This window comes from Pseudomonas sp. LAMO17WK12:I1 (assembly GCF_900177315.1).
In the GTDB taxonomy this organism is placed as follows: domain Bacteria; phylum Pseudomonadota; class Gammaproteobacteria; order Pseudomonadales; family Pseudomonadaceae; genus Aquipseudomonas; species Aquipseudomonas marginalis.
In genome coordinates, this window is the sequence record NZ_FWZV01000008.1 from 115,343 (window position 1) to 336,293 (window position 220,951).

Sequence of the window (220,951 nt, forward strand, 5' to 3'; positions counted from 1 at the left end):
TGGAGCGCCAGGTCAGTGAGCAGCCCAATCGCCTGACCGCCCAGGGGTTGGCGCAATTGCAGGCCAAGGTTGCGCAGCTACAGGCCGCCCACAGCGCCGAGTCCGCCAAGGGCGAACAGGCCGATAAGCAGCGCCAGGCCGACCTTGAGCGGGATTTGCGCTACTTCAACCAGCGCGTGCAGAGCGCCCAGGTGGTGGCACCCGCTACGTCTACCGACAAGGTGCAGATCGGCAGCTGGGTGACGTTCGCCAATGAGCATGACGAACAGCAGCGCATTCAATTGGTCGGGGAAGACCAGGCCGATGCCGGCGCCGGCCTGATCAACTGGGGCTCGCCCCTGGGCCGTGCCTTGCTGGGCGCCCAGGTGGGTGACGAGGTGCTGTGGAAGCGCCCCGTCGGTGACCAGTTGATCGAGGTGCTGCGCATCGAGGCCGAGGCTTAGACGATGCCCTGGGCCAGCATCGCGTCGGCAACCTTGACAAAGCCCGCAATGTTCGCGCCCTTCACGTAGTTGATCCGACCGTTCTCTTCACCGTAGTGCACACAGGCATGGTGGATCGACTGCATGATGTTGTGCAGCTTGCTGTCCACTTCACCGGCGGTCCACAACAGGCGCATGGCGTTCTGCGACATCTCCAGGCCACTCACGGCGACGCCGCCGGCATTCGATGCCTTGCCCGGCGCAAACAGGATGCCCGCCTCGATAAAGATATCCACAGCCTCAAGGGTGGTCGGCATGTTGGCGCCTTCGGCCACGCAGATGCAGCCGTTGCGCAGCAGCGTGCGGGCCGCTTCGGCGTCGAGTTCGTTCTGGGTAGCGCATGGCAGGGCAATGTCGCAGGCCAGTTCCCAAGGGGTCTTACCGGCGCGGAATTCCAGGCCGTAACGGCCGGCCAGTTCGCTGATGCGCCCGCGCTGCACGTTTTTCAGCTCCAGCAGCGCCGCCCATTGTTCCTCGGTCAAGCCGCTTTCGGCGTAGAGCGTGCCTTCGGAGTCGGACAGGGAAATCACCTTGCCGCCCAGGTCCATGACCTTGCGCGCCGCGTATTGGGCGACGTTGCCGGAGCCGGAGACCGCCACGCGCTTGCCTTCCACCCGCTGGCCGTCGCGCTTGAGCATTTCTTCGGCGAAGTACACACACCCGAACCCAGTGGCTTCCGGGCGGATCAGGCTGCCGCCGTAGGTCATGCCCTTGCCGGTGAGCACGGAGGTGAATTGGTTGCTCAGGCGCTTGTACTGGCCGAACAGGAAGCCAATCTCACGGGCGCCCACGCCGATGTCGCCGGCCGGCACATCCACGTCTGCGCCAATATGGCGGTACAGCTCGCTCATGAACGCCTGGCAGAAACGCATGACTTCGGCATCGCTCTTGCCTTTGGGATCAAAATCCGAGCCGCCCTTGCCGCCGCCCATGGGCAGCGAGGTCAGGGAATTCTTGAAGGTCTGCTCGAAGGCGAGGAACTTCAGCACCCCCAGGTTTACCGACGGATGGAAACGCAAGCCGCCCTTGTAGGGGCCGATGGCGCTGTTCATCTGGATACGAAAGCCGCGGTTGACCTGGACCTTGCCGTGATCATCCACCCACGACACCCGAAAGGTAATCGCACGCTCCGGCTCGCAGATGCGCTCCAGGATGCCCGAGGCCAGGTAATGGGGATTGGCTTCAAGAAACGGCCACAGGCTGCGTAGGACTTCTTCTACGGCCTGGTGGAATTCCGGCTGGTCGGGGTCGCGTTTTTTCAGGCGGGCGAGGAAGGATTCGACGGATTCGATCATGAAAAGTCTCGGCAAATTGATTGTTTTTAAATGAGATTGAGCCGGACTTTATCAATTCATGTCGCACCGCGACAGGGCAAAATGTCGCTTTTGTGAATTTAAATGGTGCATTAGATATAAATAAACCCAGGAAACAGGGATTTATCGCACTTAAAAGGGGATTGCCAAGGCAGGTTATGCACCAGCAGGGAAAAAGCTATCGGGGGCAAGCCCCCTCCCACATTTGATCGGTGTGGGTCAGGAAGAATGTACAAAAAAAACGGAGCCCGAGGGCTCCGCTTTTTTCACACCAGCCGGATCAGGCCAGTTTTTTGTGGCGCACACGGTGCGGCTGGGCAGCCGCTTCGCCCAGGCGTTTTTTACGGTCCGCTTCGTACTCGGTGTAGTTGCCTTCGAAGAACACCGCTTGCGAGTCGTCTTCGTACGCCAGGATGTGGGTCGCGACCCGGTCAAGGAACCACCGATCGTGAGAGATCACAATGGCGGCGCCCGGGAAGTCCAGCAGGGCTTCTTCCAGGGAACGCAGGGTTTCAACGTCGAGGTCGTTGGACGGTTCGTCGAGCAGCAGGACGTTGCCGCCCTCTTTCAGGGTCAGGGCCAGGTGCAAGCGACCGCGCTCACCACCGGACAGGTCCTTGACGAACTTCTGCTGGTCGCCGCCCTTGAAGTTGAAACGGCCGACGTAGGTGCGCGACGGGATTTCATAGTTGCCGATGCGGATCTGGTCGGAACCGTCGGAAATTTGCTGGAACACAGTCTTGCTGCCATCCAGGTCTTCGCGGCTCTGGTCCACGCAGGCCAGTTGCACGGTTTCGCCGATTTCGATGCTGCCCGAATCCGGCGTTTCCTTGCCCATCAGCATGCGGAACAGGGTGGATTTACCCGCACCGTTACCACCAATTACGCCGACGATCGCGCCTTTTGGCATGGAGAACGACAGGTTGTCGATCAGCACGCGGTCGCCATAGCCTTTGCACACGTTCTTGAACTCGATGACCTTGTCACCCAGGCGCGGGCCGGCCGGGATGTAGATCTCGTTGGTTTCGCTGCGCTTCTGGAATTCCTGCGACTGCATTTCTTCGAAGCGTTGCAGACGTGCCTTGGATTTGGACTGGCGGGCCTTGGCGCCTTTGCGCACCCATTCCAGTTCTTCCTTCATGGCTTTTTCGTGGGCCGATTGCTGCTTGGATTCGGCGGCCAGACGGTCGGACTTGGCTTCCAGCCAACCGGAGTAGTTGCCCTCGTAAGGGATACCGGCGCCACGGTCGAGTTCGAGGATCCAGCCGGCAACGTTGTCGAGGAAGTAGCGGTCGTGCGTGATCGCAACCACGGTGCCCGGGAAATCGTGCAGGAAGTGCTCCAGCCAGGCGACGGAGTCGGCGTCCAGGTGGTTGGTCGGTTCGTCGAGCAGCAGCATGTCGGGCGCCGACAGCAGCAGGCGGCACAAGGCCACGCGACGTTTTTCACCACCGGACAGATGTTCGACCTTGGCGTCCCACGCCGGCAGGCGCAGTGCATCGGCGGCGACTTCCAGCTGGCGCTCCAGGTTGTGACCGTCGCCGGCCTGCAGGATGGCTTCGAGCTTGGCTTGTTCAGCGGCCAGCTTGTCGAAGTCGGCGTCCGGTTCGGCGTAGGCGGCGTAGACCTCGTCCAGGCGGGCCTGGGCGTCCTTGATCACGCTGACGGCTTCTTCGACCACTTCACGCACGGTCTTGGTCGGGTCCAGGATCGGCTCCTGGGGCAGGTAACCGATGTTCAGTTCCGGCATCGGGCGGGCTTCGCCTTCGAACTCGGTGTCGACGCCGGCCATGATTTTCAGCAGCGTGGACTTACCCGAACCGTTGAGGCCGAGCACGCCGATCTTGGCGCCGGGGAAGAAGGACAGCGAAATATTTTTCAGGATTTCCCGCTTCGGAGGGACAACTTTTCCCAGCCGATGCATGGTGAAGACGTATTGAGCCATGGTGAACCTAGCGTCAGTGACTGATGAATTAAGCGGGCGAAGCCCGTGCCAGGCCATGCGCCGCGCGGGCCGTTGACTATCATCAATGCCAGCGAGCGGAAAAAGCCTGAATGTCTGGGGCTGGAACGCCCCCGCGTAACCGGCAAAGCTACCTGAATGCGCTTGGTCAGTCCAGCCAAGCGGGGCTGGCACTTTGCCACAAGTCAAGGCATGCTAGCCGCCCTTCGGGCGTCCGGCTTATAGTGCACGTCGCGCGCCAGTCCAGCCAAACCGCAGGATCACAGCTTGTCCAAAGTCACGCCGCCAACGCCCTTGCGCGCCGCTCATGTAGCGCCGGGAACGCCCCTGCACGGCACCCTCAAAGGCGCATTGGCGACGCTTGTCCTCCTGCTGCTCGCATTATTGTTCTGGCAACTGCTGGACCAGTTGCAGCAAAACCAGAAAAACCAACAGCAATACACCATCGACTACAGTGCCGACCTGGCTGAACAGATCAGCCTGAACATGGCCCTGAGCGCAAAAATTGCCCTGAACCTGCTACCGATGGTCGAGCCGCCGCGCGACATCGAACAGCAGCAGGCCTTGACACGCACGTTGCAGCGCTCGCTGCCGGAACTGCGCAGTATCGCCCTGCTGGCGCCCAGCGGCGCGATGATCAGCGACAGCGCCAATGACAGCCAGGACAGCGCCTGGCTGGAAGAATTGGTGCAGCGCAGCCACGGCCAACCCTACTACCTGAGCAATAACAACGACGGCACCCTCATCTATCTGCTGCTGCACCAGCCCAGCGGCGGCTCAAGGATGTACTGGGCGCTGCGCCTGGCACCCGAGTACCTGGTCAACCTGACCCGCCAGGACAGCCAGGTCCAACGGCCGATGTGGGCCATCGAGAACCGCCTGAACCACCGGGTGGTCAGCCGTGACAGCGGCATGCCGGCGCAATGGGGCGACGCCCTGACCCCGGATGACCTGAATAAAAGCGTGCTGGTCACGCCCCTGAGCAAAAGCGACTGGCAATTGCGTGGGATGTTCGACCGCGCAGCCGTGCTGGAACAACTGCTGCCGGCGTTTATCGGTAAATGCCTGCTGGGCCTGGCCTTCTCGCTGATCCCCGTGATCGTGCTGCTGAATATGCGTCGCCGCCAGCGCCAGGTGCATGAAGGCCGGCGTCGGTATCAGGATATTTTCGAAGGCACCGGCGTCGCCCTGTGCGTACTTGACCTGTCGGGCCTGAATGCATTTTTTGGCAAGGTGCACTTGCAGACCCGCGAGCAACTGCACGCCTGGCTGCAAACCTCCCCCGAGGAATGCCGGCAGTTGCTCACCGAACTGCGCATCACCGAGATCAACCAGGTGGCGGTGAGCCTGCTCAGAGTGGGCTCCTGCGAGGAAGCGTGGGAGCGGCTGATCGATGATTGCCCGCGCAATACCACGTCCATCGGGCATCAGATACTCGAAGCGGTCCTGACCCAACAGAATCAGCTTGAGTTGGAAATCCAGCTCAAGGATGTGGCCGGCAACGAACAGTACCTTTGGATGGTGATGCGCCTGCCGGAGCAGCAGGACGACTTCAAGGCGGTGATCCTCAGCATCAGCGACATCACCAGCCGCAAGCTGATCGAACTGTCGCTGGTGGAACGCGAAAGCTTCTGGTCGGACGTGGTGCGTACCGTGCCCGACCACTTGTATGTGCAGGACGTGATCAGCCAGCGCATGATCTTCAGCAACCACCATCTGGGCCACACCCTCGGCTATACCAAGGCCGAACTGCAGCAAATGGGCGAGTATTTCTGGGAAATCCTGCTGCACCCCGAAGACGCCGAGCATTACCACGATTTGCGCCAACAGCAACGCCAGGCCGGCTACGCGACGCAGTTGCACTGCCAGTTGCGCTTTCGCCATCGCAACAATCAATGGCGGCGCTTTGATATCCGCGAGCAGGCCCTGGCGCGGGACAAATCGGCGCAAGTCACGCGTATCATCGGTGTGGCCAAGGACATCACCGACCAGATCGAAGCCAGCGAGTCCTTGCGCGACAGCGAAAAGCGCTACCGCATGCTGGCCGAAAGCATCAGCGACGTGATCTGCTCCACCGACAGCCAACTGGCCCTCAACTACATCAGCCCGTCGGTCAACGCCGTGCTGGGTTACGACGTGGACTGGGTATTCAAGAACGGCTGGCAGTCGATCATCGCCAACCCCCAGCAACTGACCGGCATCTATAGCTTGCTGGAACAGGTCAGCCGGGCGCTGGGCGATCCCGACGCGCTGAACAGACTCCGTGATCAAGTGCAGACCCAATTGTTCCTGTTCGACTGCCTGCGCGCCGACGGCCGCAAGGTGCCGATCGAGCTGCGCCTGGTGCTGGTGTGGGATGAGCACGGCGCCTTCGAAGGCGTCCTCGGCGTGGGCCGCGATATCAGCCAGCAACGCCGCGCGGAAAAAGACCTGCGCATGGCCGCCACCGTATTCGAACACTCCACGTCGGCGATCCTGATCACCGACCCGGCCGGTTATATCGTGCAGGCCAACGAGGCGTTCAGCCGGGTCAGCGGTTATGCAGTGAGTGACGTACTCGACCAGTTGCCGAACATGCTCACCGTCGACGAACAACAGGAAGCCCACCTGCGCTATGTGCTCAAGCAATTGCACCAGCACAGCACCTGGGAAGGCGAAGTGTGGCTCAAGCGCCGTAACGGCGAGCACTACCCGGCCTGGGTCGGCATTACGGCGGTGTTCGACGACGAAGGCGACCTGGCCAGTTATGTGTGTTTCTTCAGTGATATCAGCGAACGCAAGGCCAGCGAACAGCGCATCCACCGCCTGGCCTACTACGACGCCCTGACCCACCTGCCCAACCGCACGCTGTTCCAGGACCGCCTGCACACCGCGCTGCAATCAGCCGAACGGCAGAAGTCGTGGGTGGTGCTGATGTTCCTCGACCTCGACCGCTTCAAGCCGATCAACGACTCCCTGGGCCACGCGGCCGGCGACCGCATGCTCAAGGAAATGGCGACCCGCCTGCTCGGCTGCGTGGCCGAAGACGACACCGTGGCACGCATGGGCGGCGACGAGTTCACGTTGCTGCTGCAACCGCGGGTCAACCGCGAGATGGCGCTGAACCGCGCGATCCATGTGGCCGAGCAGATCCTCGCCAGCCTGGTGAAGCCCTTCGTGCTGGAAGGTCGCGAGTTCTTTGTGACCGCCAGTATCGGCATCGCACTCAGCCCCCAGGACGGCAACGAGCTGAGCCAGTTGATGAAAAACGCCGACACCGCGATGTATCACGCCAAGGAACGCGGCAAGAACAACTTCCAGTTCTACCAGGCCGATATGAACGCCAGCGCCCTGGAACGCCTGGAACTGGAGAGCGACCTGCGCCACGCCCTGGAGCAGGACGAATTCGTGCTCTATTACCAGCCGCAGTTCAGCGGCGACGGCAAACGCCTGACCGGTGCCGAGGCGCTGCTGCGCTGGCGCCACCCACGCCGTGGACTGGTGCCGCCGGGGGACTTCATTCCGGTGCTCGAAGAGCTGGGCCTGGTGGTGGACGTGGGCGACTGGGTGATCAGCGAAGCCTGTCGCCAGCTCAAGACCTGGCACCAGAACAAGGTGCGGGTGCCGAAAGTCTCGGTGAACATCTCTGCGCGGCAGTTCTCCGACGGCCAACTGGGCACGCGCATCGCCACCATCCTCAAGGACACCGGCCTGCCGCCGGCGTGCCTGGAACTGGAGCTGACCGAAAGTATCCTGATGCGCGAAGTCAACGAAGCCATGCACATCCTCGACAGCCTGAAAAACCTGGGCCTGAGCATCGCGGTGGACGACTTCGGTACCGGTTATTCGTCCCTCAACTATCTCAAGCAATTCCCCATCGACGTGCTGAAAATCGACCGCACCTTCGTCGATGGCCTGCCCTCCGGCGAACAGGATGCGCAAATCGCCCGCGCCATTATCGCCATGGCCCACAGCCTCAACCTGGCGGTGATTGCCGAAGGTGTGGAAACCCATGAGCAGCTGGACTTCCTGCGCGAGCATGGTTGCGACGAGGTGCAGGGGTATCTGTTCGGGCGGCCGATGCCGGCGAATCGGTTCGAGGCGCAGTTCAGCAATGATGCGCTGTTCATGTTCGATTGAGCGGTGTGATGAGGCCGGCACAGTCACCGCCCATCCCGAGATGAGCCCCGCTTGTCCGCGACATGATGTCCTTTCATATGCCATCTAAAACCCATTGGGTTAGAATGCCCTCCTTTTCTGCCCCCGATCCTTGAGGACCGCCATGTTCAGCCGTGATTTGACTATTGCCAAGTACGACGCCGATCTCTTCGCCGCCATGGAGCAAGAAGCCGTGCGCCAGGAAGAGCACATTGAGCTGATCGCTTCGGAAAACTACACCAGCCCTGCGGTGATGGAGGCTCAAGGTTCGGTTCTGACCAACAAGTACGCCGAAGGCTACCCAGGCAAGCGCTACTACGGTGGCTGCGAGTACGTCGACGTGGTTGAGCAACTGGCCATCGACCGTGCAAAAGAACTGTTCGGCGCCGATTACGCCAACGTCCAGCCGCACGCCGGCTCCCAAGCCAACAGCGCCGTGTACCTGGCCCTGCTGCAGGGCGGCGACACCATCCTGGGCATGAGCCTGGCCCACGGTGGTCACCTGACCCACGGCGCCAGCGTTTCCTCCTCCGGCAAGCTGTACAACGCCGTTCAGTACGGTATCGATGCCAACGGCCTGATCGACTACGACGAAGTCGAGCGCCTGGCGGTCGAGCACAAGCCAAAAATGATCGTGGCCGGTTTCTCTGCCTACTCGCAGATCCTCGACTTCCCACGCTTCCGCGCCATCGCCGACAAGGTGGGCGCCTACCTGTTCGTCGACATGGCTCACGTAGCCGGTCTGGTCGCCGCTGGCGTCTACCCGAACCCTGTGCCTTTCGCTGACGTGGTGACCACCACCACCCACAAGACCCTGCGCGGTCCACGTGGCGGCCTGATCCTGGCGCGCGCCAACGCCGAGATCGAGAAAAAGCTGAACTCCGCCGTATTCCCGGGCGCCCAGGGCGGCCCACTGGAGCACGTGATCGCCGCCAAGGCGATCTGCTTCAAGGAAGCCCTGCAACCTGAGTTCAAGACCTACCAGCAACAAGTGGTGAAAAACGCCCAGGCCATGGCCGGCGTGTTCATCGAGCGCGGTTTTGACGTGGTGTCCGGCGGTACTGAAAACCACCTGTTCCTGCTGTCCCTGATCAAGCAGGACATTTCCGGTAAAGATGCTGACGCTGCCCTGGGCAAAGCCTTCATCACCGTGAACAAAAACTCCGTGCCGAACGACCCACGTTCGCCGTTCGTGACTTCCGGCCTGCGCTTCGGCACCCCGGCTGTGACCACTCGTGGCTTCAAGGAAGCAGAGTGCAAGGAACTGGCCGGCTGGATCTGCGACATCCTGGCGGACCTGAACAACGAAGCCGTGATCGACGCGGTACGTGAGAAGGTCAAGGCCATCTGCAAGAAGCTGCCGGTATACGGCGCTTGATTGCAGTTGCTTGACTAAGAAGCCCGGCTCTTGAGCCGGGCTTTTTTATGCCTGGTCTCCAACTTGAAATGAGATCAACTGTGGGAGGGGGCTTGCCCCCGATAGCAGTGTGTCAGTCACATATAGGTTTACTGACCCACCGCCATCGGGGGCAAGCCCCCTCCCACATTTGACTGCATTACACGTCAAGGTTGGTAGACCTTGGCAAAGCCTTCGCGGATTTTGTCTTCGGGCAATTCATCGGCAATAAACACGATCACACTCTCCCGCGCCTCACCCTCGGCCCATTCGGTATCCCAGTCGAAACCATAGAGCTTGAGCACGCCCTGGAACACCATGCGACGGTCTTCGCCGGCAATATTGAGTACGCCCTTGTAGCGCAGCAGCTGCTTGCCATGGTCTTCCAGCAGTTCGTTCATGAACTCACTGAGACGGTCGATATCCAGCGGCTGGTCGGTGCGCAGCACCAGGCTGGAAATACGGTCGATGGACGGCGCCTTGCTCACCGGGCGCAGACTCATGCCCGCATTAAGGTTGAAGCCGCGCACATCGAGCAGTTCGGCCAGATCAATCTTGCCGTGCTCGACCACGCGAATCGGCGCGCGGCGGTTGATGCGTGTGAGGCGTTCACTGAGTGCCTCGAAGGCAGCATCGTCCACCAGGTCACGCTTGCTCACCAGCAGCCGGTCGGCGAAACCGATCTGCGCCTGGGCGATGGTCTGGGTCAGGTGATGCTCGGCGTGGGCGGCGTCCACCAGGGTGATGATGCCGTCGAGGATGTAGCGTTCGCGCAGTTCCTCATCGATGAAAAAGGTCTGGGCCACCGGCGCCGGGTCGGCCAGGCCGGTGCACTCGATCACCAGGCGGTCGAAGGCGATCTCGCCGCTGTCCAGGCGCTCCAGCAACAGATACAGGGCTTTGGTGAGGTCGGTGTGGATGGTGCAGCACACACAGCCGTTGGACAGGGTCATGACTTGCACCGGTTCTTCGCCCAGCAATTGGGTGTCGATACCGGCGTCGCTGAATTCGTTTTCGATCACGGCAATTTTCAAGCCGTGCTCGGCTTTGAGCAGATGGCGCAGCAAGGTGGTCTTGCCCGCGCCGAGAAAGCCGCTGAGGACGGTGACTGGAATGGGAGAGGACAAAAGAAATTCTCCTTAAAGGAACACAGAAACAAATGTGGGAGGGGGCTTGCCCCCGATAGCAGTGTGTCAGGCACTGATCTGTCACTGACACACCGCTATCGGGGGCAAGCCCCCTCCCACAGGGCGTTGCGTTAAATCAACAGCACTTGGGCCCACCCTTGCCGCCGTAACGGGCCTCCTGGCGCTCCCGGAAGAACGCCTTGTAGTCCATCATCGGCTTGTCCGGGTGCTTGGTTTGCATATGCTCGACGTACGTGTCGTAGTCGGGCATGCCGACCATCAGGCGCGCGGCCTGACCGAGGTATTTACCGAGGCGACTGATGTCATTGAACATGCTTGCAATCCTCGGTTAGGCGTCCGGTACTGCCTGGAACGGGGCTTCTTTATCCGTACGCTCTTTGTTGCCCCAGGCGGCGACACCGACCTTGAGCGCATAGAACAGGATGCTGAACACCACGAACAGGAACAGCACAGTCAGCGTTGCGTTGGTGTAGGCATTCCAGATCACGTGCTGCATCTGGTCCACGCTCTTGGCCGGGGCCAGGATCTGGCCGTTTGCCAGGGCATCACTGTACTTCTTCGCCAGCGACAGGAAACCGATCGCCGGGTTGGCGTCGAACAGCTTGATGAAGCCCGCGGTGGTGGTGCAGATCAGCAGCCAGACCGCCGGTAGCATGGTCACCCAGATGTAGCGCTGGCGCTTCATTTTGATCAGCACAACGGTGGCGAGCATCAGCGCGATACCGGCCAGCATCTGGTTGGAGATACCGAACAGCGGCCACAAGGTGTTGATGCCGCCCAGCGGGTCGATCACGCCCTGGTACAGCAGGTAACCCCACATGGCGACGCAACCGGCGGTCGCGATCAGGTTGGCGGTCCAGGACTCGGTGCGCTTGAGCGCCGGTACGAAGGAGCCAAGCAAGTCCTGAAGCATGAAGCGACCGGCACGGGTGCCCGCATCGACGGCAGTCAGGATAAACAGCGCTTCGAACAGGATCGCAAAGTGGTACCAGAACGCCATGGTGTTTTCACCCGGCAGCACACTGTGCAGGATCTGCGCGATACCCACCGCCAACGTCGGCGCACCACCGGCACGCGCGAGGATGGTGGTTTCACCGATGTCATGGGCCACCGCCGACAGCGCCTCGGGGGTAATTGCAAAACCCCAGCTGCTGACGGTTTGTGCCACGGTCACCACGTCGGTGCCGACGATTGCCGCCGGGCTGTTCATGGCGAAGTACACGCCTGGCTCGATCACCGAAGCGGCAACCATCGCCATGATCGCCACGAAGGACTCCATCAGCATGCCGCCGTAACCGATGTAACGGGCGTGGCTTTCATTGGCCAGCAGCTTGGGCGTGGTGCCCGAGGAAATCAGCGCGTGGAAGCCCGAGACCGCGCCACAGGCAATGGTGATGAACAGGAACGGGAACAGGCCGCCCTTCCATACCGGGCCGGTACCGTCGATGAACTGGGTCAGCGCCGGCATTTTCAGGTCGGGCATGGTCACCAGGATGCCGATCGCCAGGGCGATGATGGTGCCGATCTTCAAGAAGGTAGAAAGGTAGTCACGTGGCGCGAGGATCAGCCACACCGGCAGTACCGCCGCCACGAAACCGTAGCCGATCAGCATCCAGGTGATCTGGATCCCGGTGAAGGTGAAGGCCTTGGCCCAGACCGGATCAGCGGCGATCTGCCCGCCCAGCCAGATCGAACCGAGCAGCAACAGCACGCCGATGATGGAGATTTCACCGATACGGCCCGGGCGGATGTAGCGCATGTAGATGCCCATGAACATCGCAATCGGGATGGTCGCCATCACCGTGAAGATGCCCCATGGGCTCTCGGCCAGGGCCTTGACCACGATCAGCGCCAGCACCGCGAGGATGATGATCATGATCAGGAAGCAGCCGAACAGCGCGATGGTCCCCGGGATACGCCCCATCTCTTCGCGAACCATGTCGCCCAGGGAACGGCCATTACGACGGGTGGACAGGAACAGGACCATGAAGTCCTGCACCGCACCGGCCAGCACCACGCCGGCAATCAGCCAGAGCGTGCCGGGCAGGTAGCCCATTTGCGCCGCCAGTACCGGGCCGACCAGGGGACCTGCACCGGCAATCGCCGCAAAGTGGTGACCGAAAAGGATGTGTTTGTTGGTCGGCACATAGTCCAGACCGTCATTGTTGAGCACTGCGGGGGTGGCCCGCCGTGGATCGAGTTGCATCACATTATTAGCGATGAACAGGCTGTAGTAGCGATAAGCAACCAGATAGATGGCCACGGCAGCGACCACGATCCACAAGGCGTTGATCGCCTCGCCTCGGCGCAAGGCTACTACGCCCAGGGCGCACGCTCCTACGATTGCCAGCACCAGCCAGGGTAGGTGGCGTAGCAGGCTATTATTATTTTTCATTTTTATATTCCAGCCAGGGTGGACAGAAAGGACAGCCATCCGGAGTTTAGCGCTACTGGCCTTAAAGGCCACCCCCCTACGTTGGTCTAGAGCCTTGCAGAGGCAAAAAAAGCAGAAAAAACCACCCGATGATGGCGCAGGGCTACAATCCTTTTATCCACAGAGGGTTTCACCATGACCGAGCAAGCGTCTGATCGCCGTCGTTTTCGCCGGATCGCCTTTGATGCCAAGACCGAACTTCGGCAAAACGGCAACGAATGGCCGGTGCAATTGGTGGATTTGTCGCTCAAGGGCCTGTTGGTGCAACGGCCTGAAGAGTGGAAGGGAAATAAGGCGCTGCCCTTTGACGTCGATATTCGTCTGGATCCAAAGGCCCATATAAAGATGCAGGTGAAGCTGACCCACGAGGATCCTGGCCAGTTGGGTTTCGTATGCCAATACATCGACCTGGACTCGATCAGCCACTTGCGGCGGCTGATCGAGCTGAACCTAGGCGATCAGGAAGAACTGGATCGGGAGCTGGCGGCGTTGCTGGAAGTGTGATGGCTCAGGGGAACGCGGTACGTGCGGGAAATTCGCTTTCCGTGTCCCAGTAGCCCTTCTTCTGACTTGAGGCGCTGTGCCACTGCCCGTCGACAAACCGATAAGTCTGATAACGGGTGGCAAAGTCATCCTCACCGTCGCCGTCCATAAATGACGACACCTGCAGCAGTTCATCCGCGCCGCCACTGACTGGCGTTGCGATCGTCCACGCAGCCTTGCCGGTATGAGCCAGGGTCAGCACCTGGACTTTGCCGTCGGCGCCCTGGTAACCCAGCGGTTTGAGTTGCTGCTTGCCAGGCAGCAACAGCTGCGTGGCAGGCCCGCTGTAGCTGCCCATGGGGGCGGTCTGGTCGATGGTCAAAAAATACACAGGTTCGGGCAGCCCTTTGAGCGGGGCTTTCTTGACTTCGGCCAACGGGTAGCCGAGGTCTTCGTGGGCTATCACCTCGCCCGAGGCCGATACCCACCGCACCTGGGCTTCGAGCAGCGGGTTGTCGACCAAATCGCCGGGCTCGTCGAACGAGTCTTCATCCAGCCCACTGCCCCAACTGTCCTTGTGCAGTTGGGGGCTGATGCGCTGGTCTTCGAGCACCTGCAGCACACTGCCGTCTGGCGTCACCAGCGTTTGCGCCAGGCGATAGCCCGTTGGCAGCTCAGCCCAGGCCATGGCGGGCAAGCCGGCCAAGGCGACAAACAGGGCGACTACACCCCAGCGATTCGATCGTTGCATGGCGTCCATCCCTGAGTTATTCGAAAAGTGCATCCAACGCCTGTTCCAGGCGCGTGACCCCAATTACCTGCAATCCTGGCGGCATTTCCTTCGGCGCATTGCCCTTGGGCACGATCGCGCGTTTGAAGCCGTGCTTGGCCGCCTCCTTCAAGCGTTCCTGACCGCTCGGCACCGGGCGCACTTCGCCGGACAGCCCCACTTCACCGAATACCAGCAGGTCGTGGGGCAATGGCCGGTTACGCAGGCTGGACATCACCGCCGCCATCAACGCCAGGTCGGACGCGGTTTCCAGCACCTTGACCCCGCCGACCACGTTGAGGAACACGTCCTGGTCGTGGGTCGGGATCCCCCCATGACGGTGCAGCACCGCCAACAGCATCGCCAGGCGGTTTTGATCCAGGCCCAGCGTGACGCGGCGTGGGTTGGCCAGATGGCTGTCATCCACCAGCGCCTGGACTTCCACCAGCATCGGCCGGGTGCCTTCCCACGTCGCCATGACCACGCTGCCCGGGACTTCTTCCTGGGCACGGGTCAGGAAAATCGCCGAGGGATTGGAGACTTCCTTCAGCCCCCGGTCGGTCATGGCGAACACACCCAGTTCGTTCACCGCGCCGAAGCGGTTCTTCACCGCCCGCAGCAAACGCAAGCGGCCATCGGACTCGCCTTCGAAATACAGCACGGTATCGACCATATGTTCCAGCACCCGTGGCCCGGCCAGCGCGCCTTCTTTGGTCACATGGCCGACCAGGAAGATCGCCGTGCCGCTCTGCTTGGCGTAGCGCACCAGCAACGCGGCACTTTCGCGCACCTGGGACACGCCGCCCGGCGCCGATTGCAGCTGCTCGGTGAAAATCGTCTGGATCGAGTCGATCACCATGACCTTGGGTTTTTCGATCCGGGCCGTGGCGATGATGCTTTCGATGCAGGTTTCGGTCATGACCCGCAGTTGGTCCTGGGGCAGGCCCAGGCGGCGGGCGCGCATGGCCACCTGTTGCTGGGATTCTTCGCCGGTGACGTACAGCGCCGGCATGCGGCTGGCGATGCTGCACAGGGTTTGCAGCAGGATCGTCGACTTGCCGATGCCGGGGTCGCCGCCGATCAACACCACCGAACCATCCACCAGGCCGCCTCCCAGGACCCGATCCAGCTCACCGGAGGCCGTCGAGAAACGCGGGATCTCTTCAACACTGACTTCCGCCAGGGTCTTGATCTGCGCCTGCTGCCCGGTCCAGCCGGCGCGGCCGGTGGGGGCCGAGGCGCCGCCACTTTCGATCATGGTTTCAGTCAGGGTATTCCACGCACCACACTCGGTGCATTGGCCGGCCCACTTGGGAAAGGTCGCGCCGCACTCCGTGCAGCCGTACATGCGCTTGGCCTTTGCCATTTGAGAACCTCCAACCGAAAAACCGCGATGATAGCTCAGCGCGACGCCGGGGTCCGGATTTCACCGCTGGCCAATCGTGAAGCACTGTTGCCGACCGGGTCTTGGGCGTTGAGATCGGCGCCCTTGGCCTTGAGTTCGTCGAGCAACTCGAGGCGCTTGAACAGGCCGGCGTACATGGCGGCCGTCTGACCGGCGCCATTACGTTGGTCGGGGTTGCAGTCGGTGGCCAGCAGGCGCTGGGCAATGTTCAACTCACCCTTGAAGATCGCGCCCATCAACGCGGTGTTGCCGCGTTTGTCCTGCACACAGGCGTCGGCACCGGCGGCGAGCAAACGCTCCACATAAGCGCTTTCGCCGTGGTAGGCGGCGAGGATCAGCGCGGTGTAGCCCTTGTCGTCCTGGGTGTTGAGGGGGAAGCCGGCGTCGATGAAGGTGTTGAGCATGTCGAGGTCGCCACGGCGGGCGGCGTCGAAGTAATAGTCCTGGAGCTGCGCCTTGAGCGCTACCGGGTCGGGCGACTCGGCATGGGCGACAAAGGCCAGCATGGTCATCAGTAAACCGATAGAAATACGCATGGGTGCTCTCCTGCCAGAGGTCGACGCCCGGGAGGGGCGTCGACCGAAACCAACGTCAGTCAGTGAGTTTTTCGGCCAGCGCCTTCACGCGTGCCAGATCACCCTTGGCGACCTTGGCCACGCCGGTGCCGTATTCCGGATCGGCCTTGTAGAGGAACGACAGGATGATGTGCTTGCTCTCGTCATCGGTAGTGGCCAGGGAGCCGCCGAAATTGTCGATCAAGTCCTGGCGTTCTTTCGGGCTGTAGGAGCGATACAGATCACCGGCCTGCTTGAAGTTCTGCTCACGCTGGATCTTCGCCTGCTGGGTACTGCCCGACAGCGCCGTCTGGCTATAGCGCGCGGTTTGCGGCTCTTCACGGTTTTCCAGGCGGCTTGGCTGGTAGTTCACGCCGCTGGTGGTCTTGCCGAAGTTCAGCGCGCCGTCCTGGTTACCGTTGTTGACGGTGACCCGAGGGGCGTTGATCGGCAGTTGCAGGGCATTGGCGCCCAGGCGATACATCTGCGTGTCGGCATACGAGAACACCCGGCCTTGCAGCAGGCGGTCTTCCGACGGCTCGATGCCCGGTACCAGGTTGGCCGGAGCCATGGCCACTTGTTCGGTTTCCTGGAAGACATTCGCCGGGTTGCGGTTCAGTACCATCTGCCCGACTTTGCGTTCGGGCACATTCGGCCAGATCTTGGTGGCGTCCAGCGGGTCGAAATCAAACTTGGCCAAGTCTTCCGGCTTGAGTACCTGCACATACAGGTCCCACTTGGGGAAGTCGCCCTTGTTGATATGGGTGACCAAGTCATTGGTCATATGGCTGTAGTCACGCCCCTGCACTTCGGTAACTTGCTTGGGATCGAGATTCTTGATGCCTTGCAGACTCTTCCAGTGGAACTTGACGTAATGCACTTCACCCTTGGCGTTGATCAACTTGTAGGCATGTACGCCATTGCCGTCCATTTCCCGATAACTGGCCGGAGTACCGGAGTCGGAATACAACTCGGTAAGTGTGCGAGTGGCCTCGGGAACATGGGAGAAGAAGTCGAAGCGACGGGAGTCATCATCCAGGTTGGTGCGCGGGTCCGGCTTGAAGGCGTGGACCATGTCGGGGAACTTGATGGCATCGCGGATAAAGAACGTCGGGAAGTTGTTACCCACCAGGTCCCAGTTGCCATCGGCGGTATAGAACTTGGTGGCGAAGCCGCGCGGGTCACGCAGGGTTTCAGGGGAATGATTGCCGTGCACCACGGCCGAGAAGCGCACGAACACCGGGGTCGTTTCGCCAGCAGCGAAGACCTTGGCCTTGGTCAGGTCACTGAGGTTATCGGTGACGGTGAAGGTGCCATGGGCGCCGGTACCGCGGGCATGCACCACGCGCTCAGGGATGCGTTCACGGTCGAAGCGCTGCAGTTTCTGGATCAGTTGCACGTCCTGCAGCAGCACCGGGCCGTTGGCGCCGGCGGTTTGCGAGTTCTGGTTGTCGCCGACGGCGGCACCGTTGTCACGGGTCAGGTTGGCGGCTTGTACGGAGAGGGAAAGCAGGCTGGCGGTCGCCAGTACCAGCACATGACGCGCCAATACCGGGCCGCGATTCATTGGATTCTTCATCAAGGTTTCCTCTGGTTTTTTTAATGCACATTCAGTTGTGCTTGCCAGAGGCTAGTGACCCACGAGTCAGAAGATAAATAGAAAAACACCACCAGGTCGATTAAGAAAATAATGTGGTAAGCCGCTGAAATAGCGGGTATTTCGCGCGCGATTGGTGGCACTTTGCAAACTATTTGCGATTTAATGTGTCGATAAAAACTGACAGTGTTAACGGTTGTGTCGGGCATGCCCGCTGCGACTGATTTACACTGAGCGGCACCCTTCTCATCTGTAACAAGGAATAACCTATGGGCGTGATCAGTGAGTTCAAGGCCTTCGCGGTCAAAGGTAATGTGGTCGACATGGCCGTCGGTATCATCATCGGCGCCGCCTTCGGCAAAATTGTTTCCTCGTTTGTAGGCGACGTAGTGATGCCGCCCATTGGTCTATTGATCGGTGGCGTGGACTTTGGTGACCTGGCGATTACGCTCAAGGCGGCACAGGGCGATGTGCCTGCCGTGGTGCTGGCGTACGGCAAGTTCATCCAGAGCGTGATCGACTTTGTGATCGTCGCGTTTGCGATCTTCATGGGCGTCAAGGCCATCAACCGCCTCAAGCGCGAAGAAGCCGTGGCGCCTAGCCTGCCACCGACACCGAGCAAGGAAGAAGTGCTGCTGGGCGAGATTCGCGACCTGCTCAAGGCACAGAACGACAAGCTGCTTTAACCCGTACCGGCTTGGAAAAAAGGCGCCTCCTTGAGGCGCCTTTTCATTACCAGTAGTTTTCCACTGCCACCTGCCCTGGCCGGCGGCTAAGGCTCAGTTGCATGTCGCGCTGCTTGAGCAACTGGCGAGTGTCATCCACCATCTGCGGGTTGCCGCAAATCAGCACACGGGAATGTTCCGGGGTCAGATCGACGCCGGCAGCACGCTCCAATTCTCCGTTTTCGATCGAGGTGGTAATACGCCCACTCAACGCCCCCGGATAATCCTCTCGGGTCACGATGGGGATGTAGGTCAGTTTGTGCGCATATTCTGCCAGGTACTCCCGCTCGCCCAACCCCTTGATCAGCGACTGGTACGCCAGCTCCCGGGCTTCCCGCGCGCTGTACACCAGGATGATGCGCTCGAATTTCTCCCAGACTTCGAAGTCCTGCAGGATCGACAAAAACGGTGCCACCCCGGTGCCGGTGCCTAACATCCACAAGTCCCGGCCATCGACGAAACGGTTCAGGGTCAGGAACCCGGTAGCCTGGCGCTCCACCATCAAGGTATCGCCCACCCTCAGGCGGCTGAGTTCACTGGTGAATTCGCCGCCTGGGACAACAATCGAGAAGAAGTCCAAGTATTCATCAAACGGCGAGGACACCACGGAATACGCGCGCCATACCGTGCTGCCATCCGCCTTGCTGACCCCCAGGCGCACGAACTGGCCGGCGGTAAACCGGAACCCTGGGTCACGGGTGGTTCGCAGGGTAAACAGGCTGGGGGTCAGGGATTGCACATCGAGCAAGGTTTGGCGGGTAAATTTCTCAGCACTGGCCGTCATGGGGGACTCCGTTCTACAGGTGCCCTAGTGTCCCTCAAACTCGAGCCCGGAAACACCTCTGGTTGGTAGTGGCATTATATAGGCACAAAATAATGGCAACCTAATATCAACTCTGATCAATTTGCTATTAGCCCCTTTATCCGCGCTACAAGCGCGCTCTAAGTTGAGCTGCTACAGGTGCTTCAACTGACTAAAAAATCGAAAAAACAACTAAGCCCCTTAGCTAAGCCCGCCGCGACCTTAGAGAAAGTTTCTTAAACGCTGCCCTGCAAGAGCGAAAATTTCATCTCGCGATGTAGCTCATGTCCTACACTAATTTCCGTGCAGTGGGAGTTCAGGACGTATCCCATGTCATGCGGAAACCCATGGAGAGTTACCAATGGTCAACTGGCGCAATACCCGACTTCCCAAACTGGAAGGCGAGAGCGAGGTTACGACTCTTTTCGAGATGGCTGTTAACCACACCTACGCACTCGGCTTCCAATACTGTTCTTTCACGATGAGCTCTCAACTACCTAACAACCAAACGAAACCTGTTCGCCTCAACAACTATCCAGATGAATGGAACAAACTGTATAACCAGGCCCACTTCTTTGACGCTGACCCCGTGGTGGAACATTGCAAACGTTGTGTACTGCCCCTTGTCTGGGAAGAAAAAATCTTTAAAGACTCACCCAACCTGTGGTCTTTAGCCCGATCCTTTGGTGTGCATTTGGGATGGACCCAAGCCGTGCATGATTTCCAGGGTGTGTTCAGCATGCTGACCCTGGGTCGCAGTGCGGGTGAAGTGACCCCGCAGGAGCTTTATGAAAAAGCCGGCCAGGTCCTGTGGCTGTGCCATGCGATGCATGCGGTAGTCGCGAAGACTTACGCACACAAGCCCAGCATTAACCCTGCAAACAAATTGACCCCGCGCGAAACCGAAATCCTCAAGTGGTCAGCCATGGGCAAGACCGCTGCGGACATTGCCGCCATCCTGTGCCTGTCCGAGCGTACGGTGGGCTTTCATATCTGCAGTTGCTTCAAAAAGCTGGGAGTCAACAACAAGATCGCCGCCGTGCTCTGCGCCTCGAAAGCGGGGTTGTTTTAATCAGCGTTGAAACACCGCATGTAATCCCTCAGGAAAAAAAGTAACATTTACGACCCATTCTGAGTGCTGGGCTGTTCCCACGGGGTGCCGCCCGCTGTTCACTCAGACGGTTCCGCAGCCGACTGCCGAACACCCATCGATGACCCAGAGCCTCCCTCGCCATGCCCCTGCTCGACAGCCCCTTCGCCCAGCTCGATCTGATCCGCCAGCCAGAGCAACATAACGATCCGCTGCAAGCCTTCGACGCCGCCGACGAGTACCTGCTCAGCTACCTGGCTGAACAGCAACCGAGCGCTGCGACCCGCGTGCTGGTGCTCAATGACAGCTTCGGCGCCCTGGCTGCGAGCCTGGAAGGCCGGGTGCAGGTGACCTCCAGCGGCGACTCGTTCCTGGCCGCCCTGGGCCTGGATAAAAACCTGGTGCGCAATGGCAAGGCCTTTGACGCCGTGCCGTTCATCCCCGCCAGCGAGGTGCCCAGCGGGCCGTTCGACCGGGTGCTGATCCGCGTCCCCAAGACCCTGGCATTGCTGGAAGAACAACTGATCCGCCTGCAAGGCCAACTGGCGCCAGGCGCCGAAGTGATTGCCGCAGCGATGGTCAAGCACCTGCCCCGGGCGGCCGGTGAGTTGCTGGAGCGCTATATCGGGCCGATGCACGCCTCCCTGGCGGTGAAGAAGGCGCGGTTGCTGATCGCGACACTGGCCGACCGCCCCACGGCGGTCTCGCCCTACCCGACGCGCTACACCCTGGACGCGCCGGCTATCGAACTGCTCAACCATGCCAACGTGTTCTGCCGTGAAGGCCTGGACATCGGCACCCGCGCCTTCCTGCCGCACCTGCCCGATAACCTGGGCAGTGCCCGCGTGGCGGACCTGGGTTGCGGCAACGGGGTATTGGCGATTGCCAGCGCACTGCAAAACCCCGACGCCCGGTACACCTTGGTGGACGAGTCCTATATGGCCGTGCAATCGGCCCTTGAGAACTGGCAAGCCGCCCTCGGTGATCGGGAGGTGACAGTACGCGCCGGGGACGGCCTCGCAGGCCAGGAGCCGGACTCCCTCGACGTGGTGCTGTGCAACCCGCCGTTCCACCAGCAGCAGGTGGTCGGCGACTTCCTGGCCTGGCGTATGTTCCAGCAGGCGCGGGAGGCGTTGGTGGTCGGCGGCGCGCTGTATATCGTCGGCAACCGTCACCTGGGTTATCACAGCAAGTTGGCGCGCTTGTTCCGTGGCGTAGAGCAGGTCGCTGCCACGCCCAAGTTCGTGATTCTCAAAGCACGCAAATAAAAAAAGCCCTGCCCTTCCAGAAGAAGAGCAGGGCTGAAAACCGGGCGCGAAGCCCGGATCGGGATGTCAGTGGGTGGTCAGGCCGGCCGCATTCATGAACATGCGCATCAGGCTGGCCACCACGAACAGGGCCAGCACACTGCCGGTCCAGATCATCGCCAGCCAGCCGAGGCGCCGCCACAGCGGCTGTTTCTCGGCCTGTTCGATCTCGTGCAACGTAGGTTTGCCGGACATGCAACGACCCTCCTAGTGATAGCCGTCTTCGTGGGTGACCTTGCCGCGGAACACGTAGTAGCTCCAGAAGGTGTAGCCCAGGATGAACGGGATGATGAACAAGGTGCCCACCAGCATGAAGCCCTGGCTCTGGGGCGGCGCAGCGGCATCCCAGATCGACACGGATGGCGGGATGATGTTCGGCCACAGGCTGATCCCCAGGCCGCTGTAGCCGAGGAAGATCAGCACCAGCGTCAGCAGGAACGGTGTGTAGTGGGCATTCCGCGCCACGGCGCGGATCAACCCGTACATGGTCACCAGCACCAGGATCGGTACCGGCAGGAACCAGAACAGGTTCGGCAGGGTGAACCAGCGCGAGGCGATTTCCGGGTGCGACAGTGGCGTCCAGAGACTCACGATGCCGATCACGGCCAGCACCACGAAGGCCAATGGCCGCGCCAGGTTGTGCATTTTCTCCTGCAACGGGCCTTCGGTTTTCATGATCAGCCAGGTGCAGCCGAGCAATGCATAGGCCACGATCAGCGCCACGCCGCAGAACATCGTGAACGGCGTGAGCCAGTCCAGCGAGCCGCCGGCAAACTGGCGATTGACCACCGGGATCCCGTCGATAAACGCCCCCAGCGCCACGCCCTGGAAGAACGTGGCCGCCAGCGAACCGCCGATAAACGCCTTGTCCCACAGGTGACGCTTGTGGTCCTTGGCCTTGAAGCGGAACTCGAAGGCCACGCCACGAAAGATCAGCCCCACCAGCATCAGGATCAGCGGCAGGTACAGCGCCGACAACACCACCGAATAGGCCAGCGGGAACGCGCCGAACAACGCCGCGCCGCCCAGCACCAGCCAGGTTTCGTTACCGTCCCAGACCGGGGCCACGGTGTTCATCATCACGTCACGGTCGGTCTTGCCCGGGATAAACGGGAAGAGGATGCCGATGCCCAGGTCGAAGCCGTCCATGACCACGTACATCATGATGCCGAAGATGATGATCACGGCCCAGATCAGCGGAAGATCAATACCCATCTCAATTCCCCTTGTGCTGGATGTGGGCGTGGTCGTCATCGCTGCCATCATCGGCGGCGGACAACGGACGGGCCGGTGTGCGTTTCTGGCCAGGGCCACCGTGGGTCGGTTCCGTGCCTTCGTGGGTCACCGGGCCTTTGCGCACCAGGCGCATCATGTAGCCCAGGCCGGCGCCGAACAGCGCGAAGTACACCACCACGAACAACACCAGGGTGATCGTCATCTGCGCCAGACTATGCCCGGAAGAAGCATCCGCAGTGCGCATCAACCCGTAGACCACCCACGGCTGGCGGCCGATCTCGGTGGTGAACCAACCGGCGAGAATCGCGATCAGGCCGGACGGCCCCATCCACAGCGCCAGGTACAGGAACGGCCTGGACGTGTACATCTTGTCGCCCCGGCGCAGCCAGAGGCTGAACAGGCCGGTGAAGATCATCAAGAACCCCAGGCCGACCATGACCCGGAACGACCAGAATACGATGGTCGAATTCGGCCGGTCTTCCGGCGGGAATTCCTTGAGCGCCGGCACCTGTTTGTCCAGGGAGTGGGTCAGGATCAGGCTGCCCAGGTACGGAATCTCCACGGCGTATTTGGTTTTTTCCGCTTTCATGTCCGGCCAGCCAAACAGGATCAGCGGCGTTGGCTCATTGCCTTTGTTTTCCCAGTGGCCTTCAATCGCGGCGATTTTCGCCGGCTGGTGCTCGAGGGTGTTGAGGCCATGGAAGTCGCCGATCACCGCCTGGATAGGCGCCACGATCAGGGCCATCCACATCGCCATCGACAACATCTTGCGGATCGCCGGGTTGTCCTTGCCGCGCAGCAAGTGCCAGGCCGCCGAGGAACCGACGAAGAACGCGGTGGCCACGAACGCCGCCGTCGCCATGTGCATCAGGCGGTAAGGGAACGACGGGTTGAAGATCACCGCCAGCCAATCGGTAGGAATCACGCGGCCGTCGATGATTTCAAAGCCTTGCGGCGTCTGCATCCAGCTGTTGGACGCCAGGATCCAGAAGGTCGAGATCAGCGTACCGACGGCCACCATCACGGTGGAGAAGAAGTGCAGCTTGCGCCCCACCTTGTTCCAGCCGAACAGCATCACGCCGAGGAAACCGGCTTCGAGGAAGAAGGCCGTAAGCACTTCGTACGTCAGGAGCGGCCCGGTGACGGCGCCGGCGAAGTCCGAGAAGCGGCTCCAGTTGGTGCCGAACTGGTAGGCCATGACCAGACCGGAGACCACGCCCATGCCGAAGTTGACGGCAAAGATCTTCGACCAGAAATGGTAGAGGTCACGGTAGGTATCGTTATGGGTCTTGAGCCACAAGCCTTCCAGTACCGCGAGGTAACTGGCCAGGCCGATGGTGATCGCCGGGAACAGGATGTGGAATGAGATGGTGAACGCGAACTGAATTCGGGCGAGATCTAGCGCCTCCAAACCGAACATAAGTCTTCCTCTGTCAGGTAATACCGGCTGCTGGCGGGAGCCTGCACCCACTGCCCCCACGGATATGGAGTCTGGCGAATTTCAATTCGTTTCTTTTTTTAACCAGCCACGCAGGGAATCGGGCCTTGCGGCCACCAGAACAAATTCTGAAATGACTTTGATCTGGGTCAATCACAGTGAAAAGAGTAGTCCCATTTTCGCGGCTGGCCTGTGTGGTCTTTTGCCGCGTGACAGCTTGCCTCAGCCTTCTTCTCGCAACTAATTGTTACAGCTTGATGCTAATCTGCCCCTTCCCTCCGGCCTTGACCTGAATTTCCGATGCCCAGTGAACCCACGTTGCTGTTACGTCACCACCGCCCTTTCATCGCGTTCTGGCTGGCACGGATCTTCACCGCCAGCGGCTTCCAGATGCTTACCGTGGCCATTGGCTGGAACCTCTACCAACTCACCGGCAACGTGCTCGACCTGGGGCTGGTCGGCCTGGTGGAGTTCGTGCCGCGCGTGCTGTTCATGCTGCACACCGGGCATGTGGCCGACCGCTATGACCGACGCAAAGTCGCGGCCATCTGCCAGACCGTGCAGGCGCTGATTGCCCTTTCCCTGGCCATTGGCGGCCTCACCGGCAACGTGACCCGCGAGATGATCTTTATCCTCGCCTTCCTGCTCGGCGCCGCGCGCTCGTTTGAAATGCCCACCACCCAGGCCCTGCTGCCAAGCATCGTGCCCAGTGCGCTGTTCCCGCGTGCGGTGGCCTCGTCGCAGTCGGCCCAGCAACTGGCAACCATCGTCGCCCCGGCGCTCGGTGGTTTGCTATACGCCTTCGGCAGCGTCTGGGTGTATGGGCCCACGGTGGCGCTGTACCTGATTGCCTGTGTACTGACCCTCAACCTGCCCGCCCGCCAGACCCCGCTCAACAAAGGCAAGGCCACCCTCGATTCACTGCTGGCCGGCATCCGCTTTATCCGCAGCCGCCCGGACATCCTCGGGGCGATTTCCCTCGACCTGTTCGCCGTGCTGCTGGGCGGCGCCACCGCGTTGCTGCCGGTATTCGCCAAGGACATCCTGCTGACCGGCGCATGGGGCCTGGGCCTGTTGCGCTCGGCGCCGGCGGTGGGCGCGCTGTTGATGTCGTTGTGGCTGGCGCGCTTTTCGGTAGATCGGCAGGTGGGCCGGGTGATGTTCACCGCCGTCGGCGTATTCGGCGTAGCGACCATCGCCTTCGGCCTGTCCACCTCGTTCTGGTTTTCCCTGGCGGTGCTGGTGGTGCTGGGCGCGGCGGACATGATCAGCATGGTGATCCGTGCGTCCTTCGTGCAGTTGGAGACGCCGGATGAAATGCGCGGGCGGGTCAGTGCGGTCAATGGTCTGTTTATCGGCGCCTCCAACCAACTGGGCGAGTTCGAATCGGGGATTACCGCCCATTGGTTCGGCACCGTGCCGGCCGTGGTGATGGGCGGCATCGGTACGCTGGTGGTGACCGGGGTGTGGATCAAACTGTTCCCGACCCTGGCGAATCGGGATCGTATGCATGTGCCGATAGATGAAAGCATCAAGCCCGCGGCATGATCCAATGTGGGAGGAGGCTTGTTCCCTCCCACATTTGGACCTTCAGTGTTTGCTGGACCGCGTCAGAGCACCTTATCCAGGGTGATCGGAAACTCTCGCACCCGCTTGCCGGTGGCATGGTAGACCGCATTCGCCACCGCCGCCGCCACCCCGACAATGCCGATCTCTCCCACGCCCTTGGACCCAAGGGCGTTGACGATCTCGTCATGTTCCTCGACAAACACCACGTCAATCTCGCCGATATCGGCATTTACCGGGATGTGGTACTCGGCCAGGCTGTGGTTCATGTAGCGGCCCAACTGATGGTCGATCTGGGTCTCTTCATGCAGGGCCATGCCGATGCCCCACACCACCCCGCCGAGGATCTGGCTGCGGGCCATCTTCGGGTTGACCACCCGCCCGGCCGCAATGGCGCTGACCACGCGGCTGACCTTGATCGTGCCCAAGTCTTCATCCACCCGCACTTCGACGAACACCGCCGAATGGGTGGCGGTGGCGTAACCCTCGCGTTTCTTGTCCGGCTCGCTGTCGACCTGGACTTCCACGCTCTCTTCACCGCTGTCCTTGACCAGTTGTGCCAACGACACACTCACATCGCCGGTGTGCAGTTGGCCGTCTTCAAAACGCACGGACTCGGCATCCTTGAACACCGGGTAAGTCTGCCGGGCGATGGTCAGCAGCCTCGCGCTCAACGCTTCGCAGGCTTGCTGCACGGCGGTGCCGACGGACGACACGGTGAACGAGCCGCCTTGCAGCGGCGCGGTGGGCAATGAAGAGTCGCCGAGCAGGAACACCACGTCCTCAACCGCCACGCCACTGGCCTGCGCCGCGATCTGGGTCATCACCGTGTAGGTGCCGGTGCCGATGTCCGTGGTCGCACTGCTGACGGTCAGCTTGCCCTCGGCGTCGATGCGCGCCTTGGCGCTGGCCTTCATCTGCATGGCCTCCCACACGCCACCGGCCATGCCCCAGCCGATCAACTGGCAGCCGTCGCGCATGCTGCGCGGTTCCGGGTTGCGCTGGCTCCAGCCGAAGCGCTCGGCACCTTCGCTGTAACACTCGCGCAGGGCCTTGCTCGACCAGGGCTTGTCTTCGTTCTGGTTGCGCTCGGCGTAGTTGACCAGCCGCAGTTGCACCGGGTCCATGCCCAAGGCGCTGGCCAACTCATCCATGGCGCACTCCAGGCCGATCACGCCCAAGGCAGCGCCGGGCGCGCGCATGTCCAGGGGCGTGAATACATCCAGCGGCACCAGTTTGTAGGTCAGTTGCACGTTGTCGCAGTGATAGAGCATGCCGCTCCACTCCACCACGTGCTCGCTGAAGTCTTCGAAGCGCGAGGTCTGGCCAATCGCCGTATGCCCCAATGCCAGCAGGCGACCATTGGCGGCGGCGCCCATCTGCAAACGCTGCAAGGTGCGCGGGCGGTAGCCGAAGGTGAACATCTGCTGGCGGGTCAGGGTGACGCGCACCGAGCGCTTGAGCGCCAGGGACGCCATCACCGCCAGCGGCAATTGATACTGCGGGCGCAAACCCGAGCCGAACGCGCCGCCGACGAACGCGGCGAAGATCCGCACCTGGCTTTTATCCAGGCCGAACACGTCTTGCACATAGGCCTGGCAGTTCTGCGGGCCCTGGGTCTTGTCATGGATATGCAGGGTGCCGTCCGGCTGATACAGCACGGTGCTGGCGTGGGGTTCCATGGGGTTGTGGTGTTCGATGGGGGTGCTGTAGTGCAGGTCGAGGCTGACGGCGGCAGCGGCCCACTCGGCCTGGAAGTTGCCACGCGGCTTGGGCGGCGCCTGCGGTGAAGCATGGGCCTGTTCCTGCTGGGCGAGCAGGTCGGTCTCGAAGTCTTCCCGTGCGTAGTCGATCGCTACCAGCGAGCCGGCATGCCGCGCCAGTTCCAGGTTGTCGGCGATCACCAGGGCCAGGGGTTGGCCGCTGTACAGCACCCGGTCGTTATACAGCGGGCGAAACGGTGAGCCGTCCGCCGCATCGTCATCCTGGAAGGCATCGTCGTAACGGGCGATTTTCGGCCGGTTGAGGTGATGGATAACCGCCACCACGCCCGGCAGGGCCAGTGCCCTGGACGCATCAATCGCCAGCACACGGCCCTTGGCGATGGTGCTGGACACCACACTGCCGTGGAGCAGGCCGTCCTCGGGAAACTCACCGGCATAACGCGCCTGGCCGGTGACCTTGAGCAGACCGTCGACACGGTCCAGGGGTTTGCCAATAGCGGTCATGGGCGATCTCCTGCGACGGCGGCGTCGCTCAGGGCACGGATGATTGCGCGGCGCGCCAGCTTGATCTTGAAGCCGTTGTGTTCCAGCGGCTCGGCGTCTTGCAGCACCGCATCGGCGGCATTGCTGAAGGTTTCGCGGCTGACCGCCCGGCCGATCAGCGAGGCTTCCACCGCACGGTCGCGCCAGGGTTTATGGGCCACGCCGCCGAGGACCAGGCGCGCATCGACGATTCGATCGCCGTCCAACTCGAGAGCGGCGGCCACCGACACCAAGGCAAACGCGTAAGACGCGCGGTCGCGGATTTTCAGGTAATGGCTGTGACGGGCCAGGTGGTCAGCGGGCAATTCGATGGCGGTGATCAGCTCATCGTCGGCCAGTTGGTTGTCGCGTTGCGGCGCATCACCGGGCAGGCGGTGGAAGTCGGCAAACTCGATAATCCGCGCGCCGCCTCGGCCTTCGACATGCACCCGCGCCTCCAGCGCCGCCAGGGCCACGCACATGTCCGACGGGTGAGTGGCCACGCACTGTTCGCTGGCACCAAGGATCGCATGGATACGGTTCAAGCCTGTGCGCGCCGGGCAGCCGCTGCCGGGTTCACGCTTATTGCAGGGCATGCTGGCGTCATAGAAGTAGTAGCACCGGGTGCGTTGCAACAGGTTGCCGCCGGTGCTGGCCATATTGCGCAGTTGCGGCGAAGCACCGGCAAGGATCGCCTGGGACAGCAACGGGTAACGCTGTTCGATCAGCGGGTGCCAGGCCAGGTCGGCATTGCTCACCAGCGCGCCGATGCGCAGGCCGCCCTCGGCGGTTTGTTCAATCTCATTGAGCGGCAGGCCGGTGATATCGATCAGGTGCTCGGGGCGGCTGATGTTTTCTTTCATCAAGTCCAGCAGGTTGGTGCCCCCGGCAATAAAGCGCGACGCGGCGCTGCTCAGGTGCACGGCTGCGTGGATATCCGCCGGTTTGCTGTACTGGAAGGGATTCATCGCTCACCTCCCTGGGCGCGGCACGCCGGCAAAGCCTCTTCGATGGCATCGCGGATATTGCTGTAGGCGCCGCAGCGGCACAGGTTGCCGCTCATCAGCTCCTGGATCTGTGCACTGTCGTGGGCACGGCCTTCATTGACCAGGCCGACGGCGGAGCAAATCTGCCCAGGCGTGCAGTAGCCGCACTGGAAGGCGTCGTGCTTGATGAAGGCTTGCTGCATCGGGTGCAGTTGGTCGCCGTCGGCCAGGCCTTCGATGGTGGTCAGCTCGGCGCCGTCGCACATCACCGCCAGGGTCAGGCAGGCATTGATGCGTTTGCCGTCGCGCAATACTGTGCACGCACCGCATTGGCCGTGGTCGCAGCCTTTTTTGCTGCCGACCAGATCCAGTTGCTCGCGCAGCAAATCCAGCAACGTGGTCCACGGCAATACGTCGAGTTGGCGGTCCTGACCATTGAGGGTCAAGCGTATGGAGTGGGCGACGAACGGTTGGGCCGCCGCGCCATTGGGGATCGCGCTCATAAACACCTCACGGGTTGGTGTACATCCGCGGCGTTCAGGAAAGTCGCCGTCTCAGGGGTACGACTTCCCGGGGTATTGAGCGTTCAAGATGATTGATCAGCGGATATTGAGCAGGGTCTTCAAGGTATTCCGCGGGCCGTTGATCGACGAGTTGCTGTATTCGAACCAGCCTTGGGCCTGGACATTCAGGTCAAATACATAGATGTAGCCCATCAGCGTGCCTGCCCCACTGCAGGCCTCGCTGACGCTGCCGACCTGGCACACGGGCGTGCGTTGCCCGCTCAGTTCGGCACCATTGAAGCGCCCCATCGGGTTGTTACCCAGGCCGACTTCCATCACCGACACTTGGGTGGGCCCACGGTGCGTGCACATCTGGGTGCTTTGCGCGCGTTCCGGGATGGTTTCCGTGCAGTGCGCCGATTCGACCTTGAATACGCGCACCTCGCTCAAGGGCGGTGCAGTCGCGCCCCACACCGGTGCCGCGCCCAACCACAGGCCGAGACAGGGGATCAGGGCTAGACTCCACGCGTTGGCTTTTTTCATGCTGTCGATGACCTGCTGTTGAACGTCGCCGCAGTATGCCTCAAGGCCATGCGCCACACAGCCTCGGCTGCTGGTATGATGCGCCGCTTTTTCCGATCCTCTCTGGAACCACAGGCGCTTGGCGCAGTTTGTGCTTTGACTTAGAGGTCAACAAATAACGACGCAACATAGCGTCACAGGGAGCAGGCATGCTGGAAAAGCTGTTTCAACTCAAGGCACACAACACCAACGTGCGCACCGAGATCCTCGCGGGCATCACGACATTCCTGGCCATGGCCTACATCCTGTTCGTGAACCCGAGCATCCTCGGCGAGACCGGCATGGACAAGGGCGCGGTATTTGTCGCGACCTGCCTGGCGGCGGCCATCGGTTCGACCGTGATGGGCCTGATCGCCAACTACCCGATCGCGCTGGCACCGGGCATGGGCCTCAACGCCTTCTTTACCTACACCGTGGTGTTGCACATGGGCCACACCTGGCAGGTTGCGCTGGGTGCGGTATTCATTTCGGCGGTGCTGTTCTTCCTGCTGTCGATCTTCCGTATCCGTGAGTGGATCATCAACAGCATTCCCCTGCCCCTGCGTTCGGCGATTGCCGCCGGTATCGGCCTGTTCCTGGCACTGATCGCCCTGCACAACGCCGGGATCGTGGTCGGCAACCCCAACACCCTGGTGGGCATGGGCGACCTGACCAAGCCGGCGCCTATCCTGGCCATCCTCGGCTTCATGCTGATCGTTGCGCTGGAAGCCCTGGCCGTACGCGGCGCGGTGCTGATCGGCATCCTGGCGGTGACCATCGTCTCCATTCTGCTGGGCGTCACCGCGTTTGGCGGCTTGATGTCGATGCCGCCGTCCCTGGCCCCGACCTTCCTGCAGCTGGATATCAAGGGCGCGCTGGACATCGGCCTGGTCAGCGTGATCTTCGCCTTCCTGTTCGTCGACCTGTTCGACAACTCCGGCACCCTGATCGGCGTGGCCAAGCGCGCCGGGCTGATGGGCAAGGACGGCCACATGCCGAAAATGGGCCGTGCGCTGATCGCCGACAGTACCGCCGCCATGGCCGGTTCGCTGCTGGGTACGTCGACCACCACCAGCTACATCGAATCCGCTGCGGGCGTGAGCGCCGGTGGCCGTACCGGCTTGACCGCCATCGTGGTGGCGATCCTGTTCCTGCTGGCACTGTTCTTCTCGCCGCTGGCCGCCAGCGTACCGGCCTTTGCTACCGCGCCGGCGCTGCTGTTCGTCGCCGTATTGATGACCTCAGGCCTGGCCGAAATCGACTGGGATGACATTACCGTTGCAGCGCCGGTGGTGATCACCGCCCTGGCGATGCCCTTCACTTACTCCATCGCCAACGGCATTGCCTTCGGTTTCATCGCCTGGACCGCCATCAAGCTGCTTTCGGGCCGCTACCGTGAGCTCAACCCGGCACTGGTGATTCTGTCGATTCTGTTCGTGATCAAGCTGGGCTGGTTCAACGCATGACTTTTGACGCCACACGCTACACCGCTCAACTGCAAGACAAGGTCACGCGCTTGCGTGACCTGTTGGCACCGTTCGACGCACCCGAGCCGCAGGTCTTCGAGTCGCCGCTGCAGAACTTCCGCCTGCGGGCGGAGTTCCGCCTGTGGCGCGAAGGCGGTGAACGCCACTACGCGATGTTTTCCCAGGACGACAAGCGCACGCCGATCCTGATCGAAGCGTTCCCCATCGCCAGCCAGCGCATCAACCAGTTGATGCCCCAGCTCAAGGCCGCCTGGCAAGCCAGCGCTGCCCTGAGCCACAAGCTGTTCCAGGTGGAGTTCCTCACCACCCTGGCCGGCGACGCGATGATCACCCTGTGTTATCACCGCCCGCTGGACGAGCACTGGCACACGGCGGCGAATAAGCTGGCGACTGAATTGAATGTGAGCATCATCGGCCGCTCCAAGGGCAAGCGCGATGTGATCGGCCACGACTACGTGGTGGAAAAACTCGACGTCGGCGGCCGCACTTTCAGTTACCGCCAACCCGAAGGCGCCTTCACCCAGCCCAACGGCACGGTGAACCAGAAGATGCTCAACTGGGCATACGAAGCCTTGGGCGATCGCCCGGATGACTTGCTGGAGCTGTATTGCGGCAACGGCAACTTCACCCTGCCCCTGGCCACCCGTGTGCGTAAAGTGCTCGCTACCGAGATCAGCAAGACCTCGGTGAATGCGGCCCTGAGCAACCTCGATGAAAACGCGGTGGGTAACGTCACCCTGGTGCGCCTCTCCGCCGAAGAGCTCACCGAAGCGCTGAATGAAGTACGCCCTTTCCGCCGCCTGCACGGCATCGACCTGAAGAGCTATGAATTCGGTAGCGTATTCGTCGACCCGCCCCGCGCCGGCATGGACCCGGACACCTGCGAACTGACCCGGCGCTTCGACAACATCCTGTACATCTCCTGCAACCCGGAGACGCTGGCGGCGAACATTGCGCAGCTGCATGACAGCCACCGCATTACCCGGTGTGCGATGTTTGACCAGTTCCCCTGGACGCACCATATGGAATCCGGGGTGTTATTGACCCGGCGGTAATTCAGCGTCCTCAGGCTCCTTCTTGCGTGGCCGGCCGCCCTTCTTGCCATTGGCGCGGGCGGCGGCGGATTTGGCGGCGCTGCTCTTGCGACCGTTGCGTGACGCTACCAGGCTGGTGGCCAGGTCCATCAGCGGCTGGCTTGTGGCGATCAGGCCCGTGATCGAAACATCCAGATCCCGGGCCTCACAGCTAATAGCCTTGCCACCGAAACTGACTTCCAACTGCTGGAAATCTTCCTCTGAAAACCCTTCGAACTCCGGCAGCCCTGCCACCGGCAGCATGACGCGACTGCCGTCGCTGAAACCGATGGAAATGCAGTCGTCTACATAACGCACATTGCTGGCGTTGGCGTACAGGCGCTTTAGCCTACGGCCACGGGCGATTGCCTTGTCGATGTCGGCGTCAGTGAGAGGTACATAAGGTATGACTTTGGCTTTTACGATTTTCATAAATTAATCCCCACGCAATCTGGCGCTCTTACCAGATTCAAAATAGTCCGTTGCGCTACAGCGTCGTGCCAGGCGCTTGCGATGACGTAGACACCACGTCGAATGACTAACCCTGGAACCAATTCACTGGTGTCCCAGTTCCATGAATGGTTCTCCAGGCAAACCGTTTGCAGTTTTTCCCGCCAAATCCTGCGTGCCCGTGCCAGATAATGTCGCTGCATGATTACCTCGCGTATGTCCTTCAGAACCGCCGTGGGTGGCCGCCTCCGTTCAGGCTCTACGTCCCACAATTCAACGTCCCCATCCAAAAAACTGAAACGAAACCGCGCATCCCATTCCCTGCCCCTGACATGTACATGAGGCGGACAATGCTCGTCCCTGATAAACACCGAGATGACATATCCCTTATAAACACCTACTTTCATCGTAACCCATCCGTTAGGTTATTTTCCGCCAGGTAACAATTTCCCTCTGCCACCCGACAACCGGCTCCCTATTCCCGAAGCTGTTTCACAGATTAGTAACCACAAAAAACCCGACGAATGCCGGGTTGTAACCACTCATGCCGAAGGCTGGAAGTACCCCGCCAACGCCCGCAAGTCCTGCTCGCTCAGCAACCCCGCGTAATACTTCAACTGAATCCTGGCCAGCAGATACGCATGCCGCGCATTGGCCAGGTCGCGGCGGGCGGTGAAGAGTTGTTGTTCGGCGTCGAGTACGTCGAGGTTGACCCGCTCACCGCCGCTGACGCTCTTTCTGGTCGCAGTAACCAGTGCGGTGGCTGAGCTGACGGCCATCTCGTAGGCACGCACTTTCGCCGCACCACTGGTGTTGAGGTTGAACTGCTTGCGCAGCTCCACCAGCGTCGCCGAGGTGTGTGCGTCCAGCTCGTATTGGGCCTGGGACAGTTGATTGGCCGCCTGGCGCGTAGAGGCCGACACCGAGCCGCCGGCAAACAACGGCAGGCTGACCTGGATGCCGACGCTGTTGGTGTCGTACTTCTGGTTGTAGCTGCTTTCCGAATCGGAGCTGGTCTGGCGGCTGCTGGCGTACAGGCTGACCTTGGGCATGTGCCCGGCGCGTTTGCGCTCCACTTCGTAGGACGCCACGTCCAGCGCGTGGTGCTGGGACTTGAGTTCGGGGTTGTTGGCCATGGCCAGTTCGCGCCAGGTTTCGAAGCGGTTGGGCTCCAGGGGCGGGATGTCGAATGGGCGGGCCAGGGGTGCCAGCGCTTCGATCTGCAACGGTTGGCCGACAATCGCTTCCAGCTCGCGCAAGGCGCTGTCCTGGGCGTCCAGCGACTCGATTTCCTCCGCCTGGGCCAAGCTCAAGCGTGCCTGGGTTTCGAGTACATCGGTGCGCGTGCCTTCGCCACCTTTGAGCAGGCGATCATTGAGTTGCAGGCGTTCGGCATACGCACGTTTCTGCGCACGGCTCAACTCGATGCGTTCCTGCGCCAGCAGCGCCTGGCTGTAGGCACTGAGCACGCGCACGGCCAACTCCTGACTCTTACTGCGAAAACGCTCATCGGCCATAAGCGCCTGGGCGGTGCCTTGGCGAAAGCGCGCGTAGGCTTCGTAGTCCAGCAACGGTTGCTGCAAAGTCAGGGTCGAGGCATAGCTGCGGTAATCACGGTCGCTGGTGACATCGCCGACGGCGGTGCTTTGGGTAACTTCGGATTCGTTGCGCGAGTTGTTATAGCTCCAGGACAGGTTCGGCAATAACGCCGCTCGGCCGATCACGCGGTTCTCTTCACCGGCCTCGCGCTCCTGGATGGCGGCCTGGAAGGTCGGGTCATTGCGCAGGGCGAGGTCGTAGGCGTCGAGCAAACCCAAGGCATGTGCCGCCGGTGTAACGCTCAGGCACAGGGTCAAAAACAGCGCCTTCATTCTTCCACCAGGGCCATGTGGGTACGGTCCAGCAAGGGTTTGAACAGGTAGTTGAGCATCGAACGCTCACCGGTCTTGATGAAGGTTTCCACCGGCATGCCCGGACGAATCCGCACGCCGTCCAGTTGTTGCATGCCCCCCGCACTGACCTGGGCGCGCACGGTGTAATAAGGCTCATCGGTGCGCTCATCGACCTGGCGGTCGGCGGAGACCAGCGTCACCTCACCGGCCACCCGTGGGGTGGTGGCCTGGTTGAACGCCGAGAACAGCAACTCCACCGGTAGGCCCGGATGCACCTTGTCGATCATTTGCACCGGCACCCGCGCTTCCACCCACAGCGGTTCGCCCTGGGGCACGATGTCCATCAGGGCCTGGCCGGGCTTGATCACGCCGCCTTCGGTGTACACCTCCAACCCGACCACCACCCCCGAGGCCGGCGCCCGCACCAGGCTGTTGGCCAGTTCGAACTCGGCCGACGCCAGGCGGTTACGCAGGTCATCGCTGCGGGTACGGGTCTCGGCCAACTGGCCGCGCAGGTCTTTCTGGAACTCTTCGCCGAGCTGGCGGATGCGCAGGCGCAGTTCCACAACCTGGCGCTGCAACTGGCCGATGCGTCCGTAGTCTTCGGCAATCGCGCCGTCGACCTGGGCGTACAGGCGCTCGCTGTCGAGCAGGCGATTGCGCGGGATATAGCCATCGCGCGCCAACTCGCGCAGCCCTTGCAGTTGCTCGTTCAATGCCGCGCGTTGCTGCAGCTTGCTCGCCTGGGAATCCCGCGTGCCGCGCAACTGCGCCTCGGCGCCGGCGATGGTTTCGCGCAGGCCTTGCTGCTCGGTGGCCAGCGCCTGGGCGCGGCTGGTGAACAGTTGCCGTTGCAGGTTCAGGGTGTTGGCCGCCTCCGGCTCGTTGAGCAATTCAGGACCGAAGGTGATGGCGGGCAGCCCTTCGCTTTCCGCACTCAAGCGCGCCTCACTGGCCAGGGACGCCAGGTACTGGCTGCGCAGCGACTGCATCTGCCCGCGCAAGGGCGTCTCCTTCAAGCGCAACAGCACCTGGCCGGCGTTGACCACATCACCGTCACGCACCTCGATACGCTCGACGATGCCCCCGGCAGGATGCTGCACGGTCTTGCGATGGCCAGAGACCATGACCTTGCCCGACACCGCCACGCCCTTGTCCAGCGGCGCCAACGCGGCCCAGCCGATAAATCCGGCAAAGCCGCCAAGCACCAACAACCAGCCCAGGCGCGAATATTTTTTGTCATCCAGCGCCAACACCGTGTGAGGGCGGTCGCTGACCAGCACCGGCTTACTCATGCTCATGCCTGTTTTCCTTCGCCGAGGCGGTAGCTCATGCTCAGGGTCGACACCGGTTTGGAGGCTGCCGGTTTCTGCCGTGCCTCCAGCACCCGCGCCGTCGGACCAAAGGCCTGCAACTGGCCGTCCTTGAGGATCAGCAACTGGTCGGTCAGGCTCAGTACATTGGCTTTGTGGGTAATCAGGATCACCGTGCGGCGCTGCTGCTTAAGCTGGGTGATGGCCTGGAGCAGCGCCTGCTCGCCCACTTCGTCGAGGTTGGCGTTGGGCTCATCCAGCACGATCAACGCCGGCAGGCCGTACAGCGCACGGGCCAGGGCCACGCGTTGTTTCTGGCCACCGGACAACCCCGCACCGCCCTCCCCCAATTGCGTGTCATAGCCTTGGGGCAGTTGCAGGATCAGTTCATGTACGCCGGCCATTTTCGCGGCGGCCAGGACGTTGTCGCTATCCAGTTCGGCAAACCGTGCGATGTTGTCGGCGATGCTGCCGGCGAACAATTGAATGTCCTGGGGCAGGTAGCCGATGTGCGGGCCGAGTTGCTGTTTGTCCCACTGGGCCAGGTCGGCGCCGTCCAGCCGCACCTTGCCGGCCAGCGGTGCCCAGGCGCCCACCAGCACCCGCGCCAGGGTGGATTTGCCGCAGCCGGAAGGTCCGATCACGCCGAGCACGTCCCCCGCTGGCAGGTTGAACCCCAGATTGGCCAGCGCCGGTCGACGGCTACAGGGGGCGCAGGCGCTGATGTGCTCGACGCTCAACTGGCCCTTGGGCACCGGCAGGCTCATGCGCGGCGGTCGCGCCGGGTTGGCCGCCAGCAGTTGCGACAAGCGCTCGTAGGCCAGGCGCGCCGAGCCCCATTGTTTCCAGACGCCGATCAGTTGGTCGATGGGGCTCAGCACCCGCCCCATCAGGATCGAGCCGGCAATCATCATCCCCGGCGTGATATCGCCCTGCACCGCCAGCAACGCGCCCAGGCCGAGTACCAGCGATTGCAAGGCCAGGCGTACGCCCTTGGACCAGGCGGTGACGGCGGCGGTCTTTTCACTGGCCAGGTTTTGCTGGGCGAGGAACGCCTGGTGCTGATTGAACCAACGCCCGCGCAAGGTGGCGAGCATGCCCATGGCCTCGATGCTGTCGGCATTGCGCAGGTTGGCCGTGGCCTGCTGGCTGGCGTGGATGGACAGTTGGCTGGCCTGGGCCATCGGCGCCTGGCTGACATGGTGGTTGATCCACGCCAACGCGATCAATATCGCCGCGCCGCCCAGCGCCAGCAGGCCAAGCCAGGGGTGGAACAGGAAGATCACCAGCAGGTACACCGGAAACCACGGCGCGTCGAAAAACGCGAACAGCGCCTGGCCGGTGGCGAACTGGCGCAAGGTGGTCAGGTCATGCAACGCCTGGCCCGCCGCCTGGGTGCCGCCCTTGAGTTGCGCTTCGAACGCGGCGTCGTAGACCCGTTGGTTCAGGCCCATGTCCATCTGCGTGCCGAGGCGGATCACCACCTGGCTGCGCACCCACTCCAACGCCCCCATCAGGCCGAACAGGCCGAGGATCATCAGCGTCAGCATCAACAGGGTCATCTGATTGCCCGAGGCCAGCACCCGGTCATATACCTGCAGCATGTACAGCGCCGGAGCCAGCATCAGCAGGTTGATCACCGCCGAGAACAGGCCGATGTTGAAGAAGCCACTTTTATAGGCCGTGAGGGCGGCCAGGGTTTCGTTGCCGACGTGGCGCATCTGGGGATTCTCGTGGGGTTGAACGTGCAGCGTCGCCGCGTTGACAGCCGATACGGCGCTGCGCAGAATTCGGCACCGCCGTCGCCGGAAGAGTTAGAAGGCTTGGGCGACGGCGGTGTAGTACGGCGAATGGGAGAGCGATCTTCCATTCGCTTTTTTCAGGCGGCAGCAGGTTCAGGCAGCGAGTGCCCAGTCCTGTGCCACGTCCTGCACGCCCACCAGGGCAACGTCGGTGGACACTGCGCTGGCGTGTGCCGCCAGGCCCGCCGACACTTCGTCGAAGGTGCTGGCAGTGGACAGGCCAAAGTCGTCGAGCAGGTTGTTGAGCACGGTTTCCAGCGCGGCGGTGTTGCCCTGCATCAAACCGTAGATAACGCTTTGTACGTCGTTGCCAGCCCGGCCGGCGCCCTCGGCGGCGCTCAGGTCGAGGCCGTTGAACGCGACCTTGAAGTCGCTCAGGGAGAAGTCGCTGCCATTGCCGCCGCCCAGGCCTGTGCCCAGTTGCACGTTATCCAGGTCGCCCCACAGGTAGTGGTTCAGGTTGCTGCTGGCGGGCAACGACGGGTTGAACACATAGTGCAGGCCATTGCTGGTGTCGCTGTCGGCGATGAACGCGTACTCGGAGTTGTTGGCGCCGTGGGTCGAATACTGGTCGCCGCTGAGGGTGCCGTTGCTGAAGCCGCCGGTGTTGCTGGTGCCGTGCCCTGCAGTGTTGAACCCCACTGCCCAGGAGCTCAGGTAGTCCGATACCGACAGAGAACCCAGGCCCGAATCGTAGCTAACAGAAATAGTCATCGCTAAACCTCGTTAAACAACGTTGTTGATGAGCACGCCGGTGCGGCGCGCCTTTTTGCCCACCCATGGGCAAAACCGTTGATCAAGTGCCTGCGCACGCTGATCAGAATTTGTATTCCAACATGCCGCTCAGGGTTCGCCCGCGCGCCAGGCTGAGGTTGTTGGCGTCGCCCATGGCGACGAAATAGGCTTCATCGGTGGCGTTTTCCAACGCCAGTGCAATGTTCAGTTGATCCGTCATCCAGTAACTGGCGTACAGGTCATAGAGCGTGTACTTGGGCCACATCGCCTGATCAATCAACTCGTAGCCCTGCTGATTGAGGTTTTCGCCGTTGCCCGAGCTGTAGCGCACACGCACACCCGTATCCAGGCGTTTTTCCAGGAAGCGCGTACCCAGGGTCAGCGAGCCGCGATCGGCCGGCATGTACGTGGCGTTCCCCATGATTCGTCCGCAGCTTTCCTTGTTGTTGGCGACGTCGTCATCCAACACCTCATAGGTGGTGACCGGCCGTATGCCGATGCGCCCATCCGGCAGGGTGAAACGCTCCAGGCGAGTAGTCCTTGGCCCGGTGGTCTTGGCACCGCCCATGTAATAGTTCTTCGAGCAGAACTCATTGCTGCCGATCATGTGGGTGTAGCTGAGGTTGGCGTACGCGCGGCCCATGTCGTAATTGAGCTGGTATTCGACCCCGCGAAAACGCGTCGGGTTGGTGTTATTGACGTAAGCCATGGTCCCGAGGAATCCACCCACCTGGGTTTCCGGCAAGCTGACGCTGGTGTTGAGGAAAGAGAAGTTTTCAATCCGGGTATCGAAGTACGCCACTTTCATGCCGAGGCGATCGTCACTGAAAAACAAGCCTTCCTTGAAGACATTCATGCCCACTTCCCAATCCCGTGACTCTTCAGGCTTGAGGTAGGGGTTGGGAAATACGCGCTCTCCCGAACCGCCACCGTGGGGTCGGCCGGTCATGAAGGTTTCGGTCACCGCCGGTGGCCGCCAGCCCTTGCCCCACCGGGTATAGAGCTGCAGCCAGTCCACGCCCGGTTTCACCGCGAGACCGAAGGTGGGGGAAAACTGGCCTTCTTCGCGGTCGACCTCCATCACTTCCGAGACACGCCTGGCGCCGACAAGGCTGTTGTAGAAGCGATCACGCCGGTACAGGGTCATGCCGGTTTCGCCTTCGAGCCGATAGCGGTCATAACGCAAGCCCGCATCCAGGGTCAGCCAGCCGCCATATTCGTACTGCGCGTTGTTGAACAGGCTGGCGATGGTGCGTTTGCCCCCTGGCGTGCCGCCCTCTGCGTAAGGCAACAAGCCCAGGTTGTTGGTGGCTTCAACTTTGTTGGTGCGGGGCTTGAACTCGTCCTGGTACAGCTCCACCCCGTAGTTCCAGGTGACATGCCCCTGTTCGCCAAAATCGAACCGCGAGCTGTTGTCACCCTGCAGGCCCCAGGTGTCGGTCTGGAAGTGATCGGTGTAGGCGCCGACGTAGTTACCGGTACCTGGCGACGACAGGTTGGGGGCGTTGCTGCGATCCATCTGGGTGGTGACGTAATAGAGCTTGGCCTTGAGATCGATCAGCGGGTTGTCCGGGCTGTAGCTGTAGTCCAGCGCGACGTTTTTGGCGTTGAGATTGTTTTTGCTGGTGCGTACGTAGTAGGTGCTCTGAAGGTCGTTGGCGATATAGCCCCAGGCATCGTTACTGTCGGTGTCGGTTTCCAGGTAGCTCAACTGCACGCGCTGGTCGTTGGGCAGGTTCAGGCCGAACTTGACGATCTGCGAGCGGGTCACGCTGCCGGTGTCGCCGACTTCGCTGTTCAACCAGTCGTCGAAGGCCGCAGGGGCAGATGACCTGGCGCGCAGGTTGGTGCCCAGGTTGTCGTCGTTGTGCCGGCCGGCGCGGTAGTTACCGAAATGCCGCTCGCTGTAGCCCAGCACGACATCACCGCGCTCATCACCAAAGGCAAACACGCCACTGCCGTTGAAGTCGGTGCCGTTACCCAGCTCACCGATGCCGCTGCCGGCGCGAAGGCGGCCGCCGTAGTCCTTGCCGTCCGTGAGGAACTCACTGGCATCCAGGGTCTTGAACGAAGCAATGCCGCCCAGCACGGCCGCACCGCCCTGCCCCGACTGGCTGCCTTTGTCGATCTCGATGCTGGAGATGAACTCCGGGTCGATCAGCATGGTGCCGTTGCGCTGCTGGTGGCCGTTGACATTGAAGTTCTGGCGCATGCCGTCGATGTTCATGTTCACCCGGCCATAGTCCTGCACACCGCGAATATTCACCGACAGGCCGGGGTCGCGCTGGTTGACGGCGGTGTAGACGCCAGCGGTTTCTTCGAGCATGTCGGCGGCGTGACGGGGCGGACGTTTATCGATCATGTCGCGGCTGATCACCGCCACGGACTTTGGGGTCTGGTACACCCAGTCGCTGGCCTGGCCGTTGGTGTTGCCGGTGATGGTGGTGGTGCCCACGGTCATGGCGCCGTCGGGGTCGTCACTGACACGGTTGAGGGTGACCTGGCGCTCACCGGTAAAGCGATATTCCACCGGCGTGGCACCGAGCAAACGGCCAAGCCCTTCCTGCACGCTGAAGCTGCCTTTGAGCGCGGTGCTGCGCAAGCCTTGCAGGCGCGGGCTGTCAAATAGCACCTGCAGACCGGCCTGGTCGGCAAAGGCCAATACGGCACTGCCCAAGGATTGCGCCGGGACATCGAACACCCGCACCGCCGACTGGGCAGCGTCCGCCTGAGGTTGCACCGCATACACGGGAGCGGCCGCGGCGAACAGACCCAAGTGGATGGCCAGGGCTAACCGGCTACCGGTGATACGCCCCTTGGTGAGTGCTGACATTTCTGGTTTCCCTGCGCTGATCGTATGTTTGTTTATGCGAATGCTTCTCACCTAGCAAGACGTACGAGGCACAGGAAGTCAGTAAGGTTTTTTAAAAAGTTTTTGCGAAGGGGGGTTTTAAGCGGGTGAGAGCAGGCCTCCCACCGGGTCATCAATAGATCAGGCTGAGGCCTGCCAGGTCCAAGCGTTGCACTTGAAGTTCCTGGGTGAGCGTTCCGAGGGCGCTGTCGAGCATGTCGAGACGGAAGACGCCGCTGACTTCGCGCTCGCCCAAATCGGAATGGGTCAACACCACCCGCCCCGGACGGTAGCGATTGAGCTGCTCAATGACCTTGGCCAGGGGCTGGCGGTCAAAGATCAGTACGCCGCGTCGCCAACTGGTGGCACGGTCTACATCGAACTGATCCAGGGGCACCACCCCCTCCTGGGCGTTGTAGCGCGCAGCCTGGCCCTCCTGGAGCACCCGATCGCTCGGGCCTTTTTTCGGCGAGGCGTGCAAAGACACTTCGACGCTGTGCTGCAACACGCCCACCCAAGCACGGCGGTCGGCCTCGCGCTCCACCACAAACCGCGTGCCCAACGCCCGCGTCTGCCCGCCGGCGCTCTGCACCACGAACGGACGGGTCTCCTGACCCGCCATCGGCGCCACATCAAAAATCGCCGAGCCCTGGATCAGGCTGATACGCCGCTGCACGCCGTCGTAATCCAGGCGGATGGCACTGGCGGAATCCAGCTCCACCGTGCTGCCATCGGCCAAGTGCACGGTGCGTACCTCGCCCTTTTGGGTGACATAGTCGGCCTGCATGCGCAGCCAGGCGTCCGGCCCGCGCAGCCAGCCGACGCCGGCCACCACCACGACCAGCGCGACCGCCGCCGCACGTTGCCATGGCCTGCGCCGCAGGGAGCGACGCACGGGCAGCGCTGCAGTCGCGGGGCGCTGGCGGTGAACGCTCTCGTCCTTATGCACCTCGCCCAACGCCGCCCAGGTCTGTTCGGCAAAGCGCAGCGCCGCTTCGTGGCGGCTGTCGCAGGCGATCCACTGGCGCAGCTCGGCCTGCTCCTGGTCGGTCAGGGCACCGGCGTGCAGGCGCACCGCCCACTCGGCGGCCTCCTCGGTAATGCTGTGCTGTTGCGGACCCTGGCTATTCACGTGTGAATCTCGAATTTTTCGTTATATGACGCTGTGACGTCTGAGCTGAGGTTTTTCCGTAATTCATTCGTCGGCTGGCCCCACCTCGCCGTCCTGCAAGCGCTGCATCACATACGCCAGCGCCTTGGCCAGGTGCTTTTGCACGGAGCTGTCGGAGATATCCAAATGCCGGGCGACCTGGGCGTGGGTCATGCCCTCTATACGGTTCAGACGGAAGATCTGCTGGGTGCGTTCCGGCAATTCCGCCAACGCCTGCTTCAATGCCTGTCGCTGTTGCTGCGCCATTGCCTGAGCCTCCAACCCGGCCACTTCATCTTCAATCTCGGCCAGCGCCTCATGGGGCACGGAGTCTGTCTTGCGCCGCGCTTCCTGGCGAATATGGTCGATCAGCAGATTGCTCGCCGTTCGATAGAGATAGCCCTGGGAGTTGTCGATACGCTCGCCGGCAGGTTTTTCCGCCAGGCGCAGGAAGCTCTCCTGCACCAGGTCGGCCGCCAACTGCGGGTCCCGTACCTTGCGCGCCAGATACCCGCGCAGGGTATCGGCGTGCTTGAGAAACAGGCCTTTGAGATCCACGTCCGACAAACCGACTCCCTGGAATGTAAAGGAAACAGGCGGGCATCTTAAGCGTTGTCGAGAATGATTTTCAATTGATATCTAATCTGATTCGAGCGCCGGACACGTCTGATTAACGGTTCGGTAATCGAACACATCTGCCGTCATCAATTGACCAAATTAACTAACCAGTACATTTTATCCCCACAACCAACAAGAACTGTGGAGATCCCCCGTATGCCGCCCATCGTGCTGGTGCTCAACGGCCCCAACCTCAACCTGCTCGGCACCCGCGAACCCGCGACCTACGGCCATGAAACCCTGGCCGACGTCGCTGCCCTGTGCGGCCGCAGCGCCGAACAACTGGGGCTTAAAATCGAATTCCGCCAGACCAACCACGAAGGCGAACTGCTCGACTGGATCCACGGCGCCCGCGCCCGCTGCGCCGGTATCGTGATCAACCCGGCAGCCTGGACCCACACCTCGGTGGCCATTCGCGACGCCTTGGTGGCCAGTGAAGTGCCGGTGATCGAGGTGCACTTATCCAACGTGCATGCGCGCGAGGCGTTTCGGCATCACTCGTTTGTGTCGCCCATCGCCAAGGCGGTGCTCGCGGGCTTTGGCAGCCATGGCTACCACTTGGCCCTGGAACATTTCAGCCAGTTGTTGAAGGGGTCGGCCCGATGAAACCGCGCATCCTCGCCGGCCTGATCGGCGCCGGCATCCAGGCCTCCCGCACCCCCGCCTTGCATGAGCAGGAAGGCGACGCCCAAGGTTTGCGCTACCTGTATCGCCTGATCGACCTTGAGCCCCTGCACCTGGACATCAACGCCCTGCCCGACCTGCTGGACGCCGCCGAGTTGATGCACTTCACCGGGTTGAACATTACCTACCCGTGCAAGCAGGCAATCCTGCCGTTGCTCGATGATTTGTCCGACGAGGCCCGAGGCATCGGAGCGGTCAACACCGTGGTCTTCAAGGACGGCAAGCGTATCGGCCATAACACCGACTGCCTGGGGTTCGCCGAGGGCTTTCGCCGCAACCTCAACGATGTGCCGCGCCAACGCGTGGTGCAGATGGGCGCGGGTGGCGCCGGTGCCGCGGTGGCGCATGCACTGCTGGCCGAAGGTGTGGAACAGTTGAGCGTTTTCGACGTGGACCCCAGTCGCGCCCGCGACCTTGTGGATAACCTCGCCCAGCGTTTCGGCGCCGGTCGCGCCCAGGTCGGCACCCACCTGGAGAACGCCATGGCCGAGGCGGATGGCCTAGTCAACACCACGCCCATGGGCATGGCCAAGCTGCCCGGCACACCGGTGCCCGCGGCCCTGCTGAGAGCCGAACTGTGGGTGGCTGAAATTGTGTATTTCCCGCTGGAAACCGAACTGCTGCGCGATGCCCGCGCCTTGGGCTGCCGCACCCTGGATGGCGGCAACATGGCAGTGTTCCAGGCGGTGAAGGCGTTTGAGTTGTTCAGTGGCGAGGTGCCGGATGCGCAGCGGATGCTCGCGCACTTCAAGAGCATGAACATCTGAAAGTTGGGAGGGAGCCAAGCGCCCTCCCACATGGGGTCAGGCGGTGTACTCAGGCCTGCAGGTAGCGCAGCACCGATTCGCAAATCATCTCGCGATGCCGCTGTTTAACCGCCTCATCCGACAGGTCGATCTGAAAGATCTCACTGAACGTATGGCGGTTGGACACCCGGTAAAAGCTGAATGAGTTGATCAGCAGGTGCACGTCTAACGGTTCCAGCCCTTCACGGAACAGCCCCATCTCGGCGCCCCGACGCAAGGTCACGCCCAGCCCCTCGAGGATTTTGCTGTTCATCGCCTTGATGGTTTCGGTGCGCTTCACGTACTCGGCATTGTGGATATTTTCGATGCTGACAATACGCACGAAATCGACGTTCTGATCGTGGTGATCGAAGGTGAACTCCACCAGCCGCCGGATCGCCTCACGCGGTTCCAGGGCGGTGAGGTTCATCCGCGTTTCGGTGTTGCGAATATCGCCGTAGAGCTTCTCCAGCACCTCGACGTACAACTGCTCCTTGCTGCCGAAGTAGTAATAGATCATGCGTTTGGAGGTATGGATGCGCTCGGCGATGGCATCCACGCGAGCGCCGGACAGGCCCTGCTGAACAAACTCGACGATGGCTTCCTGGAGAATGTTCTCGCGGGTCTTTTCCGGGTTGTTCTTACGACTCTTGCGCGGTGCGTCTGACACCGCGGGGAGTTCGGGACTTGAGGTCATGGTGCGCTCACGGCCATTTTTGTTGTGCAGGCCGCGATTATGGGCCGAGGCGTCCTACGAAGGAAGCACCAGGCCCACCGTTATAAACGCGCCTGGCGCACCGCGCCGCTGCGGGATTTGGCCATCGCCGCCAAGCGCACCGCCACGTTGGCTGCGCCGTAGCCGGCGTAACCGTTCTTGCGTTGGATGATCTCGAAGAAAAACCGTCCCTCGAAGGGCTCGGTGTACACATGAAACAACTCACCGCCCTGGGCGTCACGGTCGTACAACACGTTGTAGTACGCCAGTTCGCTGAGGAACTCATCATCGAAATCAAAGCGCGCGGCCAGGTCATCGTAGTAGTTGAGCGGAATATCCAGCAGCGGCACCCCGGCCTCCTTGGCACGGCGCACTTCGGCAAAAATATCCGCGCAGTCAAAGGCGATGTGATGCACACCCGAGCCGCGATAGCTCGACAGCGCGTGGGATATCGCGGTGTTGCGGTTCTCGGAAATATTCAGCGGCAAGCGAATCGAGCTGCAACGGCTGCGCAGCGCACGGCTTTTCACCAGGCCGTAGGGGTCGGGCAGTACCACTTCGTCATCGGCTTCGAAATCCAGCAGGCTCTTGTAGAACAGCACCCAGCTGTCGAGGCTGTCGGCCGGCAAGGCCATGGCCATGTGGTCGATGCGCAGCAAACCACCGCCGGCCGCGCTGGACGCTTGCAGATTGAAATCGGTGTCGTAGATCCCGCCCTCACTCTGATCCACCAGGTAAATCAGGCTGCCGTCCGGCGCACGCACCGCCGCCAGCTCCAGCTCGTTGGGCCCGACCAGGCCGCGGTAGGGCTGGCCTTTGTAGGCCACCGCCCGTTCCAGGGCCTTGGCGCTGTCCTTGACCCGAATCGCCGTGGCGCACAACGATGGCCCATGGGCCTCGAAAAAGTTATGCGCAAAGGAATAGGGTTCGCAGTTGAGGATCAGGTTGATGTCGCCCTGGCGCAGCAGGCTAACGCTCTTGGAGCGGTGCTGGCCGGCCTTGACGAAACCCAGGCGTTCCAGCCAATGGGTGAGCTTGGCGCCGAGGTTTTCATCCACGGCGAATTCGAGGAACTCGATACCGTCGTATTCGCTGGCCGCCGGGGTATCAAACAGAATCTCGACAGGTTGCGCGGGCGCCTCCTGTTGCAGGCGCTCGCGGGTTTTCTCTTCCAGGTACAGCAGGGAGCGCAGGCCATCCGCCGCATTCGCGCGGGTTGGCGCGGCGCGGAAGCCATCGTTGAAAATTTCCAGGGACAACGGCCCGGTGTAGCCGCTCTTGATGATCGGCGCGAGGAACCCCGCCAGGTCGAATTCACCCTGGCCGGGGAAGCAGCGAAAATGCCGGCTCCACTCCAGCACATCCATGGCCAGGATCGGCGCGTCGGCCATCTGCACGAAGAAGATCTTGTCGCCGGGGATCTGCGCGATGGCGCTCGGGTCGCCCTTGAGCGACAGCGTGTGGAAGCTGTCGAGCAACACCCCAAGGCTCGGGTGATCGACCTGGCGCACCAGGTTCCACACCTGCTGCCAGGTGTTTACATGCTTGCCCCAGGCCAACGCTTCATAACCAATGCGCAGGCCGCGACGGCCGGCGTGTTCGGCCAACAGGCCGAGGTCGTCGAGCAGGATGCGTTCATCCCCGACGCAATCGGCCGAGGCATTGCTGCACACCAGCACCAGGTCGGTGCCCAGTTCCTGCATCAGGTCGAACTTGCGCTCGGCGCGCTCCAGGTTGCGCGCCAGGCGATCGCGGCGGCAGCCTTCAAAGTCGCGAAACGGCTGGAACAAGGTGATGGCGATGCCGAGGTCGGCGCACATCTGCCTGACCTCACGGGGGCTGCCGTCGTAATACAACAGGTCGTTTTCGAAGATCTCGACCCCATCGAACCCGGCGGCAGCAATGGCTTCGAGCTTTTCCGGCAGGGTACCGCTCAAGGACACGGTGGCGATGGAACGTTGCATGGGCGACTCCCGGCAATTGTTGTTTGTGGCAAATTATTCGCCCCCAGACTACCCGCAGCAATTAAAATGTACGAACCGGTTAGTTTTTGGTGCGATTATCGAACACTAAGCCTCTTTGGCGAATTGACGATTTTTTAGCCACTGCGCACCATCAATCACGCAGCGACACCCAAAAGAAGACCCACAACACCTCATAAAAATTTCAAAAAACGGGTACAACCACATGCCTTCGCAAAACTCCGCCCTGGCCGCGCGCCCGGGCACCCCGCACGCCGGCATCGGCGACAAGATCCGCGGCGCCCTCGCCGTGGGTAAAACCCGCTGGGGCATGCTGGCCCTGGTGTTCTTTGCCACCACCCTCAACTACATCGACCGCGCAGCCCTGGGCGTGATGCAACCGATCCTGGCCAAGGAAATGAGCTGGACGGCGATGGACTACGCCAACATCAATTTCTGGTTCCAGGTCGGCTACGCCGTCGGCTTTGTGCTGCAAGGCCGGCTGATCGACCGCGTGGGCGTCAAGCGCGTGTTCTTCTGCGCCGTACTGTTGTGGAGCCTGGCCACCGGTGCCCATGGCCTGGCCACTTCGGCGGTCGGCTTTATGGTCTGCCGCTTTATCCTCGGGCTGACCGAAGCCGCCAACTACCCGGCCTGCGTGAAGACCACGCGCCTGTGGTTCCCCGCCGGTGAGCGCGCGGTGGCCACCGGTATCTTCAATGCCGGTACCAACGTTGGCGCGATGATGACGCCGATGCTGCTGCCGCTGATCCTGCATGTGTGGGGCTGGCAGGCGGCGTTCCTGTGCATGGCGTCGCTGGGCGCGATCTGGCTGGTGTTCTGGGGTTTGAAGTACTACAACCCGGAAGACCACCCAACCGTCAAACAATCCGAACTGGACTACGTGCAACAGCAAGTCGAACCGGAACAACCCGGCGTACCCTTCAGCCGCATCCTGCGCATGCGCGGCACCTGGGCCTTCGCCATCGCCTATGCACTCACTGCACCGGTGTTCTGGTTCTACCTGTATTGGCTGCCGCCGTTCCTGAACCAGCAATACAACCTGGGCATCAACGTGACCCAGATGGGTATCCCGCTGATCATCATCTATCTGACCGCCGACTTCGGCAGCGTGGGCGGGGGGATTCTGTCGTCGTTCCTGATCGGCCGTGGGATGAACTCAATCAAGGCGCGGTTGCTGTCGATGTTGCTGTTTGCCTGCTGCATCGTCGGCGTGATCATGGCGGCCGGCTCCAGCCAGTTGTGGGTCGCGGTGTTTGCCATTTCCCTGGCCATCGGTGCGCACCAGGCGTGGACCGCCAACATCTGGAGCCTGGTGATGGACTACACGCCCAAGCACATGATGAGCACGGTGTTCGGTTTCGGCGGCATGTGCGCGGCCATCGGCGGCATGTTCATGACCCAGATCGTCGGCCACATCCTCACCGTCACCAACAACAACTACACCGTGTTGTTCACCCTGATCCCGGCGATGTACTTCATTGCGCTGACCTGGATGTACTTCATGGCACCGCGCAAGATTCCGACCGTAGACGCCTGATCACCTGCGCCGCTGCTGCCAGGCAGCGGCCAGACCGCTCATGCAGATCACCCCGATGCCGACCACCGTGGTCACATCGGGGGTATGGTTGAACACCAGCCAGCCCAACAACCCCGCGAAGACGATCTGGCAATAGCCGAACGGCGCCAGCAAGGCCGGTGCGGCAAAGCGGAACGCCTGGGTCAGCATCAAGTGAGCAGTCATCCCACAGGTGCCCAGCGCCAGCATCAGCACCCCGTGCCACAGCGTGGGCACCTGCCAGAAGAACGGCACCATCGCACTCATCACCAAGGTATTGCACAGCCCGGCGAAGAAGTTGCTGGTGGTGGGCGTGTCGTATTGGCTGAGGATGCGCGTGAGCAGTTGGTAGAAGCAGAAAAACAGCGCCGAACACAGCGGCAGCAACACCGCCGGCGTAAACAACTCACCGCCTGGGTGAATGATCACCAGCACGCCGACAAACCCGCAGATCACCGCCAGCCATTGGCCGCGTGTCACGTGTTCGCCGAGCAGCGGCACCGACAGTGCCGTCACCAGGATTGGCGCAAGGAAGTTCACCGCCGTGGCTTCCGCCAATGGGATGTAATGCAACGCCGTGGTGAAAAACAGGCTGGTGCCCAACAGGCACAAGGCCCGCACCACCTGCATCCCCGGTCGTTTACTGCGCAGCACCCGCAAACCCGATTGCGGCAGGAAAATCCCGGCCATCAGCAAGGTGTGCACCACGTAGCGCGCCCACACCACCATCACGATCGGGTAAAACCCGGCCAGGTACTTGGACAAGGCATCGTGGCTGGAGAACAGGAATGTCGCCAACACGATCAGCAAAATGCCTTTGAAGGGATGGTTGACGCCGGAAAGGGGGGTGCTGACAGTCATGGAATTCTCTTGCGTGGCGAGCGGAACGCTGAGCACTGAACGAAGCAGCGCTCAACCCGGTAATCTAGCAGCCGGGCTGGAGCCTGCCCCAAGAGCATAACCAAACACCGGGCGAACAGCGCACTAAATCACCGGATTCGAGTCCAACGCAGCACCTTAGCCTGCGCATTGCATACTTTTTAACCAAGGCCTCGTTGCTATGAAAAAATTCCTCTTTGTTCTTTCTGCCCTTGCCCTGCTGACCGCCTGCGACCAGGCGTCCAAGCAAGCGCCCAAACCTGCGCCGCCTTCCGTGCAGGCCGCCCTGGTACCCGAAACCCCGCCCACGGATAAATGGGTCGGCAAATGGATCGGCGTCGAAGGCCTGCACCTGACCATCGCCAAGGACGACAGCGTCGGCCGTGGCCATTACCTCCTGACCATGCAATACGGCCTCGACGCCGACGACTCGGGCACCTTCAAGGGTGAAGCGGCCGAAGACGGCATCGCCTTCACCCGTCCGGACGGCCCGCAACTCCTACGCGCCGGCGACGGAGAAGCGACCGGGCTGAAATGGCTGGCGGACAAAAAAGACTGCCTGATCGTCGCCACCGGCGAAGGCTATTGCCGTTAATACCGACCATACTCAATCACGGTTAGCACACAGAGGATTGCCCCATGCTATGGAAAAAAGGCCGACGCAGCGACAACGTGGTGGATGCCCGCGATGACAGTGGCGGCGGCGGTGGCGGGATGCGCTTTGGCGGCGGCAAGGGCCTGAGCCTGACCGCGATTGTGCTGATCGTCGGCATCGGCTGGCTGACCGGCCAGGACCCGATGCAGATCCTCGGCCAGTTGACCGGCCAGATGGAACAGGCGCCCTCGGTGAGCACGCAGTCGCGCCAGGCACCGCCGGCCAACGATGAGCAGGCCGACTTCGTACGCGCGGTGCTGGGCGATACCGAAGACACCTGGGGCCAGGTGTTCCAGGAAAACGGCCTGGCCTACAAGAACCCGAAGCTGATTCTGTTCCGTGGCCGGGTCAATTCCGCCTGCGGTGGCGCCACCTCGGCCAGCGGCCCGTTCTATTGCCCGGCTGATCAGCAGGTCTATCTGGACCTGGATTTCTTCCGGGAAATGTCCCAACGCTTCCAGGCGGCCGGCGATTTCGCCCAGGCCTATGTGATCGCCCACGAAGTCGGGCACCACGTACAAACATTGCTGGGCATTTCGTCGAAGATCCAGGCTGCACGCCAGCAAGGCCGACAAATGCAAGGTGACGGTGGCCTGCTGGTGCGCCAGGAGCTGCAAGCCGACTGCTTCGCCGGTGTGTGGGCCAACCGTGCGCAAAAGCGCCTGAACTGGCTGGAGCCTGGCGATATTGAAGAAGCACTGAACGCCGCCAACGCCATCGGCGATGACCGTTTGCAGCAACAGGGCCAGGGGCGCGTGGTGCCGGACTCGTTTACCCACGGCACCTCGGCACAGCGGGTGCGCTGGTTCAAGACCGGCTTCGCCCAGGGCCAGATCACTCAATGCGACACGTTCGCTGCCAAGAGCCTATAAATGAATCAACGATTGGGACTGCTGTTGGGCCTGTTGCTCATCTCGTCATCCGCCTGGGCCGCCGAGCAGGGCGTCAAGGTGGTCAGCCCCGAGCGTTTTCATCTGGAGGCCGGCGATCTCAGCCTCGGGCTGAGCCAGGACTGGCGCCAGCCACTGCCCGACGTCACCCGCGCGTTGATCATCGTGCACGGGCGCCTGCGTAATGCGCAGACCTACCTGCAAAGCGGAATGGATGCCGCCGAACACGCAGGCGTTGGCCCCACCACATTGGTAATCGCACCGCAGTTTCTCAATGGGGCCGACGTGAAGCGCAACCATCTGGACAATCAGTTGCTACGCTGGAAGGGCAATGACTGGATGGCCGGCGATGCCTCCACCGGCCCAGGCCAGATCAGCTCTTTCGGCGCCCTCGACCAGATCATCAAGCACCTGGGCAACCGCACGCTGTTCCCGGCGCTGAAGGAAATCGTGGTCGCCGGTCACTCCGGCGGTGGCCAGGTGGTGCAGCGCTTCGCCCTCACCGGCCACGCGCACCCGGCCCTGCAAACCGAGGGCATCCGCCTGCGCTATGTGGTGGCCAACCCCTCGTCCTATGCCTACTTCAGCCCACAGCGGCCGGTGAAGTTCGAGACCGCCAGTTGCCCGGGCTTCAACACCTGGAAGTACGGCATGCAGCACCTGCCGGCCTACGCCAACGGCCAAAGCGCCGAGCAGCTGGAACAAGCCTACGTATCACGCACCATCACTTACCTGCTGGGCCAGCAGGACACCGACCCGAACCACCCGGCGCTGGATAAAAGCTGCGAAGCCGAGACCCAGGGCGCGTATCGGCTGATTCGTGGGCACAACTACTTTGACTACCTCAAACAGCGCCATCCGCAATTGCGCCAGACGCTGGTGGAAGTGCCGGGGGTGGGGCATGACGGGGATGGGATGTTTACGTCGCCCGAGGGCCAGAAGGTATTGTTCACTCAGTAATACCTGACGAAACAGTCTCAAAATATGGGAGCTGGATCATCCGGCGCAATGCAGCGCAGTCTGCAGCATGCCAATCCGCCAGCTCCGGCCACGGGTTCTCCGGCAGGTTGACCAACACCGTCCGCGCCCCTGCCGCCCGGCCGCAGTCCAGGTCAAAACGGTAATCGCCGACCATCACCATCTCGCTCGGCGATACATCCCACGCCGCCGCCAACTTCAACAACCCACCCGGATCGGGCTTGGGCGGCGCATCGTCGCGCCCCAGCACATCGTCCACGGCAAAGCAGTCCGCCAGGCCGATCGCCTCCAAGGTGATATGCGCCAACTCCCGCGCATTGCGGGTCAAAATGCCCAGGCGATAACCGCGCCCGACCAGCTCGCGCACCAGTTCCACCGCACCGTCCGCCGCGACGGAGCCCAGCGCCAGCTCGCGCTCATGTTCCAGCAACCAGGCGTGCTTGGCCGCTGCGATGTCCGCCGGTAATGCGGCAAGGTGAGTGAGGATGTCGTCCTCGGGAGGAATGTCCAGGGCCACGCGAATCGCCGCAAAGTCATGCACCGCCACCGTCAGGGTGCCGTCCATGTCGAACACCCAGTGCTTAACGTCCGTCAGGCTCATGCCCAATCCTTGCGATGGCGGATCAAGCCTTCCTGGGTCACCGACGCCACCAGTTGCCCGGCGCGGTTGTACACGCTGCCGCGGGAGAACCCACGGGAGTTTCCGGCCCATGGGCTGTCCATGGCGTACAGCAACCAATCATCGGCACGCAGGTCGGCGTGGAACCACAACGCGTGGTCGAGGCTGGCGACCTGCATGTCTTTCTGCCACACGGTCTTGCCGTGGGGCAGCAACGAGGTGGTCAGCAGGCCGAAGTCCGAGGCGTAGGCCAGCAGGTATTTGTGCAGCGCCGGCGTATCAGCCAGGGCACCATCGGCGCGAAACCACACATATTTGACCGGGTCGGACGGCTGCGGGTTGAACGGGTCTTTTTCGGTGACCGGGCGCACTTCGATGGGCTTGGGGCACAGCAGCTTGTCGCGCATATGCTCGGGGATCAGGTGCGCGCGCTGCTGGGTCAGTTCCAGCTCCGACGGCAGGTTTTCCGGGCCGACCACCACGGGCATGGTGGTCTGGTGCTCGAAGCCGGCCTCGTCGTACTGGAACGAAGCGCTGCAGGTGAAGATCGGGTGGCCCTTCTGGATCGCCGTCACGCGGCGCGTGCTGAAACTGCCGCCATCGCGTACACGGTCCACCGAGTACACCACCGGCAACTTCGCATCGCCGGGGCGCAGGAAATAGCCATGCAGGGAATGCACATGTCGCGCTTCTTCGACGGTCTGGCTGGCGGCCGACAGCGACTGGCCGAGCACCTGGCCACCGAACAGTTGGCGAAAACCCAGGTCCTGGCTGCGGCCGCGAAAGAGGTTTTCCTCGATCGGCTCCAGGGTCAGCAAGTCCACCAGATCTTCCAATACTTGGCTCATAGAGCAACTCCTACAACAATCGATAGGGCATTCCGGGCTGCTTATCCGTGCAGCGTGTCCAACCATTGGGCGCGGGTGATGCGGTACAAAACGTGGGGGCGCAGCGGGTCATCGGCTGCGACCTTGGGGTGTGCAAAATCTGCCTGGGGATCGTAATGCATACCGATGGCCTGCATGACTTTTTGTGATGGCAGATTGGCTTGAGTGGTGAAAGCGACGATTTCGTCCAACTGCAAACGGTCGAAACCACAGCGCAGCGCGGTCCAGGCCGCCTCGCTGGCATAACCCAGGCCCCAATGCTCACGGGCCAGGCGCCAGCAGATTTCCACCGCCGGGGTAAAGTCCGCTTCGAAGCTGACGTTCTGCAACCCGGTCAGGCCGATGAACTCACCGGTGTCCTTGCGTTGCAGGGCCCACTGGCCAAAACCGTATTCGGCGAAGTGGCCGCGAATCCGGCCGATCAGGGCGGCACTTTCCAGGTGACTCAATCTGGCCGGGAAATAGCGCATCACCTGCGGGTCGGCGCACATGCGCGCAAATTCCGTCAGGTCGGCATCGCGCCATTGGCGCATGACCAGGCGCGCGCTTTCCAATTGCAATATCTCCTCCATGGGTCCCCTCCCCTTGCCATGTGCGTGAGTGTACAGCGCTGTTAAGATCCTTCGCAGATCCCCGTCAGAAAATCCCATGCCTTTGCCATTGATCTACCACGATGACTACAGCCCTGAGTTCCCGGCAGACCACCGGTTCCCCATGGACAAGTTCCGCCTGCTGCGTGACCACCTGGTGGCCAGCGGCCTGACCGAAGACAGCCAATTGCTGCGCCCGTCGCTGTGCCCGGCGGAGATTCTGGCCCTCGCCCATGAACCTGGGTATATCGAACGCTACATGAGCGGCGAGTTGTCCCGCGAAGACCAACGGCGTCTTGGCCTGCCCTGGAGCGAAGCCCTGGCCCGGCGCACCGTGCGCGCGGTCGGCGGCTCGATCCTGGCGGCGGAGCAGGCGCTGGAACATGGCCTGGCCTGCCACCTGGCGGGCGGTACCCACCACGCCCACTACGACTACCCGGCGGGCTTTTGCATCTTCAATGACCTGGCGGTGATCAGCCATTACCTGCTGGCCAGCGGCCGGGTCAACCGCGTGCTGATCTTCGACTGCGACGTGCACCAGGGCGACGGCACCGCGCGCATCCTCCACGACACGCCGGAGGCGATCACTGTGTCCCTGCACTGCGAAAAGAACTTCCCTGCGCGCAAAGCCCAGAGCGATTGGGACATCCCGCTGCCCATGGGCATGGGCGATGCCGACTACCTCACGGTGGTGGACGACGCCCTCAACTACCTGCTGCCGCTCTACCAACCGGACCTGGTGCTGTACGACGCCGGCGTCGATGTGCACAAGGATGACGCCCTCGGTTACCTCAAGCTGACAGACGCAGGCGTGGCCGCCCGCGATGAAAGCGTGATGCGCCATTGCCTGGGCCGCGACATCCCGGTGATGGGCGTGATCGGTGGCGGCTACAGCAAGGATCGCCAGGCCCTGGCCCGCCGCCACGGCATCCTGCACCACAGCGCGCAGCGGGTGTGGACGTCATCAGGGTGTCATTGAAGTGTGGGCGTTACCCACAATGCCTGTGGAACGGCCTGTGGATAACTTGAGCGTAAGCGTCTAAGAGCCCGTAGCTGTCTAGCCTGTAGGAAGCTGTACATTTTTTGATCAGGCAACGCCGCGCGCCTCGGGTAGAATGCTCGGCTTATTTCCGCGATCGTAGCCCTGCCCATGTCCGATATTTCCTCTCGACACGTCACCATCATCGGCGGCGGCCCTGCCGGGCTGATGGCCGCCGAAGTCTTGAGCCTGGCCGGGGTGCGGGTAGACCTGTACGACGGCATGCCGTCGGTGGGGCGCAAATTCCTGCTGGCCGGCGTGGGCGGCATGAACATCACCCATTCCGAAGCGTACCCGGCGTTCCTGTCGCGCTACGCCGAGCGAGCCCCGCAAATAGCACCGTTGCTGCGTGGGTTTGGTGCCGAAGCGTTGTGCGAATGGATTCATGGCCTGGGTATCCAGACCTTTATCGGCACTTCCGGCCGCGTGTTTCCCACGGATATGAAAGCCGCCCCACTGCTGCGTGCCTGGCTCAAGCGCCTGCGCGACCAGGGCGTGGTTATCCACACCCGGCACCGTTGGGTGGGCTGGAATGCCGAGGGTGATTTACTTATCCACAGCCCGGACGGCGAAAAAGTTGTCCACAGCGATGCCGTGCTCTTGGCCTTGGGCGGCGGCAGTTGGTCGCGCCTGGGCTCCGACGGCGCCTGGCTCAAGCTGCTGGAGGATAAAGGCGTGCCTTGCGTGGCCCTGCAACCCAGCAATTGCGGCTTCGAGGTGTCGGCCTGGAGCGACTTGATGGTCAGCAAATTCGCCGGCGCACCGCTGAAAAACGTCGCCATTGGGCTGGGGGATGACAAGCCGCGACTCGGCGAATGCGTGATCACCGCCACCGGTATCGAGGGCAGTTTGATCTACGCGCTGTCGGCGCCGATTCGTGCGGCGATCAACCGTAATGGCTCGGCGACGGTGCATATCGATTTGCTGCCGAGCAAGCCATTGGACAAGGTCCAGGCCGCCTTGACCAAGCCGCGAGGTTCGCGCTCGATGAGCAAGCATTTGCACAGCCAATTGAGTTTGGATGGGGTCAAGGCGGCGCTGTTGCGAGAGTTGGCACCCGCCGAACACTTCAATGACCCGGCGCAATTGGCGGTGGCTACCAAGGCGTTGCCGCTGACAGTGGTGAAGACACGGCCGATGGATGAAGCCATCAGCACCGCAGGCGGCGTGCCCTTTGAAGCGTTGGATGAGCGGCTGATGCTCAAGCAATTGCCGGGGGTGTTTTGTGCGGGGGAGATGCTGGACTGGGAAGCGCCGACCGGCGGGTATTTGCTGACGGGGTGTTTTGCCAGTGGCAGAGCGGCTGGGCGGGGGATGTTGGAGTGGCTCAACCGCTGAGATCTGCGGTGGATTCAAAGCCGCCATCGGGGGCAAGCCCCCTCCCACAGTTTGAATGTATTCACAGATCAAAAATGTGGGAGGGGGCTTGCCCCCGATTAGGCCATCAGCCACCCCGCAAAATCACTTCTTCTTACGCGGCCCGGTATTAAACACCGGCACCTTGCGCACCGGCTTGATCGAAGGCTCCACCGGCGCCACGTCACCACTGTCCACCCACTTGCCGAGGTTGCGCTTGCCACCGCCACCACCGGACGCCTTGGGCTTCTTCGGTTTTTTCGGCTTCTTCACCACCTGACCGCTGGCATCGGTATCCGGCACGCGGTGTTCCGGCTCGAAGTCCTGTTCCATCTTGCGGGTCAAGGTCTGGCGGGTCAGCATCTCGATGGCCGACAGCATGTTGACTTCATCGGCACACACCAGGGAAATCGCCTCACCGGTGTTGCCTGCGCGACCGGTCCGGCCGATGCGGTGGATGTAGTCCTCGGCCACGATCGGCAGGTCGAAGTTGACCACCAGCGGCAGGTCTTCGATATCCAGGCCTCGGGCCGCTACGTCGGTGGCGACCAGGATCTGCACTTCGCTCGACTTGAAACGGTCCAGCGCGCGTTGGCGTGTGGCTTGCGGCTTGTCGCCGTGGATGCCATCGGCGTTGATGCCCAGGCCCTGCAATTTATCCACCAGCGCATCCACGCCGTTACGGGTCTTGGCGAACACCAGCACCTGCTTCCAGCGGCCTTTGCGCATCAGGTGCACAAACAGCTCCGCCTTGCGCTTCTTGTCCACCGGCACGACCCATTGCTTGACGGTGTTGGCGGCGACGTTACGCGGGCTGACTTCGATGCTCAGCGGGTCGTTGAGCATCTGCCCGGCCAGCAGGCGAATGTCATCGGAGAAGGTCGCGGAGAACAATAACGTCTGGCGCTTTTTCGGCAGCATGCGATAGATGTTCGCCAGTTCTTCGGAGAAGCCCAGGTCGAGCATGCGGTCGGCTTCGTCCAGCACCAGGGTTTGCAGCTGGTTGAGTTTCAGCGCGTTCTGGCGGAACAGGTCGATCAGGCGGCCCGGCGTGGCGACCAGGATATCGACGCCCTTGCGCAGCTTCATCATCTGCGGGTTGATGCTCACGCCGCCGTACACCGCGTAGGTGGTGAGCGGCAGGTGCTGGGCGTATTCCGCAACGCTGGCGTGAACCTGCTCGGCCAGCTCCCGGGTCGGGCACAGGATCAGCGCGCGCGCCGAGTTGGCGGCGACTTTCGGCCCTTCCAGGGTCAGCAGTTGCAGCAGCGGCACGGCGAAACCGGCGGTCTTGCCGGTGCCGGTCTGGGCCGCGGCCATCAGGTCGCGACCGGCGAGCACCGCCGGAATGGCTTGCGCCTGCACCGGCGTCGGGGTCTGGTAGCCGAGCGTCTCAAGGGCGCGCAGCAAGGGTTCGATCAGGCCAAGTGTGGCGAAAGTCATGTAGTTACCGTAGGAAAAATTCAGCGCAAGGGCGTAATGCGCGGCAGTTTACCTTATTTCCGGCTTGGGCTTTCGCCACTGGGGCAGGCTGATCAACAGCACGGCGCTGATAATCACCAGCATGGCCAGGGCCTCTTCCACACCGATGGTCTCGCCGATGAATACAATCCCCAGCAAGACTGCGACGGCGGGGTTGACGTAGGCATAGCTGGTCGCGGCCGCCGGGCGTACGTGCTTGAGCAGGTACATATAGGCGTTGAAGGCGATGATCGAGCCGAACACGGCCAGGTAAGCCAGGGCCAGCCAGCCTTCCAGCGGCGGCATGGCTTGCAGGCGCTCACCGGTCAGCGCGCTGGCGATCAACAGTGTCACCCCGGCCACCAGCATTTCTGCGGCACTGGCCATAGCGCCCGGCGGCAACGGCAGGCGCCGACTCCACACCGAACCAAACGCCCACGACGCCGCTGCAAACAACAATAAAGCGGCGCCCATGGGGCTAGACTGCAACGTGCTGCCCATGTTGAGCATGGCGATACCGATCATGCCCAGGATCACCCCGGCCCATTCCAGCCGGGTATTGCGCGCGCCCCAGAAATACCCGCACAGCAAGGTGAACAACGGCACGGTCGCCACCGCCAGCGCCGCCACGCCGGACGACACCCCAGTGTGCTCGGCCACACTCACCGCGCCATTGCCGAAGGTCAGCAGCAAAATACCGATCTTGGCAGCAGCCTTCCACTGCTCCCAGGTCGGCGCCGGCGCCCCACGCCAACGCAAAAAGCCATACATCGCCGCACCCGCCAGCAAAAAGCGAATACCGCCCAGCATCAGCGGTGGCCAGTATTCAACGCCGATGCGAATCACCAGGTAGGTGGAACCCCAGATCACATACAGCGCAAAAAAGGCGGCGATCAACGGTAAAGGAAAGCGACGTGGGCCAGGCATTGGGCGGCTCGAAGGCAGAGATAAGAGAGGCTTATTCTAAAAAGACAGGCCGTTAAACATAAGTTACAAAACCTGTTTAAACCGCCAGTACACTTTCCAAAGCATGGTTATGAGGGCTATAAATCGTGTTTTCGAAAGCCATCCCCGAGTAGAGCCTTATCATGGACAAATACGACCGCATGCTCCTCAGCGCCCTGCTCGAAGACGGCCGCGCCTCCTACGCGCAACTCGCCCGCACGGTAAACCTCTCCGCCCCCGCCGTGGCCGAACGCGTGGCCAAGCTGGAAGCCAGCGGGGTGATCACCGGGTACCAGGCCAAGGTGGATTTTTCGAAAGTGGGCTTGCCGATTCAGTGCGTGATCGAACTGCGGCTGACCAACCACGGCAACCAGAAGGTGTATGACGCACTGGCCGAAATCCCGGAACTCACCGAATGCCACCGGGTTACGGGCGATCCGTGCGTGATCATGCAAGCGGCGGTGGGCTCGATGCCGGAGTTGGAGAGTTTGATCAATCGGCTGGCGAAGTTCGGGTTCAGCAAGACCTCGATTATTTTGTCGAGCGCGATAGAGCGACGGGTGCCGTTGGGGCAGTTGGAAACCAATGGCAAAAGTGGTGGCTGATCTACCGCCATCGGGAGCAAGCCCCCTCCCACAGTTTGATTTGTGAATACATTCAAAATGTGGGAGAGGGCTTGCTCCCGATGGCGTCAGTGGCCGCACTGCAAATTCGAGCGTTCAACGATCAAGTCAACTATCTGCTGGATGGTAGTGATGTGATCCCAATCTTCCTGGGTCGCTTGCAAGTTGAATTGCCACTTGATCTGCATGACAAAGCAGGTCAAATCATCATCAATAATCTTGAAGTCATGGATGAAGTCCGTTTGCTCCGTGACCTGGCTTCGGTCGATGAAACCGATGATATCGACGAATAGCTGAATCACCTTTTCGCTGATCTCGGCTCTAGTCGGGCTACCTTCCATTTCTTGCCTCATAGGCGCACTTACCAATACTGATTAGATCAAAGACAGCCAACCCCGCAGCAACGAAAGGAATGCCCCGTCCAATAATGCCAAATACCCGGACGGTGCCAAACGTTGCTTTCGCCATTCTGGCCACCGTGGGTTGCCTGATCAATGTACGAGGGAAAAAGCGCATTCCAATGAGACTCGCCAAGTTCGTCGTTTTGCTGGAGCCAACATGAACCCAAGTGCCCACGGCAATTTTGCTTATAGGTATGCCTGCGGCGCCAGTGAGAACCGTTGCGGCCGTCAAGCCATAGTGTTGCTGTGTACATTTCCAGAGTTCGTCAAACGTGGTGCTCGGCACCGAGGAGTCCGCATGAACGGGCTTGAGTAACTGGTAACTGGCGCCGTGGGTCCAGCCTGGCGAATTAGGTAAAACCATGACTGCCGGGCAACTTGTCATCGTGTTTCCCAAATGAAACGCCATGCTTGAAGTTGAGCCGAAATCAATGCCGTTGCCTTGGAGCTCAAACTGGCTTCGCACGATTGCTGTGTGAAGATCGCTTTCCTGCATGACGTAGTCCCTGTACGTAAATGACAGCCGGGATCTTAGGTCGCAGCGAAGGGCTATAGACGGGAGAAGGGAAAATCCAGAAAGGTCCGACAGGACAGCAAGGCTAAGCCTACCGACTATTCAGAAAGCAGATAAACGCCCTCAAGATGCCCCGCCCTTCATCCTGAATGACAACCTGAGCCTCGAAGACGCCCTCGCCCATGCGGCGGATTTGCTGCATTGCGCGGTGGGCACTGCGCACTTGTCGGGTGAGGGGATTGATGTGCAGCAGCGGGCGGTGATGCATTTGGTGGAGATGGCGAAGGGGGTGGTGGATCGGGCGTTGGAGTGTGTGCAGCCTCAATGAACGACAGATAACCGCCCCTCCCACATTTTGAACGGCGTTGTTCTGTCAGAACCCGCGATGTTTCTTCAAATGCTCATTGATCTTCGCCGCCGGCACTTTCTGCAGGGTGCACAGCAGGTCGTGGGACAGTTCGCGCAAGCCATGGGTACGCCGCAGTTCCTGGGCCAGGTGCGTCGTGAGGTTGGCGGCCATTTCCGCATCCGCCAGCGCGCGGTGGGCCTGGCCGGTATGGGGCAGTTTCGCGTAGGTGTTGAGGGTGCCGAGCTTGTGGTTGGGCGCAGCCGGCATAAGGCGGCGGGCCAGCAGCAGGGAGCAGGCGAATTTTTGCAGGCGGGTGCGGCGGATCAGGCCCAGTTCGAAATCCCAGAACTTCTGGTCGAACGCGGCGTTGTGCGCCATCAGCGGCGTGGTGCCGACGAACTCGTTGACTTCGTTCATCACCCGCTCGGCCGGCGGGGCGCTGCGCAGCATGGCGTTGCTGATGCCGGTGAGTTGCTCGATAAAACCGGGCACGCGCACACCGGCGTTCATCAGGCTCTGGTAGCGGTCCACGATCTGGCCGCGTTCGAGGATAACCACCGCGATTTCCGTGGCCCGGCAGTGGCTGCTCGGGGTGATGCCGGTGGTTTCAAAGTCGATGACCGCTATACGTTCCAAACCTGTTCCAACTCCGTCTAACCCTTTATTTATTAAGCCGCCGTACTTATTTGAGCAGCAACGCGCCTTCGATCGGCACGTAGCGGCTGGCGGCACGTATCAGTGAGTTGGCCGTCAGCCCCGGTACGCCGTAGGCCACGGCTTCGACACCGTGCTTGTGGATGATGCGGTCGAGCAGCATGTCGAAATCGCCGTCACCGGAGGCCAGCACAATTTCGTCAACGTGGTCGGCGGCGTCCATGATGTCGATGGTGATGCCCACGTCCCAGTCACCCTTGGCCGAGCCGTCGCTGCGCTGGATATACGGCTTGAGTTTTACCGTGAACCCCAGGTTACGCAGGATCTGCTGGAACTGCTGCTGCTTGCTGTCACCGCGGTCGATGGCATACGCATAGGCCTCGACGATTTGCCCACGCGAGCTGATATCAGCCCACAGGGCGGCGTAGTTGAAATGGCAGCCATAGGCCTGGCGGACGGTGTAGTAGAGGTTTTGTACATCGGCGAACACTGCAATTTTCTTCACCGCACTTCCCCATGACAGCCAGGCGCCAGGGCCCGGAAAGGGTGCCAGTATGCCAGCCGCGAGAAGGTTGCCGGGAAAAATCAGACCGGGGCGGCTCAGCGCCCCGGGCCGGGAGGGTCAGACGAAGGAATCGTCGTCGCCGAAGGAAGAGGAATCGTCTGAATAGTCGCTGTCGGCAAAGCTGTCCGAGGCGTTGTCGCTGCCCCAGCTGTCATTGCCGGCGAACTTCTGGTCATCGTTGCCCCAGTTGCCGTTGTCACTGGCGGGCGCCGGCTCTTCACGGATGATTTCTTCCACCACCTGCGGCTGTTGCGAGTTGTGATTGAACAGGCTGCTGATGCCTTCGGCCAGCAACACACCGCCGGCCACGCCGGCGGCGGTTTTCATCGCTCCACCCAAGAACCCGCTGCCAATGGGGGCGGCGGCCGGTTGCTGCGGCTGTTGATAGTTCTGTTGCGGCGCTGGCTGGCCAAAGGACGGCCGCGCCGGTTCACGCCAGCCGCCGCCGGAAGAGGCCGGAGCGCTCTGGGCCGGTTGCGGGTCACGGGAACCGCCGCCAAAGATGCTCGACAGGAAACCACCGCTGCTCGCCGGGGCCGCTTGTGCGGACTTGGCCCGCTGCAACTCATCCTGCAATTGCTGGATCTGCTGCGCCTGTTGCTTGTTCTGCGCGTCGAGACTCTTGAGCGCGTGTTCCTGAACAAGGATCGACTGGGTCATGTAGTACCCGGCGGCCGGTTGGCGAGTCATATGCTCCTTGATCCGCGCTTCGGCCTGGGCGTCGCGGGGGGCTGAGTCCGTTTCGGCTTGCTGCAACCGTGAAAACAGTCCATCGATCAGGGTTTGCTCTTCGCTGTTCATGGCGACCTCGTTAGATTGCCGGTAGAAATCGTGGCCTTGCCTGTGATCAGGCCAGGTGCTTAACCGTTATGGGGGTGTTACGAGTTGTTTCAATGGTCTTTACTCAAGGTTTACATTTGCTTACCGCTGGCCATCATCGGTTAAAGTGTTGCCCTTGCTTTCAGGCCTGCGATGAACCCGATGAATCCGTTAGACGTATTGCGTGACTCCTTCCGTTTTACCCGAGGCAACCTGGGCGCAATCGTCCAACTGTGCCTGCCATTGGTGATCCTCGAAGCCCTGTTGCAACAGCTGCTCGACCATACGCTCGGCGCGGATGCGTTCCCCGGCTACAGCGTGGTGGTGGGCTTGCTGGTGTACCCGCTGTACACCGGTGCCTTGATCCTGTTTCTCGACGCCCGCACCCGTGGCGAGTCGCCGCGCACCAAGGACATCTGGGCCATGGCCCTGACCCTGTGGCCGCGCTTCGCCCTGCTGACCGCCATGAGTACCCTCCTGATTCTGCTGGGCCTGTCGCTGTATTTCCTGCCGGGCCTGTGGCTGATGGTGGTGTTGGCGTTCGCCGAGTACCTGCTGGTATTGCGCGGCATGCCGGCACTGGAGGCGATGAAGGAGAGTTTGCGCCTGACCCGTGGGCATTTCTGGCGAATCCTGGTGTGCCTGTTGTGTGTCATGACGCCTCTGTGGCTGCTCAAGGGCGCCAGCGTCGCGGCCTATCCCAACCCCGCGCCGCTGGTGGGGCTGTTGATGGACAGCGCCCACAGCTTCCTGCAACTGTTCACCAGCGTGGTGCTGTTCCGTTTATTCATGCTGATCGGTGGCGATGCCGACGCGCGGTGATATGCTCCACGCCACTCCTGAAACGCCATAAGCCGAGCCGATGACCCGTTTATTGCGCATCACCCTGCTGGGCCTGCTGATCGTCGCAGGCCTGCTGACGGCCCTGATCTACAGCCTGACCTGGCGCCCCGCCGCCAAGGAAACCCTGCCCGTCAGCTGCGTCGCGCCCCGTGCGCCAACCCTGTTGCCCGGGCAGGCGCTCAAGGTCATGACCTGGAACGTGCAATACCTGGCCGGCAAGAACTACGTGTTCTGGTACGACACCGCCGACGGCAGCGGCCCGGACGACCGCCCCACCGTAGAGGACATGGCCGCCAGCCTCGACGAAGTGGCGCGGGTGGTTCGCGATGAACAACCCGACATCCTGCTGTTGCAGGAACTCGACGAAAACGCCAAGCCTTCCCACTACCAGGACCAGCTGACGCTTTTGCAGGAGCGCCTGGTCGACCTCTACCCGTGCAGCGCCCAGGCCTTCGACTGGAAAGCCGACTTCGTGCCCGACCGGCATATCTTCGGCAGCGTCGGCCGCAAGCTGGCGACCCTGAGCCGCTACCAGATCGAACACGCCGAACGCCTGCAATTGCCGGCGCCCGAGGCCAATATCATCAGCCGCCAGTTCCAACCCAAGCCGGCCTTGCTGTTGACCTACCTGCCCCTGAGCGATGGCGGCCAACTGGCGGTGCTCAACACCCGCCTGGACGGCGACGCGCCGGGGCGCAGTGCGGTGCAGGAACAGGTGCAAACGACGGTGAAGCTGCTGGACAAGTTCGAAGGCCGTGGCACGCCCTGGCTGATCGGCGGGGATTTCAACCTGCTGCCCCTGGGGCAGTTCCTGCGTTTGGAGGCGGGTAAGCGCGGGCAGTATTCGCCGGACAGTGAGCTGCATTTACTGTGGGACAAGTACCCGATGATCCCGAGCAACAGCCAATCCAGCGGGATTGATCGTGAGAAATGGCTGACGTACTTTCCCAATGACCCGAGCATTGATGGCCCGGATCGCACCGTCGATTACCTGTTCTACAGCCCGCGGATCAAGCGGGTGGAGGCGAATGTACGGCAGGAGGATACGTTGCGTATTTCCAACCATCTGCCGGTGATTGCACGGTTCCTGCTGCCCGCCGCGCAATAACCCACACAACAAGATTAATGTGGGAGGGGCGGTGCGACGATTCGACTTGCTCCCTCCCACATTTGGATCTTTGGCGTTACGACTTCCGGGGTTTGATCCGCGCGGTCGGCTCGGCTATCAGCGGATCATCCGGCCAGTAATGCTTGGGATACCTGCCCTTCAGATCCTTTTTCACTTCGGCGTAGGTACTGCGCCAGAAGTTCGCCAGATCCTGGGTCACCTGCACCGGCCGCCGTGCCGGGGACAACAGGTGCAACTTCACCACCTGGCGCCCGCCGGCAATGCGCGGGGTGTCGGCCAGGCCGAACAGTTCCTGCAAGCGCACCGCCAGGATCGGCGGCTGTTCGCTGTAGTCCAACCGCACCGATGAACCCGATGGCACCTTCACATGCTGCGGCGCCAGCTCGTCCAGGCGCTGGGGCAGCGGCCAGGGCAACAGGTTGTGCAAGTAGCTGGAGATATCCAGGTTGGCGAAGTGACTCAGCCGCGAGACTTTGCCCAGGTAGGGCATCAGCCAGTGCTCCAGGCTGTCGAGCAAGGCGTTGTCGCTGACGTCGGGCCATTCGCTGGTGTTGCCGGCGTCCAACTGGCGCAACAGCAGGACGCGGGATTGCCATTGGCGCAGCTCCGGGGTCCAGGGCAGCAGCTCCAGGCCTTTGCGCCGCACCAGGTTGACCAGCGCCTGGCCGCGCGCGGCTTCGTCGAGGCCGGTGAGCGGTTCGCGGCTGAGCACCAGTTCACCGACTTTGCGCTGGCGTTCGGCGCGCAGCACGCCTTCGCGCTCATCCCAGTCCAGTTGATCGACGTTGCGCACTTGTTCGGCGAGGACCGTGTCGAACAGCGCCGGATCGAAGTCCGCCGCCAGATAAATACGTTCTTCACGCTGGCCCTGGCGGCTGCCGAGGTCGGCGATCACCAGCCATGGCTGTTTCATCAGGCTGTCGGCCTCGGCGAATAATGCCGCGCGGCCATTGGCCAGGCGATATTCGGCACCGCCGGGGCGACGTTGCTGGGCGACACGGTCCGGGTAGGCCAGCGCCAGCAAGGCGCCGAGCCAGCGCGGGTGGTCGGGGTCGGCCACCGGCCGGGTCGCCTGGCCTCTCAAATAGCCACGGTATTGCCGCGCCAGTTGCTTGGCGCGTTGCACGCCGCCTTGAGTACCGCGCGCACGCTCTTCACCGGACATCAGCGCCAGGCGGCTGTGCAAATCCGCGCCGCCGCCGCGCAAAATATCGCGCTCGCCCAACAGTGCCGCGACATCACAGGCCGTGGCCGCCAGCCCCAGGTCCTGCCCGCGCAGCAACAAATGGGCGATACGTGGATGGGCCGGCAGCTCGGCCATCTTCTGGCCATGTGCCGTGAGTTTTTCGTCATTCAAGGCCCCGAGGCGCACCAGCAAATCCTGGGCCTGGGCATAGGCGGCGGTGGGTGGCACATCGAGCCACACGAGCTGTGGGGGCGTGACGCCCCAGCGTGCCAGTTGCAAGGCCAGGCCGGCGAGGTCGGCGGCGAGGATTTCCGCACTGCCATACGCGGCCAGCCCTTCATGCTGGTCTTCGGACCACAACCGATAACATACCCCCGGCTCCAAGCGCCCGGCCCGGCCCGCACGCTGGGTAGCGCTGGCGCGGGAGATGCGCTGAGTATCGAGGCGGGTCATGCCGCTGCCGGGGTCGAAACGCGGCACCCGCGCCAACCCGGCATCGATCACCACACGCACGCCGTTGATGGTCAGGCTGGTCTCGGCGATGTTGGTGGCGAGCACCACTTTGCGTTTACCGGCCGGTGCCGGATCGATGGCCGCACGCTGGGCGTTGAGGTCCAGCTCGCCATGCAGCGGGCAGAGCAACACGTCAGGGCTGTGCCCCAGGGCGTCGGCCAGTTGCTGGTTGACCCGGCGAATTTCCGCCTGGCCCGGCAGGAACACCAGCACGCTGCCGGTTTGGTCATGCAAGGCTTCGAGGATGGTTTGCACCACGCGCGGCTCGATAAATTCACCGGCCTGGTACGGCCGCCCCCAGCGCATCTGCACCGGGAACATGCGTCCCTCACTGCGCAGGATCGGCGCGTCGTCCAGCAGGCTGGCCAGACGCTCGCCTTCGAGGGTGGCGGACATCAGCAGGATTTTCAGCGGTTGCTCGTCGCGAAACAGGTCGCGGCCGTTCAGGCTCAGGGCCAGTGCCAGGTCGGCGTCGAGGCTGCGCTCGTGGAATTCGTCGAAGATCAGCAGACCGACACCGTCCAGTGCCGGATCGTCCTGCAAACGACGGGTGAGGATGCCTTCGGTGACCACTTCGATGCGCGTGTTGGGCCCGACCTTGCTGTCGAGACGGATGCGATAGCCGACGGTTTCACCGACTTTCTCCCCCAGTTCGCTGGCCAGGCGTTCCGCGGCGGCGCGGGCGGCCAGGCGCCGGGGTTCGAGCATCAGGATGGTCTGCCCGGCCAGCCAGGGCTCATTCAACAAGGCCAAGGGCACGCGGGTGGTTTTACCGGCGCCGGGCGGCGCTTCCAGCACGGCTTCATGGCGATTCGCCAAGGCGTCACGCAGGGCGGGTAAAACATCATCGATCGGCAACGAATTCATACTGGCTCCAAAGCAGAGCGGCGAGTATAACGGCGAACTGCCGGATGCCGACGCTGGTCTCAATGGCAGTGCTATATAGTCCCGTATCAACCGTGTTCAGGAGAGTCTCCATGCGTATCGCTTCCCGTGTCATCGGCGGTGTCCTCGCCGTCACCCTGCTGAGCCAACTCACCGCCTGCGGGTCGATTTTCTACCCCGACCGCCGTGGCCAGATCGATGGCAAGATCGACCCGACCATTGCCGTGCTCGATGCCGTGGGCCTGTTGTTCTACGTGATCCCTGGCCTGATCGCGTTCGGCGTCGACTTCGCCACGGGCGCGATCTATTTCGAACCCGGCAAGACTGCCCAGGTTGACCCGGAAAAACTCCACGAAGCCATCGGCGCCGACGGCAAGGTCGACAACGCCAAGCTGCAAAGCATCATCCAGAAGGAAACCGGCCGCACCCTGCCGCTGGACGACCCACGCATGATCCAGTTCAAGGGCAGCGTGCAACAACTTGCGCTCCTGGGCCTGCAACCCGCCGCCTAAGGATCGTTTATGACCAGCAGTCCCGAACACGCCCGGCTGTTGCGCCTGGCCACCCGCGCCTCGGTGGGTGTGGCCTGTGCGCTGATCGTTACAAAGGCCATCGCCTGGTGGCTCAGCGGCTCGGTGAGCATGCTCGCCGGGTTGACCGACTCACTGCTCGATGGCGTGACCTCGCTGCTGAACCTGCTGGCCGTGCATTACGCCCTGCGCCCGGCCGATGACGATCACCGTTACGGCCATGGCAAGGCGGAGTCACTGGCGGGCATGGCCCAGGCGTTGTTCATTGGTGGCAGTGCGGTGTTGATCGCCTTGCAGGCCTACGAGCGCCTGCAGCATCCGGAACCGGTCGGCGCGCCGTGGCTGAGCATTGGGGTGATCGTGTTTTCCCTGGCACTGACCGTGGCGCTGCTGATGCTGCAACACCGGGTTGTGCGCGAAACCGGCTCCAATGCCGTGCGGGCGGACTCGCTGCACTACCGCTCGGACCTGCTGCTCAACGGCAGCATCCTGGTGGCGCTGGTGCTGGCGGGCATGGGCTTTCATCAAGTCGACGCCTGGTTCGGCCTGGGCATCGCCGCCTACATTTTGTGGAGCGCAATCCAGATCGCCAGGGAAAGCTTTGCGGTGTTGATGGACGAGGAACTGCCGCCGGACGTCAGCCAGCACATGCTGGAACTGGCGCGAGGCGTACCGGGGGTGTTGGGTGCCCATGACCTGCGCACGCGCATCTCCGGCAACCACTGGTTCGTGCAGTTGCACCTGGAACTGCCGGGGGAGCTGACGCTGTCAGTGGCCCACGGCATCAGCGACCAGGCCGCCGATGCCATTCACGCAGCCTACCCGCGCGCCGAAGTGCTGGTGCACGCCGACCCACGGGAAGTGGTCACGGGCGCCAAGGCCTAGTACTGCACCTGATACCCGCGACTGCTCAGGCAGTTGCCCTGGGCCTGGCGGTAGGTTTGCACCACCGCCGGGTCAGGCGCGTAGGTGACGGCCTGCGGGTCGAAGCCGCTTTGTTGCACTGCCCAGCGATAACAGTCGTAGCCGTCCTGCTGCACTTGCGCCGGTGACTGCCCGTTGGCGGGATAGGCCACCACGTCATAGCCATTGCCTTGGGGTGCTGGCTGCGGTGCCGGCACTTGCGTCGGCGGTTGTACCACTACGTATTGCTGGGTGCTTTGTTCGTAGGCGTAGTAGGCGCCAGCGGCCAGGAACAGCAGCGAGCCACCTACCCACACTTCGCGCGCATAGTCCGGCAGGTAATGCACGCGGATGCCATACGGCGGCGCCACGACCACATAGCGCGGGCCTTGGGGGCGGTACCAGTAGCCGCCAGAGAAGAAGTAATCCTGGCCACGGTACGGCACCCGGTAGTTGCGGTCGGGGAAGCGGTCGACGACATAGCCAGGCCGATACTGGGGGCCGGGGCCCCAGCCGTTGCCATGGCCGTCGGGGCGACCTGGCCAGCGGTTATCGTTGGGATGCCCGTTGTAGCCAGGCCGCGAACCTGGGCCGCCGGCCTCCCAATTGCGGTTGTCGTCGTTGCGTCGAGGAATGTCACGGTAGTAACCCTGACGCGGTTCCTGGGTCTGGCGCACGGTATCGGGGCGACTCTGGATCGGCAGGTTGTTCGCAGGCTGCGGGGCTGGCCGAGGCTGTTCGGCACCTTGCGGGCGACCTTGCCACTGCCCGCCACCGTGGGGCGGTTGCTCGGCGCGATCAAAATGCGGGTTCTGTGGACGTGGCTGATTATTTTCCGGCCGGGGTTGATTGTTCTGTGGATGCGGCTGGTTATTCTGCGGGCGCGGCTGTTCGTTACCCTCCGGCCCTCTTTCATGCTGGCCGCCACCCTCAGGGCGCGGCTCGTCGGCCATCACTTGCGTGCCGACGGTGACCATCAGCAAACCTACACCTGCCATATGCCAGATGCGCTTCATGCTATTCCTCACTGCGGATAAGGGCCTGGAAGGTCCGGCCTCATAGATGAGACTGGAAAAGCCCCGCCCGGTTCTGAGACAGGTTATCAGTCACAGGAACAATTTTCTTAAGGCAAAAGAAAAGGGGTGACCCGTCGGCCACCCCTTGAGAACTTCGTCCATGCTCAACGCTTTTGACGTTGGCTCACCTCACGCCGTCTTGTGGACAGTGTGCAGCCTGGAGGCCGGCTCGACCCTGCTGGGGTGGCGGCCGCAGCCAGCCTGATTGGGCGAGCTGCTGTGGACTGTTGTCCAGGCGGTGATTCTGTTGATAACGATACAGGCCAGCGCCGGGCAGATGATTGCGAAGATTGCGTCAATAAACAGTGCTTGCGCAATTTTTAACCCTTCATGGATAATTCACCGCAATAGTTACGACAAAGGCCAACCCAATGAGCAAGCTTGACCGATACGACCTGAGTATTTTGGCGGAATTGCAGCGCGACGCGAGGATCTCCAACCAGGAGTTGGCCGAGCGTATCGGCCTGTCGCCTTCGCCCTGCTCGCGCCGGGTCAAGCAGTTGGAGGACGACGGCTACATCGCACGCCAGGTCGCCCTGCTCGACCGCAAGATGCTCGGCCTGAGCCTCACCGCCTATGTGCTGATCGGCATGGACCGCCACACCCCCGAGCGTTTCGAGAACTTCGAAGCAGCCATCCGCACCCTGCCCCAGGTGCTGGAATGCAGCTTGGTGACGGGGATGGATGCGGACTATCAGTTGAAAGTGGTGGTGCCGGACATGGACCACTATCAGAAACTGCTGCTGGGCCACCTCACCCGGATCGAAGGCGTGACCAGCGTGCGCTCGAGCTTTGTGCTCAACCAGGTGCTCAACAGCACCGAGCTGCCGCTGACCCACCTGCGCACCTGATCTCCTGAACAATGAAGATCAAATGTGGGAGGGGGCTTGCCCCCGATGGAGTATCAGTCACCAGATACACAGCCTGACACACCGCTATCGGGGGGCAAGCCCCCTCCCACATTTGGCCTGTGTTTCAACAGTGAAGTCTGCGTGCGACGCACCGACGCAGGTCAATGTTGCGCCTGTAACGCTGCCGTATACTTGCCGCCTGCCCCGTTGGAAGAGCCCATGAACAACATCGACCCCGCCCTGTTCGAAGAATGGATGATGACCGGCCTGGTCACTATCCTGATCATTTTCATGGGCTTTATCGTCTGGGACCTGGCGAAAAAATCCAAGGCCGGGCGCTTTGGTTCGTTCATCCTGTTTTTCGTACTGGGCCTGGGCGTGGCCGCGTTCATCATCAAGAGCGTGGTGATCGGCCTGATCGAATCCGGCGCTTTATAAACGCGCCGGCACTTCCTTCCATTGGCCTTGGTCCAGGCCGTCGATTGTCCAATCGCCAATACGCACCCGCACCAGGCGCAAGGTCGGCAGGCCCACGGCGGCGGTCATGCGCCGAACCTGACGGTTACGCCCCTCTCGAATCACCAGTTCAAGCCAGTACGTCGGTAGGTTTTTGCGAAAGCGCACCGGCGGGTTGCGCGGCCATAACGCCGGTTCATCCAGACGCCGGGCCTCGGCGGGCAAGGTTTTGCCGTCGTTGAGTTCCACCCCGTCACGCAGGCGTTGCAGCAATGCTTCGGTGGGTTCGCCTTCCACCTGCACCCAGTAGGTTTTCGCCAGCTTATGCTTGGGGTCGGCAATACGCGCCTGCAACTGGCCGTCGTTGGTCAGCAGCAACAGACCTTCGCTGTCACGGTCCAGGCGACCTGCCGGGTAGATGCCGGGGATGTCGATAAAGTCCTTGAGCGTCGCGCGCCCGCCTTCGTCGCTGAACTGGGTCAGCACATCGAAGGGTTTATTGAACAGCACCAACTTCGGCTCGGCCGGCGGCGCCTTGGCGACACGGCGCGCGGCAGAATACGGAGGTTTCACGCCAGGGCGGCGCGAATCGGGACGGGTGGGACGGGACATGGCAAAGGAACATCTAACGGTCAGGACCGACAATGCTAGTGGCCTGACCGCTAAATGACCATCCCAACCGCTTAGCGGAACGGCGGCTCGTCGAAGCTGCGCAGTTTGCGCGAGTGCAACGAGTTGAGTTCGGTGCGCAACAGGTCCACCGCCTCGATGCCGATCTTCAAGTGCTGGCTGACCGCACGTTCGTAGAACGCGTTGGCCGAACCCGGCAGCTTGATCTCGCTGTGCAGCGGCTTGTCCGACACACACAGCAAGGTGCCGTAGGGTACGCGCAAGCGGTAGCCCTGGGCGGCGATGGTGCCGCTTTCCATGTCCACCGCCACGGCGCGGGACAGGTTGATCAACGGCCGCTCCTGGGCCCAGCGCAGTTCCCAGTTGCGGTCGTCGTAGGTCAGCACGGTGCCGGTACGCAGGCGTTTTTTCAGTTCTTCGCCTTTCTCACCGGTGACATTCGCCGCCGCCTGCTGCAAGGCCATCTGCACTTCGGCCAGGGCGGGGATCGGGATGTTCGGCGGTACCACCCGGTCGAGAATCCCATCGCGGCGCATATAGGCGTGGGCCAGTACGTAGTCGCCGATGGTCTGGGATTGGCGCAGGCCGCCACAGTGGCCAATCATCAGCCAGCAATGCGGACGCAGCACCGCCAGGTGGTCGGTGATGTTCTTGGCGTTGGACGGGCCGACACCGATGTTCACCAGAGTCACGCCGTGGCCATCGCTGGCCTGCAGGTGATAGGCCGGCATCTGGTAGCGGTGCCACACTACGCCGGCGGCAATCGCCGAGGCTTCGCCGTGGTCCATGCTCTTATCGATGATGACGTTGCCCGGCAGCACCATGCGGATAAAACGCGGGTCGCTGCGCAGTTGTTCCAGGCCATGCAGGATGAACTGGTCGACATAGCGGTGGTAGTTGGTCAGCAGGATCCACGGCTGCACATGGCGCCAGTCGCTGCCGGTGTAATGCACCAGCCGACGCAGGGAAAAGTCCACGCGGGCCGCATCGAACAGCGCCAGGGGCAGCGGGTCGGTGTTTTCCCAGTCGTAGAGGCCATCGGCGATGCCGTCGGTGGCGGCCGACAGGTCGGTGCTGGGGAACACGCGCGCCAAGGTCGCGGCGGTCACACCGGAGCCGGCCAGTTCGTCGCCCTGCTCCACCACGTACGGATAAGGAATGTTCTGCTGGCTGACGCCCACTTCCACGGTCACGGTGAAGTCGTGCATCAGCGGCACCAGTTGTTCCAGCAAATACTTACGGAACGCCGCCGGATGCGTGACGGTTACGCTGTAGGTCCCGGGTAACTGGACCTTGGCATACGCCCGGGTAGTCTGTGGGACTTCGCCGTGGCAGTGGTAAGTCAGGCGCAGTTCCGGGTAGCGAAACAGCGCGCGTTGTTCGGCGTCGGGTTCGACGCGGTCCTTGAGGTATTGCTTGAGGGCTTGATTGAGCGCGCCGGTAGCCCGCTCATGCAGGGCCGCCAGCCGATCCACGGCCTCTTCGGCGGTTTGAACGACAACAAAAGCTTCGGTCACGGTAAGCATCCTGTGTTCTGACTTGCAGGCCTTTATCTTGCCTGTATCCCTGTCAGACGCAAACCTTGAATTGGAGTGCCTCTCAAGATGGCTGCAAGCCCCCTCCCACATGTGGACCGTGTTTATTCAGAGACATTGGGACTTGAGCGCGCGACGATGGCCCCGACATCGACGCCACGCGGCAAGGTGCCGTAGACGCGGCCAGACGACTGGCCCAAACGGCTGGCGATAAAACCATCGCTGACCGCCGCATGACCGGCCTCCAGCAGCAACTTGGCCTGTAGCGCCACGGCAATATCCTCGGTCAACTGCCGTGCGCGGTACTGGATGTCCTGGGTGTCCATGAACGCCGACTTCAGGTGTTCGATATGCCGTGCCAACTGCTTATCGCCATGCCCGTCACCGAGTTCGACAAACAGCGCTTCCAGCACGCCGGGCTCCTTGGACAGTGCGCGCAGCACGTCCAGGCATTGCACATTGCCGGAACCTTCCCATGTCGAATTCACCGGCGCTTCACGGTACAGGCGCGGCAGGATGCTGTCTTCCACGTAGCCCGCGCCGCCCATGCATTCGGCGGCTTCGTTGATCATCGCCGGGGCGCGCTTGCAGATCCAATACTTGCCCACCGCCGTCACCAGCCGAGCGAACTTGGCTTCCCGCTCATCGCCCAGATTGTCCAGGGCGCAGCCCATGCGCATGCTCAAGGCCAGCGAGGCTTCGCTTTCCAGGGCGAGGTCGGCCAGCACGTTTTGCATCAGCGGCTGCTCGCTGAGCACATGGCCACCGACCCGGCGATGAGCACAGTGATGGCTAGCCTGGGTCAGCGCCTGGCGCATCAAGGCACTGGAACCCACCATGCAATCGAAGCGGGTCATTGCGACCATCTCGATGATGGTCGGCACGCCACGCCCCTCTTCACCGATCATCCAGGCCAGGGCCCCACGAAACTCCACTTCACTGGACGCATTGGAGCAGTTGCCCAATTTGTTTTTCAGGCGCTGGATATAGAACTCGTTGCGGGTGTCATCCGGGCGGTGCCGAGGCAGCAGGAAACAGGTCAGGCCTTTGTCGGTCTGGGCCAGGGTCAGGAAGGCATCGCACATCGGCGCCGAGCAGAACCACTTGTGACCGACCAGCTCATAGGCTTGCCCGGGCCCGCCCGCGCCCACCGGATAGGCGCGAGTGGTGTTGGCCCGCACGTCGGTGCCACCCTGTTTCTCGGTCATGGCCATGCCGATGGTTGCACCGGCCTTGTGGGCAATGCCGACATTGCGCGGGTCATAGTGGGTGCTGAGGATTTTCGGCAGCCAGGTCTGCGCCAGGTCCGGTTGCAAGCGCAGGGCCGGGACGCAAGCGAATGTCATGGTCAGTGGGCAGCCGGTGCCGGCCTCAGCCTGGCTGTGCAGGTAGGTCATGGCCGCACGCGCCACATGGGCACCGGACTGTGGATGGGCCCACGGCAGCGACGGCAGGCCATGCTCGACCGCGGTGCCCATCAGCTCGTGGTAGGCCGGGTGAAACTCCACCAGGTCGATGCGATGCCCATACCGGTCATGGCTGCTGAACACCGGTTTGTTCTGGTTGGCCAGGAACCCGGCCGCCATCAGCGGCCCGCCGGCCAACGCCCCGTACGCATCGATGCGCGCCTGCGCCCAGCCGGCGCCAAAGCGTCGCGACCAGTCTTGCAGGGGCGCGTCGATGCGGTACAGGTTGGTGCCGTCCAGGGAGGGCGGCTGGTTGGTGACGTCGTGGGTTTCGGCGAACTGATGCAGGTTCATGACAGGCCTCCTGGAAAAAGGCCCTGTCGAATGCGCACCTACCCATAAAGGCGCAGATCGATTGAGGCCGGTTTTTTCAGTTAAGCACCGTCATCCAGGTTAAAAAAGTGGCATACCCGCCGAATGCCCGGCGCTTTCGCCCTCGAGCGCGCTCAACAGGTGGCGCTCCAGTACCGCCTGCAGCGCCTCGAAGCGCACCGGCTTAGCCAGGCGATCGGTGATGCCGATGCCATGGCTGCGCTCGCGCTCGGACGTGTGCAGCGACGTACTCAAGGCGATCACCGGCAATTCACCGCAGCCCGGCAGTGCACGGATCTGACAACACAACGAGAAGCCGCCTTCGGGCACATCCAGCAAGACCGCGTCGAAGCTTTGCCCCTGCAAGGCCGCCAACGCCGCCGGGCCACTGTCCACGGTTTTCACCCGGTAACCCAGCTTGAGCAACATGCCGCGCACCGCCAACTGGCCGACGCTGTTGTCATCCACCAGCAATACCGCGCAATCCTGGGGCGCGCGTTGCCGGCCGGGCACCGGTTTTACCTCGATCGGCACCGGGCTGACGTTCACGTCCAGCTGGAAGCGGCTGCCCTTGTGCGGCTCGGAATGATGGGTAAGGCGCCCGCCCAACAGCTCGATCAATTGCCGGCAGATGGCCAGGCCGATGCCCAGGCCGCCGTATTCGCGGGTCATGGAGCCATCGAGTTGGAAAAAGCGCTGGTACAAGGTCGCCTCGTCAAGGAAGGCGAAGCCAATACCGGTGTCGGTCACAATGAAGCTCAGGCGCACGTCGCCATCACTGTGAGGCACACCCACCACCCGCAGGCGCACGGAGCCTTCGCGGGTGAACTTGAACGCATTGTCCAACAGGCAATCCAGGCACTGGAGCAGTTTGTCGGCGTCGCCCACCACACGGTCCGGCAGCTCATCGGCCACATCGATGGAAAATGCCAGGCCTTTGCCTTGGGCGCTGGTGTTGAATTGCTGGCGCAAGGTGTCGAGCACGCCGCGCAGGCTGAACACCCGAGGCTGGGCACTCAGGCGCCCGGCCTGCAATTCGGTGAGGGTGAGGATGCCGTTGACCATGCGCATCATGTCCCGTGCCGAACCGGCGGCCGTTTGCTGGTACTGCGCCAGGTCGTCGTCCAGCGGCACCGTTTGCATCAGCTCAAGGGAGCCGATCACACCGTTCATGGGCGTGCGCAGTTCGTGGGTCAGCGTCGCGAGGAATTCATCCTTGAGACGGTTGCTTCGGGCCAGTTGCTGGTTGAGCACTTCGAGCTTCTGGCTGGCATCGAACAGGATCTGTGCCTGTTGTTCACGCATGGCATTGATGCGGTCGGCGAGGGCCAGGGATAGCAGCGCCACTTCAATTGCCGAGCCGATCTGGCTGGCGTACATGGTGAGGAACACATTGGGCAAGTAGCCCAGCACCATCAGCGTGTTCACCACCCCGCCCAGCAGGAACGCCGACCACGCGATGATGAAATACCGCGCCACCCGCTGGCCGCAGTACCAGGCCTTGATGGCGGCGACGAAGATGGTCACGGTGAATACCAGCGCCAGGCCGGTCGCCAGGCGCAAGGCCAGGGCATAGCTGGTCAGCAGCGCCAGCGCCATCACAGCGCCGCCGCACACCGCCAGTGCCAGCAAGAGCCGGTTGAGCCAGCGGCTGTGCTGCGCGGTATGCAGGAAGCTGCGGGCGAACAGGCTGCCGAACAGCGCCGCCGAACCGATCAGCAACGGCACCGCCGCATTCGCCCACCACGGGTTGTTCGGCCAGAAGTACTGCACCGCCACGCCATTGACCGACAGCTGGTACAGGCCAAACGAGGCGATGTAGAGGATGTAGTACAGGTAGCTGGTGTCGCGCACGCTCAGGTAGATGAACAGGTTGTAGACCAGCATCCCCAGCAATACGCCATAGATCACCCCCAGCACCGACAGGCGCAGCGGTTGTTGCTCTAGGTAAGCGGTGCCGGCCCAGAGCGTCAACGGCGCCTGGATCGAACCCTCGCTTTGCAGGCGCAGGTAGAGCGTTTGCTGCTGGTCGGGCACGAAATTGAGCTTGAACAGGTAGTTGCTCTGGCTGACCTCACGGCTGGAAAAAGGCAGCGCACTGCCGGTACGGCCGGCCAGCCGATAGTTGCCGGTGCCATCGTTCTGGTACAGGTCCAGATGATTCAGCGGCGGGTAAGCCAACTCCAGGAACCAGGTGCGGGGGGCACGGGGGTCCTTGGCCACGTAATGCAGGTCGACCTTGAGCCAGAACACCGAGCGCGAATAGCCGGCGTTGAGGGTGGCTTTGTCATGGTGCTTGAATTGAGCGGCGTAGGCGGGGGAGCTTACTTCGGCGATGGTGAGGGCATCGGTGGGGTCTTCGAGCACTTGCATGGCTCGGCCCAGCGGCAGGCTTCGGGTGTCCTGGTTGAACTCGATGGCGCTGGCGAGCATCGGCAGCCCGCACAACAATAAGATCAGCAAATAGCGCATAGAGCCCCAGCGTGGCCTGTCCGGTTATGTCAAAAGCCCCCCATTCCTTTTGAGAAGACGTACACCGGCGGTACAGTTAAGTTGTTTGAATCCACTTTAGCATAGCCGCTAAAGGCCATTGGACACCATTGAAATAATTTTTTGAAAGGCTCTAGAACAAGGCTTTCAGAGCGTTTTCGCAGCCGAGCACACGCCAAAAAAGCGGCGTTTGCGCGACAACATTCAACCATCGCCCGAAGGCCCCGCCAAAAGCGTTTGGTGGTAAGCTCGCGCACCATGAATATCTACAGCTCTCGCCCCGTTGTCCTCTGTCTCTCCGGCCATGATCCCAGTGGTGGCGCCGGCTTGCAGGCAGATATCGAAGCCCTGCTCGCCCAAGGCTGCCATGCGGCCCCGGCCGTCACTGCCCTGACCGTGCAGAACACCGTCAATGTCAGCGATTTCCGCGTACTGGACCGTGAGTGGGTAATGGCCCAGGCCAATGCCGTCCTCGGTGACTCCGACGTGGCGGCGGTCAAGCTGGGCATGCTCGGCTCCACCGCGATGGTCGACACCGTGGTCGAACTGCTGCAGGCGCACCCGCACCTGCCGGTGGTGTGCGACCCGGTGCTGCGCGCCGGCGGCGGTGGCAGCCTGGGCAAGGACGAAGTCGGCTACGCCATGCGCGAGCGGCTGCTGCCGTTATCGCTGATCGCCACGCCGAACCTGCCTGAAGCCCGCATCCTCGCCGAACTGCCCGAGGGCACCGCCGACGAATGCGCCGCGAAGCTGTTGCCGTTTATCAAGCACCTGTTGATCACCGGCGGCCATGGCGATGAGCATGAAGTGCACAACCGTCTCTACAGCCGTGATGGCACGCGCCAGACCTTTACCTGCCAGCGTCTGCCCGGCAGCTATCACGGTTCGGGCTGCACCCTGGCCAGCGCCCTGGCCGGACGGATCGCCCAAGGCGAAGGGCTGGTGAGTGCGGTGCAGTCGGCACTTAACTACACTTGGCGCACCCTGCGTGATGCCGAACAACTCGGCCAGGGCCAGTTCGTACCGCGCCGGCTGCCGCTGGATTTCTGCTCGTAACTATCTGCTCTTAACAGCAAGAGGCCTGCCCGATGAAACTACGTGGCCTTTACGCCATTACCGACAGCCAACTGTTGGCCGGCAAGTTCCTCGCCTACGTCGAAGCGGCATTGGACGGTGGCGTGACCCTGCTGCAGTACCGCGACAAAAGCAGCGACGAAGCCCGGCGCCTGCGCGAAGCGGAAAAACTGCGGGAGCTGTGCTCGCGCTACAAGACCCAGCTTATTATCAATGATGACTTCGACCTGGCCGCCCGCCTGGGCGTCGGCGTGCATCTGGGCCAGACCGACGGCCCACTGACGCCGGCCCGTGCGCTGCTCGGCTCCAAGGCGATCATCGGCGCCACCTGCCACGGCCAGATCGAACTGGCCGAACAGGCGGCGAAGGAAGGCGCCAGTTATGTCGCCTTCGGCCGCTTCTTCAATTCCAACACCAAGCCGGGTGCTCCGGCCGCCACCGTTGAAATGCTCGCCGAGGCCCGCAAGCGCCTGCATGTGCCGATCTGCGTGATCGGCGGCATCACCCTGGAAAACGCCGGACCGTTGGTGGCCCAGGGTGCCGACCTGCTGGCCGTGGTCCACGGCCTGTTCGGTGCCGACAGTACCCAGGAAGTCACGCGCCGCGCCCGCGCCTTCAACGCATTAATCAAATCCTGAATTCAGAGAGCCCTCACCATGTCTCGTTCCGAAACCCTGTTTGCCGATGCCCAGAAACACATCCCCGGCGGTGTGAACTCCCCCGTGCGTGCGTTCAAAAGCGTGGGCGGCACGCCGTTGTTCTTCAAGCATGCCGAAGGCGCCTACGTCACCGACGAAGATGACAAGCGCTACGTGGATTACGTCGGCTCCTGGGGCCCGATGATCCTCGGCCACAGCCACCCCGACGTGCTGGACGCCGTGCGCAGGCAACTGGAGCACGGCCTGTCCTACGGCGCGCCGACCGCCATGGAAACCGAGATGGCCGATCTGGTCTGCAGCATCGTGCCGTCGATGGAGATGGTGCGCATGGTCAGCTCCGGCACCGAAGCCACCATGAGTGCGATTCGCCTGGCCCGTGGTTTCACCGGCCGCGACAGCATCATCAAGTTCGAAGGCTGCTACCACGGCCATTCCGACAGCCTGCTGGTCAAAGCCGGTTCCGGCGCGCTGACCCAAGGCGTACCCAGCTCGGCCGGCGTACCGGCAGCGTTCGCCAAACACACCCTGACCCTGCCGTTCAACGACATCGGTGCCGTCGAGCAGATGCTCAGCGAAGTCGGCCAGGACGTGGCGTGCATCATCGTCGAGCCGGTGGCCGGCAACATGAACTGCGTGCCGCCCGCCCCAGGATTTCTGGAAGGCCTGCGCGAACAGTGCGACAAGCACGGCGTGGTGCTGATTTTCGACGAAGTGATGACCGGCTTCCGCGTTGCCCTCGGCGGTGCCCAGGCGCACTACGGCGTCACGCCGGACCTGAGCACGTTCGGCAAGATCATCGGTGGCGGCATGCCCGTGGGCTGCTTCGGCGGCAAGCGCGAGATCATGCAGCACATCGCGCCGCTGGGCCCGGTGTACCAGGCCGGCACACTCTCGGGTAACCCGCTGGCCATGGCGGCCGGCCTGACCACCCTGCGCCTGATCAGCCGCCCGGGCTTCCACGCCGAGCTGACCGACTACACCACCCGCCTGCTGGACGGCCTGCAACAGCGCGCCGACGCCGCCGGTATCCCGTTCGTGACCACGCAAGCAGGCGGCATGTTTGGCCTGTACTTCAGCGGTGCCGATGACATCGTCACCTTTGATGATGTGATGGGCAGCGATGCCGACCTGTTCAAGCGCTTCTTCCACCTGATGCTGGAGGGCGGCGTGTACCTGGCGCCGAGTGCCTTCGAAGCCGGCTTCACCTCGATCGCCCATGGCGATGCCGAGCTGAAACTGACCCTGGATGCCGCCGAGCGCGCCTTCGCCGCCCTGAAATAAGCCGGAGCAAAAACCTGACGTCGCTGTGGGCGGCGTCAGATTTGCTACTTTGCCTACAGGGATTTCCTTATTTTTCCGAGAATTTACCTGCAATCCGGCAGATAACTTGCCCAAGCAGCAGAAAAACGAGTAAAGACTTTGTAAGCAGAGGCCTGCTTATTTCATAATGCGCGCTTATTGGATCCCGAGAGGATCCGCGCGCCCCGTCAGAGGTAAGTCGATTCCCATGAAACGCACCGGCCGCACCCTGGTACTGGGCTGCCTGTTGCTCCTTCAGCCGCTGCTGGCACAAGCCCAGGCAGGCGGCAACTCGTTGTTAATCCCAGCGATGGGTCGTTGCACCCTCAATACCCAGCCGGACAGCCAGGCCGAAGCCCTGAGCGCGTGTCAGAAACAGGCCGACGATGGGGATGCGCAGGCGCAATACGAGTTGGGCGAGTACTACCACGACAGCAAGAACCCGGCCCGTGACCTCAACAAAGCCTTGAGCTACTTCGAGAAAGCCTCGCTGCAGGGCCACGCCCAGGCGCAATTCCAGTTGGGCACCATGTTCTTCAAAGGCGAAGGCGTGCCGGCCAATAACGTCCAGGCCTATATCGTGCTGAAAATGGCCGCGGTCAACGGCGCCGAAGACGCGCTGGACACCGCCGACGAAGTCGCCGAGCACATGCAACGCGATGAATTGGAAGTGGCCACCCAGGTCCTGGGGCAGATTTTCCGCAACTACCTGCTGGAGCTGCAGAGCGCCGATGGGCGCTCGCCCTTCTCACCCCTGCCCTGATGCTCAAGGCGATAACAGATACCCCTGTCGATAGGCCTTCGCACCTGCGACATGGGCAATGGTCATTCCCGCAGTTGCCATTCGCCGCACTGAACGAACATACAAAAGCCCCCCACGCGTACAAACCACCGGTGTGACGCGGTCGGTGATCGGATCAATGATTTCGGCCAGGGTTTGCCCCGCCTCCAGGTAATCGCCCACCTGCGCGCAAAACACAATCAAACCTCCCACCGGACTCATCACGGGCTCTACCCCGGCCAACGGCGTCGGCCGGTTGAGTAATGCCGGCGGGCATGACGTCTGGCCATCAATGGCTCCGCACTGAATCAGGTACTGAATCAAAGCCTGGCAATCCTGACGTGCCAGCCCATGGTCCACATCGGCAACCCCTCGTAACTCAACCGTCACAGCGAACCCGGGTGGCGAAAAGCGCCCAGGGAAACGCGCCTGCATCTGCTCCCAAAACAACGTAAAGCACTCATCGAACGATTGCCCGCCTGCCTCTTTTGTCAAAAAGCAGGCCCTGGCGCCCAAGTAGCGGGCCAGGGGTTCCACCTGTGGCCAGAAATCCGGCGACAGGTACAAGTGCTGCACGGCTTCGAAATCACAGTGCAGGTCCAACACGATATCGGCGTCACAGGCCAGCGCCTGCAGGGTCAGGCGCATTGACTGCAATTGCGTCGCCGGCACTTGGCTGGCGAGCGCTTGCCGAAGGCTCGAACGAATCAGCTGCAGATTGCTGGCAGGATCATCAGTCAACAGACCTTGCACGCAATCACCGACCTGCTGGCTGACATCAGGGAAGAAACGATTGAAGTTCTCCCGGCTGTCGTTATCGAAGCGCCCCTGGGGCACATCCATCAGCACTTGCTCCAACCCCAGCGGATTGGCCACCGGCACGAGGACGACCGACCAACGCAACAACCCGGCCGCTTCCAGCTGCGCCAACCGTTGCTTGAGATGCCATAAAACCAGCATCCCCGGCAGCTCATCGGCATGCAGCGACGCCTGGAGATAGACCTTCCCCGATGCATTGCCCGGACCGTAATGAAAACTATGGATCTGTCGCGTCGTACCTGGCACGGCCGCCAGTAACTCATGCACATGAGTCTGCATATCGACCCCCTATCGGCCCGGATCAAGAAAGCGCAGCCATCGCCGTTCTGCCAGGCGAAACAGACCGACCAAGGCAAAGGTGATGCACAGGTAAAGGGCTGCGGCGAGGCCGAAGGATTGGAAGGTCAGGAAGGTGGCAGCGTTGGCATCCCGGGTCACTTTGAGGATGTCCGGCACGGTGGCGGTAAACGCCAACGTGGTGGAGTGCAGCATGAAGATCACTTCATTGCTGTAGTAGGGCAATGCGCGGCGCAGGGCCGAAGGCATGATCAAGTGGACATACAGCTTCCAGCCATCGAACCCCAGGGACCTTGCAGCCTCGATTTCACCACGCGGCGTCGCTCGAATGGCACCCGCCAGTATTTCCGTGGTGTAGGCCCCGGTATTCAAGGCGAACGCCAGCAGCGTGCAGTTCAGTGCGTCGCGGAAAAACCCATCCAGCAGTGGTTGCTCACGCACTGCGGCAATGCTGTAGATCCCGGTGTAGAAGATGAGCAACTGGATATACAGCGGCGTACCGCGAAACAGATAGGTGAAGCTTTGCACCGGCCAACGCCACCGGCGCCGGGAGGACGCCCTGGCAATGGACAGTGGCAGTGCAAGCAGCAGGCCGAAACACAGCGAGGCACTGGTCAGCCATAGGGTCATGGCCAGGCCCGTCAGTTGTTGACCGTCGGAGTAGAGCAAGGGCCGCCAGTATTCCTGAATCAGCTCGATCATCGCGGCGACTCCTGCACACCCCCGCAGTAGCGACGCTCCAACCAACGCAATACGAGGTTTGAAACGCTGCTGAGCACCAGGTAGATCAACGCCGCCATCAGCAAAAAGGCCAACACCTGCTGGCTGCTCTTGCCCGCTACCTGGGCCACTTTGATCAAATCCGCCAGGCCGATGATCGATACCAGCGCAGTGGCCTTGAGCAAAACCATCCAGTTATTGCCCAGCCCTGGCAGGGCGAACCGCATCATTTGCGGGAATATCACGTGCACAAAACCTTGGCTGAAGGTCATGCCCAAGGCCTTGGCGGCCTGGAACTGACCGCGAGGCACGGCCAGCAAGGCGCCGCGAAAGGTTTCGGTGAAATAGGCGCCGTAGATAAACCCCAGGGTGAGCACTCCTGCGCTGAAAGGGTCGATTTCGATGTAGGCCCAGCCCAGTTCCTGCGTCAGACGACTCAAACCGGTTTGCACTCCGTAGAAAATCAACAACATCAACAGCAGGTCCGGCACCCCACGGATCAGGGTGGTGTAGAGCTGTGCGCAGAAGCGCCAGGCCCTGCACCCGGACAACTTGGCGCCCGCACCGAGCAGGCCGAATGTCAGCCCCAGCAGCAGCGACAGCAGCGCCAGTTGCAACGTGACCCAGACACCGCGCAATAACAACGGCGCGAAGCCCTCCAGGGTCGCAGCGAACTGCGTGAAGGTAGGTAGCATGGTTGCGCCCTCGCCGATCATTGACCGCTGAACATGTCCACACCCGGGAAGTACTGTTCCTGTAACCGGGCATAGGTGCCATCCGCGTGCAGGGCGGCCAGCCCTTTTTCCAGCAAGGCTTTTAACGCGTGATTGCCCTTGGCGATACCAATGGCACTTTGGGAGGGCATCAGTTCGCTTTCAATCAACGGTCCCAGCACAAACCCCGCGCCTTGGGGCAAGCGCAAAAATCCGCTTTGCGCCTGCTGAGCATCTTGCAGCGAAGCCTGCAAGCGGCCCGCCACCAGGTCGGCGTACACCTGCTCCTGATCGGCGTACGCCACGACCTTCATGCCCTGTTTAACAAGCACTTGGCGGGCATAGGTTTCCTGGGTACTGCCCTGTAAGTAGCCAACGGCCGTCCCCTTGGCCAGTTCAGTGCCGGGGCGGAATACCATGGCAGTGGGACTGGAAAACACCTCCGAGGAAAAATCGATCACCTTTTGCCGTGCTTCAGTAACCGTCATTGAAGCCAGGATTGCGTCGATCTTGCCGGCGTTTAGGCTCGGGACCAGTCCGTCGAAGTCGCTTTCGACCCATTGGCAGCGAATCTTCAAACGCGCGCATAGAGCATTGCCTATATCAACTTCGAAACCGGTCAAAGTTCCCGCACTGTCCTTATAGGCAAACGGCGCATAGTTGGGGTCGGCACCGAAACGAATTACCGCATAGTCCCTGGCAACGAGTGGCGCACTTACAAATAACATGGCGAATAACATCAGGATTATTTTTTTCATTATTGTATTCCTCGTTATTAATCAAACAGCAGGACTGGCTACACTTCGATAAACGGAATCTCTCGTCGTAGAAACAAAGAATCAGCAGGCGCATCAAACTCTCGTGCCATTCGATGCCCGGAATACACCGCCGCAGCAATCGTGCCCGGCGCCATACAGTCGCCGATCAAGGTCAGCGTACTGATACCGGCCGCCAGTGATTGTTCGGGTGCGTTATTCAACGCCTGAAACAGCGCCTGCTCGGGCTCGCGGGAGGTGACCAACACCAGTGATGCGGCTGGAATGAAGGAGGTCCGCGCGGTGTAGACGCACCCTGCCAGCACACCTTCCGGCATACCACTGACCAGTGTATGGGACGGGATGATCGTGACATTCAACTCCAGCAGCCGGCGCTGGATGCGATGCTGCTCCAGGGTGTTGTGGGTCCAGGCCGCCACATCCGCCGCAGGGGTGACGAATATCACGTCGAGTCCCCGCGCCACCAGGTGCTCGGCCAACACACTGCCCATGTAATAGTGATCGTCGTCGAACAGCAGCACCGGTGAAGGCGGTAGTACACCCGCCATCAGATCGTCCGGCGTCAGCACGGGCAGGCACTCCAGGCCCGGTAACACCCACCGCAGGGCGCGCCCCAACCCGTCCCGCCGCCAGCGAGAGCCGGTGGCGATAAATACATGCTCGGCAGCAAAGTCGAGGACGTCCTGGGCCTGCAAAGGACTTTCCCGATAAACCTCGACCGATGCCAGGCGGCTTAAGGCATCCAGTCGATAATCGATGACCCGCGCCCAACTCGCCAGCCCCGGAAGCCGCGCCTCCAAGGCTACGCGTCCGCCCAGCGTGCGCTGGCTGTCCACAAGCGCAACGTCCATCCCTCGCGCGCCCAGTATCCGCGCGCACTCAAGCCCAGCAGGGCCGGCGCCGACCACCAGCGCGCGCCCTGGCTCATCCGCCCGCTTCACCGCCTCCGGGTGCCAGCCGCGCCGCCACTCCTCGCCCATGGTCGGATTCTGAGTACAGCGCAAAGGCGTGCTGGTGTGATCGCCACTGACACACACATTGCAGCCAATGCATTCACGGATCTCTTCAGCGCGCCCCTCTTCAATCTTTTTTGGCAGGAAAGGATCGGCAATCGAAGGGCGGGCCGCACCAATGAGGTCGAGAACGCCACGGCGGACCATGGAGGCCATGGTGTCCGGCGAGGTGAACCGCCCGACGCCTACCACCGGCTTGCAGGTCAGCGATTTGAGCCCCAGCAGGAAGGCCTCTTGATAACCTTCCGAGGCAAAGCGCGCGGTGACGCTGTCATTGGACCAATCGGCGACATTCACATCCCACAAGTCCGGCAAGTCCGCCAGCATCGAGAAAACTTCAGCCCCTTCGCCCTCGCGACACAGACCGCCGGCCATCTGCTCATCCACCGCCAGGCGCACCGCCACGGCGCATCGATCACCCACCGCATCGCGGGTGTCCTCAATCAGTTCGCGCAGCAGGCGCACGCGGTTTTCCAGCACGCCGCCGTACTCATCGGTGCGGCGGTTATTACGTGGTGTGAGGAAATGGAAAGGCACACTCAGGTCATGCCCGGCATAGACATAGATGATGTCAAACCCCGCGTCCCGCGCCCGCAGCGCGGCTGCGCGGTGCATGGCGCGTAACTGCTGGATATCGGCACGACTCATGGCCCGCGCCTGGACGGGGTCATAACCACGCACCGGCGTATTGGAGGGCGCCCAGGGGATTTCACGGCTGTAGCGGTTGGGCGCGGAGTAACCATTGAACGCCAATTCGATGCCGGCCAGTGAACCGTGCTGGTGGACCGCCTCGCACATCAGTGCGAGTGCCGGAATGTCGCGTTCATCCCACAAGCGCGCCTCTATGTAAGGGGAGAACTCGCTCAGCGGGCTGATCTCACACTCTTCAGTGCAAACCACGCCCCAACCGCCCTCGGCTTTTATGCCACGCATGCGGGCCATGGCCGAGGGGTGCACATGGCCCATGCCATTACAGTGGGGAACTTGATAAAAACGGTTGCGGGTGCGAACCGGGCCGATTTGCACCGGTTCAAACAGAATGTCATAGCGAGGATCGCGCACGGGGCTACTCCCGAACAGATAAGTTCGTTAATGACTGCGTGAGAAGAAACTCGGCGTTAACTAATGGTGTGGTTTAACAGTGTTGAAGTACGGGAAAACTTCGAGGCATTTTATTCTTGATGTAGTCATGGCACCCCCTCGGCATGGACGAAAACTGCTACTTTTCCAGCAGAATGTCCATGCACTACAGGTGCATTTCAGAAGCGTCCTACAAATTCATCAAGAGACTTTACTTCTCAGGCATCGGCATCGGAAACGGCATGACATTGCTCATGCCCCGGGCTTCGCTGATTTTCGGCGTGCCCAGGCGCTCGACTTCGTCGATGCGCACGATCGAATGCATCGGCACAAAACTGCGCACCACGCCTTCGAACTGAGCCTTGAGTTTTTCCTCGCCCGGGTCGACGACCAGCTGTGTGCGCTCGCCAAAGACGAACTCTTCCACTTCCAGGAAACCCCACAGATCACTTTGATAGATCTGCTTGGCGTACATTTCGAACACCTGGCCCTGGTTGAGGAAAATCACCTTATAGATTGGAGCTTCACGTTTGGTCATGGTGGGTGAGGAACACATGGGGGATATAAAAGAGGGCGCGAACTATAGCATGGCACCCGATGCACAGTGCTAGGAACCGATGGGCATGACCCCTATAATGCGCGGTTCTTTACCACCAGTTGACGATTCCCATGGCCAAGAAGCTTTATATCGAAACCCACGGTTGCCAGATGAACGAGTACGACAGCTCGCGCATGGTCGACCTGCTGGGTGAACACCAGGCCCTGGAAGTCACCGCCCGCGCCGAAGATGCCGACGTGATCCTGCTCAATACCTGCTCGATCCGCGAGCGGGCCCAGGACCGTGTGTACTCGCAGCTGGGCCGCTGGCGCGAATTGAAGCTGGCCAACCCGGACATGGTGATCGCCGTCGGCGGTTGCGTGGCCAGCCAGGAAGGCGCCGCGATCCGCGACCGTGCGCCGTATGTCGACGTGGTCTTCGGCCCACAGACCCTGCACCGCCTGCCGGAAATGATCGACGCCGCACGCATCACCAAGCTGCCCCAGGTCGACGTCTCGTTCCCGGAAATCGAAAAATTCGACCACCTGCCCGAACCGCGCATCGATGGGCCGAGCGCCTACGTGTCGGTGATGGAAGGCTGCAGCAAGTACTGCACCTTCTGTGTGGTGCCCTACACCCGTGGTGAAGAAGTCAGCCGGCCGTTTGACGACGTGCTCGCAGAAATCATCCACCTGGCCGAAAACGGCGTCCGCGAGGTGACCCTGCTGGGCCAGAACGTCAACGGCTATCGCGGCCTGACCCACGACGGGCGCCTGGCTGACCTGGCGGAGTTGATCCGCGTGGTCGCCGCGGTGGATGGCATCGAGCGCATTCGCTACACCACTTCGCACCCGCTGGAATTCTCCGACAGCCTGATCCAGGCCCATGCCGACGTGCCGGAACTGGTCAAGCACCTGCACTTGCCGGTGCAGTCGGGCTCGGACCGCATCCTCTCGGCGATGAAACGCAACCACACCGCCCTGGAGTACAAATCCAAACTGCGCAAATTGCGTGCAGCCGTGCCGGGCATCTGCATCAGTTCGGACTTTATCGTCGGCTTCCCCGGCGAAACCGAGAAAGACTTCCAGCAGACCATGAAGCTGATCGAAGACGTCGGTTTCGACTTCTCCTACTCGTTCGTCTACAGCCAGCGCCCCGGCACCCCGGCGGCGGACCTGTTGGATGAAACCCCGGAAGCGCTGAAAAAAGAGCGCTTGAACGCGCTGCAACATCGCCTCAACCAGCAGGGTTTCGAGATCAGCCGACAAATGGTCGGTTCGATCCAGCGCATCCTGGTCACCGACTACTCGAAAAAAGACCCTGGTGAATTGCAGGGCCGTACCGAGAACAACCGGATCGTCAACTTCCGTTGCGATAATCCGACATTGATCGGTCAGTTTGCCGACGTGCATATCGATGCGGCGCAACCGCACTCGCTGCGCGGCTCGCTGGTGCAATAAAGGTGAGAGGGGGACAAGCCCCCTCCCACATTGGAACCGTGCAACATTCCAATGACGTAAGTGCTTTCGTACCCGCGTCACTGGCGTTATCCTCTCTTTCACCTAAACAGCCAAAGGGCGGCTAAAAGCAACCTTGAACGCACCCATAGCAGAACCCCATCGTTTTCTCCTCGATCCCTTTGAGGCTCGCCGTTTCGCCAACCTGTGCGGACAGTTCGACGAGCACCTGCGCCTGATCGAGCAACGCCTGAGCATCGAGATCCGCAATCGCGGCAATCAGTTCGAGCTTATTGGTGAACCCCAACACACCACGTCTGCAGAAAACCTGCTGCGCCGCCTCTACCGTGAAACCAAGGGTAGCGAGCTGTCGCCGGAAACGGTGCACCTGTACCTGCAGGAATCCGCCGTGGAAGACCTGGCCAACAACCCGGTGGCCGAAGCCAGCGTGGCCCTGCGCACCAAAAAAGGCATGATTCGCCCGCGCGGCTTGAATCAGCAGCGCTACGTCAAGGAAATCCTCGGCAACGACATCAACTTCGGCATCGGCCCCGCCGGTACCGGCAAGACCTACCTGGCCGTGGCCTGTGCGGTCGACGCCCTGGAGCGTGAGCAAGTACGCCGTATCCTGCTGGTGCGCCCAGCGGTCGAGGCCGGTGAAAAACTCGGCTTCCTGCCCGGCGACCTGGCCCAGAAGATCGACCCGTACCTGCGCCCGCTCTACGACGCGCTGTACGAGATGCTCGGCTTTGAATACGTGGCCAAGCTGATCGAGCGCCAGGTGATCGAGATCGCCCCGCTGGCCTACATGCGCGGCCGCACCTTGAACAACAGCTTCATCATCCTCGACGAAAGCCAGAACACCACCGTCGAGCAGATGAAGATGTTCCTCACCCGGATCGGTTTCGGCTCCACCGCCGTGATCACCGGTGACGTCACCCAGGTCGACCTGCCCAAGGGCACCAAGTCCGGCCTGGCCCAGGTGATCGAGGTGCTCAAGGACGTGCCGGGTATCAGCTTCACGCACTTCATGCCCAAGGACGTGGTCCGCCACCCGCTGGTGCAGCGCATTGTCGAAGCCTACGAGCGCTTCGACCACCGCGATGACGCACCGGCCAAGGACGTTCGCCGCGATGCTTGAGCTTGACCTGCAGCTGGCCACCGAAGCGCCCGCCCCCAGCGAAGAACAGTTCCGTCAATGGTGCGCCCTGGCCCTGCGCCAGCGCAGCGCCGACTCGGAACTGACCATCCGCCTGGTGGACGAGCCCGAGGGCCGCGAGCTGAACCACACCTGGCGCCAGAAGGACTACGCGACCAACGTGCTGTCGTTTCCCGCCGACGTACCCGATGAGTTGCTGGATATCCCCCTGCTGGGCGACCTGGTGATCTGCGTCGAGGTGGTCGAGCGTGAAGCGAAGGAACAAGGCAAGGAACTTGAGGCTCACTGGGCCCATCTAGTCATCCACGGCTGCTTGCATCTCTTGGGTTACGACCATATAGACGATGAAGAAGCCGAGGAAATGGAAGCACTGGAACGAACGTTGCTTGCAGAATTGGGTCACCCGGATCCATATGCAGACGACGAAAACTGATCAACACTCAACTGTCACATCAAAGGATTTAGAGTAATCGCTATGAGCGAAGACCGATCGAGCAACGGGCAAAAGTCATGGCTGGGTAAGCTGACCCAGGCTTTTGCCCACGAGCCGAAAAACCGCCAGGAGCTGCTGGAGCTGCTGCGCGAGGCCCACCAGAACAAGTTGCTGGACAGCGAAGCGCTGGCCATCGTCGAAGGCGCCATCCAGGTGGCTGACCTGCAGGTTCGGGACATCATGGTCCCGCGCTCGCAGATGATCAGCATCAAGGCGACCCAGACCCCACGGGAATTCCTCCCGGCCGTGATCGACTCGGCGCACTCGCGCTACCCGGTGATCGGCGAAAGCCATGACGACGTCATGGGCGTCCTGCTGGCCAAGGACCTGCTGCCGCTGATCCTCAAGGAGAACGGTGACAGCTTCAACATCAAGGACTTGCTGCGTCCGGCCACCTTCGTGCCTGAATCCAAGCGCCTGAATGTGCTGCTGCGCGAATTTCGCGCCAACCACAATCACATGGCCATTGTGATCGACGAATACGGCGGCGTGGCGGGCCTGGTGACCATCGAAGACGTGCTGGAACAGATCGTCGGCGACATCGAAGACGAACACGACGTCGAAGAAGACAGCTATATCAAGCCGCTGCCCAGCGGTGACTTCCTGGTCAAGGCGCTGACGCCGATCGAGAACTTCAACGAGTTCTTCGACAGCGAATTCTCCGACGACGAGTTCGACACCGTCGGTGGCCTGGTGATGAGTGCGTTCGGGCACCTGCCCAAGCGTAACGAAACCACCGAGATCGGCGCCTATCGCTTCCGCATCCTGAATGCCGACAGCCGCCGCATCCACTTGATCCGCCTGACACCTATTGCCCGCTAAGGATTGATATGCGCCGTCTGACCCGCCCCGGCTGGCCCGGTAATCTGCTGGCCGTGGTGGCCGGCGCCATCACTACCCTGGCGCTGGCGCCGTTCGACCTGTGGCCGTTTGCATTGGTTGCGGTCGGATTGTTCTATGTCGGGCTGCGGGAGCTGACGCCGCGCCAGGCCCTGGGCCGTGGCTGGTGCTTCGGGTTCGGCCTGTTTGGCGCCGGCACCAGCTGGATCTACTACAGCATCCACCACTTCGGCGGCGCTTCGGTGCTGCTGGCGGGGTTCCTGATGCTGCTGTTCACCGCCGCCATTGCCTGGTTCTTCGCCCTGCCCGCCTGGCTGTGGGCGCGCTGGTTGCGTCGCAATGAAGCGCCGTTGGCGGATGCGCTCACGTTTGCCGCGTTGTGGGTCGGCCAGGAAGCCTTTCGCGGCTGGTTCCTCACCGGATTCCCATGGTTGTATTCCGGTTACAGCCAGCTCGACGGCCCGCTAACCGGCCTGGCGCCAGTGGGCGGGATGTGGCTGATTTCCTTTGCCCTGGCGCTGACGGCGGCCCTGCTGTGCAACCTGCCGCGCCTGCTGGCCGGCAAACGCAATGGGTTTATCGGCGCCGGCCTGGTGTTGCTGGTAGCGCCCTGGGCCATCGGCCTGGCGCTCAAGCATCATGCCTGGACCACGCCGTCCGGCGCGCCGCTGAGCGTTGCCGCGATTCAGGGTAACGTCGAACAAAGCATGAAGTGGGACCCCGAGCAGCTCAATGCGCAGCTCGCGCTGTACCGCGACATGAGCTTCAGCTCCAAGCCGGTCGACCTGCTAGTGTGGCCGGAAACGGCGGTGCCGGTGCTCAAGGAGTCCGTCGAGGGCTACCTGGGAATGATGGGCAAGTTTGCGGCCGACCGGCACACCGCGTTGATCACTGGCGTGCCGATACGCCAGGAAGTGCATCACCAGAAGCGCTACTTCAACGGCATCACCGTGGTGGGTGAAGGTGACGGCACCTACCTCAAGCAGAAACTGGTGCCGTTTGGCGAGTACGTGCCGCTGCAGGACATGCTGCGCGGCCTGATTGCCTTCTTCGACCTGCCCATGTCGGACTTCGCCCGGGGCCCTGCCGACCAGCCGATGCTGCAAGCCAAGGGCTATCAGATTGCGCCGTTCATTTGCTACGAAGTGGTATACCCGGAGTTCGCCGCCGGCCTTTCAGCCCAGAGCGACCTACTGCTGACCATCAGCAATGACACCTGGTTCGGCCGCTCCATCGGCCCCTTGCAGCACCTGCAAATGGCGCAGATGCGTGCGCTGGAGGCTGGCCGCTGGATGATCCGCGCCACCAATAATGGCGTGACCGGGTTGATCAACCCGTTTGGGCAGATCACCGTGCAGATCCCGCAGTTCGAACGCGGCATTCTCTACGGCGAAGTGGTGCCGATGCACAACCTGACGCCGTACCTGCAATGGCGCTCGTGGCCGCTGATCATCGTGTGCCTGGCGCTGTTTGGTTGGGCGTTGCTGGCAGGCCGGATGGCCAAAACCGTTTAACAGCCAACGCGAAACAAAATGTGGGAGGGGGCTGGCCCCCTCCCACACTTTGATCTGCATTTTAATCAGCAGGGTTATCGATAGAACAACCGGTAGCCTAGCTGCCCCACCGCTTCATTGATCAACTGCCCGCTCTGCCACACCGACTTGAACTCCGGCATCCAACCGCCCAGCGGCCGGGCGTTGTCCACGCCGAGGAACCCCACCGGCGCCGGCACCACGGTGAAGCCGGCCTTTTCAAAACTCCACACCGACCGCGGCATGTGCCAGGCCTGGGTCACCACCACCACACGCTTGATGCCCTCGGGCAATAGAATCCCGGCACTCATCTGCGCGTTTTCCCAGGTGGTGCGGCTGCGTTCTTCCTTCCAGCGCACAGCAACGCCGAAGTCATCCTGCATCGACACCGCCATCAACTGCGCCTCGCTGGGCGGCGTGCCGTAATGCAGGCCACCGGTGGTCAGCACCGGCAGCCCGGAGGCCTTGGCCAGTCGCGCGGCATACCGCTGGCGCTCCAGGCCGATACCGGTCGGCTGATCAGAACCCCAGGCGGGGTCGCCGCGCTCGCGTCCCGAGCCCAGCACCACAATGGCATCGGCGCGCTGGGCCAGGGTCGACCAGTCTTCACGGGCCAACGGTGGTTCGGTCTCCAGGGCACGTGCGCCCCACTCCACCGCCACCGGCAGGCTGATCAACCACATGCCGCCAAACCCGAGGGCAAAGCAGCAGCCGGCCAAACGGGGGCGGCTGCGACGAAACCACCAGGCAAGGGCCAGCAGCAGCAAGAGAATGCCGGGTGGCAGGAGCAGTTGTTTGATGAAATAACGAATAGGCATCGGGCATCTCCATAGATGCCCGAAGCCTAAGGTGTAACGGGGTTTAGCGACAATCTTTACAGTGACATGGCACGATGATGTGTTCCTGGGGAGTGAACTACTTGAAGCGGGCGGACCGGAGCCTTTCCGGGCCACGACCGGCCGACAAGTCCTTGAGCCACACCACCTTGGCTGAGTGCGTAGGTTCTCTGGCTGGCGGGGTTGCCACCCAAGGAGGCGCACTGCGCCTATTACGTTCCAGGTAAGCTTTGATCAGTTCCAGCTCCGCACGGCTCAAGCCGCGCAGTTCCAACTCGACGGGCCGTTCATCACGCAATCGGCCCGCGGTCCTCGCTGCATCCAATGCACGACCCAATCGGTCGATCAGTCCTTCGTAGATTTCCGGTTTCGTTGCGATTCGCTGCGATTCAACCATCCCCTCACCTCATTGAAGAAAGAACTGCTCCCCAATAAACAGCGTAGTCCCCGTGTGTGCGCCTGCCCGGCGCCGCGACAGACGGCCCTTGCCGCGCAATCAGGGTTTCCCTCGATAGAGTGGGGTCATGTATGCTACGGCGCTTCCTGTAACTCCACTTCCCGCAGGGTTTGGGCACGGACGCGCCGCTTTTTGGTGTCGAACAACCTGAACGTTGCACCGAAGAGGATTAGGCCACCCCTATTCAGTTCAAAAGTAGCCATGCACGAACAATATCAGCCCCGTGAAATAGAAAATGCCGCCCAAACCTTCTGGGACGAGCAAAAGTCCTTTGAAGTCAGTGAACAGCCAGGCAAGGAGACGTTCTACTGCCTGTCGATGTTCCCTTACCCCAGCGGCAAGCTACACATGGGGCATGTGCGTAACTACACCATCGGCGACGTCATCTCCCGCTACCAGCGCATGCAAGGCAAGAACGTCCTGCAACCCATGGGTTGGGACGCCTTCGGCATGCCGGCGGAAAACGCCGCGATGAAAAACAACGTGGCCCCCGCCAAGTGGACCTACGAAAACATCGCCTACATGAAGACCCAGCTGCGCAGCCTGGGCCTGGCGGTGGACTGGTCCCGCGAAGTCACCACCTGCAAGCCGGATTACTACCGTTGGGAACAGTGGCTGTTCACCCGCCTGTTCGAAAAAGGGGTGATCTACAAAAAAAGCGGCACCGTGAACTGGGACCCTGTCGACCAGACCGTCCTCGCCAACGAACAGGTGATCGACGGTCGCGGCTGGCGGTCCGGCGCGCTGATCGAAAAGCGCGAAATCCCGATGTACTACTTCAAGATCACCGCCTACGCGGATGAACTGTTGTCGAGCCTCGACGATTTGCCGGGCTGGCCTGAACAGGTCAAGACCATGCAGCGCAACTGGATCGGCAAGTCCAAGGGCATGGAAGTGCAGTTCCCCTACAACGTCGACTCCATCGGCGAAGCTGGCGCACTCAAAGTCTTCACCACCCGTCCGGACACCTTGATGGGCGCGACCTACGTCGCCGTGGCCGCCGAGCATCCGCTGGCTACCCAGGCCGCACAGAACAATCCTGAGCTGCAGGCGTTCATCGCCGAATGCAAAGGCGGCAGCGTGGCCGAAGCCGACGTCGCCACCCAGGAGAAAAAAGGCCTGCCGACCGGCCTGTTCGTCGAGCACCCGCTGACCGGCGAGAAGTTGCCGGTATGGGTCGCCAACTACGTGCTGATGCACTACGGCGATGGCGCAGTAATGGCTGTGCCGGCCCACGACGAGCGCGATTTTGAATTTGCGGTCAAATACAACCTGCCGATCAAATCCGTGGTCCGGACCAGTTCGGGCGACACCAACCCGGCCCCATGGCAGGACGCTTACAACGAGCACGGCACGCTGATCAACTCCGGTGAGTTCGACGGCCTGGACTTCGTCGGCGCCTTCGACGCCATCGAAGTGGCACTGATCAAGAAGAACCTCGGCGCCTCGCGCACCCAGTTCCGCCTGCGCGACTGGGGCATCAGCCGCCAGCGCTACTGGGGCTGCCCGATCCCGATCATCCACTGCCAGACCTGCGGTGACGTACCGGTGCCGGAAGACCAGTTGCCGGTCGTCCTGCCGGAAGACGTGGTGCCGGACGGCGCCGGTTCGCCATTGGCGCGCATGCCCGAGTTCTACGAATGCAGCTGCCCGAAATGCGGCGCGCCGGCCAGGCGTGAAACCGACACCATGGACACCTTCGTCGAGTCCTCGTGGTACTACGCCCGCTACGCCTCGCCGCACTATGAAGGCGGCCTGGTGGAAAAATCCGCAGCCGACCACTGGTTGCCGGTGGATCAGTACATCGGCGGTATCGAACACGCCATCCTTCACCTGCTGTACGCGCGCTTCTTCCACAAGCTGATGCGCGACGAAGGCCTGGTGAGTTCCAACGAACCGTTCAAGAACCTGCTGACCCAGGGCATGGTGATCGCCGAGACCTACTATCGTCGCGAAGCCAATGGCGCCTACACCTGGTTCAACCCGGCGGACGTCGAGCTCGAGCGCGACAGCAAGGCCAAGGTCATCAGCGCCAGACTGATCGCCGACGGCCTGCCGGTGGAAATCGGCGGCACCGAGAAGATGGCCAAGTCGAAGAACAACGGCGTCGACCCTCAGTCGATGATCGACCAGTTCGGCGCCGACACCTGCCGCCTGTTCATGATGTTCGCCTCGCCGCCTGACATGAGCGCCGAATGGTCCGATTCCGGCGTCGAAGGTTCGCACCGTTTCCTCAAGCGCGTCTGGCGCCTGGCGCACGCCCATGTCAGCCAGGGCCTACCGGCCAAGCTGGACGTAGCGTCCTTGAGCGACGAGCAGAAACTCATTCGCCGCAGCACCCACCTGGCCATCAAGCAGGCCAGTCAGGACGTGGGCCAGAACCACAAGTTCAACACCGCCATCGCCCAAGTGATGACGCTGATGAACGTGCTGGAAAAAGCCCCGCAAGCCACCGCGCAGGATCGCGCACTGGTACAGGAAGGCCTGGAAACGGTCACCCTGCTGCTGGCGCCGATCACACCGCACATCAGCCACGAACTGTGGAGCCGCCTGGGCCATAGCGACGCGGTCATCGATGCGCGCTGGCCGGTACAGGATGACAGCGCCCTGGTACAGGACACGCTGCAACTGGTGATCCAGGTCAACGGTAAACTGCGCGGCCAGATCGACATGCCGGCCAGTGCCAGCCGTGAAGAAGTCGAAGCGGCCGCACGGGTCAACGAGAACGTGCTGCGCTTTACCGAAGGCCTGACGATCCGCAAAGTGATCGTGGTGCCTGGCAAACTGGTCAATATCGTCGCTAGCTAATCGGATCGGGCGTGGGGCTCAAGCCCTGCGCCGAACAAAGCCTTCAGGGCCTCGATAAGGCCCACATGGTTTCAAGGGGAGCAACAAAATGATCAAACGCAATCTGCTGGTTATGGGCCTTGCCGTACTGCTGAGCGCTTGCGGCTTCCAGCTGCGCGGCACCGGCACCAATGACCTGACGATCAAGGAACTGGACGTCAGCGCTCGCGACGCCTACAGCGAGACAGTGACCCAGCTGCGCCAGGTCCTGGAAAACAGCGGCGTGCACGTCTACACCGGCGCGACCTACAAACTGTTCCTGGCTAACGAGAAAGAAACCCAGCGCAACCTGAGCTACGCCAGCGCCGGACGTGCGTCCGATATCGAACTGAGCACCGTGCTCAGCTTTGAAATCCAGGGCCGCGATCACCTGCCGTTGATGAATGACAACATCCAGGTGCAGAAGATTGTCAGCCACGATGGCAACAACCTGGTGGGTTCGGACTCCGAAATCATCCAGGTGCGCAAGGAGATGCGTCGCGAGCTGGTGCAACGCATGGTCCTGCGCCTGTCGCTGCTGACTCCGCAACAACTCGAAACCTTGCAGCAACGTGCTGATGACAAGGCCAAGGCCGATGCCGACGCGCTGAAAGCCGCGAAAGAGTACGAAGACAACACGCCGAAACAATCGCCTGTTGAAGTCCCTGTCGAGTAAGCCAGACGGGGCGCCCCAGGTGCCCCGTTCACCCTGCCTATGAAACTCGCCCCCGCCCAACTCGCCAAACACCTGCAAGGTGGCCTCGCGCCTGTCTACATCGTCAGCGGTGATGACCCGCTGTTGTGCCAGGAAGCCGCCGACGCCATCCGTAGCGCCGCACGCCAGCAGGGCTTCGATGAACGCCAGGTATTCAGCGCCGACGCCAGTTTCGACTGGGGCACGCTGCTGCAAGCCGGCGCAAGCATGTCGCTGTTCGCCGAAAAACGCCTGCTGGAGCTGCGCCTGCCTTCGGGCAAGCCCGGTGATAAAGGCGCGGCTGCACTGATGGAATACTGCTCGCGGCCCGCCGAAGACACGGTGTTGCTGATCAGCTTGCCCAAGCTCGACGGCAGCGCGCAGAAGACCAAGTGGGGCAAGGCCCTGGTGGAAGGGGCGCAGACCCAGTTCATCCAGATCTGGCCAGTGGACAGCAATCAGTTGCCGCAATGGATTCGCCAGCGCCTGTCCCAGGCGGGGCTGTCCGCGACCCAGGATGCAGTGGAGCTGATCGCCGCGCGGGTCGAAGGCAACTTGCTTGCCGCCGCCCAGGAGATCGAAAAGCTCAAGCTGATGGCCGAAGACGGGCAGATTACCGTCGAGACCGTCCAGGGCGCCGTGGCAGACAGTGCACGTTTTGACGTGTTCGGGCTGGTGGATGCGATCCTCAACGGCGAGCCCGCCCATGCCCTGCGCATGCTCGAAGGCCTGCGTGGCGAAGGGGTGGAGCCACCGGTGATTCTCTGGGCCCTGGCCCGGGAGCTACGGGTATTGGCCAATATTGCCCTGCAATACAGCCAGGGCACGCCGCTGGACAAGTGCTTCAGCCAGGCGCGACCACCGGTGTGGGACAAGCGCAAACCCCTGATGAGCAAAGCCCTGCAACGGCACTCGGCGCAACGCTGGGCGCAGCTGTTGCTGGAAGCGCAGCGCATTGATGCACAGATCAAGGGCCAGGCGGCGGGTTCGCCGTGGATGAGCCTGAGCCGTTTATCGCTGTTGATGGCCGGTCAGCGCCTGGCACTTCCCGCCGAATAACCCCTCTCTTAAAAACACTGCAAAACCAATGTGGGAGGGGGCCCCCGATAGCGGCGTGTCAGCCACTGCATTGTTGACTGAGCCACAGCTATCGGGAGCAAGCCCCCTCCCACATTTTTGACTGCGTTTACAATTCATGGGCTTTACAGCGGCCTGACTTCGGCAGATTATTTGCGCCGCATCTCCCCCCATCAAGAGCATCGACCATGAGCAAAAAGCCATCCAAGCATGGCCCCAACAAGGCCAAATCCATCATCGCCCAGCCACTGTTCCGCAGCCGTCAGGAACGCGCCGGCAAGGGCAAAGGCAGCTACCGCCGCGAAGCCTTCCAGTCTAATAGCTGGGAGGCTTCTTACTTTCTGGCTGCCTGAAGGCAAGCGCCCCTCTGGCATGATAAGGTCTGTGCCTGATTTGTAATTCCTGGACCTGTGCATGCCCTCTTGTCTTTCCCGTCGTTGGCACCTTCGCCAATTGATCGCTGCCTCCAGCCTCATTCTGCTTGTCGCCTGCGCGGAAAAACCCACCGCCGCCGATGCCCAACCCTTGCCGAAGCTCCAGACCGCCCCCGTAGTGGCCCCTGCCGTCGTGGCCCCGCTGGCCGTGGACAATCTCGACATCCAACCGACCCAGACCTTTGCTGAATGGCAGGCCGGTTTTCGCGCGCAAGCCCTGCAAGCCGGCATCACGGCCGACGTTTTCGACACCGCATTCGCCAATGTCACCCCCGATATGGCGGTGATCCGCGCCGACCGCAGCCAGCCGGAGTTTTCCCGCCCTGTGTGGGAATACCTCGACGGCGCCCTGTCGCCTGTGCGCGTACGCAATGGTCAGGCGCTGCTGATCAAGTACGCTGACATCCTGCAAAGCATCGAGCAGCGTTATGGCGTCGACCGCCAGGCGCTGGTCTCGGTATGGGGCATGGAGAGTAACTTCGGCCAGTTCCAGGGCAATAATTCGGTGATCCGCTCCCTGGCGACCCTGGCCTATGAAGGCCGCCGCCCGGCCTTTGCCCAGGCGCAATTACTGGCGGCATTGCAGATCATCCAGCACGGCGACATCGCCGCCGACCAGATGAAGGGCTCCTGGGCCGGGGCCATGGGCCAGACCCAGTTCATTCCGACCACTTACAACACCCACGCGGTGGACTTCGATGGCGACGGTCGCCGCGACATCTGGAACAGCCCGGCCGACGCCCTCGCATCGACCGCGCACTACCTGCAAAGCTCCGGCTGGCAGAAAGGCCAGCCGTGGGGCTTTGAAGTCAAGCAATTGCCGGCGAACTTCGACTACGCCCTGGCTGACGGCGGCGTGCGCAAGAGCATTGCCGAGTGGATGAAACTGGGCATTCAACTGCCACCGGGCGCGAGCATGCCGCCGAACGTCGACCAACTGTCCGCCGCCCTGCTGCTGCCGGCAGGCTACCGTGGCCCGGCGTTCCTGGTGCTGGATAACTTCCGCGCGATCCTCAAGTACAACAACTCGTCGTCCTACGCACTGGCGGTGGGCCTGTTGTCGGAGCGCTTTGGCGGCGGCGGTGTGATCCGTGGTGACTGGCCCAAGGATGAGCTGCCGCTGAGTCGCTCCCAGCGCATTGATCTGCAGACGGCGTTGAGCGCCAACGGTTATGACGCGGGCAACCCGGATGGGATTATCGGCGCCAATACGCGCAAGGCGATTCGGGCCGCACAGCAGGCACTGGGCTGGCCGGCGGATGGGTATCCGACGGTGAAGTTGCTGGAGTCGCTGCAAAACCGATAGATCCGCCTATGGCGACTGCCGCAATCGGGGGCAAGCCCCCGATTGCGGTGTAGCAAACGCCAGCAGATTCAGGACCTGAAGACCACTTCCTGCTCCAACACTACCCGCTGCTCCCCCGCATCCAGCCGTACCAAGGCGCCCATGGGCAGCGTCAGGTTCGGATCGCAATGCCCGCTGCGCCAGCCGGCCAGCACCGGTATGCGCAATGGCTCGAACGTCTGCGTCAGCAAGCGCTCCAGCGCCACGTTATCCACACCCGCCACATCCCCGACCAGTACACCCGCGACCTGGGCCAACTTGCCTGCCAGACGCAGATGGGTCAACAGGCGGTCGATGCGGTAGATCGGTTCGTTGACGTCTTCGATAAACAGGATGATGCCTTCAGCGTCGATTTCGTAAGGCGTGCCCATGACCGCCGCAATCATCGACAGGTTACCCCCCAGCAAGCGCCCACGGGCAATGCCAGGCTCGATCGTGGTCAGCGGGTACGCCACCGGGTGCGCAAGCACGCTGCCGGCGCCCAACTGGCCGCGCAGAAGGCTGAACAATGAAGACTCGGTAGGTTGTTGCTTGCCGCCGAGCAGGTCGGCATTGAGCATCGGGCCGTGGAAGGTCACGAAACCGGCGTAACGGTTGATTGCCAGGTGCAGGGCGGTGATGTCGCTATAGCCGACGAACGGCTTGGGATTGGCGCGCAGCAGGTCGAAATCCAGCGCGTCGAGCAGCCGTGGCGTGCCGTAACCACCGCGCAGACAGAAGATAGCGTCGATGTGCGGATCGGCAAAAGCCGCGTGCAGGTCACGCAGGCGCACGGCATCGCTGCCGGCGAGGTAGCCGTCGCGTTCATAGACACCGGGGAAAATTCGCAGATCGTAGCCGCGCGTGCGCATCCATTGGCCGGCCTTTTCAACGTCCAGCACGGCGGGGCCGGCGGGGGCGATCAGGGCGATGGTGCCTTCAGAGCGAAGGGCTGGAACGGCGGCGGTCATCTGAGAATCTCCCTCTCTAACGCTGAAACCAATGTGGGAGGGGGCTTGCCCCCGATAGCGGTGGATCAGCCAGCACATGTAGCGACTGACATACCGCAATCGGGGGCAAGCCCCCTCCCACATAAGCCCACTCCCACACCGGCTCTGAACCCCGATCAGGAAACCAGGCTAGCCTTGACCAGCTTGGCCTGTTCGTCGGCGTGGTACGAAGAGCGTACCAGCGGGCCCGAGGCGACGTTCTTGAAGCCCATCTTGTAGCCTTCCTCGGCGAACCAGGCGAAGGTGTCCGGGTGCACGAAACGCTGCACCGGCAAGTGGCTGCGCGACGGTTGCAGGTATTGGCCCAGGGTCAGCATGTCGATGTCGTGTTCGCGCATGCGCTTCATGACTTCGATCACTTCTTCATCGGTCTCGCCCAGGCCGAGCATCAAGCCGGATTTGGTCGGGATGTGCGGCATCATCTGCTTGAATTTCTGCAGCAGAGTCAGCGACCACTGGTAGTCCGAACCTGGACGCGCAGCCTTGTACAGGCGAGGCACGGTTTCCAGGTTGTGGTTGAACACATCCGGCGGCTCGGCAGCGGTGATTTCCAGCGCGACGTCCATGCGGCCACGGTAGTCAGGCACCAGGGTCTCGAGCATCACGTTCGGCGACAGCTTGCGGATTTCGCGGATGCAGTCGGCAAAGTGCTGGGCACCGCCGTCGCGCAGGTCATCACGGTCAACCGAGGTGATCACAACGTATTTGAGTTTCAGGTCGGCAATGGCGATGGCCAGGCTTTCCGGTTCGTTGACGTCCAGTGGCTTCGGCCGGCCATGGCCGACGTCGCAGAACGGGCAACGACGGGTGCAGATGTCACCCATGATCATGAAGGTGGCGGTGCCGCCGGAGAAGCATTCGCCCAGGTTCGGGCAGGACGCCTCTTCGCACACGCTGTGCAGCTTGTGCTTGCGCAGCAGGGCCTTGATACGGTCGACTTCCGGCGAAACCGGGATGCGCACGCGGATCCAGTCGGGCTTCTTCGGCAACTCGGTGGTCGGGATGATCTTGACCGGGATGCGTGCAACCTTCTCGGCGCCGCGCAGCTTGACGCCGGCTTCCACCTTGGCACGCGGGGCCGGGGCCGGACGCTCGGTGATGTCCAGCGTCGGGATCATGGTTTGCACTGCATCAGTAGTCATAATCAGTCGATTCCGCCCGTGAGGGTCGTCTGCTCAGCATAGTCGAGGTGTTTGACGAGCTGCGCACGCAGCCGGGCACTTACCTCGGCAAATTTAATCGGTGTGGCGTGGTCGCTCAGTTGGGTCATCGCCAGCCCGGCATAACCGCACGGGTTGATGCGCCGGAACGGTGCCAGGTCCATGTCCACGTTCAGGGCCAGGCCATGAAAGGAACAACCGTGGCGAATGCGCAAACCGAGGGAGGCGATTTTCGCGCCGTCCACATACACACCGGGTGCATCGGGCTTGGCCGCGGCGCTCACGCCATAACTGGCCAACAGCTCGATCAGGCAAGCCTCCATACGGCTCACCAGGTCGCGCACGCCAAAACCCAGCTTGCGCACGTCCAGCAGCAGGTACGCCACCAGTTGACCGGGCCCATGGTAAGTCACTTGGCCACCTCGGTCGACCTGCACCACCGGAATATCCCCCGGCAGCAGCAGATGTTCGGCCTTGCCGGCCTGGCCCTGGGTGAACACCGGTGGATGTTCCACCAACCAGATTTCGTCGGGCGCCGAAGTACCGCGTTCATTCGTGAACCGCTGCATGGCGTGCCAGACGGGCTCGTAGTCCATCCGGCCGAGCTCGCGAAAGCCCAGGACCTGTGACATCACAGCACCATGTGCACGAAGCCGGTGGCCCGCAGTTCGCTATTGATGTCGTAGAGCTGGTCTTGACCGGTCGCAACGATGTGCAACTGGATCGTGGTGTACTTACCGTTGGTGCTCGAACGCTCGTCCACCCGGTTGTCATTGATCGTCGCGTGTTTACGCACGATATCCAGGATTCTGTCTTTGTTGCCTACACCGGTATCGCTGATCACCTTGACGGGATAATCCGTCACCGGGAATTCGATCTTTGGCGCCTTTACTTCTTTATCGGTCATGGCAGAACGGCCTCGTAAGCGGTAAGCCGTGGCGACGGCAAAGCCCCGCGTCGGATCAACGCGGGGCTTTGCAGGTGCACACAATCAGTTGAACAAGCCGTAGAAGAATAGACGGATGCTATCCCACACGCGGCGGAAGATACCACCTTCGTCGACGGCGTCCAGCGCGATCAGGTCGGCGCTGTGCACCACCTTGTCGTCCAGCTTGACTTCGACTTTACCGATCACGTCGCCCTTGGCGATTGGCGCAACCAATTGCGGGTTCATGGTCATGCTGGCAGCGAGCTTTTTCAGCTGGCCTTTAGGCATGGTCAGGGTCAGGTCTTCAGCCAGGCCGGCCTTGACCTGTGAGGTCGCGCCTTTCCATACCGGCGCGGTCGCCAGTTCAGCACCCTTCTGGTAGAAGGTCTGGGTTTCGAAGAAGCGGAAACCGTAGGTCAGCAATTTTTGCGTCTCGGCCGCACGGGCCTGCTCGCTGTTGGTGCCGAAGACCACCGCGATCAGGCGCTGGCCATCACGTACCGCGGACGACACCATGCAGTAGCCGGCTTCGTCGGTGTGGCCGGTTTTCAAGCCATCGACGGTCTTGTCGCGCCACAGCAACAGGTTGCGGTTAGGCTGCTTGATGTTGTTCCAGAAGAATTCCTTCTGGGAGTAGATCGCGTAGTGCACCGGGTCGACACGAATGATCGCGCGCGCCAGGATCGCCATGTCGTGAGCCGACGAGTAGTGCTCAGGGTTTGGCAGGCCGGTCGGGTTCATGAAGTGGCTGTTGGTCATGCCCAGGTCGGCCACGGTTTTGTTCATCATGTCGGCGAATGCGTCTTCGCTGCCGGCGATGTGCTCGGCCAGGGCGACGCTGGCGTCGTTACCGGACTGGATGATGATGCCGTGCAGCAGGTCGCTCACAGTGACTTGCGAGCCGACCTTGATGAACATCCGCGAACCGCCGGTACGCCAGGCGTTTTCGCTGACGGTCACCGGGTCGTTTTCGCCGATCTGGCCGCGACGGATTTCCAGGGTCGCGATGTAGGCGGTCATCAGCTTGGTCAGGCTGGCCGGTGGCAGGCGCTGGTCACCGTTGCTCTCGACCAGCACGTTGCCACTGGCGGCATCCATGAGGACCCAGGACTTGGCGGCCAGTTGCGGTGAAGCCGGTACCATTTCAACCGCCCAGGCGGCCGGGGTGATGATCAGCGAAAGAAGCAGGCACGTGCGTTTGGCTAAGGTGGTGATGTTCATCCGTCTCTCGAAATTGCTTATGGAAACTTGCCCTCGCGGGCAAAACTTATTCAGACAGCCCGCTACCAGACTGTCACGTGTTCGGTTGCCCGCTCACCCCTTGCCCCTGGGTTTTATTGTTCAACGAGCCAACAACCAGGGTCCAGGCCCGCATGCGAGCCTCAACCATCAATTTATTATTCGGCAGTGACCACGCTGGGTTGCCCCAGGTTGGCCAGGCGCACGCTGTTCTGCACTTGCGCAACCTCGCTCGGCGAACCGATCGGGCCCATGCGCACACGGTGCAACGTTTGCTGGTTACGCACGATGGAGCTGATGAATACCGGCGCGCTGACCATGCTGCTGAGCTTGGACCTTAACAGTTCTGCCGCATCCGGGTTGGCGAAAGCACCTACTTGCAGGTATTGCCCGCCCGCGACCGCGGCGCCCGGTGCCGCATGGGGCACGACCACGGTATCCGGTGCGTGCTGCTGCGGTGGCGGTGTCCATTGTTCGATCTTGCCGGTAGATGCCGTCACTTGCGGCTGCGCACTCTGCGGCTCGTTGAGCATCAACGGCGCGGGCTTGCCACGCTGGGCCCAGTACTGCGCCGGATCGATGCCTTCGACCTTGACCCGCGCGGTACCGGTTTCGGCATAGCCGAGTTTTTTTGCGGCGGCGTAGGACAAGTCGATAATGCGATCCGAATAGAACGGCCCACGGTCGTTGACCCGCAGGATCACCGTGCGGTTGTTGTCCAGGTTGGTCACGCGGACATAGCTGGGCAGCGGCAGGGTCTTGTGGGCCGCGCTCATGCCGTACAGGTCATAGACTTCGCCGTTGGCGGTGTTCTGGCCGTGGAACTTGGTGCCATACCAGGACGCCGTGCCCGATTGCACGTAGGTCTTGGAGTCCTGCAGCGGGAAGTAGGACTTGCCCAGCACCGTATAGGGGTTGGCCTTGTACGGGCCGGTGTGCAGGGTCGGCGTGGCGTCCGGGATCTTCGACACGTCGACATCCCACCACGGCGCGCCATCTTTGTGCGCGCGGTTGATGTCCAGCCCTGGCTGGGAACGCACCGCAGTGCCGCCGGACTTCGGTACCGGGCCACGGCTGGTGGAACAACTGACGACGAGCAGGGACAACGCGGCGAACGCCACCAGCTTGAGCGGTTGATTGAACGGCGATGCCCGCATTACTTGTTGCCCCGTGCTTGGACCAGCATGTCTGACAGCTGATGCACGGCCATGGCGTACATCACACTGCGGTTATAACGCGTGATTGCGTAAAAATTCTTCAGGCCCATCCAGTATTCAGGGCCGTTTTCACCTTCGAGGCGGAATGCCGTCACCGGCATATCGTCGCGTGGCGCATTCTGACTCGACCAGCCCAGCGCCCGCAACTCCCCGACGGTCTTGGCCGGCTCGATACCCTGGGTCAGGCCTTCATCGGCACGCTCCCCGCTGACATCGGCGCGGATCACCACCGGCTCGCCACCGACCCAGCCGTGGCGCTTGAAGTAGCTGGCCACACTGCCGATGGCATCGTCCGGGTTGCTCCAGATATTGATGTGCCCGTCGCCGTCGAAATCCACCGCGTAGGCGCGAAAACTGCTCGGCATGAACTGCGGCAAGCCCATCGCCCCGGCGTAGGAGCCCTTGAGGGTCAGCGGGTCGACCTGCTCTTCACGGGCCAACAGCAGGAACTCACGCAGTTCCTTGCGGAAGAAGTCGGCGCGCGGCGGGTAATCGAAGCCCAGGGTCGACAAAGCGTCGATTACCCGGTAACTGCCGGTATTGCGCCCGTAGAAGGTTTCAATGCCAATGATCGCAACGATGACCTGGGCCGGCACGCCGTATTCCTGCTCGGCGCGGGCCAACACGGCCTCGTGCTGGCGCCAGAAGTCCACCCCCCGGGCCACCCGGGCGTCGGTGAGGAACATCGGACGGTATTCCTTCCACTGCTTCACGCGCTCGGCGGGGCGAGAAATCGCGTCGAGGATCGCCTGCTTGCGCTGGGCTTCGCGGAACACGCCCATCAGCTGTTCACCGGCGAAGCCGTAGTCGCGGGTCATTTCACCGACGAATTCGGCGACCTGGGGTGAGCCATCGTAGTCACCGGCCTGCGCCTCGTGCGTTGCCCCCAGCAGCCCGATCAGGCCCATCCAGGACGCATGCCGAGTCGCCCAGCCGCGCATTACTTGCATTGACATCTTCACCTTATTCAAACCTGTGCGATCCACTTGCGATGCGTATGAATCGACATCAAAACCCCAAACGCTGACAGCAATGTCACCAGCGAAGTTCCGCCGTAGCTAATGAACGGCAACGGCACCCCAACCACCGGCAGCAGGCCACTGACCATACCGATGTTGACGAAAACGTAAACAAAAAAAGTCATGGTCAGGCTGCCGGCGAGCAATTTGCCGAACAGCGTCTGCGCCTGTGCGGTAATCACCAGGCCACGCCCAATCAACAGAAGATAGATCAGCAACAGTGCGCAGATGCCCACCAGGCCGAACTCTTCGCCCATCACCGCAATGATGAAGTCGGTATGGCTCTCGGGCAGAAAGTCCAAATGCGACTGGGTGCCGAGCAGCCAGCCCTTGCCAAATACACCGCCGGAACCGATGGCCGCCTTCGACTGGATAATGTTCCAACCGGTGCCGAGCGGGTCGCTTTCGGGATCGAGGAACGTCAGGATCCGCTGCTTCTGGTAGTCGTGCATAAAGAAGAACCACATGGCCACGGCCACCGGCACTGCCGCCGCCAGCACGCTGAGGATCCAGCGCCAGCGCAGCCCGCCCATGAACAGCACGAACGCACCGCCGGCCAGGATCAGCAGCGAGGTGCCGAGGTCCGGCTGGCGCACGATCAGCACAAAGGGGATGCCGATCAGGATCAGGCTGATCCCCACATGCTTGAGCTGCGGCGGCAAGGTGCGCTTGGACAGGTACCAGGCGATCGTCGCCGGCATCAGGATCTTCATGAATTCCGACGGTTGGAAGCGAATCACCCCCGGAATATTGATCCAGCGGGTCGCGCCCATGGCGTTGTGGCCCATGACGTCCACCACCACCAGCAGCAACACCCCGGCCACATAGCCAAGCGGCACCCAGCGCGCCATGAAACGCGGCTCCAGCTGGGCGATCACCACCATGGACAGCAGGCCCAGGCCAAACGACGAAGCCTGCTTGATCAGCAAGTCCCAGTTCTTGCCGCTGGCCGAATACAGCACGAACAGGCTGCCGGCCGCCAGGGTCAGCAGCAGGATCAGCAACGGGCCATCAATGTGCATGCGCTGCAACAAAGTCGCGCGGCGACGCATCACATCCTCGCTGGAGAGGATGCGGTCAAAATTACTCTTCACTGGCCGTAACCTCTGGGGTTGAAGGGGGGCCGCCATATTCGGGCTTGAGCCTGCCGTCGTCGGCCAGCAACCAGGCGTCCATCACCTGGCGCACCACAGGCGCCGCCACACCGGAGCCGGACTCGCCGTTCTCGACCATCACCGCCACCACGATTTTCGGGTCGTCGGCCGGGGCAAAGCCCACAAACAAGGCGTGGTCGCGGTGGCGTTCCTGGACCTTGGAACGGTCGTATTTCTCGCCCTGCTTGATCGCCACCACCTGGGCGGTACCACTCTTGCCGGCGATACGGTATTGCGCACCGATCGCCGCCTTGCGCGCGGTCCCGCGTGCACCGTGCATCACCTGCTGCATGCCGTGGTTGACCTTGGTCCAGTCGGACGGATCGCGCAGTACGATGTCGGGGATCGGGTTTTCATCCACAGGCTTTTCGCCTTCGATGGTCCGGGCCAGGTGCGGGCGGTTCCAGATGCCTTTGTTGGCCACCAGCGCCGTGGCCTGGGCCAGTTGCAAAGGCGTGGCCTGCATATAGCCCTGGCCGATGCCGAGGATCAGGGTTTCGCCCGGGAACCATGCCTGGCGGCGGGTCGCACGCTTCCACTCCCGCGATGGCATCAGGCCAGGGGATTCTTCGAACATATCCAGGGAGACTTTCTGACCGAGGCCGAACTTGCCCATGTAGGCGGACAAGCGGTCGATCCCCAGCTTGTGGGCCAGGTCGTAAAAATAGGTGTCGTTGGAACGCATGATCGCGGTATCCAGGTCGACATAGCCGTCACCGGTACGGTTCCAGTTGCGGTATTTGTGGTCGTAGTTGGGCAGCATGTAGTAGCCCGGGTCGAATACCCGGCTGGAAGCCGTGACCACACCCGCATCCAGGCCGGCAATCGCCACCGCCGGCTTGATCGTCGAACCCGGCGGGTACAGGCCGCGCAACACACGGTTGAACAGCGGCCGGTCGATGGAGTCGCGCAACTCGGCGTAGGCCTTGAAGCTGATCCCGGTCACGAACAGGTTGGGGTCGAAGCTCGGCTGGCTGACCATGGCCAGCACTTCGCCGGTCTTCGGGTCCAACGCCACCACTGCACCACGCCGGCCGCCCAGGGCCATCTCGGCCGCTTCCTGCAGCTTGATGTCCAGGCTCAGCACAATGTCCTTGCCCGGCACCGGGTCGGTACGCTTGAGCACCCGCAGCACACGGCCGCGAGCGTTGGTCTCGACTTCTTCGTAACCCACCTGGCCGTGCAGTTCGGGCTCGTAGAAACGCTCGATGCCGGTCTTGCCGATATGGTGGGTGCCGCTGTAATTGACGGGATCGAGGCTTTTCAGCTCTTTCTCGTTGATTCGCCCCATATAGCCGACGGAGTGGGCAAAGTGCGGCCCTTGGGGATAGTGGCGTACCAGCTGCGCCACCACTTCCACACCAGGCAGGCGGAACTGGTTCACCGCGATCCGCGCAATCTGCTCTTCGGTCAGCTCGAACAGGATCGGCACCGGTTCGAAAGGCCGACGCCCCTGCTTCATGCGTTTCTCGAAGATCACCCGGTCTTCCGGGGTCAACTGCAGCACCTCGACGATGACATCGAGGACCTGCTGCCAATCGCCGGAACGCTCACGGGTCATGCTCAGGCTGAAGCTGGGCCGGTTATCCGCCACCACCACGCCATTACGGTCGAAGATCAGCCCACGGGTCGGCGGAATCGGCTGCACATGCACGCGGTTGTTTTCCGACAGCGTGGAGTGGTAGTCGTACTGGATCACCTGCAGGAAATACAGGCGCGCAATCAGCACCCCGATCAGCGCCACCACCATGATCGCGCCAAACACCACCCGCGCGCGTACCAGACGTGCGTCTTTCTCGTGGTCCTTGATGCGGATCGGCTGGGTCATCGGGAGAGGCGCAGATTATTTGTGATAAGGGTGCCCGGACAGAACTGTCCAGGCGCGATACAGCTGTTCACCGATCAGGATCCTTACCAACGGGTGCGGCAGCGTCAGCGCCGACAGCGACCAGCGCTGGTCCGCCCGCGCGCAGACTTCCGGCGCCAGCCCTTCGGGGCCGCCGACCATGAAGTTGACGGTGCGCGAGTCCAGGCGCCAGCGATCCAGTTCCACCGCCAGTTGCTCGGTGCTCCAGGGTTTGCCGTGCACTTCGAGGGTGACGATGCGCTCGTTGGGGCCGACCTTGGCCAGCATGGCTTCGCCTTCCTGACGGATGAAGCGCGCCACGTCGGCATTCTTGCCCCGGGTGTTGAGCGGTATCTCCACCAGTTCCAGCGACAGCTCGGCGGGCAGACGCTTGGCATACTCGTGCCAGCCTTCTTCCACCCACTTGGGCATGCGTGAACCGACAGCAATCAGACGCAGGCGCACAGCCGTTCCTTATTCCTGGTCTTTGTTGAGCTTGTCGAAGTGCGCGTGGCCCACTTCCGGGCTGTGGTGCTTGCCATCGGCGGCACGGCTCTGCTCGGCGCCTTTCCACAGACGCTCCAAGTCGTAGAACTGACGGGCATTGCTGGTCATCATGTGAACGATCACGTCGTCCATGTCCAGCAGCACCCAGTCGCTGTCGCCCTTGCCTTCTTCACCCAGTGGCTTCACGCCTTGGGCTTTGACGGCTTCGCGAACCTTGTCCAGCATCGCGCCGATCTGGCGGTTGGAGGTACCGGTGGCGATGATCATGAAGTCGGTGATGCTCTGCTTGTCGCGTACGTCCAGGACCTGGATGTCCTGGGCCTTCACGTCTTCCAGGGCGGCAACGGCGACTTTCACCAGCTCTTCGCCAGCCAGTTCCGGGCCAACATGGGCTTCAACCGGCAGCGGGGCGCTTTTGAACGTACCTTTGCGTTTTACTTTGCTTACGTCTTTGTTCGTCATAAAAAACTCGTTTTGCTCATATGTTCGGGCGCTCGCTGCACGAGTGTTCGTGCGTTCAAGCGCGCCTTTTCAGTTCGACGCACGGTAAAGCCCGTGCGCATCGATGTAGGCCAGGACCGCGTCAGGCACCAGGAAACGTACCGACTTCCCGCTGGCCAGCAGTTGACGGATCTGGGTGGCGGACACCGCAAGCGGGGTCTGCCAGACGAATGCAATATTCCCGTTCGGCCCGGTCAGGGCCAAGGGGTCACTTACCGACCGCGCGGCCAGCAGGTTGCGCAAGGCATCCGGCGGTTCGCTGTCGGCATCCGGGCGTTGCAAAACCAGGATGTGGCAGTGCTGGAGGAGTTCCTCCCAGCGATGCCAAGAGGGCAGGCCGCAAAATGCGTCCCAGCCCAAAAGCAGAAACAACTGGTCATCCGCGGCCAACTCAACGCGCATCAGCTCCAGGGTGTCGACAGTGTAGGACGGTTTATCGCGCTTGAGCTCACGATCATCCACCACCAGCGGCGGTATGCCTTCTACGGCCAGGCGCACCATTTCCAGGCGCTGCTGCGGCGACACCTGCGGGGTGTCGCGATGGGGCGGCCGGAAGTTAGGGATCAGGCGCAGCTCATCCAGCGCCAAGGCATCCGCGACTTCCAGGGCACTGCGCAAATGGCCGATGTGCACGGGGTCGAAGGTACCGCCGAGCAGCCCGATGCGTTTAGCCATCAAGTGCGCACATGACCGTCGCCGAACACCACGTACTTCTCGCTGGTCAGGCCTTCCAGGCCAACCGGGCCGCGTGCGTGGAGCTTGTCGGTGGAGATGCCGATCTCCGCCCCCAGGCCGTACTCGAAGCCGTCGGCAAAGCGCGTCGAGGCGTTGATCATCACCGAAGCGGAGTCCACTTCGGTGAGGAAACGCCGGGCATCGCTGAAATGCTCGGAGACAATGGCGTCGGTGTGCTTGGAGCCGTACGTGTTGATGTGTTCGATGGCCTGGTCCAGGTCGTCGACGATGCGGATCGACAGGATCGGCGCCGTGTACTCGGTGTACCAGTCCTGCTCGGTGGCTTCGATCACGTCCGCGCCCAACAGCGCACGGGTGCGTTCGCAACCGCGCAGCTCCACGCCCTTGTCACGGTAGATGGCAGCCAGCGGCGGCAGCACGCGCTCGGCAATGCCGACGTGCACCAGCAGGGTTTCCATGGTGTTGCACGGCGCGTAGCGGTGGGTCTTGGCGTTGTCGGCGATGCGGATCGCCTTGTCGATGTCGGCGGCGATGTCGATATACACGTGGCAGACGCCGTCCAGGTGCTTGATCACTGGCACCTTGGCATCGCGGCTGACGCGCTCGATCAGGCTCTTGCCACCGCGCGGCACGATCACGTCGACGAATTCCGGCATGGTGATCAGCGCGCCGACAGCGGCACGGTCGGTGGTTTCCACCACTTGCACCACTTCGGCCGGCAACTCGGCCACGGCCAGGCCCTGCTGGATGCAGGCGGCGATGGCGCGGTTGGAATTGATCGCCTCGGAACCGCCACGCAGGATGGTGGCGTTGCCCGACTTGAGACACAGGCTCGCGGCGTCGATGGTCACGTTCGGGCGCGACTCATAGATGATGCCGATCACGCCCAGGGGCACGCGCATCTTGCCCACCTGGATGCCGGACGGCAGGTAACGCATATCGCGAATTTCACCGATGGGGTCAGGCAGCTTGGCCACCTGACGCAACCCTTCGATCATGTCGTCGATACGTGCCGGCGTCAGCGCCAGGCGGTCCAGCAAGGCGAGCTCAAGGCCATTGGCGCGGCCGTTGGCCAGGTCCAGTTCGTTGGCGGCAGTCAGCTCGGAGCGCGAAGCGTCCAGAGCATCGGCGGCGGCCAGCAGGGCACGGTTCTTCTGCGCAGTGCTCGCACGGGCGATCAACCGCGAGGCCTGACGGGCAGCGCGACCCAGGCGGGTCATGTAGTCAAGAACGGACTCAGTCATGGTCAGGGAGTCTTGGCAAAGAGGAAAGCGGCAGATTATAGCTGTGACGCCGCCCGACTGACAGCGGTGAGGGGCGGATGGTCGAAATGAACTGTAAAAACCTGGGGTTCAGCCGTAATTAAGGTGGGAGTTGTTATTATTCCGTCACATTTAGCCGTATTAACCCCAGGCCACCATGCCCAGTTCTTCACCCCAACTCCCCGCCAGCGCGCTGCCCGACAGCTTCTTCGATCGTGACGCGCAAATACTCGCGCAAGATTTGCTTGGAAAAGTCATCCGCCATCGCGTCGGCGATAGCTGGCTTTCGGCGCGAATTATTGAAACCGAAGCCTATTACGTGGCCGAAAAAGGCAGCCACGCCTCACTCGGCTACACAGAAAAGCGTAAGGCTTTGTTTCTGGATGGCGGGCATATCTATATGTACTACGCCCGTGGCGGCGATTCGCTGAACTTCAGCGCGCAGGGGCCTGGCAATGCCGTGCTGATCAAATCGGCCTATCCCTGGGTCGATGAAACCTCCGGGCCCGCCAGCCTGGCGCAGATGCTGCTGAACAACCCGAATGCCGACGGCAGCCCGCGCGCGTCGCAAAAGCTGTGTGCCGGCCAGACGTTGCTGTGCAAGGCGCTGGGCCTGAAGGTGCCGATGTGGGATGCCAAGCGCTTTGATCAAGAATTGCTCTATGTGGAAGACGTCGGCCAGACACCGACACAGATCATCCAGACCACCCGCCTGGGCATCCCCAGCGGCCGTGACGAGCACTTGATGTACCGCTTCGTCGATGCCGGCTATGCGCCCTACTGCACGCGGAACCCGCTGCGCCGGGGCCAGGTCGAAGGCCGCGACTATTTCCTGATTTGAATCTGTGGCGATGGAGTAACGATTTATGGGCCAATGGCTCGATGGCATTACCGGCTGGCTGACCCTCAACCCGCAATGGCTGGCGGCGGCGGTGTTTATCGTCGCGTGCGTGGAATGCCTGGCCATTGCCGGGCTGATCGTGCCGGGCACGGTACTGCTGTTTGCCATTGCGGCAATGGCTGGCAGCGGCGCCTTGTCCCTGAGTGAAACCCTGCTGCTGGGGTTCCTGGGAGGCTTGTTGGGCGACGGGGTTTCCTACTTCCTCGGCCGACACTTCCATCAGAACATCCGCCGCCTGCCCGGCCTGCGCCACCACCCGGAATGGATGAACGGCGCGGAAACCTACTTTCACAAATACGGCATCGCCAGTCTGCTGGTGGGACGTTTCATCGGGCCATTGCGGCCGATGCTGCCGATGGTGGCCGGGATGTGCGACATGCCGTTCCCGCGTTTCGCCCTGGTCAGCCTGCTGGCGGCAGCCGGTTGGTCGGTCGCCTACCTGCTGCCAGGCTGGGCAACCGGCGCTGCGTTCCGCCTGCCATTGCCGGAAGGGTTCTGGCCTGAGGCGGGGGTTGTTACAGCCTGCCTGGCAGCCATGCTGGGACTGAGCCTGCACACCAGCGTGCGCGGCCATCGTCGCGCGACCTTGTGGATAGGGTGCGCCAGCCTGACATTATTGATCGCTCTGTTTATCGGCTATACCCACCTGGATGACTTTGACCAGGGCCTGAGCGCGCTGGTACAGGAACATCGCAGCCCCTGGCTGGACCAGACCATGGTGATGGTGACCCAATTGGGTGAGTTCAAGAAAATGTTCTTCGCCAGCGCCGTATTCACCGCGCTGCTGCTACTGGCGCGGCAATGGCGTCATGCCGTGTTTGTCGGTGCAACACTGGCCGGGGCGGCGGTGATCAATACCGGGACCAAACTGTTTTTCGCCCGTGGCCGCCCGGAAATCCTCACCGACCCATTGACCAGCTTCAGCATGCCCAGCGGCCACGCCTCCGGTGCGTTTGCGTTTTTCCTGGCGTTGGCAGTGCTGGCCGGTCGCGGACAACCCACGCGCCTGCGCCTGACCTGGATGTTGCTGGGCTGTATTCCTGCGGCCTTCATCGCGCTGTCACGGGTCTACCTTGGCGCCCATTGGCCCACCGACATCCTGGCTGGCACACTGCTGGCAATGACCGTGTGTGCATTCAGCCTCACCGTCTGCCAGTACCGCAGCCCTTTGCCGCCGATGCCGCAGAAGGCCTGGTGGCTGGTATTACCCGCTGTGGTGGCGGTGCTCGGCTTCATTGCCTTTACCGGCACCCCACACGCGCTGCTCAGGTATGCCTACTGACCCTGGGTCGGGCCGAGCCAATGGATTGGCGCGGCGCGGCGTTCAACACAACGCTCACGTCGCTCCAGCATCATCTCATCGGCGATTTCCGCGGCGCGTTCAGCGATGTATTCCGGGCCCCGCTTGGCATCCAGCGGCAGCAGCTGCACGGCAATACTGACAAAAAAAACGTCCCAGGCGGCCTGTTCCGATTCCGCTAGCCGAATCATGTTCACCCCCAATCATTGTTGTGTGATCGGTGACTATTTCAGGCGACGCGCAGGGAACAACGAGGAAACCTCTGAAAACCGCGCAGGACAGATCCGAGGCTCAGGCAAACAACTCACCCTGAAGCTCATCGAGCAGCATCTGGATCGCATCCAGCCGCTGCTGCGGGTCGTCGAGTTGCAGCAGGTCGATCTTGTCGGCCTCAGTGAACGGCAAGAGATAAGCCAGCTGATTGCCCAAGGCTTGCTGGCCATCGGCGTGAGTGTCCATGTCCAGCGACGCGACCATCGGGTGTTCGGCCAGGGCCTGGAGCAAGGCCAGCAGGTCGGCATCCTCTTCTTCCAGCGCCTGGTCCGGCAGTTCTTCCAGCCATTGCACCTCGGCCACCAGCAACTGGTCCTTCTGCACACCGGCGTCTCGCACGCGGAAGCGCCGCCCACCTTCGACGCGAATCCCCAGCAGGCCGTTGTCCTGCTGCTTGAAGTCGCGAATCAACGCTTCGCAGCCGATCAAGGCATAGCCATCCGGAGCCATGCCCACCTCCTTGCCATCGAGGATGCACACCACGCCGAAGCTTTCGCCCTTTTTCATACAGCGGCTGATCATGTCCAGGTAGCGCGCCTCGAACAGTTGCAGGTCGAGGATGCAGCCAGGGAACAGCACGGTATTGAGGGGGAACAGCGCCAGACTCATAAAGGCTTCCTTAAACCCGGTTTAAACAATCACTGACACGGCCAGCGGCAGGAACACCGCTGTGGCTACGCCCATCAGACTCATGGCCAGCGCCGCAAAGGCGCCACACTCTTCGCTTTCCTGCAGGGCCACCGAGGTGCCGACAGCGTGTGCGGTCATGCCCAGCGCCATGCCGCGCGCCTCGGGGCTGTGCACCCCAAGACGCGAGAGTAACGCCGGGCCAACCATCGCGCCCACCACCCCGGTAATCAGCACAAACACCGCCGCCAAGGCTGCCACACCGCCGATCTGTTCGGCCACCAGCATGGCAATCGGCGAGGTCACCGACTTCGGCGCCATGGTCATCAACATCCTGTGTTCGGCGCCGAACCACCAGCCCAGCAGTACGCACAGGCCGGTGGCCAACACGCCGCCTATCACCAGCGTAGTAAAAATCGGCCAGAACAATTGCCGAATCCGCCGCAGGTTCAGATAGAGCGGCACCGCCAGGGCCACCGTCGCCGGGCCCAGCAGGATCCCCATGATCTCCGTGCTCTTGCGGTACTCGGCGTAGCTCAGGCCGCACGTGAGCAACACGCCGATCACCAGCAGCATGGAGACCAGCACCGGTTGCAGGAAAATCCAGCGGGTTTTCTCGAAACCCGCCAGCACCAGCTGATAGGCGCCCAGGGTGATCCCGATACCGAACAGCGGGTGATGAATCACCGCCGTCCATGCGCCGTGCCAGTCGAAGATCATTGATCCTGCTCCTTGCGCTTGACCATGCGTTCCATCAACAGCCCGACAAAGCCCATGGCGATCACCAGCGACAACACCAGTGCACCGACGATGGCCCAGAAATCGGCGGCAATATCCCTGGCATACACCATCACCCCCACCGCCGGCGGCACCAGCAGCAACGGCAAATAGCGCAACAGGCTGCTGGCCGCCAGGCTCAGGGGCTCGCCGACTTCGCCACGCCACACCAGGTAACCGAGCATCAACAGCAGGCCGATGATCGGCCCCGGCAGTACCGGCACCAGCAAATGATTGATCGCCGTGCCGATCAATTGAAACAGCACCAGCCATGTCAGACCGCGTAACAGCATCCGTCCTCTCCCCCCTCAAGACCCGCCCGCATTATAAGCATGCCCGTCCTATGCTCCGGCATTCGCCAAAAGCATGGTGGGTTGACCGGGCTGGTTGGCCATGATGATCTACATTGGTTCTCTGTACCCCATAACAACAGCACCGATGAACCAAGGAGAGACGCAATGCCCTATGTACCCGTAGCGCAGCTCAAAGATTATGTCGGCAAGGAACTGGGACGTTCCGAATGGCTCACCATCGACCAGGCACGTATCAACCTGTTCGCCGAGGCCACTGGCGATCATCAGTTCATCCACGTCGATCCGGTCAAGGCCGCACAAACCCCGTTCGGCAGCACCATTGCCCACGGCTTCCTGTCGCTGTCGCTGATGCCCAAGCTGATGGAAGATATCCTGATCGTGCCCGAAGGACTGAAGATGGCCGTCAACTATGGCCTGGACAGCGTGCGCTTTATCCAGCCGGTGAAAGTCAATTCCAAGGTGCGTCTGAACGTGACCCTCACCGACGTCACCGAGAAAAAGCCCGGCCAATGGCTGCTCAAGGCCACCGCCACCCTGGAAATCGATGGCCAGGAAAAACCCGCTTACGTCGCCGAGTCGTTGTCGCTCTACTTCGTGTAAGCCCATCCCTGTGGCGAGCCACTGAAACTCGCCACAGGGTATGTAAATTTATGTATGAATCTCGCAGCTGCGGCATACTCGGCGCTCAATTATCCGGATCCCGCTATGCGCCCACTCGCTCCCCTTGCCCTTGCCCTGTTGCTCACCGCTTGCGGAGACGGCGAATCGCTGTTGCCGCCCGATGCGCGCCTGCCCGATGGCGGTCGTTACCGGGGCGATGTGGTCAATGGTCTGCTGCAAGGCCAGGGCCGCGTGGATTATCCCAACGGCAGCTGGTACGCCGGGCAGTTCGACAAAGGCCAGTGGCACGGCCAGGGCGAATGGCATGGCAGCAACGGCGAAGTCTATAAAGGCCAGTTCCAGCAAGGTCTGTTCGATGGCCAGGGCAGCCTGACCACGGCCGGCAGCCACTATGTGGGCGGGTTCAAGAACGGTCGGCGCAACGGCGAAGGCACCCTCAAAGAAGGGCAGATGACCTATCGCGGCGAATTCAAGGACGACCAGTATTCCGGCCTCGGCCGCCTGGAACTGGCGGATGGCAGCCAGTATCAGGGCCAGTTCGCCCACGGCAAGCCGAACGGTGAAGGCCAGCGCAATGACGACAGCGGCAACCAATTCAGCGGCCACTTCGTCGACGGCCAGCTGGAGGGCAACGGTACATTCAACAGCGCCGACGGCGACATCTATGTCGGCCAGTTCAAGCAGAACCAGCTCAACGGCAAGGGCCGTTATGAAAACGCCGATGGCGACGTGTGGATCGGCCAGTTCAAGGAAGGCGCACTCAGCGGCAAGGGCGAGTTGATCGGCGTCGACGGCAGCCACTACGTCGGCCAGTTCAGCGACTGGCGCTTTACCGGCGAAGGCCGCCTGAACCTGACCGACGGCAGCTTCTATATCGGCGGCTTCGACAGCGACAACTATCAAGGTCGCGGCACCCTGGTACTCACCGACGGCACGGTGCAGGCCGGTACCTGGGTCAACGGCATGCGCGTGCGTGATGCCGACGGCAAGCTGTTGCCCGACCCGCTGGAAATCGGCGTACTGGCCCAGGGCCGCCTGCTGGACACCGCCCTCGCCGCCGTGCCCGCCTCCACCTCGGCCGTGGAGCTGTACACCCTGGCCGTGGCCGGCGACGGTAAACAAAGCGTGTTCCTGCGCGAAGCCGATTACGTCAGCAATATGCTCGCCACCCGCTTCGGCGCCCGTGGGCAGATCCGCCTGGTCAACCACCGCGACCATATCGCCGACCGGCCACTGGCCACCCGCGAAAGCCTGCGCCGGGCCGTGCAGACCCTGGCCGAGCGCACCGGGCCGGAAGACCTGGTGTTTATCTACATGACCAGCCACGGCACCCACGAACACGAACTGGTGCTGGACCAACCGCGCATGGAACTGGCCGACCTGCCCGCCGATGAACTGGCCGCCGTGCTCGCGCCGCTGAAAAACCGCGACAAGATCGTGGTGATTTCAGCCTGCTACTCCGGCGGCTTCATCCCGGCGCTCAAAGACGAACGCACCCTGATCATGACCGCCTCGCGCGCCGACCGCGTGTCCTTCGGCTGTTCTGAAGAGGCCGACTTCACCTACTTCGGCGACGCCCTCTTCGCCCAAGCCTTCAACCAGACCGACGATCTGCAGCAAGCCTTCAAGCTGGCGCAGCTGCATGTGAGCGAACGCGAACAGGCAGACAACTTCGAAGCGTCCGAACCGCAGATCTGGGCCCCCAAAGGCGTGATCGCCCATTGGCAATTATTACGCAAGCAGCAGGCACGAAAGGCGCTGGAAAGCGTCTCAATGAATAGCAAGGAAGCCAAAGGCAACTAAGCTGTAACGTGTAACAAGGGGGGAAACACCATGTACCTGACACCTCAGCATATCCTGCTCGCTGGCGCCTCTGGCCTGACCGGCGAACACCTGCTCGACCGCCTGCTCAACGAACCCACCGTGACCCGCGTGCTGGCGCCCAGCCGCAAGCCACTGGCCGAGCATCCGCACCTGGAAAACCCGGTGGGCGACCCGGCGGTGTTCCTGCCGCAACTGAGCGGCCAGGTGGATATTGCCTTCTGCTGCCTGGGTACCACCATCAAGAAAGCCGGTTCGGAAGAAGCTTTTCGTGCCGTCGACCTGGATATGGTCGTAGCCTTTGCCAAGCGCGCGCGGGAGATGGGCGCGCGACACCTGATCGTGATCAGTGCGATTGGCGCCGATCCGAAATCCTCGGTGTTCTACAACCGGGTCAAAGGGGAAATGGAACAGGCACTCAAGGCTCAGGACTGGCCGCAACTGACCATCGTGCGGCCTTCGTTGCTGCTGGGGGAACGGCTGGAGCCCCGCTTGGCCGAGCAACTGGCCGGGCCGCTGTCACGGTTGATTCCGGGGAAATACCACGGCATTGAAGTCTGCGAACTGGCCCGGGCCATGTGGCGCCTGGCGCTGGAAGAGCAGGACGGGGTGCGGGTGGTGGAGTCGGACGAACTGCGCAAGCTCGGTAAGTAAGGCGTCCCACATTAGTTCTGTGGTGCCCAGGTCAGCGCTAGAGCCCGCCCGTGGCGTTAAATCCCACACCGAGCACCGTCAACACTGACAGCGGCAATAAAAGCGTGTCGAGCAACGCGCTGGCCGGCAGGTCGACGCCGGGATAGCTGGGCGCCTCGGCACCGAACCGGTCCTTGGCGCAGCAACCTCCGTTCATTGCATACAAATCCAATCGCGTGCCGGCATACACCACCGGCGCGCCGGGCTGCGCGGCGTCCAGGGTACGCGCGGTGGCGCAGCCGGCCAATTGCAGCGCCAGTATCACCAACAGCGCCTTATTCATCGCTGCTCAAATGGTGTTCGCCCCAACGCGGCAGCATGTCCTGGGGGATATTCAACAGGTTGAGAATGCGCGCCACCACGAAATCCACCAGGTCATCGATGGTCTGCGGCTGGTGATAGAAGCCGGGCGACGCCGGCAGGATGGTCACCCCCAGGTTCGACAGCTTGAGCATGTGCTCCAGATGAATGCTCGAGTACGGCGCCTCACGCGGCACCAGGATCAACTGGCGGCGCTCCTTCAACGTCACGTCGGCGGCGCGTTCGATCAGGTTGTTGCAAGCGCCGGTGGCAATCGCCGATAGCGTACCGGTGGAGCACGGCACCACGACCATTGCCGCCGGCGCACCGGAGCCCGAAGCCACCGGCGACATCCAGTCTTCCTTGCCGTAGACCTTGATCTGCCCCGCCGCCGCACCGGTGTACTCGGTAAGGAAGGCTTGCATCATCTGCACCTTGGCTGGCAGCGCGACATCAGTCTCGGTGGCCATCACCAACTGCGCGGCCTTGGAGATCAGAAAGTGCACTTCACGGTCTTCGCGCACCAGGCAATCGAGCAGGCGCAAGCCATAGGGTGCGCCGGATGCGCCGGTCATCGCCAGGGTAACGCGCTCCGGGCCACTCATTTCAGGGCCTCGGCCAGTTTGCCGTGCAAGCCGCCGAAGCCGCCGTTGCTCATCACCACCACATGGGTGCCAGGCTTGGCCTGGTGCTTGACGAACGCAATGATGCCCTCGATGGAGTCACAGACTTTCGACGGCACCGTGCACTGCGCCGCAATCGCCGGCAGGTCCCAGCCCAGGTTGGCCGGGGCATACCACACCACCTGGTCGGCATCGTTAACGCTTTCCGGCAGGCCGTCGCGGTGTGCGCCGAGCTTCATGGAGTTTGAACGCGGCTCGACAATCGCAATGATCGGGGCATCGCCAACACGTTTGCGCAGGCCGTCGAGGGTGGTAGCAATGGCCGTTGGGTGGTGGGCAAAGTCGTCGTAGATGGTAATCCCATTCACGTCGGCGACCTTTTCCATACGGCGCTTCACGCTCTTGAATGCGCTCAACGCAGCAATGCCCATGGACGGCACCACGCCCACATGCCGCGCGGCCGCCAGGGTCACAAGGGCATTGGCGACGTTGTGCTGGCCAGTCATGTCCCACTCGACGATGCCTTGGGCCTCGCCTTCAAACAGCACTTCAAACCGGGAACCGTCTTCACTGAGCAACTTGACCTGCCACTGCCCGCCGGCGCCGGTGGTTTGCACCGGGGTCCAGCAGCCCATCTCGATCACGCGCCGCAGGGCCGGCTCGGTGGTCGGGTGGATAACCAGGCCTTCACTCGGAATGGTACGCACCAAATGGTGGAACTGCCGCTCGATGGCCGCCAGGTCGGGGAAGATGTCGGCGTGATCGAACTCAAGGTTGTTGAGGATCGCGGTGCGCGGACGGTAGTGGACGAACTTGGAACGCTTGTCGAAGAACGCACTGTCGTACTCGTCGGCTTCGATCACGAAGAACGGCGTATCACCCAGGCGCGCCGACACCGAGAAGTTCTGCGGCACGCCGCCGATCAGGAAGCCCGGGCTCATGCCCGCGTGTTCCAGCACCCAGGCGAGCATGCTGCTGGTGGTGGTCTTGCCGTGGGTGCCGGCAACGGCCAATACCCAGCGACCTTGCAGCACATGGTCGGCCAGCCACTGTGGGCCGGACACGTAAGGCAAGCCTTTGTTGAGGACGTATTCGACAGCCGGATTGCCCCGGGACATGGCATTGCCGATCACCACCAGGTCCGGCACCGGGTCGAATTGCGCCGGGTCGTAACCCTGGGTCAGCTCAATGCCCTGGGCCTCGAGTTGCGTGCTCATGGGTGGGTAAACATTGGCATCGGAGCCCGTTACGTGATGGCCCAGTTCTTTGGCCAGAACCGCCATCGAACCCATGAAGGTGCCGCAGATACCAAGAATATGAATGTGCATAGTCGACCTCGTAAACATCGAGGCAGGTTAGCGCAGGGGGGCGAAAATCGCACTCTTTAGCTGTAGGACCGATCTATGGCACAGCCCGTGCAATACCGTGCCGGCGCAGCTTTCTATACAGCGTGTTACGGCTGACACCCAGCTGCTCCGCCGTGTGGGTCATGTGCCAGCGCTGTTGCTCCAGGGCCGTGAGCAGGGCGAGTCGCTCGGCGTCGCCCAGGGGCGAGTCGGCAAGCCTGGCCTCGGCCACTGCTTGCGGCCGTGCCTGGCGAATCAACGCGGGCAAATCCTCAAGGCCGACCCGCCCGTCGTCGCACAGCGCCGCCAGCGTACGCAACACCGTGCGCAGTTGCCGGACGTTGCCGGGCCAGGGGTAGGTCAGCAGCGCCGAGCGCGCCGCCGGGTCGAGTTGTAGACTCTGCCCGCCCGCCTCCTGCGCCAGCAGGAAATCCAGCAACTGAGGCTTATCGCTGCGTTCACGCAACGCTGGCAAACCGACTTCCAGGCCATTGAGGCGGTAATACAGGTCTTCCCGAAAACTTCCGTCCTGCACGCGCTCCAGCAAATTTCGGTGAGTCGCGCTGATAATTCTGACATCAACCGCCTGGGGCTCACCGCCGATGGGCACCACCATGCGGTCCTCCAGCACCCTTAACAGGCGCGTCTGCAGCGCCAACGGCATATCGCCGATTTCATCGAGGAACAGCGTGCCGCCGTCGGCCTGTTGCAACTTGCCCTGCATGCCGTCCTTGCGCGCGCCGGTAAAGCTGCCGCCGCGATAGCCGAACAGTTCGCTTTCGATCAGGCTTTCCGGGATGGCGGCGCAGTTGAGGGCAACGAACGCCTTGTCGGCACGCTGGCTGGCGTGATGCACCGCCTTGGCGAAGGCCTCTTTGCCGGAGCCGGTTTCGCCGTTGATCAACAAGGGCACATCGCGCTCGAATACCCGCAGCGCTTTGCGGAAGTCACTCTGCAGCGCCGGGTCGCCGAGGCAGATACCGGCCAGGCGCACGGGCTCAGGCTTGGCGATGGGCGCAGGCACACTGCGCGATTGACCACGCAAGGCCGCGAACAAGTGCCGGCCATCCCGCGTGCGCAATGGCCAACTGGCGGTGGCATTGGCACTGGCGCGACCGAGCAGTTGGTCCAGGGAACACTCGAACAACGCCTCCACCGGTTGCCCCAGCAACCCGCCACGCACCTGCCCCAGCAGGTTGAGTGCGCTCTGGTTGACGGCACAAATCCGCCCTTCGCCGTCAAACGCCAACAACCCTTCGCTGAACAGGCCCACCGACTCGGCCTGCAGGTGAAAGCGCAGCAGCCAATGGTTTTCGAAGTGACGCAGGAAGTAGCAACTCTCGATCATCTTCGCCGACAGGTTGACCAGCGCCATGGTGTGGAACTGGCTCTGGCGCGACACCTCCTCCCGGGCCGACGACACGTCCAGCACCGCCAAGAGGTTGCCGTGGGGGTCGAACACCGGGCTCGCCGAACAGGTCAGCCCGGTGTGGCGCCCACGAAAATGTTCATCGCGATGAATGGTCAACGACTGGCGTTCCACCAGGCAGGTGCCGATGCCGTTGGTGCCCTCGCACGCTTCGCTCCAATCGGCACCGAGCCACAGCCCGGCGCGTTCGAAAATCTTGCGCTCGGACGGCGCTGTGACACAGTTGAGGATCACCCCACGGGCATCGGTCAGCAGCACCGCATGGCCAGCGCCCGACAGCTGCTGGTGCAGGCTGTTCATCTCGCTGCCGGCGATATGCAGCACCTGTTGCAGGCGTTCGCGGCTTTCCAGCAGGCGGCCGTGCTCAAGCACCGTAGGGGCGATGGTCTGGGCAGGATCGAGGTGGTAGTCCTCCAGGCAGCGCAGCCAGGAGCGGGCGATGGACGGGTCGCTCGACGGGTCGCGCCCACGGGCCACAGTGAGGACTTGCTGGGCATGGCGACTGAAATGATCGTTGTGCATGTTCTTATTATTCTCCCTGCGTGAGAACCACCAGCATCCCCCAGGCACCCAGCCAATGCAATCCCGGACCGACCCGTCGGTCACGGCCTGTACCGTTTATGGCACAAACTGTCACAGCGCCTGTGCCAGCCGTGTCACAGCAACGCCTTGCAACAAACCCCAAGCCCTTGATTTTCCTGGCCTGCAAAGCAGTGGCCCAACCTTTGCTCTACGCTTTATCAAGCGCTTGCGCGCTGCACTCCAATAAACATAAAAGCCAGGAGATACCCACCATGCGTTACGCACACCCCGGTACTGAAGGCGCGATCGTTTCGTTCAAGGCCAAGTACGGCAACTACATTGGTGGCGAATTCGTTGCCCCGGTCGATGGCAACTATTTCACCAACACCTCGCCGGTCAACGGCAAGCCTATCGCCGAATTCCCGCGCTCCACTGCCAAAGACATCGACAAGGCGCTGGACGCCGCCCACGCTGCCGCTGACGCCTGGGGCAAGACCTCGGCCCAGGACCGCTCGCTGGTACTGCTGAAAATCGCCGACCGCATCGAACAGAACCTCGAACTGCTGGCCATCACCGAAACCTGGGACAACGGCAAGGCCGTGCGTGAAACCCTCAACGCCGACATCCCGCTGGCCGCCGACCACTTCCGCTACTTCGCCGGTTGCATCCGCGCCCAGGAAGGCACCAGCGCCGAGATCAACGAACACACCGCGTCCTATCACTTCCACGAGCCGCTGGGCGTGGTCGGCCAGATCATCCCGTGGAACTTCCCGCTGCTGATGGCCGCGTGGAAACTCGCCCCGGCCCTGGCCGCCGGCAACTGTGTGGTGCTCAAGCCTGCCGAGCAAACACCGCTGGGCATCAACGTGCTGCTGGAAGTCATCGGCGACCTGCTGCCACCGGGCGTGCTGAACGTGGTGCACGGCTTCGGCAAGGAAGCCGGCGAAGCCCTGGCCACCAGCAAGCGTATCGCCAAGATCGCCTTCACCGGCTCCACCCCGGTGGGCTCGCACATCATGCATGCGGCGGCCGAGAACATCATTCCGTCCACCGTCGAGCTGGGCGGCAAGTCGCCGAACATCTTCTTCGCCGACATCATGAAAGCCGAACCGTCGTTCATCGAGAAAGCCGCCGAAGGCCTGGTGCTGGCGTTCTTCAACCAGGGCGAAGTGTGCACCTGCCCATCCCGCGCGCTGGTGGAAGAGTCGATCTACGACGATTTCATGAAAGTAGTGATGAAGAAAGTCGAGCAGATCAAGCGCGGCGACCCGCTGGACACCGACACCATGGTCGGCGCCCAGGCGTCCGAGCAGCAGTTCGACAAGATCCTGTCCTACCTGGAAATCGCCAAGGGCGAAGGCGCGCAATTGCTCACCGGCGGCAAGGTCGAGCAACTCACCGGCGATATGGCCGGCGGCTATTACATCCAGCCGACCCTGCTCAAGGGCACCAATGAAATGCGCGTGTTCCAGGAAGAAATCTTCGGCCCGGTGGTGAGCATCACCACCTTCAAGGACGAAGCCGAAGCCCTGGCGATTGCCAACGACACCGAGTTCGGCCTGGGCGCCGGTGTGTGGACCCGCGACATCAACCGCGCCTACCGCATGGGCCGCGCGATCAAGGCGGGCCGCGTGTGGACCAACTGCTACCACCTGTACCCGGCGCATGCCGCGTTTGGCGGTTACAAGAAGTCCGGCGTGGGCCGTGAGACGCACAAGATGATGTTGGATCATTACCAGCAGACCAAGAACCTGCTGGTGAGTTACGACATTAATCCGCTGGGCTTCTTCTAACTACCCCCTCCTCCCACAGTTGAAATGCACTCAAATGTGGGAGGGGCTTGCCCTCTCCCACACTTAGCTCTCCACAAGTACTTGCCAATTGCATTCGGCACACAGAGGCCGAGTTAAAAAACAATAACAATGAAAGGTACTTTCCCATGCCTAGCGAACCGACTGGATCTTCTGTCGACTTCGAAAAAGTCGACTCCCAATACTTCCAACAACGCGAACTGAAAAAAGGCGCCGCCGGCTGGGTGCTGCTGGTTGGCCTTGGCGTTGCCTACGTCATCTCCGGCGACTACGCCGGTTGGAACTTCGGCCTGGCCCAGGGTGGCTGGGGCGGGATGTTCCTCGCCACATTGCTGATGGCCACCATGTACCTGTGCATGTGCTTTTCCCTGGCCGAACTGTCTTCCATGATCCCCACCGCCGGCGGTGGCTACGGTTTTGCCCGCAGTGCCTTCGGGCCCTGGGGCGGGTTCCTCACCGGCACCGCCATTCTGATCGAATACGCCATCGCCCCCGCCGCCATCGCGGTGTTTATCGGTGCCTATTGCGAGTCGCTGTTCGGCATCGGCGGCTGGATGATCTACCTGGCGTTCTACATCATCTTTATCGGCATCCATATCTTTGGCGTCGGCGAAGCCTTGAAGCTGATGTTCGTGATCACCGCCATTGCCGCGATTGCGCTGGGCGTGTTCCTGGTGTCGATGGTGCCGCACTTCAATGTCGCCAACCTGCTGGATATTCCGGTGACCGAGGCCAAGGGCGCCAGCACCTTCCTGCCATTCGGCTATGTTGGCGTGTGGGCGGCGATCCCTTATGCGATCTGGTTTTTCCTTGCCGTAGAGGGCGTGCCCCTGGCCGCCGAAGAAACCAAGAACCCCAAGCGCGACCTGCCCCGAGGCCTGATCGGCGCCATTGTGGTGCTGACCAGCTTTGCCCTGTTGATCCTGGTGATCGCACCGGGCGGCGCGGGCACCTACGCGCTGGTCAAATCCGGTAACCCGCTGGTGGAAGCGCTGGCGCTGTCCTATGGCGGTTCGACCTGGATGGGCAGTTTCGTCAACCTGGTCGGCCTGGCCGGCTTGATCGCGAGCTTTTTCTCGATTATCTACGCCTATTCGCGGCAGATCTTCGCCTTGTCCCGTGCCGGCTACCTGCCGCGCAAACTGTCCCAGACCAACAAGAGCAAGGCACCGGTACTGGCCCTGGTGATCCCCGGCATTATCGGTTTCGGCCTGTCGCTGACCGGCCAAGGGGATTTGTTGATTCTTGTGGCCGTGTTTGGCGCGACCATTTCCTACGTGCTGATGATGGCCGCGCACATCACCCTGCGCATCCGTCGCCCCAAAATGGACCGGCCTTATCGCACGCCAGGTGGCATCTTCACCTCCGGTGTCGCCCTGGTACTGGCCTGCGTGGCCGTCGTTGCGGGCTTTCTGGTGGATCCACGGGTGGTGATTGGCGCCGCGATCATCTATGGAGTATTAATTGCTTACTTTGCTTTCTACAGTCGGCATCACTTGGTAGCAGGCACGCCCGAAGAAGAATTCGCCGCGATCCAGGCCGCAGAGGCCGCCTTGCACTAACTGCCGTAAACCTCGACGCGGGTTCCTCTCCTGCCCGCGTCGTCAAGGAGACACTGTATGGCAAGCTTTTCCCACGCGGTCGGTGCACAAACCTACCGCTTCGACAGCCTCAAGGACGTGATGGCCAAGGCCAGTCCCGCCCGCTCCGGGGACTTCCTCGCCGGCGTTGCCGCGCAGAACGACGGTGAGCGGGTGGCGGCACAAATGGCCTTGGCCAATATTCCGCTCAAGCACTTCCTCGAAGAAGCGCTGATCCCCTATGAAAGCGATGAAGTCACGCGGCTGATCATCGACACCCACGACAAGCAGGCTTTCGCCGTGGTCAGCCACCTGACCGTCGGCGGCCTGCGCGACTGGCTGCTCAGCGACGCTGCAGATGAACAATCCCTACGCGCATTGGCGCCGGGGCTGACACCGGAAATGGCAGCGGCGGTGTCGAAGATCATGCGCGTGCAGGACCTGGTCCTGGTGGCGCAGAAGATCCGGGTGGTCACCCGGTTTCGCGGCACCCTGGGCCTGCGCGGACGCCTGTCGACCCGCCTGCAACCCAACCACCCGACCGACGAGCCGGCGGGTATCGCTGCGAGCATTCTCGACGGCCTGCTCTACGGTAACGGCGACGCCATGATCGGCATCAACCCGGCCACCGACAGCATCGCCTCGATCTGCGCCATGCTGGAGATGCTCGACGCAATCATCCAGCGCTACGAAATCCCCACCCAGGCCTGTGTACTGACCCACGTCACCACGTCCATCGAAGCCATCAACCGCGGCGTGCCGCTGGACCTGGTGTTCCAGTCGATTGCCGGCACCGAGGCGGCCAACGCCAGTTTCGGCATCAGCCTGAGCGTACTGCAGGAAGGTTACGAGGCGGGTTTGAGCCTGAACCGGGGCACCTTGGGCCAGAACCTGATGTATTTCGAAACCGGCCAGGGCAGTGCCTTGTCGGCCAACGCGCATTTTGGCGTCGACCAGCAAACCTGCGAAACCCGCGCCTATGCGGTGGCCCGGCATTTCAAGCCGTTTCTGGTCAACACCGTGGTCGGTTTTATCGGCCCCGAGTACCTGTACAACGGCAAGCAGATCATCCGCGCCGGCCTTGAAGACCACTTCTGCGGCAAGCTGCTGGGCGTGCCCATGGGCTGCGACATCTGCTACACCAACCACGCCGAAGCCGACCAGGACGACATGGACACCCTGCTGACCCTGCTGGGTGTCGCAGGGATCAACTTCATCATGGGCATCCCCGGCTCCGACGACATCATGCTCAACTACCAGACCACCTCGTTCCACGACGCCTTGTACGCTCGCCAGACATTGGGTTTAAAGCCGGCGCCGGAGTTTGAACAGTGGCTGGCCAAAATGGGCATCTTTACGCAAGCCGACGGCAAGGTGCGCTTCGGCAACAGCCTGCCACCGGCGTTTCGCCACGCCCTGGCGCAACTGGGATGAAGGAGCCGCCTGTGCAACTCGACCTGCCTGAAAACCCGTGGCTGGAACTGCGCCGCCTGACCCCGGCGCGAATTGCCCTGGGCCGCACCGGCACCAGCATTCCCACCAACGCCCAACTTGATTTCCAATTTGCCCACGCCCAGGCACGGGACGCGGTGCACCTGCCCTTCGACCACGGCGGCCTGAGCAGTCAGTTGGCCGAGCGTGGGCGCGATAGCCTGTTGCTGCACAGCGCGGCAACCGACCGGCACAGCTATCTGCAACGTCCGGATCTGGGGCGGCGTTTGAGTGACGAATCGGCCCAAAGCCTGCGGGATTACGCGGCTGCGCATCCGGGCGGCATGGACCTGGCGGTCGTGGTGGCGGACGGTCTGTCGGCGCTGGCAGTGCATAAACATACGTTGCCGTTTCTGACGCGCATGGAAGAACAGACCCACGCCGAAGGGTGGTCCTTGTCGCCGGTGATCCTGGTGGAACAGGGCCGCGTGGCGGTCGCGGATGAAATCGGGCAACTGCTCGGCGCCAAGATGGTGGTGATCCTCATCGGTGAACGGCCGGGGCTCAGTTCGCCGGACAGTTTGGGGCTGTACTTCACCTACAACCCCAAGGTCGGCCTCACCGATGCCTATCGCAACTGCATCTCCAATGTACGTTTGGAAGGCCTGAGCTATGGCATGGCGGCCCATCGCCTGCTGTACTTGATGCGAGAGGCGTGTCGCCGGCAGCTGTCGGGGGTCAACCTGAAGGACGAGGCGCAGGTTCAGACCCTTGAATCCGACAACCCGGACCTGATGAAGGGCAATTTCCTGCTCAGCCCACCCACCGACTGATCCCGGCACGATTGCGCTTTTTCGCGCCTTTAGGCAGCATCAAGTCACGGCCGCTCGTGTGGTCATACCCCATTTGGAAGTTGAGGCCTGGCATGCGGATTACTCAAGCGACCCTGGAACACCTGGACCTGTTGACCCCGTTGTTTGTCAAGTACCGCGAGTTCTACGGGGCCCTGCCCTTTCCGGATTCGTCACGGGCCTTCCTGGAAAAGCGCCTGCGCCGCAAGGAGTCGGTGATCTACCTGGCCCTCGCCGATGACGACGACAAACGCGTGCTCGGGTTTTGCCAGCTTTACCCGAGCTTTTCCTCGCTGTCGCTTAAACGCGTGTGGATCCTCAACGACATCTATGTGGCCGAAGACGCGCGCCGGCAACTGGTGGCGGATAACCTGATGCGCACGGCGAAGAAGATGGCCAAGGAAACCCACGCGGTGCGGCTGCGGGTATCGACCAGCAGTGATAACCAGGTGGCGCAGAAGACGTACGAGTCCATCGGGTTTCGTGAAGACACCGAGTTCAAGAACTATACCTTGCCGATCAGCGAAGACTGACGCCCTGACACCATGGACACCTTGTGGGAGGGGGCTTGCCCCCGATAGCGGTTTGTCAGTCAGACTATTTATAACTGACACACCGCTTTCGCGAGCAAGCCCGCTCCCACATTGAATTTCTGGCGATCTTCAGACCTCACGCCGCGACATCCCCCGCTACAAAACCAACAGGCTTTTCACCTCTCAATCCGTATAATGCGGACCTTTCAGGGTTGTAAGAAACACTACATACACGTGTAGCCTTATTACCCGAGCTTCCGCACAGGCCTGCCGAGTCGGGCCGTTCACACAGGTGCCATCCATGGATTTCAACCCGCTCGACCTTATCCTGCATCTCGACGTGTACCTCGACATGCTGGTAACCAACTACGGTCCGTGGATATACGCCATTCTGTTCCTGGTCATCTTTTGCGAAACCGGCCTGGTGGTCATGCCGTTCCTGCCGGGTGATTCGCTGCTGTTTATCGCCGGTGCGGTCGCTGCAGGCGGCGGCATGGACCCGGTATTGCTGGGCGGGCTGCTGATGCTGGCGGCAATCCTCGGCGACAGTACCAATTACGTGATCGGGCGAACGGCGGGCGAACGCCTGTTCAGCAACCCGAACTCGAAAATCTTCCGCCGCGACTACCTGCAAAAAACCCACGACTTCTACGACAGGCACGGCGGCAAGACCGTGACCCTGGCGCGCTTCCTGCCGATCCTGCGCACCTTTGCGCCGTTCGTTGCCGGCATCGCGAAAATGCCCTATGCACGCTTCTTCGGTTTCAGCGTGCTGGGCACCATCCTCTGGGTCGGCGGCCTGGTGACCCTGGGCTACTTCTTCGGCAACGTGCCATTTATCAAGAAAAACCTCTCGCTGCTGGTGGTGTTCATCATCCTGCTGTCGCTGGTGCCGATGATCATTGGCGTGTTCCGCAGCCGCTTTGGTCGCACGTCTTCAGAAGCCAAGTCGCAGTAACCCGCCATGTGGTCCCTCAGTGCCTGGCGGCGCCGGCGCCTGCTGGCCAAGCACCCGATTGCCGATGACACCTGGCAGCGGGTGCGCGACCACCTGACCTTCCTCGACGGCATCAGTGCCGAGCAGGACCAGTGGCTGCGCGAAGCCTGCGTGGTGTTCCTCGCCGAAAAACACCTCACCGCACTGCCCGGCGTCGAGCTGCACCAGGAACAACGCCTGCTGCTCGCCGCCCAGGCGCAATTGCCGTTGATGAACCTGGGCGACCTCGACTGGTACCAGGGTTTCCATGAAATCGTGCTGTACCCCGACGACTTCCTCAGCCCTCAGCGCCATCGCGACAGCAGCGGCATCGAACACGAGTGGGACGGCGAACACAGCGGCGAAGCCTGGCAGCAAGGCCCGGTGATCCTTGCCTGGCCCGGCGTACTGGCCAGCGGTCAGTGGGAAGGCTACAACCTGGTGATCCACGAACTGGCCCACAAGCTGGACATGCTCAACGGCGACGCCAACGGCCTGCCGCCGCTGCACCACGACATGCGCGTGCGGGAGTGGGCCAGCGTGATGCAGGGTGCTTATGACGACCTCAATCGCCAGCTGGACGCCAACCCCGATGCAGAGACGGAGATAGACCCCTACGCGGCGGAAAACCCGGCGGAGTTCTTTGCGGTCACCAGCGAATATTTTTTCAGCGCCCCGGATTTACTCGTCAACAGTTATCCACAGGTGTACGCCCAACTCAGCCGCTTTTACCGCCAGGATCCCTTGGCCCGCCTGACCCGACTGCAAGCGCACGACCCGCGTTATCAGCCACAAGGCGAATGACCGTACGACGTCTGGCGCATGGCATCGCCGTCAGAATATGCCTATAATCGCCGCCACTTTTAGGCCAATCCGGCCATGTCATATGGCCAACTACGGGGGCAACGCCCAATGAGCTACAGCAAGATTCCGGCTGGCAAAGACCTGCCGAACGACATCTACGTCGCCATCGAGATTCCGGCCAACCACGCGCCGATCAAATACGAAATCGACAAAGACAGCGACTGCCTGTTCGTTGACCGTTTCATGGCCACCCCGATGTTCTACCCGGCCAACTACGGTTTTATCCCGAACACCCTGGCCGACGACGGCGACCCCCTCGACGTGCTGGTCGTAACCCCTTACCCGGTTACCCCAGGCTCGGTCATCCGCGCTCGCCCGGTCGGCATCCTGAACATGACCGACGACGGTGGTGGCGATGCCAAAGTGATCGCCGTGCCACACGACAAGCTGTCCCAGCTGTACGTGGACGTGAAGGAATACACCGACCTGCCGCCACTGCTGCTGGAACAGATCAAGCACTTCTTCGAGAACTACAAAGACCTCGAAAAAGGCAAATGGGTGAAGATCGACGGTTGGGGCAACGCAGACGCCGCCCGCGCCGAAATCATGAAGTCGGTCGCTGCCTACAAAGGCTGATACCTGCTACTCATTGCCTCGGCAATTGAAAAAGCCCCGATTATTCGGGGCTTTTTTTGTGGGAAAAATTAAACGACCAGTTCAATGTTTTATAAACTTAGTTTAACCACAGTTCAAATCCGAACTAACAAGCTACAACTAAGCAAAAACCTACAGGCCTAACTCAACGCATGGTTTATTTGATGTGTTTTCTCGGCCAGTAAACTCTGCGTTTATGAATACATCAGGTGATCGCTTAAAAGCGCTATTACGGGAAGTTCATCTTTCCGCCTCCGACTTCGCCAAGAACCGTGGTGTCACGCCTCAACACGTGAACAACTGGTTCAAACGCGGTGTACCCATGGGCCGACTCAACGAGATCGCAGAACTGCTGTGCATCTCCAGCCGTTGGCTACGCACCGGCGAAGGCCCCAAACACCCACCGGCCAACTTCCTGCTGGAAGGCCCCGGCACCAGGAAAGGACTCCCCGCCCGCGAAGAAACTGGCAAATACCTCACAGGCCCCGCCTGCCGCCCGGAAAAAATCGACGTGGAAATCCCCCTCCACCCCACCTTCACCTCAACCGAACGCATCCGCGTCTCCCTGCACACCCTCGAAACCCTCAACGTCAACCCCGACCGCGCGCTGGGCGCCTACATGGTCGACAACAGCATGATCGACATCATCCAACAAGGCGCCACCCTCGCCATCGACAAAGGCCGCACCCAAATCATCGACGGCGAAATCTACGCGGTCGAACACGACGGAATGCTCCGCATCAAATACCTCTACAACCGCCCTGGAGGTGGCTTGCGCATGCGCAGCCACAATGCCGGTGAACATCCGGACGAATACCTGACCCACGAACAACGGTTTGAGCAGAACTTCCAGATCGTGGGGTGGGTGTTCTGGTGGTCTACCCTCAATAACCGCCGCCCACCCGTGCCGCTGGATGAGCATCTTTTGGGCTGGGAAGGCTCTAAATCGGATCCGGAGGTGGGCAACTGAGGTGAATGTGGGTATCATGCGCCGCACATTTGGCAGGGGGTGGCTTTGCGCTATCCACCCTGCTCGGCGATGCGGAGGATTTCCCGCAGATGCCCCTACTATTCAGCCCGACGCAATGTGGGCTGAGCGATTTGAAGGCTGCTGAGGTTTGTCAAAAACAAGCTGAGGCGGTCACAGAGAAGCCGGCCACAAGCCGGCTTTTTAATGCTCACAAAAACCACAAACCAAATTTATCCAACAGCTGTTGGATCATTGAATAGCCAAAGCGGGCAAGACTATCGCCTCGCCTGTCTCTCAGCGGCACTATCTATGCTGCATGCCCCTGGAGCACGATCCGCCACCAACTGCGTCATGTCTACAATAAAGGCAATACGGCCACCCAAGGCGCACCATCGATTCAATGTGCACTGAGAGATCAGCCCTTCTGGCCCTTTAAGCTCCAGCCTCAATCCAATATCAAATGCGGCAAAAACCGGCTCGAATCCTTGGTAATCAAACTATTATCCTCCCGCACCCCAATTCCCGCCGCCTGGTCCCCAATCACCCAAGACCCAATCAACGTGTAGCTGTCCCCAAACCGCGGCAGCGGTGCGAACTCCTGAAGAATAAACGGCGCATCCGTATAAGGACCGTCCTCTTTCACGATCAGCCCATCAGCCGTCTGCAGCTCGATATTCGCCCCTTCCCGCGAGAAGAATGGCTTGCGCACCCATCCCTTCGGCACAGCTTTACCCGGTTCGGTATCCAGGTGGGCCGCGAGCAGATTCGGGTGGCCTTTGTTGAATTCCCACAGCAGCGGCAGGATGCCTTTATTGGAAATGATGGATTTCCACGCTGGCTCGAAAAACTGGGTGTCGCTCTCGGCAATCGCGGCGCCGAAGGGTTCGTGGAAGATGAATTCCCAGGCGTGCAGTTTGAACAGGTGGGGAATCCAGCGGTCCTGGAGATCGACGAAGCGGCCTTCGCGGGTCAGGCCGATGTCTTCGATGTCGATGTGGCGTGATTCGATGCCGACTTTTTCCGCGACGAGGCGCAGGTAGTCGGTGGTGCCTTTGTCTTCGACCGAGTCTTTCATCGAGGCGAAGTAGAACGGCTGGTTGATCTGCAGTTGGGCGAAGGCCTGGTGCAGCTTGGTGTCGATGCTGTTGAACTGGTCGGCATGCTTGGGCAGCAGGCCGCGTTCGATGCATTGCTCGAGCCAGCCCCACTGGAACGCCGCGGCCTCGTAGAGGCTGGTCGGTGTGTCGTAGTTGAGTTCCAGCAGCTTGGCGGGGCCGGTGCCGTTGTAGGAGAAGTCCATGCGCCCGTACAGGTGCGGGTGGCCTTCGAGCCATGAGGTTTTGATCATGTCGAAGAAGGGCGCGGGGATGCTCAGGCGTTCGAGCAGTTCTTCGCTCTGGACCACGCGGGCGACGAGGTCCATGCACATGTCATGGATCTCGGTGGTCGGGTCTTCGAGGTCGTGCTCGATTTGCTTGAGCGTGAACTGGTAATAAGCGCGCTCGTCCCAGTAGGGTTCGTTGTCGATGGTATGGAACAGAAAGCCGAGGTTTTCAGCCGTCTGTTTCCAGTCATGACGCTCTGCGCAATGGATTTTCTTCATGGCCCGGTTTCCTTAACTGCTCGACCCGCCGCCGCCCCAGCCGCTGCGTGCGCTGGCCTTGCTGCCGAAGCCGCCACGGGAGGTGGCCGACGCTACGGAGCTCGACTGGCTGGAGGTGCGCAGCGTGTTGGTGTAATTGCTGCTGCCGTACCGGGCTTGATTCGAGCGGCCAAACGTCGCGCCACTGGAGACGCGCTGGTTGAGCGTGGAGTTGCCGTAGTTACCGCGATCATCGCGATAGCGATACACCGGCTCGGAGCGGTAGCTGTTGCGATTACTGCTCAGCATGTTGCCGATCAGCAGACCGGTCAGCAGGCTGCTGGTGGAGAAGCCGGAGCCGCCGCTTGCCTGAGCGTTGCCCGCCTGGGCGTTGGCCGCGTCGACCTGGGATTGTGTCACCTGGCCTTCGGCGGTCAGTTCGAAACCGCCCAGCTTGGGAATGAACTGGCCATTGGAGTCCAGTTGGCACCAGCCGGCGACAAAGTCGGCATCGCAATCGGCCTGGCTGGCGTATACCGGGGCGATGCGGCGATGCTCGGCCATGGCCGTCATGTAGGCATCCGAACAGACGTCCACCGGAAGCTTTTCATCGGCACATTGCTGCACCGACTGGAAGTTGTACTTCTTCTGCAAATCGTAGGTTTTTTCCGTCGGCCCGCAACCGGATATCGCCATGGCGACCGACGCTGCCAGCGAAAGCTGGACGTACTTGCTTCGTTTCATCGGGAGCTCCGTGCGCAATCAGTTCTGGGTAGGTGTCATGCAGGCGGCATTCAACATGCCGACGCTGATGGCCACCGCCGCCACGTAGATGCCCGCTGCAAGCTCGCCTCTCTTGATGCGCTCGGAAGTGCCCTTGAGCACGAGACTGGTGAGCAGAAACGCCAGGAGTTGGACGACGGCTGCGATCACCGCCCAGACGACGAAGTCGAGGATGCTGATCGAGTAGGCAATCACGTTGCTGGCCGGAATGGCGAAACCGACGATGGCGCCGCCCAGGGCGACCGCTGCGGAAACGTTGCCCGCCCGGATCAGCTCGAACTCCTTGTGCGGGGTGACGCGGGTGTAGATGAACTGGAACAGCGCAAACAGTACGGCAGCCCCCAGGATGTAGGTGACAAACCCGAGCACGGCGGCTTTGTTCAGGGAGATGGAGAGAGCTTCTAGCATGGATTTCTTCCTTTTTTAGAGCGCATTCAAGTCGGTTGTGTACAGCGAAATGCCCAGGGAGGTGCTCAGGCTGACGGTGCCTTCAGCGTCTTCTTCGACAGAGAACAGCAGAAACTCGCGGCGATCGGTCAGGCCGGTGTCACGGGCATATAGCATCGAACGGTGCTCGACGCTGTAGGAGTCCTCGGGGTTTATCACGTGCTCGCTCATGGCCACCAATTCCGTCTGGCCAGCCTCGCTGCCCCACACGCGCGCGTATTCGACGCCGTTGTGGGTGTAGGTCGGCAACCCGATCGGACTCTGCGGCCCCGCCAGCCGGCGCAATTCAGCTTCGCTGCTGATAGTGACGTAGCTCAGGTAGTTGAACAGGATCACAGACTCGACCTGCCCGGCGATGTCGCCCGTGGTGTGCACCTGCAGCCAGTAATCCTCGTCGTTCATGTAGTAGCGCGACAGCCAGGTCGACTGCCCGAGGTCAACGGTGCCGTTACTCCAGATTTCCTGGGAGCCGGGGATAACCACCGTGGTTTTCCCGTCGAGCAACAACTTCAGGGTCGTGTCGAATATCACGCCTTTGCCCGGCGCCAGGCCAAGCGGCCCGGTGGTCGGCAGCGGTTCGGCGGCGCCTTTCGAGTGTGTATTCGCTTGCGGGGCCTCAAGCCCCATCAACTGTTTAAACCATCCCATTGGAGATTTCCTTGAGGCGGGTGGAGGCAATGTAGAAGAGCTCGCCGCCTTCAACACGCGTGGCACTGGGCGGGTTGATCGACGGTTGCGGGGCACCTTTGGCGCGATAGCCGATGAGGGTGGCGTTGTGGCGCTCTTTCATCTGGGTGTACAGATCGCCAAACGTGGCTTCAAACGCCTCGGGCAATCTCATCAGGTATTGGGTGGCGCCCTGCCCCACGCACAGCAGCTCATTAATGACCACCGACGAGCCCGGGTCCTGAGAGGCGCGCACCAGCATTTCGATAGCCATGCTTGAGGTGCATTCCAGGCTGGGGGCGTAGGAACTGGCCAGTGCGGCGATCTCACTTGCATTGAAGTGGGCGACCACGTGCCCGACCGGATTCAATTGATTCACCGCCAGCACGGTGGCCAGCGTCAGATCGTCAGACGGGGTTCGCACCAGCACACGCTCGGCACCGGGCACACCGGCACGCAGCAACAGCGCTGTGGAGGACAAGCTCTCACCACGGATAAAGGCCGCCTTGCCTGGCATCGGGTTTTCTTCGAGGGTGCAATCGCAGATGACGATCAGGTTGTCGTTCGAGGTTTCGTCTTGCAGCAACAACTCGATGACCCGTTCACTGGACGCGCCCTCCCAGCCAATGAGCACGGTATGGCCGATTTTGCCGGTGAAATCGCCTTTGCCCTTCATGCCTTTTCTCCATGCATCGATGACAGTGCTGGTGGTTTTGCCGATCGCCGCCGTCAGCAGCGCAATGCCCCCGAGCATGACCCAGGTCGCCACGAACAAGCGTCCCAAAGAGGTCTGCGGCGATAGATCGCCATAGCCGACGGTCAGCGTGGTGGTGAGATAGAAGTAAACGAACGTGGCGGGCGCGGTGAGGTGTTGTTCGCCCAGAACCACCAGGCCCAGATAAGCCGTGCTCAGGTGTACCGCCAAGGCAACGACCAGGCCCGCCCAGCCAAAGCGGTGAAAGAGGGACGCGGCGTACCTGCGCAACAAAAGAAAAATCGGCATTGCGTCCCTGACTCCCTGGGTGCTCAAGTGCGTTCAGCCGGCATTAAACCTGCTGCGTGGTTGAGAGAGAAGTACCTTGGCGGCAATAAATCCGGCGAAGGCACCAAACAGATGCCCTTCGAAGGAAACGCCTTGGCGAGGCAGGAAGCCAAGGACCAGTCCGCCATACAGTACCGCCACCACACCGGCCGTGATCAGGTTGCTCCAGCTCCTGTGGAACCAGGCGCGAGACAACAGGTAGGCCCACAACCCGAACACCCAGCCGCTGGCCCCGACGTGCACACCCGCAAAACCGAACAGCCAGACCAGCGAACCGCCCAGCAGGATGATGATCGCGCTGACGGTCACAAACCGATTGAGCCCTTCGATCATCACCAGGCTGCCCAGGATCACAAAGGCAATCAGGTTGGCGCTCAGGTGGGCAAACGACCCGTGCAAAAACGGTGAGGTGAGGATGCCGGGCAGGCCCTGCAGCGTTCTCGGGATCAGGCCGAACGTCATCAGGCTGTAACCGGTCGCGGCATTGAGCAGTTGCAGCGCGACCATGAACAGCGCCAGGCCTGCGATTGTCTTGAAACCCTTCAGGGCATCCATCCTGACCTCGAGGTAAAAAAGAAGGGCAGACACTGCCCTTCCTGCGGCGACGTTGCTTACTCGGCCGATTTTTGCTTCAGACGCTCCAGAATCGCATTGGCGCTGCCTTCGTTCGGCGTGATGCCGGCGTCGCGCAGCTTGCGCTCCAGGTCGGTCCCGGTCGATGCATCTGCCAGTTCATCCTGGGCTTGCAGTTCAGCGGCGCGTTGCTGCTGCTTGGCCTGCAAGCGATTCAGCGTACCGACGGCGGTTTCCAGCTTGCCGTTGGCACCGCCGCTGGCGATGGAAGCGCTGACCTGGGCCTTCTGTACGCTGTCGCGCGCCTTGGCCATGTCCACTTGCTGGCGCAGGCTTTTGATCCGGCTTTCGGCCTTGGTGATGTCCTTGCGCATGCCTTCCGCATAGCCACCGAACTCGGTGGCTTGCTTATGCTCGACATCCCGCTCGTTGGTCAGGGTCGAGATGGCTTCGGCGACTTCCAGGGCGAGGTCTTCACGATTGGCCTGCAGGGCAGCCACGGCCTTGGACTCCAGGTCCTTGATCTTGGCGTCGTACTCGTTGACGCGATCAGTCGCCAGTTTGTGCTTGGCCATGATGCTCACCAGCTCACGCTTGGCGTTGGCCAGCGCGGTGTCGGCATCGCGGATTTCCTGATCGAGGATGCGCAGGGCCTGTTGGTCGACGATCGATTCGCCGACTTCGTTGGCACCGCCACGCAGCGCGGTGAACAATTTGCTCCAGATGGACTGAGTCATTGGATACTCCCGAATACTTAATTGAAGAAACGTTCGAAGGCTTCGCTGGCGCGCTGCACGTTGTCGACCAGGGTTTTCACCTCGGTGACGATATTGGTCAGGCTGGAATCGGAGCTCAATGCACCGAACATGTTGTAGACCACTTGCCCGTTAGGCATGGACTCGATGCCGATTGAGGACAGCGGGAACATTTCCCGGCTGCGCAACACCGCGTCATTGAATTTTGCGACATCGTTGATGGACTCGACATCGACCAGCACGGTGTCGACGATGATCTGCTCGCCCACCACCGCGATGTAAATCGGCAGGCCACCGAAGTCGTTCATTTCCAGCTTGATGCTGGACTCGGAGCCTTGAACCAGAGAAAGCGTAATGTCCTTGGACACCACGTCATCCAGGGCCTGAAGAGCGGTGAAGAGGCGATCGATATTCCAGTTGGTACCTGCGCTCATGAAATTCTCCGACATGAATGAGCCAGCCAGAATCGGCTGGCGAAGCTGTTTCTCCATCTGCTTGAGCAAGCTTCGGTTTTCGGGAAGCACCCAAGTCTCGTGTTTCACATAGCCGGCGGCCGCCAGGCCTGCACGCATCTGCTTCATGTAAAAGCTCGATGGCTTTTTGGCGGACGGCTTCAAGCGCTCTCCCTTGAGGCTTGCTGAATCGGTATCGGGCCCTTTAGGCGGACTCGATGGAGAGCTGCTTTCCATGGTACTGACCTCGCTGTGAAAAACTCACGCGTGAGAAAATCTACAGGCATTTTTTGCCACACTCAATAGCTCACGCGTGAGATTTTTTGACTTACTTTTTCGATCATCAAAAGGACAAATCCTGCTGACAACCCATGAATTGTCGCCTTTGAGTTGACGGTATTACTCATTCCAGCCGATTTATCCCCCAGCATCCACCCATTAATCTGTGCCCATGTTGAACGCAACGCCCAACCAACCTGAACAAAAAAGGATTCAACCATGAGCACTCCAACCTACAACCGCTTGAACAAAGACGACGCCGTAGTCCTGCTGGTCGACCACCAGACCGGCCTGATTTCCCTGGTGCAGGACTTCTCGCCCAACGAGTTCAAGAACAACGTGCTGGCCCTGGCCGACCTGGCCAAGTTCTTCAACCTGCCGACCATCCTCACCACCAGCTTCGAACAAGGCCCCAACGGCCCGCTGGTACCGGAGTTGAAAGAGATGTTCCCGGACGCGCCGTACATCGCCCGCCCCGGCCAGATCAATGCCTGGGACAACGAAGACTTCGTCAAGGCAATCAAGGCCACCGGCCGCAAGCAGATCATCATCGCCGGCGTGGTCACGGATGTATGCGTAGCGTTCCCGACCTTGTCGGCGCTGGCGGAAGGGTTTGAGGTGTTTGTGGTGACCGATGCCTCCGGCACGTTCAACACCACGGTGCAGCAGGCGGCGTGGAGCCGGATGACCCAGGCCGGTGCACAGTTGATGAATTGGTTCTCGGTAGCCTGTGAGCTGCACCGCGACTGGCGCAACGATATCGAAGGCCTGGGGAATTTGTTGTCCCAGCGCATTCCTAACTATCGCAACTTGATGAATGGGTATGCGGCGCTGACGGCTCATCAGAAGTAAGTCAGCCGAGATTCGCGATAAGCCTGCCCTGAAAAGCAGGCTTTCGTTATTCAACCGAGCGTCCAACTTAAAGAACCACAGTGCACTGCTCTTCGATCAGCATGATCGCCATTTAAAGTAGCCCCCAACTGTGATTTGGGGCTGACTATTACGCGACCTTCGTAAGCCCTTTCTGATTTTCCCCACCGTTCATCCAGCCGCTTTTTACTGCGGCAGACAAATTTCACATCACAAAAACTACAGAAAACACCGATCACCAGACTAGACCCTGAGCCGAATCCGCAGCACAATCGGCTCACAAAATGAGCCGAATAACCTCTTTATTCGGCTCACGCACCCAGGCATTCCACCATGGCTCATCCGCACTGGATCTGGCAACACGCCGACTGGCCTCACTTCCACTGGCAACCCGGTCGCCTCGCGGCTTTGCTGCGCGAATGCGGACAAGCCCAGGGCAAGTTGTTGGGCATGCTCGGCTCCGTCAGCCAGGCAGTCAGCGCACAGAATGAACTGGATGCGCTGCTGCAAAATATCCTGACGTCCTCGGCGATTGAGGGTGAGCAGTTGAATGTCGGCTCGGTGCGCTCGTCCCTGGCAAGGCGGATGGGCCTGGAAGCGGTGGAAGACGGTCAGGTAAGCCGCCGCAGCGAAGGCCTCGCCGAGTTGATGATGGATGCCACTCAACAATTCACCCAGCCGTTTACCCTCGCTCGCCTATTGAACTGGCATCACTTATTGTTCCCGGCCCCGGAAGCGGGCTATGCCGCTCGAGCGCTCAATATTGGATCCTTGAGGGGAGATGAGCCGATGCAAGTGGTGTCGGGCCGGCTTGATCGGCCGACCGTGCATTTCGAGGCCCCGCCACGTCTGGGACTGGAGCAGGCACTGGCGGATTTCCTGGAGTGGTTCGAAATCAGCCGCGATCAGCCGGAACTGGACCCATTGGTACGCGCCGGCGTCGCGCACTTCTGGTTTGTCACACTGCACCCCTTCGATGACGGCAATGGTCGCCTGACACGCGCTATCACCGATTTGGCACTGGCCCAGGGTGAACACCAGGCCATCCGTTTCTATGCCATGTCAGCCAGCATCCTCGAAGACCGCACCGGCTACTACAACGCGCTGGAATCCAGCCAGAAGGCCTCCCTGGATATCACTGCCTGGCTGGAGTGGTTCCTTAAAACCCTGTTACGCAGCGTGCAGCAGGCCATGGCGCGGATTGACCGGGTGCTGGAAAGTAGTCGGTTCTGGCAGCAACACCGCGACGTCCCTTTGTCGGCTGAACAGATCAAGGTCCTCAATCGACTGCTCGACGGTGGTGAGAAGGGCTTCGAACACGGCATCAGCGCGGCGCAGTACCAGGCGGTGGCAAAGGTCTCCAAGGCGACAGCGACGCGACACCTGGCGGACCTGCTGGAAAAAAACTGCCTGGTCCGTCTCCCCGGAGGCGGCCGCAGCACGCGTTATCAGGTCAATACAGGGGGCGAGTGACACTCTACTCATTTGCCCGCTCATTTGCCCAGAATCCCCATGTCTGCTAGTGTCGCGCCGGTTTACCGTCTACCGGAATAGCCGCCATGGCCCGCAAAAAAGTTGCACTCGATTTCGAACAATCCCTCGCCGACCTGCAAACATTGGTCGAGCGTCTGGAGAACGGCGAGTTGTCGCTGGAGGACTCGCTGACGGCGTTTGAGCAAGGCATCGGCCTGACCCGTGACTGCCAGAGCGCGTTGGCGCAGGCGGAGCAGAAGGTCCAGGTATTGCTGGAGCGTGACGGAGAGTTGGCCGAAGAACCTTTCGACGCGGAACAGCCGGAATGATCGACGCGTATCAGGCCAGTAGCCAAGCCCGGGTGAATGCGGCGCTGGAGCCCTTGTTTGTTGCGCCAAGCCCGGAAATGAAGCGTCTGTATGAAGCCATGCGCTACAGCGTGATGAATGGCGGCAAGCGCGTACGCCCGTTGCTGGCGTATGCGGCCTGTGAAGCGCTGGGCGCGCCGGCCGAGCAGGCCAACGGTGCCGCCTGTGCGGTCGAGTTGATTCACGCGTATTCCCTGGTACACGACGATTTGCCGGCGATGGACGATGACGATCTGCGTCGTGGCCAGCCCACCACCCATAAAGCCTTTGATGAAGCTTATGCGATCCTCGCCGGCGACGGCTTGCAGAGCCTGGCGTTCAGCGCGTTGCTGGACCCACGCCTGAGCAGCGTCAACGCCGAGATCCGCCTGCGCATGGTCACCGCACTGGCCCTGGCTGCCGGCCCTGCGGGCATGGTGGGCGGGCAGGCGATCGACATGGGTTCGGTCAGCGTCAAGCTGGATCAAAAAGCCCTTGAGCACATGCACCGCCACAAGACCGGCGCACTGATCGAAGCCGCCGTGCACTTGGGCGCCCTGGCCAGCGGGCGTGCCGAAACCGCGCAATTGGCGGCCCTGCAGACCTATTCCCGGGCCATTGGCCTGGCGTTCCAGGTGCAGGACGACATTCTCGACGTGGAAAGCGATACCGCCACCCTGGGCAAACGCCAGGGCGCCGATATCGCACGGGACAAACCGACTTATCCTGCGCTGCTCGGGCTGCAAGCCGCCAAGGGCTACGCCGTGGAACTACGCGATCAAGCGTTGGACGCCCTGCGACCTTTCGACGCGGCGGCCGAGCCGCTGCGTGACCTGGCGCGGTATATCGTCGAACGCCGCCACTGATTACGGCGGCCATTGCAGCCGCATATCGGCCAAGTTCGGCGCTCTGCGTGGGCAGTTTGCGATGCTTGAGGTAAACTGCCGCCTCTTCTATACCTATAACGATTCGCCTGATGCCCACGACGTTTCAAGAGATTCCCCGCAAGCGCCCGTCCACGCCCCTGCTCGACCGTGCTGCCACGCCGGACGGCCTGCGTCGTCTGGGTGAAGCCGAGCTGGAAACCCTGGCCGATGAGTTGCGCCTGGAATTGCTCTACACGGTCGGCCAGACCGGTGGGCATTTCGGTGCCGGCCTGGGTGTCATCGAGCTGACCATCGCGTTGCACTACGTGTTCGACACCCCGGATGACCGGCTGGTGTGGGACGTGGGCCATCAGGCGTATCCGCACAAGATCCTCACGGGCCGCCGCGAGCGCATGGGCACGCTGCGCCAGAAGGACGGCGTTGCCGCCTTCCCACGCCGCGCCGAAAGCGAGTACGACACCTTTGGCGTCGGCCACTCCAGCACCTCGATCAGCGCAGCGCTGGGCATGGCGATTGCCGCCCGCCTGCAAGGCAGCGACCGCAAGGCAATCGCCGTGATCGGTGATGGCGCGCTGACTGCCGGCATGGCCTTCGAAGCGCTGAACCATGCGCCGGAAGTGAACGCCAACATGTTGGTGATCCTCAACGACAACGACATGTCGATCTCGCGCAATGTCGGTGGCCTGTCCAATTACCTGGCCAAGATTCTCTCCAGCCGCACCTACGCCAGCATGCGTGAAGGCAGCAAGAAGGTGCTCTCGCGTCTGCCCGGCGCGTGGGAAATTGCCCGGCGCACCGAAGAATATGCCAAGGGCATGCTGGTCCCCGGCACGCTGTTCGAAGAGCTGGGCTGGAACTACATCGGCCCCATCGACGGCCATGACCTGCCCACGCTGATCGCCACGCTGCGCAATATGCGTGACCTCAAGGGCCCGCAGTTCCTGCACATCGTCACCAAGAAAGGCAAAGGCTTCGCCCCGGCGGAAGTCGATCCGATCGGCTACCACGCGATCACCAAGCTGGAACCCCTGGACGCCCCCGCCGCTGCGCCGAAAAAAGCCAGCGGGCCGAAGTACTCCGGTGTGTTCGGCGAATGGCTGTGTGACATGGCCGCCGTCGACCCGCGCCTGGTGGGCATCACCCCGGCGATGAAGGAAGGCTCCGACCTGGTGGCGTTCAGCGAGCGTTTCCCGCTGCGCTATTTCGACGTGGCCATTGCCGAGCAGCACGCGGTGACCTTTGCCGCCGGCATGGCCTGTGAAGGCGCCAAGCCTGTCGTGGCGATCTACTCCACCTTCCTGCAGCGCGGTTATGACCAGTTGGTGCATGACGTCGCGGTGCAGAACCTCGACGTGCTGTTTGCCATCGACCGCGCCGGTCTAGTCGGCGAAGACGGCCCGACTCACGCGGGCAGCTTCGACCTGTCCTACTTGCGCTGCATTCCCGGCATGCTGGTAATGACGCCGAGCGACGAAAACGAACTGCGCAAGATGCTCAGCACCGGCCACCTGTATAACGGCCCGGCCGCCGTGCGTTACCCGCGGGGCAACGGCCCGAATGCGCTGATCGAGAAGGACCTGGAGCCGATCGAAATCGGCAAGGGCATTGTGCGTCGCCAGGGCAGCAGAACCGCATTCCTGGTGTTTGGCGTGCAATTGGCCGAAGCGCTCAAGGTGGCCGAGAAGATCGACGCCACCGTGGTCGACATGCGCTTCGTCAAGCCGCTGGATGAAGCCCTGGTGCGCGACATCGCCGGCAGTCATGAGCTGCTGGTGACCGTCGAGGAGAACGCCATCATGGGCGGTGCCGGTGCGGCGGTCAGTGAGTTCCTGGCGCGGGAAAACATCCTCAGGTCGGTGCTGCACCTGGGCTTGCCGGATACCTACGTCGAACACGCCAAGCCGGCGCAGATGCTGGCTGAATGCGGGCTGGATGAAGCAGGGATCGAGGCTTCGGTGCGCGAGCGCCTGGCGCTGCTGGCCCTGTAGAAACCGGAACCAAAATGTGGGAGGGGGCTTGCCCCCGATAGCGGTGGATCAGTTACAGCTACTGAGACTGACACACTGCAATCGGGGGCAAGCCCCCTCCTACATTTGATTGTGCCATCTTCAAACGCCATGGACAGCCCATGAAACACCTGTACCTTGCCCTGCCGCTTCTTCTGCCCTCCCCTGAATTGCTCGCCGACACCCGCGACAACGCCCTGAAACTCCCCGACGTCGTCATCAGCGCCAACCGCCAGGTCCAGGCACGCAACGACAGCAGCGCCGCCAACACCGTGTTCACCCGCGACGACATCGACCGCCTGCAACCCACCAGCCTCACCGACCTGCTCAGCCGTGTGCCCGGCGTACAAGTCGCCCCCTCCGGTGGCCGTGGCAGTTTGCCGGGCATCTACCTGCGGGGCACCAAGTCCGCCCAAAGCCTGGTGTTGGTCGACGGCCAGCGCATCGCCAACACCACCTCCGGCGACAGCGGCCTGCAATACCTCAGCGTCGACCAGATTGAGCGGGTGGAAGTGCTGCGCGGCTCGCGCTCGGTGATCTACGGCAGCGACGCGATCGGCGGCGTGATCCAGGTATTCACCCGGCGCAATGCCGCGCAAGGCGTGCAACCGCGGGTGAAACTCGGGTTCGGCAGCCACAACACCTGGGAGCGCAGCCTTGGCCTTTCGGGCGGTGACACACAGACGCGCTTCAACCTGGGCGCGAGCCTGGATGACACGGCCGGCATCAACTCAACCCGCCAGTCGTTCCCCAGCGACGGCGACCATGATGCTTATCGCAACCAGTCCGTGAGCCTGAACCTCAGCCACTCCTTCAGCGATGAACTGGAGGTGGGCTTCAATCTGTTGGATAACCGTGGCAAGTCGGAGTACGACAACAGCTTCGGCCGCTACGCCGCCACCACCGGGCAAACCGTCGGCCAGAAACCCTACACCGACTACGCCGTGAGCAGCGCCAGCGGCTATGTCGACGCCACGCTCAATGAGCACTGGCAATCGCGCCTGGAGCTGGGCCACAGCGAGAATCGCGACACCAAGCGCGACACCCTCAGCGATGATTTCAGCGTATTCAACACCTACCGCGACTCGGTCAACTGGCAGAACGACCTGACCCTGGACGATCAAAACAACCTGATCCTCGGCGGCGACTGGTACGAAGACCGCTTCCACGGCTCCACCACCTTTACCGAAAACAGCCGCTGGAACCGCGCCGCCTTTGTGCAGCATCGCTTTCACAGCGCGTGGTTTTCCACCGAACTGGGCCTGCGTCACGACCAGAACCAGCAGTTCGGCGGGCAGAACAGCTGGAGCGGCACCCTGACCTTGCCGGTCAACCCCGACAATGACCTGCTGCTGAGCTACAGCGAAGGCTTCCGCGCGCCGACCTTCAACGACCTCTATTATCCGGACACGAAGTACAGCAACCCCCACCTGCAGCCCGAAACATCAAAGAGCTACGAACTGCAGTGGCGCAGCCAGTTGAGTGACAGCACGCGCCTGGAAGCTTCGCTGTACCGCACCGATTTGAGCGATGCGATCATTCTCGACCAAACCGGCAAGCCGCAGAATGTGGCGTCGGCACGCATCAACGGTGTTGAGGCGGCGCTCAAGCAGGACCTGTTCGGCTGGCAAGGCAACCTCGGGCTGTCGATCATCGACCCCCGCGACCGCGACAGTGGCCACACCCTGGCCCGCCGGGCGCGGCGGACGTTGAGCCTGGACCTCGACCGGCAATTCGACCAGGTGGGCGTGGGCGCCAGTTGGCAGGCGATCAGCCACAGCTATGACGATGAAGCCAACACCCAGCGCCTGGGCGGCTATGGGTTGCTCGGGCTGCGCGGGAGTTGGGCGGTGACGCGGGAAGTAGGGCTGTCGCTGAAGGTCGACAACCTGCTGGACAAGTCTTATGCGCGGGCGCGCTACAGCTACAACGATCCGGCATTCGTCAACAATCACGATTACCGTGAAGAAGGCCGGATGTGGATGTTTGGCGTGACCTGGACACCTGAAATCTGATTGTGGCCTGGACCGGCCTCAGCGGCTCGGAGCAATCACCTGACACAGCCGCGCCAGCGCTTCCAGCATCTGCCCGCTGGGCCGTTCCAGGCCTTTGTCCGGAACCAGTCGCACCCGCGCGGCCATGGTTGGCCAGACCTTCCAGGCTTCCTTCTGAGCCTGATCGCCCACCAGGATCATCTCGGGATTGCGCTGCAATACCGCCTCGATGCTGACCTGCGGCGCGGGCAGCTTCAGGTCGTCAAACACATTGCGCGCACCGCACACGCTCAGCGCGTCGCTGATGATCTGGCCGCCGCCCACGGTGTACAGCGGCTGGTTCCACACCTGGTAGAACACCCGCAACGGTTCGGCCCGCTGATAACGCTGACGCAACTGCGCCAGGCGCTGGCGAAGGTGCGCGGCCAATTGCCGGCCGGCGTCGGCACGGCCCAATTGCTCCGCGATAGCCTGGACCTGGGTGGTGAGTTGTTCGAGGCTATGGGGTTCGGCGACGTACACCGGGATATTCAGGCGCTGCAGTTGCTCGCGCTGGGCCGGGCCGACGCTGCCGGGCCAGAGCAGGATCAGGTCGGGCTTGAGGCTGAGCAGGCGCTCCATATCGAGTTGCCCGTAACGCCCAACCGACGGCACGTTCGCCAGTGCCACCGGCCGATCGCCGCCATCGAGCACGCCCACCAGCAAGTCGGCAGCACCCAGTTCAACCACGATTTCAGACAGGGAGGGCGCCAGGCTCACGACCCGTTCGACCGCCAGTGCCGAGGCACCGAACGCCAGCAGCAGGAGCGCCAGCCAGCGGACCCTCATCCCAGCTGACGCGGGATGCGGTAGAGGTAAAACAACACCGTCGTCGACAGCGCCAACAGGAAAAGCGGCACCGCTTCCAGGCCGACGAACACCGCCAGTGCGCCCACCCAGGCCGGCACGGCCGCCACCATCAAGGCCGTGCGCCGACGCGCCGCCAGGGTGATCCAGGCAGCCGGTTCTTCAGCGGTATCGAGGGCTTTGGAGGTGGCGATCAGGGCGTGTTTATAGCCGTTGAAGTAGCGCAGGCTGAGGAACATCGACGCCACGCCGGCGATAAAGAACGGCATGGCCAGCACTGGCAGCAAGGGCTCGGCCTGGCCAAACACCAGGTTGATCACGAACAGCGGGAGCAGCGCCAAGGCCAGATACTGCCACCAGCTGAAGGACAGTCGCCGTTTCACCTGGCCACGGGTCACGCGCGGTCGACCTCGCCTTGATGCTCATTGCCCATCATGTGGTCGAGCTTGCTGGCCTTGGTCGCCAGGTAGAGTTTGTTATGCGGGTTATGCCCGGTGTGCAGCGGTACGCGCTCGGCCACGGCGATGCCCATCTCGGTCAAGGCCTTGACCTTGCGCGGGTTGTTGGTCATCAGGCGCAGGGACTTCACGCCCAGGTGTTCCAGCATCGGCAGGCAGATCGCGTAGTCACGCTGGTCGGCGGCGAAGCCCAGGCGCTCATTGGCCTCGACGGTATCGGCGCCGCCGTCTTGCAGCTCGTAGGCGCGAATCTTGTTCAGCAGGCCAATGCCACGGCCTTCCTGACGCAAGTACAACAGCACACCACGGCCTTCACGGGCGATGGCGCGCATCGCGGCTTCCAATTGCGAGCCGCAGTCACAGCGCTGGCTGAACAGCGCATCGCCGGTCAGGCACTCGGAGTGCACGCGACCGAGAACCGGTGCGCCATCGGCGATATCGCCGAGGCTGAGCACAACGTGCTCGCGCCCGGTGGCTTCTTCGAGAAAGCCGCTCATGGTGAACGTGGCAAAAGGGGTAGGCAGCTTGGAAGCAGCGACGAAAACGACGGGCACCGTGTGCTCCTGATTTCAGATTTCACAGAGGCGGGCATTGTAACAGCAGGTTCCTACAGACGCTTAAGCTGAATTATCGCTGATAAAGATCAATCGGTTTGATTGGCCTTCGTCCCGGTTCTATGCAGGTCAGAACGGATACGGCAGTTTCCAGCGCAGGAAAATCGGCTTCAGTTCGCCGCTTTTCACCAGGACCGCCATGCGCTGGTCAAACACGGTGCGTAATGCCCGCCCACGCTCGGTATCGGCAAACCCCACGTAGAGCGGCAGGTCGATGATGTGGGTGAGCCGGAACTGGGACGGGGCGTCCGCCTGACTGAGAACGTATCGGGCTTCGGTGAGCGCATCAATGTAGAAGTCGGCACGACCATGCTGCAGCATCGGCAAGATGCCATCGCGCCGCTGGATCTGATTGAAACGGCGCACATGGGGCAAATACGCCTCGTACTTGTAGCCCCGCACCCAGGCCAGGCGATAATCCCCCAGCGTCGCGGCGCTCGGTATCGGCGAGGTCGCCAGCCCAAGGGCGTAGATGGGGTCGGAATCGAAGTTCCAGTGCGGGTAGAGCACACCCTTGACTTCATCGCGGTAGGAACCGACCCAGCCATCCACTTCACCGCGCTGGGCCAGGCCGACCGAGCGGGTATAGGGCTCAATGCGGGTTTGCAGGGTGATCCCGACCGGTTCGAAGACGTGCCGCAACACATCCCAGGCCAGGCCGCTGCCGTCGGCATTGGTGTAGTCGTCCCAGGCCTCGCTGGCCAGCATGACCTTGCCGGGCACCACCGGCACCTCCTGCGCCTGGGCCCATGCCGGAAGGACACACAGCAGCATCAGCAGCCAGCGGCGTACATCCATGGCGATGATCTCCTGCAAATCCAGCATCCAGAACGACGTAATAGAGCGTAGCGCAGCACGCGATTCAGGGTGCCGGACAAAAATGTTGATAGCCACGGATGGCCGGGGTGATGTCTTGCCCGAGAGCGTCAAGCAGCGTTACGCCCTGCCCCGCCTGGACCTGGCCGATAACATGCACCGGCCAACCGTCAGCCAGCAACGGCGCCAACTCGACGGGCGGCAGGGTGAACACCAGCACGTAGTCATCGCCGCCGCTCAATGCGGCGACCCGCGCCTCGTCATCACCGACAAACGCCAGCAACGCGTTGGACAGCGGCAGCTTCTGGCGCTCGATCAACAGGCTGACAGCCGAGGCCTTGGCGATATGCCCGCAATCGGCCAGAAGACCGTCAGAAATATCCATCGCCGATGTGGCCTTGCCCCGTAGAGCCAGGCCCAGGGCCAACTGCGGTTGTGGCGACCAGTAATGGGCCAGCAGCGGGTCGGCAATCGCAGCATCGGCGCTGCGCTGCCCCAATACCAGCGGCAAGGCACCGGCGGCATTACCCAACTCGCCGCCGACACACAAGAGATCGCCCGGCTGTGCGCCGCTGCGGGTCAACGCTTGACCGGCCGGGACACGTCCAAACACGGTCAGGGTCAGGCTCAGCGGACCGCGCGTGGTGTCGCCGCCCACCAGGCCCACACCGCAGTTTTGCGCCATGGCGTTCAACCCCTGGGCATAGCGTTGCAGCCAATCGGCATCGACGGTCGGCGTAGTGAGTGCGAGGGTAAACGCGAGGGGGTGGGCGCCCATGGCGGCCAGGTCGCTGACCGCCACGGCCAGCGAGCGCTGGCCGAGCAGGAACGGGTCACAGGGGTCGGCAAAGTGCACGCCGGCCACCAAGGTATCGGTGGAAATTGCCAGCTGCTCCCCGGCGGGGAGCGCCAGCAGGGCACAGTCGTCGCCGATCCCCAGGGCAATGCCCTCGCCGCCCTGTGCGCACGGCGCGGCGGCGAAGTACTGGTGGATCAGCTCGAACTCGCCCATTCAGGACTCAAGCGCAGGTTAGCGCTTGTACGCCTTCACTTCGGCTTCACGCAGGCGCGGGGCCAGCTTGTCGAGCACGCCGTTGACGAACTTGTGACCGTCGGTCGAACCGTAGACTTTCGCCAGTTCGATGCCTTCGTTGATCACCACGCGGTACGGCACGTCGACGCGCTTGAGCAGCTCCCAGGTGGACAGGCGCAGTACGGCCAGTTCAACCGGATCCAGCTCTTCGAGGGTCAGGTCCAGGCACGGCGTCAATGCCGCATCGATCTCGGCCAGGTTGGCCGGAACGCCGTGCAGGATGTCGTGGAAGTAGCTCTGGTCGGCAAACGTGAAGTCGTTATCGACGCGAAACTGCGCTTCGATCTCGTTCAGCGAGGTGCCAGCCATGTGACGCTGGTACAGCGCCTGGGTGGCGAGCTGGCGGGCAGCACGGCGCTTTTCGCTTTTCGACGGCTTGCCGGCGTCCGCTGGACGCTCGTCGCGTGGGTTGAAGCAATCGCTCTCGTCGGAAATCACTTGGCCTCCAACTGCGACAGCAGGCTGACCATTTCCAGGGCGGACAGGGCAGCTTCAGCGCCTTTGTTGCCGGCCTTGGTGCCGGAACGCTCGATGGCTTGCTCGATGGAATCCACGGTCAGTACGCCGAAAGCGACTGGCACGCCGAACTCCATGGACACCTGGGCCAGGCCCTTGGTGCATTCGCCGGCCACGTATTCGAAGTGCGGAGTACCGCCACGAATGACCGCGCCCAGGGCGATGATCGCCGCGTATTCACCCTGCTGAGCAACTTTTTGCGCAACCAGTGGAATTTCGAAGGCGCCAGGGGCGCGGATGATAGTGATGTCGCTCTCGCTCACACCGTGGCGAACCAGGGCATCCACGGCACCGCTTACCAGGCTTTCAACCACGAAGCTGTTGAAGCGGCCAACCACCAGGGCATAGCGGCCTTTGGGGGCGATGAAGGTACCTTCGATGGTCTTCAGGGTCATTCGACAAATCTCTTAAAGAGCCGGGACGCGAAAAGTGCGTCCCTCAGTGATGATTTAACCGCGAACAAGGGGCAAAAGCGCCGGCCTTTATTCGGAGGGCACGTATTCTACAACTTCCAGATCGAATCCGGATATCGCATTAAATTTCATCGGTGCGCTCATCAGGCGCATTTTGCGCACACCGAGGTCACGCAGGATCTGCGAACCGGCACCGACGATGCTGTAGGTGGTCGGCGTTTTCACCTGGGTCTGCTCGGCGGTTTCGCGAATATGCGCGAGCAGCACGTCGCCATCCACCGGGTTACCCAGCAGCAGCACCACACCGCTGCCGGCCTCGGACACCGCAGCCATGGCGGCGCGCAGGCTCCAGCGGCCCGGTTGCTTGACCATCAGCAGGTCGCGCAGCGGGTCCATGTTGTGCACGCGCACCAGGGTCGGCTCGTCGGCGCAGATGGTGCCCAGGGTCAGGGCCATGTGCACGTCGCCTTCCACCGAATCACGGTAGGTCACCAAATTGAATTGGCCCAGTTCGCTGTCCAGTGGCTGCTCGGCAATCCGCTGAACGGTACGTTCGTGGATCATCCGGTAGTGAATCAGGTCGGCAATGGTGCCGACCTTGATGTTGTGTTCGGCGGCAAAGGCTTCGAGTTCGGCGCGGCGGGCCATGGTGCCGTCGTCGTTCATCACTTCGCAGATCACGCCGCAGGGCTCGAAACCGGCCATGCGCGCCAGGTCGCAGGCGGCTTCGGTGTGGCCGGCGCGAGCGAGGGTGCCGCCCGGTTGAGCCATCAACGGGAAGATGTGGCCGGGGCTGACGATGTCTTCGGCCTTGGCGTCCTTGGCGGCAGCGGCTTGCACGGTGCGGGCACGGTCGGCGGCGGAAATGCCGGTGGTGACGCCGGTGGTCGCTTCAATCGATACGGTGAACTTGGTACCAAACCCTGAACCATTGCGCGGCGCCATCAACGGCAGCTTGAGCAGCTCGCAGCGCTCGCGGCTCATGGGCATGCAGATCAAGCCACGGGCGTGCTTGGCCATGAAGTTGATGTGCTCAGGCTTGCAGGCCTCGGCAGCCATGATGATATCGCCTTCGTTTTCGCGGTCTTCGTCATCCATCAGGATGACCATCTTGCCTTGGCGGATGTCTTCAACCAGTTCTTCGATGCTATTGAGCGCCACAGGGCACCCCCTTGGTCAGGATTTCAGGTAGCCGTTAGCGGCCAGAAAACTTTCGGTGATGTTACCGGCGGCAGGCTCTGCGGCCTTATCGCCCAACAGCAGGCGCTCCAGGTAACGGGCAAGCAAGTCGACCTCCAGGTTCACCCGGCGACCAGGCTGGTACGACGCCATGATGGTCTCGCTCAGGGTGTGGGGAATGATGGTCAGTTCGAATTCGGCGCCATTCACGGCGTTCACGGTCAGGCTGGTGCCGTCGACGGTGATCGAGCCTTTGTGGGCAATGTACTTGGCCAGCTCCTTGGGCGCGCGGATGCGGAATTCCACGGCGCGCGCATTTTCGCTGCGGGCCACCACTTCGCCGACGCCGTCGACGTGGCCACTGACCAGGTGGCCGCCCAGGCGAGTGGTCGGGGTCAGGGCTTTTTCCAGGTTGACCGGGCTGCCGGCCTTGAGGTCGTTCATCGCGGTGCAGTCCAGGGTTTCCCGGCTGACGTCGGCGGCAAAGCCATTGCCCGGCAGTTCGACGACGGTCAGGCACACGCCGCTGACGGCGATGCTGTCCCCCAGCTTGACGTCGCCGAGGTCGAGCTTGCCGGTTTCAACCAGCAGGCGCACGTCGCCGCCCTTGGGGGTCATGGCGCGGATGCTGCCGATGGATTCGATAATGCCGGTGAACATGGCCTTACTCCTGGAAAACGGTGCGGGCACTTGAGCGCCCGGTCAGAATTATACGCTCGCTGCTGGCACAGGGCTGGCAGTGACTCGCCAGTCGTCGCCTACAGCGCGCATTTCAGTGATCTTGAGTTGGGGCGCGTCGGCCAGCTTCTCAAGTGGCCAGTCCAGCAAAGGCCGGGCAGCGGAGCCGAGGAACTTGCCGGCGACGAAAATCACGTATTCGTCCACCAGGCCCTGCTGGGCAAACGCGCCCGCCAGGCTTGGGCCGGCTTCCACCAAGACGTCGTTGACACCACGGGCGGCCAGCGCCACCAGCGCCGAGCGCAGGTCGACCTGGCCGTCCACGCCCGGCACCACCAGGCACTCGGGGCCACGGGGGAACTGGTTTTCCGCGGTGACGCAGGTGATGACCAGTGCCGGGCCGGCCTTGAAGAACGGTGCGTTGAGCGGCACGCGCAAACGGCCGTCGATCAGCACACGCAGCGGCGGGCGCGACATGGCCAGGGCCGTGGTGGCGTCGTCCAGGCCGAGTTCGGCGGCGCGTACGGTCAGGCGTGCGCCGTCGGCCAATACGGTGTCGGCACCGGTCAGCACCACGCTGGCTTCGGCGCGCAGGCGCTGCACGGCGGCGCGGGCGGCGGGGCCGGTGATCCATTGGCTTTCGCCGCTGGCCATGGCAGTGCGGCCGTCCAAACTCATCGCCAGCTTGACCCGTACAAACGGCAGGCCATGCTCCATACGCTTGAGGAAGCCCTTATTCAGGGCCCTGGCTTCACCTTCCAGCACGCCGCTGCGCACCTCGATTCCGGCCTGGGCCAGGCGCTGCATGCCGCGCCCGGCGACTTCCGGGTTGGGGTCCTGCATCGCTGCGACCACCCGCGCCAGCCCGGCACTCACCAGCGCATCGGCGCACGGCGGGGTATGGCCGTAGTGGCTGCAGGGCTCGAGGGTTACGTACGCCGTGGCGCCGCGCGCCTTGTCACCGGCAGCCCGCAAGGCATGCACTTCCGCATGGGGCTCGCCGGTGCGCACATGCCAGCCTTCGCCGACAATCTGCCCAGCGCGGACAATCACGCAGCCCACACGCGGGTTGGGGTGGGTGGTGTACAGGCCGTTGCGCGCCAGTTCGAGGGCGCGGGCCATGTAATGAGCGTCCAGCACAGCCTGTTCAGCAGAAAGTGGGTTCATTCTTTGACCGGCTCACGGGCCAGGCGGTCGATCTCTTCGCGGAACTCGTTGAGGTCCTGGAAGCGTCGATACACCGAAGCGAAACGGATATAGGCGACTTCGTCGAGCTTTTGCAGCTCGCCCATCACCAGCTCTCCCACCACCAGGCTCTTGACCTCGCGTTCGCCGGTGGCGCGCAGCTTGTGCTTGATATGCGCCAGCGCCGCCTCCAGCCGCTCGACACTCACCGGGCGTTTTTCCAGGGCGCGCTGCATACCGGCGCGCAGTTTTTCTTCGTCGAAAGGCTGGCGGCTGCCGTCGGACTTGATCAGGCGCGGCAATACCAGTTCGGCGGTTTCGAAGGTGGTGAAACGTTCACCGCAGCCAGAGGCCAGGCATTCGCGCCGGCGACGCACTTGATCGCCCTCGGCGACCAGACGCGAGTCAATGACCTTGGTGTCGTTGGCACCGCAGAAGGGACAGTGCATGGTGGCAGGCAACAAAAAAAGGGAGGGCCATGGTAGCGCATCCCTGTGGCAAGACAAGCCATAGCCTTTACGGTATATAGGCAGGCCTATATGTTTCTTATATTTCAAGCCACGGATTTTGTCCTTTTCTGGAGCCGTACATGCAGTTACGACCACTTGTTTTGCTCACCGTGTTCAGTGTCCTGGTCGCCTGCAGCAGCGAAGCCCCCAAGCCGGCCGCCCCTCAACCGACGCCCGCACAAGAGAAAAAAGTCCCCGGCATTGAAGACCTCGGTCCCCTGCCCGCCTATCAACGCGAAATCAGCGGCAGCCTCACCAACGTACCGGCCGGCGCCGAAGTCGAGATGGCGCTGCTGGTGATCGATGACCGTTCGCGCCCGCAACAACTGTTGGCGAGCAGCGTCTTGACCGGCAACGGCAAGCCCCTGGCCTTCCGTCTGCGCTACAACCCCGAGGCGTTCCCAGCCGGTGCGCGGGTCGAATTGCGTGGCCGTGCCAGCCAATCCGGCCAGTTGATCCTGCACCTGCCTGCCGTACGCATCACCCAGGCGATCACCCAGACCACCGGCCCCCTGGAACTCGTCAAGGCACCATGACGCCGCCGCTGGACTTGCAGCGCGCCCTGAGCGCGCTGATCGGCGACGCCCAACTGGTGCCCTGCCCGCTGCCGGGCACCGCGCTTTCATTGTGGCTGCTGGATGCGGACAACATGGACCGCGCCTTCAGCCCCGAGGAAACCCGGCGCATCCTGCATGAACCGCCCTACTGGAGTTTTTGCTGGGCCAGCGGCTTGGCGCTGGCGCGGTATCTGGCGGCGAACCCGCAATGGGTGCAAGGCAAGCGCGTGCTGGATTTCGGCGCAGGCTCAGGTGTGGCCGGGATTGCGGCGGTTAAAGCCGGCGCGGAGGAAGTGGTGGCCTGCGACCTGGACCCACTGGCGTTAGCGTCCTGCCGGGCGAATGCCGAACTCAACGGTGTGGAACTGAGTTACTCGGCGGACTTTTTCGCCGCAGCCGACCGCTTCGACCTGATCCTGGTCGCCGACGTGCTCTACGACCGCGCCAACCTGCCGTTGCTCGACCACTTCCTCAGCCGAGGCCGCGAAGCGCTGGTGGCGGACTCGCGCGTGCGGGACTTCCAGCACCCGGCTTATCAACGGCTGGAGATACTCGATGCACTGACGTTGCCGGACTTGGCCGAGCCTTGGGAGTTTCGCAAGGTGAGCCTGTACCATTCGCGGCGCCAGCCCTTATAGTTGCCCCATTCCCGCTTTATTCGAGACGCCCCATGAGTGAACCCACGCCGTACATCTTCGACGTCACCAGCGCCAATTTCGACCAGGCCGTGATCCAGAACTCCTTCGAAAAACCCGTGCTCGTGGATTTCTGGGCCGAATGGTGCGCGCCGTGCAAGGCGTTAATGCCGATGCTGGCGCAGATTGCCCAGAGTTATCAGGGTGAGCTGCTGCTGGCCAAGGTCGATTGCGAGGCGGAGCAGGACATCGTCGCGCGCTTTGGCATTCAAAGCCTGCCGACGGTGGTGCTGTTCAAAGATGGCCAGCCGGTGGATGGGTTTGCCGGGGCGCAGCCGGAGTCGGCGGTGCGGGCGCTGCTGGAGCCTCACGTGAAGATGCCACCACCGGCGGCGGCTGACCCGCTGGAGCAGGCCCAGGCGCTGTTTGCCGATGGCCGCATCAGCGACGCCGAGGCCGTGCTGGTGGCGCTGCTGGGTGAAGACAACAGCAACGCCGCCGCGTTGATTCTGTACGCCCGTTGCCTGGCCGAACGCGGTGAGTTGGGTGAAGCCCAAACCGTGCTCGATGCGGTGAAGAGCGATGACCACAAAGCAGCGCTCGCCGGCGCCAAGGCGCAAATCACCTTCCTGCGCCAGGCCGCCGACCTGCCGGACGCCGCCGAGCTGAAAAGCCGCCTGGCGCAAAACCCGCAGGATGACGAAGCCGCCTATCAACTGGCGATTCAGCAACTGGCGCGCCAGCAGTACGACGCGGCGCTGGAAGGCTTGCTCAAGCTGTTTATCCGCAACCGCAGCTACAGCGAAGGCCTGCCGCACAAGACCTTGCTGCAGGTATTCGAACTGTTGGGCAATGATCACCCGCTGGTGACCGTGTACCGCCGCAAGTTGTTCGCCGCGCTGTACTAATCGCCGATCCAACTGTACAGCGGCGTATCCCCGCCGCTGGCCACCTTGACCTTGGCGCTATGGCGCAGGCGCACCAACAGGCGCTTGCCCGCCGCGGCATCCCCCGCCAAACCTTCCAGTCGATCAAGCAGTTCCAGGCCACTGAGTTGCCCGGCGTTGCGCAACAGGTCCTGGGCGTTCTGCCACAGATCATCGTTCTGCTTGACCGGCGCTGCCGGCGCGGCGGGCGCACTTGCCATGGGCGTTGCCTGCAACTGCGCGCCGAGTCGTGCCCAATCGCCGTCGTCCAGCTCCAGGGTCAAGTCCACCGGCAGGTCGCCGATGGTTCCACGAATTCGCAACATCGTCCTTACTCCTGCATTTTTTCTGACGAGCATGCTCCCATGCGGCTTGCGCAACGCCAAGCGGGCGGGCAAACTCTCGGCACTATTGTTATAAGATCACATAACAAAACTTTCATCTCCTGGAGCTTTCCCATGCGCCGTCTGTTGCTTGCTTTGCCGTTTGCCCTGTTGCCACTCGCCATCGCTCACGCTGCCGACGAGCATGACCACGATCATGAACACGGCAGCCTCGGCGCCCACGAACATGGCGTCGGCCGCCTTAACGCGGTACTCGACGGCCAGGCCCTGGAGCTTGAACTGGACAGCCCGGCGATGAACCTGGTGGGTTTCGAACACCTCGCCACCAGCGCAGCCGACAAAGCCAAGGTCGCCGCTGCACGCAAACAGCTGGAGAACCCGCTGGCGCTGTTCAACCTGCCCAAGGCCGCGGGTTGCGTGATCAGCTCCCAGGAACTCAACAGCCCGCTGTTCGGCGACAAACCGGAAGCCGACCACGATGACGATGATCATGATGACGACGCCAAAGACGGCGCCCACGAGCATCATCACGATCACAGTGAAATCCACGCCCACTACCAATTCACCTGCGCCACGCCGACCGCCCTGGGCAACCTGGACCTGACCCAGGTGTTCAAGACCTTCCCCGCCACCCAGAAAATTCAGGTACAACTGATCGGCCCGAGCGGCCAGCAAGGTGTTGAAGCAACCGCCACAGCAGCCATCCTGAAGTTCTGAGTACCCATGACCCACCCATTGATCGAACTGTCTGACCTGGGCTTCAACTGGCCCGGTCACCCACAGTTGCTGGACATCCCCGCGTTCCGCCTGGAAGCGGGGGAAACCCTGTTTCTCAAGGGGCCGAGCGGCAGTGGCAAAACCACCTTGCTCGGCCTGCTCGGCGGTGTGCAGAAGCCCAGCCAGGGCAGCATCCGCCTGCTCGGCCAGGAGTTGACCGAACTCTCGGCCGGCGCCCGGGACCGCTTTCGCGTTGACCACACCGGCTATATCTTCCAGCAGTTCAACCTGCTGCCGTTCCTGTCGGTGCGCGAGAACGTCGAGCTGCCCTGTCACTTTTCCAAGCTGCGCGCGCAACGGGCGATCCAACGCCACGGCAGCGTCGACCAGGCCGCCGCGACCTTGCTGGCGCACCTGGGTTTGAAGGACAAAGACCTGCTGGAGCGCCGTGCCGACTCGTTGTCCATCGGCCAACAGCAACGGGTGGCCGCCGCCCGTGCACTGATCGGCCAACCGGAGTTGGTGATCGCCGACGAGCCCACTTCCGCCCTGGACTACGACGCCCGCGAAGCCTTCATTCGACTGCTGTTCGCCGAATGCCGCGAAGCCGGCGCCAGCCTGTTGTTTGTCAGCCATGACCAGAGCCTGGCGCCGCTGTTCGACCGCAACCTGTCGCTGGCCGAACTCAATCGCGCCGCCACGCCCGCAGAGGTTTGAGATGTATCTGTTTCGTCTAGCCATGGCCAGCCTGGCTAACCGCCGCTTTACCGCGATCCTCACCGCCTTCGCCATCGCCTTGTCGGTGTGCCTGCTGCTGGCGGTGGAACGCGTGCGCGTTGAGGCCCGCAACAGTTTCGCCAGCACCATCAGCGGCACCGACCTGATCGTCGGCGCGCGCTCCGGTTCGGTCAACCTGCTGCTGTACTCGGTGTTCCGCATCGGCAACGCCACCAACAACATTCGGTGGGACAGCTACGAGCACTTCGCCGCCAGCCCCCAGGTGAAATGGGCCATCCCGATTTCCCTCGGCGACTCCCATCGCGGTTACCGGGTGATGGGCACCAACGAGTCGTACTTCGAGCACTACCAGTACGGGCGCAAACAGAACCTGGAACTGGCCAGCGGCCGCGCCTTCGCCACCGACCCGTTCGAAGTGGTGCTCGGCGCCGAAGTCGCCGATGCCCTGCACTACAAGCTCGGCGACAAGCTGGTGCTGGCCCACGGCGTGGCGGTGGTCAGCCTGGTAAAACACGATGACAAACCGTTCACCGTGGTCGGTATTCTCAAGCGCACCGGCACGCCGGTGGACCGCACGCTGCATATCAGCCTCGGCGGCATGGAGGCGATCCATATAGACTGGCACAACGGCGTACCGGCCCAGGGCAAAGGCCGCATCAGTGCCGACCAGGCGCGCAACATGGACCTCACCCCGCAAGCCATCACGGCCTTTATGCTCGGCCTGAACAACAAGATTTCCACCTTCGCCCTGCAGCGGGAGATCAACGAATTCCGTGGCGAACCGATGTTGGCGATCCTGCCCGGCGTGGCGCTGCAAGAGCTGTGGAGCATGATGGGCACCGCCGAAAAAGCCTTGTTCGTGATCTCGCTGTTCGTGGTGCTGACCGGTTTGATCGGCATGCTCACGGCGATCCTCACCAGCCTCAACGAACGCCGCCGCGAAATGGCGATCCTGCGCTCGGTGGGCGCGCGGCCGTGGCATATCGCAACCTTGCTGATTTTCGAAGCCTTCGCCCTGGCCCTGTCCGGCGTGATCGCAGGCGTGGGCTTGCTGTATGTGTGCATCGCCGCATCGCGCGGGTATTTGCAGGCCAATTACGGTCTCGACCTGCCGATGTCGTGGCCCAGCGAATATGAATGGACCCTGCTCGCCGGTATCCTGGCGGCAGCGCTATTGATGGGCAGCGTGCCCGCCTGGCGCGCCTACCGACAATCCCTGGCCGATGGCCTGTCCATACGTTTATGAGGAAGGCTTCGATGCGTCGCGCTCTGTTTGCATTATTGCTGCTGGTAACGGTGCCGGCCTGGGCGGAGGACCAGCCCAGGGATTTGTCCTGGCAGGAGATGATCCCGCCGGACGCGCCACCGGAAATCCCCAACATGAAACCGCTGCACGACCTGTCGAACATGGCCGATGCCTTGTCCGTCGAAGCGGCGCCAGCGGCCAAGCAGGATCTGCCCAATGCGCCGGTGGTGCAGAGCCTCGATGGCCAGCACATCCGCCTGCCCGGGTATATCGTGCCGCTGGAAGTCAGTGAAGAAGGGCGCACCACCGAGTTCCTGCTGGTGCCGTACTTCGGCGCGTGCATCCATGTGCCGCCGCCGCCATCGAACCAGATCGTGCACGTGAAAAGCGAACTCGGCGTGAAGCTCGATGAGCTCTACCAGCCGTACTGGATCGAGGGGGCGATGCAGGTCAAACCGTCCACCAGTGAACTGGCCGACGCCGGCTACCAGATGGATGCCGAGAAAATTTATATCTACGAACTGCCGGAATAACGCTGATCGCCCTTTCATTGAGCTGAGTCAAAAGACCGGACGGAACGATCTTTACCATTGGACGTACAACTTCTAAACGTCCTCTGGAGCTCCCATGAACAAGTCTCTGCTCGGCGCGTCCCTCTTCGCCCTCGCACTCGCCGCCCCTGCCGTCCACGCTCACGAAGCGGGCGACATTCTGATTCGTGCCGGTGCAATCACCGTGAACCCGAAGGCAGACAGCAGCACCGTCAAAGTTGACCAGGGCCCACTGGCCGGCGCCAACCTGGGCGGCAAGGCGACCATGAGCAGCGACACCCAGCTGGGCTTGAACTTCGCCTACATGCTCACCAGCCATGTCGGTATCGAACTGCTGGCGGCCACGCCGTTCGAGCATGACGTGAAGATCAAGGGCACCGCCCTCGGCGCCGCCAACGGCAAGCTCGGTACGCTGAAACACCTGCCGCCGACCCTGAGCGTCGTGTACTACCCGCTGGACAATAAATCCCCGTTCCAGCCGTATGTAGGCGCCGGTATCAACTACACCTGGATCTACGACGAACACGTCGGCAGCCGCGCCTCCGAAGCCGGCTTCAGCAACTTCAAGGCCGAGAACTCCTGGGGTTGGGCTGCGCAGATCGGCGCGGACTACATGATCAACGACAAGTGGATGATCAACGCCCAGGCCCGCTACATCGACATCAGCACCAAGGCCACCGTGGAAAACAACGCCGTGGCGCCTGGCACCCGGGCCAAGGTCAATGTGGACGTGGACCCGATGGTTTACATGGTGGGTATCGGCTACAAGTTCTAAGCAACACTGCATAACCAATGTGGGAGGGGGGTTGCTGTGGTGAGGGACAAGTCCCCATCACCACAGCAACCCCCCTCCCACATTTTGCTTTGTGTCGTGTCAGCTATGGCGGTAGAACCGGTCCAGCAACGCCGGTAACCCCGCTCGCCACGCCCGCGGCTTGATGCCGAAGGTGTGGAGGATTTTCTTGCAGGCCAGCACCGCATGCTGCGGTTCGTCTGCCGCATCCGGCCGTGCCGCGTGGGCCTGGGCGGTGGGCGCTTCAATGGCCAGCGCGTGGTAGCTGCGCGCTTCGGTGAGGATCGCCTGGCCCAGCGCCAGCGGCGTGGTCGCCTCATGCCCGGCGTAGTGGTAAGTGCCCCACAGCGGCGCCGCGCAATCGAGTTGCTTGAGCACCGAGATGATCACCCGCGCGGCATCGTCCACCGGCGTCGGGTTGCCGCGACGGTCGTCGGCCATCAGCAATTCATCCGGTTTCTCGGCCCGGGCCAGGAAGCGCCCGAGGGTGCCGTCGACGCTGTCATCCAGCAGCCAGCCAAAACGCAACAGCACATGTTGCGGACACGTCGCACGCACGCTCTGTTCGATCCGCCATAACGCCTGGCCCCGCAGGCCCAGGGGCACCGGCTCGTCCTTTTCGCTGTAGGCGGTGGCGCGGGAGCCATCGAACACGCGGTAGCTGGACGGTTGCAGCAAGGTAATGTTGTGGTGCTGGCACAGTTCGGCCAGGCGCTCGATGGCGAACTCCTGGGCGGCCAGGCGGGTTTCGCTGACGGCTTCGGCCTGGAACCAGTCGAAATAGTAGGCGAGGTTGATCAACGCATCGGGACGGGTGTCGTCGAGCAATTGGGTGAGGCTTGCGGCATCCCAGCCGTCTTGGGGCGGTTTGGGTGCGAGGAAACCAATGTCTTCCTCTGCACCGAGGCGAATCAGCGCCTGCCCGAGGGCATTCCCGCCGCCCAGTAACATAAGGCGCATTCGCATAGATTGAGCAGGCCCGGTCTGTTTGGAACGATGGTTATGGTCGGCAAGCCCGTGAGGCGTGCCGTAGGTTTATTCCAGAATCGTTGCATTTTGCGGGTTTGTAGCGCAACCGTCACGGATAAAGTGCGGGGTTGCAACTTGTTGGAGCGGGCCGCATAACTTAGGCATGAACCTTCCTGAATCAACCGACACGGTATTGAACGGCTTCCACCCCGCCGTCAGCACCTGGTTCCGCCACACCTTCCCTTCGGTGACCAGCGCCCAGGCCCAGGCGTGGCCGCTGATCCGCCAGCGCCGCTCGACGCTGATCGCAGCGCCCACCGGCTCCGGCAAGACGCTGACGGCGTTCCTCGCGGTGCTCGATGACCTGGTTCACCAGGGCCTGGCCAACGGCGGGCAACTGCCGGACGAGACGCTGGTGGTGTATGTGTCGCCGCTCAAGGCGCTGTCCAACGATATCCAGATCAACCTGCAAACCCCGCTGGCCGGGATCACCGAGCATTTGCAGCGCCTGGGCCTGCCGCCGCTGGTGATCCGCACCGCCGTGCGCACCGGCGACACCCCGCAGAAAGACCGCGCACAAATGCGCAAGCGCCCGCCGCATATCCTCGTGACCACACCGGAATCGCTCTACGTGCTGCTGGGCTCGGACTCCGGCCGGCAGATGCTGGCCAGCGCGCGCACGGTGATCGTCGATGAAATCCACGCCATCGCCGCCAGCAAACGCGGCAGCCACCTGGCCCTGAGCCTGGAGCGCCTGCAAGGCTTGTGCGCCGAGCCGCTGACCCGCATCGGTCTGTCGGCCACGCAAAAACCCATTGAAGCCGTGTCGCGCTTTCTGGTGGGCACTGAGCGAACGTGCGACATCGTCGACATCGGCCATGCCCGCCCCCGCGACCTGGATATCGAAGTTCCGCCGGTGCCGCTGTCGGCGGTGATGGCCAACGATGTCTGGGAGCTGGTCTACGACCGCCTCGCCGCCCTTGCCCGTGAGCACCGCACCACGCTGATCTTCGTCAACACCCGGCGCCTGGCCGAACGCCTGGCTCGGCACCTGAGCGAGCGCCTGGGCAAGAGCGCCGTGGCCGCCCACCACGGCAGCCTGGCCAAGGAAATGCGCCTGGATGCCGAGCAACGGCTCAAGGCCGGCGAGTTGCAAGTGCTGATCGCCACCGCGTCACTGGAGCTGGGGATTGATATCGGCGATGTCGATTTGGTGTGCCAGATCGGTTCGCCGGGCTCCATCAACGGCTTTCTGCAACGGGTGGGCCGCTCCGGGCACCAGGTCGGCGGCACGCCCAAGGGGCGCCTGTTCGCCACCACCCGCGACGATCTGATCGAATGCGCCGCCCTGCTCGATTGTGTGCGGCGGGGAGAACTGGACACCTTGCAGATCCCGGTGGCGCCCCTGGACGTGCTGGCCCAGCAGATCATCGCCGAGGTCAGTGCCCAGGAGTGGCCGGAGCAGGTCCTGCTCGACCTGATCCACCGCGCCGCGCCCTACGCCACCCTGGATGAACGCCACTACCAGGCGCTGTTGCAGATGCTCGCCGACGGCTACAACGGGCGCCAGGGTATCCGCAGCGCGTACCTGCACCGCGATGCCCTGACCCGCACCCTGCGCGGTCGCCGTGGCGCCAGGCTGACCGCCGTGACCAGCGGCGGCACCATCCCCGACAACGCCGACTACAGTGTGTTGCTCGAACCCCAGAGCCTGAACATCGGCAGCGTCAACGAAGACTTCGCGGTGGAAAGCATCGCCGGGGATATCTTCCAGCTTGGTAATACGTCCTACAGGATCTTGCGAGTCGAAGCCGGCAAAGTGCGGGTCGAAGACGCCCATGGCCAGCCGCCGACCATTCCGTTCTGGCTCGGCGAAGCGCCAGGGCGCAGCAATGAGTTATCCGCCGCGGTCGCGCGTTTGCAGGGGCAACTCGACACCCTGCTCAGCGCCAGCCCCGGCGACCTGCAACCGGCGCAAGAGTGGCTCACCGGCACCCTTGGCCTGAACCGCGCCAGCGCCGAACAGATCCTCGACTACCTGGCCCGCGCGCGCCTGGCCCTCGGCGCGTTGCCGTCCCGGGACACGTTGATCATGGAGCGGTTTTTCGACGAATCCGGCGGCACCCAGTTGATCATCCACACGCCGTTCGGCAGCCGCATCAACCGGGCCTGGGGCCTGGCCTTGCGCAAGCGTTTTTGCCGCACCTTCAATTTCGAATTGCAGGCGGCAGCCAGCGAAAATGCGATCGTGCTGTCGCTATCCACCAGCCACAGTTTCGAGCTGGATGAGGTGTGGCGTTACCTCAACAGCCACAGTGCTGAACACCTGCTGATCCAGGCGGTGCTGGATGCGCCGCTGTTCGGCGTGCGCTGGCGCTGGAACGCCGGCGTGGCCCTGGCGCTGCCGCGCTTTACCGGCGGACGCAAAGTGGCGCCGCAGCTGCAGCGTATGAAGAGCGAAGACCTGATCGCCAGTGTGTTCCCCGACCAGATCGCCTGCCTGGAAAACCTCGCCGGCGAACGCGAAGTGCCCGAGCACCCGCTGGTGGAACAAACCCTCGATGACTGCCTGCACGAAGCCATGGACAGCGACGCCTGGCTTGCCTTGCTGCGGCGCATGGAGCGCGGCGAAGTGCGCTTGATCAGCCGCGACCTGCCGGCGCCCTCGCCCATGGCCGCCGAAATCCTCAGCGCGCGCCCCTACACCTTTCTCGACGATGCACCGCTGGAAGAACGCCGCACCCAGGCCGTGCTCAACCGCCGTTGGAGCGACCCGCAGAGCACCGACGACCTCGGCGCACTGGATGCGGACGCCATCGCCGGCGTGCGCGAAGAGGCCTGGCCGGCGCCCCATGGCGTGGATGAAATGCATGAGGCACTGATGAGCCTGGCGTGCATCACCAGTCACGAAGTCACGGCGCCATGGGCCGAGTGGCTGAACGCCTTGGCCAAGGCTGGCCGCGCCTTTCAATTGTCCAATGGCCTGTGGGTCGCGGTGGAGCGCCTGGGGTGTTTGCAGGCGATCTACCCTAACAACTTGCCGTTGCTCCCCGGCTTCGATGAGCCCTGGACCTTTGACGACGCACTCGTCGAGGTGCTGCGTGCACGCCTGGGTGGCTTCGGCCCGCAGAGCATTATCGAGATCGCCGCGCCACTGGCCCTGCCGCTGGCCGACGTTACCCAGGCGCTGGCCCGCCTGGAGCAGGAAGGCTACGTGCTGCGCGGTCGCTTCAGCCCCGGCGCACTCGAGGAACAATGGTGCGAACGGCATCTGCTCGCCCGCATTCATCGCTACACGGTCAAGCGCCTGCGCCGGGAAATCGAGCCGGTGGCGCTGCAGGATTTCATGCGCTTCCTGTTCGATTGGCAGCACCTATCCGACAGCACGCGGGGCCAGGGCAGCGCGATGCTGCCGCAGATTGTCGGCCAGTTCGAAGGCTACGCCGCCGCCACGTCGGCCTGGGACAGTGACCTGCTCAGTGCACGGCTCAAGGATTACTCATCGACCTGGCTCGACGAGCTGTGCCGCAGCGGCAAGCTGGTGTGGACGCGCTTGAGCAACAAGTCCGGCGCCATCGCCCTGCGCAGCACGCCGGTGGTGCTGTTGCCGCGCAGCCAGGTGGCATTGTGGAGCGGGCTCACCGAACCCACCGATAGCACGACGCTGTCGCCCAAGGCGCAGAAAGTCCACCTGGCCTTGCGCGAACACGGCGCGCTGTTTTTCGATGAGCTGGTGCACGAAGCCCATCTGCTGCGCAGCGAACTGGAAAGCGCGTTGCAGGAACTGGTCGGCGCCGGCCTGGTGAATGCCGACAGTTTTGCCGGGTTGCGCGCACTGACCACCCCGGCCAGCAAGCGCCAGGCGCGCAGCAGTCGGCGCGGGCGTGGGGCGTTTATCGGCGGCATGGACGATGCCGGGCGCTGGGCACTGATTCGCCGCCTCTCGACCGCTGCCGGCCCGCACTCGGCCGAGACCCTGGAACATGTGGCGATGACCTTGCTGCGCCGTTATGGCGTGGTGTTCTGGCGCTTGCTGGAGCGCGAGGCGGATTGGTTGCCGAGTTGGCGCGAACTGCTGCGCACATTCCATCGGCTGGAAGCCCGGGGTGAGATTCGCGGTGGGCGGTTTGTCAGCGGGCTGGCGGGTGAGCAGTTTGCGTTGCCGGAGGCGATCCCGTTGCTGCGCGAGGTGCGGCGCCGCCCCCATGACGGGAGTTTGATCGCCGTGTGCGGGGCTGACCCGCTGAACCTGGTGGGCACATTGTTACCGGGCAGCAAGGTGCCGGCGGTGAGTGGGAATCGGGTTGTGTATCGGGATGGGTTGCCGGCGGCGGTGATGGTCGCCGGCAAGCAGCAGGTGTTGCTGGAGGTGGATCAGCAGGCGGTGCAGGAGAAGTTGATCAGGCATTGAATTTGAGGGCCTCATTGAGGCCTGGGCTGCTCCGTCAACACCACCGACGCCGGCACCTCTTCATCCGGCTCATCCACCTGGGATGTACGCTTGGGCAACAAAACCTGCTGTGGATAAGTCTGCGCGAAGTGCACCGCATCACAGTTATCCACAAGCTTTTTCAAACGCTGGTTGAACGCACGGCTCACCGCGTATTGCCCACCCGACACAGTACGAAACTGCGCCGTGAGCACCACGCCATTGAGGTCCATCTTGTCGACGCCAAACACCTCCAGCGGCCCTTGCAGGTTGTACTTGAGGAACACATCGTCGCGGATAGACTGCCCGGCCTCGCGGATCAGCTCCACGGCCTTGTCCACATCGGTGTCGTAGGTGAACTGCACCGAGAAGAACGCATAGGCAAATTGCCGCGACTGGTTGGTGACCGCCTTGATCTGCCCGAACGGCACCGAATGCACGAACCCCTTGCCATCGCGCAGGCGCAGGGTGCGGATGGTCAGGCCTTCGACGGTGCCGGCGTGGCCGGAATCAAGCACCACCCAGTCGCCGATGGACAAGGTGTCTTCGATGATGATGAACAGGCCGGTGATCACGTCCTGCACCAATTGCTGGGAGCCGAAACCAATCGCCAGGCCGACCACACCGGCCCCCGCCAGCAACGGCGCGACGTTGATGCCGAGGTTGGCCATGGTGGTGATTGCGCAGATCACCACCAGGATGATTTTGATCGCATTGCGCAGCAGCGGCAGGATGGTCTTCACCCTTGTGCTGGGCTGGCGATTGGAGCGTTTGTTCACCGGCGGTTTCAGCGCTTCCTGGATCGCCGTGTCGAGTACGACCCAGAACAGCCAGGTCATCAACAGGATCAGGCCGATGCTGCTGAGGGAGTCGCTGATCGCACGGCCCACCGAGTTGCGCTGGGCAAATTCGAACAGCGATACGCCCCAGATGCGCCCGAGGATTTCGATAAAGGCGATGGCCATGACGATACGCAGGATCGCGTGCAAGAGGCTGAGGAAACGCTCCTTGTAGGCACTGCTGCGCTGGATCGCCACCTGGCTGCGGGACTTGAACAGGTGTTGCAGCACCGTGCTCAGGAAGACCGTGCCGATCAACAGAATCGTGGTGAACAGCGCGCAGCGCAGGGCTTTCTGGTTGTCGTCGCCGGCGCCGATCAGGTTGATCGCCGAGACCAGCACCATCAACAGGATGGGCCAGTACCAAAGGCCGGAAAATACCCGCAGCGACTGCTGCAACGCCGGGTGTTTCAGGCGCTGGGCCAGCGGGCGGTTACGGATCAGGTGGGCCACCGGGCGGCGCAGGCGCACCACCAGCACGCCAAAGATCACCGCCGCGAACAGGCCGGTAAACACCGCGATACTGCTGGTGATATTGCCGCCGAGCTGGCGGGCGATCTGTGGACTGGTCAGGGCGTCGCTGAGGGCGGCGAGGAAGCCGATCAGAAACAGCGGCTTGGGGCAGTAGTCGCGAATGATCTGCACCGCCGGCCGCTTATGGCCGACGTTGAACATCACTATCACGCACAGCAGCATCGACGTGGAGAAGATGCCGCTGCTGGTCGCATAGGCAAAGCACAGCGCCAGGGCGCGGCCTATGGACGTGGGCAGGAAGTGACTGACATAGAGTGTCAGCGGCAGGCAGATCAGCGCCGGGATTGTGTAGGGCACCACATAACCCAGTACGCCTTGCAGGCGCCCGCGGCGTTCGACGAACGGGCGCCGGTTCAAGCGCCGCACGATAAAGCGCCCCAGCAACGTCAACAGCGCGAAGGCGCCAATCCACACACTGGACAGCAGCAGGAAGTCGCCGGCCACGCTCCACGGCGAACGCTCCGACGTCTGGTCAACCAACCGGCCGACTTCATCCGCCGCGCGATCCGCGCGTAAACGCCAGGCATCAACAAGGTTCTGATTGAGGTCGAGCTTGTTCTGCACATCATCGATGCTGGAACTGATGGCACCGAGCAATCCACCCTCCACCAGCAACTCCGGCTTTGCCGGCGCCTCGGGCTCCGGCGCGGTGGCCGCGGCGTACAGTGCGCCGCTGCCGCAGAACAGCAGCGCGCCGAGCAGTAATGCAGTCTTTAGATTCAGCAAAACACCGGGCTCCTTCAGAAGGGTCTGTAAGGAACTGACGGATTTGAGCACTGATCGTTCCCCTGTTTCAGCATCTTTGCCGCTTGGGCAACTATCAAATGCGGCCTGCATGCCGGGGTGAGGCGTGGTGGCCCTTGGCACAGTTTTGAACCTGCACCGTCTGTAGGACGGTGGAAACTTTCGCGCAAATTGCACGGTCATCCCAAAACGGAGGTCAATCGACCCACATCGACGGGAGTAACCATGGCGGCGATTCATATCGGCATTTCCGGCTGGCGCTACACGCCTTGGCGGGGGGATTTCTACCCCGAGGGGCTGACCCAGAAACGCGAGCTGCAGTTTGCGTCACGCGCCGTCAACAGCATCGAGATCAACGGTTCGTTCTACGCGCTGCAAACTCCCAAGCGTTACGCCGAGTGGTATGCCCAGACGCCTGAAGACTTCATGTTCAGTGTCAAGGCACCGCGCTACATCACGCATATCCTGCGCCTGCAGGATGTGCACAAGCCGATGGCGAACTTCTTCGCCTCCGGTGTGCTGGAGCTGAAAGACAAACTCGGCCCGATCCTGTGGCAGTTTCCGCCCAGCTTTAAATTCGATCCGCTGCTGTTCGAAGCCTTCCTCGCCGAATTGCCCACCGACACCCGGCAGGCCGCCACCCTCGCCCACCAGCATGAGCCGCACCTGAACGGCAAGGCCAGCCTGCAGGCCCACGGCAAGCGCGCCCTGCGCCACGCGGTGGAGATTCGTCATAACAGTTTTGCGGTGCCGGAGTTTGTGCAGATGCTGGAAAAGCACGGCGTGGCGCTGGTGGTGGCAGACACCGCCGGCAAGTGGCCGTATCTCGAAGATGTTACCGCCAACTTCATGTACTTGCGTTTGCACGGCGACCAGCAGCTGTACGCCAGCGGTTATACCGATGAAGCCCTCAAGCGCTGGGGCGATCGCATCGAACGTTGGGCCCACGGCAAGCAACCGGCCGATGCGCACCTGGCCGCCCCGCAGCACAAACCGCGCGCCCGCAAACAGCGGGATGTGTTTTGCTTTTTCGACAATGACATCAAAGTGCGTGCGCCCTTCGATGCACGCCACTTGCTGCAGCGTTTCGGGCTGGACAGGCAGCTTTGCACCGAACCCGGCAAGTTGCCTGAACCGGGGGTGTTGCCATGACGCATCCGGAATGGGTCCCCATTACACCCACCGTCGCCATCACCCACTTCACAGTGCTGACGGTCAATATCCACAAGGGCTTCACCGCCTTGAACCGACGTTTCATCCTGCCGGAACTGCGCGAAGCAGTGCGCAGTGTGGGCGCTGATATGGTGTTCCTGCAGGAAATCCACGGCACCCACGAGCGCCATCCCCAGCGCTACAGCGACTGGCCGAACATGCCGCAGTACGAGTTCCTCGCCGACAGCATCTGGCCGCAGTTCGCCTACGGGCGCAACGCGGTCTACCCCCATGGCGACCATGGCAATGCGTTGCTGTCGAAATTCCAGATCGTGCGCTACGACAACCTCGATATCTCCCAAAGCGGCCATGAAAACCGTGGCCTGTTGCATTGCGTGCTGCGCTTGCCTGGCACCGGACAGGAAGTGCATGCGATCTGCATCCACCTGGGCCTGCGCGAGGTGCATCGCCAGCAGCAATTGCGCTTGTTGGAGCAGCGTATCAGCGAGATCCCGGCGGATGCGCCGTTGGTGGTGGCCGGCGATTTCAATGACTGGCGCCAACGCGCCGACCTCAGCCAGAGCGGCCTGCAGGAAGTCTTCATGCAGGCCCACGGCAAACTCGCACGCACCTTCCCGGCGCGCTTGCCGCTGCTGGCACTGGACCGCATCTATGTGCGCAATCTAAAGATTCATAACCCCAAGGTGCTGACCACCCGCCCCTGGTCCCATCTGTCAGACCACGTGCCCCTGTCGGTGGAGATTGAACTATGAACATTGCCGTTGAGCACATTGCTACCGACCAGCCGCCGGATGAAGCCAAGGCCCGCGACCTCGATTACGGCTGGCAGCCTGACAACCGGCTCGCGTTGCTGGAGAACGGCGAGGCGTACTTTCCCAAAGTGTTCGACGCCTTGCGCGGGGCACAGCGGGAAATCCTGCTGGAGACCTTTATCCTCTTCGAAGACAAGGTCGGCCATGAGCTGCAACGCATCTTGATCGACGCGGCGCAGCGTGGTGTCAAGGTGGTGGTCAGCCTGGATGGCTTTGGCTGCGGCGAACTGAGCCGCGCTTTTCTCGGCGAATTGGCCCAGGCCGGGGTGGCCGTGCAGATGTTTGATCCGGCGTCCAAGACCCTGGGTATTCGCACCAACTGGTTTCGCCGCCTGCACCGCAAGATCGTGGTGGTGGATGCCGCCGTGGCGTTTATCGGCGGGATCAATTTTTCTGCCGATCACCTGGGGGATTTCGGCCCCGATGCCAAGCAGGATTACGCGGTGCAGGTGATAGGCCCGGCGGTGGCCGACCTGCATCATTTCGCCCTCGCCCAAAGCGGTCGCCAGGTGCGCACGCGGCGCGGTTGGCGACGGCGCCAGCAACGGCCATCGCCTTGGCCGACCGATACAGGCGACGGCCTGGTGCGCCTGATTTACCGCGACAATCTGCAACACCGCGACGACATTGAAGAGGCCTACATCCATGCCTTGAGCAAAGCCCGGGAACGCGCGGTGATTGCCAATGCCTACTTCTTCCCCGGTTACCGCCTGCTGCGCGAGATCCGCAATGCGGCGCGCCGTGGCGTGAAGGTGCAATTGATCATGCAGGGCCAGCCCGATGTGCTGCTGGCCAAGCTGGCCGCGCGCATGCTCTACGACTACTTGCTCAAGGATGGCGTGGTGATTCATGAATATTGCCAGCGCCCGCTGCACGGCAAGGTGGCGCTGGTGGATGACGAGTGGAGCACCGTGGGTTCGAGCAACCTCGACCCGTTGAGCCTGTCGCTGAACCTGGAGGCCAACGTGCTGATTCGTGACCGGGCGTTCAATCAGCAACTGTACGAACGCCTGGACGCACTCGCCAAGGAGCATTGCCAGACCATGCCGGAAAACCGCAAGCCGCGCCTGTGGCTATGGCGACTGACCGTCGGTTTCCTGGTGTTCCATGTGATGCGCCACTTTCCCGCGCTGACCGGCTGGTTGCCGGCGCACAAGCCACGGTTGAAACCCTTCGAGGCTCGCACCCATGACATCTGAAGCCAGCGATTCACGCTTCAAGCGCTGGAAGAAACCGCTGACCGTGGCGTTCTTCCTGTTGCTGATCGTGCTGTTCACCCTGCTCGCAAGGCGTATCGACTGGAGCGAAGTGTTTCAGACCCTGGGCGATTTCAAGCTGCGCACCCTGCTGATCGCGGGCACGCTGACGTTGTGCAGCTTTATCGTCTACGCCTGCTTCGACTTGATCGGCCGCACCTACATTCGCCAACCGCTGCGCTGGAAGCAGATCCTGCCGGTCGGCATCATCAGCTATGCGTTCAATCTGAACCTGAGTGCCTGGGTCGGCGGAATCGCCATGCGCTATCGGCTGTATTCGCGGCTGGGGGTGAGCACCGGCAATATCGCCAAGATTCTCGGGCTGAGCCTGGCCACCAATTGGTTCGGCTATATGGCATTGGCCGGGGTGGTGTTCAGCAGCGGCCTGGTGACCATGCCGCCGGGCTGGAAGCTCAGCAGCGGCGCCCTGCAGGGCGTGGGTGTGCTGTTGGTGCTGGCCAGCCTGGGCTATCTGGCGGCGTGCCAATTCTCGACAAAGCGTGCATGGTCGATTCGCGGCATCGAGATCAACCTGCCGTCGCTGCGCATGGCGTGCCTGCAGTTGGCATTGGGCGCGTTGAACTGGTCGCTGATGGCCGCGGTGATTTTCACCTTGTTGCCCGCCAAGCTGGACTACCCGCTGGTGCTGGGCGTGCTGTTGATCAGCGCGATCGCCGGTGTCATCACCCATATCCCCGCCGGGCTCGGGGTACTGGAAGCGGTGTTTATCGCACTGCTGCAACATGAAGCGTCGCGCGGCAGTTTGCTGGCCGGGCTGATCGCCTATCGCGCCATCTACTTTATCCTGCCGCTGCTGATCGCTCTGGTGATGTACCTCGGTGTCGAGGCCAAAGCCAAGGCATTACGGGTGAAGAAAACACCGGCATGATCGCGTTACTGGGACTGGATGATGCTCAACCGCTCGCCCACCACCATCTCGGTGATCCAGTCCACCAGGATCGAGGTGTAGGCCTGTTGTGACACTGGATCGCTCAGGGAGTGGTCGGCACCATCGATGATGCGGTGCGTCAGGGAGTGCGTGTGCTGGCACGCCGCGCGGTAGCTCATGATGGTGGCGTGGGGCACATGGTCGTCGGTTTCCGATTCGACAATCAGCACATCACCGGTAAATTGCGCACAGGCCTGCAGCGCGCGGTTGGTTTCGGCATGCACCAGCGTGCTGCGGTAATCCATCAGGTCGGCCTTATCGAGGTCACGCTTGGGCTTGAGCCATTCCTGGTCGCGGTACAGCGCCGGCACGCGCAGCGCCAGCCAGCGCACCGGGCGCAATGAGGTGAGAATCGCCGCCAGGTAGCCGCCATAGCTGGTGCCCACCACCGCCACCGCCGAGGTGTCGATGGCCGGGTGCGAGAGCAGTCGGTCGTAGGCCGCCAGCAGATCGCGCAGGTTGTCTTCCCGGGTGACGCGGGACAACGGGATACCTGTGCCCGCGTGGCCACGCAGATCGAACGTCAGGCACACGCATCCCAGGCCGGCGATACCTTTGGCGCGCTCCAGGTCGCGCTCCTGGCTACCGCCCCAGCCGTGCACGAATAACACCCCCGGCACCTTCGATTTGGGGCTGAGGAACGTGCCGCTCATCTGTTCGTCGTCGATGTCGATCGCAATGCTTTCGCTTCTAGCCGTCATAAGATTTAACCGTCACGTACTTGAGAAGAAAGTCGCTGTTTTCCGCCGGGCCTCGGTACACCTCGATAGCATCCGCGGGCAGCGCCTGGTCCACGTAGGTTTCTACCGAAGACACCTGAATGGCCTTGAGGCCCGGGTGGTTGATAAAGCTCTGCAGCGCCGCGACTTCCGCGCTGCTGGCGCCACCCATGCGCCAGGATTGTTCAAGCACACCACTGCGCCGCTGGCCGTCGCTGTCCAGACCCTGGGCGATGTCGTAGTTGCGCCGGGACGCGTAGAAACCTGGGTAAGCTTCGTCAGCGGCCGCGTCGAAGACCTGGGCTTGCTCGATGGCTTGGCGCACGTCGCCGGGCAGCTCGAGCTTGAGCAAATCGTCATAACCGCCAGGCACCACCAGCAGGTTGGAGCCACCGTAGACCTCCTCGCCCTGTCCGTCCTGGGTCAGGTATTGCTCGCCGCAGTAGCTGATGACGTGATCGCCGATAAAACTCTGGCCCACACTATGGGTGACCACATCGTGCAGGTCTTGTTCCAGCACGACGCCTTCGCTGAACATCCGGGCCGCTTCGGGGCGCGCCAGCACGGCCTCGAACTCATCCAGGCTGTGGATAACCTCTTGGCCGCGCCCGGCGCAGGCATGCACCGGCTTCAGGCGGATCGGCCCGCTGTAGAGCAGGCGTTTGGCGGCTTCCCGTGCATCGTTGAGCGCAAATACGCTCAGGCCGTCCAGCACAACGTCGCGCACGCGCTCGCAGAACAAGGGCGACCAGCCTTCGGGAGCTGCGGCGTCCGGGCCCAGCAGGCCGTGACTGATGGCTTTGGTGCCGATGAAATCATGCTCCACATAACCGCCCCACAGGTCTTCGGGACCCTTGATATCAAGGGCCAGCGCCTGTGCAGGGCCAATCAGTGTTTGCGTGGGAAGCAGGTAGCGTTCACGGCCGGCGTGTTTGCGTGGATCGTAATCACCGCCGTACTTGAGCCCAAGGATTTGCGCCAGCCACCGCGCAAGGGCTCGGTTGGTTTCGACTTCATGCCGGGGAGCGCCCTCTCGCGTGGAGTGAGCAACTACCCATTTCTTGCGTTGAGTCGGGGTCATGCATCCCCCTTGGCCATCCCGCCATGTGTGTGGGTGGAAGGTTGCAGGGATCAGGCCAACGCAGGTTCAAAAGTGATGGCTTTGAAATCAATCGCTTGCGCAAAAAGCGATAGCAGTTGGCCTGTATTATTCTGCACGACACCACCCTGACCGTGGGGCGTTCTGCACGATTCACACGCCAAAACGGCTGCGGTAATCACTGGGTGCCAAACCGGTGATTTTCTTGAAGGTGGCGCGAAACGCACCAGGGTCCTGATACCCCACGGTCCAGGCGATATGGTCGATGGTGGCGGTGGTGAACTCCAGCATTTGCCGCGCTTTGCCGACGCGCAAATGCTGGCAGTATTCGGTGGGTTTCAACCCCGTGGCGCTGCGAAAACGCCGTAGGAACGTGCGCTCTTCCAGCCCCGCCTCTTGCGCCATGGCGGCCACGGACACATCCACCGCGCCACTGGCTTGCAACCAATGCTGGACCTTGAGGATGGCCACATCGCCATGGCTGAGGATCGGCACAAAGTTGCTGCCGCACTGGCTGGCACTGTCGCTGTGCTCGATCACCAGGAAACGCGCGGTAGCGGCGGCGACGCTGGGGCCCATCAGGCGGTCGACCAGGCGCAGGCCCAGCTCGGACCAGGCCATCAGCCCGGCGGTGGTGATCAGGTCGCCGTCATCGACGATCGGTTTATCCGCCTCAAGGCGTACGGCCGGATAACGGGTCGCGAAGGATTTGGCTGAGGACCAATGGGTGGTGGCGCTGCGCCCGTCCAACAGACCGCTGCGCGCCAGCAGGATCGAACCGATGCACACGCCACCGAGCACGGTGCCCGCAGCGTGTTGCTGGCGAATCCACTCGAGCAGTGCAGGCGGCGCCTGGTCTTCGGTGAACTCGCCGATTGAAGGCGGCACCAGCACCGCCATCATCGGTTGCTCAGGCCCTGGGTGGCTGTCGAATACCCGCGTGGGTATACCATCGCCATCCACCAGCCAGTGGCTCACGCGCAGCAACGGCAGCTGTGCGGATTGATGCTCGGCGGCGATCCGGTTGGCGACACCAAACAGATCGGTCAGCCCATGCACCGCTGCCAACTGCGCACCGTGGTAGATCAACACGCCCAGCTCAACAACCGCCATTGTCAGTTTTCCCCCTGTTATTGTCGGTGCAGCCAATCCCCCGCCCCGGCGCCAGCTAACATACTGGCCCCATCAACCCATCACGAGGCAATACCCATGGCCAAACAAGCGCTCATCCTAATCGATATCCAGAACGACTACTTCCCTCAAGGCAAGTGGCCGCTCGATGGCGTGGAAGCCGCCGCGGACAAGGCTGCGCAGGTGCTCCAGGCGTTTCGCCAGAACGGGGAGGCAGTGATTCATGTGCGCCATGAGTTCACGTCCGAGGATGCACCGTTTTTCACGCCGAACTCTGAGGGTGCCTATTTGCATCCCAAGGTGCTGAACGAGGGCAGCGAGCCGGTGGTGCTTAAACATTTCGTCAATGCGTTCCGCGAAACCCCTCTACGCGCCCTGCTGGAACAGCGCAGCATCACCGAACTGGTGGTGGTCGGCAGCATGAGCCATATGTGCATCGATGCGGTGGTGCGGGCCGCAGCGGACCTGGGCTACAAGGTCACGGTGATTCATGACGCATGCGCCACCCGCGATCTGGAGTTCAATGGGCAGGTGATTCCGGCGGCGCAGGTGCATGGCGCATATATGGCGTCGTTGGCATTTGGCTACGCAGGCGTGGTGTCGGCGGATGAGTATTTGAAGGCGCAAGCAGCAGCGGCGTAAGCGCTGCTTGCTTCTGTGCCGTCAGCGGGTCGCGATGATAAACAGGCGCGGGAAGGGCAGTAATACAGTGCCATCGCCTAGTGCTGGATAAGCCTGTGTAATCCGCGCCTGGTATTCCTGTAGGAAAGCGGCTTTTTCGCTATCGGTCAGTGGCGCGAGAAAGGGTCGCAAGCCCGAGCCCTTGAACCACTCCACCACAGCGGCATGATCCGACAGCGGGTGCTGGTACGTGGTGTGCCACACATCCACGGTACTGCAGTGTTGGCTCAGCAACTCGTAGTAGTAGCTCACCGAGTGGCGCTCATTGTGTTGGAACGCGCCGATCTTTGCCGCCCATGGGCCATCTGCCGCCACTTCGCGCGCCAGCCGGTGGGCGGGTTCATTGAGGTTGTCCGGGGTTTGTACGGCGAGCGTGCCGCCAGGCGTCAACTGGTCGACCAGATGCGGATAGAGCGTGGCGTGGTTTGGCAGCCATTGCAGCGAGGCGTTGGCAAGGATCACGTCGAATGGCTGCGACGGACTCCAGGCACCGATGTCCGCCAGCTCAAAGTTCAGCGCGGGCAGGCGCTTGCGGGCGTCGACCAGCATATCCTCGGAACTGTCCAGGCCCGTCACCTGCGCCTGCGGGAAACGCTCGGCCAATACCTGGGTGGAGTTGCCGGGGCCGCAACCCAGGTCCACCGCTGTGTGCACCGCGGTATTCGGAATGGCCGCGACCAGGTCACGTACCGGACGAGTGCGTTGTTGTTCAAACATCGTGTATTGCTTGGCAGACCAGGTCATCGCGGCTCTCCTTGTTCTGTGGAAGTGGGTTACAGCCTAAATCGAGTGGCCCCTGAGGACAAATGTCGGGGCCGGCGATCGTCCATCCCATCATTTAATCCGTTGCGGGTGCAGCTTCATGCATCACGAAATTACAAAAAAGCCCCGAGAGCAGGGCTCACGGGGCTTTTTGGGAAAGCTATACGGATTGCGCCGAGCGATATCCTAGAACGGAATATCGTCATCAAAGCTGTCGAAATCCGGAGCTGGCTGCGGAGCGGCCTGTTGCGGCGCTGGACGCGACTCACGCTGTGGCTGCTGGCTTGGCTGCGGACGCGACTGCTGTGGACGCGGTGCCGAGTTGGACATACCGCCCTGGCCTTGTTGGTCACCCTGTGGACGACCGCCCAGCAGTTGCATGGTGCCTTGCATGTCGACCACGATTTCAGTGGTGTAACGCTTGATGCCGTCTTTTTCCCACTCGCGGGTTTGCAGCTTGCCTTCGATGTAGACCTGCGAACCTTTGCGCAGGTATTCACCGGCGATCTCTGCCACCTTGCCGAACATCGACACACGGTGCCATTCGGTTTTCTCGACCTTCTGGCCGGTCTGCTTGTCGGTCCACTGTTCGCTGGTCGCCAGACTCAGGTTGGTCACTGCGTTACCGTTAGGCAAGTAGCGAACTTCGGGATCCTGGCCGCATGTACCGACCAATATGACTTTGTTAACCCCACGGGCCATAACGTTCTCCTATGCTGGGCGCGCTGTCGGCACTGGGTTGACCAGTTGCTCGAGCGTCGCGCGATCCAATAATTCGGTGTCCAATTTGATGTAAATGGCCGCCTCTTCCGCGACCACGACAGCATCCGTTACCCCTACGACGGCCTTCAGGCGCTCTACCAGGCCGCTTTCACGGATCGCCTCAGGCGATAGCGGCAAACGCAGGCTTGTGACGTAGGGAGGTTCGCGCATGGTAACAGCAAAGGCCAACCAAAGTGCAGCCAGCCCGGCGCATCCAAGGAACACAACCGACAAACCGCCATGCTGGAACATCCAGCCGCCCATGATGCCGCCCAACGCCGAACCCAGGAACTGGCTGGTGGAATACACCCCCATTGCCGTGCCCTTGCCACCGGCCGGTGAAACTTTACTGATCAGCGAAGGCAACGAAGCTTCCAGCAAGTTGAACGCGGTGAAGAACACCACCGTACCGATGACCAGCGCCCGTAGGCTGTCGCCGAACTGCCAGAAGAATAGTTCAGTGAGCATCAATGTCGCGACGGCGCCGAGCAAAACTCGTTTCATTTTGCGTTTCTTCTCGCCATAGATAATGAACGGGATCATGGCGAAGAACGAAATCAGCAGTGCCGTGAGGTAGACCCACCAGTGCTGTTCCTTGGGCAGCCCGGCTTTTTCCACCAGCGCCAGGGGCAAGGCCACGAAGCTGCACATCAGCATTGCGTGTAATACGAAGATACCTAAATCCAGGCGCAACAGATCCGGGTGCTTGAGCGTCGGCAACAGGGCCTTGCGTGCGACGCCCGACTCACGGTGCTGCAACGTGCCGGTGGAGCGCGGCACCATGAAGGCCACGATCACGATCCCGAACAACGCCATGCCGCCGGTGGCAAGGAACAGGCCGTGCAAGCCAAAGGCGCGCGTCAGCAACGGGCCCACGACCATGGCCACGGCGAACGACAGACCGATGGTCATGCCGATCATGGCCATGGCCTTCGTGCGGTGTTGCTCACGGGTCAGGTCGGACAGCAGCGCCATGACCGCAGCGGAAATCGCCCCGGCACCTTGCAGGATGCGTCCGGCGATCACGCCCCAGATCGAATCGGATTGTGCCGCGAGCACGCTGCCGAGGGCGAAGACAATCAGCCCGAGGTAAATCACCGGACGCCGGCCAATACGGTCGGAAATGATTCCGAACGGAATCTGAAAAATCGCCTGGGTCAAGCCATAGGCGCCAATCGCCAGGCCGATCAGTGCGGGGGTCGCGCCTGCCAGATCCATTCCATAGGTCGCCAGTACCGGCAACACCATGAACATGCCAAGCATACGGAACGCGAACACCAGGGCCAGACCGCTTGCTGCTCGGGTCTCGCCGCTACTCATGCGTTCGCTGTGGGGATCGTGCATGGAAAAACCTCGTGTGAACCGGCGGCGATTCTACCAGTCCCATCGAGTGAGAGGGTATATGCGGCGCTTTGCCGCGCAGCTTTCATGTAAGGCTGCACCCGGCACTTTGACAGTGTATATTCATCCAGTCTTTAGCCGTATACTCCTGCATTATTTACGCCCGCCGTGCGAGGCCATCTTGGACAAGATCCTGATTCGTGGGGCTAGAACCCACAACCTGAAGAACATCGACCTGACCCTGCCCCGGGACAAACTGATCGTCATCACCGGCTTGTCCGGCTCCGGCAAATCGTCCCTGGCGTTCGACACGCTGTATGCCGAAGGTCAGCGTCGCTATGTGGAATCGCTGTCGGCCTATGCCCGGCAGTTCCTGTCGATGATGGAAAAGCCGGACGTCGACACCATTGAAGGCCTGTCGCCGGCGATTTCCATTGAGCAGAAGTCGACCTCCCACAACCCGCGTTCCACCGTGGGCACCATCACCGAAATCTACGACTACCTGCGCCTGCTGTACGCGCGGGTAGGCATCCCGCGCTGCCCGGACCACGACATTCCGCTGGAGGCCCAGACCGTCAGCCAGATGGTCGACCTGGTGCTGGCCCAACCGGAAGGTGCCAAGCTGATGCTGCTGGCGCCGGTGATTCGCGAGCGCAAGGGCGAACACCTCTCTGTATTCGAAGAGCTGCGTGCTCAAGGTTTCGTACGTGCGCGTATCAACGGCAAGCTGTATGAGCTGGACGAAGCGCCGAAACTCGACAAGCAGAAGAAGCACTCGATTGATGTCGTGGTCGATCGCTTCAAGGTGCGGTCCGACCTGCAGCAGCGTCTGGCGGAATCGTTCGAGACCGCGTTGAAGCTGGCGGATGGCATTGCCCTGGTGGCGCCGATGGATGACGAGCCGGGTGAAGAGATCATCTTCTCCGCGCGCTTTGCCTGCCCGATCTGTGGCCACGCCATCAGCGAGCTGGAGCCCAAGCTGTTCTCCTTCAACAACCCGGCCGGTGCCTGCCCGACCTGCGATGGCCTGGGCGTGAAGCAATTCTTCGACATCAAGCGCCTGGTCAACGGCGACCTGACATTGGCGGAGGGCGCGATACGCGGCTGGGACAGGCGTAACGTCTACTACTTCCAGATGCTCGGGTCGTTGGCGGCCCATTACAAGTTCAGCCTTGAAGTACCTTTCAACCAACTGCCAGCAGACCAGCAGAAAGTCATCCTTAATGGCAGCGGCTCGCAGAACGTCGACTTCAAGTACTTGAACGACCGTGGCGACATCGTCAAGCGCTCCCACCCGTTCGAAGGCATCGTGCCGAACCTGGAGCGGCGCTACCGCGAGACTGAATCGGCGAGTGTGCGCGAGGAGCTGGCAAAATTCCTCAGCACCCAACCGTGCCCGGATTGCCGGGGCACTCGCCTGCGCCGTGAGGCGCGGCATGTATGGGTGGGTGAGAAGACGTTGCCGGCGGTGACCAACCTGCCGATCGGCGATGCCTGTGAATACTTTGGTGTACTGCAGCTCACCGGACGCCGTGGGGAAATTGCCGACAAGATCCTCAAGGAGATCCGCGAGCGCTTGCAGTTCCTGGTTAACGTTGGCCTGGACTATCTGTCGCTGGATCGCAGCGCGGATACGTTGTCCGGTGGTGAAGCGCAGCGAATTCGCCTGGCCAGCCAGATTGGTGCCGGCCTGGTGGGGGTGTTGTACATCCTCGATGAGCCTTCGATTGGCCTGCACCAGCGGGATAACGATCGCCTGCTGGGCACGCTGAAGCACCTGCGGGATATCGGCAATACGGTGATCGTGGTCGAGCACGATGAAGACGCGATTCGCCTGGCGGACTATGTGGTGGATATTGGCCCAGGCGCCGGCGTACATGGAGGACATATTGTCGCCGAGGGCACGCCTGCCGAGGTAATGGCGCATCCCGACTCGTTGACCGGCAAGTACCTGTCCGGCCGCGTGAAGATCGCAGTGCCAGCCAAGCGTACACCGCGCAACAAGAAGATGGCATTGCACCTCAAGGGCGCGCGTGGCAACAACTTGCGCAATGTTGACCTGGAAATACCACTGGGCCTGCTGACCTGCGTGACCGGTGTTTCCGGCTCAGGCAAGTCGACGCTGATCAACAACACGCTGTTCCCCTTGAGTGCCACCGCCTTGAACGGCGCCACCACCCTGGAAGCCGCCGCGCACGACAGCATCAAGGGCCTGGAACACCTGGACAAGGTGGTCGATATCGACCAAAGCCCGATTGGCCGCACACCGCGCTCCAACCCGGCGACCTACACCGGGCTGTTCACGCCTATTCGTGAGCTGTTTGCTGGCGTGCCGGAATCCCGTTCACGGGGCTACGGGCCAGGCCGCTTCTCGTTCAACGTCAAGGGCGGTCGCTGCGAAGCGTGCCAGGGCGATGGCCTGATCAAGGTGGAAATGCACTTCCTCCCGGACATCTACGTGCCGTGCGATGTGTGCAAGAGCAAGCGCTACAACCGCGAAACCCTGGAGATCAAGTACAAGGGCAAGAGCATCCACGAAACCCTGGAGATGACCATCGAAGAAGCGCGGGTGTTCTTTGATGCGGTTCCGGCGCTTGCGCGCAAGCTGCAGACGCTGATGGATGTGGGCCTGTCATATATCAAGCTGGGGCAGTCGGCGACCACGCTGTCCGGTGGTGAGGCGCAGCGGGTGAAGCTGTCTCGCGAGCTGTCCAAACGCGATACGGGCAAGACCTTGTATATCCTGGACGAACCGACAACCGGCCTGCACTTTGCTGATATTCAGCAATTGCTGGATGTGTTGCACCGCTTGCGTGATCACGGCAACACCGTGGTGGTGATCGAGCACAACCTGGATGTGATCAAGACGGCCGACTGGCTGGTGGATCTAGGGCCGGAAGGCGGATCCAAGGGCGGCCAGATCATTGCGGTGGGTACGCCGGAGCAGGTCTCCGAGATGCCACAATCGCATACGGGTTACTACTTGAAACCATTGCTGGCGCGCGACCGGGCCTGATTTATCAGGCTCAATAAAAAGCCCCTGTCACTGCTGAGGTGACAGGGGCTTTTTTGTAGGAAATCAGAACTGCGATTGCAGGTAGTTTTCCAGGCCAATCAGCTTGATCAAGCCCAACTGCTTTTCCAGCCAGTAGGTGTGATCTTCTTCGGTATCGTTCAACTGCACGCGCAGGATTTCCCGCGTGACGAAGTCGCTGTGCTGTTCGCAGAGCTCGATGCCCTTGCAGAGAGCGGCACGCACCTTGTATTCAAGACGAAGATCGGCTGCAAGCATGTCAGGTACGCTGGTACCCACATCCAGATCGTCGGGACGCATACGTGGCGTACCTTCGAGCATCAGGATACGACGCATCAGTGCATCGGCGTGCTGTGCCTCTTCTTCCATTTCGTGGTTGATACGCTCGTAGAGTTCGGTAAAACCCCAGTCTTCGTACATGCGCGAGTGGATGAAATATTGATCACGAGCTGCCAGTTCGCCCGTCAGCAACGTGTTGAGGTAATCGATTACGTCGGGGTGACCTTGCATCGCCCTACATCTCCCTGCTTGAAAGTCTGTAGTTTGAACCATGCTGACTCGGAGGTCACGGGACTAACGGCAGAAAAGTGAAGATTTCCGCAGAAAAGTAGCTGAAATAACGCAAAAACCGCCCAAATGAGGGCGGTTCTGCTTATCGTTTAGAGTCAGTTAAGCGATACACCCAGTGCCTTTGCGATTGCGTCTCCATAAGCAGGATCTGCCTTATAGAAGTGCTGCAGTTGACGCTGGACCACATCACTGGAGACACCGCTCATTGCGCCGGCGATGTTATTGGTGAGCAGTGCTTTCTGCTCATCATTCATCAGGCGGAACAGCGCACCTGCGTGGCTGTAGTAGTCGGTATCTTCACGGTGATCGTAACGATCAGCCGCACCGCTCAAGGGCAATGCAGGCTCGGCGTACTGTGGCGCTTGCTTCGGAGCTTCGGCGTAGCTGTTCGGTTCGTAGTTCGGAGTCGCACCACCATTGCTGCCAAATGCCATCGAGCCATCACGCTGGTAGCTGTTGACCGGGCTGCGCGGAGCATTCACCGGCAATTGCTGGTGGTTGGTACCCACACGGTAGCGGTGAGCATCTGCGTAAGCGAAAACCCGACCTTGGAGCATACGGTCTGGCGACAGGCCAACGCCTGGAACCATGTTGCTTGGGCCAAATGCAGCCTGCTCTACTTCAGCGAAGTAGTTCTGCGGATTGCGGTTAAGTTCCAGCTCACCCACTTCAATCAACGGGAATTCTTTCTGCGACCAGGTTTTGGTCACATCAAACGGATTCTCGTAATGGGCGTTCGCCTGGGCCTCGGTCATGATCTGGATGCAGACCCGCCATTTCGGGAAGTCACCGCGCTCGATCGCACCAAACAGATCACGCTGGGCGTAATCAGGATCAGTACCGGCCAGGCGGGCCGCCTCAGCCGGCGCCAGGTTCTTGATGCCTTGCTTGGTTTTGTAGTGCCACTTCACCCAGTGCCGCTCACCGCGGGCGTTAATCAAGCTGTAGGTGTGGCTGCCAAAGCCGTGCATATGACGGTAGCCATCGGGAATACCACGGTCCGAAAACAGAATGGTGACCTGGTGCAGCGCCTCTGGAGAGTGCGACCAGAAGTCCCACATCATTTGCGCGCTTTTCAGGTTGCTTTGCGGTAACCGCTTCTGAGTGTGGATGAAATCGGGGAATTTCAGCGGATCGCGTATGAAGAACACCGGTGTGTTGTTACCCACGATGTCCCAATTACCTTCTTCGGTGTAGAACTTCAAGGCAAAACCACGGGGATCGCGCTCGGTGTCTGCGGAACCACGCTCACCGCCCACAGTAGAGAAACGCAGGAACGTTGGAGTTTGCTTACCAACGGACTCGAACAATTTGGCGCTGGTGTACTGGGTGATGTCCCGGGTGACCGTAAAAGTACCGTAGGCACCCGACCCTTTGGCGTGTACACGACGCTCAGGGATGTTTTCACGGTTGAAATGGGCAAGTTTCTCGATCAGGTGAAAATCGTCAAGAAGCAGCGGGCCGCGCGGGCCGGCTGAACGGGAATTCTGGTTATCCGCAACGGGAGCGCCGCTGGCGGTGGTAAGGATTTTATTCTGGCTCATGCTCAATTTTCCTCAGGTCGGACTTGGAACTGCCGGCTAATCGGCTTGGAGGGAGTATTGACCATCAACATGACACCTACAAATTCATTAAATCGTAAGCTTCAATAGAGAATAACTAACAATACCCCCGCGCACATAGTGCTGAGCGCTGTCTGAGGAAGCTTGTACACATCGCGCTTTTGTTACGCGCACAAAAAACCGGGCACTAGGCCCGGTTCTTCGTTACAGCTTGTCGTCTTACTCGGCGCTTACAGCTTCGCCGGCAGTAGCACGATCAACCAACTCGACGTACGCCATAGGCGCGTTGTCGCCAGCGCGGAAACCGCACTTGAGGATGCGCAGGTAGCCACCCTCACGGGTAGCGTAACGCTTGCCCAGGTCGTTGAAGAGCTTACCAACGATAGCTTTCGAACGAGTACGGTCGAAAGCCAGACGGCGGTTAGCCAGGCTGTCTGTCTTGGCCAAAGTGATCAGCGGCTCAGCAACGCGACGCAGTTCTTTAGCTTTCGGCAGTGTAGTTTTGATCAGCTCGTGCTCGAACAGCGACACCGCCATGTTTTGAAACATGGCCTTGCGGTGCGAGCTGGTACGGCTCAGGTGACGACCACTTTTACGATGACGCATGGTTCATTCCTTACCAAACTCACGTTCGGTGATTACGACGATCAGGCAGTCGCCTTGTCGTCCTTCTTAAGACTTGCAGGCGGCCAGTTGTCGAGGCGCATGCCGAGGGACAGACCGCGGGAGGCCAGAACGTCCTTGATTTCAGTCAAGGATTTCTTGCCCAGGTTCGGAGTCTTCAACAGTTCTACTTCGGTACGCTGAATCAGGTCGCCGATGTAGTAAATGTTTTCCGCCTTAAGGCAGTTAGCCGAACGTACAGTCAGTTCCAGATCGTCAACCGGGCGAAGCAGGATCGGATCGATCTCGTCTTCCTGCTCGATTACCACTGGTTCGCTGTCACCTTTGAGGTCGACGAACGCAGCCAACTGCTGTTGCAGAATGGTTGCAGCGCGGCGGATAGCCTCTTCAGGATCCAGAGTACCGTTGGTTTCCAGATCAATAACCAGCTTGTCCAGGTTAGTACGCTGCTCGACACGGGCGTTTTCCACCACGTATGCGATACGGCGAACCGGGCTGAACGAAGAGTCAAGCTGCAAGCGACCAATGCTGCGGCTTTCGTCTTCATCGCTCTGACGCGAGTCGGCCGGTTCATAACCACGACCACGAGCTACGGTGAGCTTCATGTTCAGGGCGCCGTTAGACGCCAGGTTAGCGATTACGTGATCGGGGTTAACGATCTCGACATCATGATCCAGCTGAATATCGGCAGCGGTAACCACCCCCGAACCCTTCTTCGACAAGGTCAGCGTAACTTCGTCACGGCCGTGCAGCTTGATAGCCAGACCTTTAAGGTTCAACAGGATTTCAATTACGTCTTCCTGTACACCTTCGATGGCGCTGTACTCGTGGAGCACACCGTCAATCTCGGCCTCGACTACTGCACAGCCGGGCATTGAGGACAACAGGATGCGGCGCAGCGCGTTGCCCAGGGTGTGGCCAAAACCACGCTCGAGAGGCTCGAGAGTGATCTTGGCGCGGGTTGGACTGACAACCTGCACATCAATGTGGCGGGGTGTCAGGAACTCATTTACCGAAATCTGCATGGATGCACCTATTTTCTAGCCCTTACTTGGAGTAGAGCTCGACAATCAGGCTTTCGTTGATGTCGGCGGACAGATCACTGCGAGCAGGAACGTTCTTGAAAACGCCCGACTTCTTCTCAGTGTCTACTTCTACCCATTCTACGCGGCCACGTTGGGCACACAGATCGAGAGCTTGGACAATGCGAAGTTGGTTTTTTGCTTTCTCGCGAACTGCGACCACGTCACCAGCACGAACCTGGTAGGACGGAACGTTTACGGTCTGACCGTTAACGCTGATCGACTTGTGCGATACCAGCTGACGGGATTCGGCACGAGTCGAACCAAAGCCCATACGGTATACAACGTTGTCCAGACGGCATTCGAGCAGTTGCAGCAGGTTTTCACCGGTTGCACCTTTCTTGCCAGCAGCTTCTTTGTAGTAGCCGCTGAACTGACGCTCGAGAACGCCGTAGATACGACGGACCTTCTGCTTTTCACGCAGTTGGGTGCCGTAATCGGACTGGCGACCGCGGCGTTGGCCGTGGATACCAGGTGCTGCTTCAATGTTGCACTTCGATTCGATCGCGCGCACGCCGCTCTTCAGGAAGAGATCGGTGCCTTCGCGACGAGCGAGTTTGCATTTTGGACCAATGTAACGAGCCATTCTTTACAATCTCCTGGATTACACGCGGCGCTTCTTCGGCGGACGGCACCCGTTGTGCGGGATTGGCGTCACGTCGGTGATGCTGGCGATCTTATAGCCACAGCCGTTCAAAGCACGGACAGCAGACTCACGACCTGGACCTGGACCTTTGACGTTAACGTCGAGGTTTTTCAGGCCATATTCCAGCGCAGCTTGACCAGCACGTTCAGCAGCTACTTGAGCAGCAAACGGCGTGGACTTGCGGGAACCGCGGAAACCCGAACCACCGGAGGTAGCCCAAGAAAGCGCGTTACCTTGACGGTCGGTGATGGTCACGATGGTGTTGTTAAAAGATGCATGGATGTGGGCGATGCCATCAACCACTGTCTTTTTAACTTTTTTACGAGGACGAGCAGCAGGTTTTGCCATGATAATTTTCCTGTCGATTCGCTGGGGCGATTACTTGCGGATCGGCTTACGCGGACCTTTACGGGTACGCGCGTTAGTCTTGGTACGCTGACCGCGCACTGGAAGACCACGACGATGACGCAGACCGCGATAGCAACCGAGGTCCATCAAACGCTTGATTTTCATGTTGATTTCGCGACGCAGGTCACCTTCAGTGGTGAACTTCGCCACTTCGCCACGCAGCAATTCAATCTGCTCGTCGCTCAGATCCTTGATCTTAGCGGCTGGGTTTACCCCAGCAACCGCGCAAATTTTCTGCGCAGTAGTGCGACCAACACCATAGATGTAGGTCAGCGAGATAACAGTGTGCTTGTTATCTGGAATGTTAACGCCTGCAATACGGGCCATTCAGTGGGACTCCAATTGACAGCTACCTACGCCCCGGAAGCCAAGAAATAGGGCGCGAGATAATATCGCTGTAATAACAAATAATCAACCCGGCAGCGCACTAGCTGCCGGGCTTCAAGCGGATCACACTCAGCCTTGGCGCTGTTTGTGACGCGGTTCCGCGCTGCAAATTACTCGAACAACACCTTCGCGGCGAATAATCTTGCAGTTACGGCACAGCTTTTTCACCGATGCACGAACTTTCATCACCAACTCCTCGAACCTTATGGGTACTCAGCGCAACATGCCGCTGCCGTAACCCTTCAGGTTGGCTTTCTTCATCAGGGATTCGTACTGGTGCGAAACGAGGTGCGATTGTACTTGGGACATGAAGTCCATCACAACCACGACCACGATCAGCAACGAGGTCCCGCCAAGGTAGAACGGAACGTTTGCTGCAACCACCAGGAACTGGGGCAACAAGCACACGGCCGTCATATATAGAGCACCGAACAGGGTCAAACGAGTCAGAACGCCATCAATGTAGCGTGCCGACTGCTCACCTGGACGAATACCCGGAATAAAGGCACCGGACTTCTTCAGGTTTTCCGCTACGTCTTTCGGATTGAACATCAACGCCGTATAGAAGAAGCAGAAGAAAATAATCCCTGCACTAAACAGCAGAATATTCAACGGCTGACCAGGAGCGATCGACTGAGAGAGGTCCTGCAGCCAGCCCATATTTTCAGACTGACCAAACCAGGTACCCAACGAAGCCGGAAACAGCAAAATGCTGCTCGCGAAAATTGCCGGAATAACACCGGCCATATTCACTTTCAGCGGCAAGTGGCTGGTCTGCGCAGCAAAAACCTTACGGCCCTGCTGACGCTTGGCGTAGTGAACAGCAATACGACGCTGGCCACGCTCAATGAACACCACAAAACCGATAATCGCTACTGCCAGCAAACCGATGGCAACCAGGGCGAAGATATTGATATCACCCTGACGTGCAGACTCGAAAGACTGCCCGATTGCTCTCGGAAGACCGGCGACGATACCTGCGAAAATCAACATCGAGATACCGTTACCAACACCACGCTCAGTAATCTGCTCACCCAGCCACATCATGAACATCGCACCAGCCACAAACGTGGATACCGCGACGAAATGGAAGCCAAAGTCACCAGTGAACGCAACACCCTGCCCAGCCAGGCCAACGGACATGCCGATAGCTTGGACCAGGGCGAGGATGACAGTGCCGTAGCGGGTGTACTGGCTAATCTTGCGACGGCCAGCTTCACCTTCCTTCTTCAACTGCTCCAGCTGCGGGCTGACGGCGGTCATCAGTTGCATGATGATCGATGCCGAGATGTACGGCATGATCCCCAGTGCAAAAATGCTCATCCGTTCCAGCGCACCGCCAGAAAACATGTTGAACAAGCTAAGAATGGTCCCCTCATTCTGTCGAAACAGGTCTGCGAGTCGGTCCGGGTTGATACCTGGAACCGGGATGTGTGCGCCTATTCGGTAGACGATAATCGCCAGGAACAGAAAACGCAGACGAGCCCAAAGTTCAGACATACCGCCTTTGCCGAGCGCTGAGAGAGCACCTTGCTTAGCCATTTATTCCTCGAACTTGCCGCCAGCTGCTTCGATAGCCGAACGCGCACCTTTGGTGGCGCCGATTCCCTTGCCGATAGTGACAGCGCGAGTCACTTCACCGGACAGCATGATTTTCACACGCTGTACGTTGACGTTGATCACGTTGGCATCTTTCAGGGTCTGCACAGTAACGATGTCGCCTTCCACTTTAGCCAGCTCGGACAGACGCACTTCTGCGCGGTCCATGGCCTTCAGGGAAACGAAGCCGAACTTAGGCAGGCGACGATGCAGCGGCTGTTGACCGCCTTCAAAGCCTGGAGCAATGGTGCCACCGGAGCGGGAGGTTTGACCTTTGTGGCCACGGCCACCAGTCTTACCCAAACCGCTACCGATACCACGGCCCGGACGATGCTTTTCGCGACGGGAACCCGGCGCTGGACTCAGATCATTGAGTTTCATCGATTAACCCTCGACACGCAGCATGTAGTAAGCCTTGTTGATCATCCCGCGATTCTCGGGAGTATCCTGGACTTCTACAGTGTGACCGATGCGACGCAGACCCAAACCCTTAACGCACAATTTGTGGTTAGGGATGCGGCCGGTCATGCTTTTGATCAGCGTTACTTTAACGGTAGCCATGATCAGAAGATCTCCTTGACGCTTTTGCCACGCTTGGCGGCAATGGATTCAGGAGATTGCATAGCTTTCAAACCCTTGAAAGTGGCGTGAACCACGTTTACCGGGTTAGTCGAGCCATAGCACTTGGCCAGAACGTTCTGAACGCCAGCAACCTCGAGGACAGCACGCATAGCGCCGCCAGCGATGATACCGGTACCTTCAGAAGCAGGCTGCATGTACACCTTCGAAGCGCCGTGAGCGGACTTCATTGCGTACTGCAGCGTGGTGCCGTTCAGATCAACTTGGATCATGTTGCGACGAGCAGCTTCCATTGCCTTCTGGATCGCAGCAGGCACTTCACGTGACTTGCCACGGCCGAAGCCAACACGCCCTTTACCATCACCCACCACGGTCAACGCGGTGAAAGTGAAGATACGGCCGCCTTTAACGGTTTTGGCTACGCGGTTAACTTGAACCAGCTTCTCAATGTAGCCTTCGTCGCGCTTTTGGTCGTTATTTGACATAACTTAGAACTCCAGCCCAGCTTCACGAGCAGCATCAGCCAGCGCTTTAACGCGGCCGTGGTACTTGAAGCCAGAGCGGTCGAAAGCCACTTGCGAGACGCCAGCGGCCTTAGCACGCGTAGCGACCAGCTGGCCAACCTTTGTGGCCGCGTCGATGTTGCCAGTGGCACCATCACGCAGTTCTTTATCCAAAGTCGAGGCGCTGGCCAGGACTTTGTTGCCGTCGGCCGAGATGACCTGGGCGTAGATGTGCTGCGACGAGCGGAACACGCAGAGACGCACGACTTCGAGTTCGTGCATTTTCAGGCGTGCTTTGCGAGCGCGACGCAGTCGAGTAACTTTTTTGTCGGTCATTTGCTATGCCCTACTTCTTCTTGGCTTCTTTACGACGGACGACTTCGTCCGCGTAGCGCACACCTTTGCCTTTGTACGGCTCTGGTGGACGGAAGTCGCGGATCTCAGCAGCCACTTGACCTACCAGTTGCTTATCGATGCCCTTGATCAGGATATCGGTCTGGCTAGGAGTCTCAGCGGTGATGCCTTCCGGCAGTTCGTAATCCACTGGGTGCGAGAAGCCAAGGGCCAGGTTCAAAACCGTGCCTTTTGCTTGCGCTTTGTAACCAACACCGACCAGCTGGAGCTTACGCTCGAAGCCTTGGCTTACGCCTTGGACCATGTTGTTTACCAACGCACGCGTGGTACCAGCCATTGCGCGAGTTTGTTGATCGCCATTGCGAGCAGCGAAACGCAGCTCACCAGCTTCTTCAACGATCTCAACGGACGAATGGATATTCAGTTCAAGAGTGCCCTTGGCACCCTTCACCGAAAGCTGTTGGCCTGCGAATTTGACTTCGACACCGGCTGGCAGCTTAACGGGGTTCTTAGCGACGCGAGACATGCTTATCCCCCCTTAGAACACAGTGCAAAGAACTTCGCCGCCGACACCGGCAGCGCGCGCAGCACGATCCGTCATCACACCTTTGTTGGTGGAGACGATAGACACGCCCAGACCGCCACGAACTTTCGGCAGATCTTCAGCGGACTTGTACTGACGCAGGCCTGGACGGCTAACGCGCTTCACTTCCTCGATGACCGAACGGCCTTCGAAGTACTTCAGCTCGATGGACAGCAGTGGTTTGATTTCGCTGCTGATCTGATAACCCGCAATGTAGCCTTCGTCTTTCAGGACTTTGGCAACAGCAACCTTCAACTTGGAAGACGGCATGCTTACGACGGACTTTTCAGCCATCTGGGCATTACGGATACGAGTTAGCATGTCCGCTAACGGGTCCTGCATACTCATGGGCTAGACGCTCCTAATACAAAAAAATTAGCCTTGCGGCTACATATGTCGCTGAGAACTTCCGGGTAAAAAACACGGGCTCAGGCGAGCCGCGTATTTTAGACACACTCCGGAAATGAAACAAGCCCCAAAAGGGGCTTGTTCCAGATTCAAGGTCACCGGCGGTCAGTATCTTTCGATTCAGACCACCTGGACGCTGAAAGTACTTACCAGCTGGCTTTAACCAGACCTGGTACGTCACCACGCATTGCCGCTTCACGCAGTTTGTTACGGCCGAGGCCGAACTTGCGGTAAACGCCGTGTGGACGACCGGTCAGGCGGCAGCGGTTACGCATGCGCGAAGCGCTTGCGTCACGTGGCTGCTTCTGCAGAGCAACTGTAGCTTCCCAACGCGCTTCTGGACTTGCGTTCAGATCAACGATGATTGCTTTCAGTGCTGCACGCTTCTTGGCGTACTTGGCAACCGTGAGCTGACGCTTCAGCTCGCGGTTTTTCATGCTCATCTTGGCCATGGTCCTACTCCAATCAGTTGCGGAACGGGAATTTGAAAGCACGCAACAGGGCGCGACCTTCATCATCGTTCTTGGCAGTGGTGGTCAGGGTGATGTCCAGACCGCGGAGAGCATCGATCTTGTCGTAGTCGATTTCCGGGAAGATGATCTGCTCTTTCACGCCCATGCTGTAGTTACCACGACCATCGAAGGACTTGGCATTCAGGCCGCGGAAGTCGCGAACCCGAGGCAGGGAGATCGACAGCAGACGATCCAGGAATTCGTACATACGCTCACGGCGCAGAGTCACTTTGACGCCGATCGGCCAACCTTCACGGACTTTAAAGCCAGCGATGGATTTGCGAGCGTAGGTCACAACGACTTTCTGGCCGGTGATCTTTTCCAGGTCAGCAACAGCGTGCTCGATGACTTTTTTGTCACCGATCGCTTCGCCCAGACCCATGTTCAGGGTGATTTTGGTAACGCGCGGAACTTCCATCACGTTCCCAAGCTTAAGTTCTTCCTTAAGCTTAGGGGCGATTTCCTTCCGGTAAATCTCTTGTAGTCGTGCCATGGTCTAATCTACCTAGCAGTGTTCAAGCATCAACCGCTTTTTGGGTCGACTTGAAGACACGAATTTTCTTACCGTCTTCTACTTTGAAACCAACGCGGTCAGCCTTGTTGGTTTCGCCGTTGAAGATGGCGACGTTAGAAGCGTCCAGCGGAGCTTCTTTCTCGACGATACCGCCCTGCACGCCCGACATCGGGTTAGGCTTGGTATGACGCTTGACCAGGTTCAGACCACCGATAACCAGACGGTTATTAGCGAGAACCTTAAGCACCTTACCGCGCTTACCTTTGTCTTTGCCGGCGATCACGATGATCTCGTCGTCACGACGAATCTTTTGCATGTCGGATCTCCTTACAGCACTTCTGGGGCGAGCGAGACGATCTTCATGAACTTCTCAGTACGAAGTTCACGGGTCACTGGCCCAAAGATACGGGTGCCGATCGGCTCTTGCTTGTTGTTCAGAAGAACAGCAGCGTTGCCATCAAAGCGGATAATGGAGCCATCTGCACGACGTACGCCGTGACGAGTGCGGACTACAACAGCAGTCATCACTTGGCCTTTTTTCACTTTACCGCGAGGAATTGCTTCCTTGACGGTAACCTTGATGATGTCACCGATACCAGCGTAACGACGATGGGAGCCACCCAGCACCTTGATGCACATAACACGGCGAGCGCCGCTGTTATCGGCCACATCGAGCATGGATTGAGTCTGAATCATATAATTTCTCCGACCCCTAGTCCTTAGACTTCCACAGCGCGTTCGAGAACATCAACCAATGCCCAAGACTTGGTCTTGGCCAGCGGACGAGTTTCACGAATAGTGACTTTGTCGCCGATGTGGCACTGATTGGTTTCGTCGTGCGCGTGCAGCTTAGTCGAACGCTTAACATATTTACCGTAGATCGGGTGCTTAACGCGACGCTCGATCAAAACGGTGATGGTTTTGTCCATCTTGTCGCTGACAACACGGCCAGTCAGCGTACGGACAGTCTTTTCGGCTTCAGCCATGATCACTTACCTGCCTGCTGGTTGAGCACAGTCTTCACGCGAGCGATGTCACGCTTAACTTGCGAGAGCAGATGAGACTGCCCCAACTGGCCAGTTGCTTTCTGCATGCGCAGATTGAACTGGTCGCGCAGCAGGCCGAGCAGTTGCTCGTTCAGCTGCTGTGCGGATTTTTCACGAAGTTCATTCGCTTTCATCACATCACCGTCCGTTTAACAAAGGCGGTGGCGAGCGGCAGCTTTGCAGCAGCCAGGGCAAAAGCCTCACGCGCCAGCTCTTCAGTTACACCCTCGATTTCATACAGGACTTTGCCTGGCTGAATCTGGGCTACCCAGTATTCCACGTTACCCTTACCTTTACCCATCCGAACCTCGAGAGGCTTTTTGGAGATCGGCTTGTCCGGGAATACACGGATCCAGATCTTGCCGCCACGTTTAACGTGACGGGTCAGTGCACGACGCGCTGACTCGATCTGACGAGCGGTGAGACGACCACGAGCTACAGACTTCAGCGCGAACTCGCCGAAGCTGACTTTGCTACCGCGCTGAGCCAGACCACGGTTGTGGCCTGTCATCTGCTTGCGGAACTTCGTACGCTTTGGTTGCAACATTTGGCGTACCCCTTACTTAGCAGCTTTTTTACGAGGCGCTGGTGCTTGTGGTTTCAGTTCTTCTTGGCGACCACCAATTACTTCGCCTTTGAAGATCCAAACCTTTACACCGATCACACCGTAAGTGGTGTGAGCTTCGTAGTTGGCATAGTCGATGTCGGCACGCAGGGTGTGCAGTGGCACACGACCTTCGCGATACCATTCAGTACGTGCGATTTCAGCACCGCCGAGACGACCGCTCACTTGGATTTTGATGCCTTTGGCACCAATGCGCATGGCGTTCTGTACGGCGCGCTTCATAGCGCGACGGAACATTACGCGACGCTCCAGCTGCTGAGCTACGCTCTGCGCAACCAGCATACCGTCGAGCTCCGGCTTGCGGATCTCTTCGATATTGATGTGCACAGGCACACCCATTTGCTTGGTCAGGTCCTGACGCAGTTTCTCAACATCTTCACCTTTCTTCCCGATAACGATACCTGGACGAGCGGTGTGGATGGTGATACGTGCAGTTTGCGCCGGACGATGGATATCGATACGGCTTACGGACGCGCTTTTTAGTTTGTCTTGGAGATACTCACGCACCTTCAGATCAGCGAACAAATAGTCCGCATAAGTCCGACCGTCTGCGTACCAGACGGAGGTGTGCTCCTTGACGATTCCCAGGCGAATGCCAATGGGATGTACTTTCTGACCCATCTCTTCGACTCCGTTACTTGTCAGCAACCTTGACAGTGATATGGCAAGACCGCTTGACGATGCGATCAGCACGGCCTTTGGCACGTGGCATGATGCGCTTCAGCGAACGCCCTTCGTTGACGAAAACGGTGCTGACCTTCAGGTCATCAACGTCTGCGCCTTCGTTATGCTCGGCGTTGGCTACGGCCGACTCCAGCACTTTCTTCATGATCTCGGCGGCTTTCTTACTGCTGAAAGCCAACAGGTTGAGCGCTTCGCCCACCTTCTTCCCGCGGATCTGGTCGGCGACCAAGCGGGCTTTCTGGGCGGAGATTCGAGCGCCCGACAACTTAGCGGCTACTTCCATTTCCTTACCCCTTAACGCTTGGCTTTCTTGTCTGCCACGTGCCCACGATAAGTGCGGGTACCGGCAAACTCGCCTAGTTTGTGGCCGACCATGTCTTCGTTAACGAGAACTGGGACGTGCAGACGACCGTTGTGTACAGCGATGGTCAGACCGACCATTTGTGGCAGGATCATCGAACGACGCGACCAGGTCTTAACTGGTTTGCGATCGTTCTTTTCCGCCGCCACTTCGATCTTCTTCAGTAGGTGAAGATCAATAAAAGGACCTTTTTTCAGAGAACGTGGCACTGTCGTATCCCTCTATTTACTTGCGACGACGGACGATCATTTTGTCGGTACGCTTATTACCACGAGTCTTCGCGCCCTTAGTCGGGAAGCCCCATGGCGATACCGGATGACGACCACCAGAGGTACGACCTTCACCACCACCGTGTGGGTGGTCAACCGGGTTCATGGCAACACCACGAACGGTTGGGCGAACGCCACGCCAGCGTTTGGCACCAGCTTTACCCAGCGAACGCAGGCTGTGCTCGGAGTTCGAGACTTCACCCAGGGTCGCGCGGCATTCAGCCAGCACTTTACGCATCTCACCAGAACGCAGACGCAGGGTCACGTAGACACCTTCACGAGCGATCAGCTGAGCCGAAGCACCAGCGGAACGAGCGATTTGCGCGCCTTTACCTGGCTTCAATTCGATGCCGTGCACGGTGCTACCAACTGGAATGTTACGCAGCTGCAGAGCGTTGCCCGGCTTGATCGGTGCCAGGGCACCTGCGATCAGCTGGTCGCCAGCACTCACGCCTTTAGGCGCGATGATGTAGCGACGCTCGCCATCTGCGTACAGCAGCAGAGCGATGTGAGCAGTACGGTTTGGATCGTATTCGATACGCTCGACAGTGGCAGCGATGCCATCTTTGTCGTTGCGACGGAAATCGACCAGACGATAATGCTGCTTATGGCCACCACCAATGTGACGAGTGGTAATACGACCATTGTTGTTACGACCACCAGTCTTCGATTTCTTCTCGAGCAGCGGTGCGTGAGGAGCGCCTTTATGCAGCTCCTGGTTGACCACCTTGACCACAAAACGGCGGCCAGGGGAAGTCGGTTTGCATTTAACGATTGCCATGATGCACCCCTTCCTTACTCAGCACTGCTGCTGAAATCGAGATCTTGGCCTGGCTGAAGGGAGATAACTGCCTTCTTCCAGTCATTACGCTTGCCCAGACCGCGAGCAGTGCGCTTGCTCTTACCCAGAACATTCAGGGTAGTAACACGCTCAACTTTCACGCTGAACAGGCTTTCGACGGCCTTCTTGATTTCCAGCTTGGTTGCGTCAGTTGCAACCTTGAAAACGAACTGGCCTTTCTTGTCAGCCAGAACCGTAGCCTTTTCGGAAACGTGCGGGCCAAGCAGAACTTTAAATACGCGTTCCTGGTTCATCCCAGCAGCTCCTCGAATTTCTTCACGGCCGACACGGTGATCAACACCTTGTCGTATGCGATCAGACTAACTGGATCGGAACCTTGCACGTCACGTACATCAACGTGTGGCAGGTTACGAGCAGCCAGGTACAGGTTCTGATCAACAGCTTCAGACACGATCAAAACGTCGGTCAGGCTCATGTTGTTCAGTTTGCCCAGCAGATCTTTGGTTTTTGGACTTTCAACAGCGAAGTCCTGAACCACGACCAGGCGATCAGTACGCACGAGTTCAGCAAGGATGGAGCGCAGTGCTGCGCGATACATCTTCTTGTTGAGCTTCTGAGAGTGATCCTGCGGACGAGCTGCGAAAGTGGTACCGCCGCCGCGCCAGATTGGGCTACGGATAGTACCGGCACGAGCACGGCCAGTACCTTTCTGACGCCAAGGGCGCTTACCGCCACCACGAACGTCGGAACGGGTCTTTTGCTGCTTGCTACCTTGACGGCCGCCGGCCATGTAGGCCACGACTGCTTGGTGAACCAGCGTCTCGTTGAATTCGCCGCCAAATGTCAGTTCGGAAACTTCGATCGCTTGAGCGTCATTTACATTTAATTGCATGTCAGCTTCCCCTTAACCGCGAGCCTTGGCCGCTGGACGTACAACCAGGTTGCCGCCAGTAGCGCCAGGAACAGCACCCTTGACCAACAACAGATTGCGTTCAGCGTCGACGCGCACTACTTCGAGGGACTGCACGGTCACGCGCTCAGCGCCCATATGACCGGACATTTTTTTGCCCTTGAATACACGACCAGGAGTCTGGCACTGGCCAATAGAGCCCGGGACGCGGTGGGAAACGGAGTTACCGTGAGTGTTGTCTTGACCACGGAAATTCCAACGCTTGATCGTACCCTGGAAGCCTTTACCCTTGGACTGACCGGTTACATCAACCAGTTGACCAGCGGCGAAGATTTCAGCGTTGATCAGATCGCCAGCCTGGTAGTCGCCTTCTTCAAGACGGAACTCCATGACAGTACGACCAGCTGCAACGTTTGCTTTAGCGAAGTGACCTGCTTGAGCAGCAGTCACACGCGAAGCGCGACGCTCGCCGACAGTGACTTGCACTGCACGATAGCCATCGGTTTCTTCAGTTTTGAACTGGGTGACGCGATTCGGCTCGATCTCAATGACCGTAACCGGAATGGAGACACCTTCTTCGGTGAAAATACGGGTCATACCGCATTTACGACCGACTACACCAATAGTCATGTTGTAAACCTCATGAGTGTACGGGGCTTTCACCCGCTATGGCCGCCCATTTCAGAGCGTTACACGACTAAGACCCAAGTCTTAGCCGAGGCTGATCTGTACTTCCACACCGGCCGCCAGATCGAGCTTCATAAGAGCATCAACGGTTTTATCCGTTGGCTGGACGATGTCCAGTACGCGCTTATGAGTACGGATCTCGTACTGGTCACGCGCGTCTTTGTTGACGTGCGGGGAGACCAGAACGGTGAACCGCTCTTTACGGGTAGGCAGTGGAATTGGACCACGCACTTGAGCACCAGTACGTTTCGCGGTTTCCACGATTTCCTGGGTGGATTGGTCGATCAGGCGATGGTCAAAAGCCTTCAACCTGATACGGATTTGCTGATTTTGCATTGGATTTCAGACTCCGGCTGCTATTCCCAGCGAGCGCAATACGCCCGTTAAAAGGAGGCGCAATTCTATAGACGCCCTAGATAGGTGTCAACCCAATAAAAAAGCCCCCGCTGAGCGGGGGCTTTTCAAAGCATCGAAACTATCTCAGAAGAGACGTTTACTCGATGATTTTAGCTACAACACCAGCACCAACGGTACGGCCGCCTTCACGGATAGCGAAGCGCAGACCGTCTTCCATTGCGATGGTCTTGATCAGGGTAACTTCCATTTGGATGTTATCGCCTGGCATTACCATTTCAACGCCTTCTGGCAGCTGGCAGTTACCAGTCACGTCAGTAGTACGGAAGTAGAACTGTGGACGGTAGCCTTTGAAGAACGGAGTGTGACGACCGCCTTCTTCCTTGCTCAGAACGTAAACTTCTGCGGTGAACTTGGTGTGCGGCTTAACCGAACCTGGCTTAACCAGAACCTGGCCACGCTCAACGTCGTCACGCTTGGTACCACGCAGCAGAACGCCGCAGTTCTCGCCAGCACGACCTTCGTCGAGCAGCTTGCGGAACATTTCAACACCAGTGCAGACAGTGTTGGTAGTGTCACGCAGACCAACGATTTCCAGCGCATCTTGAACGCGAACGATACCGCGCTCGATACGACCAGTCACAACAGTACCACGACCGGAGATCGAGAATACGTCTTCGATTGGCATCAGGAACGGCTTGTCAGTCAGACGAACTGGTTCTGGGATGTAGCTGTCCAGGGTTTCAACCAGTTTACGAACGGCAGTGGTGCCCATTTCGTTATCGTCTTTGCCTTCCAGCGCCATACGAGCAGAACCGATGATGATCGGAGTGTCGTCGCCTGGGAAGTCGTAAGTGCTCAGCAGATCGCGCACTTCCATCTCAACCAGTTCCAGCAGCTCAGCGTCGTCTACCAGGTCAGCCTTGTTCAGGAAAACCACGATGTACGGAACGCCTACCTGACGGGACAGCAGGATGTGCTCACGGGTTTGTGGCATCGGACCATCAGCGGCCGAGCAAACCAGGATCGCGCCGTCCATCTGGGCAGCACCAGTGATCATGTTCTTCACATAGTCAGCGTGACCTGGGCAGTCAACGTGAGCGTAGTGACGGATCTTCGAGTTGTACTCGACGTGCGCGGTGTTGATGGTGATACCACGAGCTTTTTCTTCTGGAGCGCTGTCGATTTTATCGAAATCAACGACTGCAGAACCGAAAACCTCGGAGCAGACGCGAGTCAGAGCTGCGGTCAGAGTGGTTTTACCGTGGTCAACGTGACCGATAGTGCCAACGTTGACGTGCGGTAGGGAACGATCAAATTTTTCTTTAGCCACGACAATTAACTCCTTGCCTAAAGGACTGAATCAGCCTTGTTTTTTGGATACAGTTTCAGCGATGTGCGCCGGAGCTGTGTTGTATTTTTTGAATTCCATAGAGTAGCTTGCGCGACCCTGGGACATGGAGCGAACGTCGGTCGCATAACCGAACATCTCACCCAACGGAACCTCGGCGCGAATCACTTTGCCGGAAACCGTGTCTTCCATACCCAAGATCATGCCGCGACGACGGTTAAGGTCGCCCATGACATCACCCATATAGTCTTCAGGTGTAACAACTTCTACCGCCATGATTGGCTCAAGCAACTCACCACCGCCCTTCTGGGCCAGTTGCTTGGTTGCCATGGAAGCAGCCACCTTAAACGCCATCTCGTTGGAGTCGACGTCGTGGTAAGAACCGTCAAAAACGGTTGCTTTCAGGCCGATCAGCGGATAGCCGGCAACAACACCGTTCTTCATCTGCTCTTCGATACCCTTCTGGATAGCAGGGATGTATTCCTTAGGAACAACACCACCCACTACTTCGTTCACGAATTGCAGACCTTCCTGACCTTCGTCAGCAGGAGCAAAACGGATCCAGCAGTGACCGAACTGACCACGACCGCCGGACTGACGAACGAACTTGCCTTCGATTTCACAGTTTTTCGTGATGCGCTCACGATAGGAAACCTGAGGCTTACCGATGTTGGCTTCGACGTTGAACTCACGGCGCATCCGGTCAACCAGGATGTCCAGGTGCAACTCGCCCATGCCAGAGATGATCGTTTGACCAGTCTCTTCATCAGTTTTGACGCGGAAAGATGGATCTTCCTGAGCAAGCTTGCCCAGAGCGATACCCATTTTTTCCTGGTCATCCTTGGTCTTAGGCTCTACGGCAACCGAAATAACCGGCTCCGGGAAGTCCATGCGAACCAGGATGATTGGCTTGGCAGCGTCGCACAAAGTCTCACCAGTGGTGACGTCCTTCATGCCGATCAAGGCCGCGATGTCACCAGCGCGCACTTCCTTGATCTCTTCACGGGCGTTTGCGTGCATTTGCACCATACGACCCACACGCTCTTTCTTGCCTTTGACCGAGTTGATCACGCCGTCGCCGGAGGCCAACACGCCCGAGTAAACGCGGACGAAGGTCAGAGTACCCACAAATGGGTCGGTAGCGATCTTGAACGCCAGAGCCGAGAACGGCTCGCTGTCGTCAGCATGACGCTCCATCTCTTCTTCCTCATTATCAGGGTTGGTACCCTTGATAGCAGGAATGTCGGTAGGAGCAGGCAGGTAGTCGATCACGGCGTCGAGAACCAGGGGAACACCCTTGTTCTTGAAGGAAGAACCGCAAACAGCCAAGACGATCTCACCAGCGATAGTACGCTGACGCAGAGCGGCCTTGATTTCCACGTTGGTGAGCTCTTCACCTTCGAGGTACTTGTTCATCAGCTCTTCGCTGGCTTCGGCGGCAGCCTCAACCATGTTGTTGCGCCACTCGTCAGCCAGTTCCTGCAATTCTGCAGGGATAGGCTTGCGAACAGGAACCATACCCTTGTCAGCGTCATTCCAGTAGACCGCTTCCATGTTGATCAGATCGATCTGACCCTGGAAGTTGTCTTCGGAACCGATAGCCAATTGGATTGGCACCGGAGTGTGACCCAGACGCTGCTTGATCTGACCGATCACGCGCAGGAAGTTGGCACCAGCACGGTCCATCTTGTTTACATAAACAAGACGTGGAACGCCGTATTTGTTGGCTTGACGCCATACGGTTTCCGACTGAGGCTCGACACCCGAGGTACCGCAGAACACAACGACAGCGCCGTCGAGTACGCGCAGGGAACGTTCAACTTCAATAGTGAAGTCTACGTGGCCTGGGGTATCGATAACGTTGAAGCGGTGCTCATCTTTGTACTGCTTCTCGGAACCTTTCCAGAAGGCGGTAATAGCAGCAGAAGTAATGGTAATACCACGCTCCTGCTCCTGAACCATCCAGTCTGTGGTCGCGGCGCCATCATGCACCTCGCCCATTTTGTGACTTTTGCCGGTGTAAAACAGTACGCGCTCGGTGGTGGTGGTTTTACCAGCATCCACGTGAGCAACGATACCGATGTTACGGTAGCGGCTAATCGGAGTAGTACGAGCCATAAAGCCCTCGCAAAATTAGTGAAGCTAAGATTAGAAGCGGTAGTGCGAGAAAGCTTTGTTAGCTTCAGCCATACGGTGCACGTCTTCACGCTTCTTAACAGCAGCACCTTTACCTTCAGCAGCGTCCAACAGTTCGCCGGCCAAACGCAGAGCCATAGACTTCTCGCCGCGCTTACGGGCGAAGTCTACCAACCAGCGCATTGCCAGAGCGTTACGACGGGACGGACGAACTTCGACCGGAACCTGGTAAGTAGCACCGCCTACACGGCGCGACTTCACTTCGACCAGCGGAGCGATGGCGTCGAGAGCTTTCTCGAAGATTTCCAGGGGGTCGCTGTTCTTGCGTTCTTTAACCTTTTCCAGCGCGCCATAAACGATACGCTCGGCAACGGCTTTCTTGCCGCTTTCCATCACGTGGTTCATGAACTTGGCCAGAATTTGGCTTCCGTATTTTGGATCGTCAAGCACTTCGCGCTTGGCTGCTACGCGTCTTCTTGGCATGGATAAGCCCTCAAACGGTCTTCAGGTTCGCTCGGAATCGGTGCCCTTTCGGGACGCCTCCGACCTTACTCTTATCGACTCAGAAAATAAGATGATTCAGTTTTACAAAAAGCCGCTACTACTTAGGCTTCTTGGTACCGTACTTCGAACGACCCTGGTTACGACCTTTAACGCCGGAAGTATCCAAGGAGCCGCGTACGGTGTGATAACGAACACCTGGCAAGTCTTTTACACGACCGCCGCGGATCAGTACCACGCTGTGCTCTTGCAGGTTGTGGCCTTCACCGCCGATGTACGAGGAAACCTCGAAACCGTTGGTCAGGCGCACACGGCATACTTTACGCAGTGCCGAGTTAGGTTTTTTCGGCGTGGTGGTATACACACGGGTGCATACGCCACGACGTTGCGGGCAGTTCTGCAGCGCAGGCACGTCGGATTTCTCGACGATACGCTTACGCGGCTGACGTACCAGCTGGTTGATAGTTGCCATCTACTAGCTCCACTGTTGTCTTGCGACGCTATTGTCTTGCAAGAAAAGCAAAATGGCAGGAACGAATTCCCGCCAAATTTAGGGGTACAAGAGTCTAAAGAGGATCTTGCCCCCAGTCAAGGCAAGGCCCCGACCTCCCCTCCCGTCGAACCCGGGCAAAACTGCCTTGATCCGACGAATGGGGCTGCCAGGGCCCAGACTTATTTACCGCAGAACTCAGTTACCGCTTGAGTTCAGTGCTTCGGTCAGTGCAGCTTCCACTTCACTGGCGCTTACGCGCAACGGCTTGTCAGCATCACGGCGACGCTTACGCTCGCTGTGGTAAGCCAAACCGGTACCAGCCGGGATCAGACGACCCACGACCACGTTCTCTTTCAGGCCGCGCAGGTAATCGCGCTTGCCGGTTACCGCTGCTTCGGTCAGTACGCGAGTGGTCTCCTGGAAGGAGGCCGCCGAGATGAACGACTCAGTGGACAACGACGCCTTGGTGATACCCAGCAGTACGCGAGTGAACTTGGAAACGAATTTCTCGTCGCCAGCCAGACGCTCGTTTTCCACCAGCACGTGAGTCAGTTCCATCTGGTCGCCCTTGATGAAACTGGAATCGCCGGATTCAGCGATCTCAACTTTACGCAGCATCTGACGCAGGATGGTCTCGATGTGCTTATCGTTGATCTTCACGCCTTGCAGGCGGTAAACGTCCTGGATCTCGTTGACGATGTACTTGGCCAGCGCACTCACACCCAGCAGACGCAGGATGTCGTGTGGATCGCTCGGGCCGTCGGAGATCACTTCGCCGCGGTTTACCTGTTCGCCTTCGAACACGTTCAGGTGACGCCACTTTGGAATCAGCTCTTCGTACGGATCGGTACCGTCGTTCGGGGTAATGACCAGGCGGCGCTTGCCCTTGGTTTCTTTACCGAACGCGATGGTGCCGCTGACTTCTGCAAGGATCGACGCTTCTTTCGGACGACGAGCTTCGAACAAGTCGGCAACACGCGGCAGACCACCGGTGATGTCACGGGTCTTCGAAGTCTCTTGCGGGATACGTGCGATAACATCACCGATCGCGATCTTCGCACCATCCGCTACACCGACCAGGGCGTTGGCTGGCAGGAAGTACTGAGCGATTACGTCAGTGCCTGGCAGCAAAAGATCCTTGCCGTTGTCGTCGACCATCTTCACAGCAGGACGGATGTCCTTACCGGCAGCTGGACGATCTTTCGCGTCGAGTACTTCAATGTTGGTCATACCGGTCAATTCGTCAGTCTGACGCTTGATCGTGATGCCTTCTTCCATGCCCACGTAGGTCACGGTACCTTTCATTTCGGTAACGATTGGGTGAGTGTGCGGATCCCACTTGGCCACGATTGCGCCAGCGTCGACCTTGTCACCCTCTTTAACCGAAATCACAGCACCGTACGGCAGCTTGTAGCGCTCACGCTCACGACCATAGTCATCAGCGATTGCCAGCTCACCGGAACGGGACACAGCAACCAGGTGACCATCCACTCGCTCAACGTGCTTCAGGTTGTGCAGGCGGACAGTACCGCCATTCTTCACCTGAACGCTGTCGGCTGCGGAGGTCCGGCTTGCCGCACCACCGATGTGGAACGTACGCATGGTCAGCTGGGTACCCGGCTCACCGATGGACTGGGCGGCAATAACGCCGACCGCTTCACCGATGTTCACCTGGTGGCCACGAGCCAAGTCACGACCGTAGCACTTGGCGCAAATGCCGTAGCGGGTTTCGCAGCTGATCGGCGAGCGAACGATCACTTCGTCGATGCTGTTGAGTTCGATGAACTCGACCCACTTCTCGTCAACCAGAGTGCCGGCAGGAACGATAACTTCCTCGGTACCTGGCTTGAATACGTCACGGGCAATAACACGACCCAGTACGCGCTCACCCAGCGGCTCTACAACGTCACCGCCTTCAATGTGCGGAGTCATCAGCAGGCCGTGCTCGGTGCCGCAGTCGATCTCGGTGACAACCAGATCTTGCGCAACGTCTACCAGACGACGCGTCAGGTAACCGGAGTTAGCGGTTTTCAACGCGGTATCCGCCAGACCTTTCCGAGCACCGTGAGTAGAGATGAAGTACTGGAGTACGCTCAAACCTTCACGGAAGTTCGCAGTAATCGGCGTTTCGATGATGGAGCCGTCCGGCTTGGCCATCAGGCCACGCATACCGGCGAGCTGACGGATCTGCGCAGCAGAACCCCGTGCGCCCGAGTCGGCCATCATGTACATCGAGTTGAAGGACTCTTGGTCAACTTCTTCGCCGTGACGGTCGATGACCTTCTCTTTCGAGAGGTTGGCCATCATCGCCTTGGACACTTCATCGTTGGCCTTGGACCAAAGGTCGATCACTTTGTTGTACTTCTCGCCCTGTGTTACCAGGCCCGAGGCGTACTGGCTTTCGATCTCTTTCACTTCATCAGTAGCTGCACTGATGATGCGGGCTTTTTCATCAGGGATAACGAAGTCGTTAACACCGATGGAAACGCCGGAAATGGTCGAATAGGCAAAACCGGTGTACATCAACTGGTCAGCGAAGATCACGGTCTCTTTCAGACCAACCACGCGATAGCATTGGTTGATCAGCTTGGAGATCGCCTTTTTCTTCATCGGCAGGTTGACGACGTCGTACGACAGGCCTTTTGGCACAACCTGGTACAACAGCGCACGGCCTACGGTGGTGTCGACAATACGGGTGCCGCTCACGCTGCCGCCATCACGGTCGTTGACCGTTTCGTTGATGCGCACCTTGACCTTGGCGTGCAGTGCGGCTTCGCCGGCACGGAACACACGGTCAACTTCCTGCAGGTCAGCGAACACACGACCTTCGCCTTTGGCGTTGATCGCCTCACGGGTCATGTAGTACAGACCCAATACAACGTCCTGCGACGGAACGATGATTGGCTCACCGTTGGCTGGCGACAGAATGTTGTTGGTCGACATCATCAATGCACGCGCTTCCAACTGGGCTTCCAGTGTCAGCGGTACGTGCACGGCCATTTGGTCGCCGTCGAAGTCGGCGTTGTACGCAGCACAGACCAGAGGGTGCAGCTGGATAGCCTTACCTTCGATCAGTACCGGTTCAAACGCCTGGATACCCAGACGGTGAAGGGTCGGTGCACGGTTGAGGAGAACAGGGTGTTCGCGAATCACTTCAGCGAGAACGTCCCAAACCTCTGGCAGCTCGCGCTCGACCATTTTCTTGGCCGCTTTGATGGTGGTCGCGAGACCGCGCATTTCCAGCTTGCCGAAGATGAATGGCTTGAACAGTTCAAGTGCCATCTTCTTAGGCAGACCGCACTGGTGCAGACGCAGGGTCGGGCCTACGGTAATTACCGAACGACCAGAGTAGTCAACACGCTTACCGAGCAAGTTCTGACGGAAACGACCTTGCTTACCCTTGATCATGTCAGCCAAGGATTTCAGAGGACGCTTGTTGGAACCGGTGATAGCGCGGCCACGACGACCGTTGTCGAGCAGGGCATCGACAGCTTCCTGCAACATACGCTTTTCGTTGCGCACGATGATGTCCGGAGCGGACAGATCGAGCAGGCGCTTCAAGCGGTTGTTACGGTTGATCACACGGCGGTACAGGTCGTTGAGGTCGGAAGTCGCGAAACGACCACCATCCAACGGCACCAGCGGACGCAGATCTGGCGGCAGAACCGGCAAAACGGTCAGCACCATCCACTCTGGCAGGTTGCCGGAACCCTGGAAGGCTTCCATCAACTTCAGACGCTTGGACAGCTTCTTGATCTTGGTTTCGGAGTTGGTTTGCGGAATTTCTTCGCGCAGACGACCAATCTCGTGCTCCAGGTCGATAGCGTGCAGCAGTTCGCGGACAGCTTCGGCACCCATGCGGGCATCGAAATCATCACCGAACTCTTCCAACGCCTCGAAGTACTGCTCGTCGTTCAGCAGCTGACCTTTTTCAAGGGTAGTCATGCCTGGATCGATAACGACATAGCTCTCGAAGTAGAGAACGCGTTCGATATCACGCAGGGTCATGTCCATCAGCAAGCCGATACGGGACGGCAGGGATTTCAGGAACCAGATATGGGCAACCGGCGAAGCCAGCTCGATGTGCGCCATGCGCTCACGACGAACCTTGGCCAGCGCAACTTCAACGCCACACTTCTCGCAGATCACACCACGGTGCTTCAAGCGCTTGTACTTACCGCACAGGCACTCGTAATCCTTTACCGGGCCAAAGATCTTGGCGCAGAACAGGCCGTCACGCTCAGGTTTGAACGTACGGTAGTTGATGGTTTCCGGCTTTTTAACTTCACCGAACGACCACGAACGGATCATCTCAGGCGATGCCAATCCAATACGGATGGCGTCGAACTCTTCGACTTGACCCTGGTTTTTCAGCAAATTCAGTAGGTCTTTCAAGGCCTTTCCTCCTGGCGGAGCAGAGAGCGGGCTAAACAGCCCCGCTCTCGATTCGCGTCACGTGTTATTCGGTTTCCAGATCGATATCGATGCCGAGGGAACGAATTTCTTTGATCAACACGTTGAAGGACTCGGGCATGCCCGGCTCCATACGGTGATCGCCATCCACGATGTTTTTGTACATCTTGGTACGACCGTTCACATCGTCCGACTTCACTGTGAGCATTTCTTGCAGAGTGTAAGCAGCACCGTATGCTTCCAGTGCCCAGACCTCCATCTCCCCGAAACGCTGACCACCGAACTGAGCCTTACCACCCAGCGGCTGCTGGGTAACCAGGCTGTACGAACCGGTAGAACGAGCGTGCATCTTGTCGTCTACCAAGTGGTTCAGCTTCAGCATGTACATGTAGCCAACAGTAACCGGGCGCTCGAACTTGTTGCCGGTACGGCCGTCGAACAGCTGCATCTGGCCGCTTTCTGGCAGGTCTGCCAGTTTCAGCATGGCCTTGATTTCGCTTTCCTTGGCACCGTCGAACACCGGGGTAGCCATTGGAACGCCACCGCGCAGGTTCTTCGCCAGATCCAGGATTTCCTGGTCGGAGAAGGTATCCAGCTCTTCCTTACGACCGCCGATCTCGTTGTAGATCTCGTGCAGGAACTTACGCAGGTCAGCAACCTTGCGCTGCTCTTCGATCATACGATTGATCTTCTCGCCCAGACCTTTGGCCGCGAGGCCAAGGTGGGTTTCAAGGATCTGACCAACGTTCATACGCGAAGGTACGCCCAACGGGTTGAGGACGACGTCGACCGGGGTGCCATTGGCATCGTGCGGCATGTCTTCAACCGGCATGATCACGGAGACCACACCTTTGTTACCGTGACGACCGGCCATCTTGTCGCCCGGCTGGATGCGGCGACGGATTGCCAGGTAAACCTTGACGATTTTCAGCACGCCTGGAGCCAGGTCATCGCCCTGCTGCAGTTTGCGCTTCTTGTCTTCGAACTTGTCGTCCAGCAGACGGCGACGATCAACGATATAGGCCTGGGCCTTCTCGAGCTGCTCATTAAGAGCATCTTCAGCCATGCGCAGTTTGAACCACTGGCCGTGCTCAAGACCGTCGAGGATTTCGTCGGTGATGTCCTGACCTTTCTTCAGACCTGCGCCGCCTTCAGCCTTGTGGCCTACCAGGGCGGAACGCAGACGTTCGAAGGTCGCGCCCTCAACGATACGGAACTCTTCGTTGAGGTCCTTGCGGATCTCGTCGAGCTGGGTCTTCTCGATGGACAGTGCACGAGCATCACGCTCGACGCCGTCACGGGTGAAGACCTGTACGTCGATGACAGTACCCTTGGTACCGGTAGGTACACGCAGGGAAGTGTCTTTAACGTCGCTGGCTTTTTCACCGAAGATGGCACGCAGCAGCTTCTCTTCCGGAGTCAGTTGGGTCTCGCCTTTCGGAGTGACCTTACCAACCAGGATGTCGCCCGCACCCACCTCAGCACCTACGTAAACGATACCGGCTTCGTCCAGCTTGTTCAGTGCAGCTTCACCCACGTTCGGGATGTCTGCAGTGATTTCCTCTGGCCCAAGCTTGGTGTCACGCGCCACACAGGTCAGTTCCTGAATGTGGATCGTGGTGAAGCGATCTTCTTGAACCACACGCTCGGACAGGCAGATGGAGTCTTCGAAGTTGAAGCCGTTCCATGCCATGAACGCGATGCGCATGTTCTGACCCAGAGCCAATTCACCCATATCGGTGGACGGACCGTCAGCCATGATGTCGCTACGCTGAACGCGATCACCCTTGCGCACCAGCGGACGCTGGTTGATGCAAGTGTTCTGGTTCGAGCGGGTGTATTTGGTCAGGTTGTAGATGTCGACACCGGCTTCACCGGTTTCAACTTCGTCATCAGCAACACGAACCACGATACGGCTGGCATCAACGGAATCGATCACGCCGCCACGACGAGCCACGACGCAAACGCCGGAGTCACGGGCTACGTTACGCTCCATGCCGGTACCTACCAGCGGCTTGTCGGCACGCAGGGTCGGTACAGCTTGACGCTGCATGTTGGAACCCATCAACGCACGGTTGGCGTCATCGTGTTCCAGGAACGGGATCAGCGACGCTGCGACCGAAACTACCTGCTTCGGCGATACGTCCATCAAGGTGACGTCTTCCGGCGCCTTGACGGTGAACTCGTTCAGGTGACGAACAGCTACCAGCTCGTCGATCAGGACCTTCTTGTCGTTCATCGTGGCCGAAGCCTGAGCGATCACGTGATCAGCTTCTTCGATGGCGGACAGGAACACGATCTCGTCGGTAACCAGGGCGTCTTTCACCACACGGTACGGGCTCTCAAGGAAGCCGTACTGGTTGGTGCGCGCATAGGCGGCCAGGGAGTTGATCAGACCGATGTTCGGGCCTTCCGGCGTTTCGATTGGGCATACACGACCGTAGTGAGTCGGGTGTACGTCACGCACTTCAAAGCCAGCACGCTCACGGGTCAGACCGCCCGGGCCCAGTGCGGAAACACGGCGCTTGTGGGTGATCTCGGAAAGCGGGTTGTTCTGGTCCATGAACTGCGAGAGCTGGCTGGAACCGAAGAACTCTTTCACCGCCGCAGCCACTGGCTTGGCGTTGATCAGGTCTTGCGGCATCAGGCCTTCGCTTTCAGCCATCGACAGACGCTCTTTGACCGCACGCTCAACACGCACAAGGCCAACGCGGAACTGGTTCTCGGCCATTTCGCCTACGCAGCGAACACGACGGTTACCCAGGTGGTCGATGTCATCGACGATGCCTTTGCCGTTACGGATGTCGACCAGAGTCTTCAGGACCGCAACGATGTCTTCCTTGCACAGCACACCCGAACCTTCGATCTCGGTGCGACCGATACGACGGTTGAACTTCATCCGGCCGACCGCAGACAGGTCGTAGCGCTCAGGGCTGAAGAACAGGTTGTTGAACAGGGTTTCTGCAGCGTCTTTGGTTGGTGGCTCGCCAGGACGCATCATGCGATAGATTTCTACCAGCGCTTCCAATTGGTTGCTGGTGGAGTCGATCTTCAGGGTGTCGGAGACGAACGGACCGCAGTCGATATCGTTGGTGTACAGGGTCTCGATGCGAACAACCTGCGCCTTGGCGATTTTGGCCAGGATCTCGGTGTTCAGCTCGGTGTTGCACTCAGCCAGGATTTCGCCTGTAGCCGGGTGAACGATGACCTTCGCGGTAGTACGGCCCAGGACATAGTCCAGGGGAACTTCCAGCTCTTTGATACCCGCTTTTTCGATCTGGTTGATGTGGCGCGCAGTGATACGACGGCCAGCCTCAACGATGACCTTGCCCTTTTCATCCTGAATGTCCAGGACAGCAATTTCACCACGCAGACGCGAAGCGATCAGCTCCAGCTTGAGGGTTTCATCCTTCAGGCTGAATACGTTGGTGGTGTAGAACGCATCCAGGACTTGCTCAGTGGTGTAGCCGAGCGCGCGCAGCAGTACCGAGGCCGGCAGCTTGCGACGACGGTCGATACGCACGAACACGCAGTCTTTCGGATCGAACTCGAAGTCCAACCACGAACCGCGGTACGGAATGATCCGCGCGGAGTACAGGAGCTTGCCGGAGCTGTGCGTCTTGCCGCGGTCGTGGTCGAAGAACACGCCCGGGGAACGGTGCAGCTGGGAAACGATAACGCGCTCGGTACCGTTGATAACGAAGGTACCGTTCTCAGTCATCAATGGGATTTCGCCCATGTAGACTTCTTGCTCTTTGATGTCCTTGATCGCTTTGTTCGACGACTCTTTGTCGAAAATGATCAGACGGACTTTTACCCGCAAAGGTACGGCGTACGTAACACCGCGCAACACGCATTCTTTGACATCAAATGCCGGTTCGCCCAGGCGATAACCGACGTACTCCAGCGCAGCATTGCCGGAGTAGCTGATGATCGGGAAAACGGATTTGAAGGCCGCATGCAGGCCCACGTCGCGGAACTGATCTTTGGTCGCTCCCGCCTGCAAGAATTCACGATACGAATCCAGCTGGATAGCCAGAAGGTACGGGACATCCATGACGTCCGGCAACTTGCTAAAGTCCTTGCGGATACGTTTTTTCTCAGTATATGAGTAAGCCATCAGCGTTCCCCAGCTTGGTCACCTGCTTGTTTGGCCCTCCCGACGGGAGCAGCCAGAAAATCTTGCAAACCCCATGGTTTGCACCACCGCATCGGGTGGCTACAGCGCGTTAATGGCGGCGACCGAGTCGACAGCCAAGAACGGAAAAAGGCCGGTGGCAAGAGCCACCAGCCATCAGCCTTCAGCTTAACGCTTGGGCTGGAGACGCAAGGTCGATGCTTACTTCAGCTCGACTTTAGCGCCTGCTTCTTCCAGAGTAGCTTTGGCTTTGTCAGCTGCTTCTTTGGCAACAGCTTCCAGAACCATGGCAGGAGCGCCGTCAACTACAGCCTTGGCTTCTTTCAGGCCCAGACCGGTCAGTTCACGTACTGCCTTGATCACGTTTACTTTCTTCTCGCCAGCTTCGGTCAGCATGACGTTGAATTCGGTTTGCTCTTCAACAACGGCAGCAGCAGCAGCTGGGCCAGCGGAAGCAGCGGCAGCGGAAACGCCGAATTTTTCTTCGAAAGCTTTGATCAGCTCAACAACCTGCAGAACCGACATTTCAGCTACGGCGTTGAGGATATCGTCTTGGGAGATAGACATTGCTGTATTTCCTGAATTGGGGGACGGCCTACGCGGCCATCGAAATAAACAAAAATACGCGAGAGAAGTTGCTCAGCCTTAGGCTGCGGCAGCTTCTTTTTGCTCGCGAACTGCAGCCAGAGTACGAGCCAGCTTGCTGGTAGCGCCTTGAATCACGCTCATCAGCTGCGAAATGGCTTCGTTGCGGGTCGGCAGTGTTGCCAGTACGTCGATTTGGTTAGCTGCGAGGAACTTGCCCTCGAACGCAGCTGCCTTGATCTCGAACTTATCCTGACTCTTAGCGAACTCTTTGAACAAACGGGCAGCAGCGCCTGGATGATCCTTGGAGAAGGCAATCAGAGTCGGGCCAGTGAACACGTCGTTGAGGACACTGTATTCAGTGTCAGCAACGGCGCGCTTGAGCAGGGTGTTACGTACAACACGTACGTATACGCCAGCTTCACGAGCCTCTTTACGGAGTCCGGTCATAGCGCCTACTGTCACACCACGGGCATCAGCCACGACAGCGGACAGAGCAGCTTTGGCAGCCTCGTTGACTTCAGCGACGATGGCCTTCTTGTCTTCGAGATTAATTGCCACGGGTTTAACTCCTGCTTGTTACCGTTTCATCTGGCCGGAGCCGGATGTCGTTTTGGTGTCTGATTCGGTAAGGAACCGGGAGCACCATCTGCGTAGGCTTGTTGGTTTAAGACTTGCGTCGCCTACGGTCTTGGATAGCCCCCGCCAGGCAGGGACCCCAATCTTTCAATTGGCGCAATCGCTTGCGCCAACTTGTGTCTTATACGTCCAGCGAGCCTTGGTCGATGACCAGGCCTGGGCCCATGGTGGTGCTCAGGGTAACGCGCTTGACGTAGATACCTTTCGAGGAAGCTGGCTTGATACGCTTCAGATCGGCGATCAGGGCTTCAACGTTCTCCTTCAGCTTGACGGCGTCGAAGCCGACCTTGCCAACGGAGGTGTGAATGATGCCGTTTTTGTCGGTACGATAACGAACCTGACCAGCCTTGGCGTTTTTAACCGCGGTAGCTACGTCTGGCGTTACGGTGCCAACCTTAGGGTTAGGCATCAGGCCACGCGGGCCCAGGATCTGACCCAACTGGCCTACAACACGCATTGCGTCCGGGGAAGCAATAACTACGTCGTAGTTCAGGTCGCCGCCTTTCATTTCGGCAGCCAGGTCGTCCATACCAACGCGGTCAGCGCCGGCGGCCAGAGCAGCTTCAGCTGCCGGGCCTTGAGTGAAGACAGCTACACGAACAGTCTTACCAGTACCGTGTGGCAGCACAGTAGCGCTACGAACGACCTGGTCAGATTTACGTGGGTCAACACCCAGGTTTACAGCAACGTCAACGGACTCGCTGAACTTGACAGTCGACAGCTCGGTCAGCAGAGCAGCAGCGTCTACAAAATTGTAGGACTTGCCCGCTTCGATTTTGCCGGCGATAGCCTTTTGGCGCTTGGTCAGCTTAGCCATTACACACCCTCCACGTTAAGGCCCATGCTACGAGCAGAACCGGCGATGGTACGCACGGCTGCATCCATATCAGCTGCAGTCAGATCCGCGTTTTTGGTTTTCGCGATTTCTTCCAGCTGAGCACGAGTTACGGTGCCAACCTTAACGGTGTTAGGACGAGCGGAACCGCTAGTCAGACCAGCAGCCTTCTTCAGCAGAACCGAAGCCGGGGTCGACTTGGTTTCGAAAGTGAAGCTACGGTCGCTGTATACAGTGATGATCACTGGAGTCGGCAGACCTGGCTCAAGACCCTGAGTACGGGCGTTGAAAGCCTTGCAGAATTCCATGATGTTCACGCCGTGCTGACCCAGGGCTGGACCAACAGGTGGGCTTGGGTTGGCCTGAGCGGCCTTCACTTGCAGCTTGATGTAAGCGGTAATCTTCTTGGCCATGAGGCACTCCAATTACGGGTTCAAGCGCCTCGAAAGGCTCCCCGGTTACTTGCGCGTTTATCCCAGTGACGACAAAACCCCACAGCCTAAGGCTGCGGGGTTGGGATGCTTACTCAGCTAGACCTTCTCGACCTGGCTGAATTCCAACTCTACCGGAGTAGAGCGACCGAAAATGAGCACCGCGACCTGGATCCGGCTCTTTTCGTAGTTAACCTCTTCGACGGTCCCGTTGAAATCAGCAAACGGACCATCTGTGACACGAACAACCTCACCCGGCTCGAACAACGTCTTCGGCTTGGGCTTGTCGCTACCGTCGGCGACACGACGCAGAATTGCTTCTGCCTCTTTGTCAGTGATCGGAGCAGGCTTATCAGCCGTACCGCCGATAAAACCCATAACACGAGGAGTGTCCTTGACCAAGTGCCAAGTACCTTCGTTCATGTCCATCTGTACCAGCACGTAGCCAGGAAAGAACTTGCGCTCACTCTTGCGCTTCTGACCATTCCGCATTTCAACCACTTCTTCAGTGGGAACCAGAATTTCGCCGAAGCCATCTTCCATGCCTGCCAGCTTTACGCGCTCCAGCAAAGAGCGCATAACATGCTTCTCGTAACCCGAGTAAGCATGCACAACGTACCAACGCTTAGCCACGGGACACCCTTAGCCAACAATCAAGGAAACAAGCCAGCCGAGCAGGGAATCAAGCCCCCACAACAGCAACGCCATAACCAGAACAACAGCCACAACAATCAACGTGGTCTGCGTGGTTTCTTGGCGAGTTGGCCAAACGACTTTACGAATTTCGGTGCGAGCTTCCTTCACCAGGACCGCGAAAGACTTGCCTTTGGCAGTCTGCAGGCCTACAAAGGCAGCTACAGCAGCAAGGGCGAGCAAAACGAGAACGCGGTACAGGATCGGCGAAGCAGAATAGTACTGGTTGCCAACAACGCCCACGACCACCAAAGCGACTACAGCGAGCCACTTGACGAGATCGAAACGAGAGCTTTGAGCTTCAGCCTTAGGAGTCATCTATGAAGATCCTGTGAAAAGAAAGCCAGACACACCACGTGAATCTGGCAGGTCAGGAGGGAATCGAACCCCCAACCTACGGTTTTGGAGACCGTCGCTCTGCCAATTGAGCTACTGACCTAAAACAAAATCAGGCCGACCATTATGCAGACCCGAAAAAGACTTTACAACAACCAACCCCCAAAGACTTGAAATCACTCAACAACAAGCGATCTGAACACCATCAAGCCGAGCCAGCCGTTAAAACAAAGGCAGATATTTTCATATCTGCCTTGTTATATGGAGCTCTTGAGCGGATTTGAACCGCTGACCTCACCCTTACCAAGGGTGTGCTCTACCAACTGAGCTACAAGAGCGAAACACCGTGCACAACCTGCAAACTTGGAGCGGGTAGCGGGAATCGAACCCGCATCATCAGCTTGGAAGGCTGAGGTTCTACCACTAAACTATACCCGCGGAGCTTGCAGCTCACGCTAAAATGGTGGAGGGGGAAGGATTCGAACCTTCGAAGTCGTAGACGTCAGATTTACAGTCTGATCCCTTTGGCCGCTCGGGAACCCCTCCTAAGCGAGCCGGCATTCTACATCACGCCGGCCTTCTGTCAAGCATTTTCTCATTAAAAATATGAGGTTAGCTGCATTGACCTTCGCTTCGCACCTTAGACCTTAAAGGTCTTCACTGCGAAGCGGGCGCCATTCTATGCAAACTATTCGAGAGTTGCAATGCCTTCGCACAGCATTATTTTATGTTTTAACTCATTGAATTCCTTAGCAAGGTTTTCAAAGGGCAGGTCGTCAGCCAGGCGTCGGCTTTCCGGGGCAACTCGAAGCCAGTAACCTTGCGCATCAGGAGCACTCAGCAGCTGCACCTTAACCTTTATATCCAGGCTAGTGAGGCGCTGCTCAAGGAATTGCGCCTGTCGCTGGTCGGCAAAGCCTCCTATGTATAAGCAAGTATTTTGCGCATCAGATGCCTTAGCCCGATCCTTGCGCACCACAGCGTCGGAAGACTCGCTCAGCAGGCGAATATCCTGCTGCGTATTCCGATAGAGGCTCAGAGGAGTCACGTCTTTAGCACGCAACGGCGCCTCTTGCTGATGCCATATGTAGTAGAAGGCGTTCAGGATCAATAAAAGCAAAAACAACCAACGCATAAACACCTCAAGATAAAGGGCACGCCATTGCCAGACCTATGAAAATCAAATCAGGAACGAGTCGAGCCTGAGGCACGGCATCCCTCACCAAATCAGCATCGCCCCCCGTCAGGAATACAGTGAAGTTATCCCCCCAATAACTTCTGGCCAGCTCAAGCTGGGTCAGCACAAACCCTCTGAGCATCAACGTACAGCCACGCTCTACAGCCTCTACGGTCGTATGCCCTGGCGATAGGCGCTCCAAGGCTCTCTCGGCAGCTGCATCGTCGTAACGTATCTTGCGCGTATGCGTGCGCAGCTGATTACGCATGAGGGGCATACCAGGACAGATGAAGCCACCTAAATGCTCACCATCACCGGCAACAAAATCTGCAGTAGCAGCCGTGCCGAAATCAAGCACCAGGCATGCGCCCGACGCCAATTTGAAGCCGCCCAGCATTGCTAACCAGCGATCAAGACCAAGACGCTCGAAATCTTCGTAACCGTTGCGCACCCCAGCCATTTCTCGCGCAGAAACAGCGCAGGAAACCGCAACGCCAAAGGCCTCCACCAGCGCCTCAACCAGATTTTTTGTTTCGTCCAGAGCACGAACACTCACCAACCGGCAATGTGTCAATAACACACCAGGCAGCACTGACAGACTTTCAATCAATGCAACATCCGAACTAGCGACACCTTCTGCAGATGCCGTCGCCCGATCCGAATCAAGTACGCGCCACTTGATGAAGCTATTCCCACAGTCGAGCTCAAGAATCATCACGCAACCTCAGGCTTAACTCACCACCACTGTATGTTTTTTCAACACCACCGACACTTAAACGTAATGCCCCCTGACCGTCGATACCCAGCACCACCCCATCGACACGGCTGGCACCCGCTATGAGTGACACTGCCTTTCCCTGCCAGGCATGACCTTTTTCCCACTCATCCCGAAGCGATGAAAATCCTTGCGCCCTGTGTCGATCCAAGTAGCTTTGCAACTGCAAGCACAGGCGCGCCACCAGAGAGTTACGATCCACTGGAGACCCCGTCTCCAACTGCACTGACGTCCATTGCTGATCAACCTCTTCAGCCTTCTGCATATTCACGTTAATACCGATGCCGAGGACAACGTGGCAAATATCCGCGGGATCCCCTACGAGCTCCAGCAAAATCCCGGCAATCTTCTTCTGCCCCACCAGGACGTCGTTTGGCCACTTCAGAGCCGCACCCCGCACTCCAGACTCACGCAACGCCTGCATTACCGCCAAGCCAACCACAAGGCTCAGGCCTTCCAGCTGTCGCGGACCATTCTCGATACGCAATAAGAGGCTGTAATACACATTCTGAGCGAACGGGCTGACCCACTTTCGACCACGTCGCCCTCTTCCCGCCGTTTGCTGCTCCGCAAGCACCAGGTACGGCGTCGCACGCTCAACCTCAACAAGGCGCAGAGCCTCGGCATTTGTCGAGTCGATGGAGTCGTAGATATGGATAGGCCACACCAGGGAAGACGCATGCAGTGCAATCTGCTCAGAACTCAAGAAAACCAGCGGCGAAGCTAATTGATATCCCCTCCCACGAACCTTGTGGACCGACAGATTCAATTCGGCCTCAAGATGCTGGAGTTGCTTCCAGACTGCACTGCGACTAACGCCCAGGGCTGCGCCAAGTGCTTCTCCGGAATGGAATCGGCCATCTTTTAGAAGTTCTAACAACGTCAGCATGCAAGTATCGCCTCACAATGAGGCACGCATGATAGCCATGCGCAGAGTCATTGCATAGAAAGGCCGGACTTTAGCACTGAAGGCCCTGCCGAGGCGCCTCTTCGCACTTTTCGACCGCCCAAAACAAAACCCCATCTGCTCTCGCAAATGGGGTTTCGGAATTTAATCTTGACGATGACCTACTCTCACATGGGGAAACCCCACACTACCATCGGCGATGCATCGTTTCACTGCTGAGTTCGGGATGGGATCAGGTGGTTCCAATGCTCTATGGTCGTCAAGAAATTCGGGTACTGAGTCGTGGCCGGCTGGCCTCGCTTCAGCAAATTGGGTATGTGACAGCTGTCGGTGTTTTGTGAAATCTCGAACTTTCGGTTCATTGCGTCTTCACACACCGCAATCTGATGCTCTTTCGAGTAGTCAAATT

General features: G+C 60.8%; 223 protein-coding genes, 4 tRNA genes and 1 rRNA gene (1 of these 228 only partly in view). 75 read left to right on the forward strand and 153 right to left on the reverse strand.

Annotation, left to right across the window (positions count from 1 at the left end):
• Positions 1 to 443, forward strand: partial view of a GreA/GreB family elongation factor gene (locus B9N88_RS16790; RefSeq protein WP_027605322.1) — the 3' portion only. 55 nt of this gene lie to the left of the window's left edge; the window shows 443 of its 498 coding nt (coding positions 56-498); the start codon falls outside the window, past its left edge; the stop codon is at positions 441 to 443.
• Here the strand turns inward: B9N88_RS16790 and gdhA are convergent.
• Positions 440 to 1,777, reverse strand: coding sequence for an NADP-specific glutamate dehydrogenase (gene gdhA, locus B9N88_RS16795; RefSeq protein ID WP_027605321.1), 1,338 nt, complete (start codon positions 1,775 to 1,777; stop codon positions 440 to 442). The two genes, B9N88_RS16790 and gdhA, sit on opposite strands and share 4 nt — an antisense overlap.
• A gap of 298 nt (positions 1,778 to 2,075) precedes the next feature.
• Positions 2,076 to 3,740, reverse strand: a complete 1,665-nt coding sequence (ettA, locus tag B9N88_RS16800; RefSeq protein ID WP_027605320.1) for an energy-dependent translational throttle protein EttA — start codon at positions 3,738 to 3,740, stop codon at positions 2,076 to 2,078.
• 285 nt (positions 3,741 to 4,025) lie between these two features.
• On the opposite strand from ettA, the gene B9N88_RS16805 reads away from it, so the two are divergent.
• Positions 4,026 to 7,877, forward strand: a complete 3,852-nt coding sequence (locus B9N88_RS16805) for a bifunctional diguanylate cyclase/phosphodiesterase (RefSeq protein ID WP_027605319.1) — start codon at positions 4,026 to 4,028, stop codon at positions 7,875 to 7,877.
• Between the two features lie 142 nt (positions 7,878 to 8,019).
• A complete protein-coding gene (gene glyA / locus B9N88_RS16810; RefSeq protein ID WP_027605318.1) occupies positions 8,020 to 9,273 on the forward strand; it encodes a serine hydroxymethyltransferase in 1,254 nt (417 codons plus the stop codon).
• Between the two features lie 185 nt (positions 9,274 to 9,458).
• On the opposite strand, the gene yjiA is transcribed toward glyA, so the two are convergent.
• The 3 genes from yjiA to B9N88_RS16825 all read right to left on the reverse strand — a co-directional run bounded on the left by yjiA (position 9,459) and on the right by B9N88_RS16825 (position 12,834).
• Positions 9,459 to 10,418: a GTPase gene (gene yjiA / locus B9N88_RS16815; RefSeq protein WP_027605317.1), complete on the reverse strand. Its 960-nt coding sequence runs from the start codon at positions 10,416 to 10,418 to the stop codon at positions 9,459 to 9,461.
• 136 nt (positions 10,419 to 10,554) lie between these two features.
• Entirely contained in the window at positions 10,555 to 10,752 is a 198-nt protein-coding gene (locus B9N88_RS16820) for a YbdD/YjiX family protein (RefSeq protein ID WP_003176208.1), read from the reverse strand.
• 15 nt (positions 10,753 to 10,767) lie between these two features.
• Positions 10,768 to 12,834, reverse strand: coding sequence for a carbon starvation CstA family protein (locus tag B9N88_RS16825; protein WP_027605316.1), 2,067 nt, complete (start codon positions 12,832 to 12,834; stop codon positions 10,768 to 10,770).
• A 174-nt stretch (positions 12,835 to 13,008) separates the two neighbouring features.
• Between B9N88_RS16825 and B9N88_RS16830 the strand changes: the two genes are divergently transcribed.
• Positions 13,009 to 13,377, forward strand: a complete 369-nt coding sequence (locus B9N88_RS16830) for a PilZ domain-containing protein (protein ID WP_027605315.1) — start codon at positions 13,009 to 13,011, stop codon at positions 13,375 to 13,377.
• Positions 13,378 to 13,381: 4 nt separating this feature from the next.
• Here the strand turns inward: B9N88_RS16830 and B9N88_RS16835 are convergent, their stop codons facing one another.
• Genes B9N88_RS16835 through katB form a run of 4 tightly spaced genes read right to left on the reverse strand, consistent with a single transcriptional unit; the run spans position 13,382 to position 17,663 of the window.
• A complete protein-coding gene (locus B9N88_RS16835) occupies positions 13,382 to 14,107 on the reverse strand; it encodes a hypothetical protein (RefSeq protein WP_027605314.1) in 726 nt (241 codons plus the stop codon).
• A gap of 16 nt (positions 14,108 to 14,123) precedes the next feature.
• Positions 14,124 to 15,491: a DNA repair protein RadA gene (gene radA, locus B9N88_RS16840; protein ID WP_024077502.1), complete on the reverse strand. Its 1,368-nt coding sequence runs from the start codon at positions 15,489 to 15,491 to the stop codon at positions 14,124 to 14,126.
• Between the two features lie 35 nt (positions 15,492 to 15,526).
• Positions 15,527 to 16,066, reverse strand: coding sequence for an ankyrin repeat domain-containing protein (locus B9N88_RS16845; protein ID WP_027605313.1), 540 nt, complete (start codon positions 16,064 to 16,066; stop codon positions 15,527 to 15,529).
• A 55-nt stretch (positions 16,067 to 16,121) separates the two neighbouring features.
• Positions 16,122 to 17,663, reverse strand: a complete 1,542-nt coding sequence (gene katB / locus B9N88_RS16850) for a catalase KatB (protein ID WP_027605312.1) — start codon at positions 17,661 to 17,663, stop codon at positions 16,122 to 16,124.
• A 287-nt stretch (positions 17,664 to 17,950) separates the two neighbouring features.
• Between katB and mscL the strand changes: the two genes are divergently transcribed.
• Positions 17,951 to 18,367 (forward strand): large-conductance mechanosensitive channel protein MscL, encoded by a 417-nt coding sequence (gene mscL / locus B9N88_RS16855; RefSeq protein ID WP_027605311.1) that lies wholly within the window; start codon positions 17,951 to 17,953, stop codon positions 18,365 to 18,367.
• 46 nt (positions 18,368 to 18,413) lie between these two features.
• On the opposite strand, the gene B9N88_RS16860 is transcribed toward mscL, so the two are convergent.
• Positions 18,414 to 19,190 carry a ferredoxin--NADP reductase gene (locus B9N88_RS16860; RefSeq protein WP_027605310.1) on the reverse strand — a complete coding sequence of 259 codons (777 nt, stop codon included), beginning with the start codon at positions 19,188 to 19,190 and terminating at the stop codon, positions 18,414 to 18,416.
• 379 nt (positions 19,191 to 19,569) lie between these two features.
• Between B9N88_RS16860 and B9N88_RS16865 the strand changes: the two genes are divergently transcribed.
• Positions 19,570 to 20,280, forward strand: a complete 711-nt coding sequence (locus tag B9N88_RS16865; protein ID WP_027605309.1) for a helix-turn-helix transcriptional regulator — start codon at positions 19,570 to 19,572, stop codon at positions 20,278 to 20,280.
• A gap of 161 nt (positions 20,281 to 20,441) precedes the next feature.
• Positions 20,442 to 21,566 carry a methyltransferase gene (locus tag B9N88_RS16870; protein WP_027605308.1) on the forward strand — a complete coding sequence of 375 codons (1,125 nt, stop codon included), beginning with the start codon at positions 20,442 to 20,444 and terminating at the stop codon, positions 21,564 to 21,566.
• A 66-nt stretch (positions 21,567 to 21,632) separates the two neighbouring features.
• On the opposite strand, the gene B9N88_RS16875 is transcribed toward B9N88_RS16870, so the two are convergent.
• Genes B9N88_RS16875 through B9N88_RS16885 form a run of 3 tightly spaced genes read right to left on the reverse strand, consistent with a single transcriptional unit; the run spans position 21,633 to position 24,261 of the window.
• Positions 21,633 to 21,800 carry a DUF2474 domain-containing protein gene (locus B9N88_RS16875; RefSeq protein WP_010562540.1) on the reverse strand — a complete coding sequence of 56 codons (168 nt, stop codon included), beginning with the start codon at positions 21,798 to 21,800 and terminating at the stop codon, positions 21,633 to 21,635.
• A gap of 12 nt (positions 21,801 to 21,812) precedes the next feature.
• Positions 21,813 to 22,820 (reverse strand): cytochrome d ubiquinol oxidase subunit II, encoded by a 1,008-nt coding sequence (gene cydB, locus B9N88_RS16880; RefSeq protein ID WP_027605307.1) that lies wholly within the window; start codon positions 22,818 to 22,820, stop codon positions 21,813 to 21,815.
• Between the two features lies 1 nt (position 22,821).
• Complete coding sequence (locus tag B9N88_RS16885) at positions 22,822 to 24,261, reverse strand: cytochrome ubiquinol oxidase subunit I (RefSeq protein WP_027605306.1); 1,440 nt, start codon at positions 24,259 to 24,261, stop codon at positions 22,822 to 22,824.
• Positions 24,262 to 24,579: 318 nt separating this feature from the next.
• Here B9N88_RS16885 and B9N88_RS16890 point away from each other — a divergent pair, with 318 nt between their 5' ends.
• A complete protein-coding gene (locus tag B9N88_RS16890; RefSeq protein WP_027605305.1) occupies positions 24,580 to 25,827 on the forward strand; it encodes an MFS transporter in 1,248 nt (415 codons plus the stop codon).
• A 62-nt stretch (positions 25,828 to 25,889) separates the two neighbouring features.
• Here the strand turns inward: B9N88_RS16890 and B9N88_RS16895 are convergent, their stop codons facing one another.
• The 4 genes from B9N88_RS16895 to B9N88_RS16910 form a co-directional block, all read right to left on the reverse strand.
• On the reverse strand, positions 25,890 to 28,073 hold the full coding sequence (locus tag B9N88_RS16895; protein WP_027605304.1) for a xanthine dehydrogenase family protein molybdopterin-binding subunit: 2,184 nt from the start codon (positions 28,071 to 28,073) through the stop codon (positions 25,890 to 25,892).
• Positions 28,070 to 29,059: an FAD binding domain-containing protein gene (locus B9N88_RS16900; RefSeq protein ID WP_027605303.1), complete on the reverse strand. Its 990-nt coding sequence runs from the start codon at positions 29,057 to 29,059 to the stop codon at positions 28,070 to 28,072. The genes B9N88_RS16895 and B9N88_RS16900 overlap by 4 nt, the downstream gene beginning before the upstream one ends.
• Entirely contained in the window at positions 29,056 to 29,580 is a 525-nt protein-coding gene (locus tag B9N88_RS16905; protein WP_027605302.1) for a (2Fe-2S)-binding protein, read from the reverse strand. The genes B9N88_RS16900 and B9N88_RS16905 overlap by 4 nt, the downstream gene beginning before the upstream one ends.
• A gap of 96 nt (positions 29,581 to 29,676) precedes the next feature.
• A complete protein-coding gene (locus tag B9N88_RS16910; RefSeq protein ID WP_027605301.1) occupies positions 29,677 to 30,123 on the reverse strand; it encodes a DUF4879 domain-containing protein in 447 nt (148 codons plus the stop codon).
• A gap of 188 nt (positions 30,124 to 30,311) precedes the next feature.
• Between B9N88_RS16910 and B9N88_RS16915 the strand changes: the two genes are divergently transcribed.
• Entirely contained in the window at positions 30,312 to 31,607 is a 1,296-nt protein-coding gene (locus B9N88_RS16915; protein WP_027605300.1) for an NCS2 family permease, read from the forward strand.
• On the forward strand, positions 31,604 to 32,683 hold the full coding sequence (gene trmA, locus B9N88_RS16920) for a tRNA (uridine(54)-C5)-methyltransferase TrmA (protein ID WP_027605299.1): 1,080 nt from the start codon (positions 31,604 to 31,606) through the stop codon (positions 32,681 to 32,683). The genes B9N88_RS16915 and trmA overlap by 4 nt, the downstream gene beginning before the upstream one ends.
• On the opposite strand, the gene B9N88_RS16925 is transcribed toward trmA, so the two are convergent.
• From B9N88_RS16925 to B9N88_RS16965, 9 genes are all read right to left on the reverse strand, one after another.
• A complete protein-coding gene (locus B9N88_RS16925) occupies positions 32,666 to 33,133 on the reverse strand; it encodes a DUF2442 domain-containing protein (RefSeq protein ID WP_027605298.1) in 468 nt (155 codons plus the stop codon). The genes trmA and B9N88_RS16925 overlap by 18 nt on opposite strands.
• Positions 33,130 to 33,558, reverse strand: a complete 429-nt coding sequence (locus tag B9N88_RS16930; RefSeq protein ID WP_081744419.1) for a DUF4160 domain-containing protein — start codon at positions 33,556 to 33,558, stop codon at positions 33,130 to 33,132. Before B9N88_RS16930 ends, B9N88_RS16925 begins: the two co-directional genes overlap by 4 nt.
• Before the next feature lie 135 nt (positions 33,559 to 33,693).
• Positions 33,694 to 35,022: a TolC family outer membrane protein gene (locus B9N88_RS16935; RefSeq protein WP_027605297.1), complete on the reverse strand. Its 1,329-nt coding sequence runs from the start codon at positions 35,020 to 35,022 to the stop codon at positions 33,694 to 33,696.
• Positions 35,019 to 36,344, reverse strand: coding sequence for an HlyD family type I secretion periplasmic adaptor subunit (locus B9N88_RS16940; protein ID WP_027605296.1), 1,326 nt, complete (start codon positions 36,342 to 36,344; stop codon positions 35,019 to 35,021). Before B9N88_RS16940 ends, B9N88_RS16935 begins: the two co-directional genes overlap by 4 nt.
• Entirely contained in the window at positions 36,341 to 38,077 is a 1,737-nt protein-coding gene (locus tag B9N88_RS16945; RefSeq protein WP_027605295.1) for a type I secretion system permease/ATPase, read from the reverse strand. Before B9N88_RS16945 ends, B9N88_RS16940 begins: the two co-directional genes overlap by 4 nt.
• Positions 38,078 to 38,251: 174 nt before the next feature.
• A complete protein-coding gene (locus B9N88_RS16950) occupies positions 38,252 to 38,872 on the reverse strand; it encodes a heme acquisition protein HasA (RefSeq protein WP_027605294.1) in 621 nt (206 codons plus the stop codon).
• 103 nt (positions 38,873 to 38,975) lie between these two features.
• A complete protein-coding gene (locus B9N88_RS16955) occupies positions 38,976 to 41,726 on the reverse strand; it encodes a TonB-dependent receptor (protein ID WP_027605293.1) in 2,751 nt (916 codons plus the stop codon).
• A 151-nt stretch (positions 41,727 to 41,877) separates the two neighbouring features.
• Positions 41,878 to 42,876, reverse strand: a complete 999-nt coding sequence (locus tag B9N88_RS16960) for a FecR family protein (RefSeq protein ID WP_027605292.1) — start codon at positions 42,874 to 42,876, stop codon at positions 41,878 to 41,880.
• A 63-nt stretch (positions 42,877 to 42,939) separates the two neighbouring features.
• Positions 42,940 to 43,461: an RNA polymerase sigma factor gene (locus B9N88_RS16965; RefSeq protein WP_027605291.1), complete on the reverse strand. Its 522-nt coding sequence runs from the start codon at positions 43,459 to 43,461 to the stop codon at positions 42,940 to 42,942.
• Positions 43,462 to 43,668: 207 nt separating this feature from the next.
• Between B9N88_RS16965 and aroQ the strand changes: the two genes are divergently transcribed.
• The gene (aroQ, locus tag B9N88_RS16970; RefSeq protein ID WP_010206717.1) at positions 43,669 to 44,118 is read left to right on the forward strand and encodes a type II 3-dehydroquinate dehydratase; all 450 of its coding nucleotides are present in this window, start codon (positions 43,669 to 43,671) and stop codon (positions 44,116 to 44,118) included.
• Entirely contained in the window at positions 44,115 to 44,963 is an 849-nt protein-coding gene (locus B9N88_RS16975; RefSeq protein ID WP_027605290.1) for a shikimate dehydrogenase, read from the forward strand. The genes aroQ and B9N88_RS16975 overlap by 4 nt, the downstream gene beginning before the upstream one ends.
• 49 nt (positions 44,964 to 45,012) lie before the next feature.
• On the opposite strand, the gene B9N88_RS16980 is transcribed toward B9N88_RS16975, so the two are convergent.
• A complete protein-coding gene (locus B9N88_RS16980) occupies positions 45,013 to 45,678 on the reverse strand; it encodes a TetR/AcrR family transcriptional regulator (RefSeq protein WP_027605289.1) in 666 nt (221 codons plus the stop codon).
• Between the two features lie 80 nt (positions 45,679 to 45,758).
• On the reverse strand, positions 45,759 to 47,660 hold the full coding sequence (quiC, locus tag B9N88_RS16985) for a 3-dehydroshikimate dehydratase QuiC (RefSeq protein ID WP_027605288.1): 1,902 nt from the start codon (positions 47,658 to 47,660) through the stop codon (positions 45,759 to 45,761).
• A 223-nt stretch (positions 47,661 to 47,883) separates the two neighbouring features.
• Between quiC and B9N88_RS16990 the strand changes: the two genes are divergently transcribed.
• Complete coding sequence (locus B9N88_RS16990) at positions 47,884 to 49,218, forward strand: MFS transporter (protein WP_027605287.1); 1,335 nt, start codon at positions 47,884 to 47,886, stop codon at positions 49,216 to 49,218.
• Here the strand turns inward: B9N88_RS16990 and B9N88_RS16995 are convergent, their stop codons facing one another.
• A complete protein-coding gene (locus tag B9N88_RS16995) occupies positions 49,219 to 50,097 on the reverse strand; it encodes a DMT family transporter (protein WP_027605286.1) in 879 nt (292 codons plus the stop codon).
• A 199-nt stretch (positions 50,098 to 50,296) separates the two neighbouring features.
• On the opposite strand from B9N88_RS16995, the gene B9N88_RS17000 reads away from it, so the two are divergent.
• From B9N88_RS17000 to B9N88_RS17010, 3 genes are read left to right on the forward strand one after another with little or no spacing between them, the layout of a single operon-like run.
• The gene (locus B9N88_RS17000) at positions 50,297 to 50,710 is read left to right on the forward strand and encodes a membrane lipoprotein lipid attachment site-containing protein (RefSeq protein ID WP_027605285.1); all 414 of its coding nucleotides are present in this window, start codon (positions 50,297 to 50,299) and stop codon (positions 50,708 to 50,710) included.
• Between the two features lie 44 nt (positions 50,711 to 50,754).
• Complete coding sequence (locus B9N88_RS17005; RefSeq protein WP_027605284.1) at positions 50,755 to 51,642, forward strand: KPN_02809 family neutral zinc metallopeptidase; 888 nt, start codon at positions 50,755 to 50,757, stop codon at positions 51,640 to 51,642.
• Positions 51,643 to 52,620 carry a hypothetical protein gene (locus B9N88_RS17010; RefSeq protein WP_027605283.1) on the forward strand — a complete coding sequence of 326 codons (978 nt, stop codon included), beginning with the start codon at positions 51,643 to 51,645 and terminating at the stop codon, positions 52,618 to 52,620.
• Here B9N88_RS17010 and B9N88_RS17015 read toward each other — a convergent pair.
• Genes B9N88_RS17015 through B9N88_RS17025 form a run of 3 tightly spaced genes read right to left on the reverse strand, consistent with a single transcriptional unit; the run spans position 52,610 to position 54,716 of the window.
• Positions 52,610 to 53,239, reverse strand: a complete 630-nt coding sequence (locus B9N88_RS17015) for an HAD family hydrolase (RefSeq protein ID WP_051429340.1) — start codon at positions 53,237 to 53,239, stop codon at positions 52,610 to 52,612. The genes B9N88_RS17010 and B9N88_RS17015 overlap by 11 nt on opposite strands.
• Positions 53,236 to 54,105: an acyl-CoA thioesterase II gene (gene tesB, locus B9N88_RS17020; RefSeq protein WP_027605282.1), complete on the reverse strand. Its 870-nt coding sequence runs from the start codon at positions 54,103 to 54,105 to the stop codon at positions 53,236 to 53,238. The genes B9N88_RS17015 and tesB overlap by 4 nt, the downstream gene beginning before the upstream one ends.
• Positions 54,106 to 54,146: 41 nt before the next feature.
• Entirely contained in the window at positions 54,147 to 54,716 is a 570-nt protein-coding gene (locus tag B9N88_RS17025) for a GNAT family N-acetyltransferase (RefSeq protein WP_027605281.1), read from the reverse strand.
• Between the two features lie 76 nt (positions 54,717 to 54,792).
• Here B9N88_RS17025 and B9N88_RS17030 point away from each other — a divergent pair, with 76 nt between their 5' ends.
• Together B9N88_RS17030 and B9N88_RS17035 are read left to right on the forward strand one after the other, a co-directional pair.
• On the forward strand, positions 54,793 to 55,713 hold the full coding sequence (locus B9N88_RS17030) for a histone deacetylase family protein (protein ID WP_027605280.1): 921 nt from the start codon (positions 54,793 to 54,795) through the stop codon (positions 55,711 to 55,713).
• Positions 55,714 to 55,884: 171 nt separating this feature from the next.
• Positions 55,885 to 57,111, forward strand: coding sequence for a TIGR03862 family flavoprotein (locus tag B9N88_RS17035; protein WP_027605279.1), 1,227 nt, complete (start codon positions 55,885 to 55,887; stop codon positions 57,109 to 57,111).
• Between the two features lie 123 nt (positions 57,112 to 57,234).
• Here the strand turns inward: B9N88_RS17035 and B9N88_RS17040 are convergent, their stop codons facing one another.
• The gene (locus B9N88_RS17040) at positions 57,235 to 58,572 is read right to left on the reverse strand and encodes a DEAD/DEAH box helicase (protein WP_027605278.1); all 1,338 of its coding nucleotides are present in this window, start codon (positions 58,570 to 58,572) and stop codon (positions 57,235 to 57,237) included.
• A gap of 48 nt (positions 58,573 to 58,620) precedes the next feature.
• Entirely contained in the window at positions 58,621 to 59,517 is an 897-nt protein-coding gene (gene yedA / locus B9N88_RS17045; protein WP_027605277.1) for a drug/metabolite exporter YedA, read from the reverse strand.
• Between the two features lie 161 nt (positions 59,518 to 59,678).
• On the opposite strand from yedA, the gene B9N88_RS17050 reads away from it, so the two are divergent.
• Positions 59,679 to 60,140 carry an Lrp/AsnC family transcriptional regulator gene (locus tag B9N88_RS17050; RefSeq protein ID WP_027605276.1) on the forward strand — a complete coding sequence of 154 codons (462 nt, stop codon included), beginning with the start codon at positions 59,679 to 59,681 and terminating at the stop codon, positions 60,138 to 60,140.
• Between the two features lie 86 nt (positions 60,141 to 60,226).
• On the opposite strand, the gene B9N88_RS32935 is transcribed toward B9N88_RS17050, so the two are convergent.
• Complete coding sequence (locus tag B9N88_RS32935; protein ID WP_027605275.1) at positions 60,227 to 60,499, reverse strand: acyl carrier protein; 273 nt, start codon at positions 60,497 to 60,499, stop codon at positions 60,227 to 60,229.
• Positions 60,489 to 61,055: a hypothetical protein gene (locus B9N88_RS17060; protein WP_027605274.1), complete on the reverse strand. Its 567-nt coding sequence runs from the start codon at positions 61,053 to 61,055 to the stop codon at positions 60,489 to 60,491. Before B9N88_RS17060 ends, B9N88_RS32935 begins: the two co-directional genes overlap by 11 nt.
• A gap of 55 nt (positions 61,056 to 61,110) precedes the next feature.
• Between B9N88_RS17060 and B9N88_RS17065 the strand changes: the two genes are divergently transcribed.
• Positions 61,111 to 61,401: a DUF6124 family protein gene (locus B9N88_RS17065; protein WP_081744418.1), complete on the forward strand. Its 291-nt coding sequence runs from the start codon at positions 61,111 to 61,113 to the stop codon at positions 61,399 to 61,401.
• A gap of 45 nt (positions 61,402 to 61,446) precedes the next feature.
• Here the strand turns inward: B9N88_RS17065 and B9N88_RS17070 are convergent, their stop codons facing one another.
• The 3 genes from B9N88_RS17070 to B9N88_RS17080 all read right to left on the reverse strand — a co-directional run bounded on the left by B9N88_RS17070 (position 61,447) and on the right by B9N88_RS17080 (position 63,442).
• Positions 61,447 to 62,058 (reverse strand): 3'-5' exonuclease, encoded by a 612-nt coding sequence (locus tag B9N88_RS17070; RefSeq protein WP_027605273.1) that lies wholly within the window; start codon positions 62,056 to 62,058, stop codon positions 61,447 to 61,449.
• 46 nt (positions 62,059 to 62,104) lie between these two features.
• On the reverse strand, positions 62,105 to 62,581 hold the full coding sequence (locus B9N88_RS17075; protein ID WP_024077544.1) for an NYN domain-containing protein: 477 nt from the start codon (positions 62,579 to 62,581) through the stop codon (positions 62,105 to 62,107).
• Positions 62,582 to 62,698: 117 nt separating this feature from the next.
• On the reverse strand, positions 62,699 to 63,442 hold the full coding sequence (locus B9N88_RS17080) for a DUF2076 domain-containing protein (RefSeq protein WP_027605272.1): 744 nt from the start codon (positions 63,440 to 63,442) through the stop codon (positions 62,699 to 62,701).
• A gap of 180 nt (positions 63,443 to 63,622) precedes the next feature.
• Between B9N88_RS17080 and B9N88_RS17085 the strand changes: the two genes are divergently transcribed.
• Together B9N88_RS17085 and B9N88_RS17090 are read left to right on the forward strand one after the other, a co-directional pair.
• Positions 63,623 to 64,282 (forward strand): YciC family protein, encoded by a 660-nt coding sequence (locus B9N88_RS17085; RefSeq protein WP_027605271.1) that lies wholly within the window; start codon positions 63,623 to 63,625, stop codon positions 64,280 to 64,282.
• A gap of 40 nt (positions 64,283 to 64,322) precedes the next feature.
• Positions 64,323 to 65,411: an endonuclease/exonuclease/phosphatase family protein gene (locus tag B9N88_RS17090; protein WP_027605270.1), complete on the forward strand. Its 1,089-nt coding sequence runs from the start codon at positions 64,323 to 64,325 to the stop codon at positions 65,409 to 65,411.
• A gap of 76 nt (positions 65,412 to 65,487) precedes the next feature.
• On the opposite strand, the gene hrpB is transcribed toward B9N88_RS17090, so the two are convergent.
• Positions 65,488 to 67,998 carry an ATP-dependent helicase HrpB gene (gene hrpB, locus B9N88_RS17095; RefSeq protein WP_027605269.1) on the reverse strand — a complete coding sequence of 837 codons (2,511 nt, stop codon included), beginning with the start codon at positions 67,996 to 67,998 and terminating at the stop codon, positions 65,488 to 65,490.
• A 110-nt stretch (positions 67,999 to 68,108) separates the two neighbouring features.
• Between hrpB and B9N88_RS17100 the strand changes: the two genes are divergently transcribed.
• Both B9N88_RS17100 and B9N88_RS17105 read left to right on the forward strand, forming a co-directional pair.
• Positions 68,109 to 68,528: a hypothetical protein gene (locus B9N88_RS17100; RefSeq protein ID WP_027605268.1), complete on the forward strand. Its 420-nt coding sequence runs from the start codon at positions 68,109 to 68,111 to the stop codon at positions 68,526 to 68,528.
• A gap of 9 nt (positions 68,529 to 68,537) precedes the next feature.
• Complete coding sequence (locus tag B9N88_RS17105; protein ID WP_027605267.1) at positions 68,538 to 69,431, forward strand: cation diffusion facilitator family transporter; 894 nt, start codon at positions 68,538 to 68,540, stop codon at positions 69,429 to 69,431.
• Here the strand turns inward: B9N88_RS17105 and B9N88_RS17110 are convergent.
• On the reverse strand, positions 69,428 to 70,465 hold the full coding sequence (locus tag B9N88_RS17110) for a DUF6515 family protein (RefSeq protein WP_027605266.1): 1,038 nt from the start codon (positions 70,463 to 70,465) through the stop codon (positions 69,428 to 69,430). The genes B9N88_RS17105 and B9N88_RS17110 overlap by 4 nt on opposite strands.
• A gap of 431 nt (positions 70,466 to 70,896) precedes the next feature.
• Between B9N88_RS17110 and B9N88_RS17115 the strand changes: the two genes are divergently transcribed.
• On the forward strand, positions 70,897 to 71,376 hold the full coding sequence (locus B9N88_RS17115) for an Lrp/AsnC family transcriptional regulator (RefSeq protein WP_003194418.1): 480 nt from the start codon (positions 70,897 to 70,899) through the stop codon (positions 71,374 to 71,376).
• Positions 71,377 to 71,604: 228 nt separating this feature from the next.
• Positions 71,605 to 71,814, forward strand: a complete 210-nt coding sequence (locus B9N88_RS17120; RefSeq protein WP_025999909.1) for a DUF2788 domain-containing protein — start codon at positions 71,605 to 71,607, stop codon at positions 71,812 to 71,814.
• On the opposite strand, the gene B9N88_RS17125 is transcribed toward B9N88_RS17120, so the two are convergent.
• From B9N88_RS17125 to B9N88_RS17140, 4 genes are all read right to left on the reverse strand, one after another.
• Positions 71,809 to 72,444, reverse strand: a complete 636-nt coding sequence (locus B9N88_RS17125) for a pseudouridine synthase (protein WP_027605265.1) — start codon at positions 72,442 to 72,444, stop codon at positions 71,809 to 71,811. The genes B9N88_RS17120 and B9N88_RS17125 overlap by 6 nt on opposite strands.
• 71 nt (positions 72,445 to 72,515) lie before the next feature.
• Positions 72,516 to 73,988 (reverse strand): AMP nucleosidase, encoded by a 1,473-nt coding sequence (gene amn / locus B9N88_RS17130; RefSeq protein ID WP_024077553.1) that lies wholly within the window; start codon positions 73,986 to 73,988, stop codon positions 72,516 to 72,518.
• Positions 73,989 to 74,101: 113 nt separating this feature from the next.
• Entirely contained in the window at positions 74,102 to 75,757 is a 1,656-nt protein-coding gene (locus B9N88_RS17135) for an acyl-CoA dehydrogenase family protein (protein ID WP_027605263.1), read from the reverse strand.
• 99 nt (positions 75,758 to 75,856) lie between these two features.
• Positions 75,857 to 78,247, reverse strand: a complete 2,391-nt coding sequence (locus B9N88_RS17140; RefSeq protein WP_027605262.1) for a hybrid sensor histidine kinase/response regulator — start codon at positions 78,245 to 78,247, stop codon at positions 75,857 to 75,859.
• Positions 78,248 to 78,523: 276 nt separating this feature from the next.
• Between B9N88_RS17140 and B9N88_RS17145 the strand changes: the two genes are divergently transcribed.
• From B9N88_RS17145 to B9N88_RS17160, 4 genes are all read left to right on the forward strand, one after another.
• A complete protein-coding gene (locus B9N88_RS17145) occupies positions 78,524 to 79,321 on the forward strand; it encodes a hydroxymethylpyrimidine/phosphomethylpyrimidine kinase (RefSeq protein ID WP_027605261.1) in 798 nt (265 codons plus the stop codon).
• Positions 79,322 to 79,353: 32 nt separating this feature from the next.
• Complete coding sequence (gene thiE, locus B9N88_RS17150) at positions 79,354 to 79,977, forward strand: thiamine phosphate synthase (protein WP_027605260.1); 624 nt, start codon at positions 79,354 to 79,356, stop codon at positions 79,975 to 79,977.
• Positions 79,978 to 79,995: 18 nt separating this feature from the next.
• Entirely contained in the window at positions 79,996 to 81,279 is a 1,284-nt protein-coding gene (hemL, locus tag B9N88_RS17155; protein WP_027605259.1) for a glutamate-1-semialdehyde 2,1-aminomutase, read from the forward strand.
• A 226-nt stretch (positions 81,280 to 81,505) separates the two neighbouring features.
• Complete coding sequence (locus B9N88_RS17160) at positions 81,506 to 82,060, forward strand: tetratricopeptide repeat protein (protein ID WP_027605258.1); 555 nt, start codon at positions 81,506 to 81,508, stop codon at positions 82,058 to 82,060.
• Positions 82,061 to 82,063: 3 nt separating this feature from the next.
• Here B9N88_RS17160 and B9N88_RS17165 read toward each other — a convergent pair whose 3' ends face one another.
• The 6 genes from B9N88_RS17165 to B9N88_RS17190 form a co-directional block, all read right to left on the reverse strand.
• Entirely contained in the window at positions 82,064 to 83,176 is a 1,113-nt protein-coding gene (locus B9N88_RS17165; protein ID WP_027605257.1) for a succinylglutamate desuccinylase/aspartoacylase family protein, read from the reverse strand.
• A 9-nt stretch (positions 83,177 to 83,185) separates the two neighbouring features.
• Positions 83,186 to 83,896, reverse strand: coding sequence for an ABC transporter permease (locus B9N88_RS17170; RefSeq protein ID WP_027605256.1), 711 nt, complete (start codon positions 83,894 to 83,896; stop codon positions 83,186 to 83,188).
• Positions 83,893 to 84,609, reverse strand: a complete 717-nt coding sequence (locus B9N88_RS17175) for an ABC transporter permease (protein ID WP_027605255.1) — start codon at positions 84,607 to 84,609, stop codon at positions 83,893 to 83,895. The genes B9N88_RS17170 and B9N88_RS17175 overlap by 4 nt, the downstream gene beginning before the upstream one ends.
• Positions 84,610 to 84,626: 17 nt before the next feature.
• A complete protein-coding gene (locus B9N88_RS17180) occupies positions 84,627 to 85,385 on the reverse strand; it encodes a transporter substrate-binding domain-containing protein (protein ID WP_027605254.1) in 759 nt (252 codons plus the stop codon).
• 38 nt (positions 85,386 to 85,423) lie between these two features.
• Positions 85,424 to 87,478 (reverse strand): oxidoreductase, encoded by a 2,055-nt coding sequence (locus tag B9N88_RS17185; protein ID WP_027605253.1) that lies wholly within the window; start codon positions 87,476 to 87,478, stop codon positions 85,424 to 85,426.
• Positions 87,479 to 87,707: 229 nt separating this feature from the next.
• The gene (locus tag B9N88_RS17190) at positions 87,708 to 88,034 is read right to left on the reverse strand and encodes a DUF1820 family protein (RefSeq protein ID WP_003215457.1); all 327 of its coding nucleotides are present in this window, start codon (positions 88,032 to 88,034) and stop codon (positions 87,708 to 87,710) included.
• Positions 88,035 to 88,165: 131 nt separating this feature from the next.
• On the opposite strand from B9N88_RS17190, the gene miaB reads away from it, so the two are divergent.
• The 5 genes from miaB to lnt all read left to right on the forward strand — a co-directional run bounded on the left by miaB (position 88,166) and on the right by lnt (position 93,497).
• Positions 88,166 to 89,494 carry a tRNA (N6-isopentenyl adenosine(37)-C2)-methylthiotransferase MiaB gene (gene miaB, locus B9N88_RS17195; RefSeq protein WP_027605252.1) on the forward strand — a complete coding sequence of 443 codons (1,329 nt, stop codon included), beginning with the start codon at positions 88,166 to 88,168 and terminating at the stop codon, positions 89,492 to 89,494.
• 133 nt (positions 89,495 to 89,627) lie between these two features.
• Positions 89,628 to 90,632 (forward strand): PhoH family protein, encoded by a 1,005-nt coding sequence (locus B9N88_RS17200; RefSeq protein ID WP_027605251.1) that lies wholly within the window; start codon positions 89,628 to 89,630, stop codon positions 90,630 to 90,632.
• Positions 90,625 to 91,083: an rRNA maturation RNase YbeY gene (gene ybeY, locus B9N88_RS17205; protein ID WP_027605250.1), complete on the forward strand. Its 459-nt coding sequence runs from the start codon at positions 90,625 to 90,627 to the stop codon at positions 91,081 to 91,083. The genes B9N88_RS17200 and ybeY overlap by 8 nt, the downstream gene beginning before the upstream one ends.
• A 42-nt stretch (positions 91,084 to 91,125) precedes the next feature.
• The gene (locus B9N88_RS17210) at positions 91,126 to 91,965 is read left to right on the forward strand and encodes an HlyC/CorC family transporter (RefSeq protein WP_005791724.1); all 840 of its coding nucleotides are present in this window, start codon (positions 91,126 to 91,128) and stop codon (positions 91,963 to 91,965) included.
• Between the two features lie 8 nt (positions 91,966 to 91,973).
• Positions 91,974 to 93,497 carry an apolipoprotein N-acyltransferase gene (gene lnt / locus B9N88_RS17215; RefSeq protein ID WP_027605249.1) on the forward strand — a complete coding sequence of 508 codons (1,524 nt, stop codon included), beginning with the start codon at positions 91,974 to 91,976 and terminating at the stop codon, positions 93,495 to 93,497.
• Positions 93,498 to 93,571: 74 nt separating this feature from the next.
• On the opposite strand, the gene B9N88_RS17220 is transcribed toward lnt, so the two are convergent.
• Both B9N88_RS17220 and B9N88_RS32940 read right to left on the reverse strand, forming a co-directional pair.
• On the reverse strand, positions 93,572 to 94,333 hold the full coding sequence (locus tag B9N88_RS17220) for a YdcF family protein (RefSeq protein ID WP_027605248.1): 762 nt from the start codon (positions 94,331 to 94,333) through the stop codon (positions 93,572 to 93,574).
• 97 nt (positions 94,334 to 94,430) lie between these two features.
• Positions 94,431 to 94,748, reverse strand: coding sequence for a hypothetical protein (locus B9N88_RS32940; protein ID WP_027605247.1), 318 nt, complete (start codon positions 94,746 to 94,748; stop codon positions 94,431 to 94,433).
• Between the two features lie 261 nt (positions 94,749 to 95,009).
• On the opposite strand from B9N88_RS32940, the gene leuS reads away from it, so the two are divergent.
• From leuS to B9N88_RS17250, 5 genes are all read left to right on the forward strand, one after another.
• Positions 95,010 to 97,616 carry a leucine--tRNA ligase gene (gene leuS, locus B9N88_RS17230; RefSeq protein ID WP_027605246.1) on the forward strand — a complete coding sequence of 869 codons (2,607 nt, stop codon included), beginning with the start codon at positions 95,010 to 95,012 and terminating at the stop codon, positions 97,614 to 97,616.
• An 88-nt stretch (positions 97,617 to 97,704) separates the two neighbouring features.
• Positions 97,705 to 98,310, forward strand: a complete 606-nt coding sequence (lptE, locus tag B9N88_RS17235) for an LPS-assembly lipoprotein LptE (protein ID WP_027605245.1) — start codon at positions 97,705 to 97,707, stop codon at positions 98,308 to 98,310.
• Between the two features lie 39 nt (positions 98,311 to 98,349).
• The gene (gene holA, locus B9N88_RS17240) at positions 98,350 to 99,387 is read left to right on the forward strand and encodes a DNA polymerase III subunit delta (RefSeq protein WP_027605244.1); all 1,038 of its coding nucleotides are present in this window, start codon (positions 98,350 to 98,352) and stop codon (positions 99,385 to 99,387) included.
• Between the two features lie 206 nt (positions 99,388 to 99,593).
• On the forward strand, positions 99,594 to 99,758 hold the full coding sequence (gene arfA / locus B9N88_RS17245; RefSeq protein ID WP_003176285.1) for an alternative ribosome rescue factor ArfA: 165 nt from the start codon (positions 99,594 to 99,596) through the stop codon (positions 99,756 to 99,758).
• A 61-nt stretch (positions 99,759 to 99,819) separates the two neighbouring features.
• A complete protein-coding gene (locus tag B9N88_RS17250) occupies positions 99,820 to 101,145 on the forward strand; it encodes a lytic murein transglycosylase (RefSeq protein WP_027605243.1) in 1,326 nt (441 codons plus the stop codon).
• Between the two features lie 68 nt (positions 101,146 to 101,213).
• Here B9N88_RS17250 and B9N88_RS17255 read toward each other — a convergent pair whose 3' ends face one another.
• From B9N88_RS17255 to B9N88_RS17315, 13 genes are all read right to left on the reverse strand, one after another.
• The gene (locus B9N88_RS17255; RefSeq protein WP_027605242.1) at positions 101,214 to 102,134 is read right to left on the reverse strand and encodes a S66 peptidase family protein; all 921 of its coding nucleotides are present in this window, start codon (positions 102,132 to 102,134) and stop codon (positions 101,214 to 101,216) included.
• Between the two features lie 155 nt (positions 102,135 to 102,289).
• The gene (lipA, locus tag B9N88_RS17260) at positions 102,290 to 103,291 is read right to left on the reverse strand and encodes a lipoyl synthase (RefSeq protein WP_057444888.1); all 1,002 of its coding nucleotides are present in this window, start codon (positions 103,289 to 103,291) and stop codon (positions 102,290 to 102,292) included.
• Positions 103,292 to 103,317: 26 nt separating this feature from the next.
• Complete coding sequence (gene lipB, locus B9N88_RS17265) at positions 103,318 to 103,965, reverse strand: lipoyl(octanoyl) transferase LipB (RefSeq protein WP_027605241.1); 648 nt, start codon at positions 103,963 to 103,965, stop codon at positions 103,318 to 103,320.
• Positions 103,965 to 104,240 carry a DUF493 domain-containing protein gene (locus B9N88_RS17270; RefSeq protein ID WP_027605240.1) on the reverse strand — a complete coding sequence of 92 codons (276 nt, stop codon included), beginning with the start codon at positions 104,238 to 104,240 and terminating at the stop codon, positions 103,965 to 103,967. The genes lipB and B9N88_RS17270 overlap by 1 nt, the downstream gene beginning before the upstream one ends.
• 84 nt (positions 104,241 to 104,324) lie before the next feature.
• A complete protein-coding gene (locus B9N88_RS17275; protein WP_027605239.1) occupies positions 104,325 to 105,482 on the reverse strand; it encodes a D-alanyl-D-alanine carboxypeptidase family protein in 1,158 nt (385 codons plus the stop codon).
• A 176-nt stretch (positions 105,483 to 105,658) separates the two neighbouring features.
• Positions 105,659 to 106,657: a septal ring lytic transglycosylase RlpA family protein gene (locus tag B9N88_RS17280; protein ID WP_027605238.1), complete on the reverse strand. Its 999-nt coding sequence runs from the start codon at positions 106,655 to 106,657 to the stop codon at positions 105,659 to 105,661.
• The gene (gene mltB, locus B9N88_RS17285; protein ID WP_027605237.1) at positions 106,657 to 107,667 is read right to left on the reverse strand and encodes a lytic murein transglycosylase B; all 1,011 of its coding nucleotides are present in this window, start codon (positions 107,665 to 107,667) and stop codon (positions 106,657 to 106,659) included. The genes B9N88_RS17280 and mltB overlap by 1 nt, the downstream gene beginning before the upstream one ends.
• Positions 107,668 to 107,684: 17 nt before the next feature.
• Complete coding sequence (gene rodA, locus B9N88_RS17290; protein WP_051429342.1) at positions 107,685 to 108,788, reverse strand: rod shape-determining protein RodA; 1,104 nt, start codon at positions 108,786 to 108,788, stop codon at positions 107,685 to 107,687.
• 31 nt (positions 108,789 to 108,819) lie between these two features.
• Positions 108,820 to 110,718, reverse strand: a complete 1,899-nt coding sequence (gene mrdA / locus B9N88_RS17295; RefSeq protein WP_027605235.1) for a penicillin-binding protein 2 — start codon at positions 110,716 to 110,718, stop codon at positions 108,820 to 108,822.
• Positions 110,719 to 110,733: 15 nt separating this feature from the next.
• Positions 110,734 to 111,201, reverse strand: coding sequence for a 23S rRNA (pseudouridine(1915)-N(3))-methyltransferase RlmH (rlmH, locus tag B9N88_RS17300; RefSeq protein WP_003176297.1), 468 nt, complete (start codon positions 111,199 to 111,201; stop codon positions 110,734 to 110,736).
• A 9-nt stretch (positions 111,202 to 111,210) separates the two neighbouring features.
• Positions 111,211 to 111,705, reverse strand: a complete 495-nt coding sequence (gene rsfS / locus B9N88_RS17305; protein ID WP_003176298.1) for a ribosome silencing factor — start codon at positions 111,703 to 111,705, stop codon at positions 111,211 to 111,213.
• A 69-nt stretch (positions 111,706 to 111,774) separates the two neighbouring features.
• Positions 111,775 to 112,419, reverse strand: coding sequence for a nicotinate-nucleotide adenylyltransferase (gene nadD, locus B9N88_RS17310; protein WP_027605234.1), 645 nt, complete (start codon positions 112,417 to 112,419; stop codon positions 111,775 to 111,777).
• Positions 112,419 to 113,684, reverse strand: coding sequence for a glutamate-5-semialdehyde dehydrogenase (locus tag B9N88_RS17315; protein WP_027605233.1), 1,266 nt, complete (start codon positions 113,682 to 113,684; stop codon positions 112,419 to 112,421). The genes nadD and B9N88_RS17315 overlap by 1 nt, the downstream gene beginning before the upstream one ends.
• 175 nt (positions 113,685 to 113,859) lie before the next feature.
• Between B9N88_RS17315 and B9N88_RS17320 the strand changes: the two genes are divergently transcribed.
• Together B9N88_RS17320 and B9N88_RS17325 are read left to right on the forward strand one after the other, a co-directional pair.
• The gene (locus tag B9N88_RS17320) at positions 113,860 to 114,543 is read left to right on the forward strand and encodes a DNA-3-methyladenine glycosylase (protein WP_027605232.1); all 684 of its coding nucleotides are present in this window, start codon (positions 113,860 to 113,862) and stop codon (positions 114,541 to 114,543) included.
• A gap of 25 nt (positions 114,544 to 114,568) precedes the next feature.
• Positions 114,569 to 115,885, forward strand: a complete 1,317-nt coding sequence (locus B9N88_RS17325) for a bifunctional DedA family/phosphatase PAP2 family protein (protein WP_027605231.1) — start codon at positions 114,569 to 114,571, stop codon at positions 115,883 to 115,885.
• On the opposite strand, the gene B9N88_RS17330 is transcribed toward B9N88_RS17325, so the two are convergent.
• From B9N88_RS17330 to B9N88_RS17345, 4 genes are all read right to left on the reverse strand, one after another.
• Positions 115,879 to 116,094: a hypothetical protein gene (locus tag B9N88_RS17330; RefSeq protein ID WP_027605230.1), complete on the reverse strand. Its 216-nt coding sequence runs from the start codon at positions 116,092 to 116,094 to the stop codon at positions 115,879 to 115,881. The genes B9N88_RS17325 and B9N88_RS17330 overlap by 7 nt on opposite strands.
• A 100-nt stretch (positions 116,095 to 116,194) precedes the next feature.
• Complete coding sequence (locus B9N88_RS17335; protein ID WP_027605229.1) at positions 116,195 to 116,785, reverse strand: LON peptidase substrate-binding domain-containing protein; 591 nt, start codon at positions 116,783 to 116,785, stop codon at positions 116,195 to 116,197.
• 21 nt (positions 116,786 to 116,806) lie between these two features.
• The gene (locus tag B9N88_RS17340) at positions 116,807 to 117,523 is read right to left on the reverse strand and encodes an LrgB family protein (protein ID WP_027605228.1); all 717 of its coding nucleotides are present in this window, start codon (positions 117,521 to 117,523) and stop codon (positions 116,807 to 116,809) included.
• A complete protein-coding gene (locus B9N88_RS17345) occupies positions 117,520 to 117,873 on the reverse strand; it encodes a CidA/LrgA family protein (protein WP_027605227.1) in 354 nt (117 codons plus the stop codon). Before B9N88_RS17345 ends, B9N88_RS17340 begins: the two co-directional genes overlap by 4 nt.
• Positions 117,874 to 118,038: 165 nt before the next feature.
• Here B9N88_RS17345 and B9N88_RS17350 point away from each other — a divergent pair, with 165 nt between their 5' ends.
• The 3 genes from B9N88_RS17350 (at position 118,039) to B9N88_RS17360 (ending at position 120,990) form a co-directional block, all read left to right on the forward strand.
• Positions 118,039 to 118,494 (forward strand): MaoC family dehydratase, encoded by a 456-nt coding sequence (locus B9N88_RS17350; protein WP_027605226.1) that lies wholly within the window; start codon positions 118,039 to 118,041, stop codon positions 118,492 to 118,494.
• Between the two features lie 105 nt (positions 118,495 to 118,599).
• Positions 118,600 to 120,318 (forward strand): C13 family peptidase, encoded by a 1,719-nt coding sequence (locus B9N88_RS17355; protein WP_027605225.1) that lies wholly within the window; start codon positions 118,600 to 118,602, stop codon positions 120,316 to 120,318.
• A gap of 30 nt (positions 120,319 to 120,348) precedes the next feature.
• Positions 120,349 to 120,990 carry an oxidoreductase gene (locus tag B9N88_RS17360; protein ID WP_027605224.1) on the forward strand — a complete coding sequence of 214 codons (642 nt, stop codon included), beginning with the start codon at positions 120,349 to 120,351 and terminating at the stop codon, positions 120,988 to 120,990.
• A gap of 37 nt (positions 120,991 to 121,027) precedes the next feature.
• On the opposite strand, the gene B9N88_RS17365 is transcribed toward B9N88_RS17360, so the two are convergent.
• From B9N88_RS17365 to B9N88_RS17380, 4 genes are all read right to left on the reverse strand, one after another.
• The gene (locus tag B9N88_RS17365) at positions 121,028 to 121,312 is read right to left on the reverse strand and encodes a YceK/YidQ family lipoprotein (RefSeq protein ID WP_027605223.1); all 285 of its coding nucleotides are present in this window, start codon (positions 121,310 to 121,312) and stop codon (positions 121,028 to 121,030) included.
• Positions 121,305 to 121,934, reverse strand: a complete 630-nt coding sequence (gene ubiX / locus B9N88_RS17370; RefSeq protein ID WP_027605222.1) for a flavin prenyltransferase UbiX — start codon at positions 121,932 to 121,934, stop codon at positions 121,305 to 121,307. The genes B9N88_RS17365 and ubiX overlap by 8 nt, the downstream gene beginning before the upstream one ends.
• Positions 121,931 to 123,280, reverse strand: a complete 1,350-nt coding sequence (gene mpl, locus B9N88_RS17375) for a UDP-N-acetylmuramate:L-alanyl-gamma-D-glutamyl-meso-diaminopimelate ligase (RefSeq protein WP_027605221.1) — start codon at positions 123,278 to 123,280, stop codon at positions 121,931 to 121,933. Before mpl ends, ubiX begins: the two co-directional genes overlap by 4 nt.
• Positions 123,281 to 123,353: 73 nt before the next feature.
• Entirely contained in the window at positions 123,354 to 125,249 is a 1,896-nt protein-coding gene (locus tag B9N88_RS17380) for a sigma-54-dependent Fis family transcriptional regulator (protein ID WP_027605220.1), read from the reverse strand.
• Positions 125,250 to 125,521: 272 nt separating this feature from the next.
• Here B9N88_RS17380 and B9N88_RS17385 point away from each other — a divergent pair, with 272 nt between their 5' ends.
• The 9 genes from B9N88_RS17385 (at position 125,522) to B9N88_RS17425 (ending at position 134,859) form a co-directional block, all read left to right on the forward strand.
• Positions 125,522 to 127,042 carry an acetaldehyde dehydrogenase ExaC gene (locus B9N88_RS17385; protein WP_027605219.1) on the forward strand — a complete coding sequence of 507 codons (1,521 nt, stop codon included), beginning with the start codon at positions 125,522 to 125,524 and terminating at the stop codon, positions 127,040 to 127,042.
• Between the two features lie 146 nt (positions 127,043 to 127,188).
• A complete protein-coding gene (gene eat / locus B9N88_RS17390) occupies positions 127,189 to 128,622 on the forward strand; it encodes an ethanolamine permease (protein ID WP_024077594.1) in 1,434 nt (477 codons plus the stop codon).
• A 57-nt stretch (positions 128,623 to 128,679) separates the two neighbouring features.
• A complete protein-coding gene (locus tag B9N88_RS17395) occupies positions 128,680 to 130,074 on the forward strand; it encodes an ethanolamine ammonia-lyase subunit EutB (protein WP_027605218.1) in 1,395 nt (464 codons plus the stop codon).
• Complete coding sequence (eutC, locus tag B9N88_RS17400; protein ID WP_027605217.1) at positions 130,071 to 130,904, forward strand: ethanolamine ammonia-lyase subunit EutC; 834 nt, start codon at positions 130,071 to 130,073, stop codon at positions 130,902 to 130,904. Before B9N88_RS17395 ends, eutC begins: the two co-directional genes overlap by 4 nt.
• A gap of 92 nt (positions 130,905 to 130,996) precedes the next feature.
• Entirely contained in the window at positions 130,997 to 131,455 is a 459-nt protein-coding gene (locus B9N88_RS17405) for a GNAT family N-acetyltransferase (protein WP_027605216.1), read from the forward strand.
• Between the two features lie 301 nt (positions 131,456 to 131,756).
• Positions 131,757 to 132,413 (forward strand): DedA family protein, encoded by a 657-nt coding sequence (locus tag B9N88_RS17410; protein ID WP_027605215.1) that lies wholly within the window; start codon positions 131,757 to 131,759, stop codon positions 132,411 to 132,413.
• Between the two features lie 6 nt (positions 132,414 to 132,419).
• Positions 132,420 to 133,235: a M90 family metallopeptidase gene (locus tag B9N88_RS17415; protein WP_027605214.1), complete on the forward strand. Its 816-nt coding sequence runs from the start codon at positions 132,420 to 132,422 to the stop codon at positions 133,233 to 133,235.
• 108 nt (positions 133,236 to 133,343) lie between these two features.
• Complete coding sequence (gene ppa, locus B9N88_RS17420; protein ID WP_003176323.1) at positions 133,344 to 133,871, forward strand: inorganic diphosphatase; 528 nt, start codon at positions 133,344 to 133,346, stop codon at positions 133,869 to 133,871.
• A gap of 214 nt (positions 133,872 to 134,085) precedes the next feature.
• Entirely contained in the window at positions 134,086 to 134,859 is a 774-nt protein-coding gene (locus B9N88_RS17425) for a LexA family transcriptional regulator (protein WP_027605213.1), read from the forward strand.
• 445 nt (positions 134,860 to 135,304) lie between these two features.
• Here B9N88_RS17425 and B9N88_RS17435 read toward each other — a convergent pair whose 3' ends face one another.
• The 9 genes from B9N88_RS17435 to B9N88_RS32375 form a co-directional block, all read right to left on the reverse strand.
• Positions 135,305 to 136,462: a glutathionylspermidine synthase family protein gene (locus tag B9N88_RS17435; protein ID WP_027605212.1), complete on the reverse strand. Its 1,158-nt coding sequence runs from the start codon at positions 136,460 to 136,462 to the stop codon at positions 135,305 to 135,307.
• A gap of 12 nt (positions 136,463 to 136,474) precedes the next feature.
• Positions 136,475 to 137,185 (reverse strand): DUF1190 domain-containing protein, encoded by a 711-nt coding sequence (locus B9N88_RS17440; protein ID WP_027605211.1) that lies wholly within the window; start codon positions 137,183 to 137,185, stop codon positions 136,475 to 136,477.
• An 18-nt stretch (positions 137,186 to 137,203) separates the two neighbouring features.
• A complete protein-coding gene (locus B9N88_RS17445) occupies positions 137,204 to 137,632 on the reverse strand; it encodes a DUF350 domain-containing protein (protein WP_027605210.1) in 429 nt (142 codons plus the stop codon).
• Positions 137,633 to 137,647: 15 nt separating this feature from the next.
• Positions 137,648 to 138,319 (reverse strand): DUF2491 family protein, encoded by a 672-nt coding sequence (locus tag B9N88_RS17450; RefSeq protein WP_027605209.1) that lies wholly within the window; start codon positions 138,317 to 138,319, stop codon positions 137,648 to 137,650.
• A complete protein-coding gene (locus B9N88_RS17455) occupies positions 138,306 to 139,340 on the reverse strand; it encodes an ion channel (protein ID WP_027605208.1) in 1,035 nt (344 codons plus the stop codon). The genes B9N88_RS17450 and B9N88_RS17455 overlap by 14 nt, the downstream gene beginning before the upstream one ends.
• 33 nt (positions 139,341 to 139,373) lie before the next feature.
• Positions 139,374 to 139,934 carry a rhomboid family intramembrane serine protease gene (locus B9N88_RS17460; RefSeq protein WP_027605207.1) on the reverse strand — a complete coding sequence of 187 codons (561 nt, stop codon included), beginning with the start codon at positions 139,932 to 139,934 and terminating at the stop codon, positions 139,374 to 139,376.
• A 56-nt stretch (positions 139,935 to 139,990) separates the two neighbouring features.
• Positions 139,991 to 140,689 (reverse strand): PspA/IM30 family protein, encoded by a 699-nt coding sequence (locus tag B9N88_RS17465; RefSeq protein ID WP_027605206.1) that lies wholly within the window; start codon positions 140,687 to 140,689, stop codon positions 139,991 to 139,993.
• 17 nt (positions 140,690 to 140,706) lie between these two features.
• Positions 140,707 to 141,288, reverse strand: coding sequence for a YjfI family protein (locus B9N88_RS17470; RefSeq protein ID WP_027605205.1), 582 nt, complete (start codon positions 141,286 to 141,288; stop codon positions 140,707 to 140,709).
• A gap of 170 nt (positions 141,289 to 141,458) precedes the next feature.
• Positions 141,459 to 141,659 (reverse strand): hypothetical protein, encoded by a 201-nt coding sequence (locus B9N88_RS32375; RefSeq protein WP_143491253.1) that lies wholly within the window; start codon positions 141,657 to 141,659, stop codon positions 141,459 to 141,461.
• Here B9N88_RS32375 and ycaC point away from each other — a divergent pair.
• From ycaC to B9N88_RS17500, 6 genes are all read left to right on the forward strand, one after another.
• Positions 141,658 to 142,290 (forward strand): isochorismate family cysteine hydrolase YcaC, encoded by a 633-nt coding sequence (ycaC, locus tag B9N88_RS17475; RefSeq protein WP_027605204.1) that lies wholly within the window; start codon positions 141,658 to 141,660, stop codon positions 142,288 to 142,290. The genes B9N88_RS32375 and ycaC overlap by 2 nt on opposite strands.
• A gap of 351 nt (positions 142,291 to 142,641) precedes the next feature.
• A complete protein-coding gene (locus B9N88_RS17480; protein ID WP_027605203.1) occupies positions 142,642 to 143,781 on the forward strand; it encodes a Fic family protein in 1,140 nt (379 codons plus the stop codon).
• A gap of 86 nt (positions 143,782 to 143,867) precedes the next feature.
• Positions 143,868 to 144,110, forward strand: a complete 243-nt coding sequence (locus B9N88_RS17485) for an exodeoxyribonuclease VII small subunit (protein WP_003176346.1) — start codon at positions 143,868 to 143,870, stop codon at positions 144,108 to 144,110.
• A complete protein-coding gene (gene ispA, locus B9N88_RS17490) occupies positions 144,107 to 144,994 on the forward strand; it encodes a (2E,6E)-farnesyl diphosphate synthase (protein ID WP_027605202.1) in 888 nt (295 codons plus the stop codon). The genes B9N88_RS17485 and ispA overlap by 4 nt, the downstream gene beginning before the upstream one ends.
• Positions 144,995 to 145,104: 110 nt before the next feature.
• Positions 145,105 to 147,003: a 1-deoxy-D-xylulose-5-phosphate synthase gene (gene dxs / locus B9N88_RS17495; protein WP_027605201.1), complete on the forward strand. Its 1,899-nt coding sequence runs from the start codon at positions 145,105 to 145,107 to the stop codon at positions 147,001 to 147,003.
• A gap of 140 nt (positions 147,004 to 147,143) precedes the next feature.
• Entirely contained in the window at positions 147,144 to 149,036 is a 1,893-nt protein-coding gene (locus tag B9N88_RS17500) for a TonB-dependent receptor domain-containing protein (protein WP_027605200.1), read from the forward strand.
• A gap of 18 nt (positions 149,037 to 149,054) precedes the next feature.
• Here the strand turns inward: B9N88_RS17500 and B9N88_RS17505 are convergent, their stop codons facing one another.
• The 11 genes from B9N88_RS17505 to nrdR form a co-directional block, all read right to left on the reverse strand.
• Positions 149,055 to 149,843, reverse strand: coding sequence for a cobalamin-binding protein (locus B9N88_RS17505; RefSeq protein ID WP_027605199.1), 789 nt, complete (start codon positions 149,841 to 149,843; stop codon positions 149,055 to 149,057).
• A complete protein-coding gene (locus B9N88_RS17510) occupies positions 149,840 to 150,259 on the reverse strand; it encodes a hypothetical protein (RefSeq protein ID WP_027605198.1) in 420 nt (139 codons plus the stop codon). Before B9N88_RS17510 ends, B9N88_RS17505 begins: the two co-directional genes overlap by 4 nt.
• The gene (gene ribA, locus B9N88_RS17515; RefSeq protein ID WP_027605197.1) at positions 150,256 to 150,873 is read right to left on the reverse strand and encodes a GTP cyclohydrolase II; all 618 of its coding nucleotides are present in this window, start codon (positions 150,871 to 150,873) and stop codon (positions 150,256 to 150,258) included. Before ribA ends, B9N88_RS17510 begins: the two co-directional genes overlap by 4 nt.
• Before the next feature lie 129 nt (positions 150,874 to 151,002).
• Complete coding sequence (locus B9N88_RS17520) at positions 151,003 to 151,731, reverse strand: substrate-binding periplasmic protein (RefSeq protein WP_027605196.1); 729 nt, start codon at positions 151,729 to 151,731, stop codon at positions 151,003 to 151,005.
• A 64-nt stretch (positions 151,732 to 151,795) separates the two neighbouring features.
• Complete coding sequence (gene thiL, locus B9N88_RS17525; protein WP_027605195.1) at positions 151,796 to 152,761, reverse strand: thiamine-phosphate kinase; 966 nt, start codon at positions 152,759 to 152,761, stop codon at positions 151,796 to 151,798.
• 18 nt (positions 152,762 to 152,779) lie between these two features.
• Positions 152,780 to 153,280 (reverse strand): transcription antitermination factor NusB, encoded by a 501-nt coding sequence (gene nusB / locus B9N88_RS17530; protein WP_027605194.1) that lies wholly within the window; start codon positions 153,278 to 153,280, stop codon positions 152,780 to 152,782.
• On the reverse strand, positions 153,277 to 153,753 hold the full coding sequence (gene ribE / locus B9N88_RS17535) for a 6,7-dimethyl-8-ribityllumazine synthase (protein WP_003176356.1): 477 nt from the start codon (positions 153,751 to 153,753) through the stop codon (positions 153,277 to 153,279). The genes nusB and ribE overlap by 4 nt, the downstream gene beginning before the upstream one ends.
• Positions 153,754 to 153,840: 87 nt before the next feature.
• Positions 153,841 to 154,932, reverse strand: a complete 1,092-nt coding sequence (gene ribBA, locus B9N88_RS17540) for a bifunctional 3,4-dihydroxy-2-butanone-4-phosphate synthase/GTP cyclohydrolase II (RefSeq protein ID WP_027605193.1) — start codon at positions 154,930 to 154,932, stop codon at positions 153,841 to 153,843.
• Positions 154,933 to 154,947: 15 nt separating this feature from the next.
• Complete coding sequence (locus B9N88_RS17545) at positions 154,948 to 155,610, reverse strand: riboflavin synthase (protein WP_027605192.1); 663 nt, start codon at positions 155,608 to 155,610, stop codon at positions 154,948 to 154,950.
• Between the two features lie 48 nt (positions 155,611 to 155,658).
• Entirely contained in the window at positions 155,659 to 156,795 is a 1,137-nt protein-coding gene (ribD, locus tag B9N88_RS17550) for a bifunctional diaminohydroxyphosphoribosylaminopyrimidine deaminase/5-amino-6-(5-phosphoribosylamino)uracil reductase RibD (protein ID WP_027605191.1), read from the reverse strand.
• Positions 156,792 to 157,262 carry a transcriptional regulator NrdR gene (gene nrdR / locus B9N88_RS17555; RefSeq protein ID WP_027605190.1) on the reverse strand — a complete coding sequence of 157 codons (471 nt, stop codon included), beginning with the start codon at positions 157,260 to 157,262 and terminating at the stop codon, positions 156,792 to 156,794. Before nrdR ends, ribD begins: the two co-directional genes overlap by 4 nt.
• 140 nt (positions 157,263 to 157,402) lie before the next feature.
• Here nrdR and B9N88_RS17560 point away from each other — a divergent pair, with 140 nt between their 5' ends.
• The 3 genes from B9N88_RS17560 to trxA are packed head-to-tail and all read left to right on the forward strand — an operon-like array spanning position 157,403 to position 159,422.
• On the forward strand, positions 157,403 to 157,858 hold the full coding sequence (locus B9N88_RS17560) for a YbaY family lipoprotein (RefSeq protein ID WP_027605189.1): 456 nt from the start codon (positions 157,403 to 157,405) through the stop codon (positions 157,856 to 157,858).
• Positions 157,855 to 158,517: a class I SAM-dependent methyltransferase gene (locus B9N88_RS17565; RefSeq protein ID WP_027605188.1), complete on the forward strand. Its 663-nt coding sequence runs from the start codon at positions 157,855 to 157,857 to the stop codon at positions 158,515 to 158,517. Before B9N88_RS17560 ends, B9N88_RS17565 begins: the two co-directional genes overlap by 4 nt.
• Positions 158,518 to 158,549: 32 nt before the next feature.
• On the forward strand, positions 158,550 to 159,422 hold the full coding sequence (trxA, locus tag B9N88_RS17570; RefSeq protein ID WP_027605187.1) for a thioredoxin: 873 nt from the start codon (positions 158,550 to 158,552) through the stop codon (positions 159,420 to 159,422).
• Here the strand turns inward: trxA and B9N88_RS17575 are convergent.
• Positions 159,419 to 159,766, reverse strand: coding sequence for a hypothetical protein (locus B9N88_RS17575; protein WP_027605186.1), 348 nt, complete (start codon positions 159,764 to 159,766; stop codon positions 159,419 to 159,421). The genes trxA and B9N88_RS17575 overlap by 4 nt on opposite strands.
• Positions 159,767 to 159,898: 132 nt before the next feature.
• Here B9N88_RS17575 and B9N88_RS17580 point away from each other — a divergent pair, with 132 nt between their 5' ends.
• The 5 genes from B9N88_RS17580 to B9N88_RS17600 all read left to right on the forward strand — a co-directional run bounded on the left by B9N88_RS17580 (position 159,899) and on the right by B9N88_RS17600 (position 163,811).
• Complete coding sequence (locus B9N88_RS17580; RefSeq protein WP_027605185.1) at positions 159,899 to 160,501, forward strand: DUF2796 domain-containing protein; 603 nt, start codon at positions 159,899 to 159,901, stop codon at positions 160,499 to 160,501.
• 6 nt (positions 160,502 to 160,507) lie between these two features.
• Positions 160,508 to 161,218, forward strand: a complete 711-nt coding sequence (locus tag B9N88_RS17585) for an ABC transporter ATP-binding protein (RefSeq protein WP_027605184.1) — start codon at positions 160,508 to 160,510, stop codon at positions 161,216 to 161,218.
• Position 161,219: 1 nt separating this feature from the next.
• Positions 161,220 to 162,485 (forward strand): ABC transporter permease, encoded by a 1,266-nt coding sequence (locus B9N88_RS17590; RefSeq protein WP_027605183.1) that lies wholly within the window; start codon positions 161,220 to 161,222, stop codon positions 162,483 to 162,485.
• A gap of 11 nt (positions 162,486 to 162,496) precedes the next feature.
• Positions 162,497 to 163,018, forward strand: a complete 522-nt coding sequence (locus B9N88_RS17595) for a DUF3299 domain-containing protein (protein WP_027605182.1) — start codon at positions 162,497 to 162,499, stop codon at positions 163,016 to 163,018.
• 94 nt (positions 163,019 to 163,112) lie between these two features.
• Positions 163,113 to 163,811: an OmpW/AlkL family protein gene (locus tag B9N88_RS17600; RefSeq protein ID WP_027605181.1), complete on the forward strand. Its 699-nt coding sequence runs from the start codon at positions 163,113 to 163,115 to the stop codon at positions 163,809 to 163,811.
• Positions 163,812 to 163,910: 99 nt separating this feature from the next.
• On the opposite strand, the gene B9N88_RS17605 is transcribed toward B9N88_RS17600, so the two are convergent.
• Positions 163,911 to 164,795, reverse strand: coding sequence for a sugar nucleotide-binding protein (locus B9N88_RS17605; RefSeq protein ID WP_027605180.1), 885 nt, complete (start codon positions 164,793 to 164,795; stop codon positions 163,911 to 163,913).
• Between the two features lie 166 nt (positions 164,796 to 164,961).
• Between B9N88_RS17605 and B9N88_RS17610 the strand changes: the two genes are divergently transcribed.
• Entirely contained in the window at positions 164,962 to 169,209 is a 4,248-nt protein-coding gene (locus B9N88_RS17610) for a DEAD/DEAH box helicase (protein ID WP_027605179.1), read from the forward strand.
• A gap of 11 nt (positions 169,210 to 169,220) precedes the next feature.
• Here the strand turns inward: B9N88_RS17610 and B9N88_RS17615 are convergent, their stop codons facing one another.
• Positions 169,221 to 171,326 (reverse strand): mechanosensitive ion channel family protein, encoded by a 2,106-nt coding sequence (locus B9N88_RS17615; protein WP_027605178.1) that lies wholly within the window; start codon positions 171,324 to 171,326, stop codon positions 169,221 to 169,223.
• A 243-nt stretch (positions 171,327 to 171,569) separates the two neighbouring features.
• On the opposite strand from B9N88_RS17615, the gene B9N88_RS17620 reads away from it, so the two are divergent.
• Genes B9N88_RS17620 through B9N88_RS17635 form a run of 4 tightly spaced genes read left to right on the forward strand, consistent with a single transcriptional unit; the run spans position 171,570 to position 175,474 of the window.
• The gene (locus B9N88_RS17620) at positions 171,570 to 172,496 is read left to right on the forward strand and encodes a DUF72 domain-containing protein (RefSeq protein ID WP_027605177.1); all 927 of its coding nucleotides are present in this window, start codon (positions 171,570 to 171,572) and stop codon (positions 172,494 to 172,496) included.
• Positions 172,493 to 173,269 carry an endonuclease/exonuclease/phosphatase family protein gene (locus tag B9N88_RS17625; RefSeq protein ID WP_027605176.1) on the forward strand — a complete coding sequence of 259 codons (777 nt, stop codon included), beginning with the start codon at positions 172,493 to 172,495 and terminating at the stop codon, positions 173,267 to 173,269. The genes B9N88_RS17620 and B9N88_RS17625 overlap by 4 nt, the downstream gene beginning before the upstream one ends.
• Positions 173,266 to 174,528 (forward strand): cardiolipin synthase ClsB, encoded by a 1,263-nt coding sequence (clsB, locus tag B9N88_RS17630; RefSeq protein WP_027605175.1) that lies wholly within the window; start codon positions 173,266 to 173,268, stop codon positions 174,526 to 174,528. The genes B9N88_RS17625 and clsB overlap by 4 nt, the downstream gene beginning before the upstream one ends.
• Positions 174,518 to 175,474, forward strand: coding sequence for a lysylphosphatidylglycerol synthase domain-containing protein (locus tag B9N88_RS17635; RefSeq protein WP_027605174.1), 957 nt, complete (start codon positions 174,518 to 174,520; stop codon positions 175,472 to 175,474). The genes clsB and B9N88_RS17635 overlap by 11 nt, the downstream gene beginning before the upstream one ends.
• A 5-nt stretch (positions 175,475 to 175,479) precedes the next feature.
• On the opposite strand, the gene B9N88_RS17640 is transcribed toward B9N88_RS17635, so the two are convergent.
• The 3 genes from B9N88_RS17640 to B9N88_RS17650 all read right to left on the reverse strand — a co-directional run bounded on the left by B9N88_RS17640 (position 175,480) and on the right by B9N88_RS17650 (position 178,465).
• Positions 175,480 to 176,235 carry an alpha/beta hydrolase family protein gene (locus B9N88_RS17640; RefSeq protein ID WP_027605173.1) on the reverse strand — a complete coding sequence of 252 codons (756 nt, stop codon included), beginning with the start codon at positions 176,233 to 176,235 and terminating at the stop codon, positions 175,480 to 175,482.
• Entirely contained in the window at positions 176,225 to 177,334 is a 1,110-nt protein-coding gene (locus B9N88_RS17645; RefSeq protein WP_027605172.1) for a DUF3182 family protein, read from the reverse strand. The genes B9N88_RS17640 and B9N88_RS17645 overlap by 11 nt, the downstream gene beginning before the upstream one ends.
• Positions 177,335 to 177,505: 171 nt before the next feature.
• Entirely contained in the window at positions 177,506 to 178,465 is a 960-nt protein-coding gene (locus B9N88_RS17650; protein WP_027605171.1) for a GlxA family transcriptional regulator, read from the reverse strand.
• A 96-nt stretch (positions 178,466 to 178,561) separates the two neighbouring features.
• On the opposite strand from B9N88_RS17650, the gene B9N88_RS17655 reads away from it, so the two are divergent.
• Positions 178,562 to 179,125: a cysteine hydrolase family protein gene (locus tag B9N88_RS17655; RefSeq protein ID WP_027605170.1), complete on the forward strand. Its 564-nt coding sequence runs from the start codon at positions 178,562 to 178,564 to the stop codon at positions 179,123 to 179,125.
• A 21-nt stretch (positions 179,126 to 179,146) separates the two neighbouring features.
• On the opposite strand, the gene tam is transcribed toward B9N88_RS17655, so the two are convergent.
• From tam to B9N88_RS17670, 3 genes are all read right to left on the reverse strand, one after another.
• Positions 179,147 to 179,908: a trans-aconitate 2-methyltransferase gene (gene tam / locus B9N88_RS17660; protein ID WP_027605169.1), complete on the reverse strand. Its 762-nt coding sequence runs from the start codon at positions 179,906 to 179,908 to the stop codon at positions 179,147 to 179,149.
• A 204-nt stretch (positions 179,909 to 180,112) separates the two neighbouring features.
• On the reverse strand, positions 180,113 to 180,628 hold the full coding sequence (locus B9N88_RS17665) for a single-stranded DNA-binding protein (RefSeq protein ID WP_003232445.1): 516 nt from the start codon (positions 180,626 to 180,628) through the stop codon (positions 180,113 to 180,115).
• Positions 180,629 to 180,637: 9 nt separating this feature from the next.
• Positions 180,638 to 182,032, reverse strand: a complete 1,395-nt coding sequence (locus tag B9N88_RS17670; RefSeq protein ID WP_015886131.1) for an MFS transporter — start codon at positions 182,030 to 182,032, stop codon at positions 180,638 to 180,640.
• 178 nt (positions 182,033 to 182,210) lie between these two features.
• On the opposite strand from B9N88_RS17670, the gene uvrA reads away from it, so the two are divergent.
• On the forward strand, positions 182,211 to 185,045 hold the full coding sequence (gene uvrA, locus B9N88_RS17675; protein WP_027605168.1) for an excinuclease ABC subunit UvrA: 2,835 nt from the start codon (positions 182,211 to 182,213) through the stop codon (positions 185,043 to 185,045).
• 63 nt (positions 185,046 to 185,108) lie between these two features.
• Here the strand turns inward: uvrA and bfr are convergent, their stop codons facing one another.
• From bfr to rrf, 50 genes are all read right to left on the reverse strand, one after another.
• On the reverse strand, positions 185,109 to 185,573 hold the full coding sequence (gene bfr, locus B9N88_RS17680) for a bacterioferritin (protein WP_017525959.1): 465 nt from the start codon (positions 185,571 to 185,573) through the stop codon (positions 185,109 to 185,111).
• 155 nt (positions 185,574 to 185,728) lie between these two features.
• The gene (locus B9N88_RS17685; protein WP_027605167.1) at positions 185,729 to 187,177 is read right to left on the reverse strand and encodes a catalase; all 1,449 of its coding nucleotides are present in this window, start codon (positions 187,175 to 187,177) and stop codon (positions 185,729 to 185,731) included.
• Between the two features lie 237 nt (positions 187,178 to 187,414).
• The gene (gene rplQ / locus B9N88_RS17690) at positions 187,415 to 187,801 is read right to left on the reverse strand and encodes a 50S ribosomal protein L17 (protein WP_003176402.1); all 387 of its coding nucleotides are present in this window, start codon (positions 187,799 to 187,801) and stop codon (positions 187,415 to 187,417) included.
• Between the two features lie 41 nt (positions 187,802 to 187,842).
• The gene (gene rpoA / locus B9N88_RS17695; protein WP_003176403.1) at positions 187,843 to 188,844 is read right to left on the reverse strand and encodes a DNA-directed RNA polymerase subunit alpha; all 1,002 of its coding nucleotides are present in this window, start codon (positions 188,842 to 188,844) and stop codon (positions 187,843 to 187,845) included.
• A 22-nt stretch (positions 188,845 to 188,866) separates the two neighbouring features.
• The gene (gene rpsD / locus B9N88_RS17700; protein WP_003176404.1) at positions 188,867 to 189,487 is read right to left on the reverse strand and encodes a 30S ribosomal protein S4; all 621 of its coding nucleotides are present in this window, start codon (positions 189,485 to 189,487) and stop codon (positions 188,867 to 188,869) included.
• An 18-nt stretch (positions 189,488 to 189,505) separates the two neighbouring features.
• Positions 189,506 to 189,895, reverse strand: coding sequence for a 30S ribosomal protein S11 (gene rpsK, locus B9N88_RS17705; protein ID WP_002555466.1), 390 nt, complete (start codon positions 189,893 to 189,895; stop codon positions 189,506 to 189,508).
• A gap of 30 nt (positions 189,896 to 189,925) precedes the next feature.
• Positions 189,926 to 190,282, reverse strand: a complete 357-nt coding sequence (rpsM, locus tag B9N88_RS17710) for a 30S ribosomal protein S13 (RefSeq protein WP_024077676.1) — start codon at positions 190,280 to 190,282, stop codon at positions 189,926 to 189,928.
• A 129-nt stretch (positions 190,283 to 190,411) separates the two neighbouring features.
• Positions 190,412 to 190,528, reverse strand: a complete 117-nt coding sequence (gene rpmJ / locus B9N88_RS17715; RefSeq protein WP_002555468.1) for a 50S ribosomal protein L36 — start codon at positions 190,526 to 190,528, stop codon at positions 190,412 to 190,414.
• A 27-nt stretch (positions 190,529 to 190,555) separates the two neighbouring features.
• Complete coding sequence (gene secY, locus B9N88_RS17720) at positions 190,556 to 191,884, reverse strand: preprotein translocase subunit SecY (RefSeq protein ID WP_003176406.1); 1,329 nt, start codon at positions 191,882 to 191,884, stop codon at positions 190,556 to 190,558.
• Positions 191,885 to 192,322 (reverse strand): 50S ribosomal protein L15, encoded by a 438-nt coding sequence (rplO, locus tag B9N88_RS17725; RefSeq protein ID WP_003176407.1) that lies wholly within the window; start codon positions 192,320 to 192,322, stop codon positions 191,885 to 191,887.
• Positions 192,323 to 192,325: 3 nt separating this feature from the next.
• Entirely contained in the window at positions 192,326 to 192,502 is a 177-nt protein-coding gene (gene rpmD / locus B9N88_RS17730) for a 50S ribosomal protein L30 (RefSeq protein ID WP_003176408.1), read from the reverse strand.
• Between the two features lie 2 nt (positions 192,503 to 192,504).
• Entirely contained in the window at positions 192,505 to 193,005 is a 501-nt protein-coding gene (gene rpsE, locus B9N88_RS17735; protein ID WP_003186035.1) for a 30S ribosomal protein S5, read from the reverse strand.
• Positions 193,006 to 193,008: 3 nt separating this feature from the next.
• Entirely contained in the window at positions 193,009 to 193,359 is a 351-nt protein-coding gene (gene rplR, locus B9N88_RS17740) for a 50S ribosomal protein L18 (protein ID WP_003186037.1), read from the reverse strand.
• Positions 193,360 to 193,369: 10 nt separating this feature from the next.
• Positions 193,370 to 193,903, reverse strand: a complete 534-nt coding sequence (gene rplF, locus B9N88_RS17745) for a 50S ribosomal protein L6 (RefSeq protein ID WP_003176412.1) — start codon at positions 193,901 to 193,903, stop codon at positions 193,370 to 193,372.
• 12 nt (positions 193,904 to 193,915) lie between these two features.
• Positions 193,916 to 194,308: a 30S ribosomal protein S8 gene (gene rpsH / locus B9N88_RS17750; protein WP_003176413.1), complete on the reverse strand. Its 393-nt coding sequence runs from the start codon at positions 194,306 to 194,308 to the stop codon at positions 193,916 to 193,918.
• A 206-nt stretch (positions 194,309 to 194,514) separates the two neighbouring features.
• On the reverse strand, positions 194,515 to 194,820 hold the full coding sequence (gene rpsN / locus B9N88_RS17755) for a 30S ribosomal protein S14 (protein ID WP_003176414.1): 306 nt from the start codon (positions 194,818 to 194,820) through the stop codon (positions 194,515 to 194,517).
• A 13-nt stretch (positions 194,821 to 194,833) separates the two neighbouring features.
• Entirely contained in the window at positions 194,834 to 195,373 is a 540-nt protein-coding gene (gene rplE, locus B9N88_RS17760) for a 50S ribosomal protein L5 (RefSeq protein ID WP_003194642.1), read from the reverse strand.
• Between the two features lie 22 nt (positions 195,374 to 195,395).
• A complete protein-coding gene (rplX, locus tag B9N88_RS17765; RefSeq protein WP_003176416.1) occupies positions 195,396 to 195,710 on the reverse strand; it encodes a 50S ribosomal protein L24 in 315 nt (104 codons plus the stop codon).
• A gap of 11 nt (positions 195,711 to 195,721) precedes the next feature.
• Entirely contained in the window at positions 195,722 to 196,090 is a 369-nt protein-coding gene (rplN, locus tag B9N88_RS17770) for a 50S ribosomal protein L14 (RefSeq protein ID WP_002555479.1), read from the reverse strand.
• Positions 196,091 to 196,113: 23 nt separating this feature from the next.
• A complete protein-coding gene (gene rpsQ / locus B9N88_RS17775) occupies positions 196,114 to 196,380 on the reverse strand; it encodes a 30S ribosomal protein S17 (RefSeq protein WP_003176419.1) in 267 nt (88 codons plus the stop codon).
• Between the two features lie 2 nt (positions 196,381 to 196,382).
• Positions 196,383 to 196,574 (reverse strand): 50S ribosomal protein L29, encoded by a 192-nt coding sequence (gene rpmC, locus B9N88_RS17780; protein WP_002555481.1) that lies wholly within the window; start codon positions 196,572 to 196,574, stop codon positions 196,383 to 196,385.
• Complete coding sequence (rplP, locus tag B9N88_RS17785) at positions 196,574 to 196,987, reverse strand: 50S ribosomal protein L16 (protein ID WP_003232424.1); 414 nt, start codon at positions 196,985 to 196,987, stop codon at positions 196,574 to 196,576. Before rplP ends, rpmC begins: the two co-directional genes overlap by 1 nt.
• 12 nt (positions 196,988 to 196,999) lie before the next feature.
• On the reverse strand, positions 197,000 to 197,686 hold the full coding sequence (gene rpsC, locus B9N88_RS17790) for a 30S ribosomal protein S3 (RefSeq protein ID WP_003176422.1): 687 nt from the start codon (positions 197,684 to 197,686) through the stop codon (positions 197,000 to 197,002).
• Between the two features lie 13 nt (positions 197,687 to 197,699).
• Positions 197,700 to 198,032, reverse strand: a complete 333-nt coding sequence (gene rplV, locus B9N88_RS17795) for a 50S ribosomal protein L22 (protein WP_003103908.1) — start codon at positions 198,030 to 198,032, stop codon at positions 197,700 to 197,702.
• An 11-nt stretch (positions 198,033 to 198,043) separates the two neighbouring features.
• Positions 198,044 to 198,319 carry a 30S ribosomal protein S19 gene (gene rpsS, locus B9N88_RS17800; protein WP_003232420.1) on the reverse strand — a complete coding sequence of 92 codons (276 nt, stop codon included), beginning with the start codon at positions 198,317 to 198,319 and terminating at the stop codon, positions 198,044 to 198,046.
• 16 nt (positions 198,320 to 198,335) lie between these two features.
• A complete protein-coding gene (gene rplB / locus B9N88_RS17805) occupies positions 198,336 to 199,160 on the reverse strand; it encodes a 50S ribosomal protein L2 (RefSeq protein ID WP_003210080.1) in 825 nt (274 codons plus the stop codon).
• Between the two features lie 14 nt (positions 199,161 to 199,174).
• On the reverse strand, positions 199,175 to 199,474 hold the full coding sequence (gene rplW, locus B9N88_RS17810) for a 50S ribosomal protein L23 (RefSeq protein ID WP_002555488.1): 300 nt from the start codon (positions 199,472 to 199,474) through the stop codon (positions 199,175 to 199,177).
• Positions 199,471 to 200,073 (reverse strand): 50S ribosomal protein L4, encoded by a 603-nt coding sequence (rplD, locus tag B9N88_RS17815; protein ID WP_003176424.1) that lies wholly within the window; start codon positions 200,071 to 200,073, stop codon positions 199,471 to 199,473. Before rplD ends, rplW begins: the two co-directional genes overlap by 4 nt.
• 12 nt (positions 200,074 to 200,085) lie before the next feature.
• Entirely contained in the window at positions 200,086 to 200,721 is a 636-nt protein-coding gene (gene rplC, locus B9N88_RS17820; protein WP_007253310.1) for a 50S ribosomal protein L3, read from the reverse strand.
• 81 nt (positions 200,722 to 200,802) lie between these two features.
• Positions 200,803 to 201,114 (reverse strand): 30S ribosomal protein S10, encoded by a 312-nt coding sequence (gene rpsJ, locus B9N88_RS17825; protein WP_003186070.1) that lies wholly within the window; start codon positions 201,112 to 201,114, stop codon positions 200,803 to 200,805.
• Positions 201,115 to 201,271: 157 nt separating this feature from the next.
• Positions 201,272 to 202,465, reverse strand: a complete 1,194-nt coding sequence (tuf, locus tag B9N88_RS17830) for an elongation factor Tu (RefSeq protein ID WP_027605166.1) — start codon at positions 202,463 to 202,465, stop codon at positions 201,272 to 201,274.
• 30 nt (positions 202,466 to 202,495) lie between these two features.
• Positions 202,496 to 204,601, reverse strand: coding sequence for an elongation factor G (gene fusA, locus B9N88_RS17835; RefSeq protein WP_003210087.1), 2,106 nt, complete (start codon positions 204,599 to 204,601; stop codon positions 202,496 to 202,498).
• 30 nt (positions 204,602 to 204,631) lie between these two features.
• Positions 204,632 to 205,102: a 30S ribosomal protein S7 gene (rpsG, locus tag B9N88_RS17840; RefSeq protein ID WP_002555493.1), complete on the reverse strand. Its 471-nt coding sequence runs from the start codon at positions 205,100 to 205,102 to the stop codon at positions 204,632 to 204,634.
• A 118-nt stretch (positions 205,103 to 205,220) separates the two neighbouring features.
• Positions 205,221 to 205,592: a 30S ribosomal protein S12 gene (gene rpsL / locus B9N88_RS17845; protein ID WP_002555494.1), complete on the reverse strand. Its 372-nt coding sequence runs from the start codon at positions 205,590 to 205,592 to the stop codon at positions 205,221 to 205,223.
• A 216-nt stretch (positions 205,593 to 205,808) separates the two neighbouring features.
• On the reverse strand, positions 205,809 to 210,008 hold the full coding sequence (rpoC, locus tag B9N88_RS17850; protein WP_027605165.1) for a DNA-directed RNA polymerase subunit beta': 4,200 nt from the start codon (positions 210,006 to 210,008) through the stop codon (positions 205,809 to 205,811).
• Positions 210,009 to 210,072: 64 nt separating this feature from the next.
• Positions 210,073 to 214,146: a DNA-directed RNA polymerase subunit beta gene (rpoB, locus tag B9N88_RS17855; protein ID WP_027605164.1), complete on the reverse strand. Its 4,074-nt coding sequence runs from the start codon at positions 214,144 to 214,146 to the stop codon at positions 210,073 to 210,075.
• A gap of 219 nt (positions 214,147 to 214,365) precedes the next feature.
• Positions 214,366 to 214,731: a 50S ribosomal protein L7/L12 gene (gene rplL, locus B9N88_RS17860; protein ID WP_027605163.1), complete on the reverse strand. Its 366-nt coding sequence runs from the start codon at positions 214,729 to 214,731 to the stop codon at positions 214,366 to 214,368.
• A 78-nt stretch (positions 214,732 to 214,809) separates the two neighbouring features.
• Entirely contained in the window at positions 214,810 to 215,310 is a 501-nt protein-coding gene (gene rplJ / locus B9N88_RS17865; protein WP_003176433.1) for a 50S ribosomal protein L10, read from the reverse strand.
• A 199-nt stretch (positions 215,311 to 215,509) separates the two neighbouring features.
• The gene (gene rplA, locus B9N88_RS17870; RefSeq protein WP_003176434.1) at positions 215,510 to 216,205 is read right to left on the reverse strand and encodes a 50S ribosomal protein L1; all 696 of its coding nucleotides are present in this window, start codon (positions 216,203 to 216,205) and stop codon (positions 215,510 to 215,512) included.
• Positions 216,205 to 216,636, reverse strand: a complete 432-nt coding sequence (gene rplK, locus B9N88_RS17875; RefSeq protein WP_003176435.1) for a 50S ribosomal protein L11 — start codon at positions 216,634 to 216,636, stop codon at positions 216,205 to 216,207. The genes rplA and rplK overlap by 1 nt, the downstream gene beginning before the upstream one ends.
• 117 nt (positions 216,637 to 216,753) lie before the next feature.
• A complete protein-coding gene (gene nusG, locus B9N88_RS17880) occupies positions 216,754 to 217,287 on the reverse strand; it encodes a transcription termination/antitermination protein NusG (protein WP_003176436.1) in 534 nt (177 codons plus the stop codon).
• 9 nt (positions 217,288 to 217,296) lie between these two features.
• Positions 217,297 to 217,665, reverse strand: a complete 369-nt coding sequence (gene secE, locus B9N88_RS17885) for a preprotein translocase subunit SecE (protein ID WP_027605162.1) — start codon at positions 217,663 to 217,665, stop codon at positions 217,297 to 217,299.
• A 45-nt stretch (positions 217,666 to 217,710) separates the two neighbouring features.
• Positions 217,711 to 217,786, reverse strand: a tRNA-Trp gene (locus tag B9N88_RS17890).
• 159 nt (positions 217,787 to 217,945) lie between these two features.
• A tRNA-Thr gene (locus B9N88_RS17895) sits at positions 217,946 to 218,021 on the reverse strand.
• A 26-nt stretch (positions 218,022 to 218,047) separates the two neighbouring features.
• Positions 218,048 to 218,121: transfer RNA gene (locus tag B9N88_RS17900), tRNA-Gly, on the reverse strand.
• 23 nt (positions 218,122 to 218,144) lie between these two features.
• A tRNA-Tyr gene (locus B9N88_RS17905) sits at positions 218,145 to 218,229 on the reverse strand.
• Positions 218,230 to 218,371: 142 nt separating this feature from the next.
• A complete protein-coding gene (locus B9N88_RS17910; protein WP_027605161.1) occupies positions 218,372 to 218,818 on the reverse strand; it encodes a hypothetical protein in 447 nt (148 codons plus the stop codon).
• Positions 218,819 to 218,825: 7 nt separating this feature from the next.
• A complete protein-coding gene (locus tag B9N88_RS17915) occupies positions 218,826 to 219,575 on the reverse strand; it encodes a pantothenate kinase (protein ID WP_027605160.1) in 750 nt (249 codons plus the stop codon).
• Complete coding sequence (gene birA / locus B9N88_RS17920) at positions 219,565 to 220,524, reverse strand: bifunctional biotin--[acetyl-CoA-carboxylase] ligase/biotin operon repressor BirA (RefSeq protein ID WP_027605159.1); 960 nt, start codon at positions 220,522 to 220,524, stop codon at positions 219,565 to 219,567. Before birA ends, B9N88_RS17915 begins: the two co-directional genes overlap by 11 nt.
• A gap of 166 nt (positions 220,525 to 220,690) precedes the next feature.
• Positions 220,691 to 220,806: ribosomal RNA gene (gene rrf, locus B9N88_RS17925) — 5S ribosomal RNA — on the reverse strand.
• Positions 220,807 to 220,951 lie beyond the last annotated feature (145 nt).

Excerpts from the sequence above, each read along its gene's own strand:
- gdhA (WP_027605321.1), bottom strand. The coding sequence starts at position 1,777 with ATGATCGAATCCGTCGAATCCTTCCTCGCCCGCCTGAAAAAACGCGAC.
- ettA (WP_027605320.1), bottom strand. The coding sequence starts at position 3,740 with ATGGCTCAATACGTCTTCACCATGCATCGGCTGGGAAAAGTTGTCCCT.
- glyA (WP_027605318.1), top strand. The coding sequence starts at position 8,020 with ATGTTCAGCCGTGATTTGACTATTGCCAAGTACGACGCCGATCTCTTC.
- B9N88_RS16820 (WP_003176208.1), bottom strand. The coding sequence starts at position 10,752 with ATGTTCAATGACATCAGTCGCCTCGGTAAATACCTCGGTCAGGCCGCG.
- B9N88_RS16825 (WP_027605316.1), bottom strand. The coding sequence starts at position 12,834 with ATGAAAAATAATAATAGCCTGCTACGCCACCTACCCTGGCTGGTGCTG.
- B9N88_RS16830 (WP_027605315.1), top strand. The coding sequence starts at position 13,009 with ATGACCGAGCAAGCGTCTGATCGCCGTCGTTTTCGCCGGATCGCCTTT.
- B9N88_RS16835 (WP_027605314.1), bottom strand. The coding sequence starts at position 14,107 with ATGCAACGATCGAATCGCTGGGGTGTAGTCGCCCTGTTTGTCGCCTTG.
- radA (WP_024077502.1), bottom strand. The coding sequence starts at position 15,491 with ATGGCAAAGGCCAAGCGCATGTACGGCTGCACGGAGTGCGGCGCGACC.
- B9N88_RS16845 (WP_027605313.1), bottom strand. The coding sequence starts at position 16,066 with ATGCGTATTTCTATCGGTTTACTGATGACCATGCTGGCCTTTGTCGCC.
- katB (WP_027605312.1), bottom strand. The coding sequence starts at position 17,663 with ATGAAGAATCCAATGAATCGCGGCCCGGTATTGGCGCGTCATGTGCTG.
- mscL (WP_027605311.1), top strand. The coding sequence starts at position 17,951 with ATGGGCGTGATCAGTGAGTTCAAGGCCTTCGCGGTCAAAGGTAATGTG.
- B9N88_RS16860 (WP_027605310.1), bottom strand. The coding sequence starts at position 19,190 with ATGACGGCCAGTGCTGAGAAATTTACCCGCCAAACCTTGCTCGATGTG.
- B9N88_RS16865 (WP_027605309.1), top strand. The coding sequence starts at position 19,570 with ATGGTCAACTGGCGCAATACCCGACTTCCCAAACTGGAAGGCGAGAGC.
- B9N88_RS16870 (WP_027605308.1), top strand. The coding sequence starts at position 20,442 with ATGCCCCTGCTCGACAGCCCCTTCGCCCAGCTCGATCTGATCCGCCAG.
- B9N88_RS16875 (WP_010562540.1), bottom strand. The coding sequence starts at position 21,800 with ATGTCCGGCAAACCTACGTTGCACGAGATCGAACAGGCCGAGAAACAG.
- cydB (WP_027605307.1), bottom strand. The coding sequence starts at position 22,820 with ATGGGTATTGATCTTCCGCTGATCTGGGCCGTGATCATCATCTTCGGC.
- B9N88_RS16885 (WP_027605306.1), bottom strand. The coding sequence starts at position 24,261 with ATGTTCGGTTTGGAGGCGCTAGATCTCGCCCGAATTCAGTTCGCGTTC.
- B9N88_RS16890 (WP_027605305.1), top strand. The coding sequence starts at position 24,580 with ATGCCCAGTGAACCCACGTTGCTGTTACGTCACCACCGCCCTTTCATC.
- B9N88_RS16895 (WP_027605304.1), bottom strand. The coding sequence starts at position 28,073 with ATGACCGCTATTGGCAAACCCCTGGACCGTGTCGACGGTCTGCTCAAG.
- B9N88_RS16900 (WP_027605303.1), bottom strand. The coding sequence starts at position 29,059 with ATGAATCCCTTCCAGTACAGCAAACCGGCGGATATCCACGCAGCCGTG.
- B9N88_RS16905 (WP_027605302.1), bottom strand. The coding sequence starts at position 29,580 with ATGAGCGCGATCCCCAATGGCGCGGCGGCCCAACCGTTCGTCGCCCAC.
- B9N88_RS16910 (WP_027605301.1), bottom strand. The coding sequence starts at position 30,123 with ATGAAAAAAGCCAACGCGTGGAGTCTAGCCCTGATCCCCTGTCTCGGC.
- B9N88_RS16915 (WP_027605300.1), top strand. The coding sequence starts at position 30,312 with ATGCTGGAAAAGCTGTTTCAACTCAAGGCACACAACACCAACGTGCGC.
- trmA (WP_027605299.1), top strand. The coding sequence starts at position 31,604 with ATGACTTTTGACGCCACACGCTACACCGCTCAACTGCAAGACAAGGTC.
- B9N88_RS16925 (WP_027605298.1), bottom strand. The coding sequence starts at position 33,133 with ATGAAAATCGTAAAAGCCAAAGTCATACCTTATGTACCTCTCACTGAC.
- B9N88_RS16930 (WP_081744419.1), bottom strand. The coding sequence starts at position 33,558 with ATGAAAGTAGGTGTTTATAAGGGATATGTCATCTCGGTGTTTATCAGG.
- B9N88_RS16935 (WP_027605297.1), bottom strand. The coding sequence starts at position 35,022 with ATGAAGGCGCTGTTTTTGACCCTGTGCCTGAGCGTTACACCGGCGGCA.
- B9N88_RS16940 (WP_027605296.1), bottom strand. The coding sequence starts at position 36,344 with ATGAGCATGAGTAAGCCGGTGCTGGTCAGCGACCGCCCTCACACGGTG.
- B9N88_RS16945 (WP_027605295.1), bottom strand. The coding sequence starts at position 38,077 with ATGCGCCACGTCGGCAACGAAACCCTGGCCGCCCTCACGGCCTATAAA.
- B9N88_RS16950 (WP_027605294.1), bottom strand. The coding sequence starts at position 38,872 with ATGACTATTTCTGTTAGCTACGATTCGGGCCTGGGTTCTCTGTCGGTA.
- B9N88_RS16955 (WP_027605293.1), bottom strand. The coding sequence starts at position 41,726 with ATGTCAGCACTCACCAAGGGGCGTATCACCGGTAGCCGGTTAGCCCTG.
- aroQ (WP_010206717.1), top strand. The coding sequence starts at position 43,669 with ATGCCGCCCATCGTGCTGGTGCTCAACGGCCCCAACCTCAACCTGCTC.
- B9N88_RS16975 (WP_027605290.1), top strand. The coding sequence starts at position 44,115 with ATGAAACCGCGCATCCTCGCCGGCCTGATCGGCGCCGGCATCCAGGCC.
- B9N88_RS16980 (WP_027605289.1), bottom strand. The coding sequence starts at position 45,678 with ATGACCTCAAGTCCCGAACTCCCCGCGGTGTCAGACGCACCGCGCAAG.
- quiC (WP_027605288.1), bottom strand. The coding sequence starts at position 47,660 with ATGCAACGTTCCATCGCCACCGTGTCCTTGAGCGGTACCCTGCCGGAA.
- B9N88_RS16990 (WP_027605287.1), top strand. The coding sequence starts at position 47,884 with ATGCCTTCGCAAAACTCCGCCCTGGCCGCGCGCCCGGGCACCCCGCAC.
- B9N88_RS16995 (WP_027605286.1), bottom strand. The coding sequence starts at position 50,097 with ATGACTGTCAGCACCCCCCTTTCCGGCGTCAACCATCCCTTCAAAGGC.
- B9N88_RS17000 (WP_027605285.1), top strand. The coding sequence starts at position 50,297 with ATGAAAAAATTCCTCTTTGTTCTTTCTGCCCTTGCCCTGCTGACCGCC.
- B9N88_RS17005 (WP_027605284.1), top strand. The coding sequence starts at position 50,755 with ATGCTATGGAAAAAAGGCCGACGCAGCGACAACGTGGTGGATGCCCGC.
- B9N88_RS17010 (WP_027605283.1), top strand. The coding sequence starts at position 51,643 with ATGAATCAACGATTGGGACTGCTGTTGGGCCTGTTGCTCATCTCGTCA.
- B9N88_RS17015 (WP_051429340.1), bottom strand. The coding sequence starts at position 53,239 with ATGAGCCTGACGGACGTTAAGCACTGGGTGTTCGACATGGACGGCACC.
- tesB (WP_027605282.1), bottom strand. The coding sequence starts at position 54,105 with ATGAGCCAAGTATTGGAAGATCTGGTGGACTTGCTGACCCTGGAGCCG.
- B9N88_RS17025 (WP_027605281.1), bottom strand. The coding sequence starts at position 54,716 with ATGGAGGAGATATTGCAATTGGAAAGCGCGCGCCTGGTCATGCGCCAA.
- B9N88_RS17030 (WP_027605280.1), top strand. The coding sequence starts at position 54,793 with ATGCCTTTGCCATTGATCTACCACGATGACTACAGCCCTGAGTTCCCG.
- B9N88_RS17035 (WP_027605279.1), top strand. The coding sequence starts at position 55,885 with ATGTCCGATATTTCCTCTCGACACGTCACCATCATCGGCGGCGGCCCT.
- B9N88_RS17040 (WP_027605278.1), bottom strand. The coding sequence starts at position 58,572 with ATGACTTTCGCCACACTTGGCCTGATCGAACCCTTGCTGCGCGCCCTT.
- yedA (WP_027605277.1), bottom strand. The coding sequence starts at position 59,517 with ATGCCTGGCCCACGTCGCTTTCCTTTACCGTTGATCGCCGCCTTTTTT.
- B9N88_RS17050 (WP_027605276.1), top strand. The coding sequence starts at position 59,679 with ATGGACAAATACGACCGCATGCTCCTCAGCGCCCTGCTCGAAGACGGC.
- B9N88_RS32935 (WP_027605275.1), bottom strand. The coding sequence starts at position 60,499 with ATGGAAGGTAGCCCGACTAGAGCCGAGATCAGCGAAAAGGTGATTCAG.
- B9N88_RS17060 (WP_027605274.1), bottom strand. The coding sequence starts at position 61,055 with ATGCAGGAAAGCGATCTTCACACAGCAATCGTGCGAAGCCAGTTTGAG.
- B9N88_RS17080 (WP_027605272.1), bottom strand. The coding sequence starts at position 63,442 with ATGAACAGCGAAGAGCAAACCCTGATCGATGGACTGTTTTCACGGTTG.
- B9N88_RS17085 (WP_027605271.1), top strand. The coding sequence starts at position 63,623 with ATGAATCCGTTAGACGTATTGCGTGACTCCTTCCGTTTTACCCGAGGC.
- B9N88_RS17090 (WP_027605270.1), top strand. The coding sequence starts at position 64,323 with ATGACCCGTTTATTGCGCATCACCCTGCTGGGCCTGCTGATCGTCGCA.
- hrpB (WP_027605269.1), bottom strand. The coding sequence starts at position 67,998 with ATGAATTCGTTGCCGATCGATGATGTTTTACCCGCCCTGCGTGACGCC.
- B9N88_RS17100 (WP_027605268.1), top strand. The coding sequence starts at position 68,109 with ATGCGTATCGCTTCCCGTGTCATCGGCGGTGTCCTCGCCGTCACCCTG.
- B9N88_RS17105 (WP_027605267.1), top strand. The coding sequence starts at position 68,538 with ATGACCAGCAGTCCCGAACACGCCCGGCTGTTGCGCCTGGCCACCCGC.
- B9N88_RS17110 (WP_027605266.1), bottom strand. The coding sequence starts at position 70,465 with ATGAAGCGCATCTGGCATATGGCAGGTGTAGGTTTGCTGATGGTCACC.
- B9N88_RS17115 (WP_003194418.1), top strand. The coding sequence starts at position 70,897 with ATGAGCAAGCTTGACCGATACGACCTGAGTATTTTGGCGGAATTGCAG.
- B9N88_RS17125 (WP_027605265.1), bottom strand. The coding sequence starts at position 72,444 with ATGTCCCGTCCCACCCGTCCCGATTCGCGCCGCCCTGGCGTGAAACCT.
- amn (WP_024077553.1), bottom strand. The coding sequence starts at position 73,988 with ATGCTTACCGTGACCGAAGCTTTTGTTGTCGTTCAAACCGCCGAAGAG.
- B9N88_RS17135 (WP_027605263.1), bottom strand. The coding sequence starts at position 75,757 with ATGAACCTGCATCAGTTCGCCGAAACCCACGACGTCACCAACCAGCCG.
- B9N88_RS17140 (WP_027605262.1), bottom strand. The coding sequence starts at position 78,247 with ATGCGCTATTTGCTGATCTTATTGTTGTGCGGGCTGCCGATGCTCGCC.
- B9N88_RS17145 (WP_027605261.1), top strand. The coding sequence starts at position 78,524 with ATGAATATCTACAGCTCTCGCCCCGTTGTCCTCTGTCTCTCCGGCCAT.
- thiE (WP_027605260.1), top strand. The coding sequence starts at position 79,354 with ATGAAACTACGTGGCCTTTACGCCATTACCGACAGCCAACTGTTGGCC.
- hemL (WP_027605259.1), top strand. The coding sequence starts at position 79,996 with ATGTCTCGTTCCGAAACCCTGTTTGCCGATGCCCAGAAACACATCCCC.
- B9N88_RS17160 (WP_027605258.1), top strand. The coding sequence starts at position 81,506 with ATGAAACGCACCGGCCGCACCCTGGTACTGGGCTGCCTGTTGCTCCTT.
- B9N88_RS17165 (WP_027605257.1), bottom strand. The coding sequence starts at position 83,176 with ATGCAGACTCATGTGCATGAGTTACTGGCGGCCGTGCCAGGTACGACG.
- B9N88_RS17170 (WP_027605256.1), bottom strand. The coding sequence starts at position 83,896 with ATGATCGAGCTGATTCAGGAATACTGGCGGCCCTTGCTCTACTCCGAC.
- B9N88_RS17175 (WP_027605255.1), bottom strand. The coding sequence starts at position 84,609 with ATGCTACCTACCTTCACGCAGTTCGCTGCGACCCTGGAGGGCTTCGCG.
- B9N88_RS17180 (WP_027605254.1), bottom strand. The coding sequence starts at position 85,385 with ATGAAAAAAATAATCCTGATGTTATTCGCCATGTTATTTGTAAGTGCG.
- B9N88_RS17190 (WP_003215457.1), bottom strand. The coding sequence starts at position 88,034 with ATGACCAAACGTGAAGCTCCAATCTATAAGGTGATTTTCCTCAACCAG.
- miaB (WP_027605252.1), top strand. The coding sequence starts at position 88,166 with ATGGCCAAGAAGCTTTATATCGAAACCCACGGTTGCCAGATGAACGAG.
- ybeY (WP_027605250.1), top strand. The coding sequence starts at position 90,625 with ATGCTTGAGCTTGACCTGCAGCTGGCCACCGAAGCGCCCGCCCCCAGC.
- B9N88_RS17210 (WP_005791724.1), top strand. The coding sequence starts at position 91,126 with ATGAGCGAAGACCGATCGAGCAACGGGCAAAAGTCATGGCTGGGTAAG.
- lnt (WP_027605249.1), top strand. The coding sequence starts at position 91,974 with ATGCGCCGTCTGACCCGCCCCGGCTGGCCCGGTAATCTGCTGGCCGTG.
- B9N88_RS17220 (WP_027605248.1), bottom strand. The coding sequence starts at position 94,333 with ATGCCTATTCGTTATTTCATCAAACAACTGCTCCTGCCACCCGGCATT.
- B9N88_RS32940 (WP_027605247.1), bottom strand. The coding sequence starts at position 94,748 with ATGGTTGAATCGCAGCGAATCGCAACGAAACCGGAAATCTACGAAGGA.
- leuS (WP_027605246.1), top strand. The coding sequence starts at position 95,010 with ATGCACGAACAATATCAGCCCCGTGAAATAGAAAATGCCGCCCAAACC.
- lptE (WP_027605245.1), top strand. The coding sequence starts at position 97,705 with ATGATCAAACGCAATCTGCTGGTTATGGGCCTTGCCGTACTGCTGAGC.
- holA (WP_027605244.1), top strand. The coding sequence starts at position 98,350 with ATGAAACTCGCCCCCGCCCAACTCGCCAAACACCTGCAAGGTGGCCTC.
- arfA (WP_003176285.1), top strand. The coding sequence starts at position 99,594 with ATGAGCAAAAAGCCATCCAAGCATGGCCCCAACAAGGCCAAATCCATC.
- B9N88_RS17250 (WP_027605243.1), top strand. The coding sequence starts at position 99,820 with ATGCCCTCTTGTCTTTCCCGTCGTTGGCACCTTCGCCAATTGATCGCT.
- B9N88_RS17255 (WP_027605242.1), bottom strand. The coding sequence starts at position 102,134 with ATGACCGCCGCCGTTCCAGCCCTTCGCTCTGAAGGCACCATCGCCCTG.
- lipA (WP_057444888.1), bottom strand. The coding sequence starts at position 103,291 with ATGATCCCGACGCTGGACATCACCGAGCGTCCGGCCCCGGCCCCGCGT.
- lipB (WP_027605241.1), bottom strand. The coding sequence starts at position 103,965 with ATGTCACAGGTCCTGGGCTTTCGCGAGCTCGGCCGGATGGACTACGAG.
- B9N88_RS17270 (WP_027605240.1), bottom strand. The coding sequence starts at position 104,240 with ATGACCGATAAAGAAGTAAAGGCGCCAAAGATCGAATTCCCGGTGACG.
- B9N88_RS17275 (WP_027605239.1), bottom strand. The coding sequence starts at position 105,482 with ATGAACATCACCACCTTAGCCAAACGCACGTGCCTGCTTCTTTCGCTG.
- B9N88_RS17280 (WP_027605238.1), bottom strand. The coding sequence starts at position 106,657 with ATGCGGGCATCGCCGTTCAATCAACCGCTCAAGCTGGTGGCGTTCGCC.
- mltB (WP_027605237.1), bottom strand. The coding sequence starts at position 107,667 with ATGCAAGTAATGCGCGGCTGGGCGACTCGGCATGCGTCCTGGATGGGC.
- rodA (WP_051429342.1), bottom strand. The coding sequence starts at position 108,788 with ATGCGTCGCCGCGCGACTTTGTTGCAGCGCATGCACATTGATGGCCCG.
- mrdA (WP_027605235.1), bottom strand. The coding sequence starts at position 110,718 with ATGACCCAGCCGATCCGCATCAAGGACCACGAGAAAGACGCACGTCTG.
- rsfS (WP_003176298.1), bottom strand. The coding sequence starts at position 111,705 with ATGACGAACAAAGACGTAAGCAAAGTAAAACGCAAAGGTACGTTCAAA.
- nadD (WP_027605234.1), bottom strand. The coding sequence starts at position 112,419 with ATGGCTAAACGCATCGGGCTGCTCGGCGGTACCTTCGACCCCGTGCAC.
- B9N88_RS17315 (WP_027605233.1), bottom strand. The coding sequence starts at position 113,684 with ATGACTGAGTCCGTTCTTGACTACATGACCCGCCTGGGTCGCGCTGCC.
- B9N88_RS17320 (WP_027605232.1), top strand. The coding sequence starts at position 113,860 with ATGCCCAGTTCTTCACCCCAACTCCCCGCCAGCGCGCTGCCCGACAGC.
- B9N88_RS17325 (WP_027605231.1), top strand. The coding sequence starts at position 114,569 with ATGGGCCAATGGCTCGATGGCATTACCGGCTGGCTGACCCTCAACCCG.
- B9N88_RS17330 (WP_027605230.1), bottom strand. The coding sequence starts at position 116,094 with ATGATTCGGCTAGCGGAATCGGAACAGGCCGCCTGGGACGTTTTTTTT.
- B9N88_RS17335 (WP_027605229.1), bottom strand. The coding sequence starts at position 116,785 with ATGAGTCTGGCGCTGTTCCCCCTCAATACCGTGCTGTTCCCTGGCTGC.
- B9N88_RS17340 (WP_027605228.1), bottom strand. The coding sequence starts at position 117,523 with ATGATCTTCGACTGGCACGGCGCATGGACGGCGGTGATTCATCACCCG.
- B9N88_RS17345 (WP_027605227.1), bottom strand. The coding sequence starts at position 117,873 with ATGCTGTTACGCGGTCTGACATGGCTGGTGCTGTTTCAATTGATCGGC.
- B9N88_RS17350 (WP_027605226.1), top strand. The coding sequence starts at position 118,039 with ATGCCCTATGTACCCGTAGCGCAGCTCAAAGATTATGTCGGCAAGGAA.
- B9N88_RS17355 (WP_027605225.1), top strand. The coding sequence starts at position 118,600 with ATGCGCCCACTCGCTCCCCTTGCCCTTGCCCTGTTGCTCACCGCTTGC.
- B9N88_RS17360 (WP_027605224.1), top strand. The coding sequence starts at position 120,349 with ATGTACCTGACACCTCAGCATATCCTGCTCGCTGGCGCCTCTGGCCTG.
- B9N88_RS17365 (WP_027605223.1), bottom strand. The coding sequence starts at position 121,312 with ATGAATAAGGCGCTGTTGGTGATACTGGCGCTGCAATTGGCCGGCTGC.
- ubiX (WP_027605222.1), bottom strand. The coding sequence starts at position 121,934 with ATGAGTGGCCCGGAGCGCGTTACCCTGGCGATGACCGGCGCATCCGGC.
- mpl (WP_027605221.1), bottom strand. The coding sequence starts at position 123,280 with ATGCACATTCATATTCTTGGTATCTGCGGCACCTTCATGGGTTCGATG.
- B9N88_RS17380 (WP_027605220.1), bottom strand. The coding sequence starts at position 125,249 with ATGCACAACGATCATTTCAGTCGCCATGCCCAGCAAGTCCTCACTGTG.
- B9N88_RS17385 (WP_027605219.1), top strand. The coding sequence starts at position 125,522 with ATGCGTTACGCACACCCCGGTACTGAAGGCGCGATCGTTTCGTTCAAG.
- eat (WP_024077594.1), top strand. The coding sequence starts at position 127,189 with ATGCCTAGCGAACCGACTGGATCTTCTGTCGACTTCGAAAAAGTCGAC.
- B9N88_RS17395 (WP_027605218.1), top strand. The coding sequence starts at position 128,680 with ATGGCAAGCTTTTCCCACGCGGTCGGTGCACAAACCTACCGCTTCGAC.
- eutC (WP_027605217.1), top strand. The coding sequence starts at position 130,071 with ATGAAGGAGCCGCCTGTGCAACTCGACCTGCCTGAAAACCCGTGGCTG.
- B9N88_RS17405 (WP_027605216.1), top strand. The coding sequence starts at position 130,997 with ATGCGGATTACTCAAGCGACCCTGGAACACCTGGACCTGTTGACCCCG.
- B9N88_RS17410 (WP_027605215.1), top strand. The coding sequence starts at position 131,757 with ATGGATTTCAACCCGCTCGACCTTATCCTGCATCTCGACGTGTACCTC.
- B9N88_RS17415 (WP_027605214.1), top strand. The coding sequence starts at position 132,420 with ATGTGGTCCCTCAGTGCCTGGCGGCGCCGGCGCCTGCTGGCCAAGCAC.
- ppa (WP_003176323.1), top strand. The coding sequence starts at position 133,344 with ATGAGCTACAGCAAGATTCCGGCTGGCAAAGACCTGCCGAACGACATC.
- B9N88_RS17425 (WP_027605213.1), top strand. The coding sequence starts at position 134,086 with ATGAATACATCAGGTGATCGCTTAAAAGCGCTATTACGGGAAGTTCAT.
- B9N88_RS17435 (WP_027605212.1), bottom strand. The coding sequence starts at position 136,462 with ATGAAGAAAATCCATTGCGCAGAGCGTCATGACTGGAAACAGACGGCT.
- B9N88_RS17440 (WP_027605211.1), bottom strand. The coding sequence starts at position 137,185 with ATGAAACGAAGCAAGTACGTCCAGCTTTCGCTGGCAGCGTCGGTCGCC.
- B9N88_RS17445 (WP_027605210.1), bottom strand. The coding sequence starts at position 137,632 with ATGCTAGAAGCTCTCTCCATCTCCCTGAACAAAGCCGCCGTGCTCGGG.
- B9N88_RS17450 (WP_027605209.1), bottom strand. The coding sequence starts at position 138,319 with ATGGGATGGTTTAAACAGTTGATGGGGCTTGAGGCCCCGCAAGCGAAT.
- B9N88_RS17455 (WP_027605208.1), bottom strand. The coding sequence starts at position 139,340 with ATGCCGATTTTTCTTTTGTTGCGCAGGTACGCCGCGTCCCTCTTTCAC.
- B9N88_RS17460 (WP_027605207.1), bottom strand. The coding sequence starts at position 139,934 with ATGGATGCCCTGAAGGGTTTCAAGACAATCGCAGGCCTGGCGCTGTTC.
- B9N88_RS17465 (WP_027605206.1), bottom strand. The coding sequence starts at position 140,689 with ATGACTCAGTCCATCTGGAGCAAATTGTTCACCGCGCTGCGTGGCGGT.
- B9N88_RS17470 (WP_027605205.1), bottom strand. The coding sequence starts at position 141,288 with ATGAAGCAGATGCGTGCAGGCCTGGCGGCCGCCGGCTATGTGAAACAC.
- ycaC (WP_027605204.1), top strand. The coding sequence starts at position 141,658 with ATGAGCACTCCAACCTACAACCGCTTGAACAAAGACGACGCCGTAGTC.
- B9N88_RS32375 (WP_143491253.1), bottom strand. The coding sequence starts at position 141,659 with ATGGTTGAATCCTTTTTTGTTCAGGTTGGTTGGGCGTTGCGTTCAACA.
- B9N88_RS17480 (WP_027605203.1), top strand. The coding sequence starts at position 142,642 with ATGGCTCATCCGCACTGGATCTGGCAACACGCCGACTGGCCTCACTTC.
- B9N88_RS17485 (WP_003176346.1), top strand. The coding sequence starts at position 143,868 with ATGGCCCGCAAAAAAGTTGCACTCGATTTCGAACAATCCCTCGCCGAC.
- ispA (WP_027605202.1), top strand. The coding sequence starts at position 144,107 with ATGATCGACGCGTATCAGGCCAGTAGCCAAGCCCGGGTGAATGCGGCG.
- dxs (WP_027605201.1), top strand. The coding sequence starts at position 145,105 with ATGCCCACGACGTTTCAAGAGATTCCCCGCAAGCGCCCGTCCACGCCC.
- B9N88_RS17500 (WP_027605200.1), top strand. The coding sequence starts at position 147,144 with ATGAAACACCTGTACCTTGCCCTGCCGCTTCTTCTGCCCTCCCCTGAA.
- B9N88_RS17505 (WP_027605199.1), bottom strand. The coding sequence starts at position 149,843 with ATGAGGGTCCGCTGGCTGGCGCTCCTGCTGCTGGCGTTCGGTGCCTCG.
- B9N88_RS17520 (WP_027605196.1), bottom strand. The coding sequence starts at position 151,731 with ATGGATGTACGCCGCTGGCTGCTGATGCTGCTGTGTGTCCTTCCGGCA.
- thiL (WP_027605195.1), bottom strand. The coding sequence starts at position 152,761 with ATGGGCGAGTTCGAGCTGATCCACCAGTACTTCGCCGCCGCGCCGTGC.
- ribE (WP_003176356.1), bottom strand. The coding sequence starts at position 153,753 with ATGACCCTGAAGACCATCGAAGGTACCTTCATCGCCCCCAAAGGCCGC.
- B9N88_RS17545 (WP_027605192.1), bottom strand. The coding sequence starts at position 155,610 with ATGTTCACCGGCATTATCGAATCCATCGGCAGCATCCGCGCCATGACC.
- ribD (WP_027605191.1), bottom strand. The coding sequence starts at position 156,795 with ATGAACCCACTTTCTGCTGAACAGGCTGTGCTGGACGCTCATTACATG.
- nrdR (WP_027605190.1), bottom strand. The coding sequence starts at position 157,262 with ATGCACTGTCCCTTCTGCGGTGCCAACGACACCAAGGTCATTGACTCG.
- B9N88_RS17560 (WP_027605189.1), top strand. The coding sequence starts at position 157,403 with ATGCAGTTACGACCACTTGTTTTGCTCACCGTGTTCAGTGTCCTGGTC.
- B9N88_RS17565 (WP_027605188.1), top strand. The coding sequence starts at position 157,855 with ATGACGCCGCCGCTGGACTTGCAGCGCGCCCTGAGCGCGCTGATCGGC.
- trxA (WP_027605187.1), top strand. The coding sequence starts at position 158,550 with ATGAGTGAACCCACGCCGTACATCTTCGACGTCACCAGCGCCAATTTC.
- B9N88_RS17575 (WP_027605186.1), bottom strand. The coding sequence starts at position 159,766 with ATGTTGCGAATTCGTGGAACCATCGGCGACCTGCCGGTGGACTTGACC.
- B9N88_RS17580 (WP_027605185.1), top strand. The coding sequence starts at position 159,899 with ATGCGCCGTCTGTTGCTTGCTTTGCCGTTTGCCCTGTTGCCACTCGCC.
- B9N88_RS17585 (WP_027605184.1), top strand. The coding sequence starts at position 160,508 with ATGACCCACCCATTGATCGAACTGTCTGACCTGGGCTTCAACTGGCCC.
- B9N88_RS17590 (WP_027605183.1), top strand. The coding sequence starts at position 161,220 with ATGTATCTGTTTCGTCTAGCCATGGCCAGCCTGGCTAACCGCCGCTTT.
- B9N88_RS17595 (WP_027605182.1), top strand. The coding sequence starts at position 162,497 with ATGCGTCGCGCTCTGTTTGCATTATTGCTGCTGGTAACGGTGCCGGCC.
- B9N88_RS17600 (WP_027605181.1), top strand. The coding sequence starts at position 163,113 with ATGAACAAGTCTCTGCTCGGCGCGTCCCTCTTCGCCCTCGCACTCGCC.
- B9N88_RS17605 (WP_027605180.1), bottom strand. The coding sequence starts at position 164,795 with ATGCGAATGCGCCTTATGTTACTGGGCGGCGGGAATGCCCTCGGGCAG.
- B9N88_RS17610 (WP_027605179.1), top strand. The coding sequence starts at position 164,962 with ATGAACCTTCCTGAATCAACCGACACGGTATTGAACGGCTTCCACCCC.
- B9N88_RS17620 (WP_027605177.1), top strand. The coding sequence starts at position 171,570 with ATGGCGGCGATTCATATCGGCATTTCCGGCTGGCGCTACACGCCTTGG.
- B9N88_RS17625 (WP_027605176.1), top strand. The coding sequence starts at position 172,493 with ATGACGCATCCGGAATGGGTCCCCATTACACCCACCGTCGCCATCACC.
- clsB (WP_027605175.1), top strand. The coding sequence starts at position 173,266 with ATGAACATTGCCGTTGAGCACATTGCTACCGACCAGCCGCCGGATGAA.
- B9N88_RS17635 (WP_027605174.1), top strand. The coding sequence starts at position 174,518 with ATGACATCTGAAGCCAGCGATTCACGCTTCAAGCGCTGGAAGAAACCG.
- B9N88_RS17640 (WP_027605173.1), bottom strand. The coding sequence starts at position 176,235 with ATGACGGCTAGAAGCGAAAGCATTGCGATCGACATCGACGACGAACAG.
- B9N88_RS17645 (WP_027605172.1), bottom strand. The coding sequence starts at position 177,334 with ATGACCCCGACTCAACGCAAGAAATGGGTAGTTGCTCACTCCACGCGA.
- B9N88_RS17650 (WP_027605171.1), bottom strand. The coding sequence starts at position 178,465 with ATGGCGGTTGTTGAGCTGGGCGTGTTGATCTACCACGGTGCGCAGTTG.
- B9N88_RS17655 (WP_027605170.1), top strand. The coding sequence starts at position 178,562 with ATGGCCAAACAAGCGCTCATCCTAATCGATATCCAGAACGACTACTTC.
- tam (WP_027605169.1), bottom strand. The coding sequence starts at position 179,908 with ATGACCTGGTCTGCCAAGCAATACACGATGTTTGAACAACAACGCACT.
- B9N88_RS17665 (WP_003232445.1), bottom strand. The coding sequence starts at position 180,628 with ATGGCCCGTGGGGTTAACAAAGTCATATTGGTCGGTACATGCGGCCAG.
- B9N88_RS17670 (WP_015886131.1), bottom strand. The coding sequence starts at position 182,032 with ATGCACGATCCCCACAGCGAACGCATGAGTAGCGGCGAGACCCGAGCA.
- bfr (WP_017525959.1), bottom strand. The coding sequence starts at position 185,573 with ATGCAAGGTCACCCCGACGTAATCGATTACCTCAACACGTTGCTGACG.
- B9N88_RS17685 (WP_027605167.1), bottom strand. The coding sequence starts at position 187,177 with ATGAGCCAGAATAAAATCCTTACCACCGCCAGCGGCGCTCCCGTTGCG.
- rplQ (WP_003176402.1), bottom strand. The coding sequence starts at position 187,801 with ATGCGTCATCGTAAAAGTGGTCGTCACCTGAGCCGTACCAGCTCGCAC.
- rpoA (WP_003176403.1), bottom strand. The coding sequence starts at position 188,844 with ATGCAGATTTCGGTAAATGAGTTCCTGACACCCCGCCACATTGATGTG.
- rpsD (WP_003176404.1), bottom strand. The coding sequence starts at position 189,487 with ATGGCTCGTTACATTGGTCCAAAATGCAAACTCGCTCGTCGCGAAGGC.
- rpsK (WP_002555466.1), bottom strand. The coding sequence starts at position 189,895 with ATGGCAAAACCTGCTGCTCGTCCTCGTAAAAAAGTTAAAAAGACAGTG.
- rpsM (WP_024077676.1), bottom strand. The coding sequence starts at position 190,282 with ATGGCCCGTATTGCAGGCGTTAACATTCCAGATAACAAGCACACTGTT.
- rpmJ (WP_002555468.1), bottom strand. The coding sequence starts at position 190,528 with ATGAAAGTTCGTGCATCGGTGAAAAAGCTGTGCCGTAACTGCAAGATT.
- secY (WP_003176406.1), bottom strand. The coding sequence starts at position 191,884 with ATGGCTAAGCAAGGTGCTCTCTCAGCGCTCGGCAAAGGCGGTATGTCT.
- rplO (WP_003176407.1), bottom strand. The coding sequence starts at position 192,322 with ATGAAACTCAATGATCTGAGTCCAGCGCCGGGTTCCCGTCGCGAAAAG.
- rpmD (WP_003176408.1), bottom strand. The coding sequence starts at position 192,502 with ATGGCTACCGTTAAAGTAACGCTGATCAAAAGCATGACCGGCCGCATC.
- rpsE (WP_003186035.1), bottom strand. The coding sequence starts at position 193,005 with ATGTCAAATAACGACCAAAAGCGCGACGAAGGCTACATTGAGAAGCTG.
- rplR (WP_003186037.1), bottom strand. The coding sequence starts at position 193,359 with ATGACCGACAAAAAAGTTACTCGACTGCGTCGCGCTCGCAAAGCACGC.
- rplF (WP_003176412.1), bottom strand. The coding sequence starts at position 193,903 with ATGTCTCGCGTCGCTAAGAACCCCGTTAAGCTGCCAGCCGGTGTCGAA.
- rpsH (WP_003176413.1), bottom strand. The coding sequence starts at position 194,308 with ATGAGTATGCAGGACCCGTTAGCGGACATGCTAACTCGTATCCGTAAT.
- rpsN (WP_003176414.1), bottom strand. The coding sequence starts at position 194,820 with ATGGCCAAGATGAGCATGAAAAACCGCGAGCTGAAGCGTCAGCTCACG.
- rplE (WP_003194642.1), bottom strand. The coding sequence starts at position 195,373 with ATGGCACGACTACAAGAGATTTACCGGAAGGAAATCGCCCCTAAGCTT.
- rplX (WP_003176416.1), bottom strand. The coding sequence starts at position 195,710 with ATGCAAAAGATTCGTCGTGACGACGAGATCATCGTGATCGCCGGCAAA.
- rplN (WP_002555479.1), bottom strand. The coding sequence starts at position 196,090 with ATGATTCAGACTCAATCCATGCTCGATGTGGCCGATAACAGCGGCGCT.
- rpsQ (WP_003176419.1), bottom strand. The coding sequence starts at position 196,380 with ATGGCTGAAGCCGAAAAGACTGTCCGTACGCTGACTGGCCGTGTTGTC.
- rpmC (WP_002555481.1), bottom strand. The coding sequence starts at position 196,574 with ATGAAAGCGAATGAACTTCGTGAAAAATCCGCACAGCAGCTGAACGAG.
- rplP (WP_003232424.1), bottom strand. The coding sequence starts at position 196,987 with ATGTTGCAACCAAAGCGTACGAAGTTCCGCAAGCAGATGACAGGCCAC.
- rpsC (WP_003176422.1), bottom strand. The coding sequence starts at position 197,686 with ATGGGTCAGAAAGTACATCCCATTGGCATTCGCCTGGGAATCGTCAAG.
- rplV (WP_003103908.1), bottom strand. The coding sequence starts at position 198,032 with ATGGAAGTAGCCGCTAAGTTGTCGGGCGCTCGAATCTCCGCCCAGAAA.
- rplB (WP_003210080.1), bottom strand. The coding sequence starts at position 199,160 with ATGGCAATCGTTAAATGCAAACCGACTTCCCCTGGCCGCCGTTTTGTG.
- rplW (WP_002555488.1), bottom strand. The coding sequence starts at position 199,474 with ATGAACCAGGAACGCGTATTTAAAGTTCTGCTTGGCCCGCACGTTTCC.
- rplD (WP_003176424.1), bottom strand. The coding sequence starts at position 200,073 with ATGCAATTAAATGTAAATGACGCTCAAGCGATCGAAGTTTCCGAACTG.
- rplC (WP_007253310.1), bottom strand. The coding sequence starts at position 200,721 with ATGACTATTGGTGTAGTCGGTCGTAAATGCGGTATGACCCGTATTTTC.
- rpsJ (WP_003186070.1), bottom strand. The coding sequence starts at position 201,114 with ATGCAAAATCAGCAAATCCGTATCAGGTTGAAGGCTTTTGACCATCGC.
- fusA (WP_003210087.1), bottom strand. The coding sequence starts at position 204,601 with ATGGCTCGTACTACTCCGATTAGCCGCTACCGTAACATCGGTATCGTT.
- rpsG (WP_002555493.1), bottom strand. The coding sequence starts at position 205,102 with ATGCCAAGAAGACGCGTAGCAGCCAAGCGCGAAGTGCTTGACGATCCA.
- rpsL (WP_002555494.1), bottom strand. The coding sequence starts at position 205,592 with ATGGCAACTATCAACCAGCTGGTACGTCAGCCGCGTAAGCGTATCGTC.
- rpoB (WP_027605164.1), bottom strand. The coding sequence starts at position 214,146 with ATGGCTTACTCATATACTGAGAAAAAACGTATCCGCAAGGACTTTAGC.
- rplL (WP_027605163.1), bottom strand. The coding sequence starts at position 214,731 with ATGTCTATCTCCCAAGACGATATCCTCAACGCCGTAGCTGAAATGTCG.
- rplA (WP_003176434.1), bottom strand. The coding sequence starts at position 216,205 with ATGGCTAAGCTGACCAAGCGCCAAAAGGCTATCGCCGGCAAAATCGAA.
- rplK (WP_003176435.1), bottom strand. The coding sequence starts at position 216,636 with ATGGCCAAGAAGATTACCGCTTACATCAAGCTGCAAGTGAAGGCCGCT.
- secE (WP_027605162.1), bottom strand. The coding sequence starts at position 217,665 with ATGACTCCTAAGGCTGAAGCTCAAAGCTCTCGTTTCGATCTCGTCAAG.
- B9N88_RS17910 (WP_027605161.1), bottom strand. The coding sequence starts at position 218,818 with ATGCGTTGGTTGTTTTTGCTTTTATTGATCCTGAACGCCTTCTACTAC.
- B9N88_RS17915 (WP_027605160.1), bottom strand. The coding sequence starts at position 219,575 with ATGATTCTTGAGCTCGACTGTGGGAATAGCTTCATCAAGTGGCGCGTA.
- birA (WP_027605159.1), bottom strand. The coding sequence starts at position 220,524 with ATGCTGACGTTGTTAGAACTTCTAAAAGATGGCCGATTCCATTCCGGA.